Origin of the sequence: Actinomadura madurae, from assembly GCF_047130825.1 — a bacterium.
GTDB lineage: Bacteria > Actinomycetota > Actinomycetes > Streptosporangiales > Streptosporangiaceae > Spirillospora > Spirillospora madurae.
This window is the reverse complement of the sequence record NZ_CP083237.1, coordinates 7,475,997-7,697,782: the sequence shown is the minus strand read 5'-3', so window position 1 is coordinate 7,697,782 and position 221,786 is coordinate 7,475,997. Positions and strand designations below refer to the sequence as shown.

The following is a 221,786-nucleotide window of genomic DNA, read 5'->3' as shown; positions in this document are numbered from 1 at the left end:
GATCAGTCCGAGGACAAGCCGACCCGGAGCGCAGCGAAGCGAGCACCGGAAGCGGCGCGTCAGCAACTTAACCCCAGCCTCAAGCGACCCGCCTCGTTCACAGCAACCCTCGTCGCAACGATGGTGCCGTCTGATCCGTAGCAGGATCAGCGGTGTCAAGGGCCGTCCCCATGGGTCCCCTGACCAGCGCTCGCCCGCCCGCGCCGTCCACACCCGTCCAAGATCGTCCGACCGCGTTGTTAGCGCTGGCATCAGACCCGCGCCGTTCCGGAGGGTCCGCCCCCGCGAACGGCGAGACGTTGCGACAGACAGCTTCGCGCGCCCCTTGGGAAGCCTCCCGTCGGCCGGTACCATGCACACAACTGATCTTGATGAGGAAGCATGTGTGCATGTCCTCGACGACCTCGCCGGGTTCTCTGACCGGGCGCAGGGCCTTCTAACCCGCACCGGATGGCGGGAACCGAAAGAGGCGTCCAGGACGCCGACGGACTTCCTGGACGTCCATGACCGGGGCGGACGTGTAATCCTTGCGCCGACAGTCCTGGTCGTCAGGCGCGAGGGTTTCGATGCCAGGTACGGCGGTCTTCGCTATCAGGTGCGGCGCTCGGTGCTCGTCAGCGGGGAGCGTTGGGACGTCTGTCGCCGCTGGGACTTCTCCCTGGACGAAGGGATATGGGCCGACGAGCGCGGTTGGTTCTTCTCCTGGACCGGTGAACACGTATCGACCCCGGTCCGGTTCCTGGTTCATACAGATGGAAGGGTCGGAGTCAGCAACGGCGGCCCATTCATCGAGGTGGCCGCCTCGCTTCCACAATTGATCGAGAGTCACGCGGTCATGGACATGGTGTCGTCCTGGGACCCCTGGCCCAGCGCACTCGAACCCTGGGTTTCCACTGACCTCGGGGTCGCACTGGCCGAACGTATCAGTGGTCTGGCTGCGGTACCTGAAGCCTCCGGACGTTACGACACGTGGCATCTATCCGATTGCGTTGCCGTGCGGCTCTACTGGAGCTGGACCAGCGAACGACCTCGAGCTCGGGGAGTCCAAATATGGAGCCGCGGTGAGGAAGGGCGTAGACAAGTAGAGGTAGCCGGCGGTAGACGCTAAGCCCTTCGCCCTTTGCGCTGACCGAGAGCATGGTCTTCGGCCTTCTGTTTACAAGAAACCGGCTGCCCCAAGATCACCACCATCACCGCAGGTAGACCGGTATGCACGTGATCGTTGGTGCCAGCAGTCGTGAGCCTCTGTTGCGGTACTTCCGTGCTGTACAGCAGCCGCATACTCCCACCACCCTTTTCATGGAGGTAGGTGACGATTGCGGCAACTTCCGACCGGTTGCTCGGCTCAGGCTTGAAGATAGAAACGCTTGCCTGAGCGAGAAGGCTCGACCTTGTCGATCCTGGCCAACTCATCCGGACTGACGAGGAGCGCCGTGCCAATCCCCGACTTCCAGACCTTGATGCGCCCAGTGCTGCAACAGCATGCCGACGGCGAGGACCACGAGTCTGCGGCGATCGTTGCGGCGATGGCCGACCACTTCACCCTGAGCACGGACGAGCGTGCAGAGATGCTGCCATCGGGTGGGCAGAAGCTGTTCAACAACCGGATCGCCTGGTCCATCACCCACATGGCACAAGCGGGGCTGCTGGAACGGCCTCGCCGGGGCGTCACCCGGATCACCACCCGTGGCCAGAAGGCCATGGCGGAGAACCCGGACCGGGTGGACATGAAGGTCTTGAACCAGTTCGCCGAGTACCGCGAGTTCCGCGCCCGACGCCGCAAGCCCAGCAAGCCGGCCAACGAGCAGGACGATGCCGCGGATCTGTCGCAGGCAGACGCGTCCCCCTTGGAACTGATCCCGCAACTGGTAACTGAGGCTCACACCGCTCTCGCTGACGAACTCGTTGAGCGCCTCCGCCAAGCACCTCCGGAGTTCTTGGAGCACTGTGTCCTGAAGTTGCTGACCCGCATGGGCTATGGCGGCCCTGAAGGCGATGTGCGCCATCTCGGCGGCCCCGGCGATGAAGGCATGGACGGCTTGATCCGCCAAGACCCCCTCGGCCTGGACGTTGTCTACGTCCAGGCCAAGCGCTACGCCGCCGACCGGACCGTCCACCGCCCCGACGTCCAAGCCTTCGCCGGCGCCCTCCAAGGAGCCCAAGCCGCCCGAGGCATCTTCATCGCCACCACCCGCTTTTCACCAGGGGCCATCGACTTCGCCGAGAAGGTCCCCTCGCGGATCATCCTGATCGACGGCCGACGACTCGGCGAACTCATGGTCATCTATGACTGCGGTGTCCAAGAAGCCCAGACCGTCACGATCAAGAAGATCGACGAAGACTTCTTCACCACCGAATGACAACCTGAACCTACGGGATGCCGCAGCCCCGGCGGATTTACAATCCCACCGCCAGATCGCCCTGACCTGCACATTCGTCGCCGCAACTTCGAACTTAGGCCCGTATTCGGCACGGCACTCAGACGCGGCTATGTGGAGTTAACGGGGCACCTGAGTGTCTCTGTCCCGCATGACCGTCCTGGGTCACCTCGTCGTGACGGCTCGCTTGCCTTCTCTCGATCCAGATGAGAGGGGGTCGTACGTTCGCGGCATGACGCATCCACTTGAGCAGTGGGAGTACATGGGGCTGGAGTTCTCTCGCAAGTCGTTGCCCGGCAGCGACATACATCTCAACGAGTACGGCGCTGGCGGCTGGGAGGTCGCCAGCATGGTGCGAGCGACGACCGACCAGTCAGGCGAGGAATTCTTCCTCGTCTTGATGAAGCGGCGCCGCATCGACTGATCCGCAGCAAGATCACCCAATCCGGAGTCCGCGGCGCCCCCTCGGTCGACGCTCTCGCGGCTACGCCAAAAGATATCCACAAGGCGATGGTGTGACCTCGGGCTTCGTGTGCTGGGGGTATCGTCTGGCCAGTGGTCACTCAAGCGCTGTTCGACGTCGATGAGCCTCCGCTGCCGGTGGCGCTGCAGGAGGCGGTACGGCATGCCGAGGTCTTCACTCGCCGCTGGGTCGTCGAACTGATCCTCGACCTTGTGGGCTACACGGCTGACCGTGATCTTGCTGGGCTACGGCTGGTCGAGCCGGCATGCGGGCAGGGCGCGTTCCTGGGGCCAATCGTTGAGCGGCTGAGCAAGTCGTGCCGGGCTCACGGGCGCTCACTGTCGGATGCGGCCCGGTCGATTCGGGCCCTGGATCTCCTGGACGAGAACGTTAAGCGGTCACTCACGCTCGTCCGTGATCGACTCACGGCGGACGGCTGGGAGCACGGCGAGGTTGACGCCGTCGTGCAAAGCTGGGTGTGCCAAGGTGACTACCTTCTTACGGCTCACGATGCCGGTGACGCTGACTTCGTCGTCGGCAATCCCCCCTATATCCGGCTTGAGGATGTACCGGACGAGCGCATGATGGCCTACCGGTCCGCCTGTCCAACGATGGGCGGCCGCGCTGATGTCTACGTAGGGTTCTATGAGGTCGGTCTTCGCAGCTTGAAGCCTGGCGGCAAACTCGGCTTCATCTGCGCTGACCGCTGGATGCGCAATCAATATGGTCGGCGCCTCCGGCAGATGGTGACACAGCGCTACAGTATGGACCTGGTCCTTGTGATGCATGACGTGGATGCGTTCCACGACCAGGTATCCGCCTATCCCGCTATCACGATCATCCGCAACGGCGCACAGGGTCCCGCGATCGCTGCTGATACCACACGGGATTTCGGGCAGTCTGAGGCTCGGACCCTTCTTAGATGGACGGCTGGCCCTACACAGGAGGCTGTCGCCTCTACCGGGTTCAAGGCTTCGCGCCTGCCGCATTGGTTCCCCGGCGAGGACTCCTGGCCGGCAGCGTCCCCGGCGCGCTTGGCCGTTCTGGAAGAGTTGAGCGACAGGTTCCGGCTCTTGGAGGACGAGACCACGGGAACGCGTGTCGGCATCGGCGTTGCGACGGGTGCGGACAAAGTCTTCATCACTGATCAACCCGACCTTGTAGAGCAAGACCGCCTGCTTCCCCTCGCCATGGTCCGCGATACGACGACCGGGCGTCTGGACTGGGGCGGTATGTACCTGGTCAATCCGTGGAATGCGGCCGGTGGGCTCGTCGACCTAGCGGGCTACCCTCGGCTGCGCGCCTACCTCGCCCAGCACGGGACCGTGCTGCGAAAGCGTCACATTGCCGTAAAGCAGCCGGACCGCTGGTACAAGACGATCGACAAGGTTGACCCTCGGCTGAACACTCGTCCCAAGCTGTTGCTTCCGGACATGAAACAGGTCATACACCCCGTGCTGGATGAGGGCGGCCTGTACCCTCATCACAACCTGTACTTCATCGTTTCCGATGTCTGGGACTTGCGGGTACTTGGCGGCCTGCTGCTGTCCAACGTCGCTGAGGCGTTTGTGGCGGCGTATGCGGTCAGGATGCGGGGCGGAACTCTGCGGTTCCAAGCCCAGTATCTGCGCAAGATCCGTGTCCCGGATCCTGCGGATATCGACGAAGAGACCGGCACAGCATTGGCGGCTGCGTTCGAACGTCGTGACGTCAAGGCGGCGACGCAAGCGGCCCTGCGCGCCTATGGGCTCGCAGAACTCCCCGACTAGAGGAACAACATTGACAGTCACTCGGCAGGACTTCGAGAACGCCGTTGCCGCTTACTGGGGCGTGAAAAAGTCTCAGCGAGCACTATCCAATATCAAAGATGCTGTCGGCACTGGAACTGCGGGCTCCGTGCGTGGCGGCAAGCACTTCGACGACATCGCGGCTCTCCTGGCTAAGTTCTTCCTTGAGGCTGGCTACCCGCCCGAGGATATACGCGTCACCAAGTCACATCGGCTGGAACTTCCCGGCTACTACCGTCCACAGAAGCAATGGGATCTCGTGGTGTCCCATAGAGGCACGCTCGTTGCAGCCTTCGAACTCAAGGCGCTCGGCGGTCCATCCTTCGGCAACAACTACAATAACCGAGTGGAAGAGGCGCTAGGTAGCGCCGTGGACCTCAGGAGAGCCGCACTCGCTGACCTCTATCCTGGTGAAAAGCCGTGGCTTGGCTACTTCTTCATCATGGAAGACGCTCCAGGTTCCCGCGCTCCCGTGCGAGTAATAGAGGGCGCTTCGCCTGTCGAAGAAATCTGGCACGGAAGATCGTATCAAACAAGATTCGCGCTATTCTGCGAGCGGCTCATGGCAGAAGGCCTGTACGATGCCGTTTGCTACATCACCTCGTCGGAGGCAAACCCACAGCCGAATGAACTGGCCGAAAGCCTCGACTGGAGGCACTTTTCTGCCGCAATACGCGCCCGGCTCATCTATCTCAGAGAGTTGGGATTTCCGTTCAACGAATAGGCTAACTAAGTTGCCGACTGCGAGAAAAAATCGGTCCTGTCGATGCCTAACCCTACTGCTCCGTCTGCCACGCGCTGACCGGTCCGGGGCGCTCGTTCGCGCGAACGGCGCGTAAGGTGTGACAGACCGTCTCGCGCGAATGAGTGCCCCGGCTCGCGGGGGCTGGGGGCTGCGAAGCCAATGCAGTTGCGTTAGCTGGTTTGGGGTGCCGGCGAGGGGCGGATGCTCGTTGCGGGGCGCACGATCGCGCGAACGATCGTCAGGTGTGACGGGGCGTTGCGCGCGATCGTGTGTTCCGGGTCCAGGAGGGGTGTGGGGAACCACGGGGTTCCCCATTCGCGCTCGTCCGGCCGGGGTGGGTCACGGTCGATGTTCATGCGTGTCACGGGTCGGCCGTACCGGGCCGTAACGCGCTGGTGTTCCTTGATCGTGTTACCGGTTCTCGGGCATGTGGATCGGGTGGGAGGGGCGCGGGGATGCGCCGTGAGCAGGGGCCGGACGGTTCGGGTGGGGCGTCGGCGGCTGGGACGATGCCCGCGGCGTGAAGGGGCAGCCTGCTGCACTGCGGGTGCGGCTCGGAGTCTTGACGGCGGTGTTCCCTCCCGCGTTGGTCGATGAGGTGGTGGCCAGGCACGGCCGTGTGGAGCGACGGCGCAGGTTGCTGCCGTCGCGGCTGGTGGTCTACTTCGTGCTCGGCCTGTGCCTGTTCGCCCGGGAGTCCTATGAGGAGGTCGTCCGGCTGCTGGCCGGGGGACTGCCGGGAAGCCGGGCTCTGGCCGGGGTCAACCGGTCCTCGTTGTGCCGGGCACGGGTTCGGCTGGGTGAACAAGTCATGGAATCGCTGTTCCGACAGGTGGCGGGCCCGCTGGCCGGGCCGGCGACGCCTGGGGCCTGGTGGCGCGGGATGAGGCTGCTGGCCGTGGACGGCACCCAGTTCGATGTTCCGGACTCGGTCAGTAATGGCCAGACCTTCGACGGGCCCTCATCCAGAGGCGTCCCATTCGGATTTCCACAGATCAGAGCCGTGGTGCTGTCGGAGATCGGCACGCACGGGGTGCTGGACGCGGCAATGGGCGGCTACCGGGACGGAGAACGGAGCCTGGCGCTGGATCTGGCGTCCGCCACGGCCCCCGGTGACCTGGTGATCGCCGATCGGGGGTTCTGGTCGGCCGAGGTCGTGGACGTCTTCACCACCGCCGGAGCCGATCTGCTCGTCAGATTGCAGTCCAACCACCTGGGCGCCGTGCTGGCCGAACTCGCCGACGGGTCGGCCCTGTCCACCTCGACATGCAGCAAAAGGGTCCGGCGGCGAGCCAAAGAGCAAGGCCGGACGCCACCCGCACACATCGTCTTCCGCGTGATCAGCTACGCCGCCGGCGACAACGTCGTCCATCTGGGCACCACGCTCACCGACCACCGGGCCTACCCGGCCGAGGAGTTGGTGGCGCTCTACCGGCAGCGGTGGGAGATCGAGCTGGCCTTCGACGAGCTGAAGAACCATCTCGGACCATCCGGGCCACTGCGCTCACGCACACCCGAAGGGGCCCGCCAAGAGCTCTGGGCCTTCCTCGCCGTCCATCACGCGATCCGTCGTCTCGCCCATGACGCCGCCGTCAACGCCGGACCGGTCCTCGACACCGACCGAATCTCCTACCTGACCTGCGTCCGCATCATCCGCAGAAGCATCTTCACCCAAGCCGCGGCCAACGGCACCAAACTCACCCACGCCCTGAGCCAGGCCCTGCACGAGGCACGCAGCCGCCTCCTGCCTCCCCGAACCGGCCGACGCCAACACCGGGCGATCAAGAAGCCCAGCAGATGGCCAGTACTGCGCACCCGCGCCGGACACCGCCACGTCGCCCCAGGCCGTTGGTCCCACAACCAGACCGTCAAGAGCAAACCCCGCCGCGAAGCCGGCCGCGCGTTCACCGACACCCCACGCCCCGCCCAGACGCAGCTACCTCCCTAAAGCAACTGCATTGGGCCGCGAGGCCCCCGCTTCAGACACGTCCAGCCGGTCCTGTCGTGTGCGTGTAACGCCTGTCGGGTCACGTTCTCGGCTCGGTAGTGCGGTTTGGGTGGATGCCCATAAGCGAGGGGGCGATGGTTGGTTTATGGGGAGTCGCAGGGTTCAGCCTGTGTGGTGGTTGGTGCTGTTGGCTGCCGCCGGTGCTGCTGCGGCGTCCGCGCAGTGGGTACCGGCGGATTGGCCGCTGGGTTGGCGGGTGGTGTTGGCGGTCGGGGCTGCGGTCGCTGCCGGGGCTGCGGGGTCGTATGTGAGTGAGTGGCTGAATGCTCGGCGTGCCAGGGCCGCGGCCGTCGAGGGGATGGCGGCGGCGGCGGTGTTGCCGGCGTCCGGTGGTCCGGCGAGTCATCTTGTGGCGGCTCGGCGGGTGGTCGAGTTTGTGGGGCGGCGCGATGAACTGGCGGATCTGATCGCCTGGTGTGAGGGAACGGACGCCGGGCGGGTGCGGTTGCTGACCGGGCCTGGTGGGGTCGGCAAGAGCCGTCTGGGGGTGGAGTTGTGCGTCCGGTTGTCGGAGGTGGGCTGGCGGTGTGTGCAGGTCGCCGATGGGGCTGAGACGACGGCGGTGGATACGGTCCGGGCGGTGTCGGGCGGCCGGGTCTTGCTGGTGGTCGATTACGCCGAGGTACGTGTCGGGTTGCCGAGGTTGTTGCGGGCGGTGGCGGCCGATGATGGGGCTGCCTTGCGGGTGTTGCTGTTGTCGCGTAGCGCGGGTGAGTGGTGGGACCGGTTGTCGGCTGCCGAGCCTGCTGTGCGGGATCTGCTGGCGAATGCCTATTCGGGTGCCGATCTGGCGGCGGTGGTCGAGACACAGGTGTCTGATGATGAGCTGGTCGCGGCTGCGGTCCCGGCGTTTGCTGCGGAGCTGGGGGTTCATCCGGCACCGTCGGTGCGTGCGGTCACCGGCGAGGGCCGGGCCCGGATCCTTGATCTGCATGCTGCGGCGCTGGTGGCGGTGTTGCAGGCGGCCGACAGTCTTGGCTCGGCTGGTGGGGTGGTACGGGTCGAGGTGGCCGACGTGCTGGCGGAGTTGCTGGCGCATGAGGAACGGTTCTGGATGGGGTCGGCCCAGCGTGCCGGGTTGCTGGATGGGACATCAGGGCTGCGGCCAGAGGTGGTGCGGCGGATCGTGGCGGCGGGCTGCCTGCTGGGGGCGGCGTCGGAGGCTGACGCGGTGGCGCTGCTCGGCCGTGTTCCGGGCGCGGCGGCGACGGCGCGGGTGGCGGGGTGGCTGCGGGATCTGTATCCCCCGCATGAGGATGGCGATTGGCTAGGCTCGCTGCACCCTGACCGTCTCGCCGAGCATCACACCATTGCCCAGCTCACGCAGTGTCGAGAGTTGGCTGAGGCGTGTTTGCAGGATCTGGATGACCGGCAGGCCTTGCGCGCGGTGACGTTGCTCGGCCGGGCCTCCACCGATCAGCCCGCTGCGGCGTCGTTGCTCGAACAGACCCTTCCTCTGCTGGACCGCGTCATCGTTGATCTCCCGCCGGACGTTGATCTGCTGACCGCCATCACCAACGCGATCCCTTACCCTTCACTGTCCCTGGCCGAGGCAGACCTTGCCGTGACGCGCCGCATTCTGGAGGCCTTGCCTCCGGGCCCCACCGCCGAACGCGCTCGCTGGCTGTCGTGGCTCGGAACCACACTGACCCAAACAGGACAACTCGCCGAGGCACTGCCCGTTGAACAGGAGGCGGTGCAGATCCGAAGGGAGTTGGCCGAGGCCTACCCTGACCGGTATCGCCCCGACCTCGCTATTTCCCTATCCAACCTCGGCGTCACCTACTCGGAGATGGGGCGCCCCACCGAGGCGCTACCGGTCGCCGAGGAGGCGGTGCAGATCCGGCGGGAACTGGCCGAGGCCCACCCCGACCGATACCGCTCCCACCTCGCCGAGGGCCTTACCAACCTCGGCGTCACCTACTCGGAGGTGGGCCGCCTGGCCGAGGCGCTGCCCGTTGAACAGGAGGCGGTGAATATCAACCGGGAGTTGGCCGAGGCCTACCCTGACCGGTATCGCCCCGACCTCGCCAGTTCCCTGGCCAACCTCGGCGCCATGTACTCGGAGGTGGGCCGCCCGGCCGAGGCACTGCCGGTCACCGAGGAGGCGGTGCAGATCTTCCGAGGGCTGGCCGAGGCCTACCCTGACCCGTATCGCCCCGACCTCGCCAGTTCCCTGGCCAACCTCGGCGCCATGTACTCGGAGGTGGGCCGCCTGGCCGAGGCGCTGCCCGTTGAACAGGAGGCGGTGAATATCAACCGGGAGTTGGCCGAGGCCTACCCTGACCGGTATCGCCCCGACCTCGCCAGTTCCCTGCGCAACCTCGGCATCACGTACTCGGCGGTGGGCCGCCCAGTCGAGGCGCTGCCTGTTGAACAGGAGGCGGTGCTGATCCGGCGGGGGCTGGCCGAGGCCTACCCTGACCGGTATCGCCCCGACCTCGCCAGTTCCCTGCGCAACCTCGTCGTCACGTACTCGGAGGTGGGCCGCCCGGCCGAGGCACTGCCCGTTGCCGAGGAGGCAGTGCAGATCTACCGGGAGCTGGCCGAGACCTACCCTGACCGATACCGCCCCGACCTCGCCCGCTCCCTGGCCAACCTCGGCGCCGTGTACTCGGCGGTGGGCCGCCCTGAGGAGGGTAGAGAGGCACGAGACGAGGCACAAAACCTGCTGCCAACCGCCGACAGTGCTCAGGGGTGACTAATAGTCCGTAGTGGCAAGGGCCGGGCGGCCGGGGCGGGTCGGCCCGGAGAGGCCGCACGCCCGGCCCGGACCGACCGGCGGCGGCCGCGTAGCGGGCGCCCTTGAAGACGTGTAGAAAGTCCTCATCCAGGACGGGTTGCACTTCGCTGACCTGCGGTTATGGCATCAGGCGGGTTAGGGTTCGGCGGGTTTGGTCTGCGAGGCTGACGGCTGCGCCTAGGCGGTTGTCGATGGTTACGTGTGCGGTCTCTGGTGGGTCTTCGGTGTTGAGGGTGCTGGTGTACTCGTCCCAGTTGGCGAGCTTCCAGCCGTCGCGCGGGGCGTCTCGCTGTTCGATGTACTCGTGCATGGTGTCGACGTCGCTGTGTACCCAGATGGACGTCACGTCTACGCCCTTGCCCTGGCATCGGTGAGTGAGGCGTGGGAGCCAGCTCGGGTTGCTCAACTCGGAGATGAACGGGGCGGCGAGGATGATCGATACACCGCAGTCGATGTTGCCGTAGGCCGCGTTCAGCAGGCACCGGTACTCGTGTGGACGGACTTCGGCGCGGTAGAGGTCGGTGTGGCGGTCATGCTGGCTGGCTCCGAGCGAGATCAGCAGGCGTTCGGTCATGCGGCGGGTGAGGGCGTCCTTGTCCAGGAAAGCCCATCCGGAGAGGTCGGAGAGGAACCGGGCGAACTCGGTCTTGCCCGATCCGGCGTAGCCACCGACCAGGACCAGGACGGGGTTGCCGCCAGCGTTGGCAACGGCTCGGCCGTGCCAGGCGTTCGCTAGGCGCGTCTTGAGGGTGTCGGCTCCGGGGAAGAAGGCGGAGAGGTCGAACGGGGTGCCGTCCTGGTCGGGGTCTCGGCCGTCGGCCTGGGCTGCCATGCGTTCCAGGACGGAGAGGGCGACGTTGTGCGCGCTGGCGAGGTAGGGCAACCAGTCGTCCGGGATGCGTAGTCCGCGCTCCCAGCGGGAGACCTCGTGTCGGGTGATCGTGTCAGAACCGGACAGGTCGCAGAGTTGGGCGGCTAACGCGCGCTGGCTTCTGCTGCCGCGTAGGCGGGCCAGGTATGCGCCGAATGCTCGTCGTGCCTCGGTCGTCATGGGCGGCTACCTCCTGTCACCAAGTGTGGCCCCCTGCTGGCCCCCTGTCAGGCTCCTTTGTAAATCGCGGGGCGGCGGGAGCCTGGTCGGGCGGTTGACGACATGCCGCGCGGGCCGGTTCGGCTCGATGACCAACCCCCGATGAGGAATCCCCGCGATGGAAACGCGTGCGCAAGCAGATGACCCGGTGCTTCGGCGGCTTCGGGAGGAGTTCAGCGGTCACCGGATCTGGCGGTCTCGGCGCTGGGACGGCGGGCTCGGCGACTGGGTGGCGACGTTGCACGACCCGGCCGCCGGGGTTGACCCGACGGTGATCCGCTCGGACTCGGCGTCGCTTCGTGAGGCGCTGACGCAGGAGCGGGAGCGCGCGGGGCGTTCGGTCCTCAAAAGGCTCTGGTGATGGCGGCCTGGGCTCCCCCGCCATCACCGGACGGGGTCGCTCCGAAGCTGGGGGCGGCCCGGGGGGAGGCTGAGGCGGCGCGGCGAGTGCTTATCCCCCCGGATGCACTGGTCGCGTCGCCTCGGCCGCACCGCGCACGATGGCTGCTCAACCGGCTGGCGCGGGCCCTGCGGCGGCAGGGGTGCACGGTCGATCGCCGGTACTTCGAGACACGGCCGATGCTGCGGGTGTTCTTCCCGGCCATGCCATGCCTGGGCGACAGCATCACGGTTGTCGGTGGGTCCGGCGGGTGGTGGTACCGGTCCAGTACCGGGGAACTGCTCGCTCCGTGCTCGCGTGCGGACCTGGCGGCGGGACGAGTGTCGGCCTCGCTGGCGTGGTGGGTGCTGGCCGCGCGCTCGTCTATGGAGCTGGACGGGTCCTGATGGACGGGCGCGCGGTGAGCCTGGACGAGGTCGCCGAGCGCTTCGGGGTCCCGTGCTGGCTGGGGACGCACACGCGAACCTTCTGGGCGCTGGCCGCGGTCGTGGCGGGTGGCGCCTGGTGGAGGCGGTGACGGTCCGAGAGCTGGCCATGGCCATTGCGAACCCCGAGGGATGGCCATGGCCTTGACGGCCGTGCGGCAGGGGAACCGTGGGGACGTGATCCCCTGCCGCACGGTCCTCGCTAATCGAGGTCGAGGGGAACGGTCGCCAGCTGGCGGGGACCGGCTACGGCGGCGATGATGCGGCGGGCCGTCTCGGTTGGGTCGGCCTGGTCGGTGTGAATCACCAGATTGAAGACCGGTGTGTCTGTGGCCTGGAGGTCACCGAGCGTCTCGTCCCACGCCTGGAGGCGCTTGGGGGTGTCGACGTCTCCGCGGTGCTTGGAACGGTCGGCGCAGACTGCTCGGGGTACCCAGAGGAGAACGGTCGTCCAGTCCAGGGGGACGGATTCGCGTAGTCGGTTCAGGTCGGCGACGTTGCCCATGTGAACGATCAGGACCTTGTCGGCCGCGAGCAGGGCGGCGATGTCGTGCCGGTCGATGGCGTAGACGTTGCCGTAGCGGCGGGTCTCGACGACCAGCCGGTCAGCGTCTCGAAGCTTCTCCAGATCAGTCGATGTCAGGGGGCGGTAACCCGCGCTACGACCCGTGCCGACCTTGAGTTTTGGCAATGCCGTGTATCGGTCGTCCTGGCGTGCCAGCTCGGCCGTGACGGTGTCCTTGCCGCTGGTCGGCGGGCCGTAGAGGATGACGCCGCGACTGGTCATGGCAAAACCCTACGCAACGCTTCCCGGGTCTGGTCGGCGGTGCTGATCGCGGCGCCTAGGCGGTTGTCGATGGTGAGGTGCACGCCGGGCGGGGGGCTGTCGGTGTCGAGTGTGCTGGCGTAGTCGTCCCAGTTAGCGAGCTTCCAGGCATCGCGTGGGGCATCACGGAACTCGATGTACTCGCGCATGGAGTCGACATCGCATCGGACCCAGATCACGGCAACGTCCACGCCCTTCGCCTTGCAACGGTTGGTCAGACGGCTCAACCATGCTTCGTCTTTCAACTCGGCGATGAACGGAGCGGCAAGGATCGTGGATATGCCGCAATCGATGTTGTCGTTGGCGGTGTCCATGAGGCACTTGTATTCAAGCGGCCTGACCTCTTTCAGATAGAGGTCGGTGTGGCGGTCGTGCGGGTCACCGTCGAGCGAGGTCAACAGACGTTCGGTGAGGCGTCGCGTCAGAGAGTCCTTATCGAGGAATGCCCAACCTGATATGTCGCCTAGGAAACGCGCGAACTCCGTCTTGCCCGACCCGGCATATCCGCCGACCAGGACGAGTGTGGTTGCCGCGATGCTGCCGCTCATGGCCCGGCCTCGCCATGCACTGACCACGCGGGCCTTCAGCGCGTCGCCGGCGGTGGGGTCCTGGTCCTGGGACTGGTCGGAGACCCGGTCGAGCCCCTGAGAGATCGCGTTAGCGGCGTCCTCGGTGGCTGCGGGGCTGAGCGGGCTCGGCAAGGGGAGGGTGAGGTCTCCGGTCTCCTCGGCGGGGAGGGGGAGACGAAAGCCCAGCTCGGGCTCTGTGGCCTCGTACATGAGGCAGTAGGCGCGTCGGTAGTGCGGGCCTGGATACATGCTGCCGCTCTCGTGCCCCCACAGCGTTTGGAAGTTCGCCGCGATTCTGAGCCCTCCGCGGTCGGCGACCTGGCGCAACTTGTCGCCTGCGGCCTCAAGGCTCAAGCCGTGATTCTCCCGGCGTTCGCGGAGTACGCGGGGCTGCCAACCGGCTCGCTGCTTGGTCGTGCTCATATCCGGCCTTTCCATACGGCAGACACCGGCACATGTCGACATATGGCCGCTGTCTGCTGGGGGACGTGAAAGCGGACGTATAAACGGACGTGTAAGAACCCGATGACGCATTAATGATGGGCTGCGCGCGCCTCCTGAACTGAAATATCGGTGTGCGAACGAGTGAGGCAGATCACCACAGGAGGCGGTTGCCGATGCGAGCGGATAGCGGAGAGGCCCAGACGCCTGGGGTCCTCTTGGCCCAGATCCTCGCCGAGTTGGACGAACTCACCTGCCGGGTTGATCAGTTGGCGGAGTCTCTCGAAACACGCTCCGCTCGATCCGGGCAACGCGCTCGCCGAGGTCGCGGACAGCGGCCAGTACTTCCGTGAGCTGCTTCATCGTGGCATCGCCTTCGGCGGCCGCGGGCGCGGTCTGCGTCGGCGGAGGGGTATCGGCCTGGTCGCGGACGAACACGCCCTTGCCCTGCTGGCCGATCACGACACCTTCGGTCCGCAACACGCTGATGGCGGCCTTCACCACGCCGGCGGACACCTCGTACTCCTCGCGGAGCCGGGCCGTCGACGGGAGGGCCTGCCCGGCGGCAAGGCGTCCGTCCCGGATCTGTTGCCGCAGCTCATCGGCTATCTGCAGGTATCCGGGCCGTCCGGTCCTCTCGACCACTCGTTCGCCTTCCTTCGGGGGCACCGCCCCAAGTTCAGCACACCCGACCGGCCAAGAAAACCATGGCTGCCTTGACAGCTTGGACGACTATGTAGACTATGTTGTCCAAGTAGTCAACGAACCTCGGAGGTTCTTCGTGCGCAACATCCCGGTAGACGTGTCGGCGATGACGTTCGTGTGCGTCTCGCCGCCGCGTCCCAAGGTGGTCAACCAGGACACAGGAGAGGTGAAGGTGGACCGCAACGGTCAGACCGTGTTCACGGTGGGGCTGTCGGCGGCAGACGCGATGGGGCGGGTGGACCTGCTCAACGTCGCGGTGACCGGCGACCAGTCGATCACCATCGGGGAGATCGTCACGCCGGTCGGGCTGGTCGCGTTCCCGTAGGAGGCCGTCCTAGGCGGTGAAAAGCGGTGGGGTGTGGCGTTCCGCGCTGACCGCATCGCGCCCGTCTCGGCGACCGGTCCGGCGCCCTCATCGGGGTCCGCTTCGGCGGGCGTGGCCTGAGCGGCGGCCTGGCCATGACTGACTTGCTCCTGATGCTCGGGGTCCTGGCCGCTGCGGCGGCCGGGCTCTGGGCCTGGCGCCACTGGCACCCGGCCTCCTTCTGGTACGGCGTCGGCTTCCCTGCCCGTGCGCTGCTGGTGTACCTGACATGGCATCACGTCGCGTCCGGCTGCAAGCTGACCCGCAACCGGCGGCGGTTCCGCCTCACCCTCGACGCGGTCCCGGTCGTCGGCCCGGCGGCTCGCAACGCCGCGACCGTCGTCGAGCAGAAGCGGCGGGTGCGCCGGGTGGATGTGGAGCGCTCCCCTCGCCTCGGCCTGCTCCGGCCGACTCGGCTCGGGTGGCGTATGCGGCTGCGCCTGCATGACGGTCAGGTTCCGGCGAACTACGAGAAGGCGGCGGAGGGCATCGCGCACGCCTGGCGCGTCCACTCCGTGCGCGTGGTCGACGTCCAGCCCGGCTACGTCACCCTCTGGGCCACCATGCGCGACCCGCTCACCGACGTGGCGCTGTCGGCGGCACCGGCCGAACTGCTGCAGGTACGGCCCGGCAAGCTGGAGAACGGGCGCGACTGGGTGATCGACTTCCGCACCGTGCCGCACTGGCTCAACGCCGGAGCGACGCAGTCCGGCAAGTCCAACCTCGCGAACGCCATCATCCGTGACCTGGCTCCCCAGCGGGTCGCCCTGGTCGGCTTTGACCTCAAGGGCGGCGTCGAGTTCACCCCCTACGCGCCTCGGCTGTCGGCGCTGGCCACGACCCGCAAAGAGTCGGTCGACCTGCTGGCCGATCTGGTCGGGGAGGTGGAGAACCGGATGGCCACGTGCCGCGCGCACGGTGCCCGCAACGTCTGGACGCTCCCTGAGGTGCTGCGGCCGGTGCCGGTCGTGGTGCTGGTGGACGAGGTCGCCGAACTGTTCCTGATGGCCGACAAGTCCGAGAAAGAGGAGGTGTCCAAGACCGCTACCGCGCTGCTGCGGGTCGCGCAGCTCGGCCGGGCTTTCGCGGTCTACCTGATCGTGTGCGGGCAGCGCATCGGCTCTGACCTGGGTCCCGGTGTCACTGCCCTGCGCGCTCAGCTCTCCGGGCGGGTGTGCCACCGGGTCAACGACCCGGAGACGGCCAACATGACCCTCGGCGACCTCGACCCGGCCGCCCTGGACGCCGCCCGCGCCATCGCAGCCGAGACTCCCGGCGTGTGCATCGTCGCCGGACAGGACGGCACATGGCACCGCGCCCGTTCCGTCTACGTCCCCGAGCATGAGACCGAGCAGGCGGCGCGTGATTACGCGCACCTGACCCCGGACTGGGAGAGCCTCGTCGGCTCCGTCCCGATCACTCCCGCCGCATAGGCGCTCCTCTCCTTCCCCTTCTTCTCCTCTTCCCGGCTTGGTGTGAGCCCTGATCGCGCCACGTCCCTACCCCACCCATGCCCGATACCGGCCCTGGAGGCTGCCCGATGGTCGCTCGCATCCGTGTCCTTCGTCCCCGTCCTCGTCCCCGGTTCGTCGCCGTCCCGTCCCCCATGTCCGCGCCGTCCCCGTCCCGGCCGCCGTCCTCGGTGTCGTCCTGGGACGTGTGGCCGGTCGGCGTCGAGTGGGACGAGTTCCGTTCCCTGCACATCGCCCGGTGCCAGCAGTGCGCCGACTCGTTCACCTCGTCCCGTCCCGGTGAGGTCGACGACTGGGCCGACACCCACCGCTGCGACCCGGAAATGGCCGACCTGCTGGCCCTCGTCGACACCCGGCGTGCCGCATGACCCGGCGCATCTTCGGCGCGGTGGCCGACTCCGGGCCGGTCGTCGTGCTGGCGGGTATCGCGGCAGCGGGTTCGTTCACCCACATCCGCGACACCGCCACCGAGCACGGTCAACGCGGCTGGATGGCCTGGGCAATCGCGGTGTGCATCGACCTGACCTGCGTGATGGCGGCCGGAGAGCGGCAGCGAGACAAGCGCACCGGCCGTGACACCGGTCGCCTGTCGTGGCCGACCCTCGTCCTAGTCGGCGGCGTCCTGCTGTCCCTGGCCGCGAACCTGGCACAAGCCGATCCGACGGTGTGGGGGTGGATCACCGCGGGCACCCCGGCGGGCGCGTTCCTGGTCGCCGTCTCGATGCTGGAACGCCGAAAAGCCGGCCCCCGGGCGGCTCGCCCCTCGTCCCGTCCGGCCGCCGACGTGCTGACCGTCCCGGACTCCTTCGGTGACCCGTCCCCGTCTCAGTCCGGCTCGGACTCACCCTCGTCGCCCTGGGTGGTGTGGGAGCGGCCAAGGGCTGCCACTGCTGCCGCGCTCGTCCCGGACGCGCAGGACGACCGGGAGCACGGCGAGGACGAGCAGGACGGACAGACCTCCATCCCCGTCCCCGCCGATCACTCCGGCTCGATGCCGTCTGCGTCGTCGTCCTCGTCGGCTCCGGCGGGGCCACTGGTCGACTTCGCGCGCCGTGTCGCCACCCAACACCAGACCGAGCACGGGCGGCCCATCACCCGTGACGCGCTCCGCGCACGCCTCGGCGTCTCCAACCAACTTGCCTCCGACCTGCTCCGCCAGCTCCGCACCGAAACCGCGTCGCTCGCCTGACCACTGGAGGAACCCGCCATGACCGCCCACACGACTCCGATCGGCCAGACAGCCCCGATCGTGCCTGGTGACCTGTTCGCCCGGCACCAGACCATCACCGGCCTGCGCGCCCTCGCCGACTTCCTGGAAGCCAACCCGGCCGTGCCCATCGACGAGTACGGCGAGCACTACAACGTGTTCACCAGCGACCGCGACGACGCCTCGGCGGTCACGCTGGTCGACCAGGCGGCGGCGCTCCTGGGCGTGCAGGTCAGCGACCGCCGTTCGTTCGGCGGCCACTACGTCGCGGAGCGGACTTTCGGCCGCATCACCTACACCGTCGTCCACATCCCCGAACGCCAAAAACGCGAACACCGCGCCCGTGACAGCTACTGCAGCAACATCGTCCTCGACACCGACCAGGACACCGGCGACCAGGGCGACCGCGGGCGGGCAGCCTGATGCCCCTTGCCCAGCGTCCGGCGCGGTCACGTACGCCCATCGCGCTCGTCCGGCTCGTCGTCGGCTGGGTGTGCGGGACCTGCGGCGGGGGCGGCGTTGTCTCCGATGGGTCCACCTGGCCCGACTGCAACGGCCACGGCCACACCTGAGGAAGGGACTCGTCGATGTTCCTGCGCCGGTGCGCCTTCGGTTGCTTCTGGATCGTGCTGGGCCTGTTCGCCGTCCGGCACCCCGAACACGCCGCTCACGCGGTCAGTGTCATCGCTCACGGCCTGGCCCTGGTCGCTGACAGGCTGGCCCGGTTCGTCTCGGCCTTCTAGATCCCCGGCGTGGCCGCCGTCGCCGGCAAGCAGGTGCGGCCACGCCGGGCCCTATCCCCGAGCCATCCCATGGACGACAGGAGATCCGTTCATCGTGCCCGATCCCGCCCCGGCACCGCTCATCAACGGCCCGGCCGCCCGCGACATGGCCAACCGATACAACCGAGCAGACTTCCGGGCCTGGGCGCGCCGCGCGCACTCCACCGGCGGCTGTGCCCAACCGATCCACCTGCGCGGCCGCGTCACCCACCTCGACCCGCAAACGGGCCAGATCCTGCACCACTACTCGACCGCCCGTGAGCCGGGCGGGGTGCTGCGAGTGGCATGCAAAACCCACCGCGCGTCCCGCTGCCCCGCGTGCGCGGAGACCTACCGCGCCGACACCTACCAACTCGTCCGCGCCGGACTGGTCGGCGGCAAAGGCGTCCCTTCGACGGTCAGCACGCATCCGGCGGCGTTCGTCACCCTCACTGCGCCCTCGTTCGGTCCGGTCCACACCCGCCGCACGGGCAAGAGCGGCGCCGTGGTCACCTGCCGTCCCCGGCGGGATGGCGGGACATGCCCGCACGGTCGGCCGGTGTCGTGCACCGTTCGGCACTCCGACGGGGACCCTCGGCTCGGGCACCCCATCTGCCCCGACTGCTTCGACTACTCCGGCGCGGTGCTGTGGAATGCGCACGCTCCCGAACTGTGGCGCCGGTTCACGATGGCGTTCCGGCGCTACGTCGCACGGTCGGCGGGGCTGCGGGTGGCCGACCTGCGGGACGTGCTCACGGTGTCATTCGCCAAAGTCGCCGAGTACCAGCGGCGCGGCCTGGTCCACTTCCACGCCGTCATCCGCCTCGACGGATCCGGCGGACCGGATGCCGAACCGCCCGGCTGGGCGTCCCTCGACCTCCTCAAGGCTGCCGTCGATCACGCGGCCGCCGCGGTGACGGTGTCGAGCCCGCGGCCGATGATGTCCCGGCCCGTGAGCATGTCTGGGGCTCACAAATCGACGTCCGACCCATCACCACGTCCGGGGAATTGACCGATACGGCGGTGGCTGGCTACATCGCCAAGTACGCAACCAAGGCCGCCGAATGCGTCGGCACCCTCGACCGGCGCATACGCCCCACCGACGACCCGGCCGACCTGCACGTATCCGGGCACGCGCGGCGACTCATCACTGAATGCCTCCGCTTGGGCGCGATCGAGGAGTTCGCGGGGCTGCGGCTGGCCGAGTGGGCTCACATGCTCGGCTTTCGCGGCCACTTCTCCACCAAGTCACGGCGCTACTCGGTCACCCTCGGCCGCCTGCGCGCCGACCGCATCGAGCACAACCGCCGCGAACACGACGAGATCACCACTGGCCGTCTGCCTTTCGAGGACGACCAGGTCATCGTCATCGCCCACTGGCGCTACCTCGGCCAAGGCATGACCCCCGGTGAGGCGCTCTTGACCGCTGCCCTCACTGGCAAGCCCCTGCCCACCCTCGACCCGTCCAGCAGCGCTCTAGGGAGCACAACCGTCGACGAAGCGGCCGAACGGCTCCGCGTGAGCCGCTGGACGCTCTACAACCTCATCCGCTCCAACCAGCTCCGCACGGTCAAGATCGGCCGTCGCCGACTCGTCCCCGTCAACGCCCTCATCGAGTACATCGACCAGCTCATGGAAGAGGTCGCGTAATGGCCAAGGAGTCAGCCGGCACGCCTGAGGAGCCTGCGGGCGGAAAGCGAAAGAGCGGGCGTGCCCGAGCAAATGGGGAAGGCTCGATTTACCCCTACCGGAACGGCTACGCGGCGTACGCCTGGGTGACCACTCCCGCCGGGGAGCGCAAGCGGAAGTACGTCTACGGCAAGACGCGCGACATCGTCCACGACAAGTACGTCAAGCTCCTTAACGCGGCAGCTCAGCGTCCGATCGCCACAACGGTGCCGACCGTTGAGAAGTACCTGGCGTACTGGCTCCGGGACGTGGTCGAGCCCAACCGGGAGCCCAACACCTATTCGAACTATGAGCTGATGAGCCGTCTCCACATCGTTCCGGGCCTCGGTAAGAAGCGGCTGGACCGGCTCACCGTCCGGGATGTCCAGACCTGGCTGAACAAGCTTCCGGGCGCCTGCCAGTGCTGCGCGCAGGGCAAGGACGCCAGCCGGTTCGCTGAGCACGCTGACCCGCGTAAGCGGCGGCGGTGCTGCGCGGTCGGGAAGTGCTGCCAGAGTTTCCCGAGTCGCCGGACCATTACCTCGGCCCGCAACACCCTGCGCAACGCGCTCAATCACGCCATGACGGAAGAGATCATCGCCCGAAACGTCGCGAGTCTGGCCAAGGTGCCGGCGGCTCGGAAGCGGGCCCGCAAGTCGTCAACCTGGACGGTAGAGGAGGCGCGCCGATTCCTGGAGTACACGCGCGAGAGCAACGACCCGCTGTATGCCGCCTGGGTGCTGATCCTGCTGATGGGGATGCGCAAGGGTGAGGTGTTCGGCCTACGCTGGGCTGATGTCGACTTCACGGCGGAGGAACTCAGCATCGGGTGGCAGCTACAGCGCGTCGGCTCCCGTCTGATCCACAAGGAGCGGACCAAGACGGACGGCTCTACCGACGTCCTACCGCTCCCGGCACTGTGCACGACTGCGCTGCGGCTTCGTGAGGAACAACAGACGGCTGAGTGCGAGGCTGCCGGGGAGGACTGGCACAAGAGCGGTCTCGTGTTCACGACCAGGACGGGCCGTCCGGTCGAGCCTCGGAACGTCAACCGGGCCTTCGAGTCGCGGTGCGCCGCTGCCGGGGTCAAGGTCATCCGGGTGCATGACACCCGGCACACGTGCGGCAAGCTCCTGGCGGCGCTGGACGTCCATCCTCGGGTCGCGATGCAGATCCTTCGGCATAGCAAGATCAGCCTCACCATGGAGATCTACACCGAGGTTCCGACCGAGCAGACAAGGGCGGCTCTCAAGCGGCTCGGGGATCATCTGCGGCAGGTCGGCGATGACAGCAGTGGGGCGTCTGTGTAGCTGTACTTCGCTGCTGTACTTGTTAGCAAAAGGGCCCTCTCCGGCGGCGGAGGGGGCCTTTGACGTGGGAGCCGGCGAGGGGACTTGAACCCCTAACCTTCTGTTTACAAGACAGATGCTCTGCCAATTGAGCTACGCCGGCGGGCTCGTCCCGCATCGTAGTCGACGTGGGGTGGGGGGTGCGAGGAGGTTTCTTCGGGGGCTGTGTCGATCTGGTGGGGGGCTCGTTCGTGTAGGGGGTGAGACGAACGAGGAGGGGATCGGCGTGGGGACGTTGGTTCTGGTTGAGCATGTGTCGCTGGACGGGGTCATGCAGGCGCCGGCGGCGGCCGATGAGGACGTGCGGGGCGGGTTCGCACGCGGTGGGTGGGCGCTCGCGGGGAATGACGAGGTCATGGGCGCCGAGTTGGGGAAGCGCATGGGCGGGGACGGGGCGCTGCTGCTCGGGCGGCGGACGTACGAGCAGTTCTACGGGTACTGGCCCAAGCAGACGGACGGGAATCCGTACACCGAGGCGCTGAACCGGGTCACGAAGTATGTGGTGTCCAGGACGTTGCGGGAGTTGCCCTGGGAGAACTCCGTGCTGGTGGGGGACGTGGCCGAGGTGGCAGGGATCAAGCGGCGTCAGGGGCTCACCGTGTTGGGGAGTGGGGAGCTTTCCGGGGAACTCATGCGGCGGGGGCTCGTGGACGGGCTGATGCTGATGATCCATCCGGTGGTGCTGGGGTCGGGGCGGCGGCTCTTCGGGGGTGTCGAGGTGCCCCTGCGGCTTGTCAGCGAGGTGACCTCGACGACCGGGGTCCTGATCGCCACGTACGAGAAGGAGGAGGCATGAAGCTGTACGCGCTCAACATGATCCAGCCGGTGGGCGAGGTGCCGCCGCCGGAGGTGCTGGAGCCGGTCATGGCGGAGATCGCGCAGATCCGGCGGGATCTGGAGCTGCAGGAGTCGTGGGTGTTCGGGCGGGGGCTGCACGGGCCCGAGGCGTCCACGGTGGTGCGGCGGCGGGGGGACGAGGTGATCGCGACGGACGGGCCGTGGACGGAGGGCAAGGAGCACATCGGCGGGATCACGATCATCCAGGTGGAGGATCTGGACGCGGCGCTGAAGGTGGCGGCGCGGTTCGCGTCGGTGACGGGGCTGCCGATCGAGGTGCGGCCGTTCCAGGGAGAGGTGTGATCGAGGAGGTCTACCGGGAGGAGCACGGGCGGGCGGTGGCCGTGCTGGTGCGGGTCTTCGGCGACGTGGACGTCGCCGAGGACGCGGTGCAGGACGCGTTCGCGGAGGCGGTGCGGAGGTGGCCGGACGACGGGATGCCGCCCAGCCCGGCCGGGTGGATCATCACGACGGCGCGGAACAAGGCGGTCGACCGGCTGCGGCGGGAGGCGGCGCGGGCGGGGAAGCAGGCGCAGGCCGTGATGGCGAATGTGGGTGCCGAGCCGGAGGTCATGGACGAGCGGTTGCGGCTTGTTTTCACGTGCTGTCATCCGGCGCTCGGGATGCAGGCGCGGGTGGCGTTGACGTTGCGGCTGCTGGGCGGGCTGTCGACGGCGGAGATCGCTCGGGCGTTCCTGGTGCCGGAGGCGACGATGGCGCAGCGGCTCGTCAGGGCGAAGGCGAAGATCCGGGACGCGGGGATTCCGTACCGGGTTCCGGATGAGGAGGAGCTGCCGGGGCGGCTGTCGGGGGTGCTCGCGGTGATCTATCTGGTCTTCAACCAGGGGTATGGCGGGCGCGAGGAGCTGGGGGCCGAGGCGATCAGGCTGGGGCGGGTTCTCCGGGAGCTGATGCCGGACGAGCCGGAGGTGCTGGGGCTGCTAGCGCTGATGCTGCTCGTGGAGTCGCGCAAGGCCGCTCGGCTCCACGGGGGTGAGCTGGTGCTGCTCGGCGAGCAGGATCGGGGGTTGTGGGATCGCGATCTTGTGGTGGAGGGGCAGGCGCTCGTCAGGCGGTGCCTGGAGATCGACCGGCCTGGGCCGTACCAGATCCAGGCGGCGATCAACGCGGTGCACAGTGATGCGGCGACGGTCGAGGACACGCGGTGGGACCAGATACTTGAGTTGTACGACCAGTTGATGGCGGTGGCGCCGACTCCGGTGGCGGCGCTGAACCGGGCCGTGGCGGTGGCCGAGGTCCAAGGGCCGGAGGCAGCGCTGGAACTGGTGGATCGGCTCGACCTCGGCCGGTACTACCTGTTCCACGCGATCCGGGCGGATCTGCTCCGGCGGCTGGGGCGAGTCGCGGAGGCCGCCGAGGCGTACGAGGAGGCCGCCGGACGGACGGAGAACGAGGCCGAGAAGGCCTTTCTGTCTCAGGCGCGCAGGCGGCTGACCTCGTAGAGGGCGATGCCCGCGGCGACGCCGGCGTTGAGGGACTCGGCGCGGCCCGGCATCGGGATGGTGACGAGCAGGTCGCAGGTGTCGGCGACCAGGCGTCCGAGGCCCTTGCCCTCCGAGCCGACGACCAGCACGAACGGGCCCGACGCGACCTCCAGGTCGGCGACGGTGACGCCGCCGGCCGCGTCCAGGCCGGCGACGAAGCAGCCCGCCTTCTGGTACGCCTTGAGCTGCCGGGTGAGGTTGGTCGCCTGGGCGACGGGGACGTTCGCCAGGGTTCCGGCGGACGACTTCCACGCGCCCGCGGTGATCCCGGCCGCGCGGCGTTCCGGGACGACGACGCCGGTCGCGCCGAACGCGGCCGCCGACCGGACGATCGCGCCGAGGTTGCGGGGGTCGGTGATGCCGTCCACCGCGACGATCAGCGGGGCGGTGCCCTGGAGCAGGTCGTCGGGGTGGGCGTACCGGTACGGCTTGACCTGGAGCGCGATGCCCTGGTGAACGGCGCCGTCGGTGAGCCGGTCGAGCTCGTTCTTGCCGGTCTCCAGCAGCGGGATGCGGCGGTCGGCCGCGAGCTGGATCGACTCGCGCACCCGCTCGTCCGTGCCGGACGTGACGTAGAGGGCGGTGCCCGGGACGCCGGCGCGCAGCGCCTCGACGACCGGGTTGCGGCCGGTGACCAGCTCGGGGACCTCACCGGTGGCGCGCCGCGCGCCGGCGGGGCGGCCGGTGGCGCGCGGCTCGGCGGACTTGGCGCGCGCGCCCTGCCCGAGCGTCGGGGTGCCGGTGCGCCTGGCGTTCTTGACGGCGCGGGCCTTCTGGCGCTTGCCGTGCCAGTGCCGGTCCTCGGCCTTGGGGGTGGGTCCCTTGCTCTTGCGCTTGGCCATTGTCGATGACGCCCCTCGCGACGATTGCGTGCTCGCCCTCGCGGCTGCCGGGCGGCTCAAGATCTCAGCGGACGGCGAACCCCCGCGAAGGTCCGATTTTATCCGCCCCGCGGGGCTGAGCGGTCAGCTGCGCTTCAGTTCCCAGCGGGGGCCCTGCGGGGTGTCCTCGACGACGATGCCGGCCTCCGACAGGCTGTCGCGGATGGCGTCGGCCGCCGCGTAGTCCTTGCGGGCGCGGGCCGCCTGCCGCTGCTCCAGCGCGACGGCGACCAGGGCGTCGACGACGGGACGCAGGTCCTCGTCGCCCGCCGAGCGCCACTGCGGCGACAGCGGGTCGATGCCGAGGACGTCCGCCATCGCCCGGACGGCCGCCAGGTGCTCGCGCACGGCGTCCCGGTCACCGGACGCGAGGGCGCTGTTGCCCTCCCGGACGGTCTCGTGCAGCACCGCCAGCGCCTGCGGGACGCCCAGGTCGTCGTCCATCGCGGACGCGAACGCCGGTGGCACGGACGAGGGGGGCGCGGCCCCGACGACCTCGGACGCCCGCGTGACGAAGCCCTCGATGCGCTGGTAGGCGGAGACGGCCTCGGCCAGGGCGGCGTCGGTGTAGTCCATGAGCGACCGGTAGTGCGCCGAGGCGAGGTAGTAGCGCACCTCGACGGGGCGGGCCTTGCCCAGCAGGTCGGGCAGCAGCACCACGTTGCCGACCGACTTGCTCATCTTCTCGCCGTCCACGGTGAGGAGCCCGTTGTGCAGCCAGTAGCGGGCGAAGCCGTCGCCGGCGGCGCGGGACTGGGCGATCTCGTTCTCGTGGTGCGGGAAGATCAGATCGACGCCGCCGCCGTGGATGTCGAAGGTCGGCCCGAGGTACTTGGTCGCCATCGCGGAGCATTCGAGGTGCCAGCCGGGACGCCCCTCGCCCCAGGGCGTCTCCCAGGACGGCTCGCCCGGTTTCGCGCCCTTCCAGAGCGCGAAGTCGCGCGGGTCGCGCTTGAGGTCCTCGTTGGGGGTGTCGCCGGTCGGCCGCATGTTCTCCAGCCGCTGGTTCGAGAGCGCGCCGTACTCGCCGGCCCAGGAGTCGACGTCGAAGTACACGTCGCCGCCCGCCGCGTAGGCGTGCCCCTTCTCGATGAGCCGCCGCATCAGCACGATCATCTCCGGGACGTGCCCGGTGGCGCGCGGCTCGATCGTCGGGGGCAGGCAGCCGAGCAGGTCGTAGCCCTGGCCGAACACGCGCTGGTTGCCCTCGGCGACCGCGAACCACGGCACGCCCGTCTCGGCCGCCACCGCGATGATCTTGTCGTCGACGTCGGTGACGTTGCGCGCGAACGTCACCTCGTAGCCGGACGCGCGCAGCCAGCGCAGCAGGACGTCGTAGATGACGCCCGAGCGGAGGTGCCCGATGTGCGGGGCCGCCTGCGGGGTCGCACCGCACACGTACATCCCCACGTGGCCCTCTTCCAGGGGCTCGAACGCGCGGACGCTACGGGTACCGGTGTCGTAAAGGCGCAGGCTCACACGTTCAGGTTATTGGATCGGGGTCCAGTGCGTGGCCTCATCGCGGTGGCGTCGCTCGTCCCGTCGCGTCCCGGACCGCCCCGTCCGGTCGGGACGCCGGGTGCGTCAGGCGCCGCCATCGTCGTCCCGGTCGAGTCGTGCGGCGCGCGAGTCGAGGTAGCGGCGTTCGGGCAGGCTGGTGGTGGTGCGCGCGGCGTCCCGGTACGCGGCCCGCGCGGCGCGCGGGTCGCCGGCCGTCTCCAGCAGGTGGGCGCGGACGGCCGCGAGCCGGTGGTGGCCGGACATCCGGGCGTCGCCGTCCAGGGTCCGGAGCAGGCCGAGCCCGGCGGACGGGCCGTCGACCATCGCGAGCGCGACGGCCTCGTTCAGCGTGACCATCGGGTTCGGGGCGAGGTGCGTCAGCAGCCGGTAGAGCGCGAGGATCTGCGGCCAGTCGGTGTCCTCGGGCCGCGCCGCCTCGGCGTGGACGGCGGCGATCGCGGCCTGGACCTGGTAGGGGCCCGGCGGCGACCAGGTGAGCGCGGCGGTGATCAGCGCGGTGCCCTCGTCGATCGCGTCCCGGCGCCAGAGCGTCCGGTCCTGTTCGGTGAGGGGGATCAGCATGCCGTCGCGGCCGGTCCGGGCGGCCCGCCGGGCGTCGGTGAGCAGCATCAGCGCGAGCAGCCCGGCGGTCTCGCCGTCGCCGGGCAGCAGCCCGTGCAGGGCCCGCGCGAGCCTGATCGCCTCGGCCGTGAGGCCGGTCCGCTGCAGGTCGGGGCCGCTGGACGCGGTGTACCCCTCGTTGAAGATCAGGTACAGGACGTGCAGGACGGCGCGCAGCCGCTCGTCCCGCTCCGCCGGGGGCGGCATCGCGAACCGCGCCCCCGCCGCCTTGATCTTCTGCTTGGCGCGGCTGACCCGCTGCGCCATCGTCGCCTCCGGGACGAGGAACGCGCGGGCGATCTGCGCCGTCGTCAGGCCGCCGACCGCGCGCAGCGTCAGCGCGACCTGCGAGGACGGCGACAGCGACGGGTGGCAGCACAGGAACAGCAGGGTGAGCGTGTCGTCGCGGTCGCCGGGCCGCTCGGCGTCCGGTCCCGGCTCGTCCCGCCCGTCCGCGGACACGGCGGCCTCGCGGTCGCGGCGGGCCCGCTCGCTGCGCCACTGGTCGGTGAGCCGCCGGGTCGCGACGGTCAGCAGCCAGCCGCGCGGGTTCTCCGGGACGCCGTCCCCCGGCCACTGGACGGCGGCGGCGAGCAGCGCCTCCTGCACGGCGTCCTCGCAGGCGTCGAACGCGCCGTGGCGGCGCACGAGCGTGCCGAGGACCTGCGGCGCGAGCGTCCGCAGCAGCTCCTCGGCGACACCGCCGTCCATGGCCGGGGGCGTGCTCACATCTCCGTCCCGGACTGGTTCATGACCGCCCGGACCTCCATGTGCCCCCCGTACCGGACGTCCGGCCACCGCCTGGCGATCTCCACGGCCCGCTCCTCGGTCTCGCAGTCGACGGTGAGGTAGCCGGCGAAGTGCTCCTTGGCCTCCAGGAACGGCCCGTCCGTCACGGCCGGCTGCCCGCCCCGCTCCCGCACGGTCTTGGTCGTGGACGGGTCCGCGAGCGCCTCCCCGCCGACCCACTCGCCCGACTCCTCCAGCTCCTTCATGATCGCGCCGACGTCGGCGAACAGCGCGTCGCGCTCGGCCTCGCCCAGCTCCTCGACGAAGCCGGGACGGTTGTAGATCAGCAGCATGTACTTCACGGGTTCTCCTCGTCGTCGTGGCGGCCCCAGCGGGGCCGGTCACAGCAGGATCGGAGCGGGCGGCGCGTTCTCGACATCCCGGCCGGGACATTTTTCAGGAAGATTCGGCCATGTCCCTGACCTGGTGGCACAGGACGGTGAACGCGAGCGCGTCCGGCATCTGCGCGGCGACGGTCATCAGGTCCGCCCGGCCGGGACGCGCGTGCACGGTCACCAGGCCGTTCTCGATCACCACGTCGCGGACGGCGCTCCACGGCAGCCGCTCGCCGTCCTTCTCGACACCGTCCATGTCCACCGCGAACGGGCCGAACCAGACCTCCTCCCCCGCCTTCACCTCCGCGAGGCGGCGCGGGACGATCCGGGCCGTCACCTCCCGCGCGACGGCCACGCCGAGGGCCCGGACGTCGGGGATGTCGTCGCCGAGCCGCAGCACGCTCCCGTCGTCCGCGACGATCGTGAAGCGCCACCGGACGCGCCCGCCCGGCCCGCCGGGGACACCGGAGACCGTCACCGAGACCAGCTCGTCCCACGTGTGGCGGGTCTCGCCGCCCGGTCCGGCGACCGACAGGCCGCCGGTGTGCAGGCACGCGACCCTGTTGCGCAGGCGCGGGCGGTCGCGGCCGGCGATCCACCCGGCCGCCGCCGCGTACCCCATCGACAGGATGAGCGCCGGGACGCCCACCCACCACACGCGGTCGCGCAGGTAGACGATCGCCGCGGGGATCAGCGCCGCCGCGGCCAGGCTCAGCAGCGCCAGCCACCCCCACGTGCGGCGGCCGGCGGACCGCCCGTCGAAGACCCGGACCGGTTCGCCGAGCCGGCCCCGGGGAAGCGCCACCACCGCGCTACCCGGCCGAGCGGGTCCGCGTCACGCTCCCGAACCTGCCGTGCGGCATCCGCTGCCCTCCCGTTGGCGTGTCGACGCCCATACCGTACGTCTCCCCGCTTATCGTGCGCAGCGACAAGGTGATCACCAAGAAGTTGCGGTTCGGCTCCGTCCCCGCTGGTTAATCTCGGCGGAGGACCCCTCCCTTCCGGAACGAGAGACATGCCATCTGACTCCTCCCGGCCCTCCTACACGCCGGCGCAGCGGCGGCTGCTGACCGCCGCCGCCGGCCTCGTCGTCGCCGCGCTGGCGGGCGGCGCGTTCGCGCTGACCTACGACACGCTCCGCGAACTCGCCCTCGCGGGACGGGTGAGCCGCCGCTGGGCGCCGCTGTACCCGGCGATGGCGGACACGCTCACCGTGCTGACGATCCTGTCGCTCGTCGTCACCCGCAACGCCCGCTGGTGGACGCGGCTGCTCCGCTGGACGCTGCTGATCGTCCTCGTCGCGGGCGGCGCGGCGATCTCCGTCCAGCGCTCGGTCCGGGGCTTCGCGGAACTGCCGGACGACGCGCTGCGCGCGGGCGTGGCGGTGGCGCCGCACGTCATGCTGGTGATCGCGGTGTGGCTGTGGCTGACGATGTTCAAGCAGATCCGCGTGGCCCGTCCCCCGGCCGAGGAGGCCGCGCCCGCCGAGACGCAGCGCGGCCACGTCAAGGTCCTGGAGCCCGCGCCGCCACCGCTCGCGCTGGCGGCCCCCGCGGGCGAGGGGGCGGAGTCCGATCCCTCGCTGGTCTTCCTGGACGAGCCCGCGCCTGAACCCGGGCCCGAGCCCGAACACGAGCCGGAGCCGATCCTGCCGTTCCAGGCCGAGGAGCCCGCCCGGGAGACCGTCGACGACGGAACGCACCAGCCGGAGGAGGAGTTCGAACCGGTCGCGTACGAGGAGAGCCTGTCGTCCGAGCCGGCCCCGCCGCTCGACCCGCTGCCGGAGCCCCGCGCGCCGCTGGACCCGGCCCCGGCGTCGCTGCCCACCGACGTCGAGCTCGTGCGGAGCCGCGACCGCGCCGGCGAGGAGGAGGCCCCGGTCGCGTCGACGACCCGTCCCGACATCGTGATGCCCGCGCCCTACGGCCCCGGCGGCGACGAGGACGACCACGACGGTCCGCCCGCCGACCGCGCCGAGGACCCGGACGCCGACGACGCGAACCCGCCCCCGTCGAGCAACTTCCGCAGCGGCCCCACCCCGCCCGTCGACTAGCCCGCCCGTCGACTAGCCCGGCGGGTCGCGGGTAGTGAGGCGGCATGAGCGCCCTCCTCGCTCGGCTTCTCGACGACGCCGGGCTCTGCCCGCCGGGCCGCGCCCCGGCGGACGCGGCGCTGCCCGCCCACCGGGAGGCCGCCCGCGACCGGGTCGTCGGCCGGTTGCGGTGCCCCGCGTCCCGGTTCGCCGAATTGCGGACCCGTCTCGTCCCGGAGGACTTCCTGGATCTCGTCCTGGTCGCCGACACCGGGATCGAGGACCTGCCGGACGCGCTGGACGCCGCGTGCGCGGAGCCGCGCGTCCGGCCGTCGGCCGTGGAGATCGCCCTGCCCGGCGACGCGGACCAGGCGCGGGCCACCGCCGTCATGCTCGCCCGGCTCCCGGCCGGGCCGCGGGCGCACATCGGGGTGCGCCGCTCGCCCGGCCGGCGCGACGCCCTGGACCGCATCGCCGCCGCCCGCGCCCGCGGCGCCGACCTCGGCGCCCACCACCGCCCGGACGGCCCGCCCGCCGACACGGCGGCCTTCATCCGGGCCTGCGCCGATCGCGATCTTCCCTTCACCATCGCGGCGCCCTCCGGCCACGACGTCCCGAACCTCCTCCTGGCCGCGGCGGCGGCCACGCGTCAGAGAGCCACCGGCGGTGTCCTGGAGGCGCTTGAGCGGAAGGATCCGGGCGGGGTCGCCAGGGAACTGGCCGGGCTGCCCGAGGAGACGGCGCGGGCGGTGCGGCGGTCGCTGGTGGCCGTGAGCGTGCCCGATCTCGGGGCCGCAATGGACGCCCTGGCCCTGATCAGGAAAGAGGCCTTTTCCCCGTCCGGTCGCTGACCATCGCGGGCCGCGGCACGGACCGGATGAAAGTGCATGACCGGGGAAGATAAGTGTCCATGACGACCGTTTCGTGGGTTGCGGGCAGTCAGGACGGCGGCTTCGGAGTCGAGAACCTGCCGTACGGGGTGTTCGCCCGGCGGGGGGAGCTTCCCCGCGTCGGCGTGGCGATCGGGGAGCACGTCCTCGATCTCGCCGCGCTGTCCGCCGCCGGGCTGGTGGAGGACCGCCGCTACTTCGCGTCCGGCTCGCTGAACGCCTTCATGGTCGCGGGACGGGCCGCCTGGCAGGCGAACCGGGAACGGCTGACGGAGCTGCTCACCGACGAGGCGTACCGCGACCGGGTGGAGCCGCACCTGATCGCCGTCGCGGACGTGGAGCTGCTGAAGCCGTTCGTGGTGGCGGACTACGTCGACTTCTTCTCCTCGGAGCATCACGCCGCCAACGCGGGCCGGATCTTCCGCCCGGACGGCGAGCCGCTGCCGCCGAACTGGAAGCGGCTGCCGGTCGGCTACCACGGCCGGTCCGGGACCGTGTACCCGTCCGGGACGCCGGTCATCCGGCCGTGCGGGCAGCGGCGGACGCCGGGCGACCTCGAACCGTCGTTCGGGCCGTCGCTGCAGCTCGACTTCGAGGTGGAGGTCGGGTTCGTGGCGGGCGTCCCTTCCGCGGCGGGGCGCGGCGTCCCGTCGGGCGCGTTCCGCGACCACGTGTTCGGGTTCGTCCTGGTGAACGACTGGAGCGCCCGCGACCTCCAGGCGTGGGAGTCGCGGCCGCTCGGCCCGTTCCTCGGCAAGTCGTTCGCGACGTCGATCTCGCCGTGGGTGGTGCCGGTCGCGGCGCTGGAGCCGGCGCGCGTCGACCCGCCCGTCCAGGACCCGGAGCCGCTGCCGTACCTGCGGTGCGACGAGCCGTGGGGGCTGGACGTGCACCTGGAGGTCATGATCAACGGGCAGGTGGCGGCGCGGCCCCGGTTCGCGTCGATGTACTGGACGTCACCGCAGCAGCTCGCGCACGCGACGGTCAACGGCGCGCCGCTGCGCACCGGCGACCTGTTCGCGTCCGGGACGGTGTCGGGCCCCGAACGCGATCAGCGCGGCTGCCTGCTGGAGCTCACCTGGAACGGCCAGGAGCCCCTGGAACTGGACGACGGCACGAAACGCACGTGGCTGGAGGACGGCGACACGGTGACGCTCCGCGCCCAGGCTCCGGGCGCGTCGGGCTCCCGCATCAGCCTGGGCGAGGTGACCGGCACCGTCCATCCGGCCCAGGGCTGACGCCGTCAGGCGGGCGGGAGGACCAGAGCGGTGGCGATCGCGGCCAGCCCTTCGCCGCGGCCCGTCAGGCCGAGGCCGTCGGTGGTGGTGGCGGAGATCGTGACGGGGGCGCCGCCCAGCGCCTCGGTCAGGGTCTTCTCGGCCTCCGCGCGGCGCTTGCCGATCTTCGGGCGGTTGCCGATGACCTGGATGGACACGTTGCCGATCGTGCAGCCCGCGGCGGCGACGCGGCGGGCGACCTCGCGCAGCAGGTCGACACCGGACGCGCCGGACCAGCGGGGATCGGACGTGCCGAAGACGGCGCCGAGATCACCCAGCCCGCATGCCGACAGGAGGGCGTCGCAGGCGGCGTGCGCGGCGACGTCGCCGTCGGAGTGGCCGGCGAGACCGTGGCCTTCGCCGGGCCAGTCGAGGCCCGCGACCCGGAGCGGGCGCGGGACGGACGAGAACGGGTGGACGTCGGTACCGACGCCCACCCGTGGAAGCCGCTCGGTCAACTCGGCCGGCCGGTCAGCTGGCCAGGACCTCGTCGAGCAGGGCCTCTGCCTTGTCCTCGTTGGTCTTCTCGGCGAGCGCGAGCTCGCTGACCAGGATCTGGCGCGCCTTGGCCAGCATGCGCTTCTCGCCGGCCGACAGGCCGCGCTCCTTGTCGCGCCGCCAGAGGTCGCGGACGACCTCGGCGACCTTGTTGACATCGCCGGAAGCGAGCTTCTCAAGGTTCGCCTTGTACCGGCGCGACCAGTTGGTGGGCTCTTCGGTGTAGGGTGCGCGGAGCACCTCGAACACCTTCTCAAGCCCGTCCTGGCCGACGACGTCCCGGACGCCCACGTCCTCGACATTCTCGACCGGGACCCGCACTGTCAGGTCGCCCTTGTCAACCTTCAGAACCAGATAGGTCCTGTCCTCACCCTTGATGGTGCGAGTCTCGATGGCCTCGATCCGAGCAGCCCCATGGTGGGGGTAGACGACGGTGTCGCCGACCTGGAAAGTCATGTGACAAGTACCCCTTCCGCTAGAACCAGGGTAGCACGGAAACGAGGGTGTCCGAACCGACGTTCCCGACAAATGCGCAGGTCAAACCGCATTCTGGGGTATTGACAAAGCCCTTTATCGGTGCATCGCCGTCCAGTTCCCCACACTCAGCGTAGCCGACAGGGCACTCTGCCTGCGCCGGAGCGCCATTACCGGTAAGCGGTCCCCGGTTACAAGCATCCTTCACCGGAACGCGCGGACGGGTTCCATACTGGGATGTGAACATGCCGGGTCGCGCGGGTACGAAGCGCCCGGAAGGGCCCGAACGGGACGGCGTCCCGTGGCACCCGGGTCCGCGAGGGAGGTGCTGCGTGAGGCCGGACGGCGGCGACCCGGAGCCCGACGACTACGGGCTTCCGCGCATTGACGTCGTCGTGCCCGACGACGCCCGCGAGCTGGAGCGGGACGTGGTCGCCTACCGCCGCGAGGAGCGCCGCCGCCGGCGCCGGGAGCGGACCCGCCGGCCTCACCCGCCCGTTCACCCGCTTCGGCGTCGCCATCCCGATCATCGCGGGCGCGCTGCTCGTCGCGCTGCTCAGCGGCGTGCTGATGACGGCGTTCGGGCCGCGTCCCGCGCCCCGCCCGACGGGCGCCCAGCTGGCGCCGCGCCCCTCCGCGAGCCCCGGCGAGGTCGGCGGGCTGCTGCCGGACCGGCAGGTCGACCTGGTGGCCGGCGACCACACGCCGAAGCGGCTGATCGACCTGCGGCCCGGAGTGATCGCGATCGCCCCGCCCGGGTACCGGTGCGAGAACCTCGTCGCGGAGCTGGCCGGCCGGACGCAGGCGTCCACGCTGAACTTCTACCTCGTCGCCGACCCGCGCCCCGCCGGCGACCGCGAGCCCATGTCGCTGAAGGAGCTCAGAGCGTGCGCGGGCACCGCCCACAACGGGACGCCGCAGATCCTCGAAGACCGCGACGGCGTCCTCGCCGGCTCCTACTCGCCCGCGCCCGGCACGCCCGGCCCGACGGGCTCCTCGCTCACCGCCGTGTTCGTCCAGCCGGACGGCGTCGTCACCGAGGTCGTCCACGCGCCGCGCCCCGGTCCCGAGCTGACCGGGAAGGTGGAGTCGCTGCGCTCCGGCTGACGCACGGCTCAGGCCGAGGCACGGCTCAGGCCGACGCGCAGGGCGTGTCGGCCACCCCGGGGAGGGGGTACCGGCATGACCTCGGTACGCTTCCCCTGGCGTGTCTCACGCCGTTTTCACAACCTTCCGTGCCAAGTTCTGGAACCGATATCTCGCGAGGAGACCGACGCCGTGATCCGTAACAGCCGCCGAGTGGTCGTGCTCGCCATCGCGGGGCGCCGTCGCCATCGCACCGGTGGTCTCCGGCTGCGGCGCCGGCGAGGAGCCACAGAGCGCCGCCCCGACGCAGCTCACCGAGGGCGTCAACGTGACGGTCCCGAAGAACAGGCCCGCGGGCGCCGCAGATCGACCTGCGCAACATGTTCCTGCTGGTGCCCGAGCCGGGCAAGGCCGTCGCGCCGGGCACGTCGCTGCCCCTCTACGGCGCGATCATCAACCAGGTGAAGGGACGGGCCGACCGGCTGGTCGCGGTCAGCTCGCCGGCCTTCGGCGGACCGGGCAAGATCGACGGCGGCGCCCTGGCGCTGCCGCCCGCCGCCCCGGACGGGACGGGCAGCTTCGTCAAGCTGCTCGGCACGCCGTCCCCGACGCCGACTCCGACGCGGCAGACGCGGCGGCCGGGCGGCACGCCGACCGCCGGGGCGACCCAGCAGCCGACGGGGCAGGGCGCGACGCCGGAGCCCACCGGCCAGGGCGCCACGCCGAACGTGTCCGAGACGCCGACGTCCGGCAACACCGCGAGCCCGCGGCAGACCGTCCCGGCGCCCCAGGGCGGCGAGCAGCCCCTGGTGGTGCTGCCGTCGCTGACCCAGGAACTGCATGCCGGCGCGTCGGTGCCGGTGACGATGCGGTTCGAGAAGGCCGGCTCCGTCGAGTTCCAGGTCCCCCTGGTGCCGCGGCAGGACGAGTACCTCTCCTACCCGCTGCCCAGCACCCCGGCGCCGTCCCCGACGCCACAGGCCTCCGGAACCCAGACCCCCGGCGGCGAGACGCCCGGCGGCCAGACGCCCGGCGGCCAGACGCCCGGCGGTGAGACGCCGGCCGGCCAGACCCCGGGCGGCGCCACGAGCCCCGCGCAGCCGGGCGGCACCGAGTCCCCCGCCGCCGGTCACTGACCTGGAAACGCGAACGGCCCGTCCCCCGAGGACGGGCCGTTCTCGCGTTCACATCACGGCTCGAACTTGTAGCCGAGCCCGCGGACGGTGACGATGTAGCGCGGCGTGGACGGCGCCTTCTCGATCTTGGCGCGGAGCCGCTTGATGTGGACGTCCAGCGTCTTGGTGTCCCCCACGTAGTCGGCGCCCCACACGCGGTCGATGAGCTGCATCCGGGTCAGGACGCGCCCGGCGTTGCGCAGCAGCACCTCCAGCAGCTCGAACTCCTTGAGCGGGAGCTGGACGGGGTCGCCGCCGACGCTGACGACGTGCCGTTCCACGTCCATCCGGACCGGGCCGGCCTCCAGCGCCGCCGGGGCGGGCTCCTCCACCTCGCCCTGGCGGCGCAGGACGGCGCGCATCCGCGCGATCAGCTCCCGGGTGGAGAACGGCTTGGTGACGTAGTCGTCGGCGCCGAGCTCCAGTCCGACGACCTTGTCGACCTCGCTGTCCTTGGCGGTCAGCATGATCACCGGCACGCTGGACTTGGCGCGCAGCTCCCGGCACACCTCGGTGCCGGGCAGGCCCGGCAACATCAGGTCGAGGAGCACGAGGTCGGCACCGTTGCGCTCGAAGATGTCCAGCGCGTCGGGTCCGGTGGCGGCGACGGCCACCTCGAAGCCCTCCTTGCGCAGGTTGTACGACAGTGCGTCGCTGAACGACTCCTCGTCTTCCACGACGAGCACGCGGGTCACGGTGTTGCCTCCCGGCGGGTGTTCTCTAGGGCTCTGGCGTTGGTCCCCGCGGCGGGACGGCGGGGGGTGTCGAGCAGCGGGAGCCGGATCGTGAACGTCGACCCGTGCCCCTCCTTGCTCCACACCGTCACGTCGCCGCCGTGCTTGCCGGCGACGTGCTTGACGATGGCGAGGCCGAGCCCGGTGCCGCCGGTCTGGCGGGAGCGGGCCGGGTCGACCCGGTAGAACCGCTCGAAGATCCGCTCGATCTCCGCGTCCGGGATGCCGATGCCCTGGTCGGTCACGTTCACCTCGACGTGCCAGTGGTCGCTCTTGCGGGTCGACACGACGACGCGGGTGTGCTCGGGGCTGTAGGCGACGGCGTTGTCGACGAGGTTGCGCAGCGCGGTGACCAGCAGCTCCTGGTCGGCGCGGACCCGCAGGCCGTCCTCGCCGCCTGACGCGAGCTCGATGTCCTTGGCGGAGGCCTTGATCTGGCAGCGGTCGAGCGCCTCGGCCATCACCTCGTCCATGTCGACCGGGGCCAGCTCGGGCAGCGGCTCGTCGCCCTGGACGCGCGACAGCGTCATCAGGTCCTGGACGAGGTTGGTGAGCCGCACCGACTCGTACTGCATCCGCCCGGCGAACCGGCGGACGGCCTCGGGGTCGTCGGCGGCGCCCTCGACGGTCTCGGCGAGCAGCGCCAGCGCCCCGACCGGGGTCTTCAGCTCGTGGCTGACGTTGGCGACGAAGTCGCGGCGGATGGCCTCGGTGCGGTGCATGTCGGTGAGGTCCTCGGCGAGCACCAGGACGAGCCCGTGCGACCCGAGCGGCGCGACCCGGACGGCGAACCAGCGGCCGTCCGCGCGGCTGCGCGGCCCGGTCGGCGCGACCTGGATCTCGGTCTCCCGGATCTCGCCGTCCCGGCGGACGAGCCGGGCCATCGCCAGCACCTCGTCCACGACCAGGCGGTCGCCGCTGACCAGCCCGTACGCCCGCGCGGCGGAGCTGGCCCGCAGCACCCTGTCCTCGCCGTCCACGACCACGGCCGAGGACCGCAGGACGCTGAGCACCGAGGCGACGCCGGGGGGCAGGCTGCCCACCGGTGCCGCCGGGACCGCCGTCCGCTGGGCCCGCTCGCTCACGCGCACCGCCAATCCAGTCGTTAGCCCGATCGCGAGCCCGGCGAGCCCGGCAAGGCTCGCGACAATCTCGACCTCCACACCTCGGATCGTAAGCGGCGTTCGGGCCGATCCTTTACCGCGGACCTGGTCGTCGCCCTCTCGTTCCTCCAAAGTTCACTTTGTTATCCGGGGGTGTTCACGGTCATGCGGCAGGCTGTGGCGTGGGCGAGTCCGCCCGGCCCCCGGCGGGTCCGGTACCACACCAAAGGATCTTCAATTGCGCGACGCCTACCACGAGGAACTCGACTCCCTCACCGACAGCCTGGTGGAGATGACCCGCCTCGTACGGTCCGCGATGGCCCGTGCGGTGACCGCGCTCCTGGACGCCGACCTGCGGCTGTCGGAGGAGGTCATCAGCGGGGACGAGAACGTCAACAAGATCGACGCCGCCATCGAGGCGACCGTGTTCGACCTGATGGCCCGCCAGCAGCCGGTCGCCGGCGACCTGCGCACGCTGATCACGGCGCTGCGGATGAGCGGGGACCTGGAGCGCATGGGCGACCTCGCCGTGCACATCGCCAAGACGGCCCGGCGCCGGCACCCCGAGTCGGCCGTCCCGCCGGAGCTGCAGGCGACCGTCCTGGAGATGGGGCAGATCGCCGAGCGCATGATCGCCAAGACGGGCAGCGTCATCGCGTCGCAGGACGTGGAGATGGGCCTGGAGCTGGACGCCGACGACGACCAGATGGACCGCCTCCACCGCCGCCTGTTCGACATCCTGCTGTCCCCGAAGTGGCGGCACGGCGTCGAGCCCGCCGTCGACATCACGCTGGCCGGCCGCTACTTCGAGCGCTTCGCCGACCACGCCGTGCACGTCGCCGAGAACGTCGTCTACCTGGTGACGGGCCAGCGGCCCGAGGAGATCACCGAGCTGCCCTGACCCGCCGGGCCTGGACGGCTTGATCATCACGCGTTAGCTTGCGCCCCATGAGACCGATGCGGGCGCTGGTCCGGACCCTGGCCGTGGCGGGAGCGTGCGGGGCGGTGATCGCGGCGTCGCTGGCGGTGCCGGGCACCGCGCGGGCGGCGGCCGGCGGGCCCGGCTGGCGGCTCACGCCGACGGGCGGCGACGCGCGTTTCCGCGGGCTGGCGGCGGTGAGCGGGAAGGTCGCCTGGCTGGCGGGCAGCGGCGGGGCGGTCCTGCGGACGACCGACGCCGGCCGCACGTGGCAGGACGTCGCCCCGCCTGACGCGGCCGGGCTGGAGTTCCGCGACATCGAGGCGTTCGACGCGCGGCGGGCCGTCGTCCTCGCCATCGGCGAAGGCGACGCGTCGCGCGTCTACGCGACCTCGGACGGCGGCCGGAGCTGGACGCTCGGTTTCCAGAACGACGATCCCAGGGCGTTCTACGACTGCGTCACGTTCTTCGACTCCCGGCATGGGCTGGCCATGAGCGACCCGGTCGACGGCCGGTTCCGGATCATCTCCACCAGCGACGCCGGGCGCACCTGGCGGGTGCTGCCGGACGAGGGGATGCCGCCGGCGCTGGAGGGCGAGGCCGGGTTCGCCGCCGGCGGGCAGTGCCTGGTGAGCCATGGGCCCCGGGACGTGTGGCTCGCGACGGGCGGCGGCTCCCGGTCGCGGGTGTTCCATTCCCGTGACCGCGGCCTCACCTGGACGGTCGCCGACACCCCGCTGCCGAGCAGCCCGTCCCAGGGGGTGTTCGCGGTGGCGTTCCGCGACGCCCGGCACGGCGTCGCGGTGGGCGGTGACTACCGGCCGGGCGAGCCGTCCCCGACGGCCGCGGCGACGACCTCCGACGGGGGCCGCACGTGGCGGGCGGCACGCCGTCCCCCGGCCGAGTACCGCTCGGGGCTCGCGTACTTCGGCCCGGCCGCGCTGGCCGTGGGCCCGACGGGCAGCGACGGTTCCCTGGACGGGGGCCGCACCTGGACCCGGTTCGACACCGGAAGCTTCGACACCGTCGACTGCGTGCCGGGCGGCGGCTGCTGGGCGTCCGGCGAGAAGGGCCGCGCGGCCCGCCTCACCTTCACCGGCTAGGGCGAGGATCCCGGCGGCGTGACTACGCGGGCTCCGCGAGCAGGGTCTGGAGGAGGTCGCGCAGGGAGTCCTGCTCGGCGGGGCTGAGCGGCGTGAGCGGCGAGTGGGCGCTCAGCCGTTCGACGACGCCGGCGCGGGCGCGCTCGCCCTCCGGGGTGAGGACGATCTGCTTGGCGCGCCGGTCCGTGGGATGCGGCCGGCGCTCGACGAGGCCCTGCCCTTCGAGCCGGTCGAGGACGAAGGTGGCGTTGGAGGCCTCGCAGGCCATGCGGTGGGCGAGCTCGCGCGCCGTGATCGGCTCGGACAGCTCCCGGAGCGCGACGACCTGGCTCGCGGTCATGCCCACCTCGTCGGCGATGCGGCGCACGTGGACGTCGAGCCGCTGCGCGAACTTGTGGACGAGCTTGCACACGTCCCGGTCCATCTGCTCGTCCATGCCCCGAGTGTAGCCCATGTGCTTCGAGTCATGATATTGCTAGTTCGAATCATACGAGTTCGAAGCATATGGAGCCCTCGCGTGCCCGTTCCCCTCCTGTCCCTGATGCTGGTCGTCTTCGGCCTGACCACCGGCGAGTTCGTGATCGCCGGGATCCTGCCCGACGTGGCCCGCGACCTGTCGGTGTCGGTTCCCGAGGCCGGGCGGCTGGTGAGCGCCTACGCGCTCGGCATGATCGTCGGCGGGCCGGTGGTCACCGCGCTGACCGCGCGGCTGCCGCGCAGGCCGCTGATCGGCGGGCTCGTCGCCGTGTCGGTCCTGGGCAACCTCGGCTCGGCGCTCGCGCCGAACTACCCCGTGCTGCTCGCGGCGCGGTTCGCCGCGGGCCTGGTCGTGGCCACGTTCTTCGCCGTCGCCATCTCCACCGCCGTCTCGATGGCGGCCCCGGGCCGGGAGGCGTCCACGATCGCGAAGGTCGCGCTCGGGATGAACCTCGGCATCGTCCTCGGGACCCCGCTCGGCACCCTGGTCGGCCAGGACCTCGGCTGGCGGGCCGCCTTCGCGGCGGTCGCCGCGATCGCCGCCGTCGCCCTGCCGATGGTGCTGGGCTCCGTCCCGGCCGCCCCCGGCGCCGCGCCCGGGTCGCTGCGCGGCGAGCTGCGCGTGTTCGCCGGACGGGACGTCCGCCTCGCCATCGCGCTCACCGCCCTCGGCAACGTGGGCGCCGTCACCGTCTTCACCTACATCGCGCCGCTGCTGACCGGGATCGGCGGCTTCGGCGAGGGCGCCGTCCCGGTGCTGCTGCTCGTGTACGGCGCGGGCGCGGTCATCGGGAACCTCCTCGGCGGCCGGCTGTCGGACCGGGCCCTGATGCCCTCGCTGATCCGGCTCCTCAGCGCGCTGGCGGCCGTCCTCGGGCTGTTCTGGGCCGTCGCCGGCGTCCGGCCGCTCGCGGCGGTGCTGACCTTCGTGCTCGGCGTGCTCGCCTTCGCGATCATCCCGGGCATGCAGGCCCGCGTACTGACCAGCGCGGGGGCGGCCCCGACCCTCGCCGTGGCCGTGAACGCGTCCGGCTTCCAGGTCGCCGCCGCGTTCGCCGGCTGGCTCGGCGGGACGCTGATCGGCGACGGGCCGGGCGTGCGCTCCCTCCTCCCCGCCGCGGCGCTGCTCACGCTCGCCGGGCTGGTGCTGGCCGTCCACATCCACCGCGGCGACGGGCGGGCGGTCACCGCCCTGCCGTCACGGGTGGCACAGGACACATGACCTTGGTGTCACATCGACCAGGTCGCCGGCATCTCCATGTTCGGAGGCCGCGGGAACGATCCGCGCGGCGCGCACCCCACTAGGGAGGACGAACTCATGGGACCCCGTATCGACCTGATGTCCACCGCCTTCGGCGGCAAGATGGCCAAGCGGTTCCACGGCGTCGGCATGATGATCAAGGAGTCGGCGGTGCCGAAGGCCACCATGGAGCTGATGGAGGTGCGCGCCAGCCAGATCAACGGCTGCGCCCTCTGCATCGACATCCACGCCACGGAGGCCGCGGCCGCCGGGGAGACCGCGGTCCGGCTGAACCTGGTCGCCGCCTGGCGCGAGGCCACCGTGTTCACGCCCGCCGAGCGGGCCGCGCTGGCGCTCACCGAGGAGGGCACCCGGATCGCCGACGCCCACCAGGGCGTGTCCGACGAGACCTGGGCGCAGGTGCGCGAGCACTACGACGACGAGCAGATCGCCGCGCTCGTCGCCGTGATCGCCATGATCAACGCGACCAACCGCTTCAACGTGATCGTGCGCAACCAGGGAGGGTTCTACAAGGCCGGGATGCTCGACGCCATGTCGGCCTGATCGGAAACCGCCGGGCAGGGGCCGCCGTCCGCGGACGGCGGCCCCTGCCGGGCTACTTCTTGCGGCCGCGCTTGGACTTGGGGGCGTCCTTGGGGGCCACGGGGGGCTTGCCGGCGCCCTGGTTCTTGACGGCCTCGATGGCGGCCTTGGCGGCGGCCGGGTCCAGGTACTCGCCGCCGCGCTTGAGGGGGGCGAAGTCGTCGTCCAACTCGTAGACGAGGGGGATGCCGGTCGGGATGTTGAGCCCGACGATCTGCTCGTCGGAGACGTCGTCCAGGTGCTTGACCAGGGCGCGCAGGGAGTTGCCGTGCGCGGCGACGAGGACGGTCTGCCCGGCGGCCAGGTCGGGGACGATCGAGTCGTACCAGTACGGCAGGAGCCGGTCGACGACGTCCGCCAGGCACTCCGTGCGGGGGATCAGCTCGGACGGCAACTCGGCGTAGCGGAGGTCGTTGACCTGCGAGAGCGGGTCGTCGTCCTTGATGGGCGGCGGCGGGGTGTCATAGGACCGGCGCCACGTCATGAACTGCTCTTCGCCGAACTCCTCGCGCGTCTGCGCCTTGTTCTTGCCCTGGAGGGCGCCGTAGTGGCGCTCGTTGAGGCGCCAGGAGCGCTTGACGGGGATCCAGAGCAGGTCGGCCACGTCCAGCGCGATGTTCGCGGTGCGGATGGCCCGCTTCAGCAGCGAGGTGTGCAGCACGTCGGGGGTGATGTCGGCGTCGAGCAGCAGGTCGCCGCCCTTGGTCGCCTCGCTCTCGCCCTTCGCGGACAGGTCGACGTCCACCCAGCCGGTGAACAGCCCTTCCGCGTTCCAGACGCTTTCGCCATGCCGGAGCAATACCAGGGTCGCCATGGGACCAGAGCCTATCGGCCCGGTGCGGGTCACTCGCGGTTGGCCGGGTCCGCGAAGGAGGCGAAGGCCTGGAGGTTGGCGAGGCTCTCGCCGCGCTTGACGCGCCAGTCCCACTCGCGCTGGATGGACGACTTGAACCCGCGTTCCAGGGCCTTGTCGAAGTTCTCGTCGGAGTAGGTGAGGACGCAGCCGAGGAGCCGGTCGATCTCGTCCGGGGAGACCGATTCGAGCGGCACCCTCCCGACGAGGTGGACGTCGCCGACGTCGTCGAGGGCGAACGCGACCCCGTACATGCGGCCGTTCTTCTCCAGGAGGAACCGGTAGAACTCGGCGTGGTTCTCGTCGGGGCGGCGGCAGAAGAACGCCTCGACGTGCAGGGAGTGGTCGCCCACGATCAGCCACGTCATGGTGGCGAGCTTGTGCTGCCCGGGGAGCTTGACGAAGAAGGCGTTCTCGCGCGGCTCGTCGAACTCCAATTCGGCTGCTTTGAGCGTCTTCCGGATGGTGTCGACAGCAGCTTCGCTCATGCGGTGACCTCCGCGGAGGGAGCGGCGTGGGCGGCCGGGATAGTCATGGCACCGGTATACACGTCCAGGAGGCGGTCGACGGTGGCGTCCCAGCCGAAGCCGTCCGCGTGCCGGACGGCGCCGCGGGCGAGGCGGGCGTGCAGGCCCGGTTCGTCGTGCAGGCGGCGCAGGACCGCCGCGTAGTCGGCGGGATCGTGGCCGGGGACCAGCACGCCGGACTCGCCGTCCGCGACGGCCGTGCAGAGCCCGCCGACGCGGGACGCGACGACCGGCGTGCCGCAGGCCTGGGACTCCACGGCGACCAGCCCGAACGACTCGCTGTGGGACGGGACGACGGTGACGTCCGCGGCCCGGTACCAGTCGGCCAGCTCGGGCTGCGGGCTCGGCGGCTCGAACCGCATGACGTCGGAGATGCCCAGCGCGGCGGCCAGCGATTGCAGGCCCTCGGGGCGGCAGCGCCCGGAGCCGCTGGGTCCCCCGACGACCGCGACGACGAGCCTGCGGCGCAGCGCCGGGTCGTCGTCGAGCATGCGGGCGACCGCGCGCAGCAGCACGTGGGGGGCCTTGAGCGGCTGGATGCGGCCGACGAACAGCAGCACGTAGGCGTCGCGGGGCAGGCCGAGGCGGCGGCGCGCGGGCCCGGTGCGGTGCGGGAGGAGGCCGGTGCTGCGGGCGAGGATCGGCGACTCGGGGCGGAACAGCGACAGGTCGACGCCGGGGCTGACGGTGGCGACCCGCGCGGGGTCGGCGTCGTAGAGGTCGACGAGCTCGCGGGCCTCCTTGGCGGTGTTGGCGACGAGCTGGTCGGAGGAGGCCACGACCTGCTGCTCGCCGAGCACGCGCTCGGCGGGCTCCGGATTGTCGTCGTCGGCGAGGGCCGCGTTCTTCACCTTGGCCATCGTGTGCATGGAGTGGACGAGCGGGACGCCCCACCGCTGCTTCACCGCCCAGCCGGCCTGGCCGGACAGCCAGTAGTGCGTGTGGAGCAGGTCGTAGTGGCCGGGCTCGTGGCACGCCTCGGCGCGCAGGACTCCGGACGTGAAGCCGCACAGGTGCCGGGGCAGCTCGGTCTTGTCCAGCTCCTCGAACGGCCCGGCGACGACGTTGCGGACGAGGACGCCGGGGGCGAGCTCGACGACGGGGGGCAGGGCCCGCGACGTGGCGCGGGTGAAGATGTCGACCTCGACGCCGCGCCGGGCGAGCCGCTTGGCCACCTCGACGATGTAGACGTTCATGCCGCCCGCGTCGCCGGTCCCCGGTTGGTCGAGGGGGGAAGTATGAACACTGACCGTCGCAACCCGGTTGATACGACGCGACACCGGACACCACCTCCAGTAGTGCAACCTATCCACCGCGTGGGGTGTTCCCTCCGCGTGGGGGCCAACCGTGACCGGCCGCCAGGGTGACCGACCTCACCGGTCTCAGGCGCGCCGGGACCTGGGAGGCTTGGCGCATGCGTAAGACCGCGATAGTGACCGGAGCAAGCAGCGGGATCGGGGCCGCCACGGCGCGGCGGCTGGCGGCGGAGGGGTTCAACGTCGTGCTCGCCGCGCGGCGCCGGGACCGCCTCGACGCCCTCGCCAAGGAGATCGCCGAGACCGTGCCCGGGGCGGGCGCGGTGGCGCCGGTGACGCTGGACGTGACGTCGCAGGAGTCGGTGGACGCGCTCGCGGCGGCGGTCGGCCCTTGCCACGTCCTGGTCAACAACGCCGGCGGCGCGCTCGGCATGGACACCGTCGCGACGGCCGACCTCGCCGAGTGGCAGGCGATGTACGACACGAACGTCCTCGGTCTCGTACGGGTGACCAAGGCGATCCTGCCGAAGCTGATCGAGAGCGGCGCGGGGCACGTCGTCAACATCACCTCGATCGCCGCGCACGTCCCGTACGAGGGGGGCGGCGGGTACAACGCGGCCAAGCACGCCGCCTACGCCGTCAACGACGTGATGCGGCTCGAGCTGGTCGCCGAGCCCGTCCGGATCACCGAGGTGTCGCCGGGGCTGGTGAAGACCGAGGAGTTCTCGCTGGTCCGGTTCCACGGGGACGAGGAGAAGGCCGTCAAGCCGTACGAGGGCGTGCCCGAGCCGCTGGTCGCCGACGACATCGCGGACTGCGTCGCGTGGGCCGTCACGCGTCCGCCGCATGTGAACATCGACCGGATCGACGTCCAGCCGCGCGTGCAGGCCGCCCCGTACAAGCTTCACCGGGAGTGAGGGGCGACCGCCTCCCACGGAAGCGTGACCTCACCCAGGCGCCACCGGTTCCGGCCACCGAACGGGGGGCTCGCCAGGACGGGATGGGTTCGCGCCAGCAGTGACACGGCCTCGACCCAGCGCGCGCGGGGGCCGAACGCGGAATGCGGCGCGGCGGTAGCCCAGCACCGGTCGAACGCGGTCAGGAACTCGTGGACGGGCTCGCCCGGCACGTTGCGGTGGATCAGCGTCTTCGGCAGCCGCTCGGCCAGGGCCGACGGGTGGTCGAGGGTGGGCAGATGGGCGGCGAACGTGATCGTCCGCGGGCCGTCCCGGGTCAGCGTGACCCAGACCGCGCGGCGCCCGATCTCGTCGCACGTCCCCTCGACCAGGACGCCGGACGGGGCCAGGCGCGCGCGCAGGTCGTCCCATGCCCGCCAGGCCGCCGGCTCGCCGTACTGGCGGAGGACGTTGAACGCCCTGACCAGGACGGGCGGGCGCGGCACCGGCAGCTCGAACCCGCCGCGCGCGAACGACAGCCCGTCGCGGGGCCCGGCCTGCGCGAGGAAGGCCACCCCGGCGGCGACCCGCGCGGGCTCGATCTCGATGCCGACGACCTCCAGGCGCGGCGCGACCGCGCGGAGCCGCGCGTGCAGTTCGAGGGTGGTGACGGGGGACGCGCCGTAGCCGAGGTCGACGGCCAGCGGCCGGGCGTCCGACCGCAGGGCGCGGGTCTGGGTGGCGGCGATCCAGCGGTCGATCCGGCGGAGCCGGTTGGGGGCGGTGGTGCCGCGGGTCACCTCCCCCCGCGGCCTGGGGACTGGGGGCACGCGGCAATTGTTCCTTGTCGCCGCCTATGCCTTGAGGCCTCCGTTGCCGTGATTACCGCTGTTGCCGCGAACACCGCTGTTGCCCGCGCTTCCCGCCCTGTCCGCCAACCCCGCTGAACATGATTCGGTAAGTCGTCGGTTACGGTGCTGCGCAGCCGCCTGCCCCGACGCCGCCCCCAGAGGAGTGCCGATGCTCGATCTGGCGACCCTGCACGAGGCCATCGCCGCCGCGATCCCCGACCGCGAGTGCCTGGTGTGGCGCGACCGCCGGATGACCTGGCGCGAGGTCGCCGACCGGACGCGCCGGCTGGCGGGCGTCCTGCACGCCCGCGGCCTCGGGGCGACCGGCGCCGCGTCCGGCCCGTCCGAGTCGCCCCACGACCACCTCGCCCTCTACCTGCACAACGGGCCCGAGTACCTGGAGGGGCTGGTCGGCGCGCACAGGGCCCGCGTCGCGCCGTTCAACGTCAACTACCGGTACGTCGACGACGAGCTCGCCCACCTGTTCGCCGACGCGCGCCCGGCCGCCGTGCTCTACCACGCGCGGTTCGCGGACGCCATCGGCCGCGTGGTCGAGCGGCTCGGCGTCCGGCCGCTCCTCCTCCAGGTGGCGGACGGGTCCGGCGCCGCGCTCCTGCCCGGCGCGCTCGACTACGAGGAGGCCCTGGCCAAGGCGTCGCCCGAGCCGCTCCCGGTCCGGCCCGGCGCCGGTGACCTGCACATCCTCTACACCGGCGGCACGACGGGGATGCCGAAGGGCGTGCTGTGGCGCATCGGCGACCTGATGCTCGGGCCGCTCGGCATGCGGCGCCGCGACGGGAGCCCGCTCACCGATCTCGGCGAGGCGGTCGAGCGGGCCGTGCGCAGCGACGTCCGGGTGCTGGTCGGGCCGCCGCTCATGCACGGCGCGGGCACCTGGTCGGCGCTCGGCGGCTGGTGCGCCGGCGCGTGCGTGGTGTTCCCCGACCGGGTGGACGGCCTGGACGCCGCGGACCTGATGGCCACCGCCGAGCGCGAGCGGGCGACACGGATGCCGCTGGTCGGCGACGCGTTCGCCCGCCCGGTCGCCGCGGCGCTGGAGGCCCGGCCGCACGACCTGCGCCCGCTGCGGACGTTCGTCAACTCGGCCGCCGCCATCAGCCCCGCCGTGAAGGAGCGCATCCTGGAGCTCCTGCCGCACGCGCGCATCGTGGACGTCCTCGGCTCGTCCGAGAGCGGCTTCCAGGTCACCCGGACCGGCGCGTCCGCGCGGACGTTCGCGATGGCGGCGGGCACGGCCGTGCTCAGCGCCGACCGGTCCCGGCGGCTCGCGCCCGGCGAGGACGAGCTGGGCTGGCTGGCCAAGGGCGGCTCCATCCCGCTCGGCTACCTCGGCGATCCGGAGAGGACCGCCGCCACCTTCCTGACGGTGGACGGCGAGCGCCTCGTCGTGCCGGGCGACCGGGCGCGCCTCCTCGCCGACGGCACGGTCGAGGTGCGCGGGCGCGAGGCCACAACGATCAACACCGGCGGGGAGAAGGTGTTCGCCGAGGAGGTCGAGGCCGTCCTGCGCGGCCTGCCCGGCGTCGCGGACGCCCTGGTCCTCGGCCGGTTCAGCGAGCGCTGGGGCGCCGAGATCGTCGCGGTGGTCTCCCCCGCCGGCGCCCCGCCGGACGGCGAGCTGCGCGCGGGCTGTGCCGCGCACCTGGCCCGCTACAAGATCCCGAAGGCCTTCGTGCGGACCGACGCCGGCCTGCGCCTGCCCAACGGCAAGGCCGACTACCCCGCCGCGCGGGCGCTCCTCGACTGAACGGGATTCTGCCGGGCCCTGTACGCGGCGGTTCGCGGTGATGGATCCTGGCGTGATGCCGGACCTGCACAGCTTGCTCGCCGACCTCGCCGCCGAGGGCGACTCGCTCGACGCCCTGGTCACGCCGCTGCCCGCCGCGCGGTGGGCCGACCCGACCCCGGCGGAGGGCTGGACGATCGCGCACCAGATCGCCCACCTCGCCTGGACCGACGGCCAGGCCCTCGTCGCGGCCGCCGACCCGGAGGCGTTCCCCAAGATCATCGAAGCGGCCCTCGCGAACCCGGAGGGCTTCGTCGAGGACGGCGCCCGCGCGGGCGCCGCCCAGGACCCGGCGGACCTCCTCGCCCGCTGGCGCGACGGGCGCCGCCGCATGGTGGACGCCCTCGCCGCCCTCCCGCCGGGCACGCGCCTGCCCTGGTTCGGCCCGCCGATGGGCGTCGCGTCCATGGCGACCGCGCGGCTCATGGAGACCTGGGCGCACGGCGAGGACGTCGCCGACGCGCTCGGGGAGCGCCGCGCGCCCACGCACCGCCTGCGGCACGTCGCGCACATCGGCGTCCGCACCCGCGACTTCTCGTTCCGCACCCGCGGCCTGGAGCCGCCCGCCGAGGAGTTCCGCGTCGCCCTGCGCGGACCGGACGGCGAGGAGTGGACGTGGGGCCCGCCGGACGCCCGCCAGTCCGTCACCGGCCCGGCGCTCGACTTCTGCCACGCCGTCACCCAGCGCCGCCACCGCGACGACCTGGCCCTCACCGCCACCGGACCGGACGCCGAACGCTGGCTGGACATCGCGCAGGCCTTCGCCGGCCCGCCCGGACCTGGCCGGCCGCCCGGCTACGGCTCGCCCACGGCCCGCTCGAACGCCTCGTAGGCGTCCGCGGTGAACAGGACGAAGCGGGCCTCGGTCACCTTGGTCGACGTGGTCCGGACGGTCCCGACCGCGATACGGGCGGCGTCGGCCACCGGCCACCCGTAGATGCCCGCCGACACGGCCGGGAACGCGATCGACTCCACGCCCAGCTCGTCGGCGACGCGCAGCGACTCGCGGTAGCAGGAGACGAGCTGGTGGGAGCGGTCCTCGGTGGAGGAGTAGACGGGACCGACGGTGTGGATGACCCAGTCGGCCGGGAGGCGCCCCGCCGTCGTCGCGACGGCCTGGCCGGTCGGCAGCCCGCCGCCGTACTGCGACGCCCGGAGCTTGCGGCACTCGTCCAGGATCTCGGGACCCCCCTTGCGGTGGATCGCGCCGTCCACCCCGCCGCCCCCCAGCAGCGACGAGTTGGCCGCGTTCACCACCGCGCCGACCTCCTGCTCGGTGATGTCGCCCCGGACGAGAGTGATCTTCATCTGCGCCGTTCCTCCAGTGTGGCCGAACCCCATCAGAAGAGAAGAATTCTCTGCCGGGGGGTGGACGCGAAACGCGTTCGGGCGCTTCCCGGCGGTACGCTCATGGCGGACGAGGCTCCGGGGTGGGTGCTGCTCGTCCGACGTCGTCCGGCCGGACGCAGGGGGGTGTCCATGCGGAACGCCGGGCGTGACCAGTGCATACAGACACCAGAGCAGACGATGCGCGAGGGCGCGACAGTCGCGGAGGTACCCCCTTGAAGATTCTCCTCGCCGGAGCGACCGGAGTCGTCGGTCGCCGGCTGATCCCGCTGCTCGTCCAGGCGGGCCATGAGGTCGCAGGGACGACGCGCCGGTCCGAACGCGCCGGTATGCTGCGCGAGCTCGGCGCGTCGCCGGTCGTCCTGGACGTGCTCAACACCGGCGACGTCCGCGCCGCCGTGGCCGCCATCGACCCGGACGCCGTGATCCACCAGCTCACCGACCTCGCCGACGAGGATTTCGAGGCCAACTCGCATCTGCGGATCGCGGGCACCCGGAACCTCGTCGACGCCGCCAAGGCCGCGGGCGTCGAGACGATGGTCGCGCAGAGCATCGCCTGGCTGTACGTCCCGGGCGACGCGCCCGCAGTGGAGACCGACCCGCTCGACGCGAACCTGCCCCCGTACGAGGGGATCGCGGCGCTGGAGAGCGCCGTCTCGGAGATGCCGCGCGGCGTCGTGCTGCGCTACGGCGCGCTCTACGGCCCGGGCACCTGGTACGCGCCGGACGGGGCGATCGCCGAGCGCGTGCGCGCGGGCAGCCTGCGCCTCGCGCCGTCCTGGACGTCGTTCGTGCACGCCGACGACGCGGCCTCGGCGGCGCTCGCGGCGCTCGACTGGCCCGCCGGAGCCGTCAACATCGTCGACGACGAGCCGGCGACCACGGCGGACTGGCTGCCCGTCTACAGCGCGGCGCTCGGCGCGCCGACGCCGGGCAACGCGGGACGGCACGCGGCGGCGACGGGGCGCGCGGCCTCCAACGCCAAGGCGCTGAGCCTCGGGTGGAAGCCGCAGGTCGCGTCGTGGCGCACCGGTTTCGCGCAGATGGACTCGGCGGTCCGGGCGGACTGACCGCCGGGCCCGCGAGGGAACGTTCCGGCCGGTCCGGTCAGCCGAACTGGAACGAGCGCTTGGACAGGCCGAGCCAGTAGCCGTCGATGACCGACCGCCGCCGCGACGGCGCGTCCGCGTCGGCGCCGAGCGCCATGAACAGCGGCGCGAAGTGCTCGGTCCGCGGGTGCGCGATGCGCGCCGCGGGGGCCTTGGCGCGGAAGTCGAGCAGGGCGTCGACGTCGCCGCCCGTCACGGCCCGGTCCGCCCATTCGTCGAACTCCGCCGACCACGCCGGCGGCTCGGCGTCGAAGTCCGGCCGCATCTCGCGCAGGTTGTGCGTGGTGAACCCGCTCCCGATGATCAGTACGCCCTGGTCGCGCAGCGGCGCGAGGCCGCGCCCGATCTCGAAGAGGCGCTCCGGGTCCAGGGTGGGCATCGACATCTGCAGCACGGGGACGTCGGCGTCCGGATACATCTCCACGAGCGGCACGTACGCGCCGTGGTCCAGCCCGCGCTCCTCGTCCTGGTGCACGCCGGGCAGGAGCTTGCGGACGTCCTCGGCGAGGCCGGGGGCGCCGGGCGCGTCGTACCGGACGGTGTAGTACCGCTCCGGGAACCCCCAGAAGTCGTACACGAGCGGCACCCGCCGTGTCGCGCCGACGCTGAGCGGCGCCTCCTCCCAGTGCGCCGACACCATCAGGACCGCCTCCGGCTTCGGCAGGTCGGCCGACCAGCGGGAGAGCTCGCCGGGCCACCGCGGGTCGTCGGCGAGCGGCGGTGCGCCGTGGCTGAGGTACAGGACGGGCATCCGGGCCATCGTGATCACCCCTCTTACTTGAGACTTCAACTATATCCATTTTTATTGAATCTTCAAGTCTTGAGGATTCAAACGTTTGGGTAGACTGGCGGCATGACGGAGACGACCGGGACACGGTGGCTCGACGACGACGAGCAGGAGACCTGGCGCGCCTTCCTGTGGACGTCCAGACTGCTGAACGAGGCCCTCGACCGCCAGCTCCAGCGTGACTCGGGCCTGCCGCACACCTACTACATGATCTTGGCGATGCTGTCGGAGGCACCCCGGCGCGCGCTGACGATGACCGAGCTGGCGGAGGTCGTCTACTCCTCGCCGAGCCGCCTGTCCCACGCCGTCAACCGGCTGGAGGAGGCCGGCTGGGTGGCGCGGTGCAAGCACGACTCCGACCGCCGCACCACGATCTGCCGGCTGACCGACGCAGGGTACGCCGTGCTCGCCGAAGCGGCACCGGGCCATGTCGCCGAGGTCAGGCGGCACCTGTTCGACCCGGCTGAGCCGCGAGCAGATGCTCCAGTTCCGCGAGGCGCTGCGCGCCCTGCTGACCTCCCTCGATCCGGACCGCGAGGCGCCCTGCGCGCGCTAGGCGGCGAACTCCACGCGGTGCGCCTTCGCCTCCGGGTGCGCGGCGGCGAGGAGCCGCATGCCCTCCTCTTCCAGGGCGGTGCGGTCCCGCTCAGGGATCGGGTCGAACGGGTCGATGCGCACGGTCGCCTCGCCGCGCTTCTTCTCCATCGTCCACATGCCGTGGACGAAGCCGTCGACCAGGAACGTCGCTCGGATGATGCCGTTGACGGTGAAGACGCGCTTGCGCCGCTCCTCGGTGATGATCCGCGCCCCCGGTCGGCGTGCGACAGCAGCAGGTTGTCGAAGTCGGGGACGAACCGCACGGGCGCCGGCGTCTCCGGATCGGGACGCGGCGCCTCGGGCAGGTCGTACAGCGTCCGCCCCTCCTCGTCCTGGAACGTGACGAGCTTGGGCAGCAGCCGCTCCACGACCTCGCCGAGCCGGGTCAGCCCCGACCAGTGCTGGACGTCCCGGACGCTCGCCGGCCCGAACGCACCCAGGTAGCGCAACACCAGATCGTCCACGGAAGGAACGGATTCCGCCGGCCCGAGCCACGCCTCCAGGGTCGTGTGCCGCGCGATCCCGGTCGCGCCCCAGATGCCGCGCGGCGGCACCTGCACCAGCGGCACGCTGCAGCGGACGGCCCAGGCGAGCAGCGCCGCGTCGGCGTCCGGCCACCGTTCGGCGAGCAGGGTGCGGAGTTCCTTGTCGGTGCGCGGCTCCTCCTCCAGCCGGTCGCGGGCCCAGGCGACGACGGCGTCGAGGTCGATGCCGTCGAGGTCGGCCCGGCGGCCTCTCAGGTGGTTGTCGAGGATCACCTGGGTGAGCGGCCGCAGGGCCAGGGCGTCGCGGGCGCTGACGAGGTGCAGCGTGCCGCGCATCAGCACGATCCGCAGCGCCCGGCGGTCGGTCATCAGCGGCGCGACCTCGTCGAACGCGTAGCCGGCGAGCCTGCTCCACAGCCCGATGTGCGGCGGGCCGGGAGCCTGCGACTGGAGGCCCACGAGGTGCTCGATGGCGTCCAGGGCGGGCATGGCGTGCCGTTCGAGCAGCAGCTGCCTGGCCAGCAGCGCCCGGTTCAGGTCCCTGCGTCCCAGCATCTCAGCCGCCATACCGGCCCCGCAGTTCCTGCCAGGTGGGGGGCGGGCCCGGAAGCTCCTGCCGGTCGGTCAGGTGCAGGGCGTCCAGCATGAGGGCCAGGTAGCGGTGCTGGAGCCGGTTCATCCGCTCGTCGTCGCCGATCCGGATGCCGTGCAGGTACTCCAGCATGACCGAGATGTCGCCGACCTCGATCTCGGGCCGCAGCGCGCCCTCCTCCTTCGTGCGCTCCAGCAGGCGCGTCGTGGCGAGATGGATCTCCTGGCCCTTGCGGCTCATGGCCTCGGTGACGGGGAACGCGCCCGCGAGCCGCATGGTCAGGGAGCCGGCGCCGATGTCCAGGCAGCGGCGCATGAAGCCGGCGAACGCCTCCCACGCGTCGCCGTCGTCGTCGAGGGCCCGCTCCACCTCGGCGAGGTAGCGGTCCATCCCGTCGTCGGCGAGCTTCTGGAGCAGGTCCTCCTTGCTCTTGTACCGGCGGTAGAGGGCGCTGATCCCCACCCCGGCGTGCTCGGCCACCGCGGAGATCGGCGCGCCCGGGTCGGCGGTGAACACCGCCCGGGCCGCTTCCCGGATCAGCTCGTCGTTGCGTGCCGCCTGCGCCTTGCGCCCGCTCATGGGCGCCCGTGCCGTCGTCTCCATGCCCCCATCATAAGGGAACGAAGAATTCCGTTCTACTCTACGCCGATGCCGTCCTGGGCGCGGGAGGCGCAGGCGGTGGTGAAGGCGGTGATGACCGGGTGGGGGCGGGTGCCGTCGCCGGCCAGTTCGGGCTGGAAGAGGGTGGCGAAGTAGAACGGGTGGTCCGGGAGCTCGGCGATGCGGACCTGGCCGTCGTCGTCGTGGCCGGTGAAGCGCAGGCCGTGCGCCGCGAGCAGGTCGAGGTACGCGGGGTTCGGGCCGAACGCGCAGTTGAACCGCTCGATGCTGCGCGTCGTCCCCATGATCTTCTCGGCGGACGAGCCCGGGAGCAGGTTCACCTCCGCCTCGTGCCCGGCGAGCGAGCAGGCCATCGGCGCGATGACCGGGTCCTCCTCGGCGGGGTCGTACTCGGCGTGCCCGGCCGCCGGGAGGCCGCAGGCGTTGCGGGCGAATTCGAGCACCATGTGCTGGAAGCCGCCGCACGTGCCCAGGACGGGTATCCCGCCCTCCCTTGCGGAGCGCGCCGCGGCCACGGCGCCGGCCTCGCTCCTGTAGGGGCTGCCGGGCAGGAGCCACACCCCGTCGAAGCCCGTCAGGCCGTCCCCGACCTCGTCGGTCGGGATCCAGTAGGCCTCGACCAGCAGGCCTTCCCGGTCTCTGACGGCCTCCAGCAGGCCCGGGATGCGGACGTGCGACTGGACGTGCGGCGACCGGTCTCCGACAAGCGCGATACGTGCGACGAAGCTCATGGCTTCGATCCTGCCGCCCGCGCATGGTTAAGCACCAACGATGATTTTCGATGTCTGGATAAGCAACACTTATCCAATGGATCCGCATTTGCTGCGCACGTTCGTCACCGTCGTCCGGACGGGCTCGTTCTCGGCCGCCGCAGGTGAGCTCGGATACACGCAGGCCGCGGTGTCGCAGCAGATCGCCTCGCTGGAGAACGACCTCAAGGTCACGCTCCTGCACCGGCGGCCCGTCCGGACGACGGAGGCCGGGGCGCGGCTGCTCGACCACGCCGGGCCGATCCTGCTGCGGCTCCAGGCGGCGCGGTCCGAGATCGCCGGGCTCGCCGCCGGTCCCCGGACCCGGTTGCGCGCCGGCGCCTCGCCGCTCGCCGCCGTCCATGTGGCGGAGCCGCTCGCCGCGGCCCGCCGCGCCCATCCCCGGCTGGACGTCGCCGTCCGCGTCCTGCCGCGCGCCGGGATCGGCGCGGCCGTCGCGACGGGCGACCTGGACCTCGGGCTCGTGGACGGCATCGCCGCGCCCAGCGACCCGCTGCGGCTGGACGTGCCGCTCACCGCCGTCGCGGTGGCCGAACGGCCGCTGGTGGTTCCGCTGCCGGTCTCGCACCCGCTGGCGTCCCGGTCCCGGCTCGACCTCCGCGATCTCGTCGACGCGCTGTGGCTGGACGCTCCGGACACGGCCGTCCCGCTGGCGGCGCTCCGGGAGGCGGTGGGCGTCCGGGACGGCTTCCGCGCGTCCCTCGCCTGTGACGGGGGCGACCTGCTACTCCTCCTCGGCCTGCTCGGCGCGGGACACGGCCTCGCCGTCCTGCCCGCCGGTGCGGCGGAGGGCGGCGGTCTCGTCGAGGTCCCGGTCGGGGAGCCGCGGATCGTCCACCGCACGGAACTGCTGCATCTCCGCACGCCGGACGCCGCGAGCGCGTCGTTCGTCGCCGCCCTGACCTGACGCTTCTTGACATCCGGGCCGTCATGGACGCAGTATGAACGCATGTTCATGAACATGCGTTCATTTAGAGGCGGGGCATGAAGGTCGTCAACACGCACCAGGCCGAGGCGTGGAACGGGTACGAGGGCGAGCACTGGGCCGAGCGGTACGACCGGTACGACGCCACGAACGGCGGGTTCAACGGGCACCTGCTGGACGCCGCCGCGATCGGGCCGCGCGACCGCGTGCTCGACCTCGGCTGCGGGAACGGGCAGGTCACCCGGCTCGCCGCGGAGCGGGCCCGGCTCGGCAGCGCGACGGGCGTCGACCTGTCCGGGCCGATGCTCGGCCGGGCCCGCTCCCTCGCCGCGCAGGAGGGCGTCGCGAACGTGACGTTCGAGCAGGGCGACGCGCAGGTGTACCCGTTCGCCGATGCCGCGTTCGACGTCGCGATCAGCCGGTTCGGCGTCATGTTCTTCGCCGACCCGGTCGCCGCGTTCGGCAACGTCCGGCGGGCGCTGCGCGAGGGCGGGCGGCTCGCGTTCCTGTCGATGGCGCCGCTCGGCGAGACCGACCTCGCGTCGGTCTTCGCCGCGCTCCCCGCCCGCGACGAACCCGCCGTCGGGCACGACGGGCCGCTGTCGCTGTCGGACCCGGGCCGCGCCCGTGAGGTCCTGGAGGGCGCCGGGTTCACGGGCGTGACCGCGCGGAAGGTGGAGGCCGAGCAGGTCTGGGGACGGGACGCGCAGGACGCGGCGGAGTTCTTCTCCGGCTGGGGCCCGATCCGCTACAACTACGGCGCGGGCGAGGAGATCCGCGCGGCCGTCGCGGAGGCCATGCGCCCGTTCGAGCGCGACGGCGCCGTCCGGCTGCGCGGCACCGCCTGGCTCGTGACGGCCCGCCGATGAGACGCGTCGTGATCCTCGGCGGGTACGGGGCCGTCGGCCGGGAGGTCGTCGCCGGCCTGCGCGGGCACGTGCCGGAGATCGTCGTCGCCGGGCGCGACCTCGCCAAGGCGCGCACGGTGGACGGCGCGATCCCGATGCGCCTCGACCTGCGCGGGGACGACCCTGCCGACATCGACGCCGACGCGATCGTCATGTGCGCGGAGACCGGGAACGTGCGGGTCGCCGAGGCGTGCCTGGCGCGGGGCGTCCACTACGTCGACGTCTCCGCCTCGCACGAGATACTCGCGGGGATCGAGAAGCTGGACGGCCTCGCGGGCGAGCGGAAGGCCACGGCGGTGCTGAGCGTGGGGCTCGCGCCCGGTGTCACGAACCTGCTGGCCCGCGAGTTCCGCGGCGCGGACGTCGACATCGGCGTGCTGATCGGGTCCGGGGAGCGGCACGGGCCGTCGGCCGTCGACTGGACCCTCGGCTCGCTCGGCGGGCTGGGCGAGTCGTGGCGGATGCGGTTCCCCGCGCCCTACGGCGTCCGGACGGTGCACCGCTTCCCGTTCTCCGACCAGTACACGCTGCCTGGCAGCGTCCGGACGGGTCTCGCCCTGGACTCCCGCGCGCTGACCGCCGCCCTCCCCCGGCTCGCCCGGTTCCGTGACCTGCGCCTGGTGCGGGCCGCGTTCAGCCGGGTCCACGTCGGCGGGGACGGGTTCGCGGTGGCGGCCGCGTCCGGCGGGACCGTCCGGGCGTTCGCGGGCCGGCGGCAGAGCCGGGCGACGGGCCTGGCGACCGCGCTGGTCGTCCGGCGGCTGGAGGGCGTGCCGCCCGGCGTCCGGCACATCGAGGACGCCGTCGAAGCGGGCTTCCTGCCCGAGCTGGCCGCGCACGGGTTCGAGCTGACTCAATACGATGCCGGTGATGTCACCTAGAAGAGCGGCGGCGCTGGGCGGCGGCGGCCGGTCCCTGCGCGAGCATCTGATCGCCACGGCCCGGCGGATGATGGCCGAGCGGGGGGCGGCGGGCCTGACCGTCCGCGCGATCGCCCGCGAGGCGGGCGTCGCCGACGGCGTCCTCTACAACCACTTCTCCGACAAGGAGGAGCTGCTCGCGCACGCGCTGCGGGCGCACGCGGAGGCGGTCGAGCGGCCGCTGCCCCCGCTGCCCGAGCCCGGCACCGGGACGGTCGAGGAGAACCTGCGCGCGTACGTCGAGCACGGGCTCCGCCTGCACGACGGGCTGCTGCCCGTGCTGGCCGGGCTGGTCGCCCAGCCGGACGTCCTCACCCGGTTCGCGGCGCTGAGCGGCGGTAGCGGCGACTGGAACCGGCGGCTGGCCGCCTACCTGCGCGCCGAGCGCGACCTCGGCCGCCTCGCCCCGGACGCCCGGGTGGAGGCGGCCACCTCGATGATCGTCGGCGCCTGCCACGAGCCGGTCCTGTCGGTGCTGTTCCAGGGCCGGGGGATCGCCCGGCCGGTCTCCCTGGACGCCGTGGACGATCTTGTCGCCACCGCGCTCCGCGGCCTGGCCCCGCGCTAGGACGCTCCACACCAGGACGCTCCACGCTAGGACGACATGGCGGCCCGGACCTCCTCCAGCGTGCGGTCCGCGATCTCGTTGGCGCGCTCGTCGCCCGCCGCGAGGACGCCGCGCAGGTAGGCCCGGTCGGCGGCGAACTCGGCGCGGCGGGCGCGCAGCGGGCGCAGGAACTCGTTCACCGAGTCGGTCACGACCTTCTTCAGCGCCGCCGCCCCGCCGCCGCCGATCTCCTCGGCCACCAGGCGCGGGTCGCGGTCCTGGCACAGCGCGGCGAGCAGCACGAGGTTGGACACCTCCGGCCGGGTCTCCGGCTCGTAGGTGATGTTCCGGTCCCCGTCGGTCACGGCCCTCCTGATCAGCCGGGCGGTCTCGTCCTCGGTGGCCCCGAGGGCGATGGCGTTGCCGCGGCTCTTGCTCATCTTCTGGCCGTCCATGCCGAGCAGGCTCGGCGCGGCCGACAGCAGCGCGTCCGGCACCGGGAACACCGGGCCGTAGCGCTCGTTGAACCGGCGCGCGATGGTGCGGGTGATCTCCTGGTGCGGCAGCTGGTCCTTGCCGACGGGGACGAGGTTCGCCTTGCAGGACAGGATGTCGGCGGCCTGGTGCACGGGATAGGTGAGCATCAGCCCGCTGACCGACGCCTGCCGGGACGCCGCGATCTCGTCCTTCACGGTCGGGTTGCGGCTCAGCTCCGAGACCGACACCAGCGACAGGAACGGCAGCATGAGCTGGTTCAGCGCGGGGACGGCGCTGTGCTCGAACATCGTCCCGGTGGACGGGTCGAACCCGGCGGCCAGATGGTCGGCGACGAGCCCCTCGACGTACTCCGACAGGTGCTCGGCGACGTCCCGGTCGGTGAGCACCTGGTAGTCGGGGACGAGGACGATCAGTTCCACGCCGGCGCGCTGGAGGCGCACGCGGTTGGCGAGGGTGCCGAAGTAGTGGCCGAGATGCAGCGGGCCGGTGGGCCTGTCGCCGGTCAGGATGCGGAACGACCCGGGGTCGTCCGCGATGCGTTCTTCCAGCTCGCGGCTCCGCGCTTCGGCGGCGCGCAGGCTCTCGGGGATGGTCTCCATGGGTCTCTCCTCGTCGGTTCCGTCCGTCTCGCCGGACCGGCCCGCGTCACCGAGGAAAGAGAAAGGGCCGTCCGGCGGACGGCCCGTGGCGTGCGTGAGTGTCGGCCGTCCTAGGACGGCCACCAGCCCAGACACGCGGTGCGGTTCATGGCGTCAGCATAGCCCACGTAATGCGACTGCCTATAGATAATCTAGAACGAAACCATCGTGGGTAGGCTGGACGCATGACGTCGATGGCCCCCGCGAGCACGCAGACGGACCTGTCCTTCCTCCTCGACCACACCGGCCACGTCCTGCGCACCCGGATGACGGCGGCGCTCGCCGAGATCGGGCTGACGCCGCGCATGCACTGCGTCCTGGTGCACGCGCTGGAGGAGGAGCGCACTCAGATCCAGCTCGCCGAGATCGGAGACATGGACAAGACGACCATGGTCGTCACGGTGGATGCCCTGGAGAAGGCGGGCCTCGCCGAGCGCCGGCCGTCGTCCACGGACCGGAGGGCCCGGATCATCGCGGTCACCGAGGAGGGCGCCCGGGTCGCGGCCCGCAGCCAGGAGATCGTGGACGGCGTCCACGAGGCCGCCCTCGGCTCGCTTCCCGAGGACCAGCGCGACGCCCTCGTCCGGGCACTGACCTCCCTGGTCAACGGGCATCTCGCGACACCGTCGGAGAGCCCGCGGGCAGTGCGCCGGGCGCGCGAGCGGACGAAGTAAATCCGTCAGAGATAGTCCGCAACAAAACCATCTGCTACGGTTCCTCCTGTGTCCCTGAGACAGGAGATGACCATGTCCGCACCGCTCCGCTCCCGCTGGGCAGCGCTCGCCGTGCTGTCCGCCACCATGCTGATGACGATCCTCGACGGCAGCATCGTCACCGTGGCGACCCCCGCCATCCAGGAGGACCTCGGCTTCTCCCCCGCCGGGCTCAGCTGGATCATGAACGCCTACCTGATCCCGCTCGGCGGCCTGCTGCTCCTCGCCGGGCGGCTCGGCGACCTCGCCGGCCCCCGCACGCTGTTCCTCGCCGGGAACGCGGTGTTCACCGCGGCGTCCGTGCTGGCGGGCGCCGCCACCACGGCCGGCCTGCTGATCGCCGCCCGGTTCCTCCAGGGGGTCGGCAGCGCCCTCGCCTCCGCGGTCGTCCTCGGCATCATCGTGACGCTGTTCACCGACCCCCGGGAGCGGGCCAAGGCCATCGGGATCTTCAGCTTCACCGGCGCCGCCGGCGCGTCCATCGGGCAGGTGCTCGGCGGGGTCCTCACCGACGCGCTCAGCTGGCACTGGATCTTCCTGATCAACCTGCCGATCGGCGTCGCCACCATCCTGCTGGCCCTCCCGGCCCTGCCCCGCGACCGCGGCATCGGCCTGAAGGCGGGCGCGGACGTGTGGGGCGCGCTGCTCGTCACGTCCGGGCTGATGCTGGGCATCTACACGGTCGTCAAGGTCGAGGGGCACGGCTGGATCTCCGCGCACACGCTGGGCCTCGGCGCGGTGTCGCTGCTCCTGCTCGCCGGGTTCGCCGTCCGGCAGGCCCGCGCCGCGACCCCGCTGATGCCGCTGCGCATCCTGCGCTCCCGCAACGTCTCCGGCGCGTACGCCGTGCAGCTGCTCACCCTGTCGGCGATGTTCTCGTTCCAGGTGATCGTCGCCCTGTACATGCAGCGGGTCCTCGGCTACAGCGCGCTCGACACCGGCCTCGCGATGCTGCCCGCGGCCGTCATGATCGGGGCGGTGTCGCTGTTCGTCTCCGCCCGGCTGTCGAACCGGTTCGGCGACCGGGCCGTGCTGGTGGGCGGGCTGCTCCTGCTGATCGGCGCGATGGCGTGGCTGACGACCGTCCCGGTGGACGCGGACTACGTGACCGACCTCCTGCCGGTGTTCCTGCTGGTCGCCGGGGCCGGGCTCGTCCTGCCGTCGCTGACCTCGCTCGGCATGTCCAGCGCCCGCCCCGATGACGCGGGCATCGCGTCCGGGCTGTTCAACACCGTCCAGCAGGTCGGGATGGCGGTCGGCGTCGCCGTGCTGACCACGCTCGCCGCGTCCCGCATCGAGTCCCTCCGCCTGGACGGGCGGGACGGCGCCGCCGCGCTCACCGGCGGCTACCACCTGGCGTTCGCCGTGTCGGCGGGCCTGCTGGCCGCCGCGCTCGCCGTCGCCCTGCTCGTCCTGCGCACCCCGAAGCCCGCGGTGGACGCCGCGGCCCCCGCCGAGACCGTCCCCACCAGCGCCTGACGCCCGAAGGAGCCTGACGATGACCGAGACGGCGAAGTACCGCCCCGGCCAGGGGCCCGGCCCGAAGCCCGTCACCGAGGACGACCTGGCCCGCCTGCTCGGCGAGCAGCGGTTCGCCGTCCTCGCCACCAACAAGAAGAACGGCCACCCGCACCTGTCGACCGTCGTCTACACGTGGGACCCGGACGAGCGCGTCGCCCGGATCTCCACGACGGCCGAGCGGGCGAAGGTGAGGCAGCTCCGGAACGACCCGCGCGCCGCGCTGCACGCGTCGAGCGCCGACCACATGGCGTTCGCCGTCGCCGAAGGCACCGCCGAGCTGTCCGGCGTGAGCGAGGAGCCCGGTGACGCGGCCGGGCGCGAGCTGCTCGCGATGACGCCCGGCTTCGACGATCCGGCCGACGAGCGCGCGTTCCTGGACCAGATGGTGAAGGACCGCCGGCTGGTGATCCGCCTCCGCGTCTCCCGCCTCTACGGGACGGTCATCGCGGACTGACCGATGCCCGGAACGAAGCACCAGCGGAGCGGAAAGCAGCGACCAGCCCCCTTGTCGGGGAGTCTGGGGGTCCTCCCCCCAGACAAGGCACTGACCAATGCCCGAAACGGAGCACCAGCGCAGTGGAAGGCAGCGGCCAGTCCCCCTTGCCGGACGGTCTGGGGGTCGTCCCCCCAGATAGGACGCTGACTATCAGTGGGGCAGGACGAGGAGGACGAGGGGGAGGCCTGCGATGACCGGGACGGCGACGGTGGCGGCGAGGCGGGTCCGGCGGGACAGCGGCTGCGGCTCCAGCAGCCGGTTCACCCGCGCCATCACCGGGATGTCGCTGCGGGACGCGACGCCGAGCGTGCCGGACGGGGCGTTGGCCGGGCGGGCGGCGGCGAACCGCAGCAGCGCCGTCGCCAGCTCGCGCGGCGGGCGGCCGTGCCGGGCCCGGTCGTCGGCGGCCATCTCGATCAGCAGCTCCACCGCGTCCAGGCACCGCCCGACCAAGCGGAACTGCGGGAACACCTGGCGCAGCGACGCGAACGGCAGCAGGACCAGGTCGTGCCGCTCGCGGGCGTGGGCGCGCTCGTGCGCGAGGACCGCGGCCAGCTCGCCGTCGTCCAGCAGCTCCAGCGTCCCGGCGCTGACGACGACCTTGGACGAGCGGACCCCCGGCACGCAGTACGCGGCGGCGCCGGGGTGGTCGAGGACGAGGGTGCCGGGGACGGCCGAGTCGCGCCGCGACACCAGCGCGAGCAGCGCCCGGTGCCGCCGCCGGGCCCGCATGACCCGGGCCACCGCGAACATCAGCATGACCAGCAGCACGCCGGCGAGGCTGATCGCGCTGAGCAGCGCCGCGACCTGCACGGCGTTCAGCCGGGCGGCCTGGTCGTCGTAGAGGCCGGGCAGCCCGCCGAGCACGCCCTTGCCGTACGGGAGCAGGGCGAGGCCGAGCAGCGCGCCGATCGTGGCGACGCCCCAGCACAGCCCGAGGGCCTGCCAGAGCGCGATCCCGATGCGCGGTGTCCGCCACGTCCACCGGGCCCGGGACAGCAGGTGCGCCCCGCCGACGGTCCCCAGTGAGATCAATGCGAGCAGGGCGGTGCCGGTCATGCCGGAGGTTCCTTGCCCGTGAGGCCCGCGAGGGTCTCCCGAATGACGTCGATCTCGTCTCGCGAGACCGACCGGACGAAATGGGCGAGCGCGGCGTCCCGGTCGCCGGTCTCGTTGAGCGCGCCCAGCATCAGCTCGGTGACGTACATCTCCCGGCTGGCCACCGGGTGGTAGCGCCAGGCGCGGCCGTCGCGCTCCCGTTCAAGGAAGCCCTTCTTGGCGAGCCGGTCCAGGACGGTCATGACGGTGGTGTGCGCGAGGTCGCGGTCGCCGGCGAGCGCACGGCTCACGTCACGGGCGGTCGCCGCCTCGTGGCCGGCGTCCTCCCGCGCCCAGAGGACCTCCATGACCGTGCGTTCAAGCTCTCCCAGACCCTTCACGCATTCCAGATTATCCGACCGTCCCGGAGGGGACCACGTCAGGTAGTACTACCGCCCGTAGGGGGCGTGACCAGGCCCAGCTCGTAGGCGGCGATGACGAGCTGGACGCGGTCGCGGGCGCCGAGCTTGGCCAGCAGCCGCGCGACGTGCGCCTTCGCGGTCGCCACGCTGATGTACAGCTCCTCGGCGATCTCCGCGTTGGTCATGCCGCGCCCGACGAGCGTCAGGACCTCGCGCTCGCGGTCGGTGACGCCGTCGGCCCGCCTCGGCTCCGGGGCCGGTTCCGATCTCGGCTCGGGGCGGGCGGCGAACTCCGCGATCAGCCTCCGGGTGACGCTCGGCGCGATCAGCGCGTCCCCGTTCGCGACGACGCGGATCGCCGCGAGGATCTCCTCCAGCGCCATGTCCTTGACGAGGAAGCCGCTCGCGCCCGCGCGCAGCGAGCCGTAGACGTACTCGTCGTCGTCGAACGTGGTCAGCATCAGGACGTGGGCGCCGGTGATCCGGCGGGTGGCCTCGATGCCGTCCATGTCGGGCATGCGGATGTCCATCACGACGACGTCCGGCGCGGCCCGCTCGGCGAGCGCGACCGCCTCGGCGCCCGTCCCGGCCTCGCCCACGATCTCCATGTCCGGGGTGTCGGCGACCAGGACGCGCAGCCCGGCCCGGATCAGCGGCTGGTCGTCGGCCAGCACGACGCGGATCGTCATGCCGCCGCCGGCGCGGGGATGCGGGCCGCCACCCGGAAGCCGCCCTCCGGACGCGGCCCGGCGGTGAACTCGCCGCGCAGCAGGGCGGCCCGCTCGCGCATCCCGGTGATGCCGTACCCGGTGCCGACCATGCCGCCGTGCCCGTCGTCCTCGACCTCGATCGCGAGTTCCGCGTCCCGGTAGCCGATCGTCACCCGGCAGCGGTCGGTGCCCGCGTGCCGGACGACGTTCGTCACCGCCTCCTGGACGATCCGGTATGCCGACAGGTCGACGTCCGGCGGGAGCGGCCTCGGCTCGCCCTCGGTCCGGAGGTCGACCGTGACGCCGGCGTCCATCGTGGCCTCGGCCAGCCGGGCGAGGTCGTCCAGGCCGGGAACGGGACCGAGCGGCGCCGCCCCGGGGTCGTCCCTGCGCAGCGCGGTGAGCATCCGCCGCAGCCCGGACAGGGTGTCGCGGCTGGTGGCCTCGATGGCGTTCAGCGCGTTGCGGGCCTCGGCGGGCTGGGTGTCGATCACCCGTCCGCCCACGCCCGCCTGGATCGCGATGATGCCGATGCTGTGCGCGACCATGTCGTGCAGCTCCCGCGCGATCCGCAGCCGCTCGGCCGCGACCGCCTGCGCGGTGGCCTGCTCGCGCAGGGTCTTCGCGTGGGCGCGCCGCACGCGGACCGAGTTCCCCGTCATCCAGGTGACGGCCATCGCGAGGACGACGGCCATCAGCAGGACGTCGTCGGCCGACAGGAACGCGGCCACGGACAGCCCCTGCACGGCGAGGGTCACGGCCGCCACGCCGAGGGACACCCGCTGCGAGCGGGTCGCCGCGATGTAGCAGACCGCCAGGTCGGTGAGCAGGATCTGCAGGCCCGCGATGGCCCCGATCTGCATCTCCAGGAGGCCGACGGTCCAGGTGAGCAGCAGGATCGCGTGGGCGGGCAGCGGGTGCCGGGTCAGCAGTACCGCGACCAGGACGGTGAGCAGGACGGGAAGGAGGATCTCCAGACCCGCGTAGCCCTGCCGTCCGCTCCTCAGCGCCACGTAGACGACGACCGGGTACAGGACGGCCCCGGACCACAGCAGCGCCGTCCACGCGACATGGCGCGCTCGGCTCAGCGGAAGGGCGGACATGCGCCGATCGTAACCGTCGGCCCTTCTCCGGCACATTGGCCTGGAGGCTTAATCCTCCGGGCTACAAGCGCCCCTCGTGAATGTGTCCGGCGGCCCGATGCCTGTGAAAGGGGTCGGCCGACACCGTTATTCGCATGAAGCGCTGGGTGTCTCTGGTTCTGGCTCTCGAAATCCTGGGAATCGTGGTCTTCTCCGCCGTCTACGACTCGCTGGATTTCCGTATCTACTGGCTGGGCGGGGAGGCCGTGACGGACGGCACGCGCCTGTACCGGGAGCAACTCGCCGACCATTGGTTCACCAACACGCCTTTCATGGCCGCATTGTTCACTCCCCTCGCCGCGCTGCCGCTTACTTTCGCGCGAATGCTGTGGCAACTGGCCGCCCTGGCGGCGTTCGTATGGGCGTGCACGGTGACGGGGAAACTGGCCGGCCGCCGAGTCTCTCTCACGCTCGCGGTCGCCGCCGGCCTGCTGCTCGAACCGGTGTGGCATTCGTTCTTCCTGGGGCAGGTGAATCTGTTCCTGCTCGCTCTCGTCCTCGCGGACATGCATCGCGTCGCTCTCGGCCGTCCCGCCGGGATCGGCATCGGCATCGCGACCGCGATCAAGCTGACACCGGCCGTCTTCGTCGTCCTTCTCCTGCTGACGCGACGCACGAAGGACGCCGTCACGGCCGCCGCGACCTTCGCCGTCTGCACGCTGCTCGCCTACGCCATCGCACCGGACGCGTCCCGCCTCTACTGGCTGCACACCTTCTACGACACGTCCCGCGTGGGCGTCCCGTACATCAGCAACCAATCTCCCTATGGGGCACTGACCCGCATATTGAGAGGAACGGCCGAGGTCGGAGACTGGTACACGGCCATCCCGCTGACGATCGGCGCTTTCGGGCTCCTGCTCGCAGCCGCGTGGGCCAGGCGGGGCGACTGGCTGAGCGCCACGGCGGTGACCGGTGTGACCGGCCTTCTGGTCTCCCCCATCTCGTGGGCTCATCACTGGGTCTGGGTCGTCCCCGTGCTGGCCGTACTCCTCCGCGACAATGACCGAAGGGCCGCCGTCTGCGGCTACATCCTCTTCATGTTGTCACCGCTCTGGTGGACGCCCCACAACGGCGACCCGCGCCAATACGGCCTCCATTTCCTGACCCCGGTCGCCAACTGCTACCTGCTGGCCGGCGTGTTCTTCCTGGCCCACATGGCCGTCCGGCTTCGGGTCACCAGCGGTCATGGTGAACGGCGGCTGCCAGAGGACGCCGCTGACGCCAGCCGTGCCGTTCGAGATCCGGGGTGGGTTCGAGATGGGTGACCGGGCCGACGCACAGCCACGCGACCGGACGGATCCCAGCGGGAACGCCGAGCAGGCGGCGAAGGTACGGCTCCCGGTAGAAGGACACCCAGCCGACGCCCAGCCCTTCGGCGGTGGCGGCGAGCCAGAGGTTCTGGATGGCCAGGCAGACCGAGTACAGCCCCGCGTCGGCGATCGCGTGCCTCCCGAGGACCGCCGGGCCGCCGCGTACCGGGTCGTAGGTGACCACGATCGACAGGCCGGCCTCCAGCACCCCGTCGATCTTGATGCGGGCGAACCGCTCGGCGGCGTCCCCGGTCAGCGTCGCGGCGAAGGCGGCGCGCTCGGCCTGGACGTGCTCGTGGAACGCGGCCCTGATGCCGGGATCGCCGACGAGGACGAAGTCCCACGGCTGGGACAGTCCCACGCTCGGCGCCGCGTGCGCGGCGGCCAGGATCCGGCCGAGGACGTCCTCCGGAACGGGCGCACCGGTGAACTCGGCGCGCACGTCGCGGCGGCGGTGGATGGCGTCATAGACGTTCATGGGCAGGCTCCCGCTGCGACGGGCCGCCGCGGACGGCGGCCGTGTGGAGCGAGGCCGGTCTTCGGACTCCCGGATCGACGCTCGACCGCCCGCCTTCCCGGCCTTCCGGCCAGTGGCCGCGCGTACGCGCGTGGGCGGCTGCTCCCCGGTCACCGCGGCGGGCCCGTGCCGGATTCGCACCGGCTTCCCGATTCTCCCCAGATGGGGCACCCCGCGTCAGTTCATGCCACCTGGCACCCTACCGGGGGCGACCGCTCCTCAGAAGGCGACCACCTTGGGGTAGTGCCGGACGAAGTCCGCCCGGGTGATGCCCGCCTCGGACGCGTCGATCGCGATGGCGATGTATCCGCGGCTCGCGTGGAGGGACCACTCGCCGCCCGCGTCGCGATAGGCGTTGAAGGCGGCGGCGAACTCCTCCGCCGTCCCGATGACGGCGTCGGACAGGTAGGCGGCCGAGCCCTCGTCGGAAAGCGGGGAGGCGCCCAACCTGCCGACCGATCCGAGCACGCCCGTCTCCGCGGCGGCCGAGAAGAACCCCGCGAGTTCGTCGGCGCTCGCGGCGTCGGGAGCGATGAGGTGCACACCGCACGCCCTCTCCGGCTCGTCGTCCCCGTCCCGCGACCAGAGCGCGTAGTAGACGCTCAGCATGTACAGGACGGCGTTCCTGTCCCGGCCCGCCAAGCGCCGGATCAGCATGGTCTTGCCGTCCGACAGCGCGAACCCGGCGGCGACCTGCCTGTCGTCGACCTCCAGGTCGAAGACCCTCCGCATCGCCTCGGCTGCCAGGCTGAACGCCTCGACCTGCTGGTCGGAGTGCTCGCGCGGCTTGAGCTTCTGGGCGTCCGGTGCGTACGAGACGGAGACGAGCGGCGCCTGCGCGAGCGCAACCCCGCCGACCACCATCAGATCCATCAGCCCCTCGATCCGGAACGGCCTGCTGACGTCCACGAGCGTGGTGACCCCGACCATGAGGCTGCCCCAGTTGTGCGTCACCCTGGCGATGTCGTGTTCGACGGGGACGTCGCGCCACGCGTGCATGACCGCGCCGTCGTGCCGGACGTCGACGCTCACGCGGTCCCCGTCGATCGACGCCGACAGGGCCGGAAGCGGAGGGAGCGGCCTCGACGGGAACTCCAGCCCGAACCCGAGCCGCGCGAACGGCTCCAGGTTCGCGACCCGCCACCCGCCGTCCTCGCGCAGGAGGGCGTACTCGTAGGTGGGGTTGACCAGGAAGAGGGGCATTTCGCCAGGCGGCAGCCGGAAGCAGCCCGCCCGCCACGTGACGTGCGGCCGCCCGGCGGCCTGGAGTTCCATGGTCTGGAGCCCGCCATCGACCCACGCGGGCGGGCGGCACCGCTGGTGGTGCAGCGCCGCCGCCGCGAACCCGTCCTCCGCCCGGACCTCCAGCGCGGGCTTTCCCCAGCGCCCGAGGGACCGCCCGCACGTCTGGCAGTCGACCGGCCGGAGGTTCACGTCCAGCTCGGCCAGGGCGCGCGGGCCGAGCCGCTCCCGGGTCACCGGGTCGATCCGCATTCGGGGAGTCGCCATCGTCCAGCCTCGTCCGTGTCGGGGGCACCACTGACAGTGCTCAACGATCACAGGATTCGCCGTGGATCACCACCCCTCGACGACCACGAACGAGCCGAACAGCCGCCGCAGCAGGCCGCCCCGGGGCCGCCGCTCGATCCGCCTCGCCCGCACGGCCGGACGCCGGGTCGGGGGCCCGGTGGGCACGGCCGGACGGGACGCCCGGGGAGGTGGGGGCGTGCCCCGTCCGGCCGTGCGGTTCTGAAAGGACGCGTACCGGCGGGCGTGAGCGCGGCGGCTCAGCCCGTCCAGCAGGCGTTCGAGCGTGGCCGGGTCGGGCGCCTCGACCAGGCGGTCCCCGGTCATCGCCCACCAGCTCCCCGTGTACTCGCCCAGCCAGACGCAGCAGCCGGGGAACCTGCGCGCCAGCCCGGCCGCGATCCGCTCGGGGTCGATCTCGGCCATCGCCCAGGGGGTCACCGGCCCTCACCGGCCAGGTGGCCGAGGACGAACACGGCGGCGTCCGTGACCCGGTCGGCGGGCGCGATCGGCTCGCCTCCGGACGTGAAGTACCAGAGCCGCCCGCCGTCCTCCGGCCGGACGCGGCAGGAGATCGTGTCCCCGACATGGCCCTTGGCCTGCGCCTTCCTCACCCGCAGCCCGCGGGAGTCCAGCCCGACGTCGAGCCTGCGCGCGGACAGATGCGCGGCAAGCGCCGCGAGACGCAGCTCGGGGGTTCTACCATCGTCCACAGCCAGGACACCTCTTCCTGGTCAGGCCCCGACCCACACGGTGTTCGCGCACCGGGTCGGGGCCGCCTTCGTCTTCGGAGGCAGGACAAGCATCAACTCGCCCCGCGACTCTGAGTAAATCGGCGTCACAGGGAGCGAGAAAAGATGAGAATGCGGAGACAGACCCGGAGACACCCGGAGACTCGAAAGTCTCCGGGTCCACAAAAGGGGGCACATGCCGATGACTGCCCAGAATCCCCCAATGTGGGCAGCCCGCCTCCGCGCCGAGCGTGAAGTGCGAGGCTGGAGTAAACACGAGATGGCCAGGCAACTCCTGAGAGCGGACGGCCTGAAGCAGGGAAACCCGGCCAACCTCGCACGTCAGATCTACAACTGGGAAAAGGGACAGAACTACCCCCGCGACTGGGCCCACGCCTACGCGAAAGCGTTCAAATTAGACCCTTCAGACCTCTTCTCAATCGGCCCGGGAAAAGAGGCATCCTCTACCTATGACCCCCACCACGACTTCGAGGACGACGAAGTGAAGCGCCGCGCCCTTCTCGGCATCCTCGCCACCACCGCAGCAGCGGCCCCGGTCACCCAGCTCGGTCGCGACGCCGAACGTCTCCGCGCCATCCTGACCGGCACGCTCACCACCGAAGCCACCACCCGCGACGCCGACGCATGGGAGCGAACGGCCTTCGACTACGCACACGAGGTCAATCAACTGCCGCCCGCCGTGCTGCTCCCGGACCTGCTCGCCGACCTCGCCGAACTCGACCTGCACATCACCCGGGCACACGGCCTCGTCTGGCGCCGGCTCGTCAACACGGCGGCACTCCTCGCCGCACTCACGGCCTTCGAACTGACCTCTGCCGGCGATCCGCGAAGCGCCCGGCGCTGGTGGCGCACGGCGGACCAAGCGGCAGACCGGTCGGGCAACAAAGAAACGGCGTGCAACGTACGCGGCTTGGAAGCAGTGCTGACGCTCTATAGGGGCTCTGCCGAAGCTTCCGGAGCATCCGCCATTCGGAGCGCGGAGGCAGCCCTTGAGGTCAGCCCGGACAAGCCCTGTTTCGGGACGGCCAGCGCGTATTCGGCCAAGGCCCAGGCGTACGCCCAGCTCGGCCGCCACGAAGAGGCAGAGCGCGCCATGATCGATCAAAGGCGTCTTTTCGAGCGCATACCCGCCCAGGTCTCAGATGACAAGACCTCAGCGTGGGGCTGGTCCGAGCAACGGCACCACCACGTCACCAGCTATGTTCATATGCACGCGGGGGACTTGGAGCGCGCCCAAGAGGCCCAGGACACGGCGATCGGGCTCTACCCGTCCGAGCGGTTCCTGGGGCGCGCTCAGGTCGAGCTACACCGAGCGGGCGTTCTCATCCGCACGGGAGACACCGACGCCGGGGCGCAGCACGTCACGCACGTCATAGAGGGCCTAACCCCTGCTCATCGCGGCGACGCAATGGTCCGCCGAACGGCCTTCACCTCATTGAACCTGGCCTCACCCAAGGAAGCCCGGAGACCGGCCGTCCGGGACGCCTACGCCATGCTCGCCACCGCCGCGCACTGACGTTCGCCGCGCAGGCGAAGATGCGGACAGGAGCTGACCGTAATGGTGTCTAGCGTGGTCGTTGACCGATGGAACGACGACCACGAAGGCGGAACATATGGAGCTCACCGGGGAGCGGGCCGATCTGCTCGCGATGCTGGCCAAGTACCGGCACTTCCTGCGGTTCACCACGCGTGACCTCGGCGACGAGCAGGCCGGGCTGCGGACCACGGCCAGCGAGCTGTGCCTGGGCGGCCTCATCAAGCACGTCACCGGCGTCGAGCGGGGCTGGGCGGAGTTCATCGTGGAGGGCCCGTCCGCCATGCCCGACTTCACCGCGATGACCGAGGAGGACTTCGCCCGCCGGGCCGAGGAGTTCCGGATGCTGCCCGGCGACACGCTGGCCGGTGTGCTGGACGCCTACGACGAGGTGGCCCGAAGGACCGACGAGCTCGTCACCACGGTGCCCGACCTGGACGCCGTCCAGCCCCTGCCCAAGGCGCCGTGGAACACCGAGACGCACTGGTCGACGCGCCGGGTGATCCTGCACATCATCACCGAGACGGCGCAGCACGCCGGGCACGCGGACATCATCCGCGAGTCCCTGGACGGCGCCAAGAGCATGGGCTGAGCCACCGCGCGGCCGGCTCCCCCTCACGGAGCCGGCCGTGGGGCGGGCATCAGCCGAGTTCCTGGGCCAGCCCGACGACGATGTTCTCGGGGCCGCGGACGTAGCAGAGCAGATAGACGTCCTCGTACCGGACGATCTCGCCGACGAGTTCGGCGCCGTGGGTCTTCAGGCGGGCGACCGTGTCCTCGATGTCGTCGACGGCGAACATGACGCGGCGAATGCCCAGCGTGTTCGCCGGCGGGTTCTCCGGCTCCGGCCTTATCGCCGCGGGGCTGGTGGAAACGCGCCAGCTCGATGCGGCCGCCACCGTCCGGGGTCCGGAGCATGGCGATGTCCTGCTTCACGTCGTCGAGCCCGATGACCCGTTCCGCCCAGTGACCTTCGAGCGGCCCCTTTCCCTCAAGCTCCATGCCGAGTTCCGTGAAGAACGCGATGACGGCATCGAGGTCGTCCACGACGATGAGCACGTTGTCCATCCGCTTGAGCGCCATACGCCCGAGCGTACGGAGGCCCGCCGACAATTCCATGGCGGTCGATGGGATCAGGCGGAAAGGCGGCGGGCCACGGCCGGGATCACGATCGCGGCGGCGACCACGTGCGTCAGCATCAGCAGCATCCTCGTCGCCGCGGACGCGTCCGCGAGCACGTCCGGCACGAGCGACAACGCGGTGAGCGCGATCGTGGTGCGGACGAACGCCGTGCGCGGACGGCGGGCCACGTGAGCCAGCACCAGCGCGAGCGCCAGGCCCACCGCGGAGAAGAAGGCGGTCAGCACGGCGAACATGGGCACCGGGATCGGCTTCCCGCCGATGTCGAGGCTGATCCCGGCGAGCTCACCCGCCGCGGCGACGGTCGCGGTCACCGCGGAGGCGACGGCCGCGGCGGTCAGGCCGCCGATGATCAGCGGCTTCGCGGGAGCGGGGACGGTGGTGGTGACGGACATCGTGAACCTCCGGTGTGCGGCGACCGGCCGTTGCCGGTCTCTCACCTTGGCTACGAACGGACCCGACACCTTTCGACACCACCGCGGAAAGGAATCTGGAGAGGTGCTCACACCGACCGAGTCCCCGGTGACAGGTGCAGAACGCGGCGGGCGCCGGGTAGCAGCGGCATCGACTCCCTGCTTTGCTTTGATCACTTGTCGTTGTGGCCGCCGCCGCGTTTGTCACGGTGCAGGCTTGGCGCTTGACGGACGAGGTCATCTAGCAGCCCGCAGGCGGTCCGGCCGCGCCGGCAATCCCATGGCGGTCGCTGCGATCATGCGGTTACGCTCGGGCAGGAACGCCGCTGCGAAGGAGGCTTCCGTTCATGGCCGAGGGCAGCGTTCGGTGGTTCAACGATGAGCGGGGATTCGGCGTCATTCAGCAGGACGGTGGCCCCGAGCTGCGTGTCCAGTACCTCGATATCCAGCGCAACGGGTACAAGACCCTGGAGGCCGGGGAGCGCGTGTCGTTCGACGTCAGACGCGACGTGCACGGACTTCACGCCGTCACGGTCACTCCGCTGGGAACGTCGGCCCCACCGCCGCCCGCCCCGCCCCCAAGGCCGACCCCGACACCGGTCCCCGGCTGGCGACGAGCACTCGGGCACGCACTAATGGCGCTCTGCATCGCGTCCTTCGTGGCCTTCTTCGTCTCAATATTCATGAGCATCGAATGGGGCGCCCTGTTCCTACCTTCCGCCTTCGCCCTGGGCTACCTGAGCGTGACACTCACCGGCGACTAGAAGACTGCTGAAACTCTTGCGAAAGGAGGCGGTCGCCTCCCGCCGTAGCGGCTCAGTGGGCCGACACGGGCTCCAGCGGCTGTTCCGATTGCTCGGGAGGCGGGGCGTGGACGAGGACGCCGGGGGCCGTGTCCCGGCTGGTCAACCGGTTGGCGTAGATGATCACGACGACGACGGCGACGAGGACGGCCATCAGGCCGAAGACAACGTCCGCGGCCCGTTCCGGACCCAGGCGCGCAACGATGTAGCCGGCGCAGAGGGCGCCGGCCGCGGCTGAACTGCGGCTGATGAAGCTGCTCGCGCTCGCGACGCGGGCGAGGAGTTTCGGGTCGATCTCCCACGCCTGGTAGAGATTGAGCGCGACGTTCACGTTCGCGCCGACGAAACCGCAAGGCCACGTTTCAGGGCGCTGACCACTCCGGTCTCTTCCAGTCTGCTGGCCTCGAATAACCGTGATGGCCGATCCAGGCCGCCCGCGCCACGTGCCTCACCGTCGACATGAACCCGAGATTAGCGAGTCATTTCAGATCCAGGGGGCGGCCGACCTCAGTCCAATAGCGGGCCTACTCCATCAGCACCGTGCCGGCTCATGGACGATCGCGGCCCTGCCGGAGAAGACGGGATGACACAAATCTGAAGTACTCATGTGCTTGTCTCCGTGCGAAGGTTCGTCGACATCGAGGTGACAATGCGGCTCATCACGTCTGCCCTGGCCGTCAGCGCGTTGGCGATCGGCATGGTCTTCGCGGCCGGCCCGGCCAACGCCGATTCCCCTTGGGAAGCGCCCGGCACTGGCTCCAGCGACTACCTGCCGTACGACTAGACGCGAGGTCGGTCGGGGCGCGGAGCGGTCCGACCGACCTCGGCGGCGGGGGTTACAGGTCGGTGCCGTTCACCTGGAGGGCCACGTCGATGTTGCCACGGGTGGCGTTGGAGTAGGGGCACGCCTGGTGTGCGGCCTTGACCAGGTCGACGGCCTGCTCGTCGGTGACCGACGGGAGCGAGATCCGCAGGTGCGCGCCCAGCTTGAAACGGCCGCCGCCGGCCGGGATGAGGGAGACGGACGCGTCGATCCGCGCGTCGTCGGCCTTGAGGTTCTCGCGCTGGCCGACCATCGCGAGGACCGTGCCGAAGCAGGCCGCGTAGCCGACCGCGAAGAGCTGCTCGGGGTTGGCGCCCTCGCCGTCCCCTCCGAGCTCCTTCGGCAGGCGCAGGTCGAGGTCGAGGCGCCCGTCGGACGTCCGGCCGCGGCCGTTCCTGCCTCCGGTCACCTGCGCCTCGGCCGTGTAGAGCGGTGCGGTCATGTGACTCTCCATCCTGTTGATGTCTGAATCTTGCACTTCAAAAAGAAGAAGTCAACGGTTATGGTCGTGGAACCACGATCACCCGGAGGCGACGATGGCGAGGCTGGAGATCGGCTACCTGCTGCCGACGCGGGAGCAGGACCTGCTGGGCGAGCACGACCCCGGGCGGCTCGTCGCCCAGGCGCGGCGGGCCGAGGAGCTGGGGCTGGACTCGGTCTGGGCGGGCGACAGCCCCGTGACCAGGCCGCGCGCCGACCCGCTGATGCTGCTGGCGGCCGTGGCGCAGGCCACCGAGCGGGTCGCGCTCGGGACGGCGGTGCTGCTGCCGGCGCTGCGCCATCCGATCCTGCTGGCCCACCAGCTCGCCACGCTCGACCGCCTGTCGGGCGGGCGGGTGATCGCCGGCATGGGGGCCGGGTTCCCGATGCCCGCCACCGAGGCCCAGTTCGCGGCGGTCGGGGTCGGGTTCGGCCGCCGTGTCGGCCGGATGGAGGAGTCGATCGAGGCGATGCGGCGGCTCTGGACCGGGGACGCGGTCTCCTACCAGGGGCGGCACTTCGCGTTCTCGGACGTGCGGATCGTGCCGCCGCCGACGCGTCCCGGAGGGCCGCCGATCTGGCTGGCGGGGAGCGGGACGGCACTGCCGCGCGTGGCGCGTCTCGCCGACGGGTGGCTCCCCTACCCGCCCGAGGCGGCCACGTACGCGAAGGAACGCGAGCTGATCGGGCGCGCGACCCCGGCCCTGTACGCGACGCTCTGCCTGGACGACGACCCGGAGAAGGCCCGCCACCGGCTGCGGACGAGCATCGAGCGCTACTACGACGCGCCGCTGGAGTTCGTCGCGTCCGTCCAGGCCCTGTTCGCCGGGACGGCCCGCCAGGCCGCCGACTGGCTGAGCGGCTACATCGAAGCCGGCGCCCGCCACGTGGTGATCCGGCTGGCGACCGAGGACCACGACGCGGACCTGGAGCGGTTCGGCGACGAGGTCCTTCCCCTGCTGCGCGAGAAGGCGCACCGATGACCACGTTCGTTCTCGTTCATGGTGCGTGGCACGGTCCCTGGGCCTGGGAGCGGGTCGTCCCGCTGCTGCACGCCGCCGGGGCGCGCACGCTCACCCCCACCCTCGGCGTTGGTGACGACCACGGCCTCCACGACCACGCCGCGGCCGTCGTCGCCGCGCTCGACACCGTCCGCGACGAGGTCGTGCTGGTCGGGCACAGTTACGCGGGCCTGGTCGTGCGGGAGGCCGCCGACGCGCGCCCCGGCAGGGTCGGCCACGTCGTCATGGTGGACGGGTGGGCGGGGCCCGACGGCGCCGGCATGTTCGACCTGGCCCCGGACCCGTTCGTCCAGTTGGCCCGGACGGCGGCCGAGACGCTCGGCGACGGGCGCCGGATCCCCGCCCCGCCCCCGGCCGCGTTCGGCATCACGGACCCCGGCGTGGCCGACCGGCTGGCCGCGCGCCTCCTCCCCCAGCCCCTCCGGACGTTCACCGAGCGCACCCGCCTCAGTGGCGCCGTCGACCGGATCCCCGGGACGGCCGTCTATTGCAGGCCGCTGACCTACCCCTTCGACCGGTTCGGCAAGGACGTCGGATACCGGCCGATCGCCCTCGACGGCCCCCACGACGTGATGCTGACCGACCCGGAGCCGCTCGCCCGCCTCCTCCTGGAGGTTCAGGAACGGGAAGCGCGAAGTCTAGAGTGATGAAGTGGAACAGCGAACGTACAACCAGTACTGCGCGACCGCGCGCACCCTCGACATCGTCGGCGAGCGCTGGACGCTGCTGCTGGTCCGCGAGCTGCTGACCGGGCCGAAGCGGTTCGGCGACCTCGGGGCGAGCCTGCGCGGCCTCGGCACCGGGCTGCTGGCCGCCCGGCTGAAGCACCTGGAGCGCGAGGGCCTGGTGCGCAAGATCACGCTGCCGCCGCCCGCCCGCACCCCCGCGTACGCGCTCACCGAGGCCGGCGAGGACCTCGGCCCGGCCGTCATGGCGCTGGCCAGATGGGGCCTGAAGTGGGCGATGGGCGAGCGCCGCGAGACCGAGACGTTCCACCCGGGCTGGACGGTGCTCGGCCTGCGCGCCTCCTTCGATCCCGGGGCCGCCGCCGGGCTCCGCGCCGTGTACGAGTTCCGCGTCGACGACGAGGTCTTCCACGCCCGGATCGACGACGGGACGATCGAGGCGCTGCACGGCCCCGCCCAGCACCCGGACGCGACGATCACGATCGGCGAGGAGGCGCTCGTCGGCCTGACGGGCGCCGGCGGCTCGTTCGCCGAGGCGATCCGGGACGGCTCGGCGTCGGCGTCCGGCGACACCGAGGCCCTGCGGCGGCTCGCGGGGCTGTTCAGCCTGCCGCCCCCGGGCTCCCGCAAGCCCGCCGGGTGATCACCCCAGCCCGGCGCCCGGCACGTCGACCTGGACGGTGAGGACCCGGCCGCTGCCGGGCACCACCGGCTCCGCCTCGGTCATGCCGCGCCACTCGGCGGCGGTGACGAACAGGGTCGTCCCGCCGGGGCCGCCGAGCACGCAGGCGAATCCGCCCTGGTCGAGGGCGACGGTCCGCAGCACCTCGCCACCCTCGGCGACGCGCACGCATCGCCGGTTGGGGACGTCGGCGTACCAGACCGCGTTCTCCGCGTCGACGCAGATGCCGTCCGGGACGCCCTCGCCCAGCTCCGCCCAGACGCGGCGGCCGGACAGCCCTCCGTCCGCGCCGATGTCGAACGCGACCAGGCGGCCGCGGTACGAGTCGGCGACGATCAGTGTCGTGCCGCCGGGCGTCACCGCCATCCCGTTGGGGAACGCGATGTCGTCGGCCACCTGGCGCACCGGGCCGTCCGCCGGCACCAGGAACACGTGTCCGGGCGCGAACTCCTCCCCGGCCGTCGGGTCGAAGCCGATGGCGTTGACGTAGACGTTGCCGCGGTCGTCGGCGACGACGTCGTTCCACCCCCTCCGGCCGAGATCGGCGTGGGTGACGAGGCGCCCGCCCGGCTCCAGGCGCAGCAGCAGCCCGTCGGCGGACGAGACGATCACCATGCGACCGTCCGGCAGCCAGGCGGTGCAGAGCGGCAGCGATTCCACCCGCGCGACGACCTCGCTCGACCCGTCCAGGCGAGCCGCGACGACCTCGCCCGCCGACCAGTCGGAGAAGTACAGCCGGTCCCCGTGCCAGCGCGGCGACTCGACCAGCCCCCGGCCGGTCAGCAGCGTCCGTACGACCTCCATCGTCATCCCCGTCCCTTCTCCGCCGACGGTGTCCCACCCTCTACACGAACGGCCACCGCCCGGATCGACACGGGCCGGACTGAGAATTCCACCCATCCGAGTACACACTGGAGGGCATCCGAGTGTGTATTCTGTGCCCCATGGCGAGAGTCAACATCACGCTCCCCGACGAGCTTGCCGCCACGTTGCAGGGGCTCGCCGAGGAGAAGAAGATCCCCTCGGTATCCGGGTTCCTCGCGGACGGGGCGCGCCTCAAGCTGGCCTATCTGCGCGACGCCTCCACCATCGACGACCTCTTCGGCCCGCCCAGCCCGGACGAGCAGGCCATGGTCGACCGTCTCGTCGAGGACGGCGCGCCGTCCCGCCGGGACGTCGCGTGATCACCGGTCACGTCTTCGACTCGACCGCCCTCCTGGACCTCGCGACCGGCAAGACCATCTACGTCCGCGCCCGGCTCCGCGCGTCCATCGCCCAGCACGCCACGATCGTCATCCCCGCGACCGCGCTCGCGCGCGCGTGGCAACTCGTCCCCGACCACGGCCGCGCCGTCCTCGAACGGCTGCCCGGCATGCAGGTCGTCCACGTCGACGACCTCGACGACGTGATCGCCCAGCAGACCGGCCTGCTCGTCACCACGATCCCGAACCTCGGCATGGACGCCGCCCAGGCCGCCTGGTCCGCCCGCTGGCGCCGCTGGCCGCTGATCACCGCCGAGCCGGACGTCTACAAGTCCGTCCCCGGCGTCCGCGTGGAGCAGATCCCCTAGCCCCTCGGACGGCACCTCCATGGCCGCGAAATGACCGCCTCGGTCGTACTCCGAGCCTTCATGCCGTCGTACACGGCGTGGGCGGAGGAGGCGCCGGAGCCCGTGAACCAGAAGATGCCCACGTTGGTGAGAAGCTGATCCCGGTCGACCGCCGCATCGGGTGATGCGATCGCCGGGTCCGTCCACTCGTGGAACTTCTCCACGATCCAAGCCAGCTGGCCGACCGGCGAGTCGTTCAAGGAATACGCCAGCGTCTGCGGACGAGTCGACTGCAATGCCAGATAGCCGATCCCGTCGCGGGAACTCGTTCAGTGCCGCTTCCTGTGCCCGCCAGTCGAATCCGGTGGCCCGGTATTCGGCGAGCCCTCTCTGCCGTCGCGGCTGCGCCACCGCATCGGCGCGCTCACCGCGGCGACGGTCGCGCTGCCCGGCCCGGGGCCGTCCGCCGACGCGGAGACGCTGACCGCGAACCCGGACCTCGCGGACCACCTGCGCGCCATGGCGGCCCGCTACACCCGCGCGACCGGCCCCCGGCAGGTGCCGCGCACCTGCCGGTAAGGCATCGTCAGAGCTTCTCGATGGTGGCGAAGCGGAGGACCAGCGTCCGGACGCCGTAGTCGCCGCCGAAGTCGACGCTGGCCTTCTCTCCCCGGTCGTAGACGGACACGACGGTGCCGAGGCCGAAGGCGTCGTGCGTGACCTTGTCGCCCGGGGACAGCGACGGGACGGGACGGTTCCCCGGGGAGCGCGTCCCCGGGCGGGACGCCATCTGCGCCATCGCCGAGCCGGACGTCGAGGACGCCTCGCGCTCCCAGTCGACCAGCGTCTTCGGGATCTCGCCGAGGAAGCGGGACGGCGGGTTGACCTGCGGCGCGCCCCACGAGCTGCGCATCGTGGCCCGCGACAGGTAGAGGCGCTGCCGGGCGCGGGTGATGCCGACGTAGGCGAGCCGGCGCTCCTCTTCGAGCTCCTTGGGGTTGCTCATGGCGCGCAGGTGCGGGAACACCCCGTCCTCCATGCCGGTGAGGAAGACCACCGGGAACTCCAGGCCCTTCGCGGTGTGCAGGGTCATCAGGGTGACGACGCCGTGCTCGGTCTCCTCCGGCTGCTCGCCCGGCGGGACGGGCCCGCCCTTCGCGCCGCCCGGGATGGAGTCGGCGTCGGCGACCAGGGCGACCTGCTCCAGGAACTCGGGCAGGCGGCCCTCGGCGGACTCGCCGTCGAGGCGCTCCTCGAACTCGCGGGCGACGGCCTCCAGCTCCTGGAGGTTCTCGACGCGGGTCTCGTCCTGCGGGTCCTTGGAGGCCTGGAGCTCGGCGAGGTAGCCGCTGGCCTTGAGGATCTCGGCGACCAGGTCGGCGGGGGTGAGCGTCTCGGCGGCGGCGCGCAGCTCGTCCAGCAGGGTGACGAAGTCGCGGACGGCGTTGATCGAGCGGGTCGCCATGCCCGGGACGTCCTCGGGCGCGCGCAGCGCCTGCCAGAAGGAGATCCGCTCCCGGGACGCGTACGCCTCGACGCACGCCTCGGCCCGGTCGCCGATGCCGCGTTTCGGGACGTTCAGGATGCGGCGCAGGGAGACGGTGTCCTCGGGGTTGGCGAGGCAGCGCAGGTAGGCCAGCGCGTCACGGATCTCCTTGCGCTCGTAGAACCGGACGCCGCCGACGACCTTGTACGGCAGCCCGACCCGGATGAACACTTCCTCGAAGACACGGGACTGCGCGTTGGTGCGGTAGAAGACGGCGACGTCGGCGGGGCGCGCGTCGCCCTCGTCGGTGAGCCGGTCGACCTCCCGGGCGACGAACGCGGCCTCGTCGTGCTCGTTGTCGGCCACATAGCCGGTGATCTTGTGGCCCTCGCCCTGGTCGGACCAGAGCTTCTTCGGCTTGCGGTCGGCGTTGCGCTCGATGACCGCGTTGGCCGCGGACAGGATCGTCTGCGTGGAGCGGTAGTTCTGCTCCAGCAGGATCGTCGTCGCGTCCGGGTAGTCGCGCTCGAACTCCAGGATGTTGCGGATCGTGGCGCCGCGGAACGCGTAGATCGACTGGTCGGCGTCGCCGACCACGCACAGCTCGGCCGCGCCCAGCCCTTCGCCGCCGTCGGCCGGGCCGCCCGAGATCGGGGCGGTCAGCTCCCGGACGAGTTCGTACTGCGCGTGGTTGGTGTCCTGGTACTCGTCGACCAGGACGTGCCGGAAGCGCCGCCGGTAGTGCTCGGCGGCCTCCGGGAACACCTGCAGCAGGTTGACCGTCATCATGATCAGGTCGTCGAAGTCCATGGCGCCGGCCTGCTGGAGCCGCGCCTGGTACATCTCGTACGCCTCGCCGAGCGTCTGCTCCATGTGCGTGGACGCGCGGTTCTTGAACGTCTCGTAGTCGATCAGCTCGTTCTTCAGGTTCGACACCTGGGCGCTGAACGACTTCGGCGGGTACCGCTTGGGGTCGAGGTCGAGCTCGCGGCAGACGAGCGCCATCAGCCGGTTGGCGTCGGCCTGGTCGTAGATCGAGAAGCTCGTGGGGAAGCCGAGGCGCTTGGCCTCCCGGCGCAGGATCCGGACGCACGCGGAGTGGAACGTCATCACCCACATCGCCCGCGACCGCGGCCCGACGAGCGCGTCGACGCGCTCCTTCATCTCGGCCGCGGCCTTGTTGGTGAAGGTGATCGCGAGGATCTGGCCGGGGTGCACGTCCCGCTCGCCGAGCAGGTGGGCGATGCGGTGGGTGAGCACCCGGGTCTTGCCCGAGCCGGCGCCCGCGACGATCAGCAGGGGGCCGCCGGAGTGCACGACGGCGGCGCGCTGCTGCGGGTTGAGGCCATCGAGCAAGGGGTGAGCTTCGGTCTTCGACATCACGTGCGAGTCTACGGCTCGGCGGAGACGTTTTCGGCTCGTCCGCCGACCCGGGGCCGCCCGCCGGCCCGCGCGGCAGCATGTGGACAGACGGGGGACCTTTTCGCGGCGTCCGGTTGACTCGATCTCCTGACCGGCGCAACTTGTCGAGTACGGAGCGGGCACACCCCGCCGGACCGGCCCGGCCGGTCCGTGACCAGGACGCGAAACCCCGTGTCGCGTCCCGGCATGCCCCTCCGCAGGAGCGCGGAGTCATCAGGGACTCGCGCACCGTAAGGGGAAGTGGCATCGATGACGATCCACCAGCATGACCTCCAGGGGCGGCGGGACGGCGAGACGGCCGAGGTCCCCGCGCAGTGGCCGGGCGCGACGGCGCGGGTGGCGCAGGGGGCGGCGGCCCCGCCCGTCCCGCGGCCGGTGCCGGTCCCGGTGCCGGCGCGGAGCGGGCACCGGTTCCTCGTCTACAAGCAGGACCCGTCGGTCACCGAGCTCGGCTTCCGGCCGGCCTTCATCCCGACCGTGGTGCTGATCGGCCCGGCGGACGCCCGCGTCCGGACGGAGCTGCCGGGCGTCACCCCGGTCGCGCGCAACGTCAGCGGCGACTTCGTGTTCGCCGCCGGCAGCCCGGAGTTCGACTGCGCGCACACGTTCGCCGTCGTCCGGCGGACGATGGCGATGTACGAGCGGCACAACGGCGGCAACCCGATCCCGTTCGCGTGGAACGTCGGCGGCAACACCGACCGCCTCACCGTGTTCCCGCACGCCGGCGAGGGCGCGAACGCGTTCTACAGCCGGACGGCGAAGGCGCTGAAGTTCCTGTCCTTCACCCCGCAGGGGCGGCCGCCGGCGGACGTCGTCCACACGTGCCGGTCGCTCGACATCGTCGCGCACGAGACGGGCCACGCGATCCTGGACGGCCTCAAGCCGGGCTGGCTGTCGGCGGACAACCCGCCCCAGACGGGCGGGCTGCACGAGGCGTTCGGCGACATCACGGCGATCTTCCTGGCACTGGCGGAGCCGGACCAGGCCGAGGCGCTCGTCGCGCTCACGAAGGCGAACCTGCACGACCGGTCGTTCCTGCCGGAGCTGGCCGAGGAGTTCGGCCGGGCGCTCGGCAGGCCGTCCGGGCTCCGCGACGCCGACAACGACCTCAGGCTCGGCGACGTCGGCAACGAGGTGCACGCCATCTCGCAGGTGTTCACCGGCGCGGTCTACGACGTGCTCGCCGACCTGTACACCTTCGAGATGGGCCGGCAGCGGCGCACCAAGGACCCGGCGATCGTGCTGATCGAGACGGCGTCCGCGCTGTGCCGGCTGGTGTTCGAGGCGATCGTCGCGTCGCCCGGGACCGGCGCCCGGTACGTCGACGTCGCGAACAACATGCTGCAGATCTCGGCGAGCCGCGGCGACCCGGCGATCTACCGGACGTTCATCCGCAACCGGTTCGCCGTCCGGGAGATCACGACGGCGGTGACGCCGCTGCGCGACCTGATGAGCGGGCGGGTGCCGATGGCCGAGGCCGGCTACACCGGGGACGGGCAGGACGTCACGGAGGTCGAGCCGCACGACGAGCACTCGGCGAGCCTGCGGGCAGGCCAGGACCGGTCGCGCTGCTGCGGCACCCTGCAGATGCCGGAGTACCAGGTCGTCGCGGCGGAGAAGCTGGCCAGGCGCGGCTCCCTGGCGGACGAGGACATCCTCCGGGAGGAGCTGGACGAGCTGCGCCGGGTGTTCGGCAAGTAGCACCGAACCGCCGTGGCGGGCCGGCCCCTGCGGCCCGCCACGGCCGCCGCTCAGCCGGTCTTGCGGTGGTCGCGGGCGGACTCGGCGGCGGCGTGCACGGCGGCGAGGTCCGCGCCCGTCGCGGCCATGGACGCGGCGGCGACCGCCCCCTCGACCATCGGGGCGTCCGCGAACAGGACGTCGTCGCGCTCGGCGTCCTCGATGAGCATCTCGCCGGTCAGCACGGAACTGCCGATGTCGGCGATCAGCACGACGCCGTCGCCGCCGTCCGCTGCGGCGACGGCGTGCTCGACGAGGTCGATGCTGGTGCCGAGCCGCCCCTCGGTGTCGCCGCCGGCGGGTTCCACGACGGCCTTGCCGATGCCCATCGCCCGCGCCACCTCGGCGGCGCCCTCCGCGAGCGTCGGGCTGTGGGAGATGATCACGATCCCGACCACGTCACTCCTCCCCGGCCACGTCGGCCAGCGCGCGGAGCAGCAGGGCCGTGGACGACGCTCCGGGGTCGAGGTGCCCTTCGCTGCGCGCGCCCAGATAGCTGGCGCGGCCCTTGCGCGCCCGCATGGGGACCGTGGCGTCCGCACCCTCGGCCGCGGCGTCCGCGGCGGCGCGCACGCAGGCCGCCAGGCCGGAGCCGCCGCTGAGCGCCGCCTCGTAGGCCGCGACGGCGGGCACGAGCGCGTCCACCATGGTCTTGTCGCCCTCGACGGCCTTGCCGAGATCTTGGACGCCTTCCAGCGCGGCCTTCAGCGCGGCGCCCAGCGCGGCGGCGTCCACGTCCTCGGTGTTGCCCAGCGCCTTGCCCGCGCGGCGCAGCGCCGTCCCGTACAGCGGACCGGACGCGCCGCCGGTCTTCGACACGATGGCGCGCCCGGCCGCGATCAGCACCTTGGCCGGCGTGGTGTCGTCCGGCAGCGCCTCGACGGCGGCGCGGAAGCCGCGGTCCAGGTTGTGGCCGTGGTCGCCGTCGCCGATGGCCGCGTCCAGCCGGGTCAGCCGGCCGGCGTCGGCGGCCACCAGCTCGGCCGCGTGCCGTATCCAGGAGGCGAGGTCCTCGGCGTTCACCGGCCCCACCGGAGCCCGGGCGTCTCGACCGGGGCGTCCCACAGGCGGGTCAGCTCCGGCGTCACCCGGCACACGCTGATCATGCAGCCGGCCATCTCCAGGCTGGTGACGTAGGGCCCGACCAGGCGGCGGACGACCGTCGCGCCGTGCCCCTCCAGCCACTCCGCGGCGGCGGCGTAGGCGACGTACTGCTCGATCAGCGGGGTGCCGCCCATCCCGTTCACCAGCACGAGCACCTCGGACCCGGACAGCGGCATGTCGGCGTCGATCGCGCTCAGCGACGCGTCCACGATCTCCGTGGCCGTGCCGACCTCGACGCGCTCGCGGCCGGGCTCGCCGTGGATGCCGATGCCGAGCTCCATCTCGTCCTCGCCCAGCTCGAACGTGGGCGACCCGGCGGCCGGGACGGTGCACGAGGACAGCGCGACGCCGAACGACCGGCTCCGCTCGTTCACCTCCCGCGCGACCGCCGCGACGTCCGCGAGCGCGGCGCCCTCCTCGGCGAGCGCACCGGCGATCTTCTCGGCGAACAGGGTGGCGCCGGTGCCGCGCCGCCCGGCGGTGAACGTGCTGTCCTCGACCGCGACGTCGTCGTCGACGATGACGGAGGTGACCTCGATGTCCTCGTCCTCGGCCAGCTCGGCGGCCATCTGGAAGTTCATGACGTCGCCGGTGTAGTTCTTCACCAGGTGCAGCACCCCGGCGCCGCCGCTCACCGCCATCGTCGCCGCGATGATCTGGTCGGGCACCGGCGAGGTGAACACCTCGCCGCAGCACGCGGCGTCCAGCATCCCGTGCCCGACGAACCCGGCGTGCAGCGGCTCGTGGCCGGAGCCGCCGCCCGACACCAGAGCGACCTTGCCCGTGCGCGGCGCGTCCCCCCGCACGACGGTGCCGTTCCCCGGATCGACCGTCAGCTCGGGATGCGCGGCGGCCAGGCCGCGCAGCGCGTCGGAGACCACGTCCGCCGGAGCGTTGATGAGTTTGCGCATGTCTCTGCTCTACCCCGGTGGGACGCCGCATCCCAGGCCCAATCGTCGATCTTGCGTTTATCGGGATGCCGGGGCGCCCCGCGCGGCATAGGTTGCACACGTGAGCAGAGCACCACGAATCCTCTACGACTGCGACACCGGCATCGACGACGCGATGACCCTGCTGTACCTGGCCTCCCTGGTCCGGGCGGGCGAGGCGGAGCTGGCCGGGGTCGGGACGGTCCACGGCAACATCGACCCGATGACCGGCGCGCTGAACACGCTGCGCGTCCTGGAGGCCGCGGGCGTCAAGGCGGGCGAGCAGGGCGTGCCGGTGGCGGTCGGCGCCGCCCGGCCGATGGCGCAGGACGTCCACTACGCGCTGGACTGGCACGGCACGGACGGCCTCGGCGACACCCACCTGGCCGAGCCCGCCGGACGTCCGGTCGCCGAGCAGGCCGCGGCGCAGATCGTCCGGATGGCGCGCGAGGCGCCCGGCGAGCTGACGCTGCTGGCGACCGGCCCGCTGACCAACCTCGGCGCGGCGCTGCTGCTGGACGACGCGCTTCCGTCGCTGATCCGCGAGGTGGTGGTCATGGGCGGCGCGTTCGACCACCCGGGCAACATCACCACGCACGCCGAGGCGAACATCTGGCACGACCCGGAGGCCGCCGACCTGGTGTTCGCGGCGGACTGGCCGGTCGTGCTGGTGCCGCTGGACGCGACGCACCCGACCGCCGTCCACGACGACTGGCTGGACCGGCTGGCCGCCCACGGCACCCCGGTCACCCGCTTCGCCGCGAGCATCCTGGAGTTCTACGCCGACGCCTACACGCCGACCTTGAGGCGGCGCGGCGCGGTCATCCACGACGCGCTCGCCGCGATGCTGGTCGTCGACCCGGACCTCGGCGAGTACGCGCACCGTCCCGTCCGGGTGGAGCTGCGGGGCGAGCTGACGCGCGGCACGACGGTGTGGGACGCGCGCTCGCTGCCCGCCGAGGACACCCGCCGCCCGGTCAAGGTCGCGGTCGGCAGCGACGTGGAGGCGTTCAAGGAGAGGCTGCTGGCGGCGCTGACGTCCTTCTGATCTTCCGGATTGCCGGGAAACCGTTCGCCGACCTTATCGTTGAAACCGTGACCAACGTTCTGGACGACAGCGGGCTGCAGCGGGTCCTCGCCGTGATGGCGCACCCCGACGACATCGACTTCGGCGCGGCCGGGACGGTCGCCGGCTGGACGGACCGGGGCATCGAGGTCGTGTACCTCATGGTCACCGACGGCGACGCGGGCGGCTTCGACGACGCGATCACCCGGGCGGAGATGGCCGCGCTGCGCCGCGAGGAGCAGCGCGCGGCGGCCAAGTGCGTCGGGGTGGGCGACGTCCGGTTCCTCGGCTACCCGGACGGCCGGGTCGAGGCGACGCTGGACCTGCGCCGCGACATCGCCCGGGTGATCAGGCAGGTGCGGCCGGACCGGGTGGTGATGCCGAGCCCGGAGCGCAACTACGAGCGGATCTACCCGAGCCACCCCGACCACCGGGCGGTCGGCTCCGCCGCGCTGGACGCCGTCTACCCCGACGCCCGCAACCCGTACGCGTTCCCGGAGCTGCTCGCCGACGAGGGGCTGGAGGCGTGGACGGTCCGCGAGGTGTGGTTCAGCGGCGGGCCCGTCGTGAACCACTACGTCGACATCACCGCCCGGTTCGAGCGGAAGCTGAACGCGCTGCGGGCGCACGCCAGCCAGACGGCGCACATGGGCGACGGGCTGGCGGAGATGCTGCGCGGCTGGCTGGGCGGCAACGCCGCGGCGGCGGGGCTGCCCGAGGGCACCCTGGCCGAGTCCTTCCACGTCATCGACACCGCGTGACGAGCACCCACCCACCCCTAAATACGGTCACGCATCAAATATGACTCTTTACAGGCCGTAATTAGCCCCAGATCGGGCATGTACCCCATGTGTCACAACACGGGGGGTCATCATGCCGCAGGAGATCGAGGCCACCGCCACATCCTCCGCAGCACCGGAAGTGATCTTCAAGCATCTGTGCGTGGCCGAGGCGTGGGACGCCTGGGGCGGGTTCTGGACGCGCGTGCGGCGGGAGTCCGCCGGCGCCGAGCACCCGAACGGGCTCGGGGCCGTCCGGTACGTCCGGTCCTGGCGCGAGGAGGTCGTGGCCTGGGATCCGCCGCGGCACTACGGGTACGTCGCGCAGGCCGGGCCGCCGCCGCGCCGCCTGCGCGCCGACGTCACGCTGGAGGCGCACGCCGCGGGCACGCTGATCCGCTGGCGCGGCGAGGTCGACGGGTTCCCGGGCACCGGGCCGTTCACGCGCGCCGTCCTGCGCCGCCGGCTGGACGCCTACGCGCGCCGGGTGGCGCGGCACGCCGAGCGCTGTGAGCCGGGCTGCGCCGCCCGCCTTCCCGGCGCCATCTGACGCACCGGTTCATCCGGTCGCACGGAATGTCGCACGAGTTCGGGGGGATCGATGCGGCGCCATCTCATCACGCTCGTCCTGGCGGCGGGTGCCACCGGAGCGGGGGCAGCCACGTACCTGGCCGTGGCGGACGGGCCGAACCGCAGGAGCGGCGTCACCGTCAACGCGTCCGAGTCCGTCAGGAGGGTGCCCGCCGGGCGACGGACCGCCGCGGCCAGGGCGACGACCCGCCCGTTCGACGCGGCGGCGCTGCGCCGGGCGGTCCGCGCCTACTTCGAGAAGCGCCCCGGCGAGGCCGGGATCATGGCGACGGACCTGAAGACCGGGCTGGCCTTCGGCGAGAACGAGCAGGAGCGTTTCGTCTCCGCCAGCGTCATGAAGGTCGACATCCTGGCGAGCCTCCTGCTGCAGCGGCAGCGCGACCAGCGGAGACTGTCGGACGGCCAGCGCGACCTGGCCGAGCGGATGATCCGGGAGAGCGACAACTCCGCCGCGGACGCCCTCTACTCCGCGGCCGGCGGCGGGGCCGGCGTCAGGAAGGCGAACGCGGCGTTCGGCCTGAAGCAGACGAAGCCGTTCCCCGGGTCGTGGGGTTCGTCCTGGACGAGTCCCGCCGACCAGGTGCGGCTGCTCAGGCACCTGGCGTCCGACAGGAGCGCGCTGAAGGCGCCCGGCCGCCGCTACATCCTCGGCCTGATGGGCTCGGTGATGGAGGAGCAGGCGTGGGGGATCAGCGCCGCGGCCCGTCCGGGCGAGAAGGTGGCGCTCAAGAACGGCTGGACGCCGGTGTACCGCCAGGGTCACGGGTGGGCGGTCAACAGCGTCGGCCGGATCACCGGGGCCGACCACGACTTCCTCATCGCGGTGTGCAGCGGCGGCAACCCGACGATGGGTTCGGGTGTGGCGACGGTCGAGCACGTCGCCGACATGGTCGCCGACACGATGCGCGCGTCGCACGCGTGAGCCGGCGTCCGGCGGCGGATCCCGGGGACCGGGCGGCGGGCCGGCCGCCCAGCACGCGCCGGGATCGTCAGCGGGCCAGTGGCCGGGTGAGCTTCTTGCCCTCGGCGGCTGCCACGGCGACGCAGGTGACGGTCCGGTCACCCGACTTCCACGAGTCCGCGGTCGGGTAGTAGTAGGAGTTCGCGAGGCTTCCGGCGGCCGGGTCGCGGCGGAGCCGCGCCTGCGTGCGCGCCTTGCAGCCGTTGGAGGCGAGCTGCTGGAGCTGCGACTCCGGCGGCATCGCGTAGCCCTTGAGGCGGAACACCGCCGTCACCTCGCCGTCGTGCGGCTGGGTGCACGGGACGATCTTGACGCTCTCCACCTCGACCGGCTCGCTGGTCGCGGTGCCGCTGGTCGCGCCCGCGTCGTCGTTGATGCAGTTGCCGACCCGCATCTTCTGGGCGTCGACCTTCTCGGGCTTGGTCTGGGTGACCTTGGGGGTGGCGCCGCCGGTGTCGTCGCCGGAGCCGCCGCTGCCGCGCAGCGCGAACAGGGCGATGCCGACGACGATCCACAGGCAGGACAGGATGATGCCGGCGATCGCGAGTCCCCGGCCCTTGCCGCCGTTCTTGCCGATCTGGCTGAGCGAGATGACCCCGAGGATGATGCCGAGCACGCCGAGGCAGCCGAGGAGGCCGGTGACGAACGCGGCGATCGCCATGCCGTTGGTCTTGTCGGCCTTGGAGCCGTAAGGAGAGCCGTAGCCGGGTTCCACCGGCATGGGCGGGGGCGGATACGGAGCTTCGGGGCCCGGCTGCCCGGGCCCGGGGGGAGGGTAGGTCATGGGGAGCGACTGTCCCATATCGGACGGTATCGATGATCAGCCTGGGCCGGATTCCGATATTACGATTTGCTCACAGTCGCGGTGAAAACGTTTACCTCCGGGGCAGGCGTGGGCAAAGGTATCCGCCCTGCCCGCTGCGCAAGGCCGCTACACGAGGCGGCGGGCGGCGGCCCAGCGGGACAGCTCGTGCCGGTTCGACAGCTGGAGCTTCCGCAGGACGCTGCTCACGTGCGTCTCCACCGTCTTGACCGAGATGAACAGCTCCTTCGCGATCTCCTTGTAGGCGTAGCCGCGGGCGATCAGCCGCAGCACGTCCCGCTCCCGCTGCGTGATCTGGTCGAGCTCGGGATCCACCGCCGGCACGTCCGTGGCGGCGAACGCGTCCAGCACGAACCCGGCGAGGCGCGGCGAGAACACCGCGTCGCCCTCGGCCACCCGGCCGATCGCGTCCGTCAGCTCCGGCCCGGAGATCGTCTTGGTGACGTAGCCGCGCGCCCCGCCCCGCACGACGCCGATCACGTCCTCCGCCGCGTCCGACACCGACAACGCGAGGAACTTGGAGGTGACGGCGCCGTGCAGCCGCCGCAGCACCTCGATGCCCCCGCCGCCGGGCAGGTGGACGTCCAGCAGCACCACGTCCGGCCGCGTCGCGCGGATCACCGAGACCGCCTCGTCGACCTCGCCGGCCTCGCCCACGATCTCGACGCCGCCGCCCAGCTCCGCCTTCACGCCGGTCCGGAACATCTGGTGGTCGTCGACCAGCACGACCTTCTTCAACCCGTCGCTCATGCCCTCTTTATCTCCAGCCGCACTTCGGTTCCCTCGCCGGGGGCGGTACGAACGGTCGCTTTGCCGCCGTTGCGTTCCATACGTCCGATGATGGACCCCCGGACGCCCATCCGGTCCTCCGGGACCTGGTCGAGGTCGAAGCCCTTGCCCCGGTCGCGGACGAAGATGGCGATCTCGTCGCCCTCCACCTCCGCGTACACCGACACCGACGGCGCCTCGGCGTACTTGGCCGCGTTCACCATCGCCTCCCGGGCGGCCTGCAGCGCGGCGCCGAGCCGCTCGTCCAGCGCCGTGTCGCCCACGCAGACGACCTCGATCGGCACGCCGTGGTCGTCCTCGACCTCGCCCGCCGTCTCCCGGATCGCGGCGGCGAACGTCCGGTCGGGGTCGGCGCGCGGCTGGTAGAGCCAGGTCCGCAGCGTCCGCTCCTGGGAACGGGCGAGCCGCTGCACCTCGCGGGTGTCGTGCGCGTTCCGCTGGATGAGCGTCAGCGTGTGCAGCACCGAGTCGTGGATGTGCGCGGCCAGCTCGGCGCGCTCCTGGGACCGGATGCGCTCGTGCCGCTCGGCGTCCAGGTCCTGCCAGAGCCGCACCACCCACGGCGTCACGATCACCGCGACCCCGGTGAGGATGATCAGCATGGCGATGACGACCGACCGCGCCTGGTCGGCGTCCACGTTCTGCGCCACGAACCCGCCGATGCCGCCGACGACGAGGAGCAGCCCGAGCAGGCTGCGCAGCCACCGCTCGCGCAGCGGGAGCGTCCAGCGCTGCCGCTGGTCGCGGTCGGCCTGCTGCCACAGGATCGCGGCGCCGACCCCGCCGACGACGAACGGCCACAGCGCCCACCGGGCGACCCCGGCGGCGCCCCACGGCAGCGCGGCGAGGCCCAGCGCGACCGCCGTGTAGGCGAGCAACTGGCCCCAGTCGCGGCCCCGCCGCCCGGCCGGCCGGCCGGCCTTCTCCGCGGCCGGCACCAGGATCCAGAACGCGGCGTACGCGGCGACACCGAGCCCGCTCGCAATCGTGAGCAGCACGAACGCGGCCCGGACGAGGAACACGTCCACGCCGAGGTGCGCGGCCAGGCCGCGGCACACCCCGGCGACCAGCCGGCCCTCCGCGGCGCGCTCCAGCCGGAGCGGCGCGACCGGCGTCGCCCCCGGCCGCTCGGCCGTCTCCTGGCTCACCGCCGTCCTCCCCTGCGTTCTCCCACGTCATCGATCGTCACATGCCCCGGCGCGAACCGCATCAGGGAACCACCCCGGGCCCGTCTCAGGGTCCGAATCAGGGACGTCCCCGATACCCCGGGCGGGCGGGACGCGCGACGATGGCGGCATGGGCGAGGAAGAGACGGTCCGGGACGAGACGGTCCAGGAGAAGACTGTCCAGGAGAAGACGGACACGGGCTACCGGCGGCTGACGCGTGACGCCGACCGGCGGCTGATAGCCGGAGTGTGCACCGGCCTCGGCCGCTACACCGGCATCGACCCCGTCGTGTTCAGGGTGGGGTTCGCGGTCCTCGTCCTCGCGCACGGGCAGGGCGTCTGCCTCTACATCGCGGCGGCGCTGCTGATGCCGGCGAGCCCGGAGGAGTCGTCGCTCGCCGAGCAGCTCTTCAAGCGGTGGTTCGACGCGCAGGGCGTCCTGTCGATCCTCGGCGCGCTGCTCTGCGCCGGCGTCGTGTTCAGCGTGGTCGGCGGCGTCTCCACCGACGCGATCGCGCTCCTGGTCGTGTTCGGGCTGGTGCTGCTCGTCGCGCACTCGCGGGGCGTCGACCTCGTCTCCGCGGCGCGTACCGTCCCCGAACGGATCACCGGGCACCCGCCGGAGCCGTCCGCGCCCTGGGCGCGGCAGGACGGCGCGGGCGTCTCCCTCGGCAAGGACGAGCCGCGCCCGGCCGAGGCGGGCGGGCTCCCGGAGGGCATGATCGACCTCGCCGCGTACTCGGCCGCGTGGGAGGAGGCCCCCGAGCCGGTCCGGCCCGCGGCCCCCGCGAAGGGGCGGCACGGCGGCGGGCACTCGCCGGTCGCGACGATCACGCTGCTGGCCGCGATGGCCGCGGGCGCGGCGATGATCCCGGTCGCGCAGGCGTACACGGCGCCCGACTCGTGGCTGATCGTCATGGCGCCCGCCCTGGCCGTCATCGGGTGCGGCCTCGTCCTCGGCGGCTGGTTCCGGACCCGCGGCCTCGCGGCGGCCGGCACCGTGCTGACCCTCGCCATGCTGACCACGGCGGTGGCGGGCGACGCGCCGCGTAACGCCGAGTACGGGGAGATCGAGTGGCGTCCCACCGACCCCGCCCAGACGAACCAGGTCTACAAGGTCGGCGTCGGCCAGGGCGATCTCGACCTGACCGCCCTCCCGCTCGCCGCCGGGCAGCGGATCGAGATCGACGCGCGGGTCGGGCTCGGCGGGCTGGACGTCACGCTGCCGCCCACCGCCCGCGTCCTGCTGGACGCGAAGATCGGGCTCGGCGACCTGCGCGTCGACCGGCGGACGACGAGCGGGCCGAACGCCAGGGACGTCCGGACCCTGGAACCGGAGAGCGGATCGAGCGGGAACCCGCCGGTGATCGTGCTGCGGATCCGCGGCAAGCTCGGAGACGTGGACGTGCACCGTGGCTGAGGGGGACGTGGCGAAGAAGAGGTTCCGGTTCGACCCGGCCGGGCCCGTCACGGGGCTGTTCTTCCTCCTCCTCGCGGCCCTGTTCCTCGTGGACGGCCTGTCGGACGAGGACGTCCTGCCCGCGACGACGCTGATCCCCGTGGTGCTGATCGGCCTCGGGCTCGTCGGGACCGTCCGGGTGCTGACCCGCTCGCGACGCCGCGACCTGCGCTGACACGCGGGCCGTGGCACGGGCCGCACGCCCGCCCGCCTTTCCTGCCCGCCGGGAACGCCGAGTAGTGTGATCTCGACGGCAGGTGACGGAACGAGGTCGGATGTCGGGGCAGGCCGGGAACCCGGAGGGGTGCGCGGACGTGCTGCCCGGATCCCGCTCCGCGCTCGACCCCGGCCGCGCCATCAAGCCCGGACGGCACGGCCTGTCCCCCGAGACCGTCGCCGGCATCCAGCGGGAGCGCCTGATCGACGCGTTCGTCCAGATCGTGTCCGAGCGCGGCTACGCCCACACCACGATCAGCCGCGTGACCGAGGGCGCGGGCGTCACCAAGAAGACGTTCTACGCGCACTTCACCGACCTGGACGACTGCTTCCTCGCCGCCTACCGGCGCGGCATGGACATCCTGCTCGGCCGCATGACGCAGGCGTACGAGTCCGCGCCGTCCTGGCCGGAGGGGATCCACGCGGCGCTGCGCACGCTGCTCGCCGTCCTCGCCCGCGAGCCGCGGTTCGCGCGGGCGTCGCTGGTGGAGGTGAACGCGGCCGGCCCGCAGGTCCGGCGGGCGCGCATCGACAACCTCGCGCGGTTCCGCGCCTTCTTCACCGATCCGTCGCTGCCGCCCGTCCCGGTCGCGGTGGTGGACGCGATCGTCGGCGGCGTCTACAGCGCGATCCACGTCCGGATGGAGACGGACGAGACGGAGGAGCTGCCGGCGCTGCTGGCGCCGCTCACCTACTTCGCGCTGCTCCCCTTCGCCGGCCGCGAGACGGCGTCCGCGTACCTCGATCCCGCCTGACCGGCGCCTCCGGCCCCTGGACGTGCCGACGACCCCCGCCGCGGTCCGGCGGTTGACCTCCTGACCGGAAACGGCCCGAGATCATCCGGCGTCTTGACGTGAAAAACCTACGGGTTTCTAGTGGCGGTGGATCTTGTCTCGGACTCGGGGTTCCACGGTTCCCAAGGAGGCGGTGGCGATGCGCCATCGACGCAGGAAAGCCCTCTCCCTCGCCGCGGCGCTGGCGCTCGCCGCGGGCGCCCTGACCGCCGTCCCGGGCGTCGCCGCCGCCGCGGGCCCGGTCACCCAGATCGCCCTTCCGGTCCCGGACGTCGTGCCGTCCGGCCTCGCCGCCGGCCCCGGCGGGACCGTCTGGTACGCCGCGAACAGCGGCGGCATCGGCCGTGTCGACGCCGCCGGCAAGGTCACCGAGTACGCCGTCGGCCCCAACTCCAGGGACCTGCTCGGCATCCCCGACGCGATGGCCGCCGCGCCGGACGGGTCGCTCTGGTTCACCGACCTGTCCACCAGCGTCCCGCGGGTCGGCCGCGTGGACCCCGCGACCGGCGCGTCCACCCTCTACGAGCTGCCCACCACCGGCACCGTGAGCTTCCGGAACGCCCAGGTCACCGGGATCACCGCCGGACCGGACGGCGCCATGTGGTTCACCGGCCGCTACTCCGGCTCCATCGGGCGCATCGACGCGTCCGGCACCGTCACCGCCTACGCCACGGGACTCGTCCCCGTCGAGCTCACCACCGGCCCCGACCGGGCCATCTGGTTCACCACGAACGGCGGCACGATCGGCCGCCTCGACCCCGCCACCGGCGCGGTCGCGTCCTACCCGACGCCGAACGGCCGCAACGGCAGCCCCGTCATGGGCGGCATCGTCACCGGTCCCGACGGCGACCTCTGGTTCACCGAGCCCGGCGCGGGCAAGGTCGGCCGCATCGACCCCGTCACGCACGCGGTCACCGAGTACGCCACCCCCGTCGCCGACTCCATGCCCAGCGGCATCACCGCCGGCCCGGACGGCAGACTCTGGATCACCGAGATGGCCGCCAGCAACATCGCGAGCGTCGACCCGCTGTCCGGCGCGATGCGCGAGCACCCGCTGCCGGCGACGCTGTCCGCCCCCGCCCGGATCATCAGCGGACCCGGCGGGCATCTGTGGTTCACCGAGCCCGGACGCGGCCTGATCGGCCACCTCGACCCGGCCGCACCGCCCGCCGGGACCCGCAACCCCGCCGTCCCGCCCACCAGGGCCGGCAGCTCGCCCAACGGCGCGGCCCGGTTCATGAACCAGTGCCCGGCCGGGCAGATCTGCCAGACCCAGGTCACCACCGGCGGCAGCGTGAAGATCGGCTCGTTCGAGCAGGAACTGCCCGCCGGCGCCATCCGCATCACCGGCTACATCGGCGAACCGGACGAGACCGGTGACCTCGTGCTGAAACCGCCGGTCACGGGACGGCAGCTGGAGTCCGCGCCGGTCGAGGTCCCGGGCGGGCTGATCGGCCAGCTACCGCTGGTCGGCCCGATCCTCGGCAAGACCCCCGCGGCCATGTGGGACGTCAACCGGCTGACCGTCACCCAGTCGCTCGCCGGCCCGATCCACGTCTCGCTCTCCGGCGGCCTCGGCGCCAAGGCGTCCCTGAACGTCCACCTCAACAACCAACTGCTCGGCGCGACCTGCGTCATCGGCCCCATCGAGGCCGACCTCGCGCCCGCGTTCCGGACCGGCGGCCTGGCCATCAACCCGGCCATGTCGTGGGGCGCCGCGCAGATCGCGATCGACGCGCCGGTCGCCGTCCCGGCCGCCAAGGGCTGCGGCCCCTTCGGGATCCTGGACGGCGTCATCAACCAGATGATGGGGCTGCCGTCCCCCGCGTCCGAGAACTCGATGAACCTGACCGGGATCATCAGCCTCGCCGCCGGGATCAACCCGTCCAACGCGCCCGAGTCCGCGGTGCCCGGCCCGGCGGCCGAACTCCTCAAGAAGGCCCGCACCCCGGTCGCGCCCGGCGCCCTCCCGGCCGCCCCGCGCAAGGCCACCGTCCGGGTCGCCCCGCGCTGACCCCCGCGCCCGCGCGGCGGGCCCGCCCCTGGGGCCCGCCGCGCGCCCTACCTCCTGGAGGACCCATGCGCCCGGCCGTGCTCGCGCTGCCCCTGGTGCTCACGGTCTCGCTGGCCGGCTGCAGTGACTCCGAACCGCCCGCAGCGTCCTCGTCCAAGCTCACGACGGCCTCGGCCCGCCCCACACCGCCGATACTGAACGGCGTGCGGCCCGGCGCGGAGAAGAAGTCGTCGCTCGACGGCAACTGGACGGCGGGCTCCGGCTCCCGCCGGGTGGCGCTCTTCCTCTACCGGGGCGCCGCCGCCCTGAACGCGCCCGGCTTCTGCACCGGGACGGTCGACGCGTCCGGCAAGATCAAGCTGACCTGCGCGAACGGTTCCCGCGACCGGCTCACCGGCCACGCCGAGCTGCGCTCGGGAAAGCTCGTGGTCAGCTGGACGGGAGGTCGCCGGGACGTGCTCCACCGGCGTGCAGGCTGACCGCGAACGCCGGACCCGGGTTCGTCACCGCGTGCGGCCCGCCGTGCACCCGCACCCGGTTGGCCCGCAGCGCCCGCTCGGTGACGCCCCGCCCGGTGATCGTCACCGCCGCCAGCTCACCCGCGATCAGCGTGCTGACCTGGCCGTGCACCGTCCCGCCGGGACCGGGCGGCCAGGTGGTCAGCCACGCCTCCCCGTCGAGCGGCACATGCACCGGCCCGGCGGCGTCGAAGCGGACGAGCCCCCACCACTCGCCGGGACGTCCGGCCAGCTCGCGGACACGGGCGGCGAGCTGCCCGACGGTCGGCGGGCTGACGATGGTCGCGCGGCCGTGCGGATCGTCCTGGCCACGCATGGTGAGATCGGGAACCACGGAAAGAAGTCCTTCGTGTACGTGTGTCGGCCGGTATGAACTGAGGTCAGCGACAACACGAAGGACACAGCGCGCTGGCCACGCGGCGCAGGGCCACGGGGCTGTCGGTCGACACGCGCTTCGTCACGGAGACAAGAAGACACTCCGTAACCGACCCTTGTCAAGCCGATCACCCAGAGTCCACCGGACGTCCGCCCGGCGTGGAGAGCATGCGCGCGGGTATGGATCGAGTGAACGGAGCGCCCATGGACCGTCGGACCGTACTGCGCGGTGGCCTCGTCATGACCGGTGGGGCGACGTTCTCCCTGCTCGGCGACCGTCCCGGCGGCGCCGCCCTGCTGCGCCGCGACCGCCCGAACCTCACCCACGGCGTCCAGAGCGGCGATGTCACGGCCCGCGAGGCCGTGGTGTGGGCGCGCTCGGACCGGCCCGCCCGGATGCTGGTCGAGGTGAGCCGCCGCCCCGACTTCCGGCACGCCCGTACCGTGCGCGGCCCGATCATGACGCCGGACACCGACCTCACCGGCAAGACACTGCTGCGCGGCCTGCCCCCTGGCGAGGACCTGCACTACCGGGTCCGCCTGGCCGGCCTGGACCGGGAGCTGACCTCCGAGCCGGTCACCGGCCGGCTCCGCACCGCGCCCCACGACCGCCGGGACATCCGCTTCGTCTGGTCCGGCGACCTCGCCGGCCAGGGCTGGGGCATCAACCCCGACCTCGGCGGCTACCGCATCTTCAAGGCCATGACCACCGCCGACCCCGACTTCTTCCTGTGCAGCGGCGACCTCGTCTACTCCGACGGCCCGCTCAGCGAGACGGTGACCCTGCCGGACGGCCGCGTCTGGCGGAACATCGTCACGCAGGAGAAGTCTGCCGTCGCCCAGACGCTCGCCGAATTCCGCGGCCAGTTCCGCTACAACCTGGAGGACGCCGGTTTCCGGGCGTTCAACGCGCGCGTCCCCATGCTCTACCAGTGGGACGACCACGAAACCGTGAACAACTGGTACCCCGGCGAGATCCTCGACCTCCCGCAGTACACCGAGAAACGGGTGGACGTCCTAGCGCAACGCTCACGTCAGGCGGTCTTCGAGTACACGCCCATACGCACCGCCCGCTCCGGACGCATGTACCGGCGAATCTCCTACGGCCCGCTCCTGGACGTCTTCATGCTCGACATGCGGACGTACAAGACCCCGAACGACGCGAACACCTCCCCCACCCAGAAGAACGGCCTCCTCGGCGCCGAACAACTGACCTGGCTGAAGCAGGAACTGCGCCGTTCCCGGGCGACCTGGAAGATCATCGCGGCCGATATGCCGATCGGGCTGATCGTCCCGGACGGCACCGCGCAGGAGAGCGCCGCCCAAGGCGACGACGGCGCCCCGCTGGGCCGCGAGCGCGAGATCGCCGACCTGCTCTCCTACGCGCGGCGGCACCGTGTCCGGAACATGGTGTGGCTGACGGCCGACGTCCACTACACGGCCGCCCACTACTACGACCCGGCGAAGGCGTCCTTCACCGACTTCGACCCCTTCTGGGAGTTCGTGTCGGGTCCCCTGAACGCCGGCGCCTTCGGCCCCAACGAGCTCGACGGCACGTTCGGCCCGCAGCTCAGGTTCGTCAAGGCGCCGCCCCGCGCCAACACGTCCCCGGCCGAGGGCCACCAGTTCTTCGGCGAGGTCCGGATCGACGGGCGCACCGAGGCCCTGACCGTCCACCTACGGGACCTGGACGGCGCGATCCTCCACACCGAGACCCTCGATCCGCGCCGGATCAGCGGCTGAGGACCAGATACGCGATCCAGGTGAGCACCAGAGTCACGAGCATCGATCCGAAGCACCCCAACCTGGACGAGAAGAAGAGGAACATACGGCGGGCTCTACCCCCTAACCACCGGAAATCGCCTGCGTGCACTCGCTGGGCCCCCGCCTCGTCCGGCGTCTTACCTGGTGGAGAGGGTGTCGGGGTCCAAGGGTGTGTTTTAGGGCGAAAACCGGAGAAGTAAGGGGTCGGCCCATTACGGTCGGTTGGGAGCCGCCCACGGAACGGAACGGAAGGGACGGCAAAGGCCGACGCTCCCGGAGGAGCACATGACCCCCCAAAACAGAACAGACGCGACAGAAGCCACTCATATGGACGAAGTGGACGTCCACCCCGACGTCCACCGGGCCACCGAACCCGACGAGGAGCAGATCCTCAGGGAGCTCTACGGCGAGCCCGACGCCGACGGGATCTTTCGTGGGGAGGGTTCCGGATGAGCGCGGCCGGAATGATCGCCGAGGCCCGCAAGTCGCTCGGCATGTCAGGCCGCCCGAACACCATCACCAAGGAGTACGCCTCCAGGCACGGAGACGAGTTCCTCCGAGCGGCCTGGTGCGACATGGCCGTCACCTACTGGGCGCGCCACAGCGGCAACCACGACGCCGTCTGCCTGGGCAAGGACTACGCCTACACGGTCTGGCATGCGGAAGCGTTCCAGAAGGCCGGACGCTGGCACAGCGGGACGACCGCCAGTGTGAATCAGGCCAAGCCCGGGGACATCGTGTTCTTCGACTGGGGTGCCACCAACAACGTGGGCGCCATCGACCACGTCGGCGTCGTCGAGAAGGTGCTCGGCGGGGGGCGGCTGCAGACCATCGAGGGCAACACCGGCGACGCGGTGAAGCGGCGCGTCCGGGACTCCGGTGTGATCGCCGGCTACGGCAGGCCCGCCTACGGCGGGGGCAACTGGACGGAGGACATGGTGAAGAAGCTCCCCGAGCTGAGCAAGGGCGACACCGGCGAGCACGTCGAGAGCGTGCAGGGGCTGCTGCTGGCCCGCAGCCACCCCGAGGTGAGCATGACCGGCAAGTTCGACGACGCCACTGAGAAGGCCGTGAAGGCGGTCCAGCGGTGGGGCGGCGTCGACGACGACGGCATCGTCGGCGCGAAGACCTGGCCTGTTCTACTCCGCGTCCACTAGCGCCCATCAGTGCCCCAGACGTCGGTAAACAAACCGCGTCTGGGGCTAGTACGGGATTCAACAGCGGAATAGGTTCGTAGGGTCGCCTTCCACGGAGGTGGCCCCGATGACGTGGCCGGATTCGCGCGCCCCGCCCAGGGGACGTCTCTCCAAGTCCACCCCGAGACGTCCCTGGGAGAAAACGCATGCCACGTATTCGTGTCGAGGTCGACGGAGCGACGTACGAGGACGACGTCGAACCGCGCCTCCTTCTCGTCCAATACCTGCGCGAACGGCTGGGGAAGGTCGGAACCCCGGTCGGGTGCGACACCAGCAACTGCGGAGCCTGCACCGTCCTGATGGACGGGCTGAGCGTGAAGAGCTGCTCCGTCTTCGCCGTCCAGGCCGACGGCCGTGACGTGACGACCGTCGAGGGCCTCGGCGTCGACGGCACCCCGCACCCGATGCAGCGGGCCTTCCACGAGGAGCACGCGCTCCAGTGCGGCTACTGCACGCCGGGCATGATCATGGCGTCGCTCGACCTGCTGCGGGAGAACGCCGACCCGTCCGAGGAGGAGGTCCGGGAGGGCCTCGAAGGCAATCTGTGCAGGTGCACCGGCTACCAGAACATCGTCAAGGCCGTCCGGCGCGCGGCGAGCGAGATGCGCGAGCCGGGCCGGCAGGAGGTGACGCCGTGACCGTGCAGGAGGTAGGCAGCCCGCGGAAGCGGTCGGAGGACGCCCGGCTCATCACCGGCCGGACGCGGTGGACCGACAACATGACCCCGGCGGGGACGCTGCACGTGGCGTTCCTGCGCAGCCCGTACGCGCACGCCCGGATCACCGGTGTGGACACCGGCCCGGCGAAGGAGCGTCCCGGCGTGGTCGGGGTGTTCAGCGGGCGGGACTTCGCCGACGAGCAGGGGTCGCTGCCCTGCGCGTGGGTCGTGACGGAGGACATGAGGCTGCCGGACCATCCGCCGATGGCGGTGGACGAGGTCCGCTACGTCGGTGAGCCGGTGGCGTGCGTCGTGGCCCGGGACAGGGCCGCGGCGGTCGACGCCCTGGAGGAGATCGACGTCGACTACGAGCCGCTGCCCGCCGTGGTGGACATGGAGGCGGCGATCGCCGACGGCGCCGATCTGGTGCACGACGGTCTGGGCACGAACAAGTCCTACACGTGGGTGTTCGAGAACGGGGATCTCGACGCCGCGATGACGGACGCGCCGGTCGTGATCGAGCGCCGCTACATCCAGCAGAGGCTGATCCCGACGGCGATGGAGCCGCGGTCGGTCCTGTGCGTCCCCGAAGGGGACGAGTTCACGCTGTACTCGGCCACGCAGATCCCGCACATCCTGCGGCTGATGCTGGCCACGGTCACCGGGATCCCCGAGCACCGGCTCCGGGTCGTCGCACCGGACGTCGGCGGCGGCTTCGGCTCCAAGCTGCAGGTGTACGGGGAGGAGGTCCTGGCGCTGCTGCTGGCGCGCAGGCTCGGCCGTCCCGTCAAGTGGACCGAGACGCGCAGCGAAGGCAACATGACCGTCCACCACGGGCGCGACCAGATCCAGCGGATCACGCTCGCGGCGGAGCAGGACGGCCGGATCCGCGGCCTGAAGGTGGATCTGCTGGCCGACATGGGCGCGTACCTGATGCTGGTCACTCCCGGCATCCCGCTGCTGGGCGCGTTCATGTTCAACGGCATCTACAAGATGGACGCGCTGTCGTTCACCTGCACGGGGGTCTTCACGACGAAGACGCCCACGGACGCGTACCGGGGCGCCGGGCGTCCGGAGGCCACGTTCGCGATCGAGCGGGTCATGGACGAGCTCGCCGCCGAGCTGGGGCTCGACCCCATCGAGGTGCGGCGCCGCAACTGGATCGAGCACGAGGAGTTCCCGTACGAGACGATCGCGGGTCTCACGTACGACTCGGGCAACTACGAGGCGGCGACGGGAAAGGCGCTGGAGCTGTTCGAGTACGACAAGCTGCGCGCGGAGCAGGCGGACCGGCGGGAACGGCAGGATCCGGTGCAGCTGGGCATCGGGGTGTCCACGTTCACGGAGATGTGCGGTCTCGCTCCGTCCCGCGTCCTGGGCTCGCTGTCGTACGGTGCCGGCGGCTGGGAGCACGCCGCCGTCCGCGTGCTGCCTTCGGGCAAGGTCGAGGTGGTCACCGGCTCGTCCGCGCACGGGCAGGGCCATGAGACGGCGTGGGCGCAGATCACCGCCGACCGGCTGGGCGTGCCGTTCGAGGACGTGAAGGTCCTGCACGGCGACACGGCGATATCCCACAAGGGGATGGACACCTACGGTTCGCGTTCGCTGGCCGTGGGCGGTGTCGCGCTGTTCTCGGCCTGCGAGAAGGTGGTCGACAAGGCCAAGAAGGTGGCCGCGCATCTGCTGGAGGCCTCCGAACAGGACCTTGAGTTCAGCGGCGGGCGGTTCAGCGTCCGCGGCGTCCAGGAGGAGGGCAAGACGCTGCAGGAGGTCGCGCTGGCCGCGTTCGCCGCGCACGACCTGCCCGACGGCATCGAGCCCTCGCTGGACTCCGACGCCACGTTCGACCCGGACAACTTCTCCTTCCCGCACGGCACGCACCTGTGCGCGGCAGAGGTCGACACCGAGACCGGGATGGTGAAGCTCCGCAAGTACGTGGCGGTGGACGACGTCGGCAAGGTCGTCAACCCGCTGATCGTGGAGGGGCAGGTGCACGGCGGGCTCGCGCAGGGCATCGCGCAGGCCCTCTACGAGGAGGCGGTGTACGACGCGGAGGGCAACCTCACGACGACGACCATGGCCGACTACCTGGTCCCGTCGGCGGCGGACCTGCCCGCGTTCACGACCGACCGGACGGAGACGCCGGCGACGTCCAACCCGATGGGCGTGAAGGGCGTCGGCGAGGCGGGCACGATCGCCTCGACGCCGGCGGTCGTCAACGCGATCGTGGACGCGCTGCGGCCGTTCGGCGTGCACGACGTGCCGATGCCGTGCTCGCCCGAACGCGTGTGGCGCGCGCTGCACGCGGAGGAGAAGCCCGCCGCGGCCGAACCCGGCGCGGGCGGCGGGCTCGGTTCGGCCGGAGGTGCCCAGTGATCCCCGCGACGTTCGACTATGTCCGTCCCGCCTCGGTGGACGACGCCTGCCGGGCGCTGACCGACGCGGGCGAGGACGCGAAGGTGCTGGCCGGCGGGCAGAGCCTGATGCCGCTGCTGCGGCTGCGGCTCGCCTACCCGGACGCCCTGATCGACCTGGACCGGGTGGACGGCCTCCGGGAGATCCGCGACGAGGGCGACGCGGTCGTCATCGGCGCGATGGCGACGCACCACCAGGTGATCCGTGATCCGCTGGTGCGCGAGCACGCGCCGCTGATCGCGCGGGCGACGGAGACGGTCGCCGACCCGGCCGTCCGGCACCGCGGGACGTTCGGCGGGTCGCTGGCCCACGCCGATCCGGCGGCCGACCTTCCGGCGGTCGCGCTGGCGCTGGACGCGGTGCTGCTCGTCCGGTCCGTGCGCGGGGAGCGGGAGATCCCGGCGTCGGAGTTCTTCGTCGACTGGATGACGTCGGCGATGGAGCCGGACGAGCTGCTCGTCGGCGTGCGCGTGCCGAAGATGGGCGCGGGCTGGGGCGTGCACTACGAGAAGTTCCACCGGACGGCGCAGGCGTGGGCGATCATCGGTGTCGCGTGCGCGGTCCGCCGCGACGGCGACGGGATCGAGGAGGCGCGCGTCGGGTTGACCAACATGGGTCCGAAGCCGGTGCGGGCCGACGCGGTCGAGACCGCCGTCCGGGGCGGGGCCGCGTCGGAGGACGCGTTCCGCACGGCCGCGGCGCAGGCGGCGGCCGGCACGGAACCGCCCACCGACCTGCACGGGTCGTCGGAGTACCGGGCGCATCTGGCGACGGTCCTCACGGCGCGGGCGCTCGCCGCCGCCGCCGCGGGCTGACCTCTCGCACGGCACGGTCGTGCGGCCGGATCCCGCGGTTCGCGGGCGTCCGGCCGCATGGCCGGCGCGCCGCCGGGTACGGGCCGTCGGGATCCCCACTGGCGGCGCGACGGGGGGCCACCGTAGGGTCGCGGCAGGGTCCGCGGACGATAAGGACATTTGATCATGGAACTCGACCACGATTTCACCGTCCCCGTTCCGGTCGATCAGGCCTGGCAGGTGCTGCTCGACGTGGAGCGCGTCGCGGCGTGCATGCCGGGGGCGACCCTCGACTCGGCCGAGGGCGAGGAGTTCGCCGGGCGGATGAAGGTGAAGGTCGGCGCGATGACCATCACCTACCGCGGCACCGCGCGCATCGTCTCGGCGGACGAGTCCGCCCGCGTGGTGACGATGGAGGCGTCCGGCAAGGAGGCCCGCGGGTCGGGGACGGCGGCGGCGACCGTCCAGGCGAGGCTGCACGAGGAGGACGGCACGACGCGCGTGACCGTCCACACGAAGCTGAACGTGACGGGCCGGCCGGCGCAGTTCGGCCGCAACATCCTGTCGGAGGTCGGTTCCAAGGTCATCGACCGGTTCGCGAAGTCGCTGGCGGCCGAGCTGGAGACCTCGGGCGAGGATCGCGGGGCGGCGCCCGCCGAGGCTCCTGCGGAGGCTCCCGCCGAAGCCCCGGCGGCGGCCCCTGAGAGCCCCGCCGAGGCCGCGAAGCCGGAGGAGTCCGAGACCGGGACGGCGTCCGCGAAGCCGGAGGAGTCCGCGGACAAGCCCGGACCGGCCAAGGCGGCGCCCGCGCGGCCGCCGCTCCACGTGGCGACCAAGGACGACGCGATCGACCTGCTGGAGGTCGCGGGGCCGTCGGTCGCCAAGCGCGCGGTGCCGGCGCTGGGCGGCCTGATCGCGGTGCTGCTGGCCTTCCGTTTCCTGCGGCGGCGGAAGAAGGGCTGACCTCCGCGGAGACCGGCCGGTACCGGCCCCGGGTCAAACCGGGGTCAACGATCCGTGCGCGTTCGGCGGCGGTGGTGGAACGCGCCGCCGCCGATGCCGTCGGCTTGTCCTGTGGACACCATCGACCTTCAGCGGATCGCGCGGATCGAGGACGGCAACTGGTGGTACCGCGAGCGCCGGGAGATGCTGTCCGCGGAGCTGCTGCGTTTCAGCGTGCCCGGGACGGGCGTCGACATCGGGGCCGGGTCGGGTTCCTGCTGCCGGGTACTGATGCGGCACGGCTGGCGGGCGACCGGGATCGACCTGAGCCCGGAGGCCGTGGTGCTGGCCCGCGCGTCCGGCGTGGAGGCCTACGAGGGTGACGCGCGGTACCTGCCGCTCCCGCCGTGCGAGTACGACCTGGCGCTGGCGCTGGACGTGCTCGAACACGTGGAGGACGACGCGCGGGCGGCCGCGGAGATCGTGCGGGTGCTGCGGCCGGGAGGGACCGCCCTGGTGTCCGTGCCGTGCGACATGGCCCTGTGGTCGGCGCATGACGTGTCGCTCGGACGGGTGCGCCGCTACACCCGCCGCACGCTCGCCGAGCTGATGGAGGGTGCCGGGCTCGTGCTGGAGCGCGTGTGGAGCAGGGGCGTCCTGCATCGGCCGTTCCTGCGCCTGCTCAGGAACCGGACGGCGCGGGGAGAGGACCTGGCTCCCCTGCACCCGCTCGCCAACGAGGCCCTGCGCCTGTCCGCCGCGCTGGAACGGCGGCTGCCGGTCTCGTCGTGGCCGGGCGCGTGGCTGTTCGCGCGGGCCCGCCGTCCGGGCTGAGACGGCGCGCCTAGAACGCGCCGCTCAGGACGCGCCGCTCAGGACGCACCGCTCAGGACGCACCGCCTAGGACGCGCCGAAGAGGCGGTCGACCGCCCTGGACGCCGCCTGGCCGTCGTCGTGCGGGCAGTACTTCACGAAGAAGCGGTCGTAGGCGTCCGCGTAGTCCTGCTCGCCGCCGGGCGCGGCCCTGACCGCCTCGGCCACCTGCGCGGACGTCCGCACGACCGGCCCGGGGGCTTCGGCCTCCAGGTCGAAGTACATGCCGCGCAGGTGGTCCCGGTACCACTCCAGGTCGTAGGTGTAGAGGACGATCGGGCGGCCCAGAACGGCGTAGTCGAACATCGCGGACGAGTAATCCGTGATGAGCACGTCGGCCGCCATGTACAGCTCGGCCATGTCGGGGTAGCGGGACACGTCGATGGCGAAGCCGCCGGCCTGGTCCGTGGCGATACGGTCCCGGTCGGTGACGTGGTGGTGGGTCCGCAGGAGAAGGACGTGATCCTTGCCCAGGGCCTGCTGCATGGTCTCCACGTCCAGTTCCAGGGAGAACCCGCGCCTGCCGTCAGGGTGGCACCGGTCGTCCCGCCATGTCGGCGCGTAGAGGACGACCTTCTTCCTCTGGGGGATGCCCAGGCGCTTGCGGATGCGCGTCCCGATGCGCTCCCACTCGGGTGTGCTGAGGATGTCGTTGCGGGGATATCCCGTCTCCAGGACCTCACCGTCGTACTTGAACGCGCGCCGCATGACCTGGGTGGCGTACGGGCTCGGAGACAGCAGGAGGTCCCATCGCGGCACCTCCCGTTCCATCCAGTCCAGGCGCTCGGCGCGCTGGTACGGCATGTCCCGCAGGTCGTAGGCGAGACGCTTCAGCGGGGTGCCGTGCCATGTCTGGAGGTAGGTCTGCCCCTCCCGCTTGACGTACCAGGACGGCAATCCCTGGTTGGTGACGATGTACCGGGCGCGCGCCAGGACGCGGTAGTGCTCGCGGCTTCCCGCCAGGACGGTCTGAGCCTTCCCGTCGACCGCGAACTGGCCGTCCTGGGAGACCCACACGCATTCCAGATCGGTCTCGCGACGGTTCAGCTCTTCGTAGATGGCCCGCGGGCTGCAGCTGTACTGCGAGCCGTTGTAGCTGTCGAACACGGCGATGTCCGACAGGGGGCTCCGCAGATAGACGGGATAGTCGCGCTGCTGGAGGAGCACCTGTGCGTGGCCGCCCGCCTCGTCTTCCTCAAGGGCAGGGCGGCTTTCCAGGGTCAGGGCGTCGACCTGGTGGACGCCGACCGCGAAGTCGTGCGTGCCGAGGCGCCGCGGGCCGGGGAGGTCGGGGATGGCCTCACGCGCGACGACGACGGCCACCTCGCCGGCACTCGTGCGCGCCACCAGGTCCCAGGTGCCGCTGCTCAGCGGCAGGTCCGTCCCGAACACGGCCATCGTGGACGGCGTGACCGCCGCGGTGAAGCGGTCCTCCTCCCACGTGACCGGGACGCGGTGCTCGTCGCCCGACCGGCGCCGCCGCAGGACGAGGCGGTCGGGACGGGTTCGAGGGTCGCTGAAGTCTCCGCTCAGCGTGAGCCGGCCGTTCTCGTCCCACTCCGCGCCCGTGACGACCGGGCGGCGGCTTCGCTCCACACCGCGCAGGTTCCCGAAGGCGGTGCGGGTGAGGGCGAACTCCCGGCCGCGTCCCGCACGGTCGGGCAGCGCGTACCGGGCGACCTTGACGTTCCTCGCGACGGCGAGCCTCAGCGGGCCTCCCTCGCCGGTCAGCCGGATGTCCCAGTCGACGGCGTCGCGCAGGTGCGCGCGGTAGGGCGCGGGGCCGCCCTCGCCGCGCCCCTCCCCGTCCGGGACGGAGCCGAGGAACTCCAAGGGCAGCTTCGCGGTGAAGTCGAACCCGGTGCCCTCCGCCATGCGCAGGACGGCCGACTGCCGCAGCGTCACCTCGCCCCGGACCTCGGGCCCCCCGTGGCGGCGCTGCGCCACCATGGCGGCTCCGGCGCCGAGCGCGCGCCGCGTCCATCCGGTCAGCACCAGCGTGCCGTCCTCGCAGCGGATGCGGGTGACGACGGCCTTGGCGCGCTTGACGTGGACGACGAACCCGTCGTCGTCACCGGCGGCCGGTTGGACGGCCACGTGCTCGTCCACCTGCCGAGGCGCCGTCCAGCGCACGGCCGGCGCCATCGCGGTCAGGCGCCGGGACGCCCTGCGCCCGGCCGTCGTCACCTCGGCGAACAGCTCGTAGGTGGCCGTCCGCCACTCGTCGCCGTCCAGCAGGTAGTCGGGCTCCACCCGCACGGTGAACCCCGACCAGTCGTAGGAGACGCCGGACTGGCCGGAGCGCGCCGTGACCTCCGGCCGGCGGCTCCGCTCCACGGGCAGCCTGATCTCCTTGCCGGTCCGCACGTCGCGCATCCAGACGCGGATCCGGGAGTCCGCCGCCGACGACACGTCCAGCCGGTCGAAGTGGGCGTGGCCTTCGACGATGAGCGTGTCGACGTCCCACTCGACGCGGTCGACGTCCGCCCACAGGGCGAGTTCGTCGGTGACGTCGTACACGTCCTCCGGGACGCCCCTCTCCGCGTCGTCGAAGAAGGGGTAGCGGGCGTACCAGCGCGGGCGGAGGCGGCCCCGTGACACGAGCGGGACGTCCCGCGGCCCGTTCTCCTCGAAGCGCAGCACCTCCAGCAGCTCGGGCAGCATGCGCTCGCCGAGCAGGTACGTCTCCAGCCTCCTGAGCGCCTCCAGCCCGGCCGCGGGGGAACGCCCGGCGTCGGCGACGACCTCGGCCCCCAGCTCGACCAGGCGCTCCCGCTCCTCCCACGTGGCGGCGGGCAGGGCGAGCATGAGTTCACGCACGTCCAGGTCCAGGGCGTACGTGTCGTAGATGGGGAGGAGGTCCGGTGCGTGCTCGCGGACGAAATCCCGCACGCTCGCCAGGGTCGCCATCCGCTGGGTGATGTCCGCCGGGCCGGGACGCAGCCGTGTCGCCGTCCCCGGACGGTCCCGCCAGAAGTAGACGGTCGCGTCGAGCACGTCCACGGCGGAGGCCAGCACCTGTGTCTGCACGGCGACCAGCGCGTCTTGGCCGTTCCCGAGTTCGAACCCGTGCGCGTCCCAGAACGAGCGCCGGTAGACCTTGTTCCAGACCATCCTGTCTTGCAGCAGGGACGGGTGACCGGTCACGTGCGTCGACTTCACCGTCTGCGCGTAGGCGTCCCCATGGAGCGGCGACTGCCACACCTGTTCCCCGTCCAGGCACATGACGTTTCCGCCCGCGAGGTCCGATCCGGTCGAGTCCAGCGTCCCGGCCAGCAGCTCGCAGGCATACGGCGGCAGCGCGTCCTCACCGTCGGCGAACGCGAGGTAGCGGCCCTTCGCCTCCTCGACACCGGCGTCGACGGCGGCCGTGCCGGGACCGGGCTGGACGAGCGTGAAGCGGTCGTCGCGCGCGGCGAAGTCCTTGGCGAGGACCGTTCCGCCGTCGCCCGACCCGTCGTCCACCATGAGCACCTCGACGTCGCGCAGCGTCTGCGCGGCGAGCGACTCCAGGCACTCCGCCAGCCGGCCATCGGTGGTGTGGAAGGGGACGACGATGCTTACCTGCGGGGACACGAGCGGCTCCGTGGTGGGGTTCTCAGGGGTTGGTCGGTGGTCATCGGGGCGGCTGGAGGACCCGGTCGAGCACCCGGGCGGCGGCGTGGCCGTCGTCGTGCGGGCAGTACCGGGCGGCGAACGCGGCGCGGGCGTCCCGGTATCCGGCCTCCAGAGCGGCCGGCTCGCCCAGCGCCTCGACGACCTCCTGTGCGGTCCGCAGCAGCGGGCCCGGGGCCTCCGCGTCGAAGTCGAAGTAGAAGCCGCGCACGTGGTCGCGGTAGCGCTCCAGGTCGTAGGTGAAGAACACCATCGGGCGGCCGGTGACGGCGAAGTCGAACATGGACGAGGAGTAGTCCGTGACGAGCACGTCGGTGATGAGGAACAGCTCGGAGATGTCGGGGTAGACCGAGACGTCCATGACGCAGTCGCCCGGCTTGAGCCTCGGCCGGTCGGTGACGAGGTAGTGCGTCCGGAGGAGCAGGACGTGGTCGCGGCCCAGCGCGGCCCTGAACCGGTCGATGTCGAACTCCAGACGGAAGGCTCGCTTGCCGACCGCGTGGTGGAAGTCGTCCCGCCACGTCGGCGCGTACAGGACGACCCGCTTGCCCTCCGGGATGCCGAGGCGCCGGCGCACCGCCGCGGCTATCTCCTCCTGGTGCGGGCTGCGCAGGATGTCGTTGCGCGGGTAGCCGCTTTCGAAGACGTCCCCGTCGTAGTTGAACGCGCGCCGGAACAGCGGCACCGAGAACGCGTTCTGGGCGAGCAGGAGGTCCCAGCGGGAAACGTCGTACTCCATCCAGTCGACGCCCTCGGCGCGCTTGTAGGGCATCTTCTTGACGTCGTAGCCGAGCTTCTTCAAAGGCGTCCCGTGCCAGCACTGCACGTACGTCTGGTCGTCGCGTTTGGAGAACCACTCCTTCTGCGACCAGTTGCCGAAGACGTAGCGCGCGCGGGCGAGCGCCTCGTAGTGCTCGCGCGTACCTGCCAGGACGGTCCGGGCACCCGCCGGCTTACCGAACTGGCCGTTCTCGGTGACCCACACGCATTCCAGGTCGGTTTCGCGGCGTCGAAGCTCGTCGTAGATGCCGCGTGGGTTGCACGAGTACTGGCGTCCCCGGTACGCGTCGAACACGGCGAGTTCACGGACGGGCAGGTTCAGATGGCGCCGGTAGTGCCCGGAACGTATCCGCGCCTGCGCGTAGGCTCCGCGCTCGTCGTCGTCCAGGGCCGTCTCTACCCGGAGCACCAGTTGGTCGGTCTTCTGGGCCCGGACGGTGATCCGGTGAAGGCCCGCCTCGTACGGCTCGGGCACGTCGCGCAGGGTTTGCCGTCTGAGGACGACGGGTTGTTCCTGGCCGCCGACGACGGCGAGGGCGTCCCAGGTACCGGCGACCAGCGGCCGGGACAGGCCGAGCACCGGCATGCGCGCGGGCGAGAACTTCGCCGTGAAACGCTCGCCGTCCCAGGCCAGGGGAACGATGTGCTCCTCGCATGACCGCCTCCGGCGGAGCGTCAGCGACTCCGGCCGTCCGACGCGGTCCACGCATGTGCCCGCCAGGTGCAGGGCACCGTCGGGCGACCAGAACACCTCGTCGACGGCGAGGACGCGTCCGCGGACGACGATCCGCAGCGTGCTGCGCCGCGTCCTGGCGATCTCGAGTTCCCCGCCGGGGACCGGGAACGCCGTGCCCGCCGGATGCTCGTCCAGGTACGGCCGGACCCCGTCCGGCAGGAAGACCTCCCAGTCGCCCTGCCGCCGCGCCAGCCCCGCGACCGGCAGCCTCGCCCGGAAACCGCCGCCGGCCGGGTCGACCGGGCCGGTCACCGTGGCCCGCCCCGCCCTCGGGGTGGCGGTGACCCGCGGCTCGCCGCCCAGCGGGGCGCGGCTCCAGCCGTCCAGCCACAGCTCGCCGCCCTCCAGATGGCAGCCGACGACCGCCGCCGGCGTGGGCCGGACCTGGATCACGAACCGGTGCCGCGCGGCGACGCCCTGGACGAGCACGTCCGGCGCGCACTCCTGGTCGTCCGGCCACTGCCGCGCGGTGAGCCGCGGGTTGGAGAACGTGGACCGGCGCCGCAGGCCCCGGTTGACGATCTCCACGCACGGGACCCAGTCGACCTCCCGCCAGCGTCCGAACATCCTCAGCGCGGACGGGTCGATCTCCGCGACGAACCCGGACCAGTCGTAGGACACCGCCGACTGCCGCGACCGGGCGGTCACGTCCGGCCTCCGGACCCGCCTGACCGGCACGCGCATGATGCCCCGCTTGTTCGCCGCCACCAGCCACAGCCGGATGCGCGACCCGTCCTCAGTGGAGGAGTCCAGGTGCCGGATGTAGGCGTGGCCCTCGACGCGGAGCCGCCCGTCCACCCACGTGGCCCCGTCGATCGCCGCCACCGGCCTCAGCTCGTCGGTCACGTCGTACACGTGCGACGGGACGGCCCGCTCCTCGTCCTCGAAGAACGGGAACTCCGCGTACCAGCGATGCCGCAGGCCGCGCCGCACCCTCGGCGCGTCCGCCGTCTTGCGCAGGTGCGCGAAGCGCAGGACCTCCAGCAGCTCTGGAAGCATCTCCCGGCACAGCAGGTGCAGTTGCAGGCGCGTCATCGCCGGCTGGCGCTTCAGGACGCGGGGGCTGATGTCTCCCGCCAGTTCCGCACCCATGGCGACGAGTTCTTCGCGGTGCTCGACGTGCGTCCGGGGGAGCGCCTCGAACAGGACGCGGAGCTCGATCGGGACGAGGGCGTGCTCGTCGTATGCGTTCAGAAGCTGGGGCGCGTAGCCGGCCAGACCGTCCCGGACGGCCTGTGCCGACCGCATCCGCTGGCTGATGTTGTCCCAGTCGTAGCGGTCCTCTGTGATGGACCCGGGCCGCTTGCGCCAGTAGTAGACCGTCTCGCTCAGGACGTCCACGGACCGTGCCAGGGCGTGGGCGCGCGCGGTGACTGGAGGGTCCTCGTAGAAGCCCGGGGGGAATTCCAGGCCGGAGCTGTTCCAAAAGTCACGCCGGTAGACCTTGTTCCACGGCGTACGGTCACGCATGAGCAGCGGCATGGACGACACATGCGTCCTCGAACGCGACTCCTCGAAGACACCTTCGTGCAGGACCGACTGCCACGTCCTGTCCTCGTCCATCCGCTGGACGTTCCCGGAGGCGAGGTCGGACCCCGTCCGCTCCAGCGACCCGACCAGCCGCGCGTAGGCCTCGCGGTCCACGACGTCGTCGGCGTCGGCGAACGCCAGGTACTCGCCCTTCGCCTGCCGCACCCCGGCGTTGCGGGCGGGTCCCGGCCCCTCGTGCTCCCGGGCGACGAGGCGGAACCGCGGGTCGCGGGCGCACAGCTCCTTGGCGATCACCGCGCCGTTGTCGGTGGACCCGTCGTCCACCAGGACCACCTCAAGGTCGCGCAGCGTCTGGCCCGCCAGCGATTCCAGGCATTCCCGGAAGTACTCCTCGGTGTTGTGGAACGGCACGACGACGCTGAGCTTCGGGGACATGGGGCCTCCTCCTCGCCCCACAGAGCATGGTGACGTTACGCCATCACCTGAACACGCATCGCGATTGCCAGGCCGTCCCCTGACGCAGACTTGACCTCACCTGGCGGCCGTTGACCGGCGCATGAAGGTCGGGGGCCCCGGACGCTCAGGGAATCGGCAGCCGGTCCGGATGCGGGATCGGCGCCCCGGGATCGGCGACCCTGCGCGTGAACGTGCCGTGGAAACCGAAGGGAAGATGGTGCTTCAAGTGAAGCGTGGCTACGTTCTCCAGGTCCCGGGTGTCCAGGATGCTGAGCTGCGAGCGATGCTCTGCGGCGAGGTAGACCACGGCCAGCAGCCACCCATCGTCCTCAGCGGAATCGGTCGTGCGCGGGACGAAGATGGGTTCTCCCACGAACGTGTGCGGCCCCATCCCATGGACCTCGGTCCGGCCGTTGTCGTTGTCGACCTTCAGGACGCTGTCGTACTCGCCGCCGGCTCCCGTGCGCCCGGTCATGTAGGTGTAGCGGTGCCGGCGCGTGGACCGCCGCCAGTCGTACTGCGGGAACTCACCGGGCCGCTCGGACAGCTGCGTCTCGACCACCCGCCCGGCGGGGGTGATCCGGTACCGCATGAGCCTGCTGGGCGGCGGGTCCGTGAAGCGCGTCCGGAACTCGGACAGGTCACGCCTGACCGCGGCGAAGTCCTCCAGCAGCACCAGGTCGACGACGGTGTCGCCGCCGTCCTCGAACGCGTTCGCGACGTGGACGTGGACGAGCGCCTCATGCTCCACGATCCGCGCGGGGCCGCCGTCGCGCGGCACGAGCACGAAGCGCGTCCCCTTCTCCGGACGGTGCTGGATCGCGTCGAAGACGGGCGCGCCGCTCATCATGGTGCGCAGGTCGAACATGTACGGGTCCAGGACGAACACCATGTGGCGGGTCGTGAGCGCCACATCGTGGTTCCACGGCATGTTCAGCATCCGGACCTTGGCGAGCCGCCGCATCCGGCCGCGCCGGTCGACCCTCCAGCAGTTCAGGGCGGGCAGCGGGGCGAGATCCTGGCCGAAGTTGAACATCTCGCCCGTCGCCGGATCCCACTTGGGGTGGGCGGAGAAGGACTTGAGCGCGCCGCGCAGCCGTCCGCCGAAGTCGTACAGGCCGAGGGTCTCCAGGGTGTCGGGGTCGAGGCGGTGCGGGGGGCCGCCCTCCCACAGGGCCAGCAGCCGGCCGGCGTGCATCGCCACCCCCGTGTTCGCGACGTTCGCGGGCCCCTTCCCCTTGGCGAAGTTGGCCCAGAGACCGCCCGGGAGGGCCGTCCCCACGCCGGGGCCGCGCAGGTCGCCGGAGACCAGGCCGTGCTTGAACTGGCCCGTCCGGACGTAGCGGTTGCGGAACCGCACCGACCGCCCGTCGAAGGCGAACTGCGAGACCATCCCGTCGCCGTCGAACAGGTGGTGCATCAGCGTCCGCCCGACCTCCCACTTCCCCGGGCCGATCCGGTACAGGGTCCCGGTCAGGCCGGCCGGGAGCGCCCCGTCGATCGCGTCGATGACGTAGTCGTGCTCGTGCATGAGGGGGGCGAAGATCTGCCCCATGTCCGGCGTGGTGGTGGGCAGGGACATGGCCGTCTCCAACTGGCTACACCTGTTTCCAGAAACGTAGATTCTGGAAACAGGTGCGTCAAGATTGTCGGGTGAGTCCCCGCCCCTACGGCGGCGTCACCGCCGACCGCCGCCGCGCCGGCCGCCGCGCCGCGCTCCTGGAAGCCGCCCTCGACCTGCTCGGCACGGAGGGCGTCCAGGGCACGTCCCTGCGCGCGGTCTGCGCGCGCGCCGGCCTCAACCCCCGCTACTTCTACGAGAGTTACGCCGACCTGGACGCGCTGCTGGCCGACGTCCACGACCGCATCGTGACCGAGGTCGCCGACGCCGCCGCTCAGGGAGTGGCCGCCGCCGGACCGGACGCCGACCTGCGCACCACCGTCCGCTCCGCCGCGATGGCCGCCCTGGACCTGGGCCGCGCCGACCCGCGCAAGGTCCGCGTCGTCCTCATCGAAGCGGCCGCCAGCCCCGTCCTGCGCGCGCGCCGGCAGGCCGCCCGCCGCCGGTACACGCGCCTCGTCATCGACTACGCCCGGCAGTTCTACGACATCCCGCCCGCCGCCGGGGCCCGCATGCACTTCGCCGCGACGATGCTGGTGGCCGGCTGGGGCGAGAACCTCATCGCCTGGCTGGACGGCGAGTTCGACACCACCCCGTCCGCGCTGGCCGACATGTTCGCCGACGCCGCCGAAGCCCTCGCCACCCATGCCGCCGATCGCGCACGACCAACCTGACGTCCGGGCACTTCTCAGTCGGAGGGGATCTCCAGGTTGGAGAAGTACGGCTCCGTGAAGGGAAGGTCCTCGGCCAGCCAATGGCGCAGGGCACGGTAGAGGCCGCTGTAGTGGCCGGCCTTGTAGGCCGAGGGCGTCACCCACCAACTCACGTCCACGTCGTACTTCGCCAGCTCTTCGGACAGCGGGGTGCGCCGTCCCATGGGATACAGGTAGCAGCAGCCGAGGTAAGCACCGGCGACGTCGTACACGGCATAGGCGAAGGAGTCGCCCTCCCGGAACTCGCACTCGTGCCACACGAGGTCGACGAAATTGAACTCCTCGGTGACCTTCTCCACCGGCCAGGAGCCGCCACGGGTCCGGCGGATGATGTCGATGCTCGCATTGATGCCGCGCACGTCATCGGCCAGATCGGCACGCGACAGCGCCCTGGCGACGATGTCGCCGTGGGTCAGCCGTGTGGGCACGGCGAAACCGGGCGGCACGGACAGTTTCCTGACGAGCTGGCCGTAGTCCATGGCGTTCCTCCTCGGGCGGCGGACGGCGGGCCGGCGGTCACCGGCTCGTCGAGCGTGCCGCCCGCGGAGGGGGCGGGACATCCGTGCTCCCACGGATCCGCCACGGAATCACCACGGCCGGGCGGGCGGGACCGCCTACTCCCACTCGATGGTGCCCGGAGGCTTGGACGTGATGTCGACCGTCACCCGGTTGATCTCGCGGACCTCGTTGGTGATGCGGGTGGAGATGCGGCGCAGCAGGTCGTACGGGAGCTTCGCCCAGTCGGCCGTCATCGCGTCCTCGCTGGTCACCGGGCGCAGGACGATCGGGTGCCCGTACGTCCGGCCGTCGCCCTGGACGCCCACGGACCGGACGTCGGCGAGCAGGACGACCGGGAACTGCCAGATGTCGCGGTCGAGGCCGGCGCGGGTGAGCTCCTCGCGGGCGATGGCGTCGGCGTCGCGCAGGATGTCCAGCCGCTCGCGGGTGACGGCGCCGATGATCCGGATGCCGAGGCCGGGGCCCGGGAACGGCTGCCGCCAGACGATCTCCGACGGCAGGCCGAGCTGCTCGCCGAGCGCGCGGACCTCGTCCTTGAACAGGGTGCGCAGCGGCTCCACCAGCTCGAACTGGAGGTCGTCGGGCAGGCCGCCCACGTTGTGGTGCGACTTGATGTTCGCCGCGCCGGTGCCGCCGCCCGATTCGACCACGTCCGGGTAGAGGGTTCCCTGGACGAGGAACTCGACCGGCTCGGAGGCGTCCTCAGCACCCTTCTGGGGGGACGACCCCCCAGCTCCCCCGGATCCACCGTGGACTATTTCGCGGGCCGCCTCCTCGAACACCCGGATGAACTCGCGGCCGATGATCTTGCGCTTCTCCTCCGGGTCGGTGACGCCGTCGAGGGCGGCGAGGAAGCGCTCCTGGGCGTCCACCACGTGCAGGTTCACCCCGGTGACCGCGACGAAGTCCTTCTCGACCTGCTCGGGCTCGCCCTTGCGCAGCAGCCCGTGGTCGACGAACACGCAGGTCAGCTGGTCGCCGATGGCGCGCTGGACGAGCGCGGCGGCGACGGCGGAGTCCACCCCGCCGGACAGCGCGCAGATGGCCCGCTTGCGCCCCACCCGCTCCCGGACGGCCTCGATCGACTCGTCCGCGATGTTCACCATCGTCCAGTTCGGGCGGCAGCCGGCGCCCTCGTAGAGGAAGCGCCGCAGGATCTCCATGCCGTGTGCGGTGTGCAGGACCTCGGGGTGGAACTGGACGCCGAAGAAGCCGCGCTCCAGGTCCTCCATGCCGGCGACCGGCGTGACGTCGGTGCTCGCCGTGACCGTGAACCCGGACGGCGCCCTGCTGACGAAGTCGCGGTGGGACATCCACACCGCCTGCTCGTGCGGCAGCCCCGCGAACAGCATGCCCGGGGACGTGACGGCGACGGTCGCGCCGCCGTACTCGGCGACGTCGGAGTTCTCGACCGTCCCGCCGAGGGCCTGCGCCATCACCTGGTGGCCGTAGCAGATCCCGAGCGTCGGGACGCCGAGGTCGAACAGCCCCTCCGGCACGATCGGGGCGCCCTCGGCGTACACCGACGCCGGGCCGCCCGACAGGATGATCGCCTTCGGCCGCCGGGCGAGCATCTCCGCCGCCGGCATGGTGGACGGCACGATCTCGCTGAACACATGGCACTCGCGGACCCGCCGCGCGATCAGCTGCGCGTACTGCGCGCCGAAGTCGACGACGAGGACGGTGTCAAAGGACTGGTCTGCGGCCACCAACTACGCCTTTCGCACGGCCGGAAGGGCCTCCCAGTCTAAGGGGGCGCTGCCTGCGCCGATGCGGCGCACCTCGCAGACCACCCTCACATGGTGCGATCAGCCGATAACGGTCGGCATCCATTTACCTTGAGCGCACGCACCGGAGGGCTTCGCTCTGATACCTGTTGATGACGCCTCGTATTCGCCCGCTTCCCGTCCGCAAGCGACCTCCCTAGGAGTGCCGTGAAGCTGCTCGCCGCCGCCGCCCTGCTCGCCGCCCTCGCTCCCGCGGCGCCGACGGGGCCCTCCGGGCCGGCCAGACCCGCCCTGTCGCTCGACCGTGCGGACTGCGCGCACCCGGAGGCGAGGCTGCGGACAGGCGGCCATGGCGAGGAGCCCAACGAGCTGACGCCCGCCGAGGCGGCCTCTGTCGAACAGCGTCTCAACCAGGTTCTGGACGGTCTGGGGCTGGCAGCGGGCTCGACAGAACGTCCGGACGGCTCTACGGACCCTGCCCTGCAGCGCGCTGCTCAGATCACGATCCCCGTCTACTTCCATGTAATTCACGACGGCGCCAAGGGCAACGTGTCCACCGCGGCGGTCAAGCGGCAGATCAGCACGCTGAACGCGTCCTACGGAGGACGTAACGGAGGCGCGAACACGCGTGTCTCCTTCCGGCTCCGCGCCATCAGCCGCAGCGACAACGCGGCCTGGTTCGGCGACCCGGAACGCTACGAGGGGACGTACAAGCCGAAGCTGCGCAGGGGCGGCAAGGGGACGCTGAACCTCTACAGCGCCTACATAGGCGGAGACCTTCTCGGCTGGTCGACGTTTCCGTGGAAGTACAAGACCGATCCCAAGATGGACGGGGTCACGATTCACTACGCCAGCATGCCGGGCGGTTCCATCAAGCACTTCAACAAGGGCTTCAGCGCGACGCACGAGGTCGGGCACTGGCTGGGCCTTTACCACACGTTCCAGGACGGCTGCCGCGGCAAGGGCGACCGGGTCTCCGACACCCCGCCCGAGCGCGACCCCACGAACGGCTGCCCGACCGGTAAGGACACCTGCCCGTCCCCGGGGCGCGACCCGGTGCACAACTACATGGACTACGGCCACGACACGTGCATGACGTCGTTCACCGCCGGACAGGGCACCCGTGTCCACAAGGTGTGGAAGGCCTACCGCGCCTGACCCTTGATCCGGGCCGCGTCGGCGGGCGGCAGGTGGCGGACGGCCTCGCGCAGTGTCACGCCTGACATGGCGCCGGCGCGAGGCTCGACCCACGCGGTCACCCACGCCGGGTCCTTCTTGGACAGTTCGCGGAGGACCCACCCGAGGGCCTTGCGGATGAAGAACTCGCGTTCGTCTATGAGCGCGTCCCCGAAGCGGTCGATCCTGCCCAGGTCAGGGTTTCCCGTCCGTACGCCTCGTAGCAGGGCCAGGACGGCCGTACGCCGGATCCACATGTAGGGGTCGGCCACCCAAGCGTCCAGTGCCGTCGCCAGGTCAGGGTGGCGGACGACCAGATCACCGACCACCTTCTCCGCGAGATGGTCGACGTACACCCAGCTTGCCGAGTCGCGTACGAGCGCCTCGGCCATTCCGAGATCGCGCGGCTCCAGCAACGCGGCCCGCTTCGCGAGGACCTCTATGGCCGCCACGCGCGCCTCATGGACGGGACGGCCCTCGTCGGTGACGTCCCAGAGTTCGCGGGCGAGAGCGAGCAGTTCCTCCCGCGTGGGCTTGACCTCGACCGCCGACAGCGCGACCTTCCGCAGTGCCGGGACGGGCACGCCGATGTGGACGAGACCGCTTTTCAGGTAACGCTTCTCGTTCTCGGCCCGTGACGAATCCGCCTGTGCCCGCAATTCCGCCAGGACCCGCGCCGTCTCCCCCTCCACGTCCATGCGGGACACGCTACGCCGTCGCGCCATGGCGCCGTGTTCAGCATTACCCGTCCCTGTTCGTCCAGGTTTGCTAAAGACGTGATGATTATTCGCCTTCACCCTTGTCTCAGCACAGACTCCGCTCCCCCAGCGCGCGCTCCCCCGCTCGCGCCGCACCCCCAAGGAGTTCCATGAAACGCGCCCGAATCGCCGCTGCCCTCGGTCTGGCAGCCGCCTTCACCGCGTACGCACCCGCCGCCCCCGCCACCCTCGCCGCCCCGGCGGCCCCGTCCGCCCGGTGCGCGGACCAGCCCGCCCAGGCCCGCGTCCAGGCCGGAGCCCACGTCACGGAGCGGAACCAGCCCGGAGCGGCCAAGGTCGCCGCGATGGAGAAGGACTTCCACAAGCGCCTGGGCAAGCTGAAGAAGGCGAGAACCGCCGCGGCCGTCACCGTCCGCGTGCACTTCCACGTCGTCTACGGCAGCGCCGGCAACGTGTCGGACGCGGTGCTGAACAACCAGCTCGACGTCCTCAACGACGCCTACGCCGGAAGCGGCGTCACCTTCACGCTCGCCGAGATCAAGCGGACGCAGAACGCGTCCTGGTTCTCCGACCCCGAGCGTTACGAGAGCCAGATGAAGAACGCCCTGCACACCGGCGACGCCCAGGACCTCAACTTCTACACCGCCGACCTGGGAAGCAGCCTCCTGGGCTGGGCGACGTTCCCGAGCGAGTACAGCTCCCAGCCGTCGATGGACGGCGTCGTCGTCCACTACCAGAGCCTGCCGGGCGGCTCCCTGGGCAACTACAACGAGGGAGACACCGGTACCCACGAGGTCGGCCACTGGATGGGCCTGTACCACACCTTCCAGGACGGCTGCGGCGGCCAGGGCGACCGCGTGTCCGACACGCCCGCCGAGCAGAGCCCCGCGTCGGGCTGCCCGACCGGCCGCGACACCTGCTCCACGGCAGGCGCCGACCCCATCCACAACTTCATGGACTACAGCTACGACGCCTGCATGTACGAGTTCACTCCGGGCCAGGCGGAGCGCATGCAGTCCCAGTGGGCGGCCTACCGCGCCTGACGAACGGCGTCCGGCGCCGCAGCCCTCGTGCTGTGGCGCCGGACGTAGCCGCCTACGGGGCGGTGCAGTCGGCGACCTTCATGCGCCACGCGCGCATGAGGGCCGCAGGAGCCGGACGCGCGCACGGGTCGTAGGCGCCGTCCACCATGATCACCTTCCAACGCCCTGTGGGCGCCTGCCGGGTAAAGGCCGCCCCCGCGTCGGTGTTCTTGGTGGGACTGTCGCGGTACCAGAGTGCGAGGACGGCGTAGTAGCGTCCGCCCACTCGTCCGTAGTGCGCGTTCTGCTTCTCCACTACGAGACGGCGGTAGTGCCCAGGATTGTGCTCACGCTCGTACACGTGGGCCAGCTCACTCCGCAGCTTCGCACTCATCGGCAGCACCTGCGGACGGTCCGCTGCCTGCACCGGACCAGCGGTCGCCGCGAGCGCGAGAGGAACGCCTAACGCCACGATCGGGGGGATTTCTTTGCGCATTCCCGAACGCTAAGCGCACCCCCAGCCGCAACCCCCCATCCCCATTTCCGGCGCGTCTCCCCTCCACCCGACATAGCCGACAACACTCCCCGGGGCTTGGCCGACCACCGGGGGTTATCCACAGGAACGCGTTTCCCTTCCCCGGGGCTCCGGCGGGTCCGAGAATCCAGGGAGTCGAGTCGGGGGAGGCCGCGATGTCAGGTGATGTCGACGATGGGCAGGCGCAGTGCCGCGGGCGCGCCGTCCGGGACGACCGGGTTCTTCGGAGGGACGGGCGCGAGGCGCCGGTAGGGGTCGCCCAGCGCGGGGCGGGGGTCGTCCTCCGCGCGGTTCGGCCAGAACGCCATCGCGCGCTCGGCCTGGGCGGTGATGGTCAGCGACGGGTTGACGCCGAGGTTGGCCGACACCGCGGAGCCGTCCACGATGTGCAGGCCCGGGTGCCCGTAGACGCGGTGGTAGGGGTCGATCACGCCCGACTCGGCGGAGTCGCCGATGGCGCAGCCGCCGAGGAAGTGCGCCGTCATCGGGACGTCGAACAGGTCGCCCCACGTGCCGCCGGCGATGCCGCCGATCTCCTCGGCGATCCGCCGCGTCGCCTCGTGCCCCTCGGGGATCCACGTCGGGTTCGGCTCGCCGTGCCCCGCGGACGCGCGGACGTCCCAGCCGAACGGGCCCCGCTTCGGGCTCAGCGTGATCGAGTTGTCGCGGGTCTGCATGACCAGCGCGATCACCGTCCGCTCCGACCAGTGCCGCACGTCGAGGAGCTGGACGAGGTCGCGCGGCCGGCGCACCGCCTCCCGGGCGAACTTCAGGATGCGGGGCCGGTGCCGCTCCCCCGGGCGGTCGCCGTCCACCAGCAGGGTCTGCAGGCCGGCGAGCAGGTTCGAGCCCCGGCCGTACCGGACGGGCTCGACGTGCGTGTCCGGCGCCGGGTGGAACGACGAGGTGATCGCGACGCCCTCGGAGAAGTCGGGCCCCGGCCGGCCGTTGCGGCGGCCCCCGCCGAGGATCGCCTCGGAGTTGGTGCGGGTCAGGGCGCCCAGCCGGTCCGACAGGCGCGGCAGCAGCCCGGTCGACTTGAGCCTGTGCAGGAGCTTCTGCGTCCCGTAGGTGCCGGCGGCGAAGACGACCTGCCCGGCGGTGAGGGTCTTGCGGTTCCGTCCGAACGAGCCGGTCCGCACGATCGCGACCTCGTACCCGCCGCCGGGCAGCGGCCGCACCGAGGTCACGCGGCTGAGCGGCATGATCCGGGCGCCCGCCCGCTCGGCCAGGTACAGGTAGTTCTCCGTGAGCATGTTCTTCGCGCCGTGGCGGCAGCCCACCATGCACTCGCCGCACTCCAGGCAGCCGCGCCGCCGCGGGCCCACCCCGCCGAAGTAGGGGTCGGCGCTCTCGATCCCGGCACCGCGCCCGAAGTGGACGCCGACGGGCGTGCTGACGAACGTCCCGCCCTTGCCCATCCGGTCGGCGACCTTCTTCATGACCTCGTCGGCCGCCGTCGTCGTGGGGTTCCGGACGACGCCGAGCATGCGCTTCGCCTGCTCGTAGTAGGGCGCCAGCTCGTCCCGCCAGTCGGTGATGTGCGCCCACTGCCGGTCCCTGAAGAACGGCTCCGGCGGGACGTACAGCGTGTTGGCGTAGTTGAGCGACCCGCCGCCGACGCCCGCCCCCGCCAGCACCATCACCCGGCTCGACTTCGCGCCGCGGATGAGGTGCATCCGCTGGATGCCGGTCAGGCCGAGCGCCGGCGCCCACAGGTAGCGGGCCACGCGCCAGTTCGTCTTCGGCAGCTCCGGATACCGGGACCCCGGCGCCCCGGACGGGTTCGTGTCGAAGCGGCGGCCCGCCTCGATCACCCCGACCCTGTACCCCTTCTCGGTCAGGCGGAGCGCCGACACGCTGCCGCCGAACCCCGACCCGACGACGAGCACGTCGAAGTCATGCGTCACGGGCGTTCCCTACTTGATGCGGAGCTTCTTCATGAGCTTGATGCCGGACGACATCAGATCGGCGTACTTGGCGTAGCCGATCGAGCCCGGAGGCTCCAGATCCATGAAGTGCTGGCTCGCGACCGTCTGCACCTCGGTGAACCTCAGCAGGCCCTCCGACCCGTGCCTGCGCCCCACACCGGACTGCTTCATCCCGCCCATCGGGGAGTCGTACGACGCGAACGCGGCGCCGTACCCGTCGTTGACGTTGACCGTCCCCGCGTGGATGCGGGACGCCAGGCGGCGGCCCTTCGCCGCGTTCTTCGTCCAGACCGAGGCGTTCAGCCCGTAGGGCGTGTCGTTGGCGCGGGCGACGACCTCGTCCTCGTCCCGGTACTTGTAGACCGCGACGACGGGCCCGAACGTCTCGTTCGCGCACAGGTCCATGTCGCCGGTCACGTCCGTGAGGATGGTCGGCTCGTAGAACAGGGGCCCGATGTCGGGACGGGCCTTGCCGCCCGCGAGAACGGTCGCGCCCTCCTCCACGGCCTGGTCGACGTGCCGCGTCACCGCGTCGAGCTGGCGCCGGAAGGTCAGCGAGCCCATCTCGACGTCGAAGTCGAGGCCCGTGCCGAGCTTCATGCCCGTGACCATCTCGGCGAACCGGGGAACGAACCGGTCGTAGATGTCCTCGTGCACGTACATCCGCTCGATGGAGATGCACAGCTGCCCGGCGTTGGTGAAGCACGCGCGGACCGCACCGCGCGCGGTCCGCTCCACGTCGGCGTCCGCCATGACGATCATCGGGTTCTTGCCGCCGAGCTCCAGCGAGTAGCCGACCAGGCGCGGCGCGACCTTCTCGGCGATGGCCCGGCCACCGCGCGTCGACCCCGTGAAGGACACGTAGTCGGCCTCGTCCACCAGCGGATCGCTGATCTCGCCTGGATCCCCCACGACGATCTGCCACAGGTCGCGCGGCAGCCCGAGCGAGATCAGCAGGTCCAGCACCCACAGGCTGGACAGGCACGTCTGGGTGTCCGGCTTGTGGATCACCGCGTTGCCCGCCATCAGCGCGGGCGCGATGTCGCTGGCGCCGAGCGAGAACGGGTAGTTCCACGGGGCGATCAGCGCGACGACGCCCTTCGGGTGCCGCAGCTCCTGGACACGCGTGGCGCCCGGCATCATCCCCTGCCTCCGCCGCGGCTTCAGCAGCTTCGGGGCCCGCCGCGCGTAGTACAGCGAGCACAGCGCCACGTCGAGGAACTCCTCCAAGGCGTGCCGGCGCGCCTTGCCGGTCTCCAGCTGGATGATGTCGAGGATCTCCTCGCGCCGGTCCACCAGCGCGTCCGGCAGCCGCAGGAACGGCTTGACCCGCTCGCCCGCCGGCCGCGCCGCCCAGGCCAGCTGCGCCTCGCGAGCCCGCTCGTAGGCCTTGCGGACGTCATCGGCACCGGAAACGGGAACGGTGGCGAGAGGTTCACCCGTGAACGGGCCGGGGATGGTCGCGGTCTCGGCGCCGTCCGAGGCGATGTGCGAGGCCAGCCGGTCGATGAGGGTCTGGGGGAGCTCGTGCTCTGCCGCGCCTGTGGCAGGGACCGTCGGGGATGCCATGGAGGCAGAGTATGACCAGCCGCCCATATCTGGCTACCCGCAAGTAACGCACTACTCGGGGTGATATGCCCCACCTCGCCGGTGTTTTCCGTCCTCGGCTGACGAACTCCCTCGAACGGACCGTTCCAAGCCAGGCAGAGTTGCGCAACTCGGGGACCGACCGCCTCCGACCGGTGTATTTCGAAGAGTAGGGAGAGAATCTCGGCGCGTGACCGCCGCCGGACGCGCCACCGCTGACGGAGGGGAACAGCACATGACCGACGAGCGACCCGAGGCGAAGCGGCCGTCCGGCGGCGGCCCCCGGCCGCGCCGCGACAGGCGCGAGCGGACCCGCACCGCCCTGCTCACCGCCGCCGAGCGCCTCTGGGCCGAACGCGGCATCCACGGCGCCTCCCTCGACGACATCGCCGCGGCCGCCGGCCTCACCAAGGGCGCGGTCTACTCCAACTTCGCGGGAAAGACCGACCTGCTGCTCGCCCTGATGGAGCGCATCACGAGCGACCGCACCCGCACCGGCGTCTGCGAGGAGCTCCACGCCGCCGCGGAGGACGCCGACCCCACCGGCCGCTCGTCCCCCCGCCACGACGCCGACGACGCCCCCCGCCGCCTGGCCCTGCTCCTCGTCGAGTTCTGGCTCTACGGAATGCGCGACTACGCCGCCGGCTGGCGCATCGCCGACTGGTACGCCGAACGCCGCGCCCAGCTCGCCAGCGAGCTGGACCCCGCCGACGACGTGCCCCCCGCCGACCGCGCCACCCTCACCATGGCCCTCGACGTCGGCCTGGCCTTCCAACACCTCCTGGACCCCGCCCGAGTCCCCACCGACCTCTACAAGACCGGCAAAACCCTAATGCAACGCCCCACCCCCTAACCCCACCCCAACGCGCAGAGCGTGGTGGGGTGCAGGTCGGGGGTGGGGTGTCAGGTTTGGTGGGTCGGAGTGGCTCCGCAGAGGCGGAGGGCGCTTTCCAGGCATAGGGCCGATGCCTCGTCGGGGGGTGAGGCGGCGCCGACGGGACTGACCGGAGGCGGCTAGGGCGTGGCGGTGGGGACGATGTCCGGGGCGCCTCGGCGGTGGGCGTCGGCTTCCTGGTCGTCTTCCTGGGTTTGGGAGGCTCGCTCGGCCTCCACGCGCTTGCGGTAGTACTCGATCTCGCGGTCGCGCTGCTTCTTGGACCAGCCGAGGACGGGGGCGAGGAGGTCGGCGGCCTCCTGGGCGACGCCTACGCCGCGGTCCCAGGTCTCGATGGAGATGCGGGTGCGGCGGGCGAGGACGTCGTTGAGGTGGCGGGCCCCCTCGTGGGTGGCGGCGTAGACGATCTCGGCGCGCAGGTAGTCGTCGGCGCCGGCCAGCGGCTTGGCCAGGTCGGGCTTGTCGGAGATGAGTTCGAGCAGGTCGTCCAGCAGGGAGCCGTAGCGGCGCAGGAGGTGCTCGATGCGGGCCACGTGCAGGCCGGAGCGGGACGCGAGGCGGTGGCGGGCGTTCCACATGGCCTGGAAGCCGTCGCCGCCGACGAGCGAGATCCGGTCGGTGCACGACTCGGCGACCTTGCCGTCGAGGCCGTGGGCGACGGCGTCGATGGCGTCCTTGGCCATGACGCGGTACGTCGTGTACTTGCCGCCGGCGACGAGCACGAGGCCGGGGACGGGGTGCGCGACGACGTGCTCGCGGGAGAGCTTGGAGGTCTCCTCGGTCTCGCCGGTGAGGAGGGGGCGCAGGCCCGCGTAGACGCCCTCCACGTCGTCGTGGGAGAGGGGCGTGGTGAGGACGGAGTTGACATGGTCGAGGACGTAGTCGATGTCGGCCTTCGAGGCGGCCGGGTGGGCGCGGTCGAGGTCCCACGCGGTGTCGGTGGTGCCGATGATCCAGTGGCGGCCCCACGGGATCACGAACAGGACGGACTTCTCGGTGCGCAGGATGATCCCGGTCGAGGAGTGGATGCGGTCCTTCGGGACGACCAGGTGGATGCCCTTGGAGGCCTTCACGTGGATCTGGCCGCGCCCGCCGACGAGTTCCTGGATGTCGTCGGTCCACACGCCGGTGGCGTTGACGACCTGCTTCGCGCGGACCTCGCTGGTCGTGTTGCCCTCCAGGTCGCGGATGCGCAGGCCGGTGACGCGCTCCCCCTCGCGCAGGAACCCGAGGCACTGGGTGCGGGACGCGATCTGCGCGCCGTACTCCGCGGCCGTCCGCAGCGCCGTCATGACGAAGCGGGCGTCGTCGACCTGGGCGTCCCAGTACTGGATCGCGCCGACGAACGCGTCCTTGCGCAGGGACGGGGCGAGCCTCAGCGCGCCGCGCCGGGTCAGGTGCCGGTGGTGGGGGACGCCGCGGGTGCTGCCCATCTGGAGCGACAGCAGGTCGTACAGGGCGACGCCGGCGCCGAAGTACGCGCGCTCCCACACGCGGTGCGTGGTCGGCAGCAGGAACGGGACGGGCCTCACCAGGTGCGGGGCGATCTGCTGGAGGAGCAGGCTGCGCTCGGTCAGCGCCTCCCGGACCAGGTCGAAGTTGTACTGCTCCAGGTAACGCAGCCCGCCGTGGATCAGTTTGGACGAGCGGGAGGAGGTCCCGGACGCGAAGTCGCGCGCCTCCACCACCGCGACCGACAGTCCACGGGTGGCCGCGTCGAGGGCCGCGCCGGCGCCGACGATGCCGGCCCCGACGACGACCACGTCGAACTCCTCCTGGGCCATGCGGTCGAGCGCCGCCGCGCGCTCGGCGGGGCCGAGCCGGGAGCTTCCAAGGCCGGTCACCGGTGATGCCGTCATCGCGTATCCCCCCAGAGCGGTTCGTTTTCCGAACGGTTCCTACCCAAGAGTAGGGACGGGTCCACCCTGGAAACGACCGATTCGGCGTGGGTTCGCTCTCAGTCGCTGGACCGGCGGGGGGCCACGACGACCTGTACCCGCTGGAACTCCTTCAACTCGGTGTAGCCGGACGTCGCCATCGCCCGGCGCAGCGCCCCGATGAGGTTCATGGAGCCGTCCGCGACGTGGGACGGGCCGTGCAGGATCTGCTCCATCGTCCCGATCGTCCCGAGTTCGATGCGGGTGCCGCGCGGGACGTCGCCGTGGTGGGCCTCGCTGCCCCAGTGATAGCCGCGTCCGGGCGCCTCGGTGGAGCGCGCGAACGGCGAGCCGACCATGACGGCGTCGGACCCGCAGGCGAACGCCTTGGCGATGTCGCCGCTGTTCACCATGCCGCCGTCGGCGATCACGTGCACGTACCGGCCGCCGGACTCGTCCATGTAGTCGCGCCGGGCGGCGGCCACGTCCGCGACCGCGGTGGCCATCGGCACGGCGACGCCGAGGACGGTCCGGGTGGTGTGCCCGGAGCCGCCGCCGAACCCGACCAGCACGCCGGCGGCGCCGGTGCGCATCAGGTGCAGCGCCGCGGTGTAGGTGGAGCAGCCGCCGACGATCACCGGGACGTCGAGGTCGTAGATGAACTGCTTGAGGTTCAGCGGCTCGGCGCGCCCGGACACGTGCTCGGCGGACACGGTCGTCCCGCGGATGACGAACAGGTCGACGCCCGCGTCGATCACGGCCTTGTGGAACTGGGCGGTGCGCTGCGGGGACAGCCGCGCCGCGACGGTCACGCCCGCCTCGCGGACCTCCTCGATCCGGCGGCCGATCAGCTCCTCCTTGATCGGCTCGGAGTAGATCTCCTGGAGCCGCTGGGTGGCGCGGACGTCGTCCAGCGAGGCGATCTCGGCGAGCAGCGGCTCGGGGTTCTCGTACCGCGTCCACAGGCCTTCGAGGTCGAGGACGGCGAGCCCGCCGAGCCGCCCGACGGCGATCGCGGTGGCGGGGCTGACGACGCTGTCCATCGGCGCCACGACCAGCGGCATCTCGAACCGGTAGGCGTCGATCTGCCAGGCGACGCTGACCTCCTCGGGATCGCGCGTCCGGCGGGACGGCACGATGCCGATGTCGTCGAAGGCGTACGCCCGGCGGCCGCTCTTGCCACGGCCGATCTCCACCTCAGCAGCCACTGCGCCCTTCCCTCACGTGATCCGGTGTTCCCGCGGACGGCGGCAACAAGCCCCGGAAGAGCTTACGTCAGCCCCGAGCGCACGCGAGACACGGCGGCGACGGCGAGATCGCAGGCCGCCGCGCCGATCCGGACCGGGCCGGAGACAGACCGCGCGCCGGCCACATCCCCCGCAGAAGTGACCGGCGCGCTCTCGGTGGTTATGACGCACCCCGCCCCACGAAGGTTCGGACAGGCCTACACCCGGGGGCCGAAGGTCAGCGGCCCTGGTAGTTGGGGGCCTCCACGGTCATCTGGATGTCGTGGGGGTGGCTCTCGCGCAGGCCGGCGGCGCTGATGCGCATGAGCTGGCCGCGCTCCTGGAGTTCGGGGATGGTGCGGGTGCCCGCGTACCACATGGACTGGTGGAGGCCGCCGACGAGCTGGTGCGCGACGTTGGCGAGGGGGCCGCGGTAGGGGACCTGGCCCTCGACGCCCTCGGGGATCAGCTTCTCCTCGGCGGTGACGTCGCCCTGGGCGTAGCGGTCCTTGGAGTAGGAGGCGCCGCGCTCGCGGTTGCGCATCGCGCCGAGCGAGCCCATGCCGCGGTACGACTTGTACTGCTTGCCGTGGACGAAGATCAGCTCGCCCGGGGACTCCTCGACCCCGGCGAGCAGGCTGCCGAGCATGACCGTGTCGGCGCCCGCGACGAGGGCCTTGGCGATGTCGCCGGAGTACTGCAGGCCGCCGTCCCCGATCACCGGGACGCCGGCCTCGCGGGCCGCGCGGGACGCCTCCAGGATGGCGGTGATCTGCGGGACGCCGACGCCGGCGACGATGCGGGTGGTGCAGATCGAGCCCGGCCCGACGCCGACCTTGATCGCGTCGGCGCCCGCGTCCACCAGCACCTTGGCGCCGGCCTGGGTGGCCACGTTGCCGCCGACGACCTGGACCGGCGCGTTCCCCTTGATCGCGGCGATGGTGTCGGCGACGCCCTTGGAGTGGCCGTGCGCCGTGTCGACGATGACCACGTCGGTGCCGGCCTCGATGAGGGCGCGGGCGCGGCGGATCGCGTCGTCGCCGACGCCGACCGCGGCGGCGACGAGGAGGCGGCCGTCGGCGTCCTTGGTGGAGTCGGGGTACTGCTCGCTCTTGGTGAAGTCCTTGGTGGTGATGAGGCCCTTGAGGCGCCCGTCGGCGTCGACGAGCGGGAGCTTCTCCACCTTGTTGCCCGCCAGCAGCCGGAACGCCTCGTCCCGCGACACGCCGACCGGGGCGGTGACCAGCGGCATCGGCGTCATGACCTCGCGGACCGGGCGGGACAGGTCCGACTCGAAGCGCATGTCGCGGTTCGTCACGATGCCGACCAGGACGCCGCGGACGTCGGTGACGGGCACGCCGGAGATCCGGTAGTGGGCGCAGAGCTCCTCGACGTCGGCGAGGGTGGCGTCCGGCAGGCACGTCACCGGCTTCGTGATCATGCCGGACTCGGACCGCTTGACGCGGTCGGCCTCCTCGGCCTGCTCCTCGATCGCCATGTTGCGGTGCAGCACGCCGATGCCGCCCTGCCGCGCCATCGCGATGGCCGTCCGGGACTCGGTGACGGTGTCCATCGCCGCCGACACCAGCGGGATGCGCAGCGAGATCTCGCGGGTGAGCCGGGTGGTGGTGTCGGCCTCGCCCGGCTGCAGGTCGGAGTAGCCCGGGAGCAGGAGGACGTCGTCGAAGGTCAGGCCCTGCGGGAGGATCTTGTCGGCGGCGGGGTTCATGACAACCTTCCCGTGGTGGTCGCGGCATCGGGCCAGGTCACGCGGGACCCGGCTTCCATGGTAGGGGCTGGGCCCGCGCCCGGACGGGGTGTTGCGCACGGCGGTCACGTGGCCTTGATGACATCTCGCAACAACACGGACGGTCCTGTCCATTCCCCTCGTTCAGCCACGCATCGTGACCGTTCACACACGGAGAAGAGCGGGGGGTGCACCTCATGGGCGGTCCCGCAGTAGCGTGGGGGTGTGCACGACGACGCACCGCTCGACCCGTTCGCCGGCGATCCGGAGGATCCGGCGGCGGCGCTGGGCGACCCCGGCGACGACACCGCTCCGCTCAGCGTGACGGAGCGGGAGGACGTGCTGGCCGACCTCGCCGACCTGGAGGTGTTCCGGGCGCTGCTGGAGCCGCTCGGCGTGCGCGGCCTCACCGTCGACTGCGGCGACTGCGGCAAGCTCCACTACATCGACTGGGACCTGCTGCACGGCAACCTGCGCCACCTGCTCGACGAGGGCCTGCCGCGCGTGCACGAACCCGCGCTGTCCCCCGATCCCGTCGACTACGTGAGCTGGGAGTACGCCCGCGGCTACGTCGACGGCGTGATCGACAGCGAAGAGGGCCGCGACGAGAACTGACCGCCCGCGCGGTCGGTCCCCCACCAGCCCCCGGTCAGTCCCCGCGGGGACGGTCCTCGCGGGGCGGGTGCCGGAGGGCGCGCTTCTCGGCCTCCCTGCGCAGGTCCTCGATGCGGCGGCGCGGGTCGTCCTCGGCCGGGCCGTCCGGCCGGGTGGACGGGGCGGAGTTCACCATCGGGGCGGGCGCCTCGGGACGCTCGGGAGGCTCGGGACGGCGGCGCAGGACCGGGTCGAGGCGGCGCTTGAAGCGGTCGATCCTCTTGCGCTCCTGACCTCCGGGCGCGGTGACGCCGCCGGGTTCCGGGGAGGAGCGGGCGGGCGGCCGCGGACGTTCGCGCGTCGCGGCGTCGGTGTCGGTCCCGGCCCGGGGCACGTCCGGCGCGCCGGCCGTGCTCGGCGCCGGGGACGCGGTGGTCTGGTCGGCGACGCCGCCCGCCGCGGCGACACCGCTGCTGGCGAGGACGGCACCGGCCACCCCGAGGGCGACGATCGTGCGCGGCCCGCGGCGGCGGGGTCCGGGCCCCTGCGGCGCGGGCGGCGCCGTGCCGGGGCCGGAGCCGGAGTCCGGGTCGTCCACATCGGTGATCAGCGCGTGCAGCAGCCGCACCGCCGGGTCGGGGTCGTCGGCCGCACGCTCGCCCGGCGGGCGGGAAGGGGAGCCCTCCGGCGCCGGGCCGGGGCGGGCCGCCCGGTCGCCGGCGCGCCGCCGCGCCGCCAGCGACTCGATCAGGGCGTCGGTGCGGCGCACCGCGCCGAGGTCCTCGGGAGGACCGGCGGGCGGGCCGCCGGGCGGGGACGGCGCGTCGCCGGAATGCGAAGGCTCGGCCGGATTCGGGCCGCCCCGGACGCCGGTGAGGGGGCCGCGCTCCGTCAAGCGATCGACTCCTCTCTGGCCATCGCCCGGAGCCGGGCCAGGGCCCGGTGCTGGGCGACCCGGACGGCGCCCGCGGACATGCCCAGCACGTTGCCGGTCTCCTCCGCCGACAGGCCCGCGACGACCCGCAGCAGCACCAGCTCGCGCTGGTGCTCGGGCAGCCGCGTGAGCAGGTCGCGGGCGCGCTGGGCCTCGATGTAGCGCACCACCGTCTCCTCGGGCCCCGGCCGGTCGTCGGGGCCGTCCGGCAGGTCCTCGGTGGGGACGGCCGCGCGCACCGCGCTGCGCAGCGCGTCGGCGATCTTGTGCGCGGCGATGCCGAAGACGAAGGAGGCGAACGGACGGCCCATGTCGCGGTAGCGGGGCAGCGCCGACAGGACGGCGATGCAGACCTCCTGCGCCACGTCGTCGGCGATGTGGTACTGCCCGGAGACCCGTCCGAGCCGGGCCCGGCAGTACCGGACGATCATGGGCCGCACCTCGGCGATGAGGACCTCGATGGCCCCCGGGTCGCCCTGGACGGCGCGGTTCGTCAGCTCCTTGAGGTCGCCGTCGCCCGCGTCCGCGGCGCGCAGCGCCCGCGTCCCGCGCCCGCCGTCGCGGGCCGGCGGAGGGGCCGGCCCTCCCGAGGGTTCGGCAGCGCGCGCGGTCACGGTCCCGGCGTAGCATCCCTCGGTCACGTCAAGCATGATGCCCAGCACCCCCGGGCGTGTCTCCACTGTCCTCTACAACGGAATGGTCACAGTGCGGGATCGAACCTGGGGATACTACGCAACGTTTCCGCACGACTGCCGTGTGTCGCCGTTCGAAGAGGGTCCCGGAGACGAACAAGACCCCCGCCCGGACGGACGGGGGTCTTGCCGAAACATTCCGGACGGGACGTGTCCCTCCGGGTGAGCCGACCTCAGTGGCCGTGCCCGTGGCCGTGGCCGTGACCGCCGGCGGCCTCCTCCGGCTCCTCCGGCTTGTCGACCACGAGCGCCTCGGTGGTGAGCAGCATGCCCGCGATCGAGGCGGCGTTGGTGACCGCGGAGCGGGTGACCTTCACCGGGTCGATGACGCCCTGGGCGATCAGGTCGCCGTACTCGTTCGTCGCGGCGTTGTAGCCGTGGCCCGACTGCAGCGCCTGCACCTTGGAGACGACGACGTAGCCCTCCTGGCCGGCGTTCTCGGAGATCCAGCGGAGCGGCTCGTTCAGCGCGCGGCGGACCGCCTCGGCGCCGGTGGCCTCGTCGCCGGACAGGCCGAGGGAGTCGAAGCCCTCCTTGCCGACGTGCACCAGCGCGCTGCCGCCGCCGGAGACGATGCCCTCCTCGATCGCCGCGCGGGTCGCCGAGATGGCGTCCTCCAGGCGGTGCTTCTTCTCCTTCAGCTCCACCTCGGTGGCGGCGCCGACGCGCAGCACGCAGACGCCGCCGGCCAGCTTGGCCAGGCGCTCCTGCAGCTTCTCGCGGTCCCAGTCGGAGTCGCTGTTCTCGATCTCGACCTTGATCTGGTTGACCCGCGCGTTGATCTCGTCCGCGGAGCCCTCGCCGTCGACGATGGTGGTGGCGTCCTTGGTGACGGTGATCCGGCGGGCGCGGCCGAGGTCCTCCAGCCCGATGGAGTCGAGCTTGAGGCCGATGGCCTCGCTGACGACCTGGCCGCCGGTCAGGGTGGCCATGTCGCCGAGCATCGCCTTGCGGCGGTCGCCGAAGCCCGGCGCCTTGACCGCGACGGAGGTGAAGGTGCCGCGGATCTTGTTGGCGACGAGCAGCGCCAGGGCCTCGCCCTCGACGTCCTCGGCCACCACGAGCAGCGGCTTCTTGGTCTGCGCGACCTTCTCGGCCAGCGGCAGGAACTCCTGCACGTTGGAGATCTTGCCGTCCACGATGAGCACGTAGGCGTCCTCCAGGACGGCCTCCATGCGCTCGTGGTCGGTGACCATGTGCGGCGACAGGTAGCCCTTGTCGAACTGGAGGCCCTCGGTGAACTCCAGTTCGAGGCCCATGGTGTGGGCCTCCTCGACGGTGATGACGCCGTCCTTGCCGACCTTGTCGAACGCCTCGGCGATCAGCTCGCCGATCTGCGGGTCCTGCGCGGAGATGGTCGCGACGTGCGCGATCTCGCCCTTCTCGCCGACCTCGCGGGCCGACTTGCGCAGCTGGTCGGAGACGTACTGGGCGGCCGCGTCGATGCCGCGCTTGAGGGCGAGCGGCGACGCGCCGGCCGCCACGTTGCGGGTGCCCTCGCGGACCAGCGCCTGCGCGAGGACGGTCGCCGTGGTGGTGCCGTCGCCCGCGATGTCGTTGGTCTTGGTCGCCACTTCCTTGGCGAGCTGGGCCCCGAGGTTCTCGTAGGGGTCCTCCAGCTCCACCTCGCGGGCGATGGTGACGCCGTCGTTGGTGATCGTCGGCGCGCCGAACTTCTTGTCGATGACGACGTTGCGGCCGCGCGGGCCGATCGTCACCTTGACGGCGTCCGCGAGAGCGTTGACGCCGCGCTCAAGAGCCCGGCGAGCGTCCTCCTCGAACTCCAGGATCTTCGCCATGCGGATACTCCTCTTTCACGCGATCCGCCCCGGCAGGCCCGCCGAAGGCGGCGCCGACCGGGGCGGGTGCATCACGTCTCGGTGATTACTTCTCGATGACCGCGAGCACGTCGCGGGCCGAGAGGACGAGGTACTCCTCGTTGTTGTACTTGACCTCGGTGCCGCCGTACTTGCTGTAGAGCACGACCTCGCCGACCTTGACGTCGACGGGGACGCGCTCGCCCTTGTCGTCGACGCGACCCGGGCCAACGGCAAGGACGGTGCCCTCCTGGGGCTTCTCCTTGGCGGTGTCCGGGATCACCAGGCCCGACGCGGTGGTGGTCTCGGCCTCAAGCGGCTGGACGACGATGCGGTCCTCAAGCGGCTTGAGAACAACCTTGGTGGCGGTCGTCACGATCTGACCTCCCCTTCGATTGGTCCTCGGCCGGCCACGGATGGCCGGCCAGCACATGTGACAGAGAGGCGACCCTGGACCGGCCTGCCGTCGCGGGTGCCAGACCGACCTTTGTCGCTGTATTGGCACTCTCACTATGAGAGTGCCAGACATGGAGACTATTCCGTGGCCGTTGGCCCGTCAACACGGACACGGAGGCACCACGCGCCGTTCACCGGGGGCTAACTTCCACCCTATGGACATCCCGTCGTTCCGGGCCCTGCGCACCCCCTCCGGGCAGGCGCTCCTCAGCGAGACGGCCGCGGCCGACGTGAGCGAGGACGCCCTGCTCGCCACCGCTTCCCGCTTGCGTGAACGGCACGATTCCGCGCTCGTCTCCGCCGCGCTGACGCAGGCGCGGTTGCGTGTGCGGGCGCGGGCCAAGTTCGGCGCGGACGCCGAGCGCATGTACTTCACCCAGGCGGGGCTGGAGCAGTCGACCCGTGCGAGCGTGGCGGCCTACAGGGCGGGACGGTTCGCGGACCGACTCCCTGGCGCGCGTGTTCTCGACCTGGGGTGCGGGATAGGGGCCGACCTCGTCTCCCGAGCGCGCGCGGGGCTCGCCGGGGAGGGCGTGGAGCTCGACCCGCTCACGGCCGAGGTCGCCCAGGCGAACGTGACCGCTCTCGGGTTGGACGGTCTCGCTTCTGTGCGGGTGGGTGACGCGACCAACGAGGACCCGTCCGGGTTCGGCGCGGCGTTCGCCGACCCTGGACGGAGAACCGCACGGGGCCGGGTCTTCGATCCCCGCGCGTATGAGCCGCCGCTCGACGTCGTCCTCGACATGGCCGCCAAGGTGCCGGCCGCTTGCGTGAAGGTCGCGCCCGGCATCCCGCACGAGGCCGTGCCCGACGGCGCGGAGGCCGAGTGGGTCTCGGTCGGCGGTGACGTCAAGGAAGCGGCCCTGTGGCTCGGTGAGCTGGCCGGGGATGTGGGGCGCCGTGCCACGCTGCTGTCGTCCGACCTCGATCCAGAGGTGTGGACGCTGACGCCGCAGGGGTTCGACGCCCCGGACGTGCGCGCGTGGGGCCGTTACCTGTACGAGCCTGACGGAGCCGTGATCCGCGCCCATCTGGTCGGCGAGGTGGCGGAGCTGGTCGGCGGTGGTCTGGCCGATCCGCACATCGCGTACATCACGTCCGATGAGCTGCGTCCGACCCCGTTCGCCTCCGCCTACGCGATAGAGGACGTGCTGCCGTTCTCGGTGAAGCGGCTGCGCGCGGAACTGCGCCGGCGCGAGATCGGGGTGCTGACCGTCAAGAAGCGCGGCTCGGCCGTGGACGTCGACCGGCTCCGGCACGACCTCGGCTTCGGCAGGCGGCGCCCCGGACGCGGCGCGAAGGAGCTGACCCTGGTGGTCACGCGCGTCGGGCGCGACCCGGTCGCGCTTCTCGCCCACCCGGTCGCGGGCTCCTGAGCCGCGTCGCGGGCGCCTGACCCGCCCGGACGGGCGGCCGGACGGCAACCGTGCCCAAAGATCTTCCCGTGGCGGGGCAACACCAAGCGGGGCCGGGCGACGCGCCATGGCGGTGCAAATCATCGGCGCTTTCCGGCATTGCGTTCACCACCGGGATTGCGGGCGCCCGGCAAGCGCCGGCGGAGGCGGGGAAACGGCCCGGTGAGATCAACCGGCCGGAAAACACCAAGGCAGGTTCAGCGGCCGGGACTCCGAAGGCCCCAATGCGTCCCCGAAATGCCCCGCGGCCCGTTCCGCTGCATCACGCGGTTCGCACACGCATCGCCCGGCCGTAGCGGACCGCGGGTTCGGGAACTGCCGATGTTGGACGAGATGTACGGACAGAACGCCGGACCCTGCGACCTCCCCCGCCGCCCCCGGACGGTACCCATCACCACGATCACCACAAGGGCCGTGAAGCGGGAATTCCACGCCCGCCCGGCTATTTCTCGCTATTCGCCCCAGCCGGATAACAGGCGCATTCCGCAGAACTCATAATCTTCTCTGCTACCCGTTTTAGCAGTGCTCTACACGCACTACAGTGGCCACTCCAGAGATTCATTTGCCGTGCGTCATTTCGTCGCGCCGGCACACGAAGGAGCATCGGGTGGAAACGAATCACAACTTCCTGCAGACGGGGGGTCAACCGGTCTCGGATCGGATGCGGGAGTTGCTCGCCCGTGCGGCGCAGGACCACGTCTATGAACAGCGCTCACAGGGTCAGGTCCTGGACGAGATTCGCCAGCGGCTGGAAGGCATGGAGTGGCTGCTCCGCGAGGTCCGCGAGCGGGAGCTCAGCGGGCTGACCGGGCAGATCGAGAGCGTCCGCGGGCAGGTCGACGAACTGTCCGGCAAGCCCCCGGAATGGGCCGAAGGCCTGGCCGAGCACATCGAGGCGTTCGGCGAGCGGGTCAAGCCCGTCGCCGAGCTGCCCGCGCTGTGGGCCGACGTCGGCGTCGTCGCCGAGAACGTCGACGAGGGCCTGACCCGCATCCAGGCCGTCCTCGACTCCGCGCAGCAGATCACCGACGCCACGCAGCAGGCGTCGCAGCGCATGGACGAGATGACCAAGCGGCTCGACAAGCTCCAGGGCAGCATGGAGGCCGCGTCCGTCCGCTTCAACCGGCTCGACAAGTCGCTGGCCGAGCTGGGCCACCGGTCCGAGCGGCTGGAGCATTCGATCAACGGGGTCACGGCCCGGGTCGACCAGGCGCTCGGCGAGATGGCCGAGCGGATGGAGCAGGGTCTGGAGGCCGTCAACGGCCGGGTCGAGGGCGTCGGCGGGCGGCTCGACGGCCTGGACGGCCGGCTGGACGGCGTCGACGGCCGCCTCGAAGGCGTGTCCGGCAAGCTGGACGGCATGGACGGCCGCTTCGAGAGCCTCGACGGCCGCATCGACGGGGTGGGCGAGCGGATCGCCCGGCTGCCCGCCACGCTGGAGATCGCCGAGCTGCACCGGCTGCTGAACGAGGTCGCGCAGCGCCCGGCGGCCGAGTACGGCGACCGCTTCGACGCGCTGGAGAAGCACCTCGCCGAGGCCGTCGACCCGCTGATCGAGGAGCTGCGCGCCCGGCCGGACCGCGACGAGGTCAAGGCGACCATGTCGCAGATCGCCGAGACCGCCTACAGCGACGTCGCCAAGCGGATGGACGAGTTCTCCCGCCGGTTCGAGGACGTGCACGACGACGTCCGCAAGCGCATCGAGAACATCCACGAGGAGGTCACCAAGCGGGTCGACGTCGCGCTGGAGGAGTTCACCACCCAGGTCGCCATCGTCTCCCGCCGCGTCGAGTCGGTGCACGCCGACGTCACCAAGCAGGTCGAGGCCGTGCACACCGATGTGGCGCGGCAGGTCAGCGGCGTCCACGACGACTTCGGCAAGCGGATCGGCGACATCCACGAGGACGTCACGCGGCAGGTCGGCACCATCCATGAGGACGTCGCCAAGCAGGTCGGCAACATGCAGGAGGACGTCGCGCGCCAGGTCGGCGGCGTGCACGCGGAGTTCGCGCGGCGGGTGGAGAGCATGCAGGACGAGGCCGGGCGGCGCGCCGACGCCGCGCAGGCCGAGTTCGCCAAGCGCTTCACCAACGTCCAGGACGAGGTCGGCCGCAAGGTGGACGGCGTCCACGACGAGGTCTCCAAGCAGGTCAACGCGGTCCACGAGGACGTGCTGAAGCGGCTGTCCACCCTGGAGGAGACGATGCTCGCCCTGGCCGAGGCGCTGCTGCGTCCCCGGCGGGAGGCCAAGGACTGACCGGACCGGACCGGGCCCGGGGGCGGCCCCCGGGCCCGCGCCGAACGGCGGCCGGGTGGGGCCGGCGCGGGCCCCACCCGGCCGCATTCGGATACCCAACGGAATCCGTGGTGTTTGTCCGGCTAAGGGGTGTGACGACCGGAGGACCTCCCTCAAGCGACCCCGATGACGTGCATTTTGTTACGTTCCGTCTTCGCAAAATCACTCCCAATACCCTTCGGAATCCGTTTTGATGGATCAGGTGACCCACACACCGGCTCCCTGCCTGCAGACCGGCGCCCCGCCCGCCTCCACCACCCTGCGCTGGGTGGAGGAGTGCCTCGGCAAGGGCGCCGAGGTCCGCATGGTGCGGCCCCTCGCCGGCGGCGGCACCCACGCCAACCACGCCCTCCTCGTCGAGACCCGCTCCGGCGAGGCGCACCGCCTCGTCCTGCGCCGCTGGACGTCCCGCGCCCCCGGGCCCGCGCGCCGCAGCTACGGCGACACCGAGTTCTCCCCCGAGCGCGAGATCGCCGCGCTGGCCCTGCTCGCCGGCTGTGAGATCCCCACCCCGGCGCTCGTCGCCGCCGACCCCGCGGGCGCCTACTGCGACGTCCCCGCCCTGCTCATCACCCGGCTCAAGGGCCACCCGCCGCGCCCCTCGCCCGACGACCTGCCCGAGTACCTCATCCAGCTGGCCGCCGCCCTGCTGTCGGTGCACGCGCTGAACGGCGCGTCCACCATGCCGCCGTACGTGCCGCACAACCGGCTCGACGTGCGGGTCCCGCCCGTGCACGCGCTGCGCCCCGGCCTGTGGGAGCGCGCCTTCGAGGTCGCCGAGCGCCCCGCCCCCGAGGCGCCCGTCCGGTTCATCCACCGCGACTACCACGCCGACAACACGCTGTGGTCGTTCGGCAGGCTCACCGGCGTCGTCGACTGGTCGGACGCCTCGTCCGGCCCCGTCGCCGTCGACATCGCCCGCATGCGCCGCGGCCTGGCCCTGCGCCACGGCACCGGCGTCGCCGACCACTTCCTCGCCACGTTCGACCAGGTCTCCGGCGGCCACCGGCACGACCCGTACTGGGACGTCCGCAGCGTCCTCGACCTCCTCCCCGAGGACGACGACCGCACCATCGACGAGGCCCACGTCCCCCTCTACGAGGACTACCTGGCGAGACTGCTGGCGGAGTGCTAGCCCGGCGGAGCCCCCGGGGTCAGCAGCTGATGGTCTCTATGGGGAGGCTGGAGTCGGCCGGCAGCCCCAGGGCGGACGGGGGCGCGCCGGCGGCGGCCAGCTCGGAGCCCAGCGCGGCGACCATCGCGCCGTTGTCGGTGCACAGCTTCGGGCGCGGGACGCGCAGCCGCACGCCCGCCGCCTCGCAGCGCTCCGCGGCGAGGGCGCGCAGCCGCGAGTTGGCCGCGACACCGCCGCCGATCAGCAGGTCGCCGACGCCGTTGTCCTTGCAGACCTTCAGCGCCTTGCGCGTCAGCACGTCCACGACGGCCTCCTGGAAGGACGCCGCCACGTCCGCGACCGGGACCGGCTCGCCCGAGCGCTCCCTCGCCTCCACCCAGCGGGCCACGGCCGTCTTCAGGCCGGAGAACGAGAAGTCGTAGGTGCCGTCGTCGTACTTGCCGCGGGGGAACGCGATCGCGGCCGGGTCGCCGTCGCGGGCCCTGCGGTCGATGACGGGGCCGCCCGGGAAACCGAGGTCGAGGACCCGCGCGACCTTGTCGAACGCCTCCCCCGCCGCGTCGTCCACGGTGCCGCCGAGGGACCGGACGTCGCCCGCCACGTCCGGCACCAGCAGCAGGGACGAGTGCCCGCCCGACACCAGCAGCGCCACGCACGGCTTCGGCAGCGGGCCGTGTTCGAGCTGGTCGACGCACACGTGCGCGGCGAGATGGTTGACGCCGTAGAGCGGCTTGCCGAGCGACAGCGCGTACGCCTTGGCGGCGGCGACGCCCACCATCAGCGCGCCCGGCAGGCCCGGCCCGGCCGTCACCGCGAAGGCGTCCACGTCGGTGAACGCCACGCCGGCCTCGGCCAGCGCCCGCTCGACCGTCGGCCCCATCGCCTCCAGGTGCGCGCGGGACGCGACCTCCGGCACGACGCCGCCGAACCGGGCGTGCTGGTCGACGCTGGAGGCGATCGCGTCCGCCAGCAGCGTGTGCCCCCGCACGATCCCGATCCCCGTCTCGTCGCACGAGGTCTCGATCCCGAGCACGAGCGGCTCGTCCCGAATCACGTTGACTCTCCCTGTGTCGAGTGCCTGCAGAGGTGCCCGCGGGTCACTCGGGTCTGGTGAAGCCGATGGGCGGACGGTCGCGGAGCGTCCGGCACATGACGATCGCGTCCACGTCCGATGGCTGGTAGTAGCGCTTGCGGACGCCGACCCGGGTGAAGCCGAACCGCTCGTAGAGGCGGTGGGCGGCGTCGTTGTCGGCGCGGACCTCCAGGAACACCGACTCGCTGCGCCGCCGGACGGCCTCGTCGAGGAGCTCGGTGAGCAGCGCGGCGCCGATGCCGTGCTTGCGCCGGTCCGCGCGGACCCCGATGGTCTGCACGTCGGCCTGCCCGCCCGCGGCGGCGAGGCCCGCGTAGCCGACGATCTCGCCGCCGGGGTCGGCCGCGACGACGTAGTGGCGGGTGCGGGGCTGGTCGGCGAGCTCCCCGGCGAGCATCTCCTCGCTCCAGGCGTTCTCGGGGAACAGCGAGCGGTCCAGCCGGTGGACCGCCGGCAGGTCGTCGCCGGTCATGGGCCGCAGGACGATCCCGCTCACGCCGGCGTCACCTTCTTGCGCGGGCCCGGCTCCTTCGCGTCCGGCCGGCGCAGGTAGAGGGGCTCGGGCGGCAGGAGCGGCGGCACCTTCAGGCCCGCCAGCCGCGCGATCGCCAGCTCGGCGAGGGCGCCGGCGGTGGGCAGCAGCGGCTCGTGCCCGGAACCGCCGAGGACGTCCGGATAGAGGGCGGCGCCCTCACCGACCACGGGGAGCCCGTGGGGCGCGCCGTCCAGGACGTCGGACGGCGGCCCGACGGCGGGCCCGGTCGCGCGGGCGCGGGCCGAGTGGTACCGCGCCCAGTAGACCTCCTTGCGGCGGGCGTCCGTCGCGACGGCGAACGGCTCGTCCCTCCCGGTGGCCCAGGCGATGACGTCCAGCGTGCAGACGCCGTGCACCGGGATGCTCAGCGCCTCGCCCATCGCGCGGGCGGTGACGAGACCGACGCGCAGGCCGGTGTACGGTCCAGGGCCGACCCCGACGGCGATCGCGCTGAGGTCGCCGGACGCGGCCCCGGCCTCCGCCATCACCCCCGCGATGGACGGGATGAGCAGCTCGGTGTGGCGCCGCGGATCGACGTCCTCGGCCAGGCCGCGCGGCACCGCGCCCTCACCCGGGGTCCACTCGTAGAGCGCCACGGTGATCGCGGCGGTCGCGGTGTCGAAAGCCAAGACCAGCACGGGTTGTAAGCCTACCGGTCAGTGGCGGGGGATGGTCAGCCCTGGTTCAGCGCGGTCACCACGGCCTTGGCCACCTCGGTGGCGCCGCCGGTGGCGTCACGGGACGCCAGCGGGCCGCCCTTGTTGGAGCCCGAGTAGTGGATGGTGACGAGGACGTTCCCGAGCCGGACGTTGCCGACGGCCTCGCCGGAGCCCTGCTTGTCGTCGACGCTGTAGACGATGTACCCCTCGTCGCCGACGCCCTCCAGCCGGATCTTGTCCTTGAGCTCCTGGCCGGCCAGCAGCGCCTTGCCGGACTCGTCGGCGGTCCGCTCGGTGGTGAACGTCTTGCGGGCCGCGTCCGTCGGGGTCTGGTCGGCGCCGCCGGCGATCGCGCGGAGCTCTATGGTGAGCTGCCGCTTCCGGTCGCCCGCGTAGGCGCCCCAGACGCACTGGTTCTGCTGGTCGTCGCCCTGGTAGTTGTCGGCCACGTTGCGCTCGGAGTCGGGCGCCAGCTTGTTGATCAGATCGTCGCCGACGATCGTGCAGGAGTCGGGGACGGCGGCGCGCTCGCCCTTCGCCGTCGGCGAGCTCTCGGAGGCGCCGCTGCCGACGACCTGCCCGCTGCCCTTCTCGCCGCTCGCGCCGACCCCGCTCAGGACGACGAACGCGGCCAGCACGCAGGCGCCGATGCCCGCGACGGCGCCGCCGACGATGACGGCCCAGCGCCGTCCGGCACGGCGGTCGCGCACGACCCGGTGGCTGCCGGTGCGGTATCCGCCGCTGCCGGACCGGTATCCGCCGCTGTCCGTCCTGTAGCCGCCGCTGCCGGTGCGGTAACCGCCGCTCTCGGTGCGGTAGCCCCCGCTCTCGGTGCGGTATCCGCCGCTCTCAGCTTGGTATCCGCCGCTGTCGGAACGATAGCCGCCGTTACCGGTCTCATAGGGCCCGGTCTCTCTCTGGTAGGGCCCGCTACCCGAACGCCCCGACGAGTACCGTCCGTACTCGTCGCCGCCCGCGCCGTACCCACCGCCGTCCCGCCGGTAACCGCCGTCAGACTCGTGGCCACCGCCCGAACCGCGGTAGCTGTCGCGGTGACTACCGCTGCGATGGCTACCACTCACCGGTTCCCACTCCCGTTGGAAATCGATAGGTCGCGAAGGTGAGGTTCGTTCGGCAAAGAGTACGACATGTAGCCGTAAAGTGGTCCATCCAGACTGGCAAAAACCGAAGAAGTTGCCGGACGATCGTCATCCAGGGCCGAGTTCCAGGTCGGCCCAGCGATGACCGACCCCGACGATCCTTACTTCGCGTTCCTCGCCGGGTCCGTCGCCGCGCGAAATGATCACTTCCAGCCGGTCCTCGGCGAGGCCCTCGGCGAGCCCTTCTCCCCATTCCACGATCGTCACCGATTCCGCCACGGACGCGTCCAGGTCAAGATCGTCCAGTTCCGCGAATCCGCCGAGCCGGTAGGCGTCCACATGGACCAGCGGAGGTCCGCCCGCCAGCGACGGGTGCACCCGCGCGATGACGAACGTCGGCGACGTGATCGGCCCGCGCACCTTCAGGCCCTCGCCGATGCCCTGCGTCAGCGTCGTCTTGCCCGCGCCGAGGTGCCCGGTCATCACGAGCAGGTCGCCCGCGCGCAGCCGCCCGGCGAGCCGCAGGCCGAGCTCGCGCATGTCCTCCGCCGTCGGGACGGTGATGGTGAAGGCCCTCACGCGCTGCGCTCCTCTGCGTACTCGGGACGGACGCGGTCGATCAGCCGGCGCAGGCCGCCGGTGACCACGCCCGGGTACTCCAGCGGCAGCACGTGCCCGGCCTGCTCCACCTCGACCAGCTCCGCCTCCGGCATCGCCTCGGCGATGCGCCGGCCGTGCGCGGCCGGGGTCAGCCGGTCGCGCCCGCCGACCAGCACCAGCGCCGGCACGCCGCCGAGGACGTCCAGGCAGCCGGCCTTGTCGTGCGCCATCAACGCCGGGTAGAACTCCGCGATCACGTCGATCGGCGTCGCCCGGATCATCTGCTCCAGGAAGTCGACCACGGACGGGCTGACGTACTTGTCGGCGAACGCCATCTTCCGCGTCACGACGAACGCCAGGTCGGCGCCCAGCCCGCGCGCCTTCTCCACCAGCTCCGCGCGGCGGCCGAGGCCGCGCAGCGTCCGCGGGGCGAGCGGCCGGACGGCCTTGGCCAGCACCATCGGGAGCCCCAGCGTCATCTCCGCCAGATCCCCGCAGGAGGTGTTCACCAGCGCGACGCCCACCACCCGCTCCTCGAACAGCTCCCGGTGCCGGTCCGCGAACGCCATGATCGCCATCCCGCCCATGGAGTGCCCGGCCAGGACGACCGGGGCGCCCGGCCGGACCGTCGCCTCCAGCACGGCGCGCAGGTCGTCCCCGGTCTGCTCGATCGTCGCGTTCGCGAGATCGCTGCGTCCCGAACGGCCGTGGCTGCGCTGGTCCCAGAAGACCATCCGCAGCGACCCCTGAAGGTCGCGCCGCTGGTAGTGCCAGGAATCCTGGTTGAGGGCGTAGCCGTGGCAGAACACGACCGTGAGATCGGCGTCCTCGGGGCCGTCCACCTCGACGTGCAGCGGCACGCCGTCGTCGGCGACGACGGTCGTCGCCCGGCCGCGCAGCTCGCCGAACGGCTCGCCGGCGTCCGGATCCGGCCGGAGCCGCACCCGCCCGACGGCGAGGTGCCGCAGCCCGACCGCCGCGCCCACGCCCGCCGCGCCGACACCCGCCACGACACCGGCGATGCCGATCCTGCGCCTGCTCTTGCTGTCCATGCACGCGCTCCCTACAGCGCCCCTCCCGGGTACGCCCTCGGTACCCGGGACCCGATGCGGGTGACGATCTCATAGGAGATCGTGCCCAGCGCGTCCGCCCACTCCTGCGCGGTCGGCTCGCCCCGGTCGCCCGGCCCGAACAGGATGATCTCGTCCCCCGCGGCGAGCGCGTCGTCGCCGAGGTCGATGACGAACTGGTCCATGCAGACCCGTCCGGCGATCCTCCTGCGCCGCCCGCCCGCGAGGACCTCCAGCACGTTCGACCCGTGCCGGGGGATGCCGTCGCCGTACCCGGCCGGGACCACGGCCAGCGTGGTCTCCCGCTCGGTGCGGTAGGTGTGGCCGTACGACACGCCGCTGCCCGCCGGGACCCGCTTGACCAGCGCCGCGTCCGCCGCCAGCGTCATCGCGGGGCGCAGCCCGAACGTGCCGAGGGACGGCACCGGCGTCAGCCCGTACGTCGCGATCCCCGGGCGGACGAGGTCGAACCGCGCCTCCGGCAGCGTCAGCGTGGCCGCCGAGTTCGCCAGGTGCCGCACCTCGAACCGCGCGCCCGCCTTCTCCGCGTGCGCCACCATGTCGGTGAACGCGGCGAGCTGCGCGGCGATCGACGGGTGGCCCGGCTCGTCCGCGCAGGCGAAGTGCGACATCGCCCCGACCACCCGGACGTGGCCCGCGGCCTCCGCCTTCAGCGCCGCGCCGACCAGCGCGTCCCAGTCGCCGCCCCGCGCGCCGCCGCGCGACATGCCGGTGTCGGCCTTGAGATGCACGCGCGCCGGACGTCCCGCGGCCTCCGCCGCCCGGACCACCTCGTCCAGGAGCCAGACCGCCCCCACGGTCAGGTCAACGTCCCGCGCGACGGCCTCCGCGTAGGGCTCGCCGGGAACGCCCACGCACACCAGCGTCCGGACGGTGATGCCCTCGTCGCGGAGCCGCAGCGCCTCCGCCAGCTTCGCGACGCCGAGCCACGAGGCGCCTCCGGCGAGCGCCGCGCGGGCCGCCTCGGCCAGCCCGTGCCCGTACGCCTCGGCCTTCACCATGGCCATCACCTCGGCGCCCCGCGCGCGCTCGCGCAGCAGCCCGACGTTGCCGCCGATGGCACCGACCTCGACCCGCGCCTCCACAGGAACCCTCATGAACACCAAGTGTGCCGCCCCCACGGCCCTGCCCGGAGCATCATCGCCCAGCTCACGGCCCGGACGCCCCGCCAACCGAACACTCTTCGTCCACTAAGACGCAAACGTCCGTTCCCAGGTTCAACCCGCCGGGGGCCGCCGCCGTCAGCCCTCGGGGCGCAGCAGGGCCTTGATGGCGCGGCGCTCGTCCATCGCCTTGTAGGCCTCGGCCGCGTCCTCCAGGGGGAGTTCGAGGTCGAAGACCCGGCCGGGGTCGATGGCGCGGTCCCAGATCATCTGGATGAGCTCGGGCAGGAACCGGCGTACCGGAGCCGGACCGCCGTGCAGGTGCACCCCGGAGTAGAACAGCTCGTCACCCGGAATCCGGACGTCGTGAGCCATGCCGACATAGCCGACGTGCCCTCCGGCCCGGGTGGAGCGGATGGCCTGCATCATCGACTCCTGGGTGCCGACCGCCTCGATCGCGCTGTGCGCGCCGAGCCCGCCGAGGAGGTCCTTGAGCCGCGCGACGCCCTCGTCCCCGCGCTCGGGGATCACGTCGGTGGCCCCGAACTCCAGGGCGAGCTTCTGCCGGTCGGCGTGCCGGCTGAAGATCGCGATCCGCTCGGCGCCCAGCCGCCGGGCCGCGAGGACGCCGAGCAGGCCGACCGCGCCGTCCCCGACGACCGCCACCGTCCGGCCCGGCCCCGCCTCCGCGGCGACGGCGGCGAACCAGCCGGTGCCGAGGACGTCCGAGGCGGTCAGCAGCGACGGGACCAGATCCGCGCCGGGCACGCCGGGCGCGGCGACCAGGGTGCCGTCGGCCAGCGGGATCCGGGCGTACTCGGCCTGGGTGCCGGACGCCCCGACCAGCTGGGCGTTGACGCAGCGGGACTGGTAGCCCGCCCGGCAGATCTCGCAGGTGTTGTCGGAGGCGAAGAACGACCCGACCACGAACTCGCCGGGCTTGACGTTCCGCACCTCGTCGCCGACCTGCTCGACCACGCCGACGTACTCGTGGCCCATCGGCCGGTCGTGGACCGGCCCGTTCGCACCCCGGTAGGGCCACAGGTCCGAACCGCACACGCACGCCGCCGCCACCCGGATGACCGCGTCGGTCGGCTCGACGATCCGCGGGTCCTCGCGGTCCCGCACCCGCACATCGCCAGGAGCGTGCAACACCACACCACGCATGACCTTCACTCCTTCTTCACGTTCCGCTTGCGTGCACCACCATCAGAAGGCGCCGACCCGATCGGGTGGAAGGCACTGCTGAAGGGTGTACTGGCAGGGCACCCCTCCTCGGCACGAGCCCGCCTAGCCTGGAGGGCGTGGACCATCGCAGCCAGATCCGCGAGTTCCTGACCTCGCGCCGCGCCAGGATCACTCCGCAGGACGCCGGGCTGCCGTCCTACGGCACCCGCCGGGTCCCGGGCCTGCGGCGCGCCGAGGTCGCCCAACTCGCCGGCATCAGCGTCGAGTACTACTCGCGCCTGGAACGCGGTGACCTGTCCGGCGTCTCCGACCAGGTGCTGGACGCCCTGGCCCGCGCCCTGCGGCTGGGCGACGAGGACCGCACCCACTTGGAGGACCTCGCCCGCGCCGCCGGCCCGTCCCCGCGCCGCGGGCGCCGCGCCGCCTCGACGACGGTCCGGCCCTCGGTGCAGCGGCTCCTGGACTCCATGACCGGCCCGGCGTTCGTCAAGAACGGCCGCAGCGACATGCTGGCCACCAACGCCCTCGGCCGCGCCCTGTACGCGCCCATGATCGACTCAGCCCGCGGCACCGTCCCGAACATCGCCCGCTTCACCTTCCTCGACCCCCACTCCCGCGAGTTCTGGGGAGACTGGGAAGGCGCCGCCGACACCACCGTCGCCCTCCTCCACGCCCAGGCCGGCCGCGACCCCTTCGACAAGGCACTCACCGACCTCATCGGCGAGCTGTCCACCCGCAGCCAGGACTTCCGCACCCGCTGGGCCCGCCACGACGTCCGCCATCACCACAACGGCGCCAAGCCCTTCCACCACCCGGTCGTCGGCGACCTCCACCTCGCCTACGAGTCCCTGGATCTCACCACGGACGGCCTCACCCTCATCGCCTACAACGCCGAACCGGGCAGCGACTCCGAGGACAAACTCAGCCTCCTCGCCAGCTGGACCACCCCCGACCCCGCGCACCCCAGCCCGACCCAGGCCACCGACCCCACCTGACACCTGCCGCAGGAGCCGCGATCGCGAAGCGAGCCGCAAGGCGAGTCGGAGCGATGCCAGCGATCGCCCGCAGTGCCCGACGATGGAGGGCCGCCAGGCCCGAAGGAGAAGGGCACTGCAATAAACACAGCAGGGACGCCGGGTCAGGCGCCCCCGGGCGCCGGACCCGGCGTCCCCGCCATAGGCGCCACGAGGGTCCGGAAGGCGGCGGGGAGGGCGGTGATGACGTCTTCGGCGCTGATCGGGGATTCGGGGCCGGGGGTGGGGGCGGCGGCCAGGCGGGCGGCCAGGCCGTGCAGGTAGGCGCCGGCGGCGGCCGCGTCGAGGGCGGGCATGCCGCCGGCCAGCAGGGCTCCGATCAGGCCGGAGAGGACGTCGCCCGTTCCGGCGGTGGCGAGGCGGGGCGTGCCCGTGGGGTTGACGCGGACGGGGCGGTCCTCCTCGGCGACCAGGGTGGTGGAGCCCTTGAGGAGGACGGTCGCGGAGAGTTCGGCGGCGGCGCGGCGGACGTGGTCGAGGCGGGCGGCCTCGATGTCGTCGCGGGTGGCGGCGATGAGCCGGGACAGCTCGCCCGCGTGCGGGGTGAGGACGGTCGGCGCGGCGCGGCGCAGCAGATCGCGGCGGCGGGACAGGACCGTGAGGCCGTCGGCGTCCACCAGCGCGGGCAGGTCGGTGGTGAGGACGGCCTCCACGAGCGACTCGGCGGCGGCTCCGGTGCCGAGGCCGGGGCCGACGACCCAGGCCTGGACGCGCCCGATGCGCTCCAGGATCTTGGCGCGACCGGGTTCGATGACGGTGGTGACGACCTCGGGCCAGCGGTGCCGGACGAGTTCCACCGGGTGCGCGACGGAGGCGAAGCGGACCATTCCGGCGCCGCCGCGGACGGCGCCGCCCGCGCTGAGGACGGCCGCCCCGGTGAACGCGTCGCCGCCGGCGAGGATGCCGACGACGCCGCGGCGGTACTTGTCGGACTCGGGGCCGGGTTCGGGGGGCTGGACGTCCACCGGGCGGGCCGCGACGACGTCCGGGTCGGGCAGGTCGGGGCCGAGCCCGATGTCGACCAGCTCGACCACACCGCAGTAGGACGCGCCCGGGTCGATCAGCAGTCCCGGCTTGTGCGTGCCGAAGGTGACCGTGACGTCGGCGTGGACGGCGGTGCCCGCGACGCGCCCGCTGCCGGCGTCCACGCCGCTCGGGACGTCGCAGGCGACGACGATGCCCGCGGACTCGGACGCGAGCGCGGCGTAGGCGGCGTGGGGCTCGCGCAGGCCGCCGCTCCCGCCGATTCCGGTCAGGCCGTCGATGATCAGGTCGGCGCCGGCGATCGCGGCCTCCTCGCCGCCGCCGAGCAGCCGGCCGCCGGCGGCGCGCAGGTCGGCCAGCCCGGCCTCGTGGATCTTGGGGCCGGCCTGGACGGCGTGCACGCGGGCGCCGCGGCGGGCGAGCCGGGCGCCGGCGTAGAGGGTGTCGCCGCCGTTGTCGCCGCCGCCGACGAGGAGGACGACGCGGGACCCGTACACGGCGGGCAGGACGCGCGCGCAGACCGAGGCCAGGCCCGCTGCGGCGCGCTGCATCAGCGTGCCCTCGGGGAGCCGGGCCATGAGGGCGCGCTCCGCCGCCCGGACCTTGCCGACCTCGTGCGCGTACCTCATCCGCGGCTCCCCAAGTCGATCACACACTCAGCGTGCCACGAGCGGCGGGTCTCCAACCCTGCCTCCGCGCCAATTGCACCTTACGGTGCAACTTTCGGTGTCATGTGCGCATACGAATCATCGGCCGTAGAATCTTCTTCATCCGGTCCGATGTATTCGCGCCGCGACCCCCCGGTGCGGCAGAATGCGCCAAGATCAGTCCGCCGGGACTGGAGAGGCCCGAGCCATGAGCACTTCCCGCGGTCCCTCCGTCCGGCAGCGGCGGCTGGCCGCCGAGCTCCGCAGGCTGCGCGAACGCAGGGGCCTCACCGGAGACGAGGTCGCCGAACGGCTCGCCTGGTCCACCGCCAAGGTCAGCCGGATCGAGAACGCGCGGACCGGCGCGAAGATCGGCGACGTGCGGCGCCTGCTCGACCTCTACGAGGTGGACGGGGCGCGGCGCGATGACCTGATCTCGCTGGCGCACGACGCCGCGCAGCGGGGCTGGTGGGAGGACTACCGCGACCTGCCGAGCCCGCTCGCCGACTTCATCGCCCTGGAGGCCGAGGCCACCGCGCTCAGGGAATGGGGCAGCACCGTCTTTCCGGGGCTGCTGCAGACGGAGAACTACGCGCGCCATGTGATCGGCGGCTGGAGCGACCTCGCCACGCTCCCGCCGCAGGAACTGGAACGCCGGGTGGACGTGCGAATGCGCCGCCGCGAACTGCTGGACGGGCCGTCCGGCCTGGAACTGTCGGCGGTTCTCGACGAGGCGGTTCTGCTGCGCCGGATCGGCGACCACAAGGTGATGCGCGAGCAACTCGAACATCTGTGCCGGATGACCGAGCGGCCGAACGTGACGGTACAGATCCTGCCGTTGGGGATCGCACACTCGGTGTTGGCCGAATCGTTTATCCTTCTGGAATTCTCACCGGTGCATGACATCGTATTTCCTGATATCGTGCACACCGAATCCCTGACAATCAGCCACCTCGCGGATGAGGCTGTTACCTATATGTACCGGCTAGCCTATTCAAGCCTGGCAGGCCAGGCACTGGACACCGAGGAATCACGGCGGCGGATCGCCGAGGCCAAGGACGCATGGTGACGGGTCCGCTAAGTGGCTCAAACCTTGTGAAAGGCACCGAGTGTCCCCTTTCGCCACTCCTGCTCCCCAGTGGAGGAGAAGCGCCCACTGCGGGGCGAGCAACACGTGCGTGGAAATCGCCACACTGGCTGGTTCGTCCCCTTTCATTGGGGCGCGGGACGCCAAGCACGGCACGCAGAGCCCGGTCCTGTCGTTCTCCCAGGGAGAGTGGCGGGACTTCCTCCATCGAGCCAAGAAGGGCGAATTCGATTTGGGCCGATGACAGGGCGTTGACACGCTTCTGAGCCCTTGGCCGGCGCCTCACGAGGGCGCCCCGGGGGCCACGCCGTACGGGCCGGGTCCACGACCGACCCGGCTCGACGAGCCTCCCACCGGCAACTCTGGAACCACCTCGGCACGCCTGACCCACGGGTACCGCGCTACCCGGAGGTGATCAGGCGTTTTTTGCGATCTTGTTACCGTGTGCTTGAACACGGCAGCGCCGCCGCGAATCCAAGGCACCGTTCGACGCAGGGAGCCGTCATGAGTTTCCGTGGGACACCGCCCGCCCGATGGAGAAAGAGCACCCGATGCGGCGCCAGCAACGGCTGCGTCGAGGTCGCACGGCTCGACGCCGACGCCATATCCGTGCGCGATACCGAGGACGCGGTGACGATCCTCGCGTTCGGCGCCGGAGAATGGCGCAGATTCACCGACGAGGTCAAGCGCGGCCGTTTCGACCGCCCCTGAAAGAGTCTCTGCAACTTTCACGGCGACTGAGAATTTCAGCGAATAAGAGAATTGCATCCCGCGGCAGGGAACGTGTGATGTTCCGGAGCACGCTGAATATTTTCGCGCCGGGACGAGCCCGGGCCGGGCGTGTTTTGATGAGGTGATCAGCGGGACGCTTTATTCAGGCGACGCGGACGCCTCGGGGAATGCGGTGGACGGGGGTTCGCAGCCGGGACGCAGTGATCGACACGGCGCCCGCGGCGAGGGCCAGGTCGAAGGCGAGGCCCCAGGGCCACACCGCGCCCCCTTCCGCCGAGCCGCCGTCGTCGGCGTCCTCGCCCTCGCGGACGTCGCGGACGCTGCGGCTGAGCCCGCCCAGGGGGTCGTCCGACGCCGACCGGCTCACCACCTCGTCGCCGACGACGATCCTCTCCTCCGGCAGTCGCGGCGCGGCGTCGGCGAGCACGACGACCGGGTTCGGCGACAGCAGCCACCAGACGCGTTCGCTGTGCTCGACGCTGTACCCGCCGTAGGGGCCGGGCCGGTGCTCCGCCGTCAACTGGAGGGCGATCGCGAACACCAGCGGCGTCCCGGCGAGCAGGGCGAACACCGTGAGGTACGACATCAGCACCGAGGTGATGCTGCGGGCGAGCAGCGCCGACCACGCCTGCGAGACGGCGCACACCACGCCGATGAGCAGGCCGGTGACGGCGAGGACGACCACGACGCGCGCCACCCCGATCGAGCCCTCGGCGACCGGGAGCAGCAGGGTCGGCAGCGTCAGGAGCAGGGTGACCAGGCCGGTCCCCCACGCGGCGGCGAGCTTGCCGAGCGCGATGTCGCCGGGCGTGAGCCGGGTGACCTGGAGCGTGGCGAGCGTCCCCCGCTCCCGGTCGCCGTTGATCGACTGGCCGCTGAGCGCCGGGGTGACGAGCATCATCAGCACCAGCACCCCGAGCAGGACGCCGCCGAACATCGGGATCCCCGCGTCCTCGTCGGTGGAGGAGTCCACCTCCAGCGCGAGCCGGAACATCAGGCCGAGCCCGTTGACGATGACGAACCAGGCCGCGAGCAGGATCTTCCAGCGGCCGGTCCGCAGCCGCGTCCTGATCTCCTGCCGTGCCACCAGGCCGATTCCGCGCGCGGTCATGCCGGTCACCTCCGGTTCTCGGTCATCGCCAGGTAGGCCGATTCGAGCGCGCTGCCGGCCGGGGCGAGCCCGCAGACGGGCACCCCGGCCCGGACGAGCTCGGCCAGCAGGCCCGCGGCCTCGTTCTCGGTGAGCGGGCCGACCTCGGCGCCGCCCGGGAGCCCGGTGGTCTCCAGCCAGGGCAGCCCGTCGAGCGCCCCCGCCAGCGCCGTCTCCAGCCGCCCGGTGTCGAGCGAGCGAATCCGCCACCGGACGCGGGCGGACGCGCCGGCGAGCTCCGCCATCGCGTGGTCCCCGACCGTCCGGCCGTGGTCGACGAGGACGACGCGGTCGGCGATCTCCTCCAGTTCGCTGAGGATGTGGCTGGACACCAGCACAGCCGCCCCGTCCGCGGCCAGGGAGCGCAGCAGGTCGCGCAATTCGACGCGCGAGCGCGGGTCGAGGCCGGACGCGGGCTCGTCCAGCAGCAGGACGCGGGGCCGGTGCACGAGCGCCCGCGCCATCCCGAGCCGCTGCTTCTGCCCGCGCGACAGGGCGTGGACGGGCTGCCCGAGGTGGTCCTCCAGGTGGACGAGGCTGAGCAGCGCCCTGATCCGGCGCGGGCGCTCCTGCTTCGGCAGCCCGTAGGCCTCGGCGAAGAACGCGAGGTACTCGTCCACCGTGAGCTGGTCGTACACGCCGAACGTGTCCGGCATCCAGCCGAGCGCGTCGCGGGCCTCGGCGGGGCGGGTGAGCGCGTCGTGCCCGGCGATCCGCACCGTGCCCGCGTCGGGCGCGAGCAGGGTCGCGAGGATCAGCAGCAGCGTCGTCTTGCCCGCGCCGTTGGCCCCGACGAGCGCCGTGACCTGGCCGTACGGGACGGCGATGTCCAGCCCGCGCAGCGCCTCGACCGGGCCGAAGCGGCGCGCGACTCCGCGCGCCTCGATCCCCAGGCCGCCGTCTACTCCCACCCGTCACCTCCGGACGCCGCGCCGGCCCGTCGGGGGATGCGCAGATCATCCCCGCGGGGAGCAGACCGGTCCCGATGCCCGGTGAGACGCGGCGCGGCGCCCGCGGGTTCCGGGAAACGCCCGGCTACTCGACGGTGACGGACTTGGCGAGGTTGCGCGGCTGGTCGACGTCATGCCCCTTCGCGGTGGCCAGCTCGCACGCGAACACCTGGAGCGGGACGGTCGTGACCAGCGGCTGCAGCAGCGTCGGGACGGCCGGGACGGCGATCAGCGTGTCGGCGTACGGCTCGACCGACGCGTCGCCCTCCTCGGCGATCACGATGGTCCGGGCGCCGCGGGCCCGGATCTCCTGGATGTTGGACACGATCTTGTCGTGCAGGACGTCCCGCGCCCGGGGCGGCACGACGACCACGACGGGCAGGTCCTTCTCGATGAGCGCGATCGGGCCGTGCTTCAGCTCCCCGGCGGCGAAGCCCTCGGCGTGCATGTACGCCAGCTCCTTGAGCTTCAGCGCGCCCTCCAGGGCGACCGGGAAGCCGACGTGGCGGCCGAGGAACAGCACGCACCGCTCACCGGCCAGCGACCGGGCCAGCTCGCGCACCGGCTCCATGGTCTCCAGGACCTTCTCCACCTTCTCCGGCATCCGCTCCAGGAGCTGGATCATCGCGAACACCTCGTCCCCCCACTTGGTGCCGCGCACCTGCGCGAGGTAGAGCGCGATGAGGTAGACGGCGACGAGCTGGGTGAGGAACGCCTTGGTGGACGCGACCGCGATCTCCGGGCCGGCGTGCGTGTAGAGGACGCCGTCGCACTCGCGCGGCAGCGTGGAGCCGTTGACGTTGCAGATGCCGAGCAGCTTGGCCTTCTGCTCGCGGGCGTGCCGGACGGCCATCAGCGCGTCCATCGTCTCGCCCGACTGGGAGATCGCGATGACCAGCGTCGCCGGGGACAGGATCGGGTCGCGGTAGCGGAACTCGCTGGCCAGCTCCACCTCGCAGGGCAGCCCGGCCCAGTGCTCGATCGCGTACTTGGCGATCAGCCCCGCGTGGTAGGACGTCCCGCAGGCCACGATGATGATCTTGTCGACCTCGCGCAGCTCCCGGTCGGGGATGCGCATCTCGTCCAGGCGCAGGCGCCCGTCGGTGCCGATCCGACCGAGCAGCGTGTCGGCGACGGCGCGCGGCTGCTCGGCGATCTCCTTGAGCATGAAGTAGTCGAAGCCGCTCTTCTCCGCGGCCGACACGTCCCAGTCGACGTGGTACTCCTTCACCTCGGCGGGGCGCCCCTCGAAGTCGGTGACGCTCACCCCGCCGGCGCGCAGCTCGACGACCTGGTCCTGGCCGAGCTCGATCGCGTTCCGGGTGTGCGCGATGAACGCGGCGACGTCGCTGGCGAGGAAGTTCTCCCCGTCCCCGACCCCGACGACGAGCGGCGAGTTGCGGCGCGCCCCGACGACCAGGTCGGGGTCGCCGGTGTGCACGGCGACGAGCGTGAACGCGCCGTCCAGCCGGCGGCAGACGCGGCGCATCGCCGCGGCGAGGTCGCCGCCCGCCTTCAGCTCGTCCTCCAGCAGGTGCGCGACGGCCTCGGTGTCGGTGTCGGACACCAGGCCGTGCCCGCCCTCCTCCAGCTCGGCGCGCAGCTCGGCGAAGTTCTCGATGATGCCGTTGTGGATGACCGCGACGGAGCCGGTGCAGTCGACGTGCGGGTGCGCGTTGCGGTCGTTCGGCGGGCCGTGCGTCGCCCACCGGGTGTGCCCCATGCCGAGCGTGCCCGCGGGCGGCGGCGCCTCTTCGAGGGCGCCGCGCAGGTTCACGAGCTTGCCCGCGCGCTTGGCCGTCGCCAGCTTCCCGTCGGCCAGCACGGCCACTCCGGCCGAGTCGTAGCCGCGGTACTCCAGCCGCGCCAGCCCCTCGACGACGACGTCGAGCGCCGACCGGCCGCCTACGTACCCCACGATTCCGCACATGGCGGCAACTCTATTCGGTGTCCCGCCCGGGACCTACCTGCAAGGGGCGTAGACGCCTGGCACTAACGTGTACGCCCGGTGAAAACCCGGTGACGGGCTGACCTGCCCGGTTACTGTTCAGGCATGACGAGCGGATGGGACACCGTGCCGAGCCCCTACGTGGAACTCTCCCGGGACGACTGGCGCGGCCTGCGGGAGAACACGCCCCTGCCGCTCACGCCCGGCGAGCTGGACGCCCTGCGCGGCCTGCGCGACCCGATCGACATCACCGAGGTCGAGGAGGTGTACCTGCCGCTGTCCCGGCTGCTCAACCTGTTCTTCCAGTCGGACGGGCGGCTCCGCGACACCGTCAGCGGCTTCCTCGGCGGCGAGGTGCGGCCCACCCCGTTCATCATCGGCGTGGCGGGCAGCGTCGCGGTCGGCAAGTCCACGACGTCCCGCCTGCTGCGGACGCTCCTCGCGCGCTGGCCGGACCATCCGAGCGTGGAGCTGGTCACCACCGACAGCTTCCTGTACCCGAACGCCGTGCTTTCCGAGCGCGGGATCATGGACCGCAAGGGCTTCCCCGAGTCCTACGACCGGCGCGCCCTCGTCCGGTTCGTGTCCGAGGTCAAGGCGGGCGCGGAGGAGGCGTCGATCCCGGTGTACTCGCACCTGGAGTACGACATCGTCCCGGACGCGAAGCAGACCGTCCGGCGGCCCGACATCCTCATCGTCGAGGGCCTGAACGTGCTGCAGGCGCCGCCGGCCGGCGCCCTCGGCGTGTCGGACTTCTTCGACTTCTCCATCTATGTGGACGCGCGGGTCGAGGACATCCGCCAGTGGTACATCGACCGGCTCTTCGCGCTGCGCCGCACCGCGTTCACCGACCCGCGCTCCTACTTCCACAAGTACGCGCACGAACTGGACGAGGACGAGACGGCCGCGTTCGCGCAGCGCGTGTGGCGGGACGTCAACGAGATCAACCTCGTCTCCAACATCCTGCCGACACGCGCCCGCGCGACCCTCGTCCTGCACAAGGACCGCGACCACGCCGTCCAGCGCGTCCGGCTCCGTAGAATTTGATCTCTCTCCTCCTTCGGGCCTGGCGGCCTTCCATCGTCGAGAGATCCGGCGATCGCCGGCATCGCTCCGGCTCGCCTTGCGGCTCGCTGCGCGATCAGGTTCTCGCTTCGCTTGAACCTGCCTTCGGACGCGATCGCACGCCTGAGGCACTTGCGTGGTCGCGATACCGGCCGGGAAGGGGCTAGCGGCTCCAGGGGCCGGTGACGGCGAAGGTGGTGCCCGGGTCGTAGACGTTGACGTACATCGTCCGGTTGTCGGGGCTGAAGGTGACGCCGGCGAACTCGCCCCACTCGGGCTCGCTCTCGGTGCCGGTGTTCTGCCGGTTCCGGGCCACCGGGTAGACCGTGCGCCGGCGCGACACGCCGTAGACGTACTGGGCGCCGCCGCCGTCCTCGCAGACCATCAGGCCGCCCTGCGGCGCCAGGCAGATGTTGTCGGGCGACTCGCCGGGCTTCTGCACGTCGGAGTCCGGGCCGAACACGATCACCAGGGTGAGGCGGCGGTGCCGCGGCTCGTACGACCACACCTGCCCGAAGTGGTCGGCGCGCGACCCCTCGGCCGTCTTCGCGAAGCTCGACACGAAGTAGACGCGGTCGCCGCCCCAGTAGCAGCCCTCCAGTTTCTGCGCGTGCGTGACGCCGCCCGGCCCGAAGTCCTGGAACCGGATCGCCGTCTCCTTCGCCAGCGGGTCGGGGACCTTCTTCCACTCGACGTTCCGGAACACCGTGCCGGGTTCCCGCACGGCCGACAGGTCGGGGACGTCGGGGACGCACAGCGCCTCCAGCCGGCCGCCGGCGCGCAGGCTGCCGAACCCGCCGCGCGGCTTCTTCGGCAGGAACCGGTAGAACAGCCCGAACGGCTTCTCGAACGCGTCCTCGGTCTCGTAGACCGTGCCGTCGCGCGGGTCGACGGCGATCGCCTCGTGCTGGAACCGTCCCATCGCGGTCAGCGGCTCGGGGACGGTCCGCTCCTGCCGATAGGGGTCGACCTCGAAGATGAACCCGTGGTCCTTGGTGTAGTCGCCGGTCCCGGCCTTGTCCTCGGTCTCCTCGCAGGTCAGCCAGGTGTGCCACGGGGTGGGGCCGCCCGCGCAGTTGACGGCCGTCCCGGCGATCGCGACGCGCTCGGTGTGCACGCGCCCGGCGCGGTCGACCTCCAGCGCGGTGCAGCCGCCGAGGCCGGCCGGGTCGTAGGTGACGCCCTTGACCGGCGGCACGCGGTTCTCGGCGTCGGGACGGTTCTCGTGGTTGCGGACGAGCCACGTGCGGCCCCCGCGTCCGGGGAAGGCGGCCATGCCGTCGCAGTGACTCGGCACGGGCCCCTCTCCCGAGCGCAGCGGCTCACCCTCCCGGGACAGGACGGTGTAGCGGAACCCGCGCGGCAGGTCGAGCAGGCCCTTCGGATCGGGCACGAGCGGCCCGTACCCGTCGTGGCCGCCGGTCGGCGCCGCGGACGCGGCCCCGGCGAACAACTGCTCGACGGCGCCGGTGAAGGCGATCCCCGCCCCGACGGCACCGGTCCCCGCCAGGAGCTGGCGGCGCGAGACTGACATGGGCACACTCCCTGGTTCTGGAACGATCAAAGACCTCCCAGGCCGTTGTAACACGGGTCTCACCGCACCGGTATGGCACACATGCACAGTGCCGTGCAGGTGGTCGTCAAGAACCGGTGTCGCCGGCATGGCCGGCGGCCGGAACTCCGGGGTCCGCGCCGGCGTCGGACGATCAAGAAGCGACCCCTGCCCTGAAACCGGAGCGATGACAGAGAACCCCCGCATCGAAGACGCCCCCGAAAGCGCGCTGCCCCGCCTGCTCGTCGAGCCGCCCTGGACCGGCCCGAGGCGGGCGGACGCGGAGCCGGTCGTCCTGAAGGGGCTGAAGCGCCCTAAGACGCCCGCCGAGGAGTCGTGGCCGCCCGGCCTGCGCGAGGAGTGGCTGAAGACTCCGGACGGCTTCGCGAAAGCGTACGAACCGCTTCCCGAGGACACCGACTGGGACGCGGTGGCCGAGCACTACCGCAGCGGCGCCGCCCTGGGCGAGCCGCGGGGCGGGGAGCGCAGCCGTAGGTACCACCGGCTGGTGATGCAGGGACCCGGCGACCTCGCGGACGAGCTCCTCGCCGACGAGCGCTACCACGACGACTGGGCCGGCTGGGTGTACCGGATCCCGCTCAAGCACTTCGCCGCCCGGCGCGGCATCGCCGCCCACAGGCTGATCCTGCACGCGGCCAAGGAGCACATCAGATGCGCGGAGGCCCTCGTCCCGTTCCTGGACGACGCCACGGCGGCGCTGATGGTCAACGCGCTCGGCCGCGTCGACGAGGCCGCGCGGCTCTGGTTCGGCTGGCACGGCCCGGCCGCGGCCCCGTTCGTCATCCCGGACGCGCTGCGCAAGCCGGGCCCCAAGCGGACGAAGGCCGAGCAGGGCCTCATGCTCATCGGCCGCGAGCACGGCGGGGACTGCCTCGTCGAGGCGGCGCGGCGGTACGGGGACGAGGCCGTCGCGGCGATGGGCGCGCTGCGCACCGATCCCCTCGACCAGTACCCCGACGAGCTGCCGGAATGGGACGAGGAGGTCGTCCGCGACAAGCTCCCACGGATCCTGCTGCGCGGCCGTGAGCGGGCACTGCCGGTGCGGGCCGCCCGGAACTTCGTGACCATGCTGCTGATCTCCACGCCCAAGGACCCCTATCCGGGGTGCGAGCAGGTCATCGACCTGTGCGATCCCGGCTCTCTCGCCGACTTCGCCTGGGCCCTGTGCGTGAACGACCGCTCCAGCGGGCTGTGGGCCGCGCCGGGCGTGCAGTACGCCCTGCGGCGGCTCGGCGACGCCGGCACCGCCGCGCGCCTGGCCGCCCGGATGGCGCGCTGGGACAACTACTACACCTGGACGTTCAAGGGTCTGACGGCGCTGGACGTCCTCATGGCGATCGACACGCCCGGAGACGCCACGCTGCGCCATCTGGACCGGCTCGCCCGCCGGGCCGCCGACGCCAAGCACATGCGTCCCCAGGCGCAGGGCCGGCTCAACGCCGTCGCCAGGGAGCGCGGGCTCACCTCCGAGCAGCTCGCGGACCGGCTCGTCCCCGACCTCGACCTGGACGCCGACGGAAGGATGACCCTCGACTACGGCGGGCGCCGGTTCGTGGTCGGGTTCGACGAGCAGCTCAAGCCGTTCGTGACCGACGAGGACGGCAAGCCCCGCAAGTCGCTGCCCAAGCCCGGCGTCAAGGACGACGAGACCCTCGCGCCGGCCGCCTACAAGCGCTTCGCCGACCTCAAGAAGGAGGCCCGGACGGTCGCCGCCGACCAGATCAAGCGCCTGGAGCGCGCGATGGTGACCGGGCGGTCCTGGACGCCGGAGGAGTTCCGCGCCCTCTTCGTCGAGCAGCCGCTGATGGGCCACATCGCCCGGCGCCTCGTGTGGGCCGCCGGGGACGCGGTGTTCCGCGTGGCCGAGGACGGCACGCTCGCCGACGTCCACGACGACGAGTTCACCCTGCCGCCGGACACCGCCGTCACCCTCCCGCACCCGGTCCTGCTCGACGAGAAGACCGTCGCGGCCTGGGCCTCGGTCTTCGCCGACTACGAGGTCCTCCAGCCGTTCGAGCAGCTCGGGCGTCCCGTGCACGTGCTCGCGGACGACGAACGCGACGGCACCCGCCTGGCGCGCTTCGAGGGGCGCACCGCCCACTTCGGCAGGTTCCTCGGCATGACGTCCCGCGGCTGGGAGCTCGGTGACAAGGAGACCGGCGGGTTCCGCCGCCAGGTGAACCTGATGACACCGGACGGCCGGCACGTGATGGTGGCCGTCGAGCCCGGCATCCGCGTCCTGTCCCCGGAGGAGTACGCCGAGCAGACCATCGAGCGCGTCATGCTGATGACGGGCCGCTACTCCGGCACGGGGCACCCGTTCGGCGCGCTCGACCCGGTGACCGCGTCCGAGATCATCGCCGAGCTGACCCGCGTCACCGGCTGAGGCGGGCCTGCCGTCCACCGATCGGTGGACGGCAGGTTCAACCGGTCGAGGCTCATGCGGGACGGGTGCTCGCGGCGAGCATTTTCCGCATGACGAATCTCACCGTACGCATGGCCCGGTGGAGCGCCGGGCACCCCTGGCGCGGGATCGCCGCCTGGTTCCTGTTCGTCGCCCTGTGCCTCGGGATCGGGATCGCGGCCGGCGGGCACGCCGCCACGACCGAGGACTACCGCATCGGCGAGGCCGGGCGGGCGGAGGCGATGGCCGCCGAGGGCGGCCTGCAGCAGAAGCCCGTCGAGCACGTACTGATCACCGGCACCGGCGCGGCGGCCGACGCGGCGGCGCGGGACGCCGCCGCGCGGATGGAGCGGCTCCTGGAGGTCGAGTCGGTGTCGGCGCCCGTCCGGTCGAAGGACGGCTCAGCGGTCCGCGTCGACGTGACGATGAAGGGCCCCGAACTCCAGGGCAAGGACCACATCGAACCCCTGCACGCCCAGACGGCCGCCGTGCGGGCCGCGCATCCGGGCGTGCGGGTCGAGGAGACGGGCAGCCCGTCCATCAGCAAGGGGGTCGGCGAGCTGCGCGACGACGACCTCGCCCGCACCGAGGTGATCGCCCTGCCGATCACGCTGGTCACCCTGCTGGTGGTGTTCGGCTCGTTCGCGGTCGCGATCGTTCCGGTGGTGCTCGCGCTGACCTCGATCGCGGCGGCGATCGGCCTGTCGATGCTCGCCTCGCACGTGTTCCCGGACGCCGGGGTCGGCGCCAGCGTGATCCTGCTGATCGGCATGGCCGTCGGCGTCGACTACACGCTCTTCTACCTCAAGCGGGAACGGGAGGAACGGGCCCACTCGGCCGGCCGGCTGAGCGCGCGGGCGACCGTGGAGATCGCCGCGGCGACGTCCGGGCGCGCGGTGGTGGTGTCCGGGCTGGCGGTCGCGGTGTCCAGCGCGACCCTGTACCTCGCGGACGACGTGATCTTCTCCTCGATCGCGACCGCCGCGATCGTCGTCACGCTGGTCGCCGTCGTCAGCTCGCTGACCGTCCTGCCCGCGGTGCTGGCGAAGCTCGGCGGGTGGGCGGAGCGGCGGGCCGCCCGGCGTGGGAAGGCCCCGAAGGCTCCGCGGACCGGAGGCGGCCGGATCACCAAGGCGATGCTGGGGCCCACGGGCAGGCACCCGGCGGCGACCCTGGCGGTGTCCGTCCTGGCCATGCTGGCCCTCGCCGCGCCGCTGCTGAACTTCAACCTGACCGACATGGGACGCGACAGCCACCCGCGCCAGATCCCCGCCATGCAGGTCTACGACCGGCTGAACGCGGCGTTCCCCGAGCTGAAGGCCACGCACCGGATCGTCGTCAAGGCCGACGCCGGACGCGCGCCCGACGTGACCGCCGCCCTGCGCGACCTGGCCGGGCGCGCGAAGCGCGACCCGCTGCTCGCCGGCACGTCCGAGCTGCACGCCTCGCCGGACCGGCGGATCCACCTCCTCGAACTCGCGGTGCCGCACCACGTCAGCACCGACGAGGCACAGCGGTCCCTGGACCGGATCCGCGGCGAGTACGTGCCCGCGACCGTCGGGAAGCCCGGCATGGAGGCCGCGGTGACCGGGGACGTCGCCCGCTACGCCGACTACCCCGAGCACCAGAAGAGCAAGCTGCCGTTCGTCGTCGGGGCGCTGCTGCTCGTCACGTTCGCGATGACCGTGTGGGCGTTCCGCTCGGTCGTCCTCGGCCTGATCGGCGTGCTGCTCAACCTGCTGTCGGCCGGGGCCTCGCTCGGGGTGCTCGTCCTCGTGTTCCAGGGGACGTGGGCGGAGGGGCTCCTCGGCTTCACCTCCACCGGGTCCGTCGGCTCCCGCGTCCCGCTGTTCCTGTTCGTGATCCTGTTCGGGCTGTCGATGGACTACCAGGTGTTCGTGATCAGCCGGATCCGCGAGGGGGCGCGGCGCGGCGTCCCCACGCGGCAGGCCGTGCTGGACGGGGTCGGCGGCTCGGCGAGCGTGGTGACCAGCGCCGCGTTCGTCATGGTGACGGTGTTCGCGAGCTTCGTCTTCGTCCACATCATGGAGCTGAAGCAGATGGGCTTCGCGCTCGCGGTCGCCGTGCTGCTGGACGCCGCCGTCATCCGCATCATGATCCTCCCGGCGCTGATGCTGCTGCTCGGCGACCGGTGCTGGTGGCCGTCCCGGGTGGCGCGCCCGGCGGTGGCGGGGGCGGCCGAGCCCGCGCGGCAGAACGTAGGCTGATCGGCATGGCGCGGCCCGGCGAACGTCCCCAGGTGCGGGCGCTGCGCAGGTGGTACGCCGCCGCCTGGGTGGTGTTCGGGCTGGTCCCGCCCGCGCTGGCGGTGTGGGACCAGCCGGACTCCACCAGGTCCGCCACGCTGTCGCTGCTGTCGGTGATCGGGCTCTGCTACCCGATCACCGGGACGTTCCCGGGGAATCCGGCGCTCCGCCGGTTCACGTTCCTCGGCGTGCTCGTCGCGGGGATCGGCGCCGTCGCCTACCTCATGGACGGCGCCGCGTCCCTGCTCATCGTCTCGCTCCCGCACTTCTGGATCCTCGCGGGGAGCCCGCGGCGCGCGGTCGTCCTCAGCGGTGCCGCCGCCGCGGCCGCGGTCGCCGGCGACGCGGTCCGGTCGGCGCCGGACGGCGCGCAGCTCAGCGGCAATTCCGTCGCCGCGCTCATCGGCTACGCGGCCGGGGTGCTGTTCGGGCTGTGGATGCACCGGGTCGTCGGGCAGCACGACGCGCGCGCCCGGCTCCTCGCCGCCGACCTGGAGGACGCCGAGCGGCGGCTCGCCGAGGCGCAGCGCCGGCAGGGCGCCGCCGACGAGCGCGAACGGCTCGCCCGCGAGATCCACGACACGCTCGCGCAGGGGTTCGCGTCCATCGTCGTCCTGGCCGAGGCGGCCCGGACGGGCCTTCGCGCCGACCCGGACCGCAGCGCCCAGCAGCTCCTGTCGATCGAGCAGACCGCCCGGGAGAACCTCGCCGAGGCGCGCGTCCTCGTCGGGACGGCGTCGGCGGGCAGCGTCGCCCCGGCCTCCGTCGCCCGGACGCTGCGCCGCACCCTCGACCGGTTCGCCGAGGACACCGGGCTCACCGTCACCGCCGACCTCCCGGACGTCGACTGCGACCAGACGACCCGGATCGCGCTGCTGCGCTGCACCCAGGAATCGCTCGCCAACATCCGCAAGCACGCCGCCGCGTCCACGGTCGGGGTCGTCCTCGAACGCCGCCCGCACGGCGTCGAACTGGAGATCACCGACGACGGGCGCGGCTTCGCGGTCGCGGAGTCCCGCGGCTTCGGCCTGGACGGGATGCGCCGCCGCCTCGCCGAGCTCGGCGGCGAGCTCACCGTGACCAGTTCCCCCGGCGACGGCACCCGGGTCCTCGCCACGATCCCCCGCGAAGGCATGACATGACCGGCAGGCTCAGGATCATCGTGGTGGACGACCACACGGTCATGCGCGCGGGCCTCGTCGCGCTGCTGGCCGCCGAACCCACCATCGAGATCGTCGGCGAGGCCGGCGACGGCCGCGAGGCGGTGGCGCTCGCCCGCCGGCTCCGCCCCGACGTCGCGCTGCTCGACCTGCGGATGCCCGTGCTGGACGGCGTCGCCGCCACCACCGAGATCGGCGCCGCCGGGACCCGCGTCCTCGTCCTCACCACCTACGACACCGACACCGAGATCGAGCGCGCGATCGAGGCCGGCGCCATCGGCTACCTGCTGAAGGACACCACCCGCGAGCAGCTCGTGGACGCCATCCACGCGGCGGCCCGCGGCGAGACCGTCCTCGCGCCCCGCGTCGCGGAGAAGCTCGTCGCCCGGATGCGCCGCCCCGAGCCGGCCGCGCTGACCGCCCGGGAGATCGACGTGCTCCGGGCGGTCGCCGACGGCCTGTCCAACGCCGAGATCGGGCGGCGGCTCGTCATCGCCGAGGCGACCGTCAAGACCCATCTCCTGCGCGTGTTCGCGAAGCTGGACGTCAGCGACCGCACCCACGCCGTCGTCGTCGCCATGGACCGCGGCCTGCTCGCGCGCTAGTCGGCGCTCGCGACCGCGAGGGTGCGGAGCCGGACGGTGGCGAGGGCCGTCGCGGCGGCCGTGACCACCACCAGCAGCGTGATCGCCACCGGCAGGTCCACCACCGACTTGACCGGCGACGCTCCGGTGAGCGCGTCGATCACCGACAGCGCCCACTGCTGGATGGACGCCTGCTGCGCGCCCGGCGCGAACGTCCCGAGCAGGGTCTCCCACACCAGCGCGTACAGCAGGCCGATCGTGACGGCGTTGCGGCTCGCGACCGCGAGGGCCACGAACACCGCGCTGTAGGTGAGGCCGCCGACCAGCGTGCCGACCGCGAACGCGGGCGTCAGCCCGGCCGTCGTCCCGGTCAGCAGGAGCGCCGCGAGGGCCGTCGGGACGACCGCGAAGGCCGTCACCAGGACGATCGCCACGACCAGCTTCGTCAGCACGACCACCTCGCGCCGGATCGGCTTGGTCAGCACGTACATGATCTGGCCGTCGTCGATCTCCGGCCCGATCACGCCGCTGCCGGCGATCAGCGCGAGCAGCGGCAGCAGCGTCGCGAGGCCGAACGTCTGCAGCACGTTCGCCGAGATGTCCAGGTCGTTGTTGCCGGTCACCCGCAGGGCGGCCGCGAGGAGGAGCAGGAGCAGCGGCAGCCCCAGCAGGAGCAGGGCCCGCTTGCGGCCGAGCATCGCCCGGAACGTGATCATCGCGATCGTTGCATTCATGGGATCACCGGGCCACCAGGTAGGAGAACACGCTTTCGAGGGACTCGTCGGCCGGGGAGACCTCCCAGAGGCGCACCCCGGCGTCCCGCGAGATCTGCGGCAGCAGCCAGGTGAAGCGCTGGAAGTCGATCGCCTCGACCTGCAGCCCCTTGTCGGTGAGCTGCACGCTGCGCGCCGAGCCGTCCGCGATGATCGCGGCGGCCAGCCGGCGGTCGTCGCCCGACCGGACGAGGAAGATGTGCGGCCGGTCGGTCATCAGCCGCCGGATCTTGCGGAAGTCGCCGGACGCGGCGTGCCGCCCCGCCACGATCACCTCGATGTGGCTGGCGAGCCGCTCCACCTCCTCCAGGATGTGCGAGGAGAACAGGATCGTGCGCCCCTCGGCGGCCATCCGCTGGATGAGGTCCATCAGCTGCAGCCGCTGCCGCGGGTCCATGCCGTTGAACGGCTCGTCCAGCAGCAGCACCGGCGGGTCGTGCACCAGCGCCGACGCCATCTTGATGCGCTGCTTCATGCCCTTGGAGTAGTTGCCGATCTGGCGGTCGGCCGCGTAGTCCATCTCCACCAGGCCGATGGCGCGGCGGGCCGCGGCACCCGGCTCGGGCAGCTTGTGCAGCTTCGCCATCGCCAGGATGAACTGCTCGCCGGTGAGGAAGTCGTACGCCGACTCCCGCTCCGGGACCAGGCCGAGGCTGCGGTAGATGCCCGGGTTCCGCCAGATCGGCGTCCCGTCGAGCGTCACCGACCCCGACGACGGCGCGAGGAACCCGCCCATCATGTGGATCAGCGTCGACTTGCCGGCGCCGTTCGGCCCGAGCAGCCCGGTGACCCCCGGCCCGACCTTCATCGACACGCCGTTGACGGCCACGACGTTCCCGTACCAGCGGGACACGTTCTCCAGAATCAACTCGCTCATGACAGCCCCGCCTTACGGAACCTACGGTAAAGGACCGCGATAGAACCGAGGACGATGACGGTGCACAGCGCCAGCGCCACGACGCCGCCCTCGATGCCGGACGGCACCCCTCCTGACGACGACTGCGCGCCCAGCAGCCTGACCTGGACGATGTCCACCAGGTTGAACGGCGCGAACAGCCCCGCCCAGCCCTGGAGGGTGAAGTTCGTCTGCTCCTCGGCGATCCCCTGGACGACGCCGACGAACGCGGTGCTGATCATGTAGACGGCGATGACCGCGGCGACCCCGAAGCCGCGCCGCGGCGTGAACGCCGCGACCACCATCCCGATCGCGGCCAGCACGAGCGCGAACAGCACGCAGCCGACCAGGGCGCCGAGGTACTTGAGCACCTGCTCGCCCGAGTCCGGCATCTTGGCGACCAGCCCGCCGAGGTACAGGACGGTGACGGGCACGGCCATCAGCGCGAACAGCGCGGACGCCATCGCGGCGCCCTTGGCCAGCACGAAGTCGAGATGGCCGACCGGGCGCGAGAAGTACAGCGGGATGACGTGGAACCGGACCTCCCGCGAGGCCAGCACCGGCGCCTGCGTGGCCAGGAAGATCGCCACGATGACCTGCATGATGACGGCGTAGCCCGAGTAGCGGATCAGCGCGTCCGGCTCCTTGGTGAAGGAGAACGCCGCGACCGACCCGGCGGCCGGCAGCATCATGATCGCCGCCAGCAGGAACGGCATCACCTTCGCCCGCGCGGGACGGCCGAGGCCGAAGGCGGCGCGCAGGTTGTGGACGTACAGCGACCGCAGCACGTACGCGCGGCCGTTGCGGCGCCCTTCGTAGTGGCGGTACCCGATGTCGTGGATCGTGCTGGTGCTCATCGCGGCGCCCCCTCCTGGACGGTCCCGGCGGGCGCCTGCGGCGCGGGCGGCGTCTGGAAGACCTCCTCGATGTGGTGGCGGCGCTGCTCCATCCGGATCAGCCGCAGCCCGAGGTCGGCGACACCGTCGCGGATCAGGTCGTAGGTCTGCTCGCCGGCGATGTCGACGACGAGGAACCGGCCCTCCGGATGGACGGACACGCCCTGGTCGTAGAGGTGCTGCCCGAGCGTGTCGCGGCCCTCGTCCACCTCGACGGTGAGGACGCCGCTCTCCTTGGTGTAGGCCTCGACGGCCTGCGAGCGCAGCAGCTTCCCGCCGTCGATGATCACGACGTGGTCGCAGACCCGCTCCAGCTCGCCGAGCAGGTGGGACGTGACGAGGACGCTGATCCCGAATTCGGCGCCGATGCGGCGGATCAGGTCGAGCATCTCGTCGCGCCCGGCCGGGTCGAGGCCGTTGGTGGGCTCGTCCAGGAAGACGAGCTTCGGGTCGTGGACGAGGGCCTGCGCGAGCTTCACCCGCTGGCGCATCCCGGTGGAGTAGCCGCCGATGGGGCGGTAGCGCTCCTCGTACAGGCCGACGTGCCGGAGCGTGTCGGCGGCGCGTTCGCGGGCCGCGGTCGGCGGCAGCCCGCACATCCGGGCCATGTGCACGACGAACTCGGTCGCGGACACGTCCGGCGGCAGGCATTCGTATTCGGGCATGAACCCGACGCTCTCCCGGATCCGCAGGCCCTCGCGGGCGATGTCGAGGCCGAGGACGGTCGCGGTGCCGGAGGTCGGCGGCTGCAGCCCGAGGAGGATCTTGATGAGCGTCGACTTGCCGGCGCCGTTGGCGCCGACCAGCCCGACGACGCCCGGCTCGACGGCCATGGACAGGTCGTCCAGGGCGGTCACCCGGGGGAACCTCATCGTCAGGCCCTGGGTGGCGATGATCGGCATATCACCGAACCTAGTGGCTGGGCGCGTGCGCCACGTCACCCTCAAGTGCGATGCCGGCCAGCCTTTAGGCCGATGTCGCGGCGACCTAAGTTCCCCGGATGAGCGACTTTCGGCCACGGCGCCGCAGGACCGATGACCACACCGCGCGCTGGACGACCAGCGTCAGCGCGCCCGCGATGATCATCCCGGCGAAGTTGACCGCGAGCTGGAGCAGCGACCCGGTGATCTCGCTGGCGTGCTTGAGCGCCATCGCGACCGCGAGGTTCCCGGCGGCGGGCACGGTGGTGACCGAGATGAAGACGCCGACCAGCGCCGACGACTTGCCCGCGGTGAGCGACAGCACCCCGGCGGCCCCGGCGAGCAGCGCGACGATGAACGACCAGCGGTCCGGGCTGTAGATGAACGCGGTGAGCGGCCGTTCGTCCGGCAGCCGGTCCAGCTCGATCACGCCGATCCATCGGCTGACCAGCGCGCACACGTACGTGATCACGATCGCCACGGCGAACCCGGCCGCGAGCGCCCGCACCGCCTCCACGATCCGGCCCGGCTGGAGGCGGACGAGGCCGTAGCAGATCGCCGCGACGGCGCCGAACTCCGGCCCGAGCACCATCGCGCCGACCACCAGGACCGGCGAGTCGATCAGCGCCGCGATCCCGGCGAGCTGCGTGGCCAGCGCCAGGAACGCGACGAATGACCAGGTCAGCGCGGTGCCCTCGCTGACCTGCCGGTCCAGCTCCTCCCAGACGACGGCGTCGTCGCCGTGGCCGGGCGCCCGCTCCCTGGCCAGCTCGGCGCGCTCCGACAGCGTCAGGTCGACCTTGTCGAGCGCGATGGACCCGTCCCGGTCGACGCCGAGCGCGCGCAGCGCGTCCAGCACCTCGTTCGCCGACTCGCGCGCGACGTCGGCCGTCACCAGGTCGCCGCGCGGGGCACGCGCGGCGCCTTCGAGGACGACGACGTTGGCGGCCCCGGCGCAGCCGTCCAGCACCGCGCAGACCCGTTCCGTGCGGTCCGCCGGGACGATCGCTCTGAGATGCAGCACGGGCCAATCTTGCCCCAGGCGGCCGAAGCCGTGTGGCCGGGAAGCCAGCCCATACGGTTTGATCGGTTATTTGCTGACGAGGCGGCAAAAACCAACAGAAAAACCCCCAGGACGGTGACGGCATGGCCGGTGGCCCTGCGCTGGTGCACGCTCTACGAACGGCCGCGGCGGCCCTCGCGCTCGCCGTGCCCCTCGCCACGGCGGCCTGCGAAGGCGGCGTCGGTCTCTCGGAGACCGGCGCCCCGCCGTCCGGTACGCCGAAGTCCGGCGACGCGGCCCGCGCCCGCAAGGACCTCGCCGGTCTGCGCGTCGCGTCCGAGGGCGACGGCGGCGGCTACGAGCGCGGCAAGTTCGGCACGCGCTGGAAGGACACCGACCGCAACGGCTGCGACCAGCGCAACGACGTCCTCGCCCGCGACCTGGCGAAGGTCGAGAAGAAGGGCGATTGCGTCGTCCTCGCCGGTCGCCTCGACGACCCCTACAGCGGCAAGACGATCACCTTCGCGAAGAAGGACGCCGCCGAGGTGCAGATCGACCACGTCTACCCGCTCGCCCTCGCCTGGCGCATGGGCGCGTCCCGCTGGAGCGAGGACCGCCGCGAGCGGTTCGCCAACGACCACGCCAACCTCCTCGCCGTCTGGGGCGTACCGAACCGGCAGAAAAGCGACTCGGGCCCCGGCGAATGGAAACCCCAGAAGGCCTTCCAGTGCACCTACGCGATCAAGTACATAGCGATCGCCGACAAGTACGCCCTCCCCATAACCCGCCCCGACCACAACGCCCTCCAAGACTTCCTCGGCCGGTGTTGACCCAGGGGGCGCCCCCCTGCCCGTGATGGTGGTCGGGTCACCCCCGAGGGCAGGGCGGAGCCATATGCTCGTGAGATGAGCAGCGAACCGGAGCGGACTGACAGTGAGGGCGGGGACGGCGCCAAGGACGAGCGGCCGCGGGTGCGGACCGAGCGGGGCGTCGGCGCGCGGGCGACGGGGGCCGAGGTGACCGGGGCGTCCGCCACCGGGGTGGCGTTGCGGGCGGGCAACGGGCTCGGGTCGCTGGCGCTCGGGGCGATGGCGGTCGGCGCGGTCGCCGTCGGGGCGGTCGCGATCGGCAAGCTCGTCGTGAAGCGGGCGGTGATCGCCCATCTGGAGGCGGGGACCGTCGAGATCAGGCACCTGAAGGTCGGGCGCCTGGAGATCGACGAGCGCTAGCCGAGGGCCGCCTTCACCACGCCCGCGAGGTGCTCGGCCACCGACTGGGCCTGCGCTTCGGAGGCGGCCTCGACCATCACCCGGACCATCGGCTCGGTGCCGCTCGGCCGGATCAGGACGCGGCCGGTCTCGCCGAGGTCGGCCTCGGCGGCGGCGACGGCCGCGGCCAGGTCCGGGGACGTCTTCGCGCGGGTCTTGTCGACGCCCTTGACGTTGATGAGGACCTGCGGCAGCCGCGTCATCACCTTGGTCAGCTCGTCCAGCGGCTGCCCCCGGCGGACCATCGCGGCGAGCAGGTGCAGGCCGGTGAGGACGCCGTCGCCGGTGGTGGCGTGGTCCAGCATGATGACGTGGCCGGACTGCTCGCCGCCGAAGCCGAAGCCGCCCTCCTTCATCGCCTCCAGGACGTACCGGTCGCCGACCGCGGTCTGCACGACGGTGATGCCCGCCTGCTGCATCGCGAGCTTGAACCCGAGGTTCGACATGACGGTCGCGACCACGGTGTCGGCGGCGAGCGCGCCCGCCTCGCGCAGGTCGAGGGCCAGGATCGCCATGATCTGGTCGCCGTCCACGATCTCGCCGGACCCGGTCACCGCCAGGCAGCGGTCCGCGTCGCCGTCGTTGGCGATGCCGGCGTCCGCGCCGTGCTCCCGGACGGCCTTCTGCAACGCCCCCAGATGGGTGGAGCCGCAGCCGGAGTTGATGTTCAGCCCGTCCGGCGCCGTGCCGATCGTGATGACCTCGGCGCCGGCGCGGCGCAGCGCCTCCGGGGCCACGTCGCTGGACGCGCCGTTCGCGCAGTCGACCACGACGCGCAGGCCGTCCAGCGACACCGGGACCGTCGAGAGCAGGTGCGCCACGTACTGCTCGACCGCGCCGTGCGCCTCCCGGACGCGGCCGACGCCCGCGCCGGTCGGCGGGTCCCACGCCTCGCCGAGGCGCGCCTCGATCCGGTCCTCGATCTCGTCGGGCAGCTTGTGGCCGCTGCGGTCGAAGAACTTGATGCCGTTGTCGGGGGCCGGGTTGTGCGACGCCGACAGCATCACGCCGATGTCGGCGTCCAGCTCGTGCGTCAGGTGCGCGACCGCGGGCGTCGGCAGGACGCCGAGCCGCAGGACGTCCACCCCGGAGCTGGCGAGGCCCGCCACGACGGCCGCCTCCAGGAACTCGCCCGAGGCGCGCGGGTCGCGGCCGACCACCGCGACCGGGCGGTGCCCCTTGAACGCGCCCTGCTCGCCCAGCACCCGCGCCGCCGCGACGGACAGGTCCATCACCAGGGGGGCGGTGAGGTCGCGGTTGGCGAGCCCGCGCACGCCGTCGGTTCCGAAGAGACGAGCCACAGTTCAACTCCCGATCAGAGAGGGGCACCCCGGAAAAGCGGACGAGCCGCCGCACCCGGTGCGCCGGCCACGCGGGGCCGGCCGCGGAGAAGCCACGGGGTGCGACGGCTCGTGCCGTCGATCAACGCTTGCTGTACTGCGGAGCCTTGCGGGCCTTCTTGAGGCCGGCCTTCTTGCGCTCCGGCACCCGCGCGTCGCGGGTGAGGAAGCCGGCCTTCTTCAGCGCCGGGCGGTGCTCGATGTTCGCGAACTGCAGCGCGCGGGAGATGCCGAGGCGCAGCGCACCGGCCTGGCCGGTGGTGCCGCCGCCGTTGACGCGGGCGAGCACGTCGAACTGGCCCTCCAGGCCCAGCAGCACGAACGGCTCGTTCACGATCTGCTGGTGCACCTTGTTCGGGAAGTACTGGTCCAGGGTACGGCCGTTGATCTTCCACTGGCCGCTGCCGGGGACGATCCGGACCCGGGCGATGGCCTGCTTGCGGCGGCCGGTGCCGGCGGCGGGGCCGGTCGCGACCGGCTGGCCGAGGTAGCTCTCGCCGGCGGCCTCGGGGGTCTCGGTGCTGTACTCGGACGGCGCGTCCTCGTACGACTCGGTCTCGGCGGCCTGCTCGGCGCCGGTGGTCTCGTCCACGGTTCTCCTTGGGGTGTTCTAGCCAGGGCGGCTGGCCCGTCTTCTCGGGTGCCCCGGCGGCCTCATGTCGCGGTGCGCGCGATCGGGTCGCGCGCGGGTGTCACTTCTTGATCTGGCTGATCTGGGTGATCTCGAACGGGACCGGCTTCTGCGCCTGGTGCGGGTGGTCCGGCCCGGCATAGACCTTCACCTTGCCGAACATCTTCCGGCCGAGGGAGTTCTTGGGCAGCATGCCCTTGATCGCCTTCTCCACGGCCCGTTCGGGGTGCTTGGCGAGCAGGTCGGCGTAGTTCACCGAGCGCAGGCCGCCCGGGTAGCCGGAGTGCCGGTACGCCTTCTTCTGCTCCAGCTTGTTGCCGGACAGCGCCACCTTCTCGGCGTTCACGATGACGACGAAGTCACCGGTGTCGAGGTGCGGCGCGTAGATCGGCTTGTGCTTACCCCGAAGCAGCTGCGCGACATGACTGGCGAGACGGCCCAGCACGACATCGGTCGCGTCGATGACGTACCACTGACGCTGGACGTCAGCGGGCTTAGGGGTGTACGTGCGCACGGTCGTAAGCCTTCGTTTCTCGTCGACTTCTGAGCGGTTTCGATCCTCCGCCCGCCCGTACGGGCGAGCACCACCTGGCAGCGGAATCCTGCTCGCGCCGATCAGAGGATCATTCCGACCTGGCGCTCCGGGAGGCCGGGGCCCGCACGGCGCCGCGAGAGGCGCATGCTCGGGACACACCGGCACGTCGTCGCGTCTCCCCCGCCCGTACGGGCCAGGCGTGAACGCACACAACAAACACGCAGGATACTCGGCCGCGCGCGTGCGGGTCAAAACAAGGCGCCCTGAACAAGGCGCCCTGACGGCATCGGCCGTGTTCGCCATTATCGCGCACTCCGACATTCCTCCCGAATCAGGAACCGTCAGCGCTCTGCCGATCACGGAATGTAGTGATTTTGATCTTTCTTGAGAGATCTTCGTAACTGGGGGTTGATATCGGGATATGGTGCCGGGCGACCGGTCCACGCCGGCGCGAGCCGGCCCGCACCCGGGAGCCCCCGCTGTCCTCTCCCCGCAGACCAGGCGATCCCGCCGGACGCCGCAGTCCCGGCCACGGGCGCGAGCGTCCCGCACCGTACGACGCCGCCCCGCGCGGCGGTTCCGCCCCCCGCGACGAGCTCGTCGCCGGCGCCCCGCGCCGTGCCCGCTCCGGCCCGCCGCCCGGCGGGCGACGTCCGCCCGGCGACGGCTCCGGCCGTCCGCCGGGACGCAGGCGCCGCGGCAAGAGCGCGACTGGGATCGTGGTGGCCATCACCGCGTCCGGGCTCGCGATCGGCATCGGCGTCGCGATCGACCGGCTCGTCCTGCCCGAGCTGCGGTCGGAGAAGACCGCCGCGTCCGGGCCCGAGAAGGACCCGTCGACCGTGTCCCTGCCGGGACCGCAGAGCGACCCGCTGGCCGGAACCGGGAACGGCTCCGGCACGGGCGCCGGCGGCGAGGGCTCGCCGAGCGCCGCGCCCTCGCCGACCACGGCGGAGCCGACGCCGCCGCTGAAGCCGATCCACCCGCGGACGACCGCCGCGGCGAAGCCGTCCAAGTCCGACGCGCCGCCGAGGTCGGGCTCGCCGTCGTCCGGCGGCGGCTCCGCGGGCGGCAGCACCGGCGGCTCGTCGAGCACCGAGACCGCCGTGGTGACGCTGACCAACGCCGAGCGCGCGAAGAACGGCTGCAAGGCGCTGCGCATCGACCAGCGGCTCGTCGTCGCGGCCCGCAAGCACTCCGCGGACATGGCGGCCAACAACTACTTCGACCACACGTCCCGCAACGGCGACAGCCCGTGGAAGCGGATGGAGGACGCCGGCTACCCCAGCCCCGGCGCGGAGAACATCGCCAAGGGCTACCCGACCGCCGCGGCCGTGGTGAAAGGCTGGATGAACAGCCCCGGGCACCGGGCCAACATCCTCAACTGCGGCCTGCGCGCCGTCGGGGTCGGCAAGGCCTCGGGCCCCGGCGGGCCGCTCTGGACGCAGAACTTCGGCTGGAAGTGACCCCCGCGTTCCTCGCGGTCATGACCTTCGGGAAATCACCGGCGTCCGGTTCGCCCCCATGTCATGGTGGGTGTCTCGAAGGTCCAGAGCCCTGAACGAGGAACGGTAAGGTCCACACCATGGGTTATCCGGGCGATCAAGGCAAACCCGGCGACTGGCCTCCGCGGCAGTCGCCGCACGCGCCGTACGGACCCGGAGAAGAAGCGCCGCCGTACGGCCACGACAACAACGAAGCCCCCTTCGCACCGCGCGACGAGGCGCCGGGCGCCAGGCCGTTCGGGCAGGAGCCGTTCGGGCAGGAGCCCTTCGCCCAGGAGCCGTTCGGCCAAGAGCCGTTCGGCCAGGGGGCGTACGGGCAGCCGTCCAGTAACGAGCCGCTCGGGCAGCCGTCCGGCAACGAGCCGTTCGGCGGGTCGCCCGCCGGCGACACCGCCGCGTGGTCCGACCAGCCGCCCGCGTGGGGCGACGAACCCGTCGCGGGCAACGTGGCCGGCCCGGACCCCTACGGCGCCTACGAGGGCCCGCCTCCGGGCCCGGCCGGCGGCCCCGGCGGCGGGCCGGTCCCGCCCGAGCGCCGCCGCAACCTCCCGCTGATCATCGGCGGCGCGGCGGTCGCCGGGATCCTGCTCATCGGCGGCGGTGTCGGGCTGTCGTCGATGCTCAAGGGCGACGACGAGCCGGAGAAGAAGGCACCGGCCGGCGCCGCCTCCAAGCAGCCCCAGGCGACGCCGAGCCCCACCAAGCCCGTCCTCGCGCCGGTGAAGCTGCAGAGCCGCACCACCGACCCCTCGCCGCTGACCCTCAAGGAGGTCTTCGGCAAGAGCAGGTTCACCGCGGGCGGCCACAAGTACGTCCGCACGGCCGTCAACTCGCAGAAGAGCTGCACCGGCGTCGTCGGCGGCACGACCCTGGAGAAGACATTCAAGAAGGGGCGCTGCACGCAGGCGCTCCGCGCCACCTACGCGCTCAGCACCGGCGCCCTCATCGGGACGGTCGGCGTCTTCAACCTGGAGAACGAGAAGGCGGCCAAGCTGGCCGTCAAGGCCGCGGGCGGCAAGGACGCCTTCCTCCAGGCGCTGCCCGGCAAGGGCGTCTCGAAGACCAACGGCAAGGGCGAGGCGCTCGGCACGTCGCAGGCGCGCGGCCACTACGTCATCATGACGTGGGTGCAGCGGCCGGACGGCAAGAAGATAGCGACCAAGTACCATGCCGCCGTCCGGGTCTTCGGCACTCAGATGGTCAAGGGCAGCAACTTGGCCCTGGCCCTGCACTACAGGGAAACCGAAGGCAAGCCCCTCCAAAAGTGACCTGGTTGAATACCCTCTCTGCTTATGTCTGGACCTAGAGACACCCGGGAGACCGCCGAGGACGCGGGCACGGCCGCCGTCCCCGCCGACGCGGCCCCGCCCAGTTTCGGCGGTGCGGCTCCCCCCGCCGACGCGGTCGCCGAGGAGGCGCCGCAGGCGGAGTCCGCCTCCCTCAAGCTCCCAGCCTTCGGCCTGGAGGCCCCCTGGTGGGCCGCCGAGTCCGCGGACACCTCCCCGCCGGAGGACGACGACCCGCAGGACGCGGAGGCGCGGCCGGAACCGGTGGCCGAGGACGAGCCGGACACCCCACGGGCCGAGCCTGAGCCCGCCGCGCCCGCCGCGGCTCCGCCCGGGACGCTGGTCGCGGGCGAGGGGGTCCCGAGCGTCGACTCGCGCCGGGCCGTCCCCGCCGAGCCGATCGTCAAGCCCCCGGTCTCCCCGGACGACACCGACCCCGACGGCTTCAAGCCCATCCCGGCGGAGGACGAGAACCCGTCCGACGATCCTCGGGACGAGGTGTCCGAGGACGCCGCCGAACAGGGCGGCCAGGACGACGCCACCGCGGCGAGCGAGACACCGCGGGACGAGACCACCCCGGAAGAAACCGCGGACGACACCGCCGTGGACGACACCGTCGTGGAGGGGACCCCCACCCCCGTCTCGGCGTTCGAGAAGGCCAAGGAGGCCGAGGACGCGGCGCCCCTCGCCCCGGTGCTCGTCCCGGACGCGATCCTGCCGCCCGGGTTCGTCCCGCCCACCGGCAGCGGCCCGTTCCCCAGCACCGAACCCGACGCGGGCGCCGCGCCGACCGCCGAGCAGCCCGCGGTGATCACGCCGGTCTACCACGCCGAGGGCGGCGTCCCGAACGACACCCCTCCACCGCCCGGGCGACCCCCGCGGGACACCGCGGGCCAGGGCGGGAACAAGCGCCGGACCCTGCTGATCGGCGGCGGCGCGGCGATCATCCTCGCCGCGGCGGCCGCCCTGTTCCTCGTCGGCGGGACGGGTGCGAGCGGCGAAGGCGGCGGGAAGAAGCAGAGCGGCGAGCCGCCGCCGGTGTCGCAGTCCACCCCGCCCGCCACGCCGTCCCCCGGCGCCGGCGGTGGCGGCGGCGCGCCGGCGACGCGCATCGACAACGAGAAGACCGACCCCGGCGACCTGGCGTTCCACGACGTCTTCCCGGCCGAGATTCTGCGGCTCGGCGGCCGGACCTTCACCCGCGACCGCTGGTCCCTCAACCGGGACGTCGCGTACGCGGCGCGCGGCTCGATGCTCGCCACCCTGAAACGGGAGAGGTGCCGCAAGATCGTCCGCGCGACGTACATCGACCCGCGCAGCAAGCTCGCCGTCACCTCCGGCATCGCGGTGATGCCGACGAAGGCGGCGGCGCTCACCGTCAGCAAGGCGGGCGACCCCGCCAAGTACGAGTGGTTCCGCGGCATGGCGGGCAAGCGCTCCCCGGACATCGACCGGGCCGGCGGGTACGCGGCGGCGACCGTCCGCGGCCGGTACGTCGCCTACGCCTACGTGCAGTGGGCGAACGGCAGGACGGCCGAGCCCGGCGACCCGACGATCAAGAAGATCGCGCAGCAGTTCCTCGACCACGACCTGCGCCCGATCGTGCAACGCGCCGGGGGCTGAGCCGGCGCGGACGCCCGCGGGTCAGCCGCCCTGCCGGGGCGCGGCCCCGCCGGACGGGGCGGGCTGCTCCGCGGCCGCCGCGGCGGCGGTGGCGTTCAGCGTCCGGACGCGGCGGGTCTCCTGGGCGCGGCGGGCCAGGCTGTCGTCGTCCGGGTAGCGGATCTCCTCCAGGCACAGGCCGTGCGCCGGCGCGACGTTCACCCCCGAGTCGCGGACGCGGGCGGCGAGCACCTGCGCGGGCCAGTCGGCCTCGCGCCGCCCGTCCCCGACCATGAGCAGGGCGCCGACGAGCGCGCGGACCATCGAGTGGCAGAACGCGTCGGCCTCCACGGTCGCGAGCGCCAGGTGCGGGTCACGGTCGTCGCGGGCCCACTCGTACCGCAGCAGCTCGCGGATCGTCGTCGCGCCCTCCCGCTTCCGGCAGTACGCCGCGAAGTCGTTCTCCCCCACCAGCAGCCGCGCGGCCTCGTTCATCCGGCCGAGGTTCAGCGGGCGCGGGTGCCACAGCACGTCGTGGCGGCGCAGCGGGTCCACCCCGACCGGGTTGTCGCACACCCGGTACACGTAGCGGCGGGACAGCGCGGAGAAGCGCGCGTCGAACCCCTCGGGCGCGACCGACACGCGCCACACCCGCACGTCCGGCGGCAGCAGCCCGGCGAGCCGGCGCGGCATCGTCCCGTTGATCGCCGAGTAGGCGGCCACCGGGACGACCAGGTGGGCGACCTGCCCGCGCGCGTGGACGCCGGCGTCGGTGCGTCCCGCGACGGTGAGCATGGGCGGCGGGTCCAGGCGCAGCATCCGCGCCAGCGCGTCCTCGATGACGCCCTGGACGGTCCGCTGGTTCGGCTGCCTCGCCCAGCCCGCGAAGTCCGACCCGTCGTAGCCGATGTCGAGCCGGAGTCGTACCAGAGCGGTCATGTCAGCCGTATCGTCCCTCTGCACCGTGCGTCCGTTCCCCCCGATGATCCGCGTCCACCGGGCACTTCCCTGACACGCTCCCCGCTTAACCGCCGCCCGCCTGCCATGACCATGAGATCAAGTCTGGCAAAGTTCGGGCCCGCCGTCCCGAAGGAAACGGCGGGCCCTCACGAATGTCGAGCAAACGCTCGCCTAGGTCGCGTGGAGAACTACTCCTTGCCCTCGGCCTTGGCGTCGTCCTCGGCGTCGTCCTTGGCCTCGTCCGCCGCGGTGTCGTCCTGCTCGGCCTTCGCGTCCGCGGCCTCGGGCTCGTCGTCGGCGGCGGCCTTGCTGAGGGTGACCTCGCCCTCGGCGGGCAGGTCCTCCTCGGCGATCGTGGGCGTGTCGGCCTTGCCGGTGGACGCGGCCAGCTGCTCCTGCACCAGCTCGATCACGGCCATCGGCGCGTTGTCGCCCTTGCGCGGGCCGATCTTGGTGATGCGGGTGTAGCCGCCGGGCCGGTTCTCGAAGCGCGGCGCGATCTCGGTGAAGAGCTCGTGCAGCACGCCCTTGTCGCGGATCGTGCGGGCCACCAGGCGCCGGTTGTGCAGGTCGCCCTTCTTGGCCTTGGTGATCAGCTTCTCCGCCAGCGGGCGGACCCGGCGGGCCTTGGCCTCGGTGGTGGTGATGCGGCCGTGCTCGAACAGGGCCGTGGCCAGGTTCGCCAGGATCAGCTTCTGGTGCGCCGCGCTACCGCCGAGGCGGGCGCCCTTGGTGGGCTGGGGCATGGTGCGTCCTTCCTGCACCGGCCGTATCAGGTACCGGTGTCAGCTGGTTCCGGGACGGCCGGGGAACGGTGCCCCCGGCCGCCGGAATCGGGTGTCTAGTACTGCTCGGTCTCGGCGTAGCTCTGGTCGTCGTCGCCGTAGTTGTCCGCCGCCGCGCTCGGGTCGAACCCGGGCGGGGAGTCCTTCAGCGACAGGCCCATGTCGTTGAGCTTCTGCTTGACCTCTTCGATCGACTTGGCGCCGAAGTTCCTGATGTCGAGCAGGTCCTGCTCACTGCGGGCCACGAGCTCGCCCACCGAGTGGATGCCCTCGCGCTTCAGGCAGTTGTAGGAGCGGACCGTCAGGTTCAGCTCCTCGATCGGCAGGGCCAGGTCCGCGGCGAGCGCGGCGTCCGTCGGGGACGGGCCCATGTCGATGCCCTCGGCCTCGACGTTGAGCTCCCGGGCCAGCCCGAACAGCTCGACGAGGGTCTTGCCGGCGGACGCGACCGCGTCGCGCGGCAGCATGCACGCCTTGGTCTCCACGTCCAGGATGAGGCGGTCGAAGTCGGTGCGCTGCTCGACTCGGGTGGCCTCGACCTTGTAGGTGACCTTGAGCACGGGCGAGTAGATGGAGTCGATCGGGATCCGGCCGATCTCCTGGCCCGGCTGCTTGTTCTGCGCGGCGGAGACGTAGCCGCGGCCGCGCTCGACCGTCAGCTCCATCTCCAGCTTGGCCTTGTTGTTCAGCGTGGCGATGTGCAGGTCCGGGTTGTGGACCTCGACGCCCGCGGGCGGCGCGATGTCGGCCGCGGTGACCTCGCCCGGCCCCTGCTTGCGCAGGTACATGACCACGGGCTCGTCGTGCTCGGACGAGACGACGAGCTCCTTGAGGTTCAGGATGATGTCGGTGACGTCCTCCTTGACGCCCGGCACGGTGGAGAACTCGTGCAGGACGCCCTCGATCCGGATGCTGGTGACGGCCGCACCGGGGATCGAGGAGAGCAGGGTACGGCGCAGCGAGTTGCCGATCGTGTAGCCGAAGCCCGGCTCCAGCGGCTCGATGGTGAACCGCGACCGGTACTCGTCGACCTGCTCTTCGGTGAGAGTGGGACGCTGAGCGATGAGCATGGTGATGCCTTCTTTCCGCGGTGCCCGCTATTTGACTACCGCGTTCGAGAGTGTTCCCCGTTCCGCCGGGATCCCACCCGGGGACCCCGGCGGAACGGCGTGAGCCCTACTTGGAGTAGAGCTCGACGATCAGCTGCTCCTGGACGGGAGCGTCGATCTGCTGCCGGACGGGCAGCGAGTGCACGAGGATCCGCATCTTCTCGCCGTCCACCCCGAGCCACGCCGGGACAGGCCGATCGCCGACCTCGGCCTTGGCGACCTGGAACGGCGTCATCTCGGCCGACTTGGGCTTGACGTCGATGATGTCGGCCTCGCTCACGAGGGCCGACGGGATGTTGACCTTCGTGCCGTTGACCCGGATGTGGCCGTGCCGGATGAGCTGGCGGGCCATGTCGCGGGACTTGGCGAAGCCGCCCCGGTAGACGACGTTGTCGAGCCGGCGCTCCAGCAGCGTGAGCAGGTTGTCGCCCGTCTTGCCCTGCTGGCGGTTCGCCTCGACGTAGTAGTTGTGGAACTGCCGCTCCAGCACGCCGTAGATGCGCCGAGCCTTTTGCTTCTCGCGGAGCTGCAGCAGGTACTCGGTCTCCTTGGGCCGGCCGCGTCCGTGCTCACCCGGCGGGTAGGGACGGATCTCGATCGGGCACTTCGGGCCCTCGCACTTGCTGCCCTTGAGGAACAGCTTCATCTTCTCGCGGCGGCAGAGCTTGCAGTCCGCACCGGTGTAACGAGCCATTGTTTCTAGATCTCCCCTGCCTCAGACGCGCCTGACCAGCACAGTGGCGGGCGGTGCCGCCTGTGCAGATTCCAGATTGCTCATCGCTGGTCAGACCCTCCGGCGCTTCGGCGGGCGGCAGCCGTTGTGCGGAACGGGCGTGACGTCCTGGATCGAGCCCACCTCAAGACCGGTCGCCTGCAGCGACCGGATGGCGGTCTCGCGGCCCGAACCCGGGCCCTTCACGAAGACGTCGACCTTGCGCATGCCGTGCTCCATCGCGCGCCGGGCGGCGGCCTCGGCGGCCTGCTGCGCGGCGAACGGGGTGGACTTGCGCGAGCCCTTGAACCCGACGTGGCCCGAGGAGGCCCAGGAGATCACGTTGCCGTTGGGGTCGGTGATCGAGACGATCGTGTTGTTGAACGTGCTCTTGATGTGGGCGTGCCCGTGAGCGACGTTCTTCTTCTCCTTGCGGCGCACCTTCTTGGCGCCGACACGGCTCTTAGGAGGCATTCTGCTCTCTCTACTCTGAGGTCATCGATCCGGAGGACCGACTCCGGACTACTTCTTGCCGGCCTTCTTCTTGCCGGCCACGGTCTTCTTCTTGCCCTTGCGGGTACGCGCGTTGGTCTGCGTGCGCTGACCGTGCACCGGAAGCCCGCGGCGGTGCCGGATGCCCTGGTAGCACCCGATCTCGATCTTGCGGCGGATGTCCGCCTGGACCTCGCGGCGAAGATCACCCTCGATCTTGTAGTTCGCCTCGATCCAGTCGCGGAGCTTGACCAGCTCGTCGTCGCCGAGCTGGTGGACCCGCAGATCGCCGCTGACGTCGGTGCCCGCGAGGGTCTCCAGCGCCCGCGTCCGGCCGATGCCGAAGATGTAGGTGAGAGCGACCTCGAGGCGCTTGTCGCGCGGGAGGTCGACGCCGAGGAGGCGTGCCATGTGGGCAGTCCCTTCATTCTCCCGGAGGTATGGACGCGTCGCCTCCGCACACACCCTGCCCGGGTGGCGGCCCCGGCCTCCGGAGGTCCGGGGGTGTTCCTCCACACGACGGTGCCGTACGACCCCGGGTGGGGTTCGTACGGCCCGGTGCGAAGGCTGCGATGCGCTTGCTGTGGTTGAGCGTCAGCCCTGACGCTGCTTGTGGCGCGGGTCGGAGCAGATCACCATGACCCGGCCGTGCCGGCGGATGACGCGGCACTTGTTGCAGATCTTCTTGACGCTCGGCTTGACCTTCACTGGGTCTCCTAGGAATCAGGGTCACCCCCGCGCCGCCACGCACGGGGAAGGCAACCCCAGTGGTTCTACTTGTAGCGGTAGACGATCCGACCGCGCGTGAGGTCGTAGGGGCTCAACTCCACAACGACGCGGTCGTCCGGCAGGATCCGGATGTAGTGCATCCGCATCTTGCCGCTGATGTGGGCGAGCACCTTGTGCCCGTTGTCGAGCTCCACCCGGAACATGGCGTTCGGGAGGGACTCGATCACGGTGCCCTCGATCTCGATGGCCCCTTCTTTCTTGGGCATGTCCTCCGCGCTTCGCTGATCGGCTCATTGGACGCGGCCCGGCTCTCCAGGAGAGAATCGGCCGCAACCCACACCGCGACGCGGAAGCGTCAGGGAAGGGGAATCAGGCGGCCGGCAACGGACCGACAAAGGAGTCTACGTCAACCGGCCGCCCAATGCGAAATCAACGCATGATACGGGTCCGGAGACTCCTCCCGACCCAAGCATACATCGCGTACGCGTTGTACCTTTCCAGGAGAGAGACGTCGGAGGAGGATCAGCATGCCGAGCTATGACTTCGCGCTGATCCTCAGTCGTCCCCTCTTCGAGGACGAACTGGATCCGCTGTTCGACCGCACGCACGGCGCGGTCACGGTCTCGATCATCAGCGAGCCCCAACACGCGGAGCGCCCCGGGAACGCCTCCTGCTCGTGGACCGGCGCCACCCTCGCCGCGGCGATCATGGAGGTGGTGGGGCACGTGGAGGAGAGCGCGCCCGGCCTGCACGTCCTGCAGGTGGAGGCCGACCCGCTGCTGACGATCCGCGACATCGCCGAGCGGGTCGGGCGATCCCTGGACTCGGTCCGGCACGCGATCACCGGGGCCCGCGGCGCCACCGGCTTCCCGTCCTCGGAGATGTCGACCGCCGGCCACCGGCTGTGGCGCTGGTCCAAGGTCGCCGCCTGGTACGACCTCGACGACCCGCAACTGGTGGAGGCCAAGCCGACCGTGCAGGCCATCAACGGCTGGCTCGCGCTGCGCGACGTCGTCCCCGACGTGGCCCCGGCCCCCGAAGAGGTGACCTCGGCCCTGTCCCTGGTGATCCCGCACGTCGCTTGACCGGCGGGGCGTCCTTGAAGGCTGACTCCCAGGGCGTGAGAGATGCCCGTAATGTCGTTTTTACATGGGCGAGTCGACAGTCCGGGCGGGTGAGCGCGAAGATCGTCTCGGGGCGGGCCGGGGGGTGCCCGGAGCGTGGGTCCGTGATGTGTTGGGGCAAGGGGGAAGAGGGGATCGATGGCGATCATCGCGCAGCTGAGCGACATCCACCTGGCGGCCGGACGGGACGGCGAGGTGGACGACGCCTCCGGGCCGGTGCGCGCCCTGCGGGCCGCCGTGTCCAGCCTCCTGTCGCTGCCCGCGCGGCCCGACGCCGTCGTCCTCACCGGTGACCTGGCCGACGGCGGGCGGCCCGCCGAGTACGCCCGGCTGCACGCGCTGCTGTCGCCGCTGCCGATGGCCGTCTACCCGATGTGCGGCAACCACGACGACCGCGACGAGATGCGCAAGGCGTTCGGCGACCACCCGGCCGTGTCCGGCACCGCGACCGGGCCCGGGGCGCCCGTCCAGTACGCCGCCGACGTGGCGGGCGTCCGGCTCGTCTGCTGCGACACCACCGTCGACGGCCACCCCCACGGGCACATGAGCGAGGAGCGCCTCGCCTGGCTGGACGCGACCCTCGCCGCCGCGCCCGGCACCCCCACGGTCATCGCCACCCATCACCCGCCCTACCCCATCGGGATGCGGTTCATCGACGACCTGCGCTTCGTCGACCCGGCCGGGTTCGCCTCCGTCATCTCGCGGCACCCGCAGGTCGTGCGGATCATCTCCGGGCACGTCCACCGGGCGTCCGTCGGGTCGCTCGCCGGGACGGTAAGCACGACCTGCCCGAGCACCTACCGGCAGCTGTTCCTCGACCTCACCAAGCAGGGCCGCGCCGCCGTCACGGGCGAGCCCGCCGGGTTCGCCGTCCACCTCATCGGCGAGGACGGCACCGCCACCACGCACTTCGCCCCGACCGGGAACTACCGGCCGCTGATGGACGTGGAGTGAGACGCGGAGTGAACCGTGGAGCGAGCCGTCAGTAGCCCCCCGGCCGGCCGCCGAAGATCGTGCGCAGCAGCAGGAGCGCGCCCCACGGGCCCGCCACCCAGATCCACCACGGGTAGACCGCGTCCGCCGTCGCCAGCAGGATGACCAGCCAGATCGTGAAGTTGATCCCGCTGACCACGGCCCAGGTCCCCCACATCGCGCGGGTGCCGGTCAGGTCGAGGTCGCGGGACGGGGGCCGCGCCGGCGACGCGGTGCTCTTCGGCTGCGACGCCGGGACGGGCAGCTGATAGAGATCCTCCTCCGGCAGGTCGGAGGTGACCTCCTGGAGCTGCCCGAGGGTCCTCGCCGCGTACACCGACTCCAGCCGCTCCTGCAGCTCGTCCATCGTGATGCGGCCGAGCGCGCAGTGCTCCCGCAGACTCGCCGCCACCCGGTCGCGGTCGGCGTCCGAGGCCCGGATGTCAGGATTCGGCGCCATCATTCCTCCCGCACCTTTAGGACGAGCTGTCCCTTCCATTCTGCGGCGGTGACGCGAGCTTCGCGAACCATTCCCGCCCCTCGTCGAGGGCGGTCAGGACGCGTGGACCGTCCTCGGTGACCGCGAACGTGTGCTCGAAGTGCGCCGAGGACCGCCCGTCGGTCGTCACGACCGTCCAGCCGTCGTCCAGCTCGACGGTCTCCTTCGTGCCGAGATTCACCATCGGCTCCACCGCGAAGCACATCCCCGGCTCCAGGACGGGCCCGTGCCCCGGCGCGCCGTGGTTCGGGATCAGCGGGTCCATGTGCATCTCGGTGCCGATGCCGTGGCCCCCGTACCCCTCGACGATCCCGTAGCGGCCCTGAGAGCGGATGTGAGCCTCGATCGCGTGCGAGATGTCCGTGAGCCGCGCCCCCGTCCTCCCGGCCGCGAGACCGCGCCACAGGGACGCCTCGGTGACCTCCAGCAGCCGCCGCTCCACCTCGGTGATCTCGCCGACCGGGACGGTGACCGCCGCGTCGCCGTGCCAGCCCTCGACGATCGCGCCGCAGTCGATCGAGATGACGTCGCCGTCCCGCAGCACCTTGTCCGCGCGCGGGATGCCGTGCACGATCTCCTCGTTGATCGAGGCGCAGATCGTGCCGGTGAAGCCGTGGTAGCCCTTGAACGACGGCACGCCGCCGTTGTCGCGGATGTGCCGCTCGGCGAGCGCGTCCAGGTCGAGGGTGGTGATCCCCGGCTTGACGGCCTCGCGCAGCAGCTCCAGCGTCCGGCCGACGAGCAGGCCCGCCGCGCGCATCAGCTCGATCTGCTCCGCGGTCTTCACCTGGATCGCGGGCCTACGCCGTTTGAACATCTCTCCCCGCCGTCATCTCTCCAGCGGGCGCAGCGCGGTCAGGGCGCGCTTGGTGACCTCTTCCACGGGCCCGGTCGCGTCGATGCCGACGAGGATGTTCTCGTCGGCGTAGAACTGCACCAGCGGGGCCGTGTCGTGCTTGTAGACCTCCAGGCGGTGCATGACGACCTCTTCTTTGTCGTCGTCCCGCTGGAAGAGGTGGCCGCCGCAGTCGTCGCAGATGTCGTCCTGCTTGTCGTCGAAGTCGACGTGCCAGATCCGCCCGCACCGGTCGCAGGTGCGCCGCCCCGACAGCCGGCGGACGACCTCGTCCTCGTCGACGACGAGCTCCAGCACGATGTCGAGCCGGGCGTCCCACTCGGAGAGGATCTTCTTCAGCGTCTCGGCCTGCGGGACGTTGCGCGGGAACCCGTCCAGCAGGAACCCGTCGCGGGCGTCGTCCTCGGCGAGCCGGTCGCGGACCATCGCGATCGTCACCTCGTCGGGGACGAGGTCGCCGCGGTCCATGTACTGCTTGGCCTGCCGGCCGAGCTCGGTGCCACCGCTGACGTTCGCGCGGAAGATGTCACCTGTCGATATCTTCGGGACCGACAGATGAGATGCGATGAACTGGGCCTGTGTCCCCTTGCCCGCTCCCGGGGGGCCCACCAGCACGATACGCACTACCGGAGGAAGCCCTCGTAGTTGCGCTGTTGCAGCTGACTCTCGATCTGCTTCACGGTATCCAGTCCGACGCCGACGACGATGAGGATGCTCGCGCCGCCGAACGGGAAGTCGTTGGTGGCGTTCAGGAGTGCGAACGCGACCATCGGGATCAGGGACACGAGCCCCAGGTACAGCGCACCGGGTGTGGTGATCCTGGTCAGCACGAAGTCGAGGTATTCGGCGGTCGGCCGACCAGGACGGATACCTGGGATGAATCCACCATACTTCTTCATGTTGTCGGCGACTTCAGTGGGGTTGAAGGTGATCGCCACGTAGAAGTACGTGAAGAAGATGATGAAGACGAAGAAGATCGCCATGTGCCAGGCGTTGTCCTGCTGCAGGTACGGCTGGACCTTCTGCAGCCACTTGGTGTCGGGCCACAGCTGCGTCGCCAGCACCGGCAGGTAGAGCAGCGACGACGCGAAGATGATCGGGATGATGCCGGCCTGGTTCACCTTCAGCGGGATGTAGGTGGACGTCCCGCCGTACATGCGCCGGCCCACCATCCGCTTGGCGTACTGGACGGGGATGCGCCGCTGCGCCTGCTCGACGAACACGACGCCCGCCATGATCGCCAGGCCGACGAGGATCACGACCGCGAAGACGAAGCCGTTCTTGGCCTTGTAGATGCTCCAGAACTGGGCGGGGAAGACCGCCACCACCTGCGTGAAGATCAGGATCGACATGCCGTTGCCGACGCCGCGGTCGGTGACCAGCTCGCCCAGCCACATGATGACGGTCGTGCCCGCCACCATGCAGATCACCATGGTCAGGATCGGGAAGATGCCCGTCTCGTACAGGATGTCGTCGCTGCCCGACACACCCTGGAAGAGCTGCCCCGTGCTCGCCATCGCCACGATGCCGGTGGCCTGCAGGATCGCCAGCCCGACGGTCAGGTAGCGCGTGTACTGCGTGATCTTCGTGGTGCCGGCCTGGCCCTCCTTCTTCAGGGCCTCCAGGCGCGGGATCACCACCGTCAGCAGCTGCAGGATGATGCTCGCCGTGATGTACGGCATGATTCCCAGCGCGAACACCGACAGTTTCAGCAGCGCGCCGCCGCTGAACAGGTCGACGAGTCCGTAGAGCTGGTTGCTCTCCTTGGCCGCGTCGGCGGTCTCCTTCAGCACCTTCACGTTGACGTTCGGCGTGGGCAGGATCGAACCGATCCGGAACACCACGATCATCATCAACGTGAAGAACAACTTTTTACGCAGGTCAGGCGTACGGAAAGCCCGAGCGAACGCGGTCAGCACCATTCCTCCTGCGCGACTGGCGAATTCATGGCCGCCGAGGGGCCGGTTACAGGTCCATGAGGTCCGGCGGAGGATACCCGCCGAGAAACCCGAGTGTGGAATCTCACGCGGTCACCTTCGCCCGTGTGACTCTAACAGCAGATGACACCGGGGCCGTCCCGCCCTTCCCGGCGGCCTCGCGGCCCCGGGCGATGGACGAGAACGGCCCCGGCATCGAAGGTGATCCTTCTTACAGCTCGTCAGTGGTCCCGCCGGCGGCGGCGATCTTCTCCTTGGCGGCGCCGGAGAAGGCGTGCGCCTTCACCTGGACCGCGACGGAGATGTCGCCGGTGCCGAGGACCTTGACCGGACGGCCGCGGCGCACCGCGCCCTTGGCCGCCAGGTCCTCCGCCGTGACCTCGCCGCCCTCGGGGTAGAGCGCGGCGAGCTTGTCCAGGTTCACGACCTGGAACTCGACCCGGTTCGGGTTCTTGAAGCCCTTGAGCTTCGGAACCCGGCGGATCAGCGGCATCTGGCCGCCCTCGAAACCGACGGGGACGGTGCTGCGGGCCTTGGTGCCCTTGGTGCCGCGGCCCGCGGTCTTGCCCTTGGACGCCTCGCCGCGGCCCTTGCGGGTCTTGGCCCTGTTGGCGCCGGGGGCCGGACGCAGGTCGTGGACCTTGAGCGGGGTGCCCTCGGTGTCCTTGCCGAGATCAGCCGCCATGTCAGTCGACCTCCTCGACGGTGACCAGGTGCGCCACCGTCCGGATCATGCCGAGCACCTCGGGGCGGTCCTCCCGGACCACGCTCTGCCCGATCTTCTTCAGGCCGAGGGTGCGCAGCGTGTCACGCTGGTTCTGCTTCTCGCTGATCACGGACTTGGTCTGCGTGATCTTCAGGTTGCTCATGACGCCGCGGCCTCCGCCCTCGGCTCGCTGCCCGCGGCACGCGCGCGCAGCATGGCCGCCGGGGCGACGTCCTCGATCGGCAGGCCGCGCTTGGCCGCGATCTCCTCGGGACGCTTGAGCGCCTTCAGGCCCGCGATCGTCGCGTGCACGATGTTGATCGCGTTGTCGCTGCCGAGCGACTTGCTGAGCACGTCGTGGATGCCGGCGCACTCCAGCACCGCGCGCACCGGGCCGCCGGCGATGACGCCGGTACCGGGGCTGGCCGGACGCAGCAGGACCTCGCCCGCGGCGTCCCGCGCCTGCACCAGGTGCGGGATGGTGCCCTGGATCCGCGGCACCTTGAAGAAGTGCTTCTTGGCCTCCTCGACGCCCTTGGCGATCGCCGCGGGCACCTCCTTGGCCTTGCCGTAGCCGACGCCGACGGTGCCGTTGCCGTCACCGACGATCACCAGGGCGGTGAAGCTGAAGCGACGCCCGCCCTTGACGACCTTGGCGACACGGTTGATCGCCACGACCTTCTCGATGTACGACTGGCCCTTGTCGGCGCCACCGCGGCGGTCGTCGCGGCGATCGCGACGGTCGCCACCCTGACCGCCGCCACGCCTCTGCGCTGCCATCAGTGGTTCCTTCCGTTGACCTTGTGCAGGGCCGTCACAGCTCCAGGCCCCCTTCGCGCGCACCCTCCGCGACAGCGGCGATGCGGCCGTGGTACTTGTTGCCGCCGCGGTCGAACACGACCGCGGACACACCCGCCTGCTTGGCCCGCTCGGCGACGAGCTCGCCGACCCTGCGGGACTTGGCGGTCTTGTCGCCGGAGTCGGCGCGCAGGTCCGCCTCCATCGTCGACGCGCTGGCCAGCGTGTGGCCCTTCCCGTCGTCGATGACCTGGACGAACACGTGCCTGCTGGAGCGGGTCACGACCAGGCGAGGCCGCGTGGCGGTGCCCACGACCTTCTTGCGGACCCGCAGGTGCCGGCGCTTGCGGGACTTGGCCCGCGCCGACGTGGCCTTTCCGGCCAGGGTCTTGGTGCCTGCCATGACTACTTACCAGCCTTTCCGACCTTGCGGCGGATCTGCTCGCCCTCGTAGCGCACGCCCTTGCCCTTGTACGGGTCGGGCTTGCGCAGCTTGCGGATGCGGGCGGCGATCTCACCGACGAGCTGCTTGTCGATGCCCTCGACGGTGAGCTGCGTCGGCCTCTCCACCGTGAAGGTGATGCCCTCCGGGGCTTCGAAGGGGATCGGGTGGCTGTAGCCGAGCGAGAACTCCACGTTCTTGCCCTTGGCCACCACCCGGTAGCCGACGCCCTGGATGACCAGGGTCTTCTTGTAGCCGTCGGTGACCCCGACGACCATGTTGTTGATCAGCGTCCGGGTGAGCCCGTGCAGGCCGCGCACCTTGTTGATGTCGTTCGGCCGGGTGACGACGATCCTGCCGTCCTCCTGGCTGACCTCGATGGGCTCCGCGACGGTGTGCGAGAGCGTGCCCTTCGGCCCCTTGACGGTGACCTCGCGGCCGTCGAGCCTGACCTCGACGCCGCTCGGCACGGTGACGGGGAGTCGTCCGATACGAGACATTGGTAGAGCCCTCCCCTCACCAGACGTAGGCGAGGACTTCCCCGCCCACGCCGCGCTTGCCCGCCTGCCGGTCGGTCATCAGGCCGGAGGACGTCGAGATGATCGCGACGCCCAGCCCGCCCAGGACCTTCGGCAGGTTGTCCTTCTTCGCGTACACGCGCAGACCCGGCTTCGAGACGCGCTTGATGCCGGCGATCGACCGCTCGCGGGTCGGGCCGAACTTCAGCTCGATCACGAGCTTCTTGCCGACCTCGGCGTCCTCCACGGTCCACCCCGAGATGTAGCCCTCCTGCTGGAGGATCTCGGCGATGTGCGCCTTGATCTTCGAGTACGGCATCGCCACCGAGTCGTGGTACGCCGAATTCGCGTTACGCAGACGCGTCAGCATGTCTGCGATCGGGTCGGTCATCGTCATGGCCTACTGGCCCTCCCTCGCCACGGTTTCCTCGGGTGATGGAGCCCGTGGACCTTTGGCGCGGTCGTGGACGCCCTCTCGGGCGCCCGGTTGGTCATTCATTACAGGCCGGCGTCCCGCCGCCCCCGGGGCCGTCCCCCGGGGGCCGCGGTCACCAGCTGGACTTCGTGATGCCGGGCAGCTCGCCGCGGTGGGCCATCTCCCGGAAGCACACGCGGCACAGGCCGAACTTCCGGTAGACGGAGCGCGGACGCCCGCAGCGCGAGCACCGAGTGTACGCGCGCACGCCGAACTTCGGCTTCCGCGCCGACTTGGCGATCAGCGACTTCTTCGCCATGCTCAGCTCTCCTTGAAGGGGAAGCCCAGGAGCTTGAGCAGCGCCCGGCCCTCGTCGTCGGTCTTCGCGGTCGTCACGACCGTGATGTCCATGCCCCGCGTCCGGTCGACCTTGTCCGGGTCGACCTCGTGGAACATGACCTGCTCGGTCAGCCCGAAGGTGTAGTTGCCGTTCCCGTCGAACTGCCGCGGCGACAGGCCGCGGAAGTCGCGGATGCGGGGCAGCGCCGTCGCCAGCAGCCGGTCCAGGAACTCCCACATGCGGTCGCCGCGCAGCGTGGCGTGCGCGCCGATCGGCATCCCCTCGCGCAGCTTGAACTGCGCGATGGACTTGCGGGCCCGGTTCACCGCCGGCTTCTGGCCGGTGATGACCGACAGGTCGCGGATCGCGCCCTCGATCAGCTTGGCGTCCTTGGCCGCGTCGCCGACGCCCATGTTGACCACGATCTTGGTCAGCGTGGGGATCTGCATGACGTTGGCGTAGCCGAACTGCTCGCGCATCTTGCCCGCGATCTCCTCGCGGTAGCGCAGCTTGAGCCTCGGCTGGGGGACGGGACGTTCGGTAACGGTCTCGGTCATCGGTCTCAGATCTCCTTACCGCTACGGCGCGAGATCCGAACCTTCGTGCCGTCCTCGTTGATGCGGTAACCGACCCGTACCGGCTTGCCGTCCTCGACGATCGCGACGTTGCTGACGTGCAGCGGCGCCTCGACCGTGACGCGACCGCTCTCCTTGCCGGCACGCTGCTGGTCGGCCTTGATGTTCTTGGTGATGAGGTTGACGCCCTCGACGACGACCCGCTCCTCGCGGGGGATGACGCGCAGGACCTTGCCCGTCGCGCCCTTGTCCTTGCCGGCGAGGACGATGACCTCGTCGCCCCTGCGGATCTTCATCAGAGCACCTCCGGCGCGAGCGAGATGATGCGCATGAACTTCTTCTCGCGCAGTTCGCGGCCCACCGGCCCGAAGATGCGGGTGCCGCGGGGGTCTCCGCCGTCCTTGATCAGGACCGCGGCGTTCTCGTCGAAGCGGATGTAGGAGCCGTCCGGGCGCCGGCGCTCCTTGCGGGTGCGCACGACGACCGCCTTGACGACGTCACCCTTCTTCACGCCGGCGCCGGGAAGGGCGTCCTTCACCGTCGCGACGATGATGTCGCCGACTCCCGCGTAGCGCCGACCCGAGCCGCCGAGAACCCGGATGCAAAGGATCTCCTTCGCACCCGTGTTGTCGGCGACCTTGAGTCGCGACTCCTGCTGGATCACGTTGACTCCTGTTCGTCACACCGGTTCTGACCACGACGGTGGTCAGCCTGGTGGAACCAGTAATTACTTGGCCTTCTCAAGGATCTCGACCACGCGCCACCGCTTGGTGGCCGACAGCGGGCGGGTCTCCATGAGACGGACGCGGTCGCCGACGCCACACTCGTTGGCCTCGTCGTGCGCCTTGTAGTTCTTCGTGCGGCGGATCACCTTGTGGTACTTCGCGTGCTTGACGCGGTCCTCGACGGACACGACCACGGTCTTGTCCATCTTGTCGCTGACCACGAGACCCTCAAGGATCTTGCGGCTGCTCCGCTGCTCGGTCTGCTGCTCGGTCATTCGTTGTCCTCCGCGGCGTCCTCGACCGTGACGATGCCGAGCTCGCGCTCCCGCATCACGGTGTAGATGCGGGCGATCTCGCGCTTCACGGTGCGCAGCCGCCCGTGGCTCTCAAGCTGGCCGGTCGCGGCCTGGAAGCGGAGGTTGAACAGCTCCTCCTTGGCCTCCTTGAGCCTGGTGACCAGGACGTCCTCGGGCTCGGTCCGCAGGTCGTCGGCGGTAAGACCCTTGGCCATCAGGACTCACCCACCTCTCGCTTGACGATCTTGCACTTCATGGGGAGCTTGTGGATCGCGCGCGTGAGGGCCTCCCGAGCGATCTGCTCGTTCGGGTAGGAGATCTCGAACAGCACGCGACCCGGCTTCACGTTGGCCACCCACCACTCGACCGAGCCCTTGCCGGAACCCATCCGGGTCTCGGCGGGCTTCTTGGTCAGCGGACGGTCCGGGAAGATGTTGATCCAGACCTTGCCGCCGCGCTTGATGTGGCGGGTCATCGCGATACGCGCGGCCTCGATCTGCCGGTTGGTCACGTACGCGGCCTCGACGGCCTGGATGCCGTACTCGCCGAACGTCACCCTCGTGCCGCCCTTGGCCATGCCGCGGCGCTTCGGGTGGTGCTGCTTGCGGTGCTTGACCTTGCGAGGGATCAGCATCGGTTACTCAGCTCCCCTCACCCTGCGGAGCAGCCTCGGCGGTCGGCGCCGGCTGCTCGGAACCCTGCTGCTGCTTCTGCTCGCCGCCGCGGCCGCCGCGCTCGCCGCCACCGGCGCCGCCGCGTCCGCCACGGCCACCGCGGCCACCGCCGCGGCGGTCACCGCGCCGCTCGCGGCCGCCGCCACCGGCGGCACGCTGCTGCGCGGCCTGCTGCTCGCGCTCGGCGCGCGTCTGCGCGGCCTCGCCCTTGTAGATCCACACCTTCACGCCGATGCGGCCGAACGTCGTCCGGGCCTCGTAGAACCCGTAGTCGATGTCGGCGCGCAGCGTGTGCAGCGGGACCTGGCCCTCGCGGTAGAACTCCGACCGCGACATCTCGGCGCCGCCGAGCCGGCCGCCGCACTGCACCTTGATGCCCTTGGCGCCCGACTTCATCGCCGACTGGATCGCCTTGCGCATGGCGCGGCGGAACGCGACCCGGCTGGACAGCTGCTCGGCCACGCCCTGCGCGACGAGCTGCGCGTCGATCTCGGGGTTCTTCACCTCGAGGATGTTCAGCCGGACCTGCTTGCCGGTCAGCTTCTCCAGGTCGCCGCGCAGGCGCTCGGCCTCCGCGCCGCGGCGGCCGATGACGATGCCCGGCCGGGCGGTGTGGATGTTGACCTCGACACGGTCACGGGTCCGCTCGATCTCCACCTTGGAGATGCCCGCCCGGTCCATGCCCTTCTGCAGCATGCGCCGGATCTGGACGTCTTCCTTGACGTAGTCCTTGTAGAGCTTGTCGGCGAACCACACGGACTTGTGGTCGGTGGTGATGCCGAGCCGGAACCCGTGCGGGTTGATCTTCTGACCCACTACCGGGCCCTCCTCGTCTTCTTACCGCCACCGGACGTGGCCGAGGCCTCGTCGCGTGACTCCACGACCACCGTGATGTGGCTCGTGCGCTTGTTGATGCGGTAAGCCCGGCCCTGGGCCCGGGGGCGGAAACGCTTGAGCGTCGGCCCCTCGTCCACCCACGCACGGCTCACGACGAGCGTGTCCGAGTCGAGCTTGAAGTTGTGCTCGGCGTTGGCGATGGCACTCGCCAGCACCTTGCCCACCGGCTCACTCGCAGCCTGGGGGGCGAACCGCAGCACCGCCTGAGCCTCCGCGGCAGGCAGGCCGCGGATGAGGTCCACCACGCGGCGGGCCTTCCTGGGCGTGACGCGGATGAACCGCGCCTGGGCCCTGGCTTCCATCGCTGTTCCCTCTCTCCTACGTGCGAACTGCTCTGCCTGCTAGCCGCGACGGCTGCGGCGGTCTTCCTTGACGTGGCTGCGGAACGTCCGCGTCGGCGCGAACTCGCCGAGCTTGTGTCCCACCATCGAGTCGGTGATGAACACCGGCACGTGCTTGCGGCCGTCGTGCACGGCGATCGTGTGACCGATCATGTCCGGCACGATCATGGAGCGCCGCGACCACGTCTTGATGACGTTCTTGGTGCCCTTCTCGTTCTGCGCGTCCACCTTCTTGATCAGGTGGTCGTCCACGAACGGGCCCTTCTTGAGGCTACGTGGCATGACGAGCGACTCCTACCGCTTCTTCTTGCTGCGACGACGGACGATCAGCCGGTCGCTCGACTTGTTCGCCTGGCGAGTGCGGCCTTCCTTCTTACCGGCCGGGTTCACCGGGTGCCGGCCACCGGAGGTCTTGCCCTCACCACCACCGTGCGGGTGGTCGATCGGGTTCATGGCCACGCCGCGGACGGTCGGGCGCTTGCCCTTCCACCGCATGCGGCCGGCCTTGCCCCAGTTGATGTTCGACTGCTCGGCGTTGCCGACCTCGCCGACCGTCGCGCGGCACCGCACGTCCACCATCCGCATCTCACCGGAGGGCATGCGCAGCGTGGCGTACTTGCCCTCCTTGGCCAGCAGCTGGACGCCGGCGCCCGCGCTGCGGGCGATCTTGGCGCCGCCGCCGGGGCGGAGCTCGATGGCGTGGATGACCGTACCGGTCGGGATGTTGCGCAGCGGCAGGCAGTTGCCCGGCTTGATGTCCGCGCCCGGCCCGTTCTCCACCCGGTCGCCCTGCCGGAGACCGCGCGGGGCGAGGATGTAGCGCTTCTCGCCGTCCACGTAGTGCAGCAGCGCGATCCGCGCGGTGCGGTTCGGGTCGTACTCGATGTGCGCGACCTTGGCCGGCACGCCGTCCTTGTCGTGCCGGCGGAAGTCGATCACGCGGTAGGCGCGCTTGTGCCCGCCGCCCTGGTGCCGGGTCGTGATGCGGCCGTGGTTGTTGCGGCCGCCCTTCTTGGGGAGCGGACGCAGCAGCGACTTCTCCGGCTCGCGGCGCGTGACCTCGACGAAGTCGGCCACGCTGGAACCGCGACGACCCGGAGTCGTCGGCTTGTAGTTACGGATGCCCATCTTTTTCGTTCATCCCTTAATCTGCTCCGGCGCCGGCCTAGGCCGGGCCGCCGAAGATGTCGATCCGCTCGCCCTCGGCCAGGCTGACGATGGCGCGCTTGGTGTCCTTGCGCTTGCCGTAGCCGAACCGGGTGCGCTTGCGCTTGCCCGGCCGGTTGAGCGTGTTCACGTTCGTCACCTTGACGCCGAACACCGACTCGACGGCCTGCTTGATCTGCGTCTTGTTGGCGTCCGGGCGGACGACGAAGGTGTACTTGTTCTCGTCCAGCAGCCCGTAGCTCTTCTCCGAGACGACCGGCGCGATGATGACGTCGCGGGGGTCGGCGATCTTGTTCATGTGCGACCCTCCTTACTTCTTCGCCGCGCGCGAGATGAACTCGTCGTACGCCGTCTTCGTGAAGACGACGTCGTCGTTCACCAGCACGTCGTAGGTGTTGAGCTGGTCGGAGACGATCACGTGCACGCTCGGCTCGTTGCGCAGGCTCTTCCAGGTCAGCTCGTCCTCGCGGTCCAGGACCAGCAGGACGCGCTTGGCCTCGGTGACCTCGCGGAGCGCGGCGAGCGCCGTCTTCGTCTTCGGGGTGTCGCCCTCGATGAGGTTGTCGACCACGTGCACCCGGCCGAACCGGGCGCGGTCGGACAGGGCGCCGCGCAGCGCGGCGGCCTTCATCTTCTTGGGCGTCTTCTGCGAGTAGTCCCGCGGCTGCGGGCCGTGCACGGTGCCGCCGCCGGCGAACTGGGGCGCGCGGGTCGAGCCCTGGCGGGCGCGGCCGGTGCCCTTCTGCCGGTACGGCTTCTTGCCGCCGCCGCGGACGTCGCCGCGGGTCTTGGTGGCGTGCGTGCCCTGGCGCGCCGCGGCCAGCTGCGCCACCACGACCTGGTGGATCAGCGGCACGCTGGTCTTCGCGTCGAAGACCTCGGCGGGCAGGTCGATGTCGAGCTTGGTCGTCACTTGCCCGTCCCCTTCACTGCGTCGCGGACCAGCACCACGCCGCCGTTGGGACCGGGAACCGCGCCCTTGATGAGCAGCAGGTTCTTCTCCGCGTCGATGGCGTGGACGGTCAGGTTCTGCACGGTGGTGCGGGCGTTGCCGTGCCGTCCCGCCATGCGGAGGCCCTTGAAGACGCGACCGGGGGTCGCGCAGCCGCCGATCGACCCCGGCGAGCGGTGCTTGCGCTGGGTGCCGTGCGAGGCGCCGAGGCCCTTGAAGCCGTGGCGCTTCATGACACCGGCGGTGCCCTTGCCCTTGCTGGTGCCGGTAACGTCGATCTTCTGGCCGGCTTCGAAGACGTCGGCGGTGATCTCCTGGCCGAGCTCGTACCCGGTGGTGTCGTCGGCCCGCAGTTCGACGAGGTAGCGGCGCGGCGTCACGCCGGCCTTCTCGAAGTGACCCGAGCGCGGCTTGTTCACCTTGCGCGGGTCGATCTGCCCGAACCCGATCTGGACGGCGGTGTAGCCGTCCTTCTCCTGGGAGCGGAGCTGGGTGACGACACACGGCCCGGCCTGGACGACGGTCACCGGAACGATCCGGCCCTCATCGTCGAAGACCTGGGTCATGCCGAGCTTCTCGCCCAGGACGCCCTTCCTCTGCGTACTCATCTCTCGGTGCGTCCCTTAGAGCTTGATCTCGATGTCAACGCCGGCCGGAAGGTCGAGCCGCATCAGCGAGTCGACCGTCTTGGGCGTCGGGTCGATGATGTCGATCAACCGCTTGTGCGTGCGCATCTCGAAGTGCTCGCGGCTGTCCTTGTACTTGTGCGGCGAGCGGATGACGCAGTACACGTTCTTCTCGGTCGGCAGCGGCACCGGGCCCGCGACCTTGGCGCCCGTCCGCGTCACCGTCTCAACGATCTTCTTCGCGGAGGTGTCGATGACCTCGTGGTCGTAGGCCTTGAGCCGGATGCGGATCTTCTGTCCCGCCATGGTGGCCTCGGTGTCCTTTGCTGTAGTGCCGCTGTTTACTTCAGTGGTCGTGATGCGGCGGCCCAGTCGCCGTACCGGTCTGGGGGACAACCCCCAGACCCCCGACAAAGCCAGGTGGCGGCTGAGCCGCCGCATTACGAGGGGTGTTACTTGATGACCTTGGTGACGCGACCGGAGCCGACCGTCCGGCCACCCTCGCGGATGGCGAACTTCAGGCCCTCTTCCATGGCGACGGGCTGGATCAGCTCGACGCGCATCTCGGTGTTGTCGCTCGGCATGACCATCTCGGTGCCCTCGGGCAGGTTCACCACGCCGGTCACGTCCGTGGTACGGAAGTAGAACTGCGGGCGGTAGTTGTTGAAGAACGGCGTGTGCCGGCCGCCCTCGTCCTTGGACAGGATGTAGACCTGCGCCTCGAACTCGGTGTGCGGGGTCGTGGTGCCCGGCTTGATGACGCACTGGCCGCGCTCCACCTCCTCGCGCTTGACGCCGCGCAGGAGCAGGCCGACGTTGTCGCCCGCCTGGCCCTGGTCGAGGAGCTTGCGGAACATCTCGACACCGGTGACCGTGGTGGTGGTCTTCTCGTTCTTGATGCCGATGATGTCGACGGTCTCGTTGACGTTGACGACACCGCGCTCGACGCGGCCGGTCACGACGGTGCCGCGGCCGGTGATCGAGAAGACGTCCTCGATCGGCATCAGGAACGGCTTGTCGATGTCGCGGACCGGCTCCGGCACGTTCTCGTCGACGGCGTTCATGAGCTCGCCGATCGACTCGGCCCACTTCTCGTCGCCCTGCAGCGCCTGGAAGGCGGAGACGCGGACGACCGGGACGTCGTCGCCCGGGAACTCGTACTCGGTGAGCAGCTCGCGGACCTCGAGCTCGACGAGCTCCAGGATCTCCTCGTCGTCCACCATGTCGCACTTGTTCAGCGCGACGACGATGTAGGGGACGCCGACCTGGCGGGCCAGGAGCACGTGCTCCTTGGTCTGCGGCATCGGGCCGTCGGTCGCGGCGACCACCAGGATGGCGCCGTCCATCTGCGCCGCACCGGTGATCATGTTCTTGATGTAGTCCGCGTGACCGGGGCAGTCCACGTGCGCGTAGTGCCGGGCCTCGGTCTGGTACTCGACGTGCGCGATGGAGATGGTGATGCCGCGCTCGCGCTCCTCCGGCGCCTTGTCGATGTCCTCGAACGGCGTGAAGGGGTTGAGGTCCGGGTACTTGTCGTGGAGCACCTTGGTGATCGCCGCGGTAAGCGTGGTCTTACCGTGGTCGATGTGTCCAATGGTGCCGATGTTCACGTGCGGCTTCGTCCGCTCGAACTTGGCCTTCGCCACTGGTTGCTCCTTGTTGCGATCCTCGGCCGTCTAGACGACCGCTTCGATGTACGTCCTGGTGATCTGTGGGCAGGCCCGGTGCTCTACTCGCCCCGCGCCTTCGCGATGATCTCCTGCGCGACGTTCGACGGAACCTCGGCGTAGGAGTCGAACTGCATGGTGAAGACAGCCCGGCCCTGGGTCTTGCTGCGCAGATCACCCACGTAGCCGAACATCTCGGACAGGGGCACGAGCGCCTTGATGACGCGCATGCCGTGCCGCTCGTCCATGGACTGGACCTGGCCGCGGCGGCTGTTGAGGTCGCCGATCACGTCGCCCATGTTGTCCTCGGGCGTGGTGACCTCGACGGACATCATCGGCTCCAGCAGCGTGGGGGACGCCTTGCGGGCGGCCTCCTTGAACGCCATGGAACCGGCGACCTTGAACGCCATCTCCGAGGAGTCCACCTCGTGGTAGGCGCCGTCCTGCAGGGTGACCTTGACGCCCACCATCGGGTAGCCGGCGAGGACACCGAACTCGGCGGCCTCCTGGCAGCCCGCGTCCACCGACGGGATGTACTCCCGCGGGATGCGGCCACCGGTGACCTTGTTCTCGAACTCGTAGCCGTCGGACCCGCCGCCGAGCGGCTCCAGGTCGATGATCACGCGGCCGAACTGGCCGGAGCCACCCGTCTGCTTCTTGTGGGTGTACTCGACCTTCTCGACCTTGCGGCTGATCGTCTCCCGGTAGGCGACCTGCGGCTTGCCGACGTTGGCGTCGACCTTGAACTCCCGCTTCATCCGGTCGACGAGGATCTCCAGGTGGAGCTCGCCCATGCCCGAGATGACGGTCTGGCCGGTGTCCTCGTCCGTGCGGACCTGGAAGGACGGGTCCTCCTCGGCCAGCCGCTGGATCGCGGTGCCCAGCTTCTGCTGGTCGGCCTTGGTCTTCGGCTCGATCGCGACGTGGATGACCGGCGCCGGGAAGTTCATCGACTCCAGGACGATCGGGTCCTTGTCGTCGCACAGCGTCTCGCCGGTGGTGGTCTGCTTGAGGCCCATCACCGCGACGATGTCGCCGGCGCCGGCGCGCTCGATCTCGGTGCGCTTGTTGGCGTGCATCCGGTAGATCTTGCCGATGCGCTCCTTGCGCTCCTTGACGGAGTTCATGACGTTCGCGCCGGACTGCATCACCCCGGAGTAGACGCGCACGAACGTGAGCTTGCCCAGGTGCGGGTCACTCGCGATCTTGAACGCCAGCGCGGAGAACGGCTCGTCCTCGCTCGGCCGGCGGGTGAGCACCTTCTCCTCGTCCCGGACGGCGTGGCCCTCGATGGCCTCGACGTCCAGCGGGGAGGGCAGGTAGCGGACGATCGCGTCCAGCAGCGGCTGCACGCCCTTGTTCTTGAAGGCCGTGCCGCACGTCACCGGGGTGAGCTTCGCGGCGATCGTCGCGCGGCGGATGCCGTCGTGGAGCTGCTGGACGGTGGGCTCGTCGCCCTCCAGGTACAGCTCCATGATCTCGTCGTCGTTCTCGGCGAGGGTCTCGACCAGCCGGTCGTGCCACTCCCGCGCGGTCTCCAGGTGCGTGTCGGGGATGTCGACCGTGTCGTACATCTCGCCGAGCTTGGCCTCCTCGTTCCACAGGAGGGCCTTCATGCGCACGAGGTCGACGACGCCCTTGAAGTCGGCCTCGGCGCCGATCGGCAGCTGGAGCACGAGCGGCGTGGCGTTCAGGCGGTTCTCGATCATGTCGACGCAGCGGTGGAACTCCGCGCCGACCCGGTCGAGCTTGTTGACGAAGCACATGCGCGGCACGCCGTACCGGTCGGCCTGGCGCCACACGGTCTCGGACTGGGGCTCCACGCCGGCGACACCGTCGAACACCGCGACCGCGCCGTCGAGCACCCGCAGGTTGCGCTCCACCTCGATGGTGAAGTCGACGTGCCCGGGGGTGTCGATGATGTTGATGGTGTGCTTGACCTCGTCGACGGGCCATTCGCAGGTGGTGGCCGCGGAGGTGATGGTGATCCCCCGCTCCTGCTCCTGCTCCATCCAGTCCATGGTGGCGGCACCGTCATGGACTTCGCCGATCTTGTAGCTCATCCCCGTGTAGTAAAGGATGCGCTCGGTCGTCGTGGTCTTGCCCGCGTCGATATGGGCCATGATCCCGATGTTGCGGACCTTGGCCAGGTCTACACCGGTTTTGGTAGCCACTGCCGTCCTCGCGTGTCTCGTCGTTGCTGTTCCGCCGGGGTTACCAGCGGTAGTGGGCGAAGGCCTTGTTGGACTCCGCCATCTTGTGCGTGTCCTCGCGCTTCTTGACAGACGCGCCGAGGCCGTTGCTGGCGTCGAGCAGCTCGTTCATCAGCCGCTCGGTCATGGTCTTCTCGCGGCGCTGCCGGGCGTACACCACCAGCCAGCGCAGGGCGAGGGTGGTGCTGCGGGCCGGCCGCACCTCCACCGGGACCTGGTAGGTCGCGCCGCCGACGCGGCGGCTGCGCACCTCCAGGGTGGGCTTGACGTTGTCGAGCGCGCGCTTCAGCGTGACGACCGGGTCGTTGCCGGTCTTCTCACGGGCGCCCTCAAGGGCGTCGTAGACGATGCTCTGGGCGATCGAGCGCTTGCCGTCCAGGAGAATCTTGTTGATGAGCGCGGTGACCAGCGGCGAGTTGTACACCGGGTCAGCGATCAGCTGGCGCTTGCCAGCGGGGCCCTTGCGCGGCATCAGCTCTTCTCCTTCTTCGCGCCGTAGTGGCTGCGCCCTTGCTTGCGGTTCCGGACACCCTGGGTGTCGAGCGACCCGCGGATGATCTTGTACCGAACGCCGGGGAGGTCCTTCACACGCCCGCCGCGCACGAGCACGATCGAGTGCTCCTGCAGGTTGTGCCCGACGCCGGGGATGTAGGCCGTGACCTCGATCCCGCTGGTCAGCCGGACCCGGGCGACCTTGCGAAGCGCGGAGTTCGGCTTCTTGGGCGTCGTCGTGTAGACGCGCGTGCAGACGCCCCGGCGCTGGGGGCTGCCCTTGAGCGCGGGCGTCTTGTTCTTGGTCACCTTGTCCTGGCGGCCCTTTCGGACCAGCTGCTGGATCGTGGGCACCGCGTCTCCGTCTTCCTCGTACCGAGCCGGTAAGTCTTAATGCTGCAATCACCACCTCAGGCGAGGCTGTGACCTGCCGGTTTCCCGACCTCTCCGACCCACGCGGTCGGGCGTGTCGCCGCCTCACGGACCTACAACCGCGAAAAACCGACACAGACCGCCCGGCCCGTGAAAGGGCCGAATCAAGCCGGGGAGTAGATGCGGCGCTGGAGCTGGCCGACCGGCCTCACCGACGCGCACGCATAGCGGCCCGCATATAGCGGGCACAAGTGAAGAGGTTACCGACCCCCGGGCCAAAGTGCAAAGCGGCAGGCGCACTACCGCGTGCGACCCCACCGGCGCAAGCCCGCTGGACGGCGGGGAGCCATCCCCCCAGAGTGATGAACGACGAAATGCCGACGGATGTTCCCGCCCGGAGGCTCCGCTCCGAGGGGTCGACCCGTCGGCATTGTGTCCCACATCCCCGCTGTTAGGGAAGATGTGGAGCGGTTTTTACGCCGTTCACTGTCCCGTGCGTCCTAGAGGACGAACGCGACCACCAGAACCACGAGGATCACCAGGACGGCGACGCCGCCGATGATGAGCCAGAGCGTGTTCTTGTTGCCCTTGCTCTCTCCGCCCCCGTACGTGGACGGCTGCCCGTATTGACCCTGCTGGCCCTGCTGCCCGTACTGCGCCGGCTGACCGGGTTGACCGGGTTGGCCGGGCTGGCCGAAGCCATGCTGCTGGCCGAACTGCTGCTGGCCGAAGCCCTGCTGTCCCTGCTGTCCCTGCTGACCTTGCTGGCCGTAGTCCTGCTGGCCGTAGTCCTGCTGCTGCCCGTACGGCTGCTGGCCGAAGCCCTGCTGCTCACCGGGCTGGCCGAACTGCTGCTCGCCCTGCTGCCCGCCGAACTGCTGGCCGTACCCCTGCTGCTGTTCACCGGGCTGGCCGAAGCCCTGCTGCTGCCCGAACTGCTGCTGCGGCTGCTGCTGGCCCCACTGCTGCTGGCCGATGTCGAGGCGGGTGTGCTCGGCCATCCCGCCCTGGTCGCCCTGCTGCGCGCCGAACTGCTGGCCCTGGGACGCGGCGGACGGGTCGAACGCCTCGGTCGGGCGCGCGTCCTCGACGTTGCCCTCGCCGGGCGGCCGGTACAGGTCCTCCACCGAGGGGGCGGCCGGCTGGGAGCCCGCACCGTACCCCGACTCGGGCGGCGGCACCATCATCGTCCGCTCGTGGTCGGCCTGCCCCTGCCCGGGCTGGCCGGGCTGGCCGGGCTGCCCGGGCGGGCTCTGCTGGGCGCCGCCCGGCTGGGACGACTCCGGCGACCACGGCTCGGGCGTGGACGGCGGGGTCGGCGCCTGCCACGGCTCGGCGGGGGCCTCCTGCTTGCGCTCGGGCCCGGTGGCGACCGGGATGTCGGTGCCGGGCGACCAGTGCAGCGTCGCCTGGTCGTCCACCACGGGGCGCTGCGGCTGCTCGGGCTCGGGCGCGCCGGCGGCCGGACCGGGGACGATCATCGTCCGTTCCGTCCCGGACTCCTGCGGCTGCTCCGGCTGGGGCGGCTGGGGCGGCAGCTCGCCGAACGGGGGCTGCCCGTACTGCGGCTGCTGCTCCTGGGGCGCGCCGTGCACCGGCTGCTGCGGGTACCCACCGGGCTGCTGCGGCGGCTGCTGCTGGCCGAACGGCGGCGGCTCGGGCTGCCCGTACTGGGGCTGCTCGTACTGCTGCTGCTCGTACTGGGGCTGGCCGAACTGCGGCGGTTCGTACTGCGGCTGCGGCTCGCCCGGCGGGGCGTACTGCTGCGGCTGCTGCGGCTCCGGCGGCGGGAACCCGCCCGGGCCGGGGGGCGCGCCGTAGGGCTGCTGGCCGGCGGGCGGCTGCCCGTAATGCGGCGGCTCCTGCGGGCCGCCGTAGGGCTGCTGGGGCGGAGGCGGAGGCTGCTCGCCGAACTGCTGCAGCGGCTGCTCGACCATCGTGGGGGGCGGCGGAGGCGGCGCGGGCCGCTCCTCCGGGCGGGGCTGCTCCGGCGGCGGAGCCTGGCCGCCCAGCTGCGGAGCCCCGAACACCACCGTGCGGTCTCCCAGCGGACGGGCGGGGGGCTCCTGCCCCTCAGGCGTGGGCTGCCCCTCGTCCTCCGGCAACGGCCGCTGCGGTCCCTGCGTGCCGTCGTTCTCGGTCATCGTCGGGCTCCTTCAGCGCCGTCGTCCCGGGGCTCCTCAGCTCCCGGAAGTCCGGTGGCGCGCGGCGCATAACGCGGCCTCCGAACCTTGTCACCCATGTCCCCACGTGGCGTGTCGCCATGCGTGGGCGTTCTCGTCCCCAGCCTGCCCCGATCGCCGGTGGTATCGCAAATCACCACCCCTGATAGACGCCGCACGCCTCCGGACCGTTCCGGCCCGGAGGCGTGCGAGATGGCGAGAGGTCAGGAATGCCCGATCACCCCGTGCGGCCGGTACGGGGCCTCCAGCCGGGCGACCTCCTTCTCGTCCAGTTCGAGGCCCGCCGCGGCGATCGCGTCGTCGATGTGCGTGAGTTTCGTCGCTCCCACGATCGGCGCGGTCACCGCCGGCTTCGCCAGCAGCCACGCCAGCGCGACCTGGGCCGCCGGAACGCCCCGTTCGGCGGCCACCTCGCGGACGGCGTCCACGACGTCGAAGTCGGACTCGACGTACAGGCCGTCGCCGAAGGCGTCGTTCCGGGACCGGACGGTCTTGCGCTCCCCGCCCCTCTCCCTGTTACCGGCGAGCAGCCCGCGGGCGAGCGGACTCCAAGGGATAAGGCCCACGCCCTGGTCAAGGCAGAGCGGGTTCATCTCCCGCTCCTCTTCCCTGTAGACGAGGTTGTAGTGGTTCTGCATGGAGACGAACTTCGTCCACCCGTGCGTCTCGGCGACGTGCTGCGCCTTGGCGAACTGCCACGCGAACATGCTGGACGCGCCGATGTAGCGGGCCTTGCCCGACTTCACGACGTCGTGCAGGGCCTCCATGGTCTCTTCTATGGGCGTCCCGTAGTCCCACCTGTGGATCTGGTAGAGGTCCACGTAGTCGGTGCCGAGCCGCCCGAGAGAGGCGTCGATGCCCGCCATGATGTGCTTGCGCGACAGGCCCTTGTCGTTCGGGCCCTCTCCCATGGGGAGACACACCTTGGTGGCGAGGACGTAGTCCTCCCGCCGCGGGAACAGTCTCGCTAGCAGCCGTCCGGTGATCTCCTCACTGGCGCCCTGCGAGTAGACGTCGGCGGTGTCGAAGAACGTCACTCCGCCTTCGACGGCCCGCCGGACGATCGGCTCCGCCGCGTCCTCCTCCAGTGCCCAAGGCCGGAGCGCGGGGTCGCCGTAGCTCATCATTCCCAGGCAGATCCGCGAGACCCTCGTGCCCGTCCTTCCGAGCCGTACCTGCTCCATGAACCTCTCCTCTCAACGCTCACCACGATGCAACGCCGCACCGGCGATCACTCATCCTCCCCCCGTCCGTCCAGGCCGCACGAGGCGCGGGCGGCGGTCCGCGGCGGGGCGGAATCGACATGCCGTATCGTCCGGCGATCCGTAGGTTGGTGGAATGGCGAACCGAAGGAGCCGACCGGGCCGCGCCTACGAACCGAAGCCGCTCGACGCGACCGACCTGCGGATCCTCACCGAGCTGCAGCGCGACGGACGCGTGTCCCTCGCCGAGCTGGGGCGCCGTGTCGCCCTCTCCGCGCCCGCCGTCGCCGAGCGCGTCCAGCGGCTTGAGGAGACGGGCGTCATCACCGGGTACCACGCGACCGTCGACCCGGTCGCGCTGGGCTTCCCGATCACGATCCTCGTGCGGGTCAGCCCGAGCCCCCGCGAGCTGAGCCGCGTCCCGAAGATCGCCGAGGAGATCCCGGAGATCACCGAGTGCCACCGGATCACCGGCGACGACTGCTTCTTCTTCATCGCCCACCTGCGCGCGGTCGAGGAGCTGGAGCCGATCCTGGACCGCTTCACCCCGTTCGCCCGGACGACGACCTCGATCCTCCAGTCGGCCCCCGTCCCGCCTCGCCCTCTCCCCCTGACCTGATCCGCGGGCGCAACCGGCTCGGGGGCTTCGGGCTAGAGGAAGGTGTCAGCCCCCTCTAGCCACGGAGAGCCCACTCCATGATGAGACCCCCATGGGCGCGGTGAGCCGCGCCGGCGACGACCTGGACGATTCGAGGATCGTCGCGGCGTCGCTGGACGACCCCGAAGCCTTCGGCGAGCTGTTCCGGCGCCACGCGCCGCGGCTGCACGCCTATGCCAGGCGGCGCCTCGGGCCGCCGCTGGCGGACGACGTGGTGTCGGAGACGTTCGCGACGGCGTTCCGGCAGCGGGCGCGGTTCGACGAGCGCGGCGCCTTCGGCGCCTGGCTGTGGGGTATCGCGTCCCATGTGATCGCCAGGCACCGCCGCCAGGAGACCCGCATGTACCGGGCGTACGCCCGGACCGGGACCGACCCCGCGCAGGACGGCGTCGCCGACCTCGCCAGCGACCGCGCCTCGGCCGCGGCACTCGGCCCCGCGCTGGCGAAGGCGCTGGCCGGGTTGAGCGCCCAGGAACGCGACGCGGTGCTGCTGCTCGCCTGGGCCGAGATGTCCTACGCCGAGATCGCGGCGACGCTCGGCCTGCCGCTCGGAACCGTCAAGGCCAAGATCCACCGAGCCCGGAAGAAGCTCCGCACAGCCCTTCCCCAGGAGAAGACCGATGAATGAACTCGACGCGCTGCGGCAGATGCGGACGGCGCTGGCCGTGGAGGAGAGCCCGGAGGAGCTCGCCCTGCGGACCGGGTGGCGGGCCGAGGCGGCCCCGGTGCGGTCCCGGCGCAGGCCGCGGCTTCCGCTGCTCGGCGTCGCGGCGGCCACCGCCGTCGTCGCGGGGGCGGTGGCCGTCGTCGCCCTGCGGCCGGACGGCGGTGCGGCGCCCGGCCCGAAGGCCGTCCCGCCCGGTCCAGAGCGGGGGAACGTGCTGCTGGTGGCGGCGACCAACGCGCAGAAGGCGCCCGGTGGCACGTACTGGCACACCAAGACGGTCATGGGCGACGTCTATGCGGTCGGCAAGAGCGCCGCGAACCACTACAAGGTGGATTCGAGGCAGGGCAACGAGACGTGGACGGGCCGGGACGGCACGCGGCATATGACCCACATCGAGCTGGCCGACGTCCCGCTCACCGCGCAGGACAGGCAGAAGTGGCGGGCGGCGGGTTCGCCCGAGTGGGTCAGCATTCCGAACCCGGAAGGCGGCGGGGGGCAGGCCAAGCTGGACATGCGGCAGTCGTCGGCCGGACGGTCGCCGTGGCGCGCGTCCGTCGAGCGGTTCTACGGCATGACCGTGGCGCAGATCGCTGAGCTGCCCACCCGGCCGGAGGCGCTGGAGAAGAGGCTGCTGAGCCTCAAAGGGCACTGGCATGCCGTCTCCTCGGACGGTGAGAGGGAGGAGGAGCCCATCCGTGCCTTGCGGGGGCAAGAGCGGGTGCGGGCTCTGAGCGATGTCGCCGGGACCCTGCTGTCCACCGCGCCGGCGCCGCCCCAGGTGCGTGCGGCGGTGTTCCGGATGCTCGCGGACCTGCCCGGCGTCCGGGCCGAGGGGAAGGCGGCCGACCCGCTCGGCCGCACCGGGACGGTGGTCTCGCTGCCGCTGAGGACCACGACACCCCTCGGCCTGTACACGGCGCCGAAGCAGCTCGGGACGTACCGGCGCCAGTTCATCGTCGACCCCGCCACCGGGTCGCTGCTGGCCATCCGGGATCTCGTGGCGACCCCGCCGCGCGGGAGCCGGCCGCTTCCCCCGGGGGACGACGGCAAGCCTCGTGCGCTGAAGGCGGAGGACATGCCCGACCGGTTCCACCGTCCCGGTGAGCTGGCCGCGTACCAGGCGTTCGAGGTCACGGAATGGACGGACGCGCCGCCGCGCTGACGTCCGTCCGATGGCGAGGGGCCCGTCCCAGGTGGAACGGGCCCCTCATTCCGTGCGCGGCGGGTTTCAGGCGAAGGCGTGGCACTCCACGGTGGCGCGGCGCTCGGTCATGCCCTGCTGGACCGCTGCGGTGACGCACGCGCGCTGCTTCTCGGTCAGCTGGGGCTGCCCGCACTGGGTGACGCTGGAGTAGGTGCGGCAGTCCTGGCGCGTGTCCTGCGCGTGGGACGGCTGGGCGGCGGACGCGGTGCCCATCCCCCCGATCCCGACGGCTGCGGCGATCAGTGCCCCGGTCATGACCTTCTTCATGTGCTCTCTCCCCCGTCGCGTACATCAGGCAACGAGACGCTTCCTCCCCGGGCCACCACGCAGCAAAACCAGACAAAAAGTCAAGAAACAGACGGCGGTCAAGGTCAAGCGCTCGCTACGTCAGCGTGCGAACTCGGCGCGGACGCCCAGCAGCCGCACCGGCCGCCGTCCGGTGAACATGCCGAGCGCGGCGAGGGCGGCCTCCTCGATCGCGTCCGGGTCGCTCGTGGGCGCCGACAGCGTCCTGCCGTGGGTGTGAGTGATGAACGGCGCGTATCGGACCTTCACGATGACGCGGGCGACGTCCCTCCCGTCGCGGGCCACGTCGTCCGCGACCCACCGCGCCAGGCGGACGATCTCCCGGCGCACGTCGTCCCAGTCGTCCAGATCCTGCTGGAAGGTGGTCTCCCGGCCGGCGGAGCGCGGGACGTACGGCGCGTCGCTGACCGGCGAGTTGTCCCGCCCCCGCGCGAGGAGCACCAGCCACGGGCCGATCGTTGGGCCCATCTCCGCGGCGAGGACGCTCGGGTCGGCCGCCGCGAGCTGCCCGACCGTGGCGATGCCGAGGCCCTTCAGCCGCTTGGCGGTCTTGGCGCCGACGCCCCACAGCGCGTCCGTCGGCCGGTCGCCGAGCACCTCGAACCACGTCTCGCCGGTGAGCCGGAAGATCCCGGCCGGTTTGCCGAAGCCGGTCGCCAGCTTCGCCTGGAGCTTGTTCCGCCCGATGCCGACCGTGCATTCGAGGCCCGTCGCCGCGCGGACCCGCGCCCGGAGTTCCCGAGCCACCGCCTCCGGATCGTCGCCGTCGACGGCCAGGAACGCCTCGTCCCAGCCGAGCACCTCGACCACGACGCCGAGGCTCCGCAGCGCCGCCATGACCCGGTCCGAGACGGCCTCGTAGACGTCCCGGTCCACGGGCAGGAAGACGGCGTCCGGGCAGCGCCGCGCCGCCGTGCGGAGCGGCAGCCCCGAGTGCACGCCGCAGGCGCGGGCCTCGTAGGAGGCCGTGCTGACCACGCCGCGCTTCGCCGGATCGCCGTCCCCGCCGACGACGACCGGCCGCCCGCGCAGTTCCGGACGGCGCAGCACCTCGACGGCGGCGATGAACTGGTCCAGGTCGGCGTGCAGGACCCACCGAGCCACACCCCCATTGTCCCCCGAACCAGCGCGGACGCACCGATCAGGAATCGAGAAGCGCAGGTCAGCGGGCCGCCTCTAGCGTGTACGCCATCACGAAATGACCGTCCACGCACGAGATCGGGAGCCACCATGACCACGTCCGCGCCGCAGCCCGCGACGGTGGCTCCCCGGACCCGCGGGCAGCGCCGCCGCGACACCGAGCACCGGCTCGCCCACGACGTCGATCTCTGGGTGGCGACCGCCTCGGCGGACGGCGTCCCGTACCTGGTGCCGCTGTCCTTCGAGTGGGACGGTGAGACGCTGCTGCTCGCCACGCCGGTGGAGTCCCCGACCGGCCGGAACCTCGCGGGCGGCCGGATCGTTCGGCTTGGGCTGGGCCACACCCGGGACGTGACCATGATCGAGGGCGAGGTCGAGGTGCTGGAGATCGACGCGCTGCCCCGCGAGCGGGCCGACCGCTTCGCGGCGCGCACCGGCTTCGACCCGCGCGACGAGGCCACGCCGTACCGGTGGTTCCGCGTCACCCCGCGCCGCGTCCAGGCGTGGCGCGAGGCGGACGAGCTGCCGGGCCGCGAGCTGATGCGCGACGGCCGCCGGCTGGACTGACCGCACGTACTCTCGGACCCGGCCCGATCGGGCCGGGCGACGCTGAGGGAGGCCGCGCAGGCGGCCCCGCTGAACGGATGGAGACACGATGAGCATGGGCACGAGGACGGACACGGAGCCGGCCGCGCCGCACGCCGCCGACACCCACGATCTGATCCGCGTGCACGGGGCGCGCGAGAACAACCTCAAGAACGTCGACGTCGAGCTGCCCAAACGGCGGCTGACGGTGTTCACCGGCGTCTCCGGCTCGGGCAAGAGCTCCCTGGTGTTCGCCACGATCGCCGCGGAGTCGCAGCGGATGATCAACGAGACCTACAGCGCGTTCCTGCAGGGGTTCATGCCCACGCTGTCGCGGCCCGAGGTCGACTTCCTGGACGGGCTGACCACCGCGATCATCGTCGACCAGGAGCGGATGGGCGCCAACCCCCGCTCCACCGTCGGCACCGCGACCGACGCCAACGCGATGCTGCGCATCCTGTTCAGCCGGCTCGGGGAGCCGCACATCGGCTCGCCCAACGCGTTCTCGTTCAACGTCCCGTCGGTGAAGGCCAGCGGCGCGATCACGGTCGAGCGCGGCGGCAAGACCAAGGCCGAGAAGGCGACCTTCAACCGCCTGGGGGGCATGTGCCCGCGCTGCGAGGGCATGGGCTCGGTCACCGACTTCGACCTGTCCGCGCTGTACGACGAGGCCAAGTCGCTCAACGAGGGCGCGCTGACGATCCCCGGCTACAGCATGGACGGCTGGTACGGCCGCATCTACCGCGGCTGCGGCTTCTTCGACCCGGACAAGCCGATCAGCAAGTACACCAAGAAGGAGCTGCACGACCTGCTCCACAAGGAGCCGACCAAGATCAAGATCGAGGGCATCAACCTCACCTACGAGGGGCTGATCCCCAAGATCCAGAAGTCGATGCTGTCCAAGGACGTCGACGCGCTCCAGCCGCACATCCGGGCGTTCGTGGAGCGGGCGGTCACCTTCACCACCTGCCCCGACTGCGACGGCACCCGGCTCGGGCCGGAGGCCCGGTCCTCGAAGATCCGGGGAAGGAACATCGCCGACGTCTGCGCGATGCAGATCAGCGACCTGGCCGGCTGGATCCGCGAGCTGGACGAGCCGTCGGTGGCCCCGCTGGTCGCCGGGCTGCAGCACCTGCTCGACTCGTTCGCGGAGATCGGCCTCGGCTACCTCTCCCTCGACCGGCCGGCGGGCACCCTGTCCGGCGGCGAGGCGCAGCGCACCAAGATGATCCGCCACCTCGGGTCGTCGCTGACCGACGTCACCTACGTCTTCGACGAGCCCACGATCGGCCTGCACCCGCACGACATCCAGCGGATGAACAACCTGCTGCTGCGGCTCCGGGACAAGGGCAACACCGTCCTGGTCGTGGAGCACAAGCCCGAGACCATCGCGATCGCCGACCACATCGTCGACCTCGGCCCCGGCGCCGGCTCCGAGGGCGGCACCGTCTGCTTCGAGGGCACCGTGGACGGGCTGCGCGGCAGCGGCACCATCACCGGCCGGCATCTCGACGACCGGGCCGCCCTCAAGGAGTCGGTGCGCTCCTCCGCGGGCGCGCTGGAGATCCGCGGCGCCTCGACGCACAACCTCAAGGACGTGGACGTCGACATCCCGCTCGGGATGCTCTGCGTGGTCACCGGCGTGGCCGGCTCCGGCAAGAGCTCGCTGATCCACGGCTCGGTCGCCGGGCGGGACGGCGTGGTGGTGGTCGACCAGAGCGGGATCCGCGGTTCGCGGCGCAGCAACCCGGCGACCTACACCGGCCTGCTCGACCCGATCCGCAAGGCGTTCGCGAAGGCCAACGGCGTGAAGCCGGCGCTGTTCAGCGCCAACTCCGAGGGCGCCTGCCCCGCCTGCAACGGCGCCGGGGTCATCTACACCGACCTCGGCGTCATGGCCACCGTCGAGTCCACCTGCGAAGAGTGCGAGGGCAAGCGGTTCCAGGCGTCGGTGCTGGAGTACACGCTGGGCGGACGGAACATCGCCGAGGTGCTCGCGATGTCGGTGGCCGAGGCCGAGCGGTTCTTCCAGGAGGGCGAGGCGCGCACGCCCGCCGCCCACAAGATCCTCGACCGGCTCGCCGACGTCGGGCTCGGCTACCTGCATCTCGGCCAGCCGCTCACGACGCTGTCGGGGGGCGAGCGGCAGCGGCTCAAGCTCGCCACCCGGATGGCGGAGAAGGGCGGCGTCTACATCCTCGACGAGCCGACGACCGGCCTCCACCTCGCCGACGTCGAGCAGCTGCTCGGCCTGCTCGACCGGCTCGTCGACTCCGGCAAGTCGGTGATCGTCATCGAGCACCACCAGGCGGTCATGGCGCACGCCGACTGGATCATCGACCTCGGCCCCGGCGCCGGGCACGACGGCGGCCGGGTCGTCTTCGAGGGCACCCCCGCCGACCTCGTCGCCGCCCGCTCCACCCTCACCGGCGAGCACCTCGCGGCCTACGTCGGCGCCTGACCGGCGCGTCCGGCCCGTCCCGGAGTGGACGGGCCGGACGCCGACCGTGGACAATGCAGGCGTGCCAACAGAACCGGCCGTGACACCCGAGCGCCTGCGCGACCTGGCGCTGCTGCGGCGCGTCCGGGACCGGATCGACCGCGACTACGCCCAGCCGCTGGACGTCGAGGCCCTCGCCCGCGGCGTCCACATGTCCGCAGGACACCTCAGCCGCCAGTTCCGCCAGGCGTACGGCGAATCGCCCTACTCGTACCTGATGACCCGCCGCATCGAACGCGCGATGGCGCTGCTGCGCCGCGGCGACCTCAGCGTCACCGAGGTCTGCTTCGCCGTCGGCTGCTCGTCCCTCGGCACCTTCAGCACCCGCTTCACCGAACTGGTCGGCATGCCGCCCAGCACCTACCGCACCGTGGCGGCGGACGCGACGGTGGGCATCCCGTCCTGCGTCGCCAAGAAGGTCACCAAACCGGTCAGAAACCGGACTTCGTCAACCGGCTGACGACGCCCCGGCCGATCCCGCTGCTACGTTCCGTGCATGACGTGGCAAAAGCTCGGGCTCGAGCAAGTGGCGCAGTTGAAGGCGTTCCAGTCGGGTCACCCCCTTCCCTTCCGCCTGAAAATGAAGGGCTACCACCGAATCCAGGTCGAGGCGTATCTCTACAAGGTCGCCGAACTAATGGACGCCGGCAGCCCAGCGGAGACCGAACCTCCCGCCTTCGAGGTGGTGATGCGCGGCTACGACCGCCGCCAAGTAGACGCCTTCATCACCCCGCTCCACCAAACCCCGAACCCCTGACACCCACCGCCCTCACCGCTTAGGTCGGACAGCAACGCCGCAAAGGCCCGCTGCGTCACCAGCAGTTTCGGCCCCTCCGAATCCTTGCTGTCGCGCACCGCCACCGCCCCGGCATCCGAGGTCAGTTCCACACACTCACCGCCATTAGGGCCGGTATAACTCGACTTGCGCCAAGCGGCCTTGGTCAGGTCCATCCGTCCCCCTATCGCTTCAGCTCGGACAGCAGCGCCGCGAACGCCTTCCGGGTCACCAGCAGCTCCGGACCGTCTGGATTCTTGCTGTCCCGCACAGCAACGTTGCTCCGTGTGGAAATCAACTCCACACACGCGCCGCCGTTGTTTGTGCTTTAGCTGCTCTTACGCCACGCCATCTTGGCCAGGTCCATCACTACCGTCCAGAGTCGGTCTACTAGGGCGGGCTACTGCTTGAGGTCCGACAGCAGCGCAGCGAAAGCCCGGCGCGTCACCAGCAGCTTCGGTCCCGCAGGGTCCTTGCTGTCGCGGACGGCAACGGTTCCGGGGACAGCGGTCAACTCGACGCACTCGCCGCCGTTGGCAGTGGTGTAGCTGGACTTACGCCAGACGGCCTTGGTCAGGTCCATTTTTCCCTTACCACCTTACGAATCATCTCTAGGGACTGGTCCATAGGCAGGGCCAGTGATCGGACGACCAGCAGCGTTCTGCTGAGGGTCGCGATGTCCTCCGGGTCGCTCATGGTCAGCCCACGCGCCGCCATGTCCGCGTAGGCGATCTCGGTCCGGTCGGCCAGGGTAGCGATGGTGAACGCACCGCTGTTGCCGACGTGCTCCCCTCGGCTCGGCACGATCTGCAATGCCACTACGCCCCGCTCCGCCACGTAAAGCAGATGCTCCAGTTGTTCCTTCATGATTTCGGGGCTGCCGGTCAGTCGGCTTAGGGACACCTCGTCCTGGAGAAGCGAGAAGTCCGGGGGCGGCGGGTTCTCGCTGGTCAAGATGCTCTGACGGTTGATCCGCGCCTCTACCGCGTCCTTGTCTCCCTTGAGGATCGCCGAAGCGTAGGCCGGAGTCTGGAGTAGGCCGTGCACCAGGAGAGGCTGGTATGACTCCAGCATGATCGCTTCGGGCTCGACGGTGTGCCAGTCGAACCAGGTGGGGAAAGTGGCGTCCTTTACCAGGTCGTCGTAGAGGTAGAGCAGTTCGCCGTTCGCGTCGAGCGTGTGGTCCATCGTCTCGGCGAACTCCCGGGTGCAGCGGGTGCGGCCGTTCTCTACGGCACCGATGTACTGCGGTTTTACGCCTTGGCCGCCGTTCGCACGTCGTGCCACGGACTCCTGCGTCCAGCCCTTGGCCTCCCGGAGCCGCCGGAACCGGCGGCCGAACGCGAGCAGCGTCGGCGAGACCGTCCCGCGCTTCCGCTGTGGAGCCATGTTGCTCATCCTCCCTCGTAAAGGACGCCCAACCAACACCCAAGTGCCGTGAGCGCACGGAGCCTGACTTGCCACCTATGGTCTGGGCTTTGTAACGCAGAGTACTTTCATTGTGGCTGACTGTGTCCGAGAATCCACGACTCAGTCAAAGGTGGTGTCTGATGCCTCCGACAGCCGTTGCGCCTGGGGTGCCTGCGCTCGTCCTCGAACCGTCCGATCGGGCGCCGGCGCTGGCGCGGCGGTTCGTCGCCGGGTGGTTCCGGGAGTGGGGTATCGCGGACGACTCGGACGCGCGGGTCATCGTCTCCGAGCTCGTCACGAACTCGGTGATGCACGGCGAAGGGCCGATCGTCGTCCGGGTGGTACGGGACGAGCGCGACGGCCGTCCCGTCGTCGAGGTGTGGGACGGCGGGGTGGAGCGGCCCGAAGTCCGGCCGGAGAACCACGCGGCGACGTCGGGGCGCGGGCTGGTCCTGGTGTCGCATCTCGCCATCGAATGGGGGACGCGACCATTGCTGGAGGGCGGGAAGATCACGTGGGCGAAGTGCTGACCCCGCCGGATACGGTCCCTGCATGCGGACTCTCCACCCGGCGTACCGCGTCGCGGACCTGCCGGCCTCTCTCGACTTCTACACCGCGCTCGGCTACGAACTTCTCGGCCGCGTCGACGTCGGCGGGGGCACGCACCTGGCCATGCTCAAGTTCCCCGATGACGAGGTGGTCGCGCTGGAACTCGTCCACCGCCCCGACGGCGGCCCGGTGGACATCGGCACCGGCTTCAGCCACCTCGCCGTCCAGGTGGACGACCTGGACGCCACCATCGAGGCACTGGTGCGGGCCGGTCTGAGCCCCGGCCGGCCGGAACATCCGGGAGGCCCGGACGGGCCCCGGACTAGCTGGCTCACAGATCCCGATGGCTACAGGATCGAACTGGTCCAGTGGCCCCCCGGGCATGCCTACGGGCTCACCGCCTCCGACTTCGCCTAGCGTCAGCGGGGAACAGCCAGTCCAGGGCTGGCAGAGACTTGTCGAGGTACTTGCCGTGGCCGGGTTGGAGGCCGTAGGCCATGTCCTCCAGCACGCTGCATCTGGCGTAGAAGCGGGCGCGCGTTCTGATCTCCCCGGCATCGTGGGGGCCGTAGGCGCGTAGGGCCAGGTCGAGGGCGGCGGGGCCGAGGTCGCGGTAGAGCAGGCCGAAGTCGTGGGCCGCGTCGGTGATTGCGGCATCGCTCCAGTCGATGATCCCGGTCACCGTCCAGGCGGCCGGATCGACGAGGACGTGTTCGATGCCCAGGTCGTTGTGGGAGAACACCAGGTCGCGCGGGCCGGGCGGTGGGGGCGTGCTCAGGAACGCCTCCACGGGGCCGCGATGAACTACGGGCACGGCTTCGCGGACGGTCGGGTAGATCTGCGCGGCTTCCTCCAGCCATGCCGCCGGCGGTTCGTCGTCGGTGTCGATCAGGCCGTCCAGGCGGGAGATCGGGACGGCGTGCAGGGCGTGGAGGAACTCGCCGAGGGCGGCGGCGACCGGACCGCCCGCCGGGGCGACGTCGATCAGCGGGACGCCCGGCAGTTCGAAGTAGGCGAGGCAGCCTTCTTCCGGAACCGTGAACCTCGGCTCGGGCACCGGCAGCGGTGACAGGTCCGCGACGGTGGCGAGAAGGCGGGCCTCGCGGCCCACCCGCGCGGCATCGGGCTCCCTGGCGAAACGGACGATCAGCTCGCCGTTGACCTCGAAGGCGATGTTCTCCTCGCCTTCGCCGAGCAGCGCCACGGTCTCGACGCGGTAACCGGGCAGATGCGCGGCCACCAGTTCTCGCACGCGTCCCGCACGCTCATTCTCGGTTTCGCGCATCGTCCACTCCACATCGGAACAGGGCCGACGCGAAGAGGCCCCTCCCGGGTGGGAGGGGCCTCTCGCGTGTCGTCGGTCAGGGTGTCCGCGAGCCGGGACGCCGCCGGGGCGGCGTCCCGGACGGGACGTCAGCGGTTGTACTGGCCGAAGTCGTACTCCTCCAGCGGGACGGCCTCGCCGGAGCCCTGCCCGAAGGCGTACTCGGCGCCGTCGTCGTAGGAGCCGACGGAGTAGACCGCCGCCTTCGCCTCCTCGGTCGGCTCGACCCGGACGTTGCGGTACTGCGGCATGCCGGTACCGGCCGGGATGAGCTTACCGATGATGACGTTCTCCTTGAGGCCGAGCAGCGGGTCGCTCTTGGCGTGCATCGCGGCCTCGGTGAGCACCCGGGTCGTCTCCTGGAAGGACGCCGCCGACAGCCACGACTCGGTCGCGAGCGAGGCCTTGGTGATGCCCATCAGGACGGGGCGGCCGGCGGCGGGGACCCCGCCCTCGGCCACGACGTTCCGGTTCGTCTCCTCGAAGATCGGACGCTCGACCAGGTCGCCCGGCAGCAGGTCGGTGTCGCCCGACTCGAGGATGTTCACCCGCTTCAGCATCTGGCGGACGATGATCTCGATGTGCTTGTCGTGGATCGACACGCCCTGCGACCGGTAGACCTCCTGGACCTCCTGGACCAGGTGGAGCTGCACGGCACGGGGCCCGAGGATGCGCAGCACCTCGTGCGGGTTGATCGCGCCCGCGATGAGCTGCTGGCCGACGCCCACGGACTCGCCCTCCTTGACCAGGAGGCGGGACCGCATCGGCACCGGGTAGGCGATCTCGTCGGAGCCGTCGTCCGGGACGATGACGACCTTGCGGGCCTTCTCCGTCTCGTCGATCTTGACGCGGCCGGCGACCTCGCTGATCGGGGCCACACCCTTCGGGATGCGGGCCTCGAACAGCTCCTGGACACGCGGCAGACCGTGCGTGATGTCGCCGCCGGCCACACCGCCGGTGTGGAAGGTGCGCATCGTCAGCTGCGTGCCGGGCTCGCCGATGGACTGCGCGGCGATGATGCCGACGGCCTCGCCGACGTCCACCCGCTTGCCGGTGGCCAGCGAGCGGCCGTAGCAGGCGGCGCAGACACCGATCTTGGCCTCGCAGACCAGGGCGCTGCGGGTGCGGACCTTCTCCACGCCCGCCTCGACCAGGCGGGACACGACCGAGTCGGACAGGTCGGTGTCGGCCGGGAAGATGACCGTCCCGTCCACGACGACGTCCTCGGCGATCGTGCGGCCGACCAGGCTGGTCTCGGTGGTGGCCAGCTTGACCAGCGTGCCGTCGGCCAGCCGGTCGGCGACCTCGAACGGGATCGTGCGGTCGGTGCCGCAGTCCTCCTCGCGGACGATGACGTCCTGCGCGACGTCCACCAGGCGCCGGGTCAGGTACCCCGAGTCGGCGGTGCGCAGCGCGGTGTCGGCCAGGCCTTTGCGGGCGCCGTGCGTCGAGATGAAGTACTCGACGACCGACAGGCCCTCGCGGAACGACGACTTGATCGGACGCGGGATGGTCTCGCCCTTCGGGTTGGAGACCAGGCCGCGCATGCCGGCGATCTGGCGGAGCTGCAGCGGGTTGCCGCGGGCGCCCGACTGGATCATCATCCAGATCGGGTTGGCCTTCGGGAACGCCTTCTCCATGTCCACCGCGACGTCCGCGGTGGCCTTGTTCCAGATCTCGATGAGCTCCTGCTTGCGCTCGTCGTCGGTGATCAGGCCGCGGTTGAACTCCCGCTGCACCTTCTCCGCGCGCTGCTCGTAGCCGCCCAGGATCTCCTGCTTGTTCGGCGGCGTGATGACGTCGTCGATCGCGATCGTGACACCGGACCTGGTCGCCCAGTGGAACCCGGTGCTCTTGAGCGCGTCCAGGGCGTTGGCGACGGCGACCTTCGGGTAGGTCTCCGCCAGCTCGTTCACGATCGCCGAGAGCTGCTTCTTGCCGATCTCGTCGTCCACGAACGGGTAGTCGTCCGGCAGCGTCTCGTTGAACATCGCGCGGCCGAGCGTGGTCTCCAGCCGGTACGGCCGGCCGGGCTCGTAGCCCTCGGGGGCCTTCCAGCCGCGGGGCGGCGGGATGTCCTTGAGCCGGATCTGGATCTTGGCCTGGAGGTCCAGCTCGTGCCGGTCGTAGGCCATGATCGCCTCGGCGACGGACCCGAACGAGCGGCCCTCGCCGGTGGCGCCGTCCTTCTGCGTCGTCAGCCAGTACAGGCCGATGACCATGTCCTGGGTGGGCATGGTGACGGGCTTGCCGTCCGACGGCTTCAGGATGTTGTTGGTCGACAGCATCAGGATCCGCGCCTCGGCCTGCGCCTCGGCGGACAGCGGCAGGTGCACCGCCATCTGGTCGCCGTCGAAGTCCGCGTTGAACGCGGTGCAGACGAGCGGGTGGATCTGGATGGCCTTGCCCTCGACCAGCTGCGGCTCGAACGCCTGGATGCCGAGGCGGTGCAGGGTCGGCGCCCGGTTCAGCAGCACCGGGTGCTCGGTGATGACCTCTTCCAGCACGTCCCACACGACCGGGCGGGCCCGCTCGACCATCCGCTTGGCGGACTTGATGTTCTGCGCGTGGTTGAGGTCGACCAGCCGCTTCATGACGAACGGCTTGAACAGCTCCAGCGCCATCTGCTTGGGCAGGCCGCACTGGTGCAGCTTGAGCTGCGGGCCGACGACGATGACCGAACGGCCGGAGTAGTCGACGCGCTTGCCCAGCAGGTTCTGCCGGAACCGGCCCTGCTTGCCCTTGAGCATGTCGGACAGCGACTTCAGCGGACGGTTGCCGGGCCCGGTGACCGGGCGGCCGCGGCGGCCGTTGTCGAACAGCGCGTCGACGGCCTCCTGCAGCATCCGCTTCTCGTTGTTGACGATGATCTCGGGCGCGCCCAGGTCGAGCAGGCGCTTGAGCCGGTTGTTGCGGTTGATGACCCGGCGGTACAGGTCGTTCAGGTCGGACGTGGCGAACCGGCCGCCGTCCAGCTGGACCATGGGACGCAGGTCCGGCGGGATGACCGGGATGCAGTCCAGCACCATGCCGAGCGGGCTGTTGCGGGTGTTGAGGAACGCCGAGACGACCTTCAGCCGCTTCAGGGCACGGGCCTTCTTCTGGCCCTTGCCGGTGCGGATGATGTCGCGCAGCTTCTCGGCCTCGGCGTCGAGGTCGAAGTTCTGCAGCCGCGCCTGGATGGCCGCGGCGCCCATGCCGCCCTCGAAGTACTTGCCGAACCGGTCGCGCATCTCGCGGTAGAGCAGCTCGTCGCCCTCCAGGTCCTGGACCTTGAGGTTCTTGAACCGGCTCCACACCTCGTCGAGGCGGTCGAGCTCGCGCTGCGCGCGGTCGCGCAGCTGCTTCATCTCCCGCTCGGCGCCGTCGCGCACCTTGCGCTTCTGGTCGGCCTTCGCGCCGGCCTCCTCCAGCTCCGCGAGGTCGCCCTCCAGCTTCTGCTGGCGGGCCTCGACCTGCGCGTCGCGGGCCTGCTCGATCTGCTGGCGCTCCACCGAGATGTGCGCCTCCAGCGTGGGCAGGTCGCGGTCGCGCCGCTCCGCGTCCACGCTGGTGATCATGTAGGCCGCGAAGTAGATGATCTTTTCCAGATCCTTCGGGGCCAGGTCCAGCAGGTAGCCGAGGCGCGACGGCACGCCCTTGAAGTACCAGATGTGCGTGACCGGCGCGGCCAGCTCGATGTGGCCCATCCGCTCGCGGCGCACCTTGGCGCGGGTCACCTCGACGCCGCAGCGCTCACAGATGATGCCCTTGAAGCGAACGCGCTTGTACTTGCCGCAGTAGCACTCCCAGTCCCGGGTCGGACCGAAGATCTTCTCGCAGAAGAGCCCGTCCTTCTCCGGCTTGAGGGTCCGGTAGTTGATCGTCTCCGGCTTCTTCACCTCGCCGTGCGACCACTGGCGGATGTCGTCGGCGGTCGCCAGACCGATGCGAAGCTCGTCGAAGAAGTTGACGTCAAGCAACTGTTTTCCCCTTGAGTTCTCAGACCTCGTCGACGCTCATCGCGCCCTCGTTAGGACGGCGGGAGAGGTCGATGCCGAGCTCCTCCGCGGCGCGGAAGACGTCCTCGTCGGTGTCGCGCATCTCGATGGACATGCCGTCGCTGGAGAGCACCTCGACGTTGAGGCACAGCGACTGCATCTCCTTGATGAGCACCTTGAAGGACTCGGGAATGCCGGGCTCGGGGATGTTCTCGCCCTTGACGATGGCCTCGTACACCTTCACGCGGCCGAGGACGTCGTCGGACTTGATGGTCAGCAGCTCCTGCAGCGCGTAGGCCGCGCCGTAGGCCTCCAGGGCCCACACCTCCATCTCACCGAAGCGCTGGCCGCCGAACTGGGCCTTACCGCCGAGCGGCTGCTGGGTGATCATGGAGTACGGGCCGGTCGACCGCGCGTGGATCTTGTCGTCCACCAGGTGGAGCAGCTTGAGGATGTAGATGTAGCCGACCGAGATCGGGTCCTTGAACGGCTCGCCGGTGCGCCCGTCGAAGAGCCTCGCCTTGCCGCCCGGGCCGACCATGCGGTTGCCGTCGCGGTTCGGCAGGGTGCTCTCGATCAGGCCGGTGACGTCGTCCTCGCGGGCGCCGTCGAACACCGGCGTCGCGGTGTTGGTCCACGGCGCGGCCTCGTCGGCTCCGATCTCCTTGAGGGCGCGCTTCCAGTCGGCGTCGTCGCCCTCGACCTTCCAGCCGCGGGAGGCGACCCAGCCGAGGTGGGTCTCCAGGACCTGGCCCACGTTCATGCGCCCGGGGACGCCGAGGGGGTTCAGGACGATGTCGACGGGGGTGCCGTCCTCCAGGAACGGCATGTCCTCCACCGGCAGCACCTTGGAGATGACGCCCTTGTTGCCGTGCCGGCCCGCGAGCTTGTCACCATCGGTGATCTTGCGCTTCTGCGCCACGTACACCCGGACCAGCTCGTTCACCCCGGGCGGGAGCTCGTCGCCGTCGTCGCGGGAGAACACCCGCACACCGATGACCTTGCCCTGCTCGCCGTGCGGGACCTTCAGCGAGGTGTCGCGCACCTCGCGCGCCTTCTCACCGAAGATCGCGCGCAGCAGCCGCTCTTCGGGGGTCAGCTCGGTCTCGCCCTTCGGGGTGACCTTGCCGACCAGGATGTCGCCGGGGACGACGTCGGCGCCGATGCGGATGATGCCGCGCTCGTCGAGGTCGGCCAGGACCTCTTCGGAGACGTTCGGGATGTCCCGGGTGATCTCCTCGGGGCCCAGCTTGGTGTCGCGGGCGTCGACCTCGTGCTCCTCGATGTGGATCGAGGACAGGACGTCGTCCTGCACCAGCCGCTGGGACAGGATGATGGCGTCCTCGTAGTTGTGGCCCTCCCACGGCATGAACGCCACCAGCAGGTTCTTGCCCAGCGCCATCTCACCGTCGTCGGTGCACGGCCCGTCGGCGATCACCTGCCCGACCTCGACCCGCTGGCCCTCGTCGACGATGGGCTTCTGGTTGAAGCAGGTGCCCTGGTTGGACCGCTTGAACTTGGACACGCGGTAGGTGGTCCGGGTGCCGTCGTCGTTCATGACGGTCACGTAGTCGGCCGAGACCTCCTCGACGACGCCGGCCTTCTCGGCCGTGATGACGTCGCCGGCGTCGGTCGCCGCCCGGTACTCCATGCCCGTGCCCACCAGCGGCGCCTCGCTGCGCAGCAGCGGGACGGACTGGCGCTGCATGTTGGAGCCCATCAGCGCCCGGTTGGCGTCGTCGTGCTCCAGGAACGGGATCATCGCGGTCGCGACCGAGGTCATCTGCCGCGCCGAGACGTCCATGTACTGGACCTCGCGGGCGGGGACGAGCTCGACCTCGCCGCCCTTGCGGCGGACGAGGATGCGGTCGTCGACGAAGGTGCCGTCGTCGTTGAGCAGGGAGTTGGCCTGCGCGATGACGTAGCGGTCCTCCTCGTCGGCGGTGAGGTAGTCGATCTCCTCGCCGACGACGCCGTCGGTGACCCGGCGGTACGGGGTCTCGACGAACCCGAACGGGTTGACCCGGCCGAACGCCGCCAGCGACCCGATCAGGCCGATGTTGGGGCCTTCCGGGGTCTCGATCGGGCACATCCGGCCGTAGTGCGACGGGTGGACGTCACGGACCTCCATGCCCGCCCGCTCACGCGACAGACCACCCGGACCCAGCGCGTTGAGCCGCCGCTTGTGCGTCAGCCCCGCCAGCGGGTTGGTCTGGTCCATGAACTGGGAGAGCTGGCTGGTGCCGAAGAACTCCTTGATGGAGGCCACCACCGGCCGGATGTTGATCAACGTCTGCGGCGTGATCGCCTCGACGTCCTGGGTGGTCATCCGCTCCCGGACGACGCGCTCCATGCGGGCCAGGCCGAGCCGCACCTGGTTCTGGATCAGCTCACCCACCGTGCGCAGCCGCCGGTTGCCGAAGTGGTCGATGTCATCGACCTCGATCGGCACCGGCACCGCCCCGAGAGTGGCCTCCTCCTCGCCGGCGTGCAGCCGCACCAGGTACTCGATCGTGCCGACGATGTCGTCCTTGGTCAGCGTCCCCTGGTTCATGTCCAGGTCCAGACCGAGCTTCTTGTTGATCTTGTAGCGGCCGACCTTGGCCACGTCGTACCGCTTGGGATTGAAGTACAGATTCTCCAGCAGCGTCTGCGCCGACTCCCGCGTCGGCGGCTCCCCCGGACGCAGCTTGCGGTAGATGTCCAGCAGAGCATCGTCCTGACCGGAGGTGTGATCCTTCTCCAGCGTGACATTGATCGACTCATACGAGCCGAACCGCTCCCGGATCTGCGCCTCATCCCACCCCAGCGCCTTCAGCAGCACCGTCACCGGCTGCTTGCGCTTGCGGTCGATGCGCACCCCGACGTTGTCGCGCTTGTCGATCTCGAACTCCAGCCAGGCACCCCGGCTCGGGATCACCCGGCACCCGTAGATGTCCTTGTCCGACGCCTTGTCCAGCGCCCGATCGAAGTACACCCCCGGCGAGCGGACCAGCTGGGACACCACCACCCGCTCGGTCCCGT

The 221,786-nt window shown here is 71.3% G+C and carries 231 protein-coding genes, 1 tRNA gene, 4 pseudogenes and 1 riboswitch (1 of these 237 only partly in view); of the genes and pseudogenes, 104 read left to right on the top strand and 132 right to left on the bottom strand.

The window, feature by feature from the left end; translation table 11 throughout:
- Positions 1-1,433: 1,433 nt before the first annotated feature.
- The 6 genes from K8Z49_RS35635 to K8Z49_RS35610 all read left to right on the top strand — a co-directional run bounded on the left by K8Z49_RS35635 (position 1,434) and on the right by K8Z49_RS35610 (position 10,082).
- Positions 1,434-2,360, top strand: a complete 927-nt coding sequence (locus tag K8Z49_RS35635; protein ID WP_412516237.1) for a restriction endonuclease — start codon at positions 1,434-1,436, stop codon at positions 2,358-2,360.
- A gap of 250 nt (positions 2,361-2,610) precedes the next feature.
- The gene (locus K8Z49_RS35630; RefSeq protein ID WP_412516236.1) at positions 2,611-2,802 is read left to right on the top strand and encodes a hypothetical protein; all 192 of its coding nucleotides are present in this window, start codon (positions 2,611-2,613) and stop codon (positions 2,800-2,802) included.
- A 131-nt stretch (positions 2,803-2,933) separates the two neighbouring features.
- Positions 2,934-4,610 (top strand): Eco57I restriction-modification methylase domain-containing protein, encoded by a 1,677-nt coding sequence (locus K8Z49_RS35625; protein ID WP_412516235.1) that lies wholly within the window; start codon positions 2,934-2,936, stop codon positions 4,608-4,610.
- 10 nt (positions 4,611-4,620) lie between these two features.
- Positions 4,621-5,352: a PaeR7I family type II restriction endonuclease gene (locus tag K8Z49_RS35620; RefSeq protein ID WP_412516234.1), complete on the top strand. Its 732-nt coding sequence runs from the start codon at positions 4,621-4,623 to the stop codon at positions 5,350-5,352.
- A 541-nt stretch (positions 5,353-5,893) separates the two neighbouring features.
- Positions 5,894-7,321: an IS4 family transposase gene (locus tag K8Z49_RS35615; protein WP_412516233.1), complete on the top strand. Its 1,428-nt coding sequence runs from the start codon at positions 5,894-5,896 to the stop codon at positions 7,319-7,321.
- A gap of 169 nt (positions 7,322-7,490) precedes the next feature.
- Positions 7,491-10,082, top strand: coding sequence for a tetratricopeptide repeat protein (locus tag K8Z49_RS35610; RefSeq protein ID WP_412516232.1), 2,592 nt, complete (start codon positions 7,491-7,493; stop codon positions 10,080-10,082).
- Positions 10,083-10,242: 160 nt separating this feature from the next.
- Here K8Z49_RS35610 and K8Z49_RS35605 read toward each other — a convergent pair whose 3' ends face one another.
- Positions 10,243-11,175: an AAA family ATPase gene (locus K8Z49_RS35605; RefSeq protein ID WP_412516231.1), complete on the bottom strand. Its 933-nt coding sequence runs from the start codon at positions 11,173-11,175 to the stop codon at positions 10,243-10,245.
- A 187-nt stretch (positions 11,176-11,362) separates the two neighbouring features.
- Between K8Z49_RS35605 and K8Z49_RS35600 the strand changes: the two genes are divergently transcribed.
- The 3 genes from K8Z49_RS35600 to K8Z49_RS35590 all read left to right on the top strand — a co-directional run bounded on the left by K8Z49_RS35600 (position 11,363) and on the right by K8Z49_RS35590 (position 12,131).
- Positions 11,363-11,575 carry a hypothetical protein gene (locus K8Z49_RS35600; protein WP_412516230.1) on the top strand — a complete coding sequence of 71 codons (213 nt, stop codon included), beginning with the start codon at positions 11,363-11,365 and terminating at the stop codon, positions 11,573-11,575.
- 86 nt (positions 11,576-11,661) lie between these two features.
- Complete coding sequence (locus K8Z49_RS35595) at positions 11,662-12,000, top strand: hypothetical protein (RefSeq protein ID WP_412516229.1); 339 nt, start codon at positions 11,662-11,664, stop codon at positions 11,998-12,000.
- Positions 12,000-12,131 (top strand): hypothetical protein, encoded by a 132-nt coding sequence (locus K8Z49_RS35590; RefSeq protein ID WP_412516228.1) that lies wholly within the window; start codon positions 12,000-12,002, stop codon positions 12,129-12,131. Before K8Z49_RS35595 ends, K8Z49_RS35590 begins: the two co-directional genes overlap by 1 nt.
- Before the next feature lie 110 nt (positions 12,132-12,241).
- Here K8Z49_RS35590 and K8Z49_RS35585 read toward each other — a convergent pair whose 3' ends face one another.
- The 3 genes from K8Z49_RS35585 to K8Z49_RS35575 form a co-directional block, all read right to left on the bottom strand.
- Positions 12,242-12,826: a guanylate kinase gene (locus K8Z49_RS35585; protein WP_412516227.1), complete on the bottom strand. Its 585-nt coding sequence runs from the start codon at positions 12,824-12,826 to the stop codon at positions 12,242-12,244.
- A complete protein-coding gene (locus K8Z49_RS35580; protein WP_412516226.1) occupies positions 12,823-13,788 on the bottom strand; it encodes an AAA family ATPase in 966 nt (321 codons plus the stop codon). The genes K8Z49_RS35585 and K8Z49_RS35580 overlap by 4 nt, the downstream gene beginning before the upstream one ends.
- Before the next feature lie 336 nt (positions 13,789-14,124).
- A complete protein-coding gene (locus tag K8Z49_RS35575) occupies positions 14,125-14,520 on the bottom strand; it encodes a winged helix-turn-helix domain-containing protein (protein ID WP_412516225.1) in 396 nt (131 codons plus the stop codon).
- 136 nt (positions 14,521-14,656) lie between these two features.
- Here K8Z49_RS35575 and K8Z49_RS35570 point away from each other — a divergent pair, with 136 nt between their 5' ends.
- From K8Z49_RS35570 to xerC, 9 genes are all read left to right on the top strand, one after another.
- Positions 14,657-14,905 carry a hypothetical protein gene (locus K8Z49_RS35570; protein WP_412516224.1) on the top strand — a complete coding sequence of 83 codons (249 nt, stop codon included), beginning with the start codon at positions 14,657-14,659 and terminating at the stop codon, positions 14,903-14,905.
- Between the two features lie 134 nt (positions 14,906-15,039).
- Positions 15,040-16,377 (top strand): FtsK/SpoIIIE domain-containing protein, encoded by a 1,338-nt coding sequence (locus K8Z49_RS35565; RefSeq protein ID WP_412516223.1) that lies wholly within the window; start codon positions 15,040-15,042, stop codon positions 16,375-16,377.
- Positions 16,378-16,484: 107 nt separating this feature from the next.
- On the top strand, positions 16,485-16,784 hold the full coding sequence (locus K8Z49_RS35560; RefSeq protein ID WP_412516222.1) for a hypothetical protein: 300 nt from the start codon (positions 16,485-16,487) through the stop codon (positions 16,782-16,784).
- The gene (locus K8Z49_RS35555) at positions 16,781-17,605 is read left to right on the top strand and encodes a DUF2637 domain-containing protein (RefSeq protein WP_412516221.1); all 825 of its coding nucleotides are present in this window, start codon (positions 16,781-16,783) and stop codon (positions 17,603-17,605) included. Before K8Z49_RS35560 ends, K8Z49_RS35555 begins: the two co-directional genes overlap by 4 nt.
- Before the next feature lie 18 nt (positions 17,606-17,623).
- Positions 17,624-18,046 carry a hypothetical protein gene (locus tag K8Z49_RS35550; protein ID WP_412516220.1) on the top strand — a complete coding sequence of 141 codons (423 nt, stop codon included), beginning with the start codon at positions 17,624-17,626 and terminating at the stop codon, positions 18,044-18,046.
- Positions 18,047-18,210: 164 nt separating this feature from the next.
- Positions 18,211-18,366, top strand: a complete 156-nt coding sequence (locus tag K8Z49_RS35545; protein ID WP_412516219.1) for a hypothetical protein — start codon at positions 18,211-18,213, stop codon at positions 18,364-18,366.
- A gap of 94 nt (positions 18,367-18,460) precedes the next feature.
- Positions 18,461-19,396 (top strand): replication initiator, encoded by a 936-nt coding sequence (locus K8Z49_RS35540; RefSeq protein ID WP_412516218.1) that lies wholly within the window; start codon positions 18,461-18,463, stop codon positions 19,394-19,396.
- Positions 19,360-20,034 carry a replication initiator gene (locus tag K8Z49_RS35535; protein WP_412521237.1) on the top strand — a complete coding sequence of 225 codons (675 nt, stop codon included), beginning with the start codon at positions 19,360-19,362 and terminating at the stop codon, positions 20,032-20,034. Before K8Z49_RS35540 ends, K8Z49_RS35535 begins: the two co-directional genes overlap by 37 nt.
- Positions 20,034-21,362 carry a tyrosine recombinase XerC gene (xerC, locus tag K8Z49_RS35530; protein ID WP_412516217.1) on the top strand — a complete coding sequence of 443 codons (1,329 nt, stop codon included), beginning with the start codon at positions 20,034-20,036 and terminating at the stop codon, positions 21,360-21,362. The genes K8Z49_RS35535 and xerC overlap by 1 nt, the downstream gene beginning before the upstream one ends.
- A gap of 69 nt (positions 21,363-21,431) precedes the next feature.
- Here xerC and K8Z49_RS35525 read toward each other — a convergent pair.
- A tRNA-Thr gene (locus K8Z49_RS35525) sits at positions 21,432-21,504 on the bottom strand.
- Positions 21,505-21,627: 123 nt separating this feature from the next.
- On the opposite strand from K8Z49_RS35525, the gene K8Z49_RS35520 reads away from it, so the two are divergent.
- From K8Z49_RS35520 to K8Z49_RS35510, 3 genes are read left to right on the top strand one after another with little or no spacing between them, the layout of a single operon-like run.
- The gene (locus K8Z49_RS35520; protein WP_021599527.1) at positions 21,628-22,197 is read left to right on the top strand and encodes a dihydrofolate reductase family protein; all 570 of its coding nucleotides are present in this window, start codon (positions 21,628-21,630) and stop codon (positions 22,195-22,197) included.
- Complete coding sequence (locus tag K8Z49_RS35515; protein WP_021599526.1) at positions 22,194-22,541, top strand: YciI family protein; 348 nt, start codon at positions 22,194-22,196, stop codon at positions 22,539-22,541. Before K8Z49_RS35520 ends, K8Z49_RS35515 begins: the two co-directional genes overlap by 4 nt.
- Complete coding sequence (locus K8Z49_RS35510; protein ID WP_021599525.1) at positions 22,538-23,701, top strand: RNA polymerase sigma factor; 1,164 nt, start codon at positions 22,538-22,540, stop codon at positions 23,699-23,701. The genes K8Z49_RS35515 and K8Z49_RS35510 overlap by 4 nt, the downstream gene beginning before the upstream one ends.
- Here K8Z49_RS35510 and rlmB read toward each other — a convergent pair.
- The 5 genes from rlmB to K8Z49_RS35485 form a co-directional block, all read right to left on the bottom strand.
- Complete coding sequence (gene rlmB, locus K8Z49_RS35505) at positions 23,674-24,585, bottom strand: 23S rRNA (guanosine(2251)-2'-O)-methyltransferase RlmB (RefSeq protein ID WP_024934139.1); 912 nt, start codon at positions 24,583-24,585, stop codon at positions 23,674-23,676. The genes K8Z49_RS35510 and rlmB overlap by 28 nt on opposite strands.
- Positions 24,586-24,708: 123 nt before the next feature.
- A complete protein-coding gene (cysS, locus tag K8Z49_RS35500; RefSeq protein ID WP_412516216.1) occupies positions 24,709-26,103 on the bottom strand; it encodes a cysteine--tRNA ligase in 1,395 nt (464 codons plus the stop codon).
- A gap of 105 nt (positions 26,104-26,208) precedes the next feature.
- On the bottom strand, positions 26,209-27,456 hold the full coding sequence (locus K8Z49_RS35495) for an RNA polymerase sigma factor (protein ID WP_412521235.1): 1,248 nt from the start codon (positions 27,454-27,456) through the stop codon (positions 26,209-26,211).
- 14 nt (positions 27,457-27,470) lie between these two features.
- On the bottom strand, positions 27,471-27,827 hold the full coding sequence (locus K8Z49_RS35490) for a YciI family protein (RefSeq protein ID WP_235206289.1): 357 nt from the start codon (positions 27,825-27,827) through the stop codon (positions 27,471-27,473).
- 103 nt (positions 27,828-27,930) lie between these two features.
- The gene (locus K8Z49_RS35485; protein WP_412516215.1) at positions 27,931-28,674 is read right to left on the bottom strand and encodes a DUF6585 family protein; all 744 of its coding nucleotides are present in this window, start codon (positions 28,672-28,674) and stop codon (positions 27,931-27,933) included.
- A gap of 210 nt (positions 28,675-28,884) precedes the next feature.
- On the opposite strand from K8Z49_RS35485, the gene K8Z49_RS35480 reads away from it, so the two are divergent.
- The 3 genes from K8Z49_RS35480 to fahA are packed head-to-tail and all read left to right on the top strand — an operon-like array spanning position 28,885 to position 32,029.
- Positions 28,885-29,922, top strand: a complete 1,038-nt coding sequence (locus K8Z49_RS35480) for a DUF2637 domain-containing protein (RefSeq protein WP_412516214.1) — start codon at positions 28,885-28,887, stop codon at positions 29,920-29,922.
- Positions 29,923-29,966: 44 nt separating this feature from the next.
- Entirely contained in the window at positions 29,967-30,752 is a 786-nt protein-coding gene (locus tag K8Z49_RS35475) for a hypothetical protein (protein ID WP_412516213.1), read from the top strand.
- A gap of 59 nt (positions 30,753-30,811) precedes the next feature.
- Positions 30,812-32,029, top strand: coding sequence for a fumarylacetoacetase (fahA, locus tag K8Z49_RS35470; protein ID WP_412516212.1), 1,218 nt, complete (start codon positions 30,812-30,814; stop codon positions 32,027-32,029).
- 5 nt (positions 32,030-32,034) lie between these two features.
- Here the strand turns inward: fahA and ispF are convergent, their stop codons facing one another.
- Both ispF and K8Z49_RS35460 read right to left on the bottom strand, forming a co-directional pair.
- Positions 32,035-32,505: a 2-C-methyl-D-erythritol 2,4-cyclodiphosphate synthase gene (ispF, locus tag K8Z49_RS35465; protein ID WP_021599844.1), complete on the bottom strand. Its 471-nt coding sequence runs from the start codon at positions 32,503-32,505 to the stop codon at positions 32,035-32,037.
- 34 nt (positions 32,506-32,539) lie between these two features.
- Entirely contained in the window at positions 32,540-33,022 is a 483-nt protein-coding gene (locus K8Z49_RS35460; protein WP_021599843.1) for a CarD family transcriptional regulator, read from the bottom strand.
- Between the two features lie 402 nt (positions 33,023-33,424).
- Between K8Z49_RS35460 and K8Z49_RS35455 the strand changes: the two genes are divergently transcribed.
- Both K8Z49_RS35455 and K8Z49_RS35450 read left to right on the top strand, forming a co-directional pair.
- Positions 33,425-34,147, top strand: coding sequence for a hypothetical protein (locus K8Z49_RS35455; RefSeq protein WP_412516211.1), 723 nt, complete (start codon positions 33,425-33,427; stop codon positions 34,145-34,147).
- A gap of 359 nt (positions 34,148-34,506) precedes the next feature.
- A complete protein-coding gene (locus K8Z49_RS35450; RefSeq protein WP_412516210.1) occupies positions 34,507-35,262 on the top strand; it encodes a hypothetical protein in 756 nt (251 codons plus the stop codon).
- Positions 35,263-35,315: 53 nt separating this feature from the next.
- Here the strand turns inward: K8Z49_RS35450 and K8Z49_RS35445 are convergent, their stop codons facing one another.
- Entirely contained in the window at positions 35,316-35,996 is a 681-nt protein-coding gene (locus K8Z49_RS35445) for a response regulator transcription factor (RefSeq protein ID WP_021600143.1), read from the bottom strand.
- Positions 35,993-37,198 carry a sensor histidine kinase gene (locus K8Z49_RS35440; RefSeq protein ID WP_075023831.1) on the bottom strand — a complete coding sequence of 402 codons (1,206 nt, stop codon included), beginning with the start codon at positions 37,196-37,198 and terminating at the stop codon, positions 35,993-35,995. Before K8Z49_RS35440 ends, K8Z49_RS35445 begins: the two co-directional genes overlap by 4 nt.
- 178 nt (positions 37,199-37,376) lie before the next feature.
- Between K8Z49_RS35440 and phoU the strand changes: the two genes are divergently transcribed.
- Together phoU and K8Z49_RS35430 are read left to right on the top strand one after the other, a co-directional pair.
- Positions 37,377-38,039 carry a phosphate signaling complex protein PhoU gene (gene phoU / locus K8Z49_RS35435; protein ID WP_021600145.1) on the top strand — a complete coding sequence of 221 codons (663 nt, stop codon included), beginning with the start codon at positions 37,377-37,379 and terminating at the stop codon, positions 38,037-38,039.
- Positions 38,040-38,086: 47 nt separating this feature from the next.
- A complete protein-coding gene (locus K8Z49_RS35430) occupies positions 38,087-39,160 on the top strand; it encodes a WD40/YVTN/BNR-like repeat-containing protein (RefSeq protein WP_412516209.1) in 1,074 nt (357 codons plus the stop codon).
- A gap of 22 nt (positions 39,161-39,182) precedes the next feature.
- Here K8Z49_RS35430 and K8Z49_RS35425 read toward each other — a convergent pair whose 3' ends face one another.
- Entirely contained in the window at positions 39,183-39,596 is a 414-nt protein-coding gene (locus tag K8Z49_RS35425) for a MarR family winged helix-turn-helix transcriptional regulator (protein ID WP_021596493.1), read from the bottom strand.
- Positions 39,597-39,677: 81 nt separating this feature from the next.
- Here K8Z49_RS35425 and K8Z49_RS35420 point away from each other — a divergent pair, with 81 nt between their 5' ends.
- Together K8Z49_RS35420 and K8Z49_RS35415 are read left to right on the top strand one after the other, a co-directional pair.
- Positions 39,678-40,859, top strand: a complete 1,182-nt coding sequence (locus K8Z49_RS35420) for an MFS transporter (protein WP_218163854.1) — start codon at positions 39,678-39,680, stop codon at positions 40,857-40,859.
- Between the two features lie 96 nt (positions 40,860-40,955).
- A complete protein-coding gene (locus tag K8Z49_RS35415) occupies positions 40,956-41,441 on the top strand; it encodes a carboxymuconolactone decarboxylase family protein (protein ID WP_021596491.1) in 486 nt (161 codons plus the stop codon).
- A 52-nt stretch (positions 41,442-41,493) separates the two neighbouring features.
- Here K8Z49_RS35415 and K8Z49_RS35410 read toward each other — a convergent pair whose 3' ends face one another.
- The 3 genes from K8Z49_RS35410 to mshA are packed head-to-tail and all read right to left on the bottom strand — an operon-like array spanning position 41,494 to position 44,140.
- Positions 41,494-42,294, bottom strand: a complete 801-nt coding sequence (locus K8Z49_RS35410; RefSeq protein WP_021596490.1) for a phosphoglyceromutase — start codon at positions 42,292-42,294, stop codon at positions 41,494-41,496.
- 29 nt (positions 42,295-42,323) lie between these two features.
- Positions 42,324-42,821 (bottom strand): YbjN domain-containing protein, encoded by a 498-nt coding sequence (locus tag K8Z49_RS35405; RefSeq protein ID WP_021596489.1) that lies wholly within the window; start codon positions 42,819-42,821, stop codon positions 42,324-42,326.
- Positions 42,818-44,140 (bottom strand): D-inositol-3-phosphate glycosyltransferase, encoded by a 1,323-nt coding sequence (gene mshA, locus K8Z49_RS35400; RefSeq protein ID WP_024934145.1) that lies wholly within the window; start codon positions 44,138-44,140, stop codon positions 42,818-42,820. Before mshA ends, K8Z49_RS35405 begins: the two co-directional genes overlap by 4 nt.
- A gap of 134 nt (positions 44,141-44,274) precedes the next feature.
- On the opposite strand from mshA, the gene K8Z49_RS35395 reads away from it, so the two are divergent.
- Positions 44,275-45,033, top strand: a complete 759-nt coding sequence (locus tag K8Z49_RS35395) for an SDR family NAD(P)-dependent oxidoreductase (protein ID WP_024934146.1) — start codon at positions 44,275-44,277, stop codon at positions 45,031-45,033.
- Here the strand turns inward: K8Z49_RS35395 and K8Z49_RS35390 are convergent.
- A complete protein-coding gene (locus K8Z49_RS35390) occupies positions 45,021-45,812 on the bottom strand; it encodes an SAM-dependent methyltransferase (protein ID WP_075023833.1) in 792 nt (263 codons plus the stop codon). The genes K8Z49_RS35395 and K8Z49_RS35390 overlap by 13 nt on opposite strands.
- A gap of 220 nt (positions 45,813-46,032) precedes the next feature.
- Here K8Z49_RS35390 and K8Z49_RS35385 point away from each other — a divergent pair, with 220 nt between their 5' ends.
- Both K8Z49_RS35385 and K8Z49_RS35380 read left to right on the top strand, forming a co-directional pair.
- Complete coding sequence (locus tag K8Z49_RS35385; RefSeq protein ID WP_075023834.1) at positions 46,033-47,631, top strand: AMP-binding protein; 1,599 nt, start codon at positions 46,033-46,035, stop codon at positions 47,629-47,631.
- A 55-nt stretch (positions 47,632-47,686) separates the two neighbouring features.
- Complete coding sequence (locus K8Z49_RS35380; RefSeq protein ID WP_111832355.1) at positions 47,687-48,502, top strand: TIGR03084 family metal-binding protein; 816 nt, start codon at positions 47,687-47,689, stop codon at positions 48,500-48,502.
- Here K8Z49_RS35380 and K8Z49_RS35375 read toward each other — a convergent pair.
- Positions 48,466-48,978: an O-acetyl-ADP-ribose deacetylase gene (locus tag K8Z49_RS35375; RefSeq protein ID WP_083598361.1), complete on the bottom strand. Its 513-nt coding sequence runs from the start codon at positions 48,976-48,978 to the stop codon at positions 48,466-48,468. The two genes, K8Z49_RS35380 and K8Z49_RS35375, sit on opposite strands and share 37 nt — an antisense overlap.
- Before the next feature lie 254 nt (positions 48,979-49,232).
- Here K8Z49_RS35375 and K8Z49_RS35370 point away from each other — a divergent pair, with 254 nt between their 5' ends.
- On the top strand, positions 49,233-50,087 hold the full coding sequence (locus K8Z49_RS35370; protein WP_021596482.1) for an NAD-dependent epimerase/dehydratase family protein: 855 nt from the start codon (positions 49,233-49,235) through the stop codon (positions 50,085-50,087).
- Positions 50,088-50,124: 37 nt separating this feature from the next.
- Here the strand turns inward: K8Z49_RS35370 and K8Z49_RS35365 are convergent, their stop codons facing one another.
- Positions 50,125-50,877: a dioxygenase gene (locus K8Z49_RS35365; protein WP_024934148.1), complete on the bottom strand. Its 753-nt coding sequence runs from the start codon at positions 50,875-50,877 to the stop codon at positions 50,125-50,127.
- A gap of 102 nt (positions 50,878-50,979) precedes the next feature.
- On the opposite strand from K8Z49_RS35365, the pseudogene K8Z49_RS35360 reads away from it, so the two are divergent.
- A pseudogene (locus tag K8Z49_RS35360) lies at positions 50,980-51,249 on the top strand (MarR family winged helix-turn-helix transcriptional regulator); the annotation flags it as partial.
- Positions 51,250-51,465: 216 nt separating this feature from the next.
- Here K8Z49_RS35360 and K8Z49_RS35355 read toward each other — a convergent pair.
- The 4 genes and pseudogenes from K8Z49_RS35355 to K8Z49_RS35340 form a co-directional block, all read right to left on the bottom strand.
- Positions 51,466-51,711 (bottom strand): DNA glycosylase AlkZ-like family protein, encoded by a 246-nt coding sequence (locus K8Z49_RS35355; protein ID WP_412521233.1) that lies wholly within the window; start codon positions 51,709-51,711, stop codon positions 51,466-51,468.
- 95 nt (positions 51,712-51,806) lie between these two features.
- A pseudogene (locus tag K8Z49_RS35350) lies at positions 51,807-52,484 on the bottom strand (winged helix DNA-binding domain-containing protein); the annotation flags it as partial.
- 67 nt (positions 52,485-52,551) lie between these two features.
- A complete protein-coding gene (locus K8Z49_RS35345; protein WP_024934149.1) occupies positions 52,552-53,190 on the bottom strand; it encodes a TetR/AcrR family transcriptional regulator in 639 nt (212 codons plus the stop codon).
- A 32-nt stretch (positions 53,191-53,222) separates the two neighbouring features.
- Positions 53,223-53,939: a glutamine amidotransferase-related protein gene (locus K8Z49_RS35340; protein ID WP_412516208.1), complete on the bottom strand. Its 717-nt coding sequence runs from the start codon at positions 53,937-53,939 to the stop codon at positions 53,223-53,225.
- 76 nt (positions 53,940-54,015) lie between these two features.
- On the opposite strand from K8Z49_RS35340, the gene K8Z49_RS35335 reads away from it, so the two are divergent.
- The 4 genes from K8Z49_RS35335 to K8Z49_RS35320 all read left to right on the top strand — a co-directional run bounded on the left by K8Z49_RS35335 (position 54,016) and on the right by K8Z49_RS35320 (position 57,299).
- On the top strand, positions 54,016-54,885 hold the full coding sequence (locus tag K8Z49_RS35335; RefSeq protein WP_412516207.1) for a LysR family transcriptional regulator: 870 nt from the start codon (positions 54,016-54,018) through the stop codon (positions 54,883-54,885).
- 77 nt (positions 54,886-54,962) lie between these two features.
- Entirely contained in the window at positions 54,963-55,772 is an 810-nt protein-coding gene (locus K8Z49_RS35330) for a class I SAM-dependent methyltransferase (protein ID WP_412516206.1), read from the top strand.
- A complete protein-coding gene (locus K8Z49_RS35325; protein ID WP_412516205.1) occupies positions 55,769-56,692 on the top strand; it encodes a saccharopine dehydrogenase NADP-binding domain-containing protein in 924 nt (307 codons plus the stop codon). Before K8Z49_RS35330 ends, K8Z49_RS35325 begins: the two co-directional genes overlap by 4 nt.
- Entirely contained in the window at positions 56,682-57,299 is a 618-nt protein-coding gene (locus tag K8Z49_RS35320) for a TetR/AcrR family transcriptional regulator (protein WP_200871702.1), read from the top strand. Before K8Z49_RS35325 ends, K8Z49_RS35320 begins: the two co-directional genes overlap by 11 nt.
- A gap of 26 nt (positions 57,300-57,325) precedes the next feature.
- Here K8Z49_RS35320 and trpS read toward each other — a convergent pair whose 3' ends face one another.
- The gene (gene trpS, locus K8Z49_RS35315) at positions 57,326-58,375 is read right to left on the bottom strand and encodes a tryptophan--tRNA ligase (protein WP_412516204.1); all 1,050 of its coding nucleotides are present in this window, start codon (positions 58,373-58,375) and stop codon (positions 57,326-57,328) included.
- Between the two features lie 224 nt (positions 58,376-58,599).
- Here trpS and K8Z49_RS35310 point away from each other — a divergent pair, with 224 nt between their 5' ends.
- The 3 genes from K8Z49_RS35310 to K8Z49_RS35300 all read left to right on the top strand — a co-directional run bounded on the left by K8Z49_RS35310 (position 58,600) and on the right by K8Z49_RS35300 (position 61,102).
- Positions 58,600-59,088 (top strand): MarR family winged helix-turn-helix transcriptional regulator, encoded by a 489-nt coding sequence (locus K8Z49_RS35310; RefSeq protein ID WP_075023844.1) that lies wholly within the window; start codon positions 58,600-58,602, stop codon positions 59,086-59,088.
- Between the two features lie 72 nt (positions 59,089-59,160).
- Positions 59,161-60,606 (top strand): MFS transporter, encoded by a 1,446-nt coding sequence (locus K8Z49_RS35305; protein WP_412516203.1) that lies wholly within the window; start codon positions 59,161-59,163, stop codon positions 60,604-60,606.
- Between the two features lie 19 nt (positions 60,607-60,625).
- A complete protein-coding gene (locus tag K8Z49_RS35300; protein WP_412516202.1) occupies positions 60,626-61,102 on the top strand; it encodes a pyridoxamine 5'-phosphate oxidase family protein in 477 nt (158 codons plus the stop codon).
- 192 nt (positions 61,103-61,294) lie between these two features.
- Here K8Z49_RS35300 and K8Z49_RS35295 read toward each other — a convergent pair whose 3' ends face one another.
- From K8Z49_RS35295 to K8Z49_RS35280, 4 genes are read right to left on the bottom strand one after another with little or no spacing between them, the layout of a single operon-like run.
- Positions 61,295-62,203: a M56 family metallopeptidase gene (locus K8Z49_RS35295; protein ID WP_021593939.1), complete on the bottom strand. Its 909-nt coding sequence runs from the start codon at positions 62,201-62,203 to the stop codon at positions 61,295-61,297.
- The gene (locus K8Z49_RS35290; protein ID WP_075023847.1) at positions 62,200-62,583 is read right to left on the bottom strand and encodes a BlaI/MecI/CopY family transcriptional regulator; all 384 of its coding nucleotides are present in this window, start codon (positions 62,581-62,583) and stop codon (positions 62,200-62,202) included. The genes K8Z49_RS35295 and K8Z49_RS35290 overlap by 4 nt, the downstream gene beginning before the upstream one ends.
- Before the next feature lie 38 nt (positions 62,584-62,621).
- A complete protein-coding gene (locus K8Z49_RS35285) occupies positions 62,622-63,293 on the bottom strand; it encodes a response regulator (protein WP_021593941.1) in 672 nt (223 codons plus the stop codon).
- Positions 63,290-64,417 carry a sensor histidine kinase gene (locus K8Z49_RS35280; RefSeq protein WP_075023849.1) on the bottom strand — a complete coding sequence of 376 codons (1,128 nt, stop codon included), beginning with the start codon at positions 64,415-64,417 and terminating at the stop codon, positions 63,290-63,292. Before K8Z49_RS35280 ends, K8Z49_RS35285 begins: the two co-directional genes overlap by 4 nt.
- Positions 64,418-64,563: 146 nt before the next feature.
- Here K8Z49_RS35280 and K8Z49_RS35275 point away from each other — a divergent pair, with 146 nt between their 5' ends.
- Complete coding sequence (locus K8Z49_RS35275) at positions 64,564-65,721, top strand: glycosyltransferase 87 family protein (RefSeq protein WP_412516201.1); 1,158 nt, start codon at positions 64,564-64,566, stop codon at positions 65,719-65,721.
- Here the strand turns inward: K8Z49_RS35275 and bluB are convergent.
- From bluB to K8Z49_RS35255, 4 genes are all read right to left on the bottom strand, one after another.
- The gene (gene bluB, locus K8Z49_RS35270) at positions 65,630-66,244 is read right to left on the bottom strand and encodes a 5,6-dimethylbenzimidazole synthase (protein WP_412516200.1); all 615 of its coding nucleotides are present in this window, start codon (positions 66,242-66,244) and stop codon (positions 65,630-65,632) included. The two genes, K8Z49_RS35275 and bluB, sit on opposite strands and share 92 nt — an antisense overlap.
- A 34-nt stretch (positions 66,245-66,278) precedes the next feature.
- Positions 66,279-66,473, bottom strand: a riboswitch (cobalamin riboswitch).
- Positions 66,474-66,502: 29 nt separating this feature from the next.
- Positions 66,503-67,792, bottom strand: coding sequence for a hypothetical protein (locus K8Z49_RS35265; protein WP_412516199.1), 1,290 nt, complete (start codon positions 67,790-67,792; stop codon positions 66,503-66,505).
- Between the two features lie 66 nt (positions 67,793-67,858).
- Entirely contained in the window at positions 67,859-68,251 is a 393-nt protein-coding gene (locus tag K8Z49_RS35260; protein WP_021593946.1) for a hypothetical protein, read from the bottom strand.
- On the bottom strand, positions 68,248-68,523 hold the full coding sequence (locus K8Z49_RS35255; RefSeq protein WP_412516198.1) for a hypothetical protein: 276 nt from the start codon (positions 68,521-68,523) through the stop codon (positions 68,248-68,250). Before K8Z49_RS35255 ends, K8Z49_RS35260 begins: the two co-directional genes overlap by 4 nt.
- Before the next feature lie 298 nt (positions 68,524-68,821).
- Here K8Z49_RS35255 and K8Z49_RS35250 point away from each other — a divergent pair, with 298 nt between their 5' ends.
- Both K8Z49_RS35250 and K8Z49_RS35245 read left to right on the top strand, forming a co-directional pair.
- Positions 68,822-70,078 (top strand): hypothetical protein, encoded by a 1,257-nt coding sequence (locus tag K8Z49_RS35250; protein ID WP_412516197.1) that lies wholly within the window; start codon positions 68,822-68,824, stop codon positions 70,076-70,078.
- Positions 70,079-70,175: 97 nt separating this feature from the next.
- A complete protein-coding gene (locus K8Z49_RS35245) occupies positions 70,176-70,688 on the top strand; it encodes a DinB family protein (protein ID WP_075023855.1) in 513 nt (170 codons plus the stop codon).
- Between the two features lie 49 nt (positions 70,689-70,737).
- On the opposite strand, the pseudogene K8Z49_RS35240 reads toward K8Z49_RS35245, so the two are convergent.
- Positions 70,738-71,164: pseudogene (locus K8Z49_RS35240) on the bottom strand (VOC family protein).
- A gap of 65 nt (positions 71,165-71,229) precedes the next feature.
- The gene (locus K8Z49_RS35235) at positions 71,230-71,631 is read right to left on the bottom strand and encodes a DUF6069 family protein (RefSeq protein WP_075023857.1); all 402 of its coding nucleotides are present in this window, start codon (positions 71,629-71,631) and stop codon (positions 71,230-71,232) included.
- A gap of 365 nt (positions 71,632-71,996) precedes the next feature.
- Between K8Z49_RS35235 and K8Z49_RS35230 the strand changes: the two genes are divergently transcribed.
- A complete protein-coding gene (locus tag K8Z49_RS35230; protein ID WP_412516196.1) occupies positions 71,997-72,413 on the top strand; it encodes a cold-shock protein in 417 nt (138 codons plus the stop codon).
- Positions 72,414-72,465: 52 nt separating this feature from the next.
- Here K8Z49_RS35230 and K8Z49_RS35225 read toward each other — a convergent pair whose 3' ends face one another.
- Complete coding sequence (locus K8Z49_RS35225) at positions 72,466-72,783, bottom strand: hypothetical protein (RefSeq protein ID WP_021593953.1); 318 nt, start codon at positions 72,781-72,783, stop codon at positions 72,466-72,468.
- Between the two features lie 288 nt (positions 72,784-73,071).
- Here K8Z49_RS35225 and K8Z49_RS35220 point away from each other — a divergent pair, with 288 nt between their 5' ends.
- Positions 73,072-73,236, top strand: coding sequence for a hypothetical protein (locus K8Z49_RS35220; protein ID WP_412516195.1), 165 nt, complete (start codon positions 73,072-73,074; stop codon positions 73,234-73,236).
- 52 nt (positions 73,237-73,288) lie between these two features.
- Here K8Z49_RS35220 and K8Z49_RS35215 read toward each other — a convergent pair whose 3' ends face one another.
- The gene (locus K8Z49_RS35215) at positions 73,289-73,717 is read right to left on the bottom strand and encodes an organic hydroperoxide resistance protein (RefSeq protein WP_021593955.1); all 429 of its coding nucleotides are present in this window, start codon (positions 73,715-73,717) and stop codon (positions 73,289-73,291) included.
- 94 nt (positions 73,718-73,811) lie between these two features.
- Between K8Z49_RS35215 and K8Z49_RS35210 the strand changes: the two genes are divergently transcribed.
- Genes K8Z49_RS35210 through K8Z49_RS35200 form a run of 3 tightly spaced genes read left to right on the top strand, consistent with a single transcriptional unit; the run spans position 73,812 to position 76,106 of the window.
- Positions 73,812-74,738, top strand: a complete 927-nt coding sequence (locus K8Z49_RS35210; RefSeq protein WP_412516194.1) for an LLM class flavin-dependent oxidoreductase — start codon at positions 73,812-73,814, stop codon at positions 74,736-74,738.
- On the top strand, positions 74,735-75,424 hold the full coding sequence (locus tag K8Z49_RS35205; RefSeq protein WP_021593957.1) for an alpha/beta fold hydrolase: 690 nt from the start codon (positions 74,735-74,737) through the stop codon (positions 75,422-75,424). Before K8Z49_RS35210 ends, K8Z49_RS35205 begins: the two co-directional genes overlap by 4 nt.
- Before the next feature lie 4 nt (positions 75,425-75,428).
- A complete protein-coding gene (locus tag K8Z49_RS35200) occupies positions 75,429-76,106 on the top strand; it encodes a winged helix-turn-helix transcriptional regulator (protein WP_021593958.1) in 678 nt (225 codons plus the stop codon).
- On the opposite strand, the gene K8Z49_RS35195 is transcribed toward K8Z49_RS35200, so the two are convergent.
- Positions 76,107-76,955: an SMP-30/gluconolactonase/LRE family protein gene (locus K8Z49_RS35195; protein ID WP_412516193.1), complete on the bottom strand. Its 849-nt coding sequence runs from the start codon at positions 76,953-76,955 to the stop codon at positions 76,107-76,109.
- A 134-nt stretch (positions 76,956-77,089) separates the two neighbouring features.
- On the opposite strand from K8Z49_RS35195, the gene K8Z49_RS35190 reads away from it, so the two are divergent.
- Together K8Z49_RS35190 and K8Z49_RS35185 are read left to right on the top strand one after the other, a co-directional pair.
- Positions 77,090-77,329 (top strand): ribbon-helix-helix domain-containing protein, encoded by a 240-nt coding sequence (locus K8Z49_RS35190; protein WP_021593960.1) that lies wholly within the window; start codon positions 77,090-77,092, stop codon positions 77,327-77,329.
- Positions 77,326-77,715: a hypothetical protein gene (locus tag K8Z49_RS35185; RefSeq protein WP_021593961.1), complete on the top strand. Its 390-nt coding sequence runs from the start codon at positions 77,326-77,328 to the stop codon at positions 77,713-77,715. The genes K8Z49_RS35190 and K8Z49_RS35185 overlap by 4 nt, the downstream gene beginning before the upstream one ends.
- Before the next feature lie 565 nt (positions 77,716-78,280).
- Here K8Z49_RS35185 and pcrA read toward each other — a convergent pair.
- On the bottom strand, positions 78,281-80,560 hold the full coding sequence (gene pcrA / locus K8Z49_RS35180) for a DNA helicase PcrA (RefSeq protein WP_412516192.1): 2,280 nt from the start codon (positions 80,558-80,560) through the stop codon (positions 78,281-78,283).
- Between the two features lie 291 nt (positions 80,561-80,851).
- Here pcrA and K8Z49_RS35175 point away from each other — a divergent pair, with 291 nt between their 5' ends.
- The gene (locus tag K8Z49_RS35175; protein ID WP_021593964.1) at positions 80,852-82,303 is read left to right on the top strand and encodes a hypothetical protein; all 1,452 of its coding nucleotides are present in this window, start codon (positions 80,852-80,854) and stop codon (positions 82,301-82,303) included.
- Positions 82,304-82,353: 50 nt separating this feature from the next.
- Here K8Z49_RS35175 and dhaM read toward each other — a convergent pair whose 3' ends face one another.
- Genes dhaM through dhaK form a run of 3 tightly spaced genes read right to left on the bottom strand, consistent with a single transcriptional unit; the run spans position 82,354 to position 84,357 of the window.
- Positions 82,354-82,740 carry a dihydroxyacetone kinase phosphoryl donor subunit DhaM gene (gene dhaM, locus K8Z49_RS35170; RefSeq protein WP_021593965.1) on the bottom strand — a complete coding sequence of 129 codons (387 nt, stop codon included), beginning with the start codon at positions 82,738-82,740 and terminating at the stop codon, positions 82,354-82,356.
- 1 nt (position 82,741) lies between these two features.
- Positions 82,742-83,365 carry a dihydroxyacetone kinase subunit DhaL gene (gene dhaL, locus K8Z49_RS35165; protein WP_200871704.1) on the bottom strand — a complete coding sequence of 208 codons (624 nt, stop codon included), beginning with the start codon at positions 83,363-83,365 and terminating at the stop codon, positions 82,742-82,744.
- Positions 83,362-84,357, bottom strand: coding sequence for a dihydroxyacetone kinase subunit DhaK (gene dhaK / locus K8Z49_RS35160; protein WP_021593967.1), 996 nt, complete (start codon positions 84,355-84,357; stop codon positions 83,362-83,364). Before dhaK ends, dhaL begins: the two co-directional genes overlap by 4 nt.
- A 100-nt stretch (positions 84,358-84,457) precedes the next feature.
- Between dhaK and K8Z49_RS35155 the strand changes: the two genes are divergently transcribed.
- The 4 genes from K8Z49_RS35155 (at position 84,458) to K8Z49_RS35140 (ending at position 87,733) form a co-directional block, all read left to right on the top strand.
- Positions 84,458-85,423, top strand: coding sequence for a nucleoside hydrolase (locus K8Z49_RS35155; protein ID WP_244938759.1), 966 nt, complete (start codon positions 84,458-84,460; stop codon positions 85,421-85,423).
- A gap of 95 nt (positions 85,424-85,518) precedes the next feature.
- On the top strand, positions 85,519-86,202 hold the full coding sequence (locus tag K8Z49_RS35150) for a PIG-L deacetylase family protein (RefSeq protein WP_177287872.1): 684 nt from the start codon (positions 85,519-85,521) through the stop codon (positions 86,200-86,202).
- Positions 86,203-86,314: 112 nt separating this feature from the next.
- Entirely contained in the window at positions 86,315-86,770 is a 456-nt protein-coding gene (locus K8Z49_RS35145) for an SRPBCC family protein (RefSeq protein WP_024934157.1), read from the top strand.
- A 51-nt stretch (positions 86,771-86,821) separates the two neighbouring features.
- Positions 86,822-87,733, top strand: coding sequence for a serine hydrolase (locus tag K8Z49_RS35140; protein ID WP_075023863.1), 912 nt, complete (start codon positions 86,822-86,824; stop codon positions 87,731-87,733).
- A 67-nt stretch (positions 87,734-87,800) separates the two neighbouring features.
- On the opposite strand, the gene K8Z49_RS35135 is transcribed toward K8Z49_RS35140, so the two are convergent.
- The 3 genes from K8Z49_RS35135 to K8Z49_RS35125 form a co-directional block, all read right to left on the bottom strand.
- Complete coding sequence (locus K8Z49_RS35135) at positions 87,801-88,556, bottom strand: DUF4190 domain-containing protein (protein WP_177287868.1); 756 nt, start codon at positions 88,554-88,556, stop codon at positions 87,801-87,803.
- Between the two features lie 147 nt (positions 88,557-88,703).
- Positions 88,704-89,345 (bottom strand): LuxR C-terminal-related transcriptional regulator, encoded by a 642-nt coding sequence (locus K8Z49_RS35130; protein ID WP_412516191.1) that lies wholly within the window; start codon positions 89,343-89,345, stop codon positions 88,704-88,706.
- Positions 89,342-90,532 carry an ATP-binding protein gene (locus K8Z49_RS35125; protein WP_024934159.1) on the bottom strand — a complete coding sequence of 397 codons (1,191 nt, stop codon included), beginning with the start codon at positions 90,530-90,532 and terminating at the stop codon, positions 89,342-89,344. The genes K8Z49_RS35130 and K8Z49_RS35125 overlap by 4 nt, the downstream gene beginning before the upstream one ends.
- Before the next feature lie 148 nt (positions 90,533-90,680).
- Here K8Z49_RS35125 and K8Z49_RS35120 point away from each other — a divergent pair, with 148 nt between their 5' ends.
- The 5 genes from K8Z49_RS35120 to K8Z49_RS35100 all read left to right on the top strand — a co-directional run bounded on the left by K8Z49_RS35120 (position 90,681) and on the right by K8Z49_RS35100 (position 95,512).
- On the top strand, positions 90,681-91,970 hold the full coding sequence (locus tag K8Z49_RS35120) for a PspC domain-containing protein (RefSeq protein ID WP_412516190.1): 1,290 nt from the start codon (positions 90,681-90,683) through the stop codon (positions 91,968-91,970).
- On the top strand, positions 91,963-92,184 hold the full coding sequence (locus tag K8Z49_RS35115) for a hypothetical protein (RefSeq protein ID WP_244938760.1): 222 nt from the start codon (positions 91,963-91,965) through the stop codon (positions 92,182-92,184). Before K8Z49_RS35120 ends, K8Z49_RS35115 begins: the two co-directional genes overlap by 8 nt.
- A 100-nt stretch (positions 92,185-92,284) precedes the next feature.
- Complete coding sequence (locus K8Z49_RS35110; RefSeq protein ID WP_412516189.1) at positions 92,285-92,980, top strand: TetR/AcrR family transcriptional regulator; 696 nt, start codon at positions 92,285-92,287, stop codon at positions 92,978-92,980.
- A 178-nt stretch (positions 92,981-93,158) separates the two neighbouring features.
- Positions 93,159-95,033 carry a hypothetical protein gene (locus K8Z49_RS35105; protein ID WP_412516188.1) on the top strand — a complete coding sequence of 625 codons (1,875 nt, stop codon included), beginning with the start codon at positions 93,159-93,161 and terminating at the stop codon, positions 95,031-95,033.
- 65 nt (positions 95,034-95,098) lie between these two features.
- The gene (locus K8Z49_RS35100) at positions 95,099-95,512 is read left to right on the top strand and encodes a hypothetical protein (protein ID WP_412516187.1); all 414 of its coding nucleotides are present in this window, start codon (positions 95,099-95,101) and stop codon (positions 95,510-95,512) included.
- Here the strand turns inward: K8Z49_RS35100 and K8Z49_RS35095 are convergent.
- Entirely contained in the window at positions 95,463-95,885 is a 423-nt protein-coding gene (locus tag K8Z49_RS35095) for a cysteine dioxygenase (RefSeq protein WP_075023869.1), read from the bottom strand. The two genes, K8Z49_RS35100 and K8Z49_RS35095, sit on opposite strands and share 50 nt — an antisense overlap.
- Before the next feature lie 245 nt (positions 95,886-96,130).
- Here K8Z49_RS35095 and K8Z49_RS35090 point away from each other — a divergent pair, with 245 nt between their 5' ends.
- The 8 genes from K8Z49_RS35090 (at position 96,131) to K8Z49_RS35055 (ending at position 104,529) form a co-directional block, all read left to right on the top strand.
- Positions 96,131-97,669: an alkaline phosphatase D family protein gene (locus K8Z49_RS35090; protein ID WP_412516186.1), complete on the top strand. Its 1,539-nt coding sequence runs from the start codon at positions 96,131-96,133 to the stop codon at positions 97,667-97,669.
- Positions 97,670-98,017: 348 nt separating this feature from the next.
- Complete coding sequence (locus tag K8Z49_RS35085) at positions 98,018-98,143, top strand: hypothetical protein (RefSeq protein ID WP_021594081.1); 126 nt, start codon at positions 98,018-98,020, stop codon at positions 98,141-98,143.
- Positions 98,140-98,847, top strand: a complete 708-nt coding sequence (locus K8Z49_RS35080; protein ID WP_021594082.1) for a CHAP domain-containing protein — start codon at positions 98,140-98,142, stop codon at positions 98,845-98,847. Before K8Z49_RS35085 ends, K8Z49_RS35080 begins: the two co-directional genes overlap by 4 nt.
- A gap of 185 nt (positions 98,848-99,032) precedes the next feature.
- Positions 99,033-99,524 carry a (2Fe-2S)-binding protein gene (locus K8Z49_RS35075; RefSeq protein WP_021594083.1) on the top strand — a complete coding sequence of 164 codons (492 nt, stop codon included), beginning with the start codon at positions 99,033-99,035 and terminating at the stop codon, positions 99,522-99,524.
- Entirely contained in the window at positions 99,521-101,920 is a 2,400-nt protein-coding gene (locus tag K8Z49_RS35070; RefSeq protein ID WP_111832374.1) for a xanthine dehydrogenase family protein molybdopterin-binding subunit, read from the top strand. Before K8Z49_RS35075 ends, K8Z49_RS35070 begins: the two co-directional genes overlap by 4 nt.
- Positions 101,917-102,774 carry an FAD binding domain-containing protein gene (locus K8Z49_RS35065; RefSeq protein ID WP_412516185.1) on the top strand — a complete coding sequence of 286 codons (858 nt, stop codon included), beginning with the start codon at positions 101,917-101,919 and terminating at the stop codon, positions 102,772-102,774. Before K8Z49_RS35070 ends, K8Z49_RS35065 begins: the two co-directional genes overlap by 4 nt.
- 165 nt (positions 102,775-102,939) lie before the next feature.
- The gene (locus K8Z49_RS35060; protein WP_412516184.1) at positions 102,940-103,716 is read left to right on the top strand and encodes an SRPBCC family protein; all 777 of its coding nucleotides are present in this window, start codon (positions 102,940-102,942) and stop codon (positions 103,714-103,716) included.
- 111 nt (positions 103,717-103,827) lie between these two features.
- Positions 103,828-104,529 carry a class I SAM-dependent methyltransferase gene (locus K8Z49_RS35055; protein WP_412516183.1) on the top strand — a complete coding sequence of 234 codons (702 nt, stop codon included), beginning with the start codon at positions 103,828-103,830 and terminating at the stop codon, positions 104,527-104,529.
- Between the two features lie 66 nt (positions 104,530-104,595).
- Here K8Z49_RS35055 and K8Z49_RS35050 read toward each other — a convergent pair whose 3' ends face one another.
- The 3 genes from K8Z49_RS35050 to K8Z49_RS35040 form a co-directional block, all read right to left on the bottom strand.
- Positions 104,596-108,144 carry a CDP-glycerol glycerophosphotransferase family protein gene (locus K8Z49_RS35050; RefSeq protein WP_412516182.1) on the bottom strand — a complete coding sequence of 1,183 codons (3,549 nt, stop codon included), beginning with the start codon at positions 108,142-108,144 and terminating at the stop codon, positions 104,596-104,598.
- Positions 108,145-108,184: 40 nt separating this feature from the next.
- A complete protein-coding gene (locus K8Z49_RS35045; RefSeq protein WP_412516181.1) occupies positions 108,185-111,625 on the bottom strand; it encodes a CDP-glycerol glycerophosphotransferase family protein in 3,441 nt (1,146 codons plus the stop codon).
- 145 nt (positions 111,626-111,770) lie between these two features.
- Positions 111,771-113,228, bottom strand: coding sequence for a carotenoid oxygenase family protein (locus K8Z49_RS35040; protein WP_412516180.1), 1,458 nt, complete (start codon positions 113,226-113,228; stop codon positions 111,771-111,773).
- Between the two features lie 71 nt (positions 113,229-113,299).
- Between K8Z49_RS35040 and K8Z49_RS35035 the strand changes: the two genes are divergently transcribed.
- On the top strand, positions 113,300-113,941 hold the full coding sequence (locus K8Z49_RS35035) for a TetR/AcrR family transcriptional regulator (RefSeq protein ID WP_075023876.1): 642 nt from the start codon (positions 113,300-113,302) through the stop codon (positions 113,939-113,941).
- Between the two features lie 14 nt (positions 113,942-113,955).
- On the opposite strand, the gene K8Z49_RS35030 is transcribed toward K8Z49_RS35035, so the two are convergent.
- Positions 113,956-114,459 (bottom strand): GNAT family N-acetyltransferase, encoded by a 504-nt coding sequence (locus tag K8Z49_RS35030; RefSeq protein ID WP_075023877.1) that lies wholly within the window; start codon positions 114,457-114,459, stop codon positions 113,956-113,958.
- A 135-nt stretch (positions 114,460-114,594) separates the two neighbouring features.
- Positions 114,595-116,208, bottom strand: coding sequence for a glutamine-hydrolyzing GMP synthase (gene guaA, locus K8Z49_RS35025; protein ID WP_177287869.1), 1,614 nt, complete (start codon positions 116,206-116,208; stop codon positions 114,595-114,597).
- A 225-nt stretch (positions 116,209-116,433) separates the two neighbouring features.
- Between guaA and K8Z49_RS35020 the strand changes: the two genes are divergently transcribed.
- Complete coding sequence (locus tag K8Z49_RS35020) at positions 116,434-117,384, top strand: zinc metalloprotease (RefSeq protein WP_021594094.1); 951 nt, start codon at positions 116,434-116,436, stop codon at positions 117,382-117,384.
- Here the strand turns inward: K8Z49_RS35020 and K8Z49_RS35015 are convergent.
- Complete coding sequence (locus K8Z49_RS35015) at positions 117,372-118,100, bottom strand: DNA alkylation repair protein (protein WP_412516179.1); 729 nt, start codon at positions 118,098-118,100, stop codon at positions 117,372-117,374. The two genes, K8Z49_RS35020 and K8Z49_RS35015, sit on opposite strands and share 13 nt — an antisense overlap.
- A gap of 170 nt (positions 118,101-118,270) precedes the next feature.
- On the opposite strand from K8Z49_RS35015, the gene K8Z49_RS35010 reads away from it, so the two are divergent.
- Positions 118,271-119,164 (top strand): zinc metalloprotease, encoded by an 894-nt coding sequence (locus tag K8Z49_RS35010; protein ID WP_412516178.1) that lies wholly within the window; start codon positions 118,271-118,273, stop codon positions 119,162-119,164.
- A gap of 52 nt (positions 119,165-119,216) precedes the next feature.
- On the opposite strand, the gene K8Z49_RS35005 is transcribed toward K8Z49_RS35010, so the two are convergent.
- The 3 genes from K8Z49_RS35005 to K8Z49_RS34995 all read right to left on the bottom strand — a co-directional run bounded on the left by K8Z49_RS35005 (position 119,217) and on the right by K8Z49_RS34995 (position 123,178).
- Positions 119,217-119,537 (bottom strand): hypothetical protein, encoded by a 321-nt coding sequence (locus tag K8Z49_RS35005; RefSeq protein WP_143118752.1) that lies wholly within the window; start codon positions 119,535-119,537, stop codon positions 119,217-119,219.
- Between the two features lie 299 nt (positions 119,538-119,836).
- Positions 119,837-121,588 carry an FAD-dependent oxidoreductase gene (locus K8Z49_RS35000; RefSeq protein WP_021594098.1) on the bottom strand — a complete coding sequence of 584 codons (1,752 nt, stop codon included), beginning with the start codon at positions 121,586-121,588 and terminating at the stop codon, positions 119,837-119,839.
- 9 nt (positions 121,589-121,597) lie between these two features.
- Complete coding sequence (locus K8Z49_RS34995; protein WP_412516177.1) at positions 121,598-123,178, bottom strand: succinic semialdehyde dehydrogenase; 1,581 nt, start codon at positions 123,176-123,178, stop codon at positions 121,598-121,600.
- 253 nt (positions 123,179-123,431) lie between these two features.
- Between K8Z49_RS34995 and K8Z49_RS34990 the strand changes: the two genes are divergently transcribed.
- A complete protein-coding gene (locus tag K8Z49_RS34990; protein ID WP_083598369.1) occupies positions 123,432-124,049 on the top strand; it encodes a TetR/AcrR family transcriptional regulator in 618 nt (205 codons plus the stop codon).
- A gap of 161 nt (positions 124,050-124,210) precedes the next feature.
- Here the strand turns inward: K8Z49_RS34990 and K8Z49_RS34985 are convergent, their stop codons facing one another.
- From K8Z49_RS34985 to guaB, 3 genes are all read right to left on the bottom strand, one after another.
- The gene (locus K8Z49_RS34985; protein WP_024934165.1) at positions 124,211-125,950 is read right to left on the bottom strand and encodes a glycerol-3-phosphate dehydrogenase/oxidase; all 1,740 of its coding nucleotides are present in this window, start codon (positions 125,948-125,950) and stop codon (positions 124,211-124,213) included.
- 98 nt (positions 125,951-126,048) lie between these two features.
- The gene (locus K8Z49_RS34980) at positions 126,049-127,164 is read right to left on the bottom strand and encodes a GuaB3 family IMP dehydrogenase-related protein (protein ID WP_075023883.1); all 1,116 of its coding nucleotides are present in this window, start codon (positions 127,162-127,164) and stop codon (positions 126,049-126,051) included.
- Between the two features lie 268 nt (positions 127,165-127,432).
- Entirely contained in the window at positions 127,433-128,923 is a 1,491-nt protein-coding gene (gene guaB, locus K8Z49_RS34975; protein ID WP_021594103.1) for an IMP dehydrogenase, read from the bottom strand.
- A 243-nt stretch (positions 128,924-129,166) separates the two neighbouring features.
- Between guaB and K8Z49_RS34970 the strand changes: the two genes are divergently transcribed.
- Positions 129,167-129,556, top strand: coding sequence for a DUF5319 domain-containing protein (locus tag K8Z49_RS34970; protein WP_075023884.1), 390 nt, complete (start codon positions 129,167-129,169; stop codon positions 129,554-129,556).
- A gap of 34 nt (positions 129,557-129,590) precedes the next feature.
- Here the strand turns inward: K8Z49_RS34970 and K8Z49_RS34965 are convergent, their stop codons facing one another.
- From K8Z49_RS34965 to groES, 4 genes are all read right to left on the bottom strand, one after another.
- Positions 129,591-130,430: a hypothetical protein gene (locus K8Z49_RS34965; RefSeq protein ID WP_412516176.1), complete on the bottom strand. Its 840-nt coding sequence runs from the start codon at positions 130,428-130,430 to the stop codon at positions 129,591-129,593.
- Positions 130,427-131,119 (bottom strand): sigma-70 family RNA polymerase sigma factor, encoded by a 693-nt coding sequence (locus tag K8Z49_RS34960; protein WP_412516175.1) that lies wholly within the window; start codon positions 131,117-131,119, stop codon positions 130,427-130,429. The genes K8Z49_RS34965 and K8Z49_RS34960 overlap by 4 nt, the downstream gene beginning before the upstream one ends.
- A gap of 215 nt (positions 131,120-131,334) precedes the next feature.
- Positions 131,335-132,960 (bottom strand): chaperonin GroEL, encoded by a 1,626-nt coding sequence (groL, locus tag K8Z49_RS34955; RefSeq protein WP_021594483.1) that lies wholly within the window; start codon positions 132,958-132,960, stop codon positions 131,335-131,337.
- Between the two features lie 85 nt (positions 132,961-133,045).
- Complete coding sequence (gene groES / locus K8Z49_RS34950; RefSeq protein WP_200871711.1) at positions 133,046-133,357, bottom strand: co-chaperone GroES; 312 nt, start codon at positions 133,355-133,357, stop codon at positions 133,046-133,048.
- Positions 133,358-133,589: 232 nt separating this feature from the next.
- Here groES and K8Z49_RS34945 point away from each other — a divergent pair, with 232 nt between their 5' ends.
- The 3 genes from K8Z49_RS34945 to K8Z49_RS34935 all read left to right on the top strand — a co-directional run bounded on the left by K8Z49_RS34945 (position 133,590) and on the right by K8Z49_RS34935 (position 138,280).
- A complete protein-coding gene (locus tag K8Z49_RS34945; RefSeq protein ID WP_412516174.1) occupies positions 133,590-134,810 on the top strand; it encodes a THUMP-like domain-containing protein in 1,221 nt (406 codons plus the stop codon).
- A 646-nt stretch (positions 134,811-135,456) separates the two neighbouring features.
- Positions 135,457-137,106 (top strand): apolipoprotein A1/A4/E domain-containing protein, encoded by a 1,650-nt coding sequence (locus K8Z49_RS34940; protein ID WP_021594486.1) that lies wholly within the window; start codon positions 135,457-135,459, stop codon positions 137,104-137,106.
- Positions 137,107-137,338: 232 nt separating this feature from the next.
- A complete protein-coding gene (locus K8Z49_RS34935; protein ID WP_372507056.1) occupies positions 137,339-138,280 on the top strand; it encodes a phosphotransferase family protein in 942 nt (313 codons plus the stop codon).
- A 19-nt stretch (positions 138,281-138,299) separates the two neighbouring features.
- On the opposite strand, the gene tsaD is transcribed toward K8Z49_RS34935, so the two are convergent.
- The 8 genes from tsaD to K8Z49_RS34895 all read right to left on the bottom strand — a co-directional run bounded on the left by tsaD (position 138,300) and on the right by K8Z49_RS34895 (position 145,628).
- Positions 138,300-139,334 (bottom strand): tRNA (adenosine(37)-N6)-threonylcarbamoyltransferase complex transferase subunit TsaD, encoded by a 1,035-nt coding sequence (tsaD, locus tag K8Z49_RS34930; RefSeq protein ID WP_218163856.1) that lies wholly within the window; start codon positions 139,332-139,334, stop codon positions 138,300-138,302.
- Between the two features lie 43 nt (positions 139,335-139,377).
- Positions 139,378-139,845: a ribosomal protein S18-alanine N-acetyltransferase gene (gene rimI / locus K8Z49_RS34925; protein ID WP_033330102.1), complete on the bottom strand. Its 468-nt coding sequence runs from the start codon at positions 139,843-139,845 to the stop codon at positions 139,378-139,380.
- Between the two features lie 20 nt (positions 139,846-139,865).
- Positions 139,866-140,546, bottom strand: coding sequence for a tRNA (adenosine(37)-N6)-threonylcarbamoyltransferase complex dimerization subunit type 1 TsaB (gene tsaB / locus K8Z49_RS34920; protein ID WP_021594490.1), 681 nt, complete (start codon positions 140,544-140,546; stop codon positions 139,866-139,868).
- A 35-nt stretch (positions 140,547-140,581) separates the two neighbouring features.
- A complete protein-coding gene (locus K8Z49_RS34915) occupies positions 140,582-141,649 on the bottom strand; it encodes a hypothetical protein (RefSeq protein ID WP_412516173.1) in 1,068 nt (355 codons plus the stop codon).
- Positions 141,650-141,775: 126 nt separating this feature from the next.
- Positions 141,776-142,246, bottom strand: a complete 471-nt coding sequence (tsaE, locus tag K8Z49_RS34910) for a tRNA (adenosine(37)-N6)-threonylcarbamoyltransferase complex ATPase subunit type 1 TsaE (RefSeq protein ID WP_021594492.1) — start codon at positions 142,244-142,246, stop codon at positions 141,776-141,778.
- Positions 142,243-143,319: an alpha/beta fold hydrolase gene (locus K8Z49_RS34905; RefSeq protein ID WP_021594493.1), complete on the bottom strand. Its 1,077-nt coding sequence runs from the start codon at positions 143,317-143,319 to the stop codon at positions 142,243-142,245. Before K8Z49_RS34905 ends, tsaE begins: the two co-directional genes overlap by 4 nt.
- 11 nt (positions 143,320-143,330) lie before the next feature.
- Positions 143,331-144,455: an alanine racemase gene (alr, locus tag K8Z49_RS34900; protein WP_111832853.1), complete on the bottom strand. Its 1,125-nt coding sequence runs from the start codon at positions 144,453-144,455 to the stop codon at positions 143,331-143,333.
- 144 nt (positions 144,456-144,599) lie between these two features.
- Positions 144,600-145,628: a zinc-dependent alcohol dehydrogenase family protein gene (locus K8Z49_RS34895; RefSeq protein WP_111832388.1), complete on the bottom strand. Its 1,029-nt coding sequence runs from the start codon at positions 145,626-145,628 to the stop codon at positions 144,600-144,602.
- A gap of 137 nt (positions 145,629-145,765) precedes the next feature.
- Between K8Z49_RS34895 and K8Z49_RS34890 the strand changes: the two genes are divergently transcribed.
- Positions 145,766-146,644, top strand: a complete 879-nt coding sequence (locus tag K8Z49_RS34890) for a helix-turn-helix transcriptional regulator (protein ID WP_412516172.1) — start codon at positions 145,766-145,768, stop codon at positions 146,642-146,644.
- A gap of 143 nt (positions 146,645-146,787) precedes the next feature.
- Here the strand turns inward: K8Z49_RS34890 and K8Z49_RS34885 are convergent, their stop codons facing one another.
- Positions 146,788-148,296 (bottom strand): bifunctional ADP-dependent NAD(P)H-hydrate dehydratase/NAD(P)H-hydrate epimerase, encoded by a 1,509-nt coding sequence (locus K8Z49_RS34885; protein ID WP_075023889.1) that lies wholly within the window; start codon positions 148,294-148,296, stop codon positions 146,788-146,790.
- A gap of 226 nt (positions 148,297-148,522) precedes the next feature.
- Here K8Z49_RS34885 and K8Z49_RS34880 point away from each other — a divergent pair, with 226 nt between their 5' ends.
- The 3 genes from K8Z49_RS34880 to K8Z49_RS34870 all read left to right on the top strand — a co-directional run bounded on the left by K8Z49_RS34880 (position 148,523) and on the right by K8Z49_RS34870 (position 150,112).
- The gene (locus tag K8Z49_RS34880; protein ID WP_021594498.1) at positions 148,523-149,383 is read left to right on the top strand and encodes a helix-turn-helix domain-containing protein; all 861 of its coding nucleotides are present in this window, start codon (positions 148,523-148,525) and stop codon (positions 149,381-149,383) included.
- 40 nt (positions 149,384-149,423) lie between these two features.
- Positions 149,424-149,645, top strand: coding sequence for a DUF397 domain-containing protein (locus tag K8Z49_RS34875; protein ID WP_075023891.1), 222 nt, complete (start codon positions 149,424-149,426; stop codon positions 149,643-149,645).
- 260 nt (positions 149,646-149,905) lie between these two features.
- Entirely contained in the window at positions 149,906-150,112 is a 207-nt protein-coding gene (locus K8Z49_RS34870) for a DUF397 domain-containing protein (RefSeq protein ID WP_075023892.1), read from the top strand.
- A 163-nt stretch (positions 150,113-150,275) separates the two neighbouring features.
- On the opposite strand, the gene K8Z49_RS34865 is transcribed toward K8Z49_RS34870, so the two are convergent.
- From K8Z49_RS34865 to glmS, 3 genes are all read right to left on the bottom strand, one after another.
- Complete coding sequence (locus K8Z49_RS34865; RefSeq protein WP_075023928.1) at positions 150,276-151,244, bottom strand: ABC transporter permease; 969 nt, start codon at positions 151,242-151,244, stop codon at positions 150,276-150,278.
- A gap of 5 nt (positions 151,245-151,249) precedes the next feature.
- Positions 151,250-152,194, bottom strand: a complete 945-nt coding sequence (locus K8Z49_RS34860; protein ID WP_412516171.1) for an ABC transporter ATP-binding protein — start codon at positions 152,192-152,194, stop codon at positions 151,250-151,252.
- A gap of 124 nt (positions 152,195-152,318) precedes the next feature.
- Positions 152,319-154,163 carry a glutamine--fructose-6-phosphate transaminase (isomerizing) gene (gene glmS / locus K8Z49_RS34855; protein WP_412516170.1) on the bottom strand — a complete coding sequence of 615 codons (1,845 nt, stop codon included), beginning with the start codon at positions 154,161-154,163 and terminating at the stop codon, positions 152,319-152,321.
- 123 nt (positions 154,164-154,286) lie between these two features.
- Here glmS and coaA point away from each other — a divergent pair, with 123 nt between their 5' ends.
- Positions 154,287-155,228 (top strand): type I pantothenate kinase, encoded by a 942-nt coding sequence (gene coaA / locus K8Z49_RS34850; RefSeq protein WP_021594503.1) that lies wholly within the window; start codon positions 154,287-154,289, stop codon positions 155,226-155,228.
- Positions 155,229-155,409: 181 nt separating this feature from the next.
- On the opposite strand, the gene K8Z49_RS34845 is transcribed toward coaA, so the two are convergent.
- Positions 155,410-156,780 (bottom strand): alkaline phosphatase PhoX, encoded by a 1,371-nt coding sequence (locus K8Z49_RS34845; protein WP_412516169.1) that lies wholly within the window; start codon positions 156,778-156,780, stop codon positions 155,410-155,412.
- Positions 156,781-156,985: 205 nt separating this feature from the next.
- On the opposite strand from K8Z49_RS34845, the gene K8Z49_RS34840 reads away from it, so the two are divergent.
- From K8Z49_RS34840 to K8Z49_RS34825, 4 genes are all read left to right on the top strand, one after another.
- Positions 156,986-159,205, top strand: coding sequence for a DUF4132 domain-containing protein (locus tag K8Z49_RS34840; RefSeq protein WP_412516168.1), 2,220 nt, complete (start codon positions 156,986-156,988; stop codon positions 159,203-159,205).
- Positions 159,206-159,294: 89 nt separating this feature from the next.
- Complete coding sequence (locus K8Z49_RS34835) at positions 159,295-161,451, top strand: MMPL family transporter (protein WP_412516167.1); 2,157 nt, start codon at positions 159,295-159,297, stop codon at positions 161,449-161,451.
- A 5-nt stretch (positions 161,452-161,456) separates the two neighbouring features.
- Positions 161,457-162,632, top strand: a complete 1,176-nt coding sequence (locus K8Z49_RS34830; RefSeq protein WP_412516166.1) for a sensor histidine kinase — start codon at positions 161,457-161,459, stop codon at positions 162,630-162,632.
- A complete protein-coding gene (locus K8Z49_RS34825) occupies positions 162,629-163,255 on the top strand; it encodes a response regulator (protein WP_021598208.1) in 627 nt (208 codons plus the stop codon). The genes K8Z49_RS34830 and K8Z49_RS34825 overlap by 4 nt, the downstream gene beginning before the upstream one ends.
- Here the strand turns inward: K8Z49_RS34825 and K8Z49_RS34820 are convergent.
- The 5 genes from K8Z49_RS34820 to K8Z49_RS34800 form a co-directional block, all read right to left on the bottom strand.
- A complete protein-coding gene (locus tag K8Z49_RS34820) occupies positions 163,252-163,968 on the bottom strand; it encodes an ABC transporter permease (protein WP_024934173.1) in 717 nt (238 codons plus the stop codon). The two genes, K8Z49_RS34825 and K8Z49_RS34820, sit on opposite strands and share 4 nt — an antisense overlap.
- 4 nt (positions 163,969-163,972) lie before the next feature.
- A complete protein-coding gene (locus K8Z49_RS34815; protein WP_021598210.1) occupies positions 163,973-164,884 on the bottom strand; it encodes an ABC transporter ATP-binding protein in 912 nt (303 codons plus the stop codon).
- On the bottom strand, positions 164,881-165,759 hold the full coding sequence (locus K8Z49_RS34810; protein ID WP_412516165.1) for an ABC transporter permease: 879 nt from the start codon (positions 165,757-165,759) through the stop codon (positions 164,881-164,883). The genes K8Z49_RS34815 and K8Z49_RS34810 overlap by 4 nt, the downstream gene beginning before the upstream one ends.
- The gene (locus K8Z49_RS34805; protein ID WP_021598212.1) at positions 165,756-166,700 is read right to left on the bottom strand and encodes an ABC transporter ATP-binding protein; all 945 of its coding nucleotides are present in this window, start codon (positions 166,698-166,700) and stop codon (positions 165,756-165,758) included. The genes K8Z49_RS34810 and K8Z49_RS34805 overlap by 4 nt, the downstream gene beginning before the upstream one ends.
- An 85-nt stretch (positions 166,701-166,785) precedes the next feature.
- On the bottom strand, positions 166,786-167,742 hold the full coding sequence (locus K8Z49_RS34800) for a DUF389 domain-containing protein (protein ID WP_075023898.1): 957 nt from the start codon (positions 167,740-167,742) through the stop codon (positions 166,786-166,788).
- A gap of 122 nt (positions 167,743-167,864) precedes the next feature.
- Between K8Z49_RS34800 and K8Z49_RS34795 the strand changes: the two genes are divergently transcribed.
- Both K8Z49_RS34795 and K8Z49_RS34790 read left to right on the top strand, forming a co-directional pair.
- Complete coding sequence (locus K8Z49_RS34795) at positions 167,865-168,551, top strand: HNH endonuclease family protein (RefSeq protein WP_075023899.1); 687 nt, start codon at positions 167,865-167,867, stop codon at positions 168,549-168,551.
- A 75-nt stretch (positions 168,552-168,626) separates the two neighbouring features.
- Positions 168,627-168,950, top strand: a complete 324-nt coding sequence (locus K8Z49_RS34790) for a hypothetical protein (RefSeq protein ID WP_021598216.1) — start codon at positions 168,627-168,629, stop codon at positions 168,948-168,950.
- Here K8Z49_RS34790 and glmM read toward each other — a convergent pair.
- The 3 genes from glmM to rplM all read right to left on the bottom strand — a co-directional run bounded on the left by glmM (position 168,947) and on the right by rplM (position 171,474).
- A complete protein-coding gene (gene glmM, locus K8Z49_RS34785) occupies positions 168,947-170,290 on the bottom strand; it encodes a phosphoglucosamine mutase (RefSeq protein ID WP_412516164.1) in 1,344 nt (447 codons plus the stop codon). The genes K8Z49_RS34790 and glmM overlap by 4 nt on opposite strands.
- A gap of 121 nt (positions 170,291-170,411) precedes the next feature.
- Complete coding sequence (rpsI, locus tag K8Z49_RS34780) at positions 170,412-170,921, bottom strand: 30S ribosomal protein S9 (protein ID WP_075023901.1); 510 nt, start codon at positions 170,919-170,921, stop codon at positions 170,412-170,414.
- Positions 170,922-171,021: 100 nt separating this feature from the next.
- Positions 171,022-171,474 carry a 50S ribosomal protein L13 gene (gene rplM / locus K8Z49_RS34775; protein WP_021598219.1) on the bottom strand — a complete coding sequence of 151 codons (453 nt, stop codon included), beginning with the start codon at positions 171,472-171,474 and terminating at the stop codon, positions 171,022-171,024.
- Positions 171,475-171,694: 220 nt separating this feature from the next.
- On the opposite strand from rplM, the gene K8Z49_RS34770 reads away from it, so the two are divergent.
- The 4 genes from K8Z49_RS34770 (at position 171,695) to K8Z49_RS34755 (ending at position 175,909) form a co-directional block, all read left to right on the top strand.
- Positions 171,695-171,883 carry a hypothetical protein gene (locus K8Z49_RS34770; RefSeq protein WP_412516163.1) on the top strand — a complete coding sequence of 63 codons (189 nt, stop codon included), beginning with the start codon at positions 171,695-171,697 and terminating at the stop codon, positions 171,881-171,883.
- A gap of 331 nt (positions 171,884-172,214) precedes the next feature.
- Positions 172,215-172,961, top strand: coding sequence for a CAP domain-containing protein (locus tag K8Z49_RS34765; RefSeq protein WP_412516162.1), 747 nt, complete (start codon positions 172,215-172,217; stop codon positions 172,959-172,961).
- A 119-nt stretch (positions 172,962-173,080) separates the two neighbouring features.
- Positions 173,081-174,268, top strand: a complete 1,188-nt coding sequence (locus K8Z49_RS34760; RefSeq protein ID WP_024934175.1) for a hypothetical protein — start codon at positions 173,081-173,083, stop codon at positions 174,266-174,268.
- Between the two features lie 24 nt (positions 174,269-174,292).
- The gene (locus K8Z49_RS34755) at positions 174,293-175,909 is read left to right on the top strand and encodes a hypothetical protein (RefSeq protein ID WP_412516161.1); all 1,617 of its coding nucleotides are present in this window, start codon (positions 174,293-174,295) and stop codon (positions 175,907-175,909) included.
- A 21-nt stretch (positions 175,910-175,930) separates the two neighbouring features.
- On the opposite strand, the gene truA is transcribed toward K8Z49_RS34755, so the two are convergent.
- The 8 genes from truA to infA form a co-directional block, all read right to left on the bottom strand.
- Positions 175,931-176,827 (bottom strand): tRNA pseudouridine(38-40) synthase TruA, encoded by an 897-nt coding sequence (truA, locus tag K8Z49_RS34750; protein ID WP_024934176.1) that lies wholly within the window; start codon positions 176,825-176,827, stop codon positions 175,931-175,933.
- Positions 176,828-177,036: 209 nt separating this feature from the next.
- Entirely contained in the window at positions 177,037-177,594 is a 558-nt protein-coding gene (gene rplQ / locus K8Z49_RS34745; RefSeq protein WP_412516160.1) for a 50S ribosomal protein L17, read from the bottom strand.
- Between the two features lie 95 nt (positions 177,595-177,689).
- Positions 177,690-178,703 (bottom strand): DNA-directed RNA polymerase subunit alpha, encoded by a 1,014-nt coding sequence (locus K8Z49_RS34740; protein ID WP_021596708.1) that lies wholly within the window; start codon positions 178,701-178,703, stop codon positions 177,690-177,692.
- A gap of 106 nt (positions 178,704-178,809) precedes the next feature.
- On the bottom strand, positions 178,810-179,436 hold the full coding sequence (rpsD, locus tag K8Z49_RS34735) for a 30S ribosomal protein S4 (protein WP_021596709.1): 627 nt from the start codon (positions 179,434-179,436) through the stop codon (positions 178,810-178,812).
- A 90-nt stretch (positions 179,437-179,526) separates the two neighbouring features.
- The gene (gene rpsK, locus K8Z49_RS34730; protein ID WP_021596710.1) at positions 179,527-179,928 is read right to left on the bottom strand and encodes a 30S ribosomal protein S11; all 402 of its coding nucleotides are present in this window, start codon (positions 179,926-179,928) and stop codon (positions 179,527-179,529) included.
- Between the two features lie 48 nt (positions 179,929-179,976).
- Complete coding sequence (gene rpsM, locus K8Z49_RS34725; RefSeq protein ID WP_021596711.1) at positions 179,977-180,357, bottom strand: 30S ribosomal protein S13; 381 nt, start codon at positions 180,355-180,357, stop codon at positions 179,977-179,979.
- A gap of 183 nt (positions 180,358-180,540) precedes the next feature.
- On the bottom strand, positions 180,541-180,654 hold the full coding sequence (rpmJ, locus tag K8Z49_RS34720) for a 50S ribosomal protein L36 (protein ID WP_021596712.1): 114 nt from the start codon (positions 180,652-180,654) through the stop codon (positions 180,541-180,543).
- 65 nt (positions 180,655-180,719) lie between these two features.
- A complete protein-coding gene (infA, locus tag K8Z49_RS34715; RefSeq protein ID WP_018657567.1) occupies positions 180,720-180,941 on the bottom strand; it encodes a translation initiation factor IF-1 in 222 nt (73 codons plus the stop codon).
- Between the two features lie 261 nt (positions 180,942-181,202).
- Here infA and K8Z49_RS34710 point away from each other — a divergent pair, with 261 nt between their 5' ends.
- Both K8Z49_RS34710 and K8Z49_RS34705 read left to right on the top strand, forming a co-directional pair.
- The gene (locus tag K8Z49_RS34710) at positions 181,203-181,760 is read left to right on the top strand and encodes a hypothetical protein (RefSeq protein ID WP_075023904.1); all 558 of its coding nucleotides are present in this window, start codon (positions 181,203-181,205) and stop codon (positions 181,758-181,760) included.
- Between the two features lie 177 nt (positions 181,761-181,937).
- Complete coding sequence (locus tag K8Z49_RS34705; RefSeq protein WP_021596714.1) at positions 181,938-182,753, top strand: phosphodiesterase; 816 nt, start codon at positions 181,938-181,940, stop codon at positions 182,751-182,753.
- A gap of 28 nt (positions 182,754-182,781) precedes the next feature.
- Here the strand turns inward: K8Z49_RS34705 and K8Z49_RS34700 are convergent, their stop codons facing one another.
- The 31 genes from K8Z49_RS34700 to K8Z49_RS34550 form a co-directional block, all read right to left on the bottom strand.
- Complete coding sequence (locus K8Z49_RS34700) at positions 182,782-183,234, bottom strand: DUF1707 SHOCT-like domain-containing protein (RefSeq protein WP_024934178.1); 453 nt, start codon at positions 183,232-183,234, stop codon at positions 182,782-182,784.
- 13 nt (positions 183,235-183,247) lie between these two features.
- Positions 183,248-184,087, bottom strand: a complete 840-nt coding sequence (gene map / locus K8Z49_RS34695) for a type I methionyl aminopeptidase (RefSeq protein ID WP_412516159.1) — start codon at positions 184,085-184,087, stop codon at positions 183,248-183,250.
- A 12-nt stretch (positions 184,088-184,099) separates the two neighbouring features.
- Positions 184,100-184,750 (bottom strand): adenylate kinase, encoded by a 651-nt coding sequence (locus K8Z49_RS34690; RefSeq protein ID WP_021596717.1) that lies wholly within the window; start codon positions 184,748-184,750, stop codon positions 184,100-184,102.
- Positions 184,750-185,976, bottom strand: a complete 1,227-nt coding sequence (gene secY, locus K8Z49_RS34685; RefSeq protein ID WP_412521230.1) for a preprotein translocase subunit SecY — start codon at positions 185,974-185,976, stop codon at positions 184,750-184,752. The genes K8Z49_RS34690 and secY overlap by 1 nt, the downstream gene beginning before the upstream one ends.
- 298 nt (positions 185,977-186,274) lie before the next feature.
- On the bottom strand, positions 186,275-186,748 hold the full coding sequence (gene rplO, locus K8Z49_RS34680; protein WP_021596719.1) for a 50S ribosomal protein L15: 474 nt from the start codon (positions 186,746-186,748) through the stop codon (positions 186,275-186,277).
- A 1-nt stretch (position 186,749) separates the two neighbouring features.
- On the bottom strand, positions 186,750-186,932 hold the full coding sequence (gene rpmD, locus K8Z49_RS34675; RefSeq protein ID WP_021596720.1) for a 50S ribosomal protein L30: 183 nt from the start codon (positions 186,930-186,932) through the stop codon (positions 186,750-186,752).
- Positions 186,929-187,549 (bottom strand): 30S ribosomal protein S5, encoded by a 621-nt coding sequence (gene rpsE / locus K8Z49_RS34670; protein ID WP_021596721.1) that lies wholly within the window; start codon positions 187,547-187,549, stop codon positions 186,929-186,931. The genes rpmD and rpsE overlap by 4 nt, the downstream gene beginning before the upstream one ends.
- A gap of 34 nt (positions 187,550-187,583) precedes the next feature.
- The gene (gene rplR / locus K8Z49_RS34665) at positions 187,584-187,970 is read right to left on the bottom strand and encodes a 50S ribosomal protein L18 (protein WP_021596722.1); all 387 of its coding nucleotides are present in this window, start codon (positions 187,968-187,970) and stop codon (positions 187,584-187,586) included.
- A 2-nt stretch (positions 187,971-187,972) separates the two neighbouring features.
- On the bottom strand, positions 187,973-188,509 hold the full coding sequence (gene rplF, locus K8Z49_RS34660) for a 50S ribosomal protein L6 (RefSeq protein WP_024934181.1): 537 nt from the start codon (positions 188,507-188,509) through the stop codon (positions 187,973-187,975).
- A gap of 16 nt (positions 188,510-188,525) precedes the next feature.
- The gene (gene rpsH / locus K8Z49_RS34655) at positions 188,526-188,924 is read right to left on the bottom strand and encodes a 30S ribosomal protein S8 (protein ID WP_021596724.1); all 399 of its coding nucleotides are present in this window, start codon (positions 188,922-188,924) and stop codon (positions 188,526-188,528) included.
- A gap of 151 nt (positions 188,925-189,075) precedes the next feature.
- Positions 189,076-189,261, bottom strand: coding sequence for a type Z 30S ribosomal protein S14 (locus K8Z49_RS34650; RefSeq protein ID WP_021596725.1), 186 nt, complete (start codon positions 189,259-189,261; stop codon positions 189,076-189,078).
- A 2-nt stretch (positions 189,262-189,263) separates the two neighbouring features.
- Positions 189,264-189,839 carry a 50S ribosomal protein L5 gene (gene rplE / locus K8Z49_RS34645; protein ID WP_021596726.1) on the bottom strand — a complete coding sequence of 192 codons (576 nt, stop codon included), beginning with the start codon at positions 189,837-189,839 and terminating at the stop codon, positions 189,264-189,266.
- Between the two features lie 5 nt (positions 189,840-189,844).
- On the bottom strand, positions 189,845-190,153 hold the full coding sequence (gene rplX / locus K8Z49_RS34640) for a 50S ribosomal protein L24 (RefSeq protein ID WP_021596727.1): 309 nt from the start codon (positions 190,151-190,153) through the stop codon (positions 189,845-189,847).
- Complete coding sequence (gene rplN / locus K8Z49_RS34635; RefSeq protein ID WP_021596728.1) at positions 190,153-190,521, bottom strand: 50S ribosomal protein L14; 369 nt, start codon at positions 190,519-190,521, stop codon at positions 190,153-190,155. The genes rplX and rplN overlap by 1 nt, the downstream gene beginning before the upstream one ends.
- A gap of 63 nt (positions 190,522-190,584) precedes the next feature.
- The gene (gene rpsQ, locus K8Z49_RS34630; RefSeq protein ID WP_021596729.1) at positions 190,585-190,857 is read right to left on the bottom strand and encodes a 30S ribosomal protein S17; all 273 of its coding nucleotides are present in this window, start codon (positions 190,855-190,857) and stop codon (positions 190,585-190,587) included.
- Positions 190,854-191,093, bottom strand: coding sequence for a 50S ribosomal protein L29 (gene rpmC / locus K8Z49_RS34625; RefSeq protein ID WP_412516158.1), 240 nt, complete (start codon positions 191,091-191,093; stop codon positions 190,854-190,856). The genes rpsQ and rpmC overlap by 4 nt, the downstream gene beginning before the upstream one ends.
- The gene (gene rplP / locus K8Z49_RS34620) at positions 191,093-191,512 is read right to left on the bottom strand and encodes a 50S ribosomal protein L16 (protein ID WP_021596731.1); all 420 of its coding nucleotides are present in this window, start codon (positions 191,510-191,512) and stop codon (positions 191,093-191,095) included. The genes rpmC and rplP overlap by 1 nt, the downstream gene beginning before the upstream one ends.
- Before the next feature lie 7 nt (positions 191,513-191,519).
- The gene (gene rpsC, locus K8Z49_RS34615; RefSeq protein WP_024934182.1) at positions 191,520-192,368 is read right to left on the bottom strand and encodes a 30S ribosomal protein S3; all 849 of its coding nucleotides are present in this window, start codon (positions 192,366-192,368) and stop codon (positions 191,520-191,522) included.
- Positions 192,368-192,751: a 50S ribosomal protein L22 gene (rplV, locus tag K8Z49_RS34610; RefSeq protein WP_021597486.1), complete on the bottom strand. Its 384-nt coding sequence runs from the start codon at positions 192,749-192,751 to the stop codon at positions 192,368-192,370. The genes rpsC and rplV overlap by 1 nt, the downstream gene beginning before the upstream one ends.
- A 39-nt stretch (positions 192,752-192,790) precedes the next feature.
- Positions 192,791-193,072: a 30S ribosomal protein S19 gene (gene rpsS / locus K8Z49_RS34605; protein WP_021597487.1), complete on the bottom strand. Its 282-nt coding sequence runs from the start codon at positions 193,070-193,072 to the stop codon at positions 192,791-192,793.
- A 12-nt stretch (positions 193,073-193,084) separates the two neighbouring features.
- Positions 193,085-193,918, bottom strand: a complete 834-nt coding sequence (rplB, locus tag K8Z49_RS34600) for a 50S ribosomal protein L2 (protein ID WP_024934183.1) — start codon at positions 193,916-193,918, stop codon at positions 193,085-193,087.
- 37 nt (positions 193,919-193,955) lie between these two features.
- The gene (rplW, locus tag K8Z49_RS34595; RefSeq protein ID WP_021597489.1) at positions 193,956-194,255 is read right to left on the bottom strand and encodes a 50S ribosomal protein L23; all 300 of its coding nucleotides are present in this window, start codon (positions 194,253-194,255) and stop codon (positions 193,956-193,958) included.
- A 12-nt stretch (positions 194,256-194,267) separates the two neighbouring features.
- Positions 194,268-194,870 carry a 50S ribosomal protein L4 gene (rplD, locus tag K8Z49_RS34590; RefSeq protein WP_021597490.1) on the bottom strand — a complete coding sequence of 201 codons (603 nt, stop codon included), beginning with the start codon at positions 194,868-194,870 and terminating at the stop codon, positions 194,268-194,270.
- Positions 194,867-195,517 (bottom strand): 50S ribosomal protein L3, encoded by a 651-nt coding sequence (gene rplC / locus K8Z49_RS34585; RefSeq protein ID WP_021597491.1) that lies wholly within the window; start codon positions 195,515-195,517, stop codon positions 194,867-194,869. The genes rplD and rplC overlap by 4 nt, the downstream gene beginning before the upstream one ends.
- 15 nt (positions 195,518-195,532) lie before the next feature.
- Positions 195,533-195,841, bottom strand: a complete 309-nt coding sequence (rpsJ, locus tag K8Z49_RS34580) for a 30S ribosomal protein S10 (protein ID WP_018657599.1) — start codon at positions 195,839-195,841, stop codon at positions 195,533-195,535.
- 146 nt (positions 195,842-195,987) lie between these two features.
- Entirely contained in the window at positions 195,988-197,181 is a 1,194-nt protein-coding gene (gene tuf, locus K8Z49_RS34575) for an elongation factor Tu (protein ID WP_021597492.1), read from the bottom strand.
- An 83-nt stretch (positions 197,182-197,264) separates the two neighbouring features.
- Entirely contained in the window at positions 197,265-199,376 is a 2,112-nt protein-coding gene (fusA, locus tag K8Z49_RS34570; RefSeq protein WP_021597493.1) for an elongation factor G, read from the bottom strand.
- A 40-nt stretch (positions 199,377-199,416) separates the two neighbouring features.
- On the bottom strand, positions 199,417-199,887 hold the full coding sequence (rpsG, locus tag K8Z49_RS34565; protein WP_021597494.1) for a 30S ribosomal protein S7: 471 nt from the start codon (positions 199,885-199,887) through the stop codon (positions 199,417-199,419).
- Positions 199,887-200,261 (bottom strand): 30S ribosomal protein S12, encoded by a 375-nt coding sequence (gene rpsL, locus K8Z49_RS34560; RefSeq protein WP_021597495.1) that lies wholly within the window; start codon positions 200,259-200,261, stop codon positions 199,887-199,889. Before rpsL ends, rpsG begins: the two co-directional genes overlap by 1 nt.
- Positions 200,262-200,779: 518 nt before the next feature.
- Positions 200,780-202,423 (bottom strand): hypothetical protein, encoded by a 1,644-nt coding sequence (locus K8Z49_RS34555; protein ID WP_412516157.1) that lies wholly within the window; start codon positions 202,421-202,423, stop codon positions 200,780-200,782.
- Between the two features lie 242 nt (positions 202,424-202,665).
- Positions 202,666-203,646, bottom strand: a complete 981-nt coding sequence (locus tag K8Z49_RS34550; protein ID WP_024934184.1) for an aldo/keto reductase — start codon at positions 203,644-203,646, stop codon at positions 202,666-202,668.
- A gap of 154 nt (positions 203,647-203,800) precedes the next feature.
- Here K8Z49_RS34550 and K8Z49_RS34545 point away from each other — a divergent pair, with 154 nt between their 5' ends.
- The 3 genes from K8Z49_RS34545 (at position 203,801) to K8Z49_RS34535 (ending at position 206,151) form a co-directional block, all read left to right on the top strand.
- Positions 203,801-204,283: an Lrp/AsnC family transcriptional regulator gene (locus tag K8Z49_RS34545; protein ID WP_075023908.1), complete on the top strand. Its 483-nt coding sequence runs from the start codon at positions 203,801-203,803 to the stop codon at positions 204,281-204,283.
- 91 nt (positions 204,284-204,374) lie between these two features.
- The gene (locus K8Z49_RS34540) at positions 204,375-204,950 is read left to right on the top strand and encodes an RNA polymerase sigma factor (protein WP_024934185.1); all 576 of its coding nucleotides are present in this window, start codon (positions 204,375-204,377) and stop codon (positions 204,948-204,950) included.
- Positions 204,943-206,151: a CU044_5270 family protein gene (locus tag K8Z49_RS34535; protein WP_412516156.1), complete on the top strand. Its 1,209-nt coding sequence runs from the start codon at positions 204,943-204,945 to the stop codon at positions 206,149-206,151. The genes K8Z49_RS34540 and K8Z49_RS34535 overlap by 8 nt, the downstream gene beginning before the upstream one ends.
- A 66-nt stretch (positions 206,152-206,217) precedes the next feature.
- On the opposite strand, the gene K8Z49_RS34530 is transcribed toward K8Z49_RS34535, so the two are convergent.
- On the bottom strand, positions 206,218-206,460 hold the full coding sequence (locus tag K8Z49_RS34530) for a hypothetical protein (RefSeq protein WP_412516155.1): 243 nt from the start codon (positions 206,458-206,460) through the stop codon (positions 206,218-206,220).
- A gap of 120 nt (positions 206,461-206,580) precedes the next feature.
- Positions 206,581-207,603, bottom strand: a complete 1,023-nt coding sequence (locus tag K8Z49_RS34525) for a DNA polymerase IV (RefSeq protein ID WP_412516154.1) — start codon at positions 207,601-207,603, stop codon at positions 206,581-206,583.
- A 126-nt stretch (positions 207,604-207,729) separates the two neighbouring features.
- On the opposite strand from K8Z49_RS34525, the gene K8Z49_RS34520 reads away from it, so the two are divergent.
- The 4 genes from K8Z49_RS34520 (at position 207,730) to K8Z49_RS34505 (ending at position 211,481) form a co-directional block, all read left to right on the top strand.
- Positions 207,730-208,206, top strand: a complete 477-nt coding sequence (locus tag K8Z49_RS34520; protein ID WP_111832405.1) for a pyridoxamine 5'-phosphate oxidase family protein — start codon at positions 207,730-207,732, stop codon at positions 208,204-208,206.
- Positions 208,207-208,294: 88 nt separating this feature from the next.
- Positions 208,295-210,685 carry an ATP-binding cassette domain-containing protein gene (locus tag K8Z49_RS34515; RefSeq protein WP_177287870.1) on the top strand — a complete coding sequence of 797 codons (2,391 nt, stop codon included), beginning with the start codon at positions 208,295-208,297 and terminating at the stop codon, positions 210,683-210,685.
- A gap of 61 nt (positions 210,686-210,746) precedes the next feature.
- The gene (locus K8Z49_RS34510) at positions 210,747-211,184 is read left to right on the top strand and encodes a helix-turn-helix transcriptional regulator (protein ID WP_024934187.1); all 438 of its coding nucleotides are present in this window, start codon (positions 210,747-210,749) and stop codon (positions 211,182-211,184) included.
- Between the two features lie 36 nt (positions 211,185-211,220).
- On the top strand, positions 211,221-211,481 hold the full coding sequence (locus K8Z49_RS34505; protein ID WP_412516153.1) for a hypothetical protein: 261 nt from the start codon (positions 211,221-211,223) through the stop codon (positions 211,479-211,481).
- Here K8Z49_RS34505 and K8Z49_RS34500 read toward each other — a convergent pair.
- The 4 genes and pseudogenes from K8Z49_RS34500 to K8Z49_RS34485 form a co-directional block, all read right to left on the bottom strand.
- On the bottom strand, positions 211,421-211,675 hold the full coding sequence (locus tag K8Z49_RS34500) for a DUF397 domain-containing protein (protein ID WP_412516152.1): 255 nt from the start codon (positions 211,673-211,675) through the stop codon (positions 211,421-211,423). The genes K8Z49_RS34505 and K8Z49_RS34500 overlap by 61 nt on opposite strands.
- An 8-nt stretch (positions 211,676-211,683) precedes the next feature.
- A pseudogene (locus tag K8Z49_RS34495) lies at positions 211,684-211,815 on the bottom strand (DUF397 domain-containing protein); the annotation flags it as partial.
- Between the two features lie 84 nt (positions 211,816-211,899).
- Positions 211,900-212,082: a DUF397 domain-containing protein gene (locus tag K8Z49_RS34490; RefSeq protein ID WP_021597426.1), complete on the bottom strand. Its 183-nt coding sequence runs from the start codon at positions 212,080-212,082 to the stop codon at positions 211,900-211,902.
- Entirely contained in the window at positions 212,073-212,888 is an 816-nt protein-coding gene (locus tag K8Z49_RS34485) for a helix-turn-helix domain-containing protein (protein ID WP_412516151.1), read from the bottom strand. Before K8Z49_RS34485 ends, K8Z49_RS34490 begins: the two co-directional genes overlap by 10 nt.
- 161 nt (positions 212,889-213,049) lie before the next feature.
- On the opposite strand from K8Z49_RS34485, the gene K8Z49_RS34480 reads away from it, so the two are divergent.
- Together K8Z49_RS34480 and K8Z49_RS34475 are read left to right on the top strand one after the other, a co-directional pair.
- The gene (locus tag K8Z49_RS34480; RefSeq protein ID WP_063747670.1) at positions 213,050-213,439 is read left to right on the top strand and encodes an ATP-binding protein; all 390 of its coding nucleotides are present in this window, start codon (positions 213,050-213,052) and stop codon (positions 213,437-213,439) included.
- 22 nt (positions 213,440-213,461) lie between these two features.
- Positions 213,462-213,875 carry a VOC family protein gene (locus K8Z49_RS34475; RefSeq protein ID WP_412516150.1) on the top strand — a complete coding sequence of 138 codons (414 nt, stop codon included), beginning with the start codon at positions 213,462-213,464 and terminating at the stop codon, positions 213,873-213,875.
- On the opposite strand, the gene K8Z49_RS34470 is transcribed toward K8Z49_RS34475, so the two are convergent.
- From K8Z49_RS34470 to rpoB, 3 genes are all read right to left on the bottom strand, one after another.
- The gene (locus tag K8Z49_RS34470; RefSeq protein WP_412516149.1) at positions 213,853-214,743 is read right to left on the bottom strand and encodes a phosphotransferase family protein; all 891 of its coding nucleotides are present in this window, start codon (positions 214,741-214,743) and stop codon (positions 213,853-213,855) included. The genes K8Z49_RS34475 and K8Z49_RS34470 overlap by 23 nt on opposite strands.
- Before the next feature lie 128 nt (positions 214,744-214,871).
- Complete coding sequence (locus K8Z49_RS34465) at positions 214,872-218,744, bottom strand: DNA-directed RNA polymerase subunit beta' (RefSeq protein WP_021597421.1); 3,873 nt, start codon at positions 218,742-218,744, stop codon at positions 214,872-214,874.
- A 19-nt stretch (positions 218,745-218,763) separates the two neighbouring features.
- A protein-coding gene (gene rpoB, locus K8Z49_RS34460; RefSeq protein WP_024934189.1) for a DNA-directed RNA polymerase subunit beta crosses the window boundary here: on the bottom strand, positions 218,764-221,786 show its 3' portion. Its footprint extends 454 nt past the window's final position; 3,023 of the gene's 3,477 nt are visible here — the last part of the coding sequence; the start codon falls outside the window, past its right edge; the stop codon is at positions 218,764-218,766.

Bases quoted from the DNA above. Each gene is read 5' to 3' on its own strand.
- K8Z49_RS35545 (WP_412516219.1), top strand. From the start codon at position 18,211: ATGTTCCTGCGCCGGTGCGCCTTCGGTTGCTTCTGGATCGTGCTGGGC.
- K8Z49_RS34505 (WP_412516153.1), top strand. From the start codon at position 211,221: ATGACGTGGCAAAAGCTCGGGCTCGAGCAAGTGGCGCAGTTGAAGGCG.
- rpsE (WP_021596721.1), bottom strand. From the start codon at position 187,549: ATGGCAGCGCAGAGGCGTGGCGGCGGTCAGGGTGGCGACCGTCGCGAT.
- K8Z49_RS34475 (WP_412516150.1), top strand. From the start codon at position 213,462: ATGCGGACTCTCCACCCGGCGTACCGCGTCGCGGACCTGCCGGCCTCT.
- K8Z49_RS35120 (WP_412516190.1), top strand. From the start codon at position 90,681: ATGGGCGAGGAAGAGACGGTCCGGGACGAGACGGTCCAGGAGAAGACT.
- K8Z49_RS34990 (WP_083598369.1), top strand. From the start codon at position 123,432: ATGACCGACGAGCGACCCGAGGCGAAGCGGCCGTCCGGCGGCGGCCCC.
- rplC (WP_021597491.1), bottom strand. From the start codon at position 195,517: ATGAGTACGCAGAGGAAGGGCGTCCTGGGCGAGAAGCTCGGCATGACC.
- rlmB (WP_024934139.1), bottom strand. From the start codon at position 24,585: ATGGCCAAGCGCAAGAGCAAGGGACCCACCCCCAAGGCCGAGGACCGG.
- K8Z49_RS35330 (WP_412516206.1), top strand. From the start codon at position 54,963: ATGAAGGTCGTCAACACGCACCAGGCCGAGGCGTGGAACGGGTACGAG.
- K8Z49_RS35135 (WP_177287868.1), bottom strand. From the start codon at position 88,556: ATGACCTACCCTCCCCCCGGGCCCGGGCAGCCGGGCCCCGAAGCTCCG.
- rplO (WP_021596719.1), bottom strand. From the start codon at position 186,748: ATGGCGGCTGATCTCGGCAAGGACACCGAGGGCACCCCGCTCAAGGTC.
- K8Z49_RS34820 (WP_024934173.1), bottom strand. From the start codon at position 163,968: ATGAATGCAACGATCGCGATGATCACGTTCCGGGCGATGCTCGGCCGC.
- K8Z49_RS35430 (WP_412516209.1), top strand. From the start codon at position 38,087: ATGAGACCGATGCGGGCGCTGGTCCGGACCCTGGCCGTGGCGGGAGCG.
- K8Z49_RS34790 (WP_021598216.1), top strand. From the start codon at position 168,627: ATGAGCAGCGAACCGGAGCGGACTGACAGTGAGGGCGGGGACGGCGCC.
- rplE (WP_021596726.1), bottom strand. From the start codon at position 189,839: ATGACCGAGACCGTTACCGAACGTCCCGTCCCCCAGCCGAGGCTCAAG.
- K8Z49_RS34815 (WP_021598210.1), bottom strand. From the start codon at position 164,884: ATGAGCGAGTTGATTCTGGAGAACGTGTCCCGCTGGTACGGGAACGTC.
- rplR (WP_021596722.1), bottom strand. From the start codon at position 187,970: ATGGCAGGCACCAAGACCCTGGCCGGAAAGGCCACGTCGGCGCGGGCC.
- rplV (WP_021597486.1), bottom strand. From the start codon at position 192,751: ATGGAAGCCAGGGCCCAGGCGCGGTTCATCCGCGTCACGCCCAGGAAG.
- K8Z49_RS35475 (WP_412516213.1), top strand. From the start codon at position 29,967: ATGAGCGCCCTCCTCGCTCGGCTTCTCGACGACGCCGGGCTCTGCCCG.
- K8Z49_RS34760 (WP_024934175.1), top strand. From the start codon at position 173,081: ATGGGTTATCCGGGCGATCAAGGCAAACCCGGCGACTGGCCTCCGCGG.
- K8Z49_RS35005 (WP_143118752.1), bottom strand. From the start codon at position 119,537: ATGAGTGCGAAGCTGCGGAGTGAGCTGGCCCACGTGTACGAGCGTGAG.
- K8Z49_RS34540 (WP_024934185.1), top strand. From the start codon at position 204,375: ATGGGCGCGGTGAGCCGCGCCGGCGACGACCTGGACGATTCGAGGATC.
- K8Z49_RS35345 (WP_024934149.1), bottom strand. From the start codon at position 53,190: ATGGAGACGACGGCACGGGCGCCCATGAGCGGGCGCAAGGCGCAGGCG.
- K8Z49_RS35245 (WP_075023855.1), top strand. From the start codon at position 70,176: ATGGAGCTCACCGGGGAGCGGGCCGATCTGCTCGCGATGCTGGCCAAG.
- K8Z49_RS34840 (WP_412516168.1), top strand. From the start codon at position 156,986: ATGACAGAGAACCCCCGCATCGAAGACGCCCCCGAAAGCGCGCTGCCC.
- K8Z49_RS35265 (WP_412516199.1), bottom strand. From the start codon at position 67,792: ATGGCGACTCCCCGAATGCGGATCGACCCGGTGACCCGGGAGCGGCTC.
- K8Z49_RS35110 (WP_412516189.1), top strand. From the start codon at position 92,285: ATGTCGGGGCAGGCCGGGAACCCGGAGGGGTGCGCGGACGTGCTGCCC.
- K8Z49_RS35555 (WP_412516221.1), top strand. From the start codon at position 16,781: ATGACCCGGCGCATCTTCGGCGCGGTGGCCGACTCCGGGCCGGTCGTC.
- K8Z49_RS34945 (WP_412516174.1), top strand. From the start codon at position 133,590: ATGGACATCCCGTCGTTCCGGGCCCTGCGCACCCCCTCCGGGCAGGCG.
- K8Z49_RS34960 (WP_412516175.1), bottom strand. From the start codon at position 131,119: ATGCTTGACGTGACCGAGGGATGCTACGCCGGGACCGTGACCGCGCGC.
- rplP (WP_021596731.1), bottom strand. From the start codon at position 191,512: ATGCTGATCCCTCGCAAGGTCAAGCACCGCAAGCAGCACCACCCGAAG.
- K8Z49_RS35405 (WP_021596489.1), bottom strand. From the start codon at position 42,821: ATGAGCGAAGCTGCTGTCGACACCATCCGGAAGACGCTCAAAGCAGCC.
- K8Z49_RS34555 (WP_412516157.1), bottom strand. From the start codon at position 202,423: ATGACCGAGAACGACGGCACGCAGGGACCGCAGCGGCCGTTGCCGGAG.
- rplF (WP_024934181.1), bottom strand. From the start codon at position 188,509: ATGTCTCGTATCGGACGACTCCCCGTCACCGTGCCGAGCGGCGTCGAG.
- K8Z49_RS35060 (WP_412516184.1), top strand. From the start codon at position 102,940: ATGGAACTCGACCACGATTTCACCGTCCCCGTTCCGGTCGATCAGGCC.
- K8Z49_RS35040 (WP_412516180.1), bottom strand. From the start codon at position 113,228: ATGTCCCTGCCCACCACCACGCCGGACATGGGGCAGATCTTCGCCCCC.
- K8Z49_RS34500 (WP_412516152.1), bottom strand. From the start codon at position 211,675: ATGGACCTGACCAAGGCCGCTTGGCGCAAGTCGAGTTATACCGGCCCT.
- K8Z49_RS35280 (WP_075023849.1), bottom strand. From the start codon at position 64,417: ATGTCCGCCCTTCCGCTGAGCCGAGCGCGCCATGTCGCGTGGACGGCG.
- K8Z49_RS34995 (WP_412516177.1), bottom strand. From the start codon at position 123,178: ATGGCATCCCCGACGGTCCCTGCCACAGGCGCGGCAGAGCACGAGCTC.
- K8Z49_RS35030 (WP_075023877.1), bottom strand. From the start codon at position 114,459: ATGGACTACGGCCAGCTCGTCAGGAAACTGTCCGTGCCGCCCGGTTTC.
- guaB (WP_021594103.1), bottom strand. From the start codon at position 128,923: ATGAACCCCGCCGCCGACAAGATCCTCCCGCAGGGCCTGACCTTCGAC.
- rimI (WP_033330102.1), bottom strand. From the start codon at position 139,845: ATGACCGGCGACGACCTGCCGGCGGTCCACCGGCTGGACCGCTCGCTG.
- rpsG (WP_021597494.1), bottom strand. From the start codon at position 199,887: ATGCCGCGCAAGGGCCCCGCTGGCAAGCGCCAGCTGATCGCTGACCCG.
- K8Z49_RS35085 (WP_021594081.1), top strand. From the start codon at position 98,018: ATGGACGAAGTGGACGTCCACCCCGACGTCCACCGGGCCACCGAACCC.
- pcrA (WP_412516192.1), bottom strand. From the start codon at position 80,560: ATGTCGAAGACCGAAGCTCACCCCTTGCTCGATGGCCTCAACCCGCAG.
- K8Z49_RS35100 (WP_412516187.1), top strand. From the start codon at position 95,099: ATGCGCCCGGCCGTGCTCGCGCTGCCCCTGGTGCTCACGGTCTCGCTG.
- rplW (WP_021597489.1), bottom strand. From the start codon at position 194,255: ATGAACAAGATCGCCGACCCCCGCGACGTCATCATCGCGCCGGTCGTC.
- K8Z49_RS35105 (WP_412516188.1), top strand. From the start codon at position 93,159: ATGCGCCATCGACGCAGGAAAGCCCTCTCCCTCGCCGCGGCGCTGGCG.
- K8Z49_RS35230 (WP_412516196.1), top strand. From the start codon at position 71,997: ATGGCCGAGGGCAGCGTTCGGTGGTTCAACGATGAGCGGGGATTCGGC.
- rpsS (WP_021597487.1), bottom strand. From the start codon at position 193,072: ATGCCACGTAGCCTCAAGAAGGGCCCGTTCGTGGACGACCACCTGATC.
- K8Z49_RS35480 (WP_412516214.1), top strand. From the start codon at position 28,885: ATGCCATCTGACTCCTCCCGGCCCTCCTACACGCCGGCGCAGCGGCGG.
- K8Z49_RS35145 (WP_024934157.1), top strand. From the start codon at position 86,315: ATGCCGCAGGAGATCGAGGCCACCGCCACATCCTCCGCAGCACCGGAA.
- coaA (WP_021594503.1), top strand. From the start codon at position 154,287: ATGACGAGCGGATGGGACACCGTGCCGAGCCCCTACGTGGAACTCTCC.
- K8Z49_RS34550 (WP_024934184.1), bottom strand. From the start codon at position 203,646: ATGGAGCAGGTACGGCTCGGAAGGACGGGCACGAGGGTCTCGCGGATC.
- K8Z49_RS35175 (WP_021593964.1), top strand. From the start codon at position 80,852: ATGACGATCCACCAGCATGACCTCCAGGGGCGGCGGGACGGCGAGACG.
- rpsM (WP_021596711.1), bottom strand. From the start codon at position 180,357: ATGGCACGCCTCCTCGGCGTCGACCTCCCGCGCGACAAGCGCCTCGAG.
- K8Z49_RS34535 (WP_412516156.1), top strand. From the start codon at position 204,943: ATGAATGAACTCGACGCGCTGCGGCAGATGCGGACGGCGCTGGCCGTG.
- K8Z49_RS34805 (WP_021598212.1), bottom strand. From the start codon at position 166,700: ATGCCGATCATCGCCACCCAGGGCCTGACGATGAGGTTCCCCCGGGTG.
- K8Z49_RS35385 (WP_075023834.1), top strand. From the start codon at position 46,033: ATGCTCGATCTGGCGACCCTGCACGAGGCCATCGCCGCCGCGATCCCC.
- K8Z49_RS35150 (WP_177287872.1), top strand. From the start codon at position 85,519: ATGGCGCACCCCGACGACATCGACTTCGGCGCGGCCGGGACGGTCGCC.
- rpsK (WP_021596710.1), bottom strand. From the start codon at position 179,928: ATGCCTCCTAAGAGCCGTGTCGGCGCCAAGAAGGTGCGCCGCAAGGAG.
- alr (WP_111832853.1), bottom strand. From the start codon at position 144,455: ATGAGGGTTCCTGTGGAGGCGCGGGTCGAGGTCGGTGCCATCGGCGGC.
- rpsJ (WP_018657599.1), bottom strand. From the start codon at position 195,841: ATGGCGGGACAGAAGATCCGCATCCGGCTCAAGGCCTACGACCACGAG.
- K8Z49_RS35565 (WP_412516223.1), top strand. From the start codon at position 15,040: ATGACTGACTTGCTCCTGATGCTCGGGGTCCTGGCCGCTGCGGCGGCC.
- infA (WP_018657567.1), bottom strand. From the start codon at position 180,941: ATGCCCAAGAAAGAAGGGGCCATCGAGATCGAGGGCACCGTGATCGAG.
- K8Z49_RS35590 (WP_412516228.1), top strand. From the start codon at position 12,000: ATGGACGGGCGCGCGGTGAGCCTGGACGAGGTCGCCGAGCGCTTCGGG.
- secY (WP_412521230.1), bottom strand. From the start codon at position 185,976: ATGATCGTGGTGTTCCGGATCGGTTCGATCCTGCCCACGCCGAACGTC.
- K8Z49_RS34825 (WP_021598208.1), top strand. From the start codon at position 162,629: ATGACCGGCAGGCTCAGGATCATCGTGGTGGACGACCACACGGTCATG.
- K8Z49_RS35325 (WP_412516205.1), top strand. From the start codon at position 55,769: ATGAGACGCGTCGTGATCCTCGGCGGGTACGGGGCCGTCGGCCGGGAG.
- K8Z49_RS34880 (WP_021594498.1), top strand. From the start codon at position 148,523: ATGAGCACTTCCCGCGGTCCCTCCGTCCGGCAGCGGCGGCTGGCCGCC.
- fahA (WP_412516212.1), top strand. From the start codon at position 30,812: ATGACGACCGTTTCGTGGGTTGCGGGCAGTCAGGACGGCGGCTTCGGA.
- K8Z49_RS35190 (WP_021593960.1), top strand. From the start codon at position 77,090: ATGGCGAGAGTCAACATCACGCTCCCCGACGAGCTTGCCGCCACGTTG.
- K8Z49_RS34795 (WP_075023899.1), top strand. From the start codon at position 167,865: ATGGCCGGTGGCCCTGCGCTGGTGCACGCTCTACGAACGGCCGCGGCG.
- K8Z49_RS35380 (WP_111832355.1), top strand. From the start codon at position 47,687: ATGCCGGACCTGCACAGCTTGCTCGCCGACCTCGCCGCCGAGGGCGAC.
- trpS (WP_412516204.1), bottom strand. From the start codon at position 58,375: ATGGAGACCATCCCCGAGAGCCTGCGCGCCGCCGAAGCGCGGAGCCGC.
- glmS (WP_412516170.1), bottom strand. From the start codon at position 154,163: ATGTGCGGAATCGTGGGGTACGTAGGCGGCCGGTCGGCGCTCGACGTC.
- K8Z49_RS35205 (WP_021593957.1), top strand. From the start codon at position 74,735: ATGACCACGTTCGTTCTCGTTCATGGTGCGTGGCACGGTCCCTGGGCC.
- xerC (WP_412516217.1), top strand. From the start codon at position 20,034: ATGGCCAAGGAGTCAGCCGGCACGCCTGAGGAGCCTGCGGGCGGAAAG.
- K8Z49_RS34895 (WP_111832388.1), bottom strand. From the start codon at position 145,628: ATGCGTGGTGTGGTGTTGCACGCTCCTGGCGATGTGCGGGTGCGGGAC.
- K8Z49_RS34845 (WP_412516169.1), bottom strand. From the start codon at position 156,780: ATGTCAGTCTCGCGCCGCCAGCTCCTGGCGGGGACCGGTGCCGTCGGG.
- rplQ (WP_412516160.1), bottom strand. From the start codon at position 177,594: ATGCCCCAGCCCACCAAGGGCGCCCGCCTCGGCGGTAGCGCGGCGCAC.
- K8Z49_RS34935 (WP_372507056.1), top strand. From the start codon at position 137,339: ATGGATCAGGTGACCCACACACCGGCTCCCTGCCTGCAGACCGGCGCC.
- K8Z49_RS35320 (WP_200871702.1), top strand. From the start codon at position 56,682: ATGTCACCTAGAAGAGCGGCGGCGCTGGGCGGCGGCGGCCGGTCCCTG.
- K8Z49_RS35130 (WP_412516191.1), bottom strand. From the start codon at position 89,345: ATGAGCGACGGGTTGAAGAAGGTCGTGCTGGTCGACGACCACCAGATG.
- K8Z49_RS35235 (WP_075023857.1), bottom strand. From the start codon at position 71,631: ATGTCCGTCACCACCACCGTCCCCGCTCCCGCGAAGCCGCTGATCATC.
- K8Z49_RS35310 (WP_075023844.1), top strand. From the start codon at position 58,600: ATGACGTCGATGGCCCCCGCGAGCACGCAGACGGACCTGTCCTTCCTC.
- K8Z49_RS34865 (WP_075023928.1), bottom strand. From the start codon at position 151,244: ATGACCGCGCGCGGAATCGGCCTGGTGGCACGGCAGGAGATCAGGACG.
- K8Z49_RS35015 (WP_412516179.1), bottom strand. From the start codon at position 118,100: ATGGACGTGGAGGGGGAGACGGCGCGGGTCCTGGCGGAATTGCGGGCA.
- K8Z49_RS34885 (WP_075023889.1), bottom strand. From the start codon at position 148,296: ATGAGGTACGCGCACGAGGTCGGCAAGGTCCGGGCGGCGGAGCGCGCC.
- K8Z49_RS35490 (WP_235206289.1), bottom strand. From the start codon at position 27,827: ATGCTGCTGATCTACAACCGTCCCGGCTTCGTCGAGGAGCTGGGCGAG.
- K8Z49_RS35450 (WP_412516210.1), top strand. From the start codon at position 34,507: ATGTTCCTGCTGGTGCCCGAGCCGGGCAAGGCCGTCGCGCCGGGCACG.
- K8Z49_RS35090 (WP_412516186.1), top strand. From the start codon at position 96,131: ATGGACCGTCGGACCGTACTGCGCGGTGGCCTCGTCATGACCGGTGGG.
- K8Z49_RS34530 (WP_412516155.1), bottom strand. From the start codon at position 206,460: ATGAAGAAGGTCATGACCGGGGCACTGATCGCCGCAGCCGTCGGGATC.
- K8Z49_RS34705 (WP_021596714.1), top strand. From the start codon at position 181,938: ATGGCGATCATCGCGCAGCTGAGCGACATCCACCTGGCGGCCGGACGG.
- K8Z49_RS34905 (WP_021594493.1), bottom strand. From the start codon at position 143,319: ATGGACAGCAAGAGCAGGCGCAGGATCGGCATCGCCGGTGTCGTGGCG.
- K8Z49_RS35395 (WP_024934146.1), top strand. From the start codon at position 44,275: ATGCGTAAGACCGCGATAGTGACCGGAGCAAGCAGCGGGATCGGGGCC.
- K8Z49_RS35140 (WP_075023863.1), top strand. From the start codon at position 86,822: ATGCGGCGCCATCTCATCACGCTCGTCCTGGCGGCGGGTGCCACCGGA.
- K8Z49_RS35045 (WP_412516181.1), bottom strand. From the start codon at position 111,625: ATGTCCCCGAAGCTCAGCGTCGTCGTGCCGTTCCACAACACCGAGGAG.
- K8Z49_RS34700 (WP_024934178.1), bottom strand. From the start codon at position 183,234: ATGATGGCGCCGAATCCTGACATCCGGGCCTCGGACGCCGACCGCGAC.
- K8Z49_RS34490 (WP_021597426.1), bottom strand. From the start codon at position 212,082: ATGGACCTGACCAAGGCCGTCTGGCGTAAGTCCAGCTACACCACTGCC.
- K8Z49_RS34470 (WP_412516149.1), bottom strand. From the start codon at position 214,743: ATGCGCGAAACCGAGAATGAGCGTGCGGGACGCGTGCGAGAACTGGTG.
- K8Z49_RS35285 (WP_021593941.1), bottom strand. From the start codon at position 63,293: ATGACGATCCGCGTCGTGCTGGCCGACGACCAGCCGCTGATCCGGGCC.
- K8Z49_RS35075 (WP_021594083.1), top strand. From the start codon at position 99,033: ATGCCACGTATTCGTGTCGAGGTCGACGGAGCGACGTACGAGGACGAC.
- K8Z49_RS34810 (WP_412516165.1), bottom strand. From the start codon at position 165,759: ATGAGCACCAGCACGATCCACGACATCGGGTACCGCCACTACGAAGGG.
- K8Z49_RS34830 (WP_412516166.1), top strand. From the start codon at position 161,457: ATGGCGCGGCCCGGCGAACGTCCCCAGGTGCGGGCGCTGCGCAGGTGG.
- K8Z49_RS34870 (WP_075023892.1), top strand. From the start codon at position 149,906: ATGAGTTTCCGTGGGACACCGCCCGCCCGATGGAGAAAGAGCACCCGA.
- K8Z49_RS34545 (WP_075023908.1), top strand. From the start codon at position 203,801: ATGGCGAACCGAAGGAGCCGACCGGGCCGCGCCTACGAACCGAAGCCG.
- K8Z49_RS35250 (WP_412516197.1), top strand. From the start codon at position 68,822: ATGGCCAGGCAACTCCTGAGAGCGGACGGCCTGAAGCAGGGAAACCCG.
- K8Z49_RS35340 (WP_412516208.1), bottom strand. From the start codon at position 53,939: ATGAGCTTCGTCGCACGTATCGCGCTTGTCGGAGACCGGTCGCCGCAC.
- K8Z49_RS34650 (WP_021596725.1), bottom strand. From the start codon at position 189,261: ATGGCGAAGAAGTCGCTGATCGCCAAGTCGGCGCGGAAGCCGAAGTTC.
- K8Z49_RS35515 (WP_021599526.1), top strand. From the start codon at position 22,194: ATGAAGCTGTACGCGCTCAACATGATCCAGCCGGTGGGCGAGGTGCCG.
- K8Z49_RS35375 (WP_083598361.1), bottom strand. From the start codon at position 48,978: ATGAAGATCACTCTCGTCCGGGGCGACATCACCGAGCAGGAGGTCGGC.
- map (WP_412516159.1), bottom strand. From the start codon at position 184,087: ATGTTCAAACGGCGTAGGCCCGCGATCCAGGTGAAGACCGCGGAGCAG.
- rpsQ (WP_021596729.1), bottom strand. From the start codon at position 190,857: ATGACCGAGCAGCAGACCGAGCAGCGGAGCAGCCGCAAGATCCTTGAG.
- truA (WP_024934176.1), bottom strand. From the start codon at position 176,827: ATGACCGCTCTGGTACGACTCCGGCTCGACATCGGCTACGACGGGTCG.
- K8Z49_RS34835 (WP_412516167.1), top strand. From the start codon at position 159,295: ATGACGAATCTCACCGTACGCATGGCCCGGTGGAGCGCCGGGCACCCC.
- K8Z49_RS35550 (WP_412516220.1), top strand. From the start codon at position 17,624: ATGACCGCCCACACGACTCCGATCGGCCAGACAGCCCCGATCGTGCCT.
- K8Z49_RS35210 (WP_412516194.1), top strand. From the start codon at position 73,812: ATGGCGAGGCTGGAGATCGGCTACCTGCTGCCGACGCGGGAGCAGGAC.
- rplB (WP_024934183.1), bottom strand. From the start codon at position 193,918: ATGGGCATCCGTAACTACAAGCCGACGACTCCGGGTCGTCGCGGTTCC.
- K8Z49_RS35335 (WP_412516207.1), top strand. From the start codon at position 54,016: ATGGATCCGCATTTGCTGCGCACGTTCGTCACCGTCGTCCGGACGGGC.
- K8Z49_RS35460 (WP_021599843.1), bottom strand. From the start codon at position 33,022: ATGACTTTCCAGGTCGGCGACACCGTCGTCTACCCCCACCATGGGGCT.
- K8Z49_RS35495 (WP_412521235.1), bottom strand. From the start codon at position 27,456: ATGGACGGCGGTGTCGCCGAGGAGCTGCTGCGGACGCTCGCGCCGCAG.
- groL (WP_021594483.1), bottom strand. From the start codon at position 132,960: ATGGCGAAGATCCTGGAGTTCGAGGAGGACGCTCGCCGGGCTCTTGAG.
- bluB (WP_412516200.1), bottom strand. From the start codon at position 66,244: ATGAACGTCTATGACGCCATCCACCGCCGCCGCGACGTGCGCGCCGAG.
- K8Z49_RS34515 (WP_177287870.1), top strand. From the start codon at position 208,295: ATGAGCATGGGCACGAGGACGGACACGGAGCCGGCCGCGCCGCACGCC.
- K8Z49_RS35300 (WP_412516202.1), top strand. From the start codon at position 60,626: ATGACCGAGACGGCGAAGTACCGCCCCGGCCAGGGGCCCGGCCCGAAG.
- K8Z49_RS35010 (WP_412516178.1), top strand. From the start codon at position 118,271: ATGAAACGCGCCCGAATCGCCGCTGCCCTCGGTCTGGCAGCCGCCTTC.
- K8Z49_RS35305 (WP_412516203.1), top strand. From the start codon at position 59,161: ATGTCCGCACCGCTCCGCTCCCGCTGGGCAGCGCTCGCCGTGCTGTCC.
- K8Z49_RS35410 (WP_021596490.1), bottom strand. From the start codon at position 42,294: ATGGCGACCCTGGTATTGCTCCGGCATGGCGAAAGCGTCTGGAACGCG.
- rplX (WP_021596727.1), bottom strand. From the start codon at position 190,153: ATGAAGATCCGCAGGGGCGACGAGGTCATCGTCCTCGCCGGCAAGGAC.
- K8Z49_RS34985 (WP_024934165.1), bottom strand. From the start codon at position 125,950: ATGACGGCATCACCGGTGACCGGCCTTGGAAGCTCCCGGCTCGGCCCC.
- K8Z49_RS35365 (WP_024934148.1), bottom strand. From the start codon at position 50,877: ATGCCCGTCCTGTACCTCAGCCACGGCGCACCGCCGCTCGCCGACGAC.
- K8Z49_RS35415 (WP_021596491.1), top strand. From the start codon at position 40,956: ATGGGACCCCGTATCGACCTGATGTCCACCGCCTTCGGCGGCAAGATG.
- K8Z49_RS34710 (WP_075023904.1), top strand. From the start codon at position 181,203: ATGCCGAGCTATGACTTCGCGCTGATCCTCAGTCGTCCCCTCTTCGAG.
- K8Z49_RS35080 (WP_021594082.1), top strand. From the start codon at position 98,140: ATGAGCGCGGCCGGAATGATCGCCGAGGCCCGCAAGTCGCTCGGCATG.
- K8Z49_RS35585 (WP_412516227.1), bottom strand. From the start codon at position 12,826: ATGACCAGTCGCGGCGTCATCCTCTACGGCCCGCCGACCAGCGGCAAG.
- dhaK (WP_021593967.1), bottom strand. From the start codon at position 84,357: ATGCGCAAACTCATCAACGCTCCGGCGGACGTGGTCTCCGACGCGCTG.
- K8Z49_RS34485 (WP_412516151.1), bottom strand. From the start codon at position 212,888: ATGGCTCCACAGCGGAAGCGCGGGACGGTCTCGCCGACGCTGCTCGCG.
- rpmC (WP_412516158.1), bottom strand. From the start codon at position 191,093: ATGGCCAAGGGTCTTACCGCCGACGACCTGCGGACCGAGCCCGAGGAC.
- K8Z49_RS35295 (WP_021593939.1), bottom strand. From the start codon at position 62,203: ATGACCGGCACCGCCCTGCTCGCATTGATCTCACTGGGGACCGTCGGC.
- K8Z49_RS35560 (WP_412516222.1), top strand. From the start codon at position 16,485: ATGGTCGCTCGCATCCGTGTCCTTCGTCCCCGTCCTCGTCCCCGGTTC.
- K8Z49_RS34740 (WP_021596708.1), bottom strand. From the start codon at position 178,703: ATGCTCATCGCTCAGCGTCCCACTCTCACCGAAGAGCAGGTCGACGAG.
- K8Z49_RS35195 (WP_412516193.1), bottom strand. From the start codon at position 76,955: ATGACGATGGAGGTCGTACGGACGCTGCTGACCGGCCGGGGGCTGGTC.
- K8Z49_RS34755 (WP_412516161.1), top strand. From the start codon at position 174,293: ATGTCTGGACCTAGAGACACCCGGGAGACCGCCGAGGACGCGGGCACG.
- K8Z49_RS35605 (WP_412516231.1), bottom strand. From the start codon at position 11,175: ATGACGACCGAGGCACGACGAGCATTCGGCGCATACCTGGCCCGCCTA.
- K8Z49_RS35425 (WP_021596493.1), bottom strand. From the start codon at position 39,596: ATGGACGAGCAGATGGACCGGGACGTGTGCAAGCTCGTCCACAAGTTC.
- rpsH (WP_021596724.1), bottom strand. From the start codon at position 188,924: ATGACGATGACCGACCCGATCGCAGACATGCTGACGCGTCTGCGTAAC.
- K8Z49_RS35215 (WP_021593955.1), bottom strand. From the start codon at position 73,717: ATGACCGCACCGCTCTACACGGCCGAGGCGCAGGTGACCGGAGGCAGG.
- rpsD (WP_021596709.1), bottom strand. From the start codon at position 179,436: ATGGCTCGTTACACCGGTGCGGACTGCAAGCTCTGCCGCCGCGAGAAG.
- K8Z49_RS34480 (WP_063747670.1), top strand. From the start codon at position 213,050: ATGCCTCCGACAGCCGTTGCGCCTGGGGTGCCTGCGCTCGTCCTCGAA.
- K8Z49_RS34520 (WP_111832405.1), top strand. From the start codon at position 207,730: ATGACCACGTCCGCGCCGCAGCCCGCGACGGTGGCTCCCCGGACCCGC.
- K8Z49_RS35630 (WP_412516236.1), top strand. From the start codon at position 2,611: ATGACGCATCCACTTGAGCAGTGGGAGTACATGGGGCTGGAGTTCTCT.
- rpmD (WP_021596720.1), bottom strand. From the start codon at position 186,932: ATGAGCAACCTGAAGATCACGCAGACCAAGTCCGTGATCAGCGAGAAG.